Here is a 222461-nt window from a genome sequence, read left to right as displayed (position 1 = left end):
GTCGCCCTGGTCTTCGCCGTCATCGAGGGCGGCGCCGGCTCGTTCAGCGACCCCATCGTGCTCCTGGCCTTCGCCGTGGCCGCGCTCAGCCTCGCCGCGTTCGTCGTGATCGAGCGGCGTAGCGACTCGCCGATGCTGAGCCCCGCCCTGTTCGCCAGCCGCGGCTTCAACGCCACCGCCGTGATCGCCATGGTCAGTTTCATGGGCGTGATCGGCAGCATCTTCGTGCTCAGCCTCTACCTCGGCCTGGTCCAGCAGCTGTCGACCATGGACGCGGCGCTGCGACTGCTGACCAACACGGCAGTGCCGGTCGTCGTGGGGCCACTGATCGCCCGCCTCATGCACCGCGTGCAGGTGCGCTGGCTGCTCAGCGCCGGCCTGTTCATCGCGGCGATTGCCCTGTACTTCCTCAGCACCGTCGACGCCGACACGTCGTTCGGGCAGCTGAGCTGGCGGCTCGCGCTGTTCGGCCTGGGCCTCGGCGCGGTGCTGACCCCGATGACCGCCACCGCGGTCAGCTCCGTGCCGTTCCCGCTGGCCGGCATGGCCGCCGCGGGCAACAACGCGTTCCGCCAGGTCGGCGGAGCGCTCGGCCCCGCCGTCCTGGGCGCCCTGCTGACCAGCAAGGCGGCCAGCGCCCTGCCGGGTCACCTCACCGACGCCGGGGTCAGCGGGGAGCACCAGCAGGCCGCCACCGCGGCGATGGACGACAGCGGCTTCCAAGCAGTCGCCGTCGTCGACTACGGCGCTCAGCAGGACGGCGCGCTGAACGCCCTCAACAAGGCGTTCCTCGACGGCTTCCAACTGTCCCTGACCGTGTCGGCCACACTGATGGTCATCGCCGCGCTGGCCGCGATCGTCCTGCTGGGCCGCCCGCGCCCGGTGCGCGACCCGCAGCCTGCGGCCCAGCTACCAGAAACCGTCCCGGCCTGACCTCCCCAACCCACAGACGGCGGCGTCACCGGCTCTTACGCTGGTGACGCCGCCGACGATCAGGAAGACCGTGACCCCTTCCCTGGACCAGCTCGACCTGCAACTGCTGCAGGCCCTGCAACTCGACGGTCGCGCCCCGTTCAGCCGAATCGCGGCCGCCCTCGGTGTCTCGGACCAGACCGTCGCCCGGCGCTTCCGCCGCCTGCAAACGAAGGTGGGCCTGCGTGTGCTGGGCATGGCCGACGAGAGCCGGCTCGGCCGCTCCAACTGGTTTGTCCGGCTGCAGTGCACCCCGGACATGGCCGAGCGGCTGGCCGACGCGCTCGCCCGTCGCCCGGACACGTCCTACGTCGCACTGATTTCCGGCGGCAGCGAGGTGGTCTGCGCGATGAAACCCCGCAGCCACACCGTCCGAGACGAACTTCTACTGGGTCGGTTGCCGCGCACCCAGCGGGTGATCGGATTCAGCGCGCACTGCCTGTTGCACCGCTTTTACGGCGGCCGCCTCGGCTGGCTGCAGAAGGTCAACGCCCTCACGACCGAGCAGGAGGCGGCACTTCGACCCCCACCGGTCGAGGCGGCGCCCGGCACCGTCATGATCGACGACACCGACGAGGAACTGCTTGCCGCGCTGTTCCGGGACGGCCGGGCCGGCCTCGCCGAACTGCAGACAGCATGCGGCCAGTCCGAGGACGTGGTGCGGCGCCGCCTCGACCGGCTGCGCGACAGCGGCGTCCTCTACTTCGCCGTGCAGTACTCCCCGGAACATCTCGGCCACGAGGTGGGCGCGCTGCTGTGGCTGACCGTGGCGCCGTCTGCGCTGGCCGAGGTGGGGAACGCGCTGGCCGAGCACGCGGAGGTGGAGTTCGCCGCCGCGGCCACCGGCCGGGTGAACATCATCGCGGCCGTCCGCTGCCGGGGCACCGAGGAACTGTACGCGTACCTGAACGACAAGATCGGCGCTCTGGACGGCATCCGTACCGTTGAGACCGCGCTGATCCTGCGCCAGATCAAGCAACTCGCACTCGCGCCGGGAGCCGTTCCGGACTGAAGAAAACCAGCAACGGTGCCAGCGGAGGCCAGAAGGTCTCCGGCATTGGCCTAATTCCGCCGGATGCTGATCGTGCCTTGACAAGCGGTGGGCTCCACGGTGGACGATTCACCGTGCGAATTCTTGTGGTCGGTGGCAGTGGTCTGATCGGCGCCCATGTCGTGGACGTGCTGCGCGAGCGAGGTCATGCGGCGACCACGGTGGCGCGTACGGCCCAACCGGGTGTCGATCACCTGATCGATGTCTCGTCCGCCTCGATCGACGAGCTGCGAACGCTGCTCGCCGGTCATGACGGCGTCGTCTACGCCACCCGCACGGACGAGCAGCGACCGCTGCGTAAGCCGATCTATCCGGTGTTTCGCCGAGACAACGTCGAGCCGGTGGTGCGCCTGTTCACTGCCGCGCGCCTGGAAGGTCTCACCCGCGGGGTCGTCATGGGCTCCTACTACACCTACTACGACCGGCTGCACCCGCAGTGGCGCCTCGCGGGCCGCCACACGTACATCCGATGCCGGGTGGAGCAGGCCCGGGAGGGACGGGAGGCCGCCGGCCCCAATTTGCCGGTTGCCGTACTCGAGTTGCCCTTCGTCTTCGGCCGGGCCGGTGACCGACTGCCAAACTGGGCGGGCCCACTGGACCGGTGGGCGCGGTCCCGTACACCCCTGGTCGCCCCCACCGGCGGGAGCGCCGCAGCCTCGGCACGCAGCGTGGCCGAGGTCGCGGTGGACGCTCTGGAGCAGCGCCGCGGTGCGGACATCCCGGTCGCTGACGAGAATCTCACCTGGAACGACATGATCGGGCGCATCGCCGAGGCGGTCGGACGACGCCGCCGGGTCGCTCGCCTCCCGTCCGTCGCGGCAAGGGCCGCCCTACGGCTTGGCGGCGCGCTGCAGGCACTCAGCCGCAAGGAATCGGGCGTCAACCCGACCTACCTCTCCGACCTTTTCCTCGCTGAGCTGTTCATCGAGCCGACGACCGGCCGATCGCTGGACCCGGCGCTGCGCGAAACCTTCCCCGACCACGGAGCCGCCTAGCATTCGGTCGGGGCACTGGCTCGTCACACCTCCACCGGCCGGGGTGCTCGTCCCAACTACCGTCGCGGCCCCGCACCACGCCGCCAAGATCCGCACAACTTCAGGGATGTAGGGGTCCCCGCCGCCCGTGAGGCCCCTACATCCCTGAAGTTGCTGCCACGGCGGATCGCGGCGGCACGCCACGGCAGGTGCCCCTCAGCTGAGCTGTTCGGCCAATCCGACGACGATGCCCTCGGGGCCGCGGACGTAGCAGAGTCGATAGCTGTCCTCGTACTGCTCCAGCTCCCCGACGAGTTCGGCCCCGTGGGTACGCAGGCGGGCAATCACGTCCTCGATGTCATCGACGGCGAACATGATGCGACGAATGCCGAGCGTGTTCGCCGGTGCATCCTTCGGCTCGGCGCTGATCGCCTTCGGCGTGTGGAACATCGCCAGCTCGACTCGACCGTGACCGTCCGGGGTCCGCAGCATCGCGACGTCCTGTCGGACGCCATCGATTCCGATGACACGCTCCACCCAACGGCCCTCGATCGGCCCCTTGCCCTCCAGCTCCATGCCGAGTTCGACGAAGAACGAAATAACAGAGTCAAGGTCTTCGACAACGATGAGGACGTTGTCCATCCGCTGGATCGCCATGCTGGATCTTCTCCCTGGTGTGGTACGGCCACCGTAACCGCATCCTCCCCTGAGACGGAGCCGCCCGGCCGTTATCGACATCCTTCGCGACGCCTTCTTGGAGCTTCCTGACGTGGCAGGGCCCATCACGCGCCGGTCGCGCACCCGTCAGGCGTGGGTGACAGATCGACGCGGCGCGGCGTGCGGCGCCGAGCGTCACTACAGATCCATCACGCGCTGCGACGCCCGGTCAGCGGCAGATCGGTACATCCAGGAGCGGCGATGCGTCGGCCGGCTCAGAAGCCTCGAAAAGGGGATGCTCCGGCAGCGAGACGGTGACGGCGTCGACGACGAACACGACCGGGTGCCTGTACTGATGCGGGTAGGCGCGAGGATAGCCGGCTTCGATTGCCGTATCGCTGAGGTCAATCAACGTTCGATCCTCAACGAACTCGACACCGGCCACGAAGCCCTCTTCTGTGGGGCTGACGATCTCGTCCTTGAGCCGCTCCCAGATACCGTCGTCGCGAAAGTCCGCGCGTACGACCGGAACACACCACGTCTCTGGCAGATGGGCCACGGGCACAGCGTAGCGAGACCGGACGTTACCGGGATGACACGAGCCTCGATTGATCAACTAGCTAGCCAGGACCGGTGGAGAAGGTTCCAACGACAGCAATGCCGAGGATCAGCGCCAACCCGCCGACCCAGCCTGCCATCAGCCCCAGGCTGAAGCGTGGCACTCCGAACCCGGACGAGATAAGGAAACCGCAGCCCAGCAGGAATCCCTGCCCGACGGCGAACATACATAGCATCATCCAAAAGGCGGCAAACCCTCCCCCGCCGTCCAGGTCCTTCGTACCGGCGTCGTACCAGTCATAAGGGAGCCATGCCGCGCCGATGGCGAGCCCATGGCCGAGCATCGCCACCGCAATGCCACCGATAGCCGGCCACCAACCGGGGCGAGTCTGCGCCCCGAAGCCGCTTCGCATCTCTGCCACACGCACCCTCACTTAACCGCCGCTCCAAACCACCGGGGCAGCCCGCAGCAACTCGACAAGATCGCAGAAGCTTGGCCGACGCTAGCTAGGGAACGCAACCGTCATCCCGTATGCCATCGATTCGCCCATTGGAGAGCGGGGCCGCCGCCCGGCCCGCCAGGTCAAGCGAGCCTTGACGCATGTTCGGACGCTGGCAGGTGGATATGGCCTACCGCGATCACCTACTGACCGCGGCGAGCCGGGTGAAAGTACAGGTCAGAGCACTTGCCCCGATTATTTGGCGTTGTATTGGCTCCGCCGGGCAAAGGCATCCGAACTGGACGAGACACGCTCAAAGACGCCAAGCCGGACCTGGCAGACTGCCGCCGTGCCGTCTGAACCGGAATCGTGGACCATCAAGCACTTCTCGCGGGCCAACCCAGTCGGCCCCGGCCAGGAGAGCGTCCCGGCACTGCTGCGCCGCATCGCAGACAGCATCGAACAACGGCCCGGTATCGAGGTCCAGGACGTCGTCCTGCAAAGCGAGGTCACTGCTGACGGAGACTGGTGGTCGGCCACCGTTTTCTTCCATGATCCGTCGCCCTAACAGAATCCGGCGTACAGGTCGGCCCGTCCGTCGCCCACCAGGCCAGCCGCCTCTATGTGGTGGCTGACCTGCTGTCTCGTCGGGTGCTGCTGGTCGTCCTCGGTTGTCCCTGGTCGGCGTTTGACGGCCCGGTGACGGCCCAGACGGCCCGGTTACGGCCCACAACCAGCGTGGGCTGCGGGTAGGCCGGTGGTAAGGATATTGACCGCACGGCCTCGTTGCTGATCCGCTCTACAGTCCGGCCATGAACCGTCGACGGCCAAGCCGAACCTTCCTGCGGGTGTTCTCGATGTTCGGTCTGATCTTTGCGGTTGCCCTCACGGCGCTAGCCACATGGTCAATCGCAGACGAACATCGGGGATCAGAGGCAGCGGCTGAGGTGCTGGACGTCGAGCATCGCGGAGCAAGAACGTTCCTGACAGTCCAGTTCACTACAGACGGTGGCGAGGTGTGTGGATCGACCCTGCGCGTTACGGTCGACGGGAACCGGGCTGTGAGTGTCGGTGAGCGCATCCGCGTCCACTACGCAAAGAGCGACCCTTGCCTGAGAGTGCGCGAGCCTGGCGATCAATCCGGGTGGGCGATCATCCTTGGCGCGATGGTACTTCTGATCACCTTTGCCATCCTGACCTACGTTGCGTGGCGGCGGCCTCGACCTCCGCTTCCACTCCGCTACGCGGGTATGCCCTGACGAGACGGACGAGGTTGGGTTGACCCGGACCCGCCCGCCAGACGTTGAAGCGGAACTTAGACCGGCCCTCTCGTGACCTGCGGCAACCTGGTCGGCGCGCTGGCCATGCCCCTCTTGGGCTCACGTCATTGCTGGCTCGTTGTCGACGTTTCACACTGACTTGTGCCCCGTGTGTGCCCGGACGACTCCTTGACCCCCAGGCAACCAACACAGCCCGATGACCTGGAACGCCACCAGCGCTGACCTGCTCCGATCGTCCTTCGGCATCCCTGCTCGTCCGCTGGCGTCCGGCCCGGTGGTCACCCAGTTAGTCACCCAACTCCTGCGTGGGCAACACTTCCCGGCCAATCTCCACGAGGTCCCCCGACGCCCGTACACCATCGATGAAGCGGCGGAAGATTGGCCACGGGATGAACCAGTCTCCGTGCATTGTCAGCGTCACTTGGTGTGCTGGCGAGGGAACGAAGGGGCCGCCCTCCGGGGAGGCGTCTGGGATTTGTAGGTCGATGTAGTCGTTGTCCTCGGCTTCCGGCTTGACCTCGTACAGCTCGTAGCACCACGAGTCGGTCTCACTGAGATGGAAGCTGTTGACCTCGAACTGCTTGTCGTCGTGGTTCCAGACGTTGAGCGACAGCGGGAACGGTTTGCCACCGGGGAAAGCATCGCGCTGCTCCTCCACCAGGTCACCGCTGGACTCGACCATCTCGATCAGCTTGCGCAGGATCGGCCACGGCAACTGGCCTCCCCCGAGGTGGACCAGGGCGTGTTGAGCTGGCCGCGGCGTGAACGGTCCGTCGTCCGGCGTCGCGTCGGGGATGACGATGGCGACGTATGGGCCGGCCCCGGGGGCCCCCGTCAGACCGGCAAGCTCGTACTGCCAGGCGTCGTCGGGCAGGCTGTAGTACGAGTTGACCTCGTACAGTTTGCCGTCGTGGGGCCAGACCTCCATCTCTGGATGATCTCAAAGCCCGTCCTGGCGGCCTTCCGCAGGTGCGCCTGGCGCGATTCGGACCAGCGACCAGCTGCTTAGAAGTTGGACGGTCAGCTTGGGAATCGGGTTGATCCGCACCGTGGGTAGCCGTGCTGCCTTGCGGGTGAGCACGGAGCGCTCAGCTTGCGGCTGCCGGGGTGCCGCTATGGACCGGTGTTGACCGCTGCATCGGGCACACATCGGGCACGACGACCGCTTCGGTGCGAAAGAACGATCGCGGCTCAACGGCATGCCAGGATGCGCTTGCACCGGCCGCGGCTTGCCACACGCCTCATACCACCGCACGGTCCGCTCCGAACCTCTTTGTCCGTACCTCGTTGCACACCGCCCGCAGGGTGCTACGACTGGCCGATAGGCGAAAACCGCAGCGCCCAGTCCAGCGCGCGCGGGTTGGTCCTCGCGCGCGGACCGTTCGCTCACCGTTCCGTGGCGCAGGGCGGCGCCTAGCGCACTGGACCGGTCGGCAGGACGGGGCGAATCGGTAGTGGGGACACGCGAGCTGAAGCATCTCCTGCACAAGGGTGAGGAGACGCACCGAGCGACGTTCCTGGAGCTCTTCTTCGACCTGGTCCTCGTCTTCGCGCTCAACCGGATCACCACTCGGGCGGTCGGGGATTTCGCCGCCGACCCCGGCACACTGGGCGTGATCTTTAGCGACGTCGGCAAGACCCTCGTCCTGCTGCTCGCCCTTTGGGCCATCTGGCACGTCACGGCCTGGACCACCAGCCGGTACAACCCCCGCCACGAGGCGATCCAACTCGTGGTCATCGTACGGCTGTTGGCCGCCATGGTGATGGGCGTGGCGATACCGGGGGCGTTCACCGACCGGGGCCTCGCCTTCGCCGCCGCCTACGTGACCGCACAGGTGTTCCATCCCCTGGTCCTAGCGATCATGCTTCGCGGTTCGGAGCGGCAGAATCTCAAGCTGCGGATGCTGATCACGTTCAGCGCCACCGGCATCTTGTGGATCGTCGGGGCGCTGGTGCCACCGGGGTGGGGCCGAGGAGCGCTTTGGGCGCTTGCCCTGGGCATCGAGTTCGGGGCCGCGCGATTCGGCTGGCCGGTGCCCGGCCTGGGCCGCTCTCCGCTTTGGAAATGGGAAATCCAGGGCGAGCATCTGGCCGAGCGCTACCAGTCGTTTTTCCTCATCGCCCTCGGCGAGTCGGTGCTGGTCATCGGCCTAACCTACAGCGACAACAGCTTCAGTGCCGGCCGGACGATCGCGTTCGCAGCGGCGCTGGCCACCACGGTGCTTATCTGGCGAATCTACTTCTACCGGGCCGGCCAGGTCCTGCCGGAGGCGGTGAGCAAGAGCAAGCAGCCGGCCAGGTTGGGCCGGTCGACCGCCGACTCACACATGATCATGCTAGCCGGCATCGTGACGACCTCCATTGGCTACGAACTCACCATCGACCATCCGTACGGGGAGGTGCCACCGCCCTGGCTAGCGGTGGTCCTCGGCGGGCCAGCGCTGTTCATGGTCGGTCGGTCGCGCTTGGAGTACGAGGTGTTCGGCCGAGTATCGCGCGCCCGGATCGTCGTGCTGGTCGTGTTGGTCGCTCTCTTCCCGCTGTTGATGCCGACGAGACCGCTGGTGGGACTCGTCGCCGCCGCCCTGGTGCTCGGCGGGGCGGCAGTCGCCGATTGGCGGCGGGCGCGAGGGGCGCCGCCCGAGCCAGCCAAACCAGGCAAATAGAACTCTGGCGTTTCTAGGGTGTTTGGACTGCCTGTCGCCCTACCTGAGCCGGCAGGACGTGCCCGTAGGTATCGGCCGTCATCCGGATTCTGGGGTGCCCTAGCAACTCCATCACCGTCCGCAGTTCCTCGCCCTAGTCGAGCAGGAACGTCGCGAAGGCGTGTCGCAGGTCGTGCAGGTGCAGCCAGTCCAGGCTCGCCAGGCTGCCTCGGCAATCGACCGGCTGTTGGGCGAGGAGGGGACGGCGTGACGGCTTGCTGCACGAATGGCTGTACTCGGGACCGAGATCAACCGGTGTTTGTGCTGGTGGAGCCCAGGGGACTCGAACCCCTAACCCCTGCCTTGCAAAGGCGGCTCCACACAGTTGATGCTTGCTGATCAATGCCGACGACTGGTGTTGTCGTCCGGGACTTTGCTGTCCCGTACCAACGGTTGACGGCTGTTGTCGCGCGTCTCGCTGACTTCCTGCTGACTGACGACCGTCAGGGCTCAGCCCGACGGGCACCCTCGTCCAGCCCCGCTCGCCTCGCCCGGTACGATCGCGGGCTTGTTCACACTGCAGGGAGCCCATGATATCCGCGTGCGGCCGCCCCGGCAGTTCCCATGCTGAGAGTAGGTTTCGTCAATGGCATGCCGTATCGGTGAGCTCGTGCTCAAGTGCCGCGACCCCGAGGTGCTGGCGCGGTTCTGGTGCGAGGTCCTGGACTTCATAGTGCTCGATCGCGAAGAGGGGGTCTACATCGAGATAGGCCCGCGCGAAGGGTTCGGCGGCCCGCAGCCGACGGTCTTCCTCATCCGCAACGACGAGCCGAAGAACGGGCATGCCCGGCTGCACATCGACGTCAACCCCACCGACCGCGATCAGGACGCCGAGCTCGAGCGCCTCCTGGCCGCCGGGGCCAAACTCGTCGACATCGGTCAGCCTGCGGATGCGTCCTGGCACGTCCTCGCCGATCCAGAAGGCAACGAGTTCTGCCTGCTCAAGCGCCGCCTCGACCCACTCTGACGGCCCTTGCCCAAACGATCGACGCAGCCGCCACCCCGCAGCCGCCGACAAGATCTGGCGACCCCATCAATAGCTGGGGGGCCGGGTGGATGCTCGACCCGCCCCGTGTCGCATGCGTGTTGGTGAGGCATTGACCCAGCCAGCGGAACCTCGCCATCCCGTCGCCGTCGACCCGCCCTTGTGGGAGCGGGCCGCCGTCGGGGCCGCCACGTCAAGACGGCCTTGACGCACGGACGGAAGCTGGCGGTCCCGGCGGCGGTCTGCTCGGCTCGCCCCGGGTCTTCGGCGGTGGGATGGCGCTACCGCAACCACCCACGGACCGCGACCCGCCGACGGAGCCCCGGCCATCCTGGAGCCGGAGCGCCCCCGCCGGAGGCGCACTAGCCGCAACCCCGCGACCGCCGCCAGCTCGCCGACGCGGCCGGCATGCGCTCCCTTACGCCGCGCGGGCACGTGGCCGCGCGGCCCGGCCGGCTGCCGGCCCACCCCTCACTCGTCAACGATCTGTCGTTCTGCGGCGGCCCACCGGGCTTCCCGCTGTCCGCGCCAGCCGCCGGGCGTCAGGCGTGACGGCCGCAGAGCGACAGCGGCGCGGCCGGCGCGCGCCCAGGCGGCGGCGCGTGCGGCCCGTCAAGGGCCGCCTTGACCTACCTCGGCCACGCCGACCCGGGATTCACTCTGCGGACCTACACACACCTGCTGCCGACGACCGTACGCGCCGGGCCATTGATGCGGCGTTCGGTGAGAACCAGGCCGCCGAGGACGGCCCGGAAGCCGTTGACGGCCTGGAGACGGCATGATCATGATTCAGCGGCCTTCCGGGCGACCTGAAGTGCAGGTCAGGGCACCTGCGGCCGTTACTTGGCGTTGAAGTAGCTTGCCTCCGGGTGGTGGACCACGATGGCGTCAGTAGCCTGCTCCGGCATGAGCTGGAACTCCTCAGACAGCTCCACCCCGATCCGCTCCGACCCGAGCAGCTCCACGATCTTCGCCCGGTCTTCCAGGTCCGGGCAGGCCGGGTAGCCGAACGCGTACCGGCAGCCCCGGTAGTCGTTGCGCAGCAGGCCGGCCAGGTCCGCCGGGTCGCCATCGGCGACCGTGCGACCGTCGGGCAGGGTCAGCTCGGCGCGGATGCGCCGATGCCAGTACTCGGCGAGGGCCTCGGTGAGCTGCACGGAGAGCCCGTGCACCTCCAGGTAGTCGCGGTACTCGTTGCGGGCGAACAGCTTGGCCGCGTACTCGCTGACCGGCTGGCCGACGGTGACCAGCTGCAGCGCGACCACGTCGAGCTGGTCGCCCTTGGGCCGGAAGAAGTCCGCCAGGCAGAGCCGCCGCTCCTGCCGCTGCCGGGGGAAGGAGAACCGGGCCCGCTCCGCGTGCCCGTTCTCGTCCAGCACCACCAGGTCGTTGCCTTCGGAGTACGCCGGGAAGTAGCCGTACACCACGGCGGCCTCCAGCACCTGGTCGGCGATCAGCCGGTCCAGCCAGTAGCGCAGCCGCGGGCGGCCCTCGGTCTCCACCAGCTCGTCATAGGACGGTCCGTTGCCGCCCCGGGCGCCGTTCAACCCCCACTGCCCGCGGAAGGTCGCCCGCTCGTCGAGCAGCGCCGCGTAGTCGGCCATCGGCACACCCTTGACCACCCGGGTGCCGAAGAACGGCGGGGTGGGCACCGCCACGTCCGCGGCCACGTCGGAGCGGACCGAGGAGTCGTGCAGCTCCGGCAGCGACTCGGTGACCATCGACCGCTGCCGTTCCCGGCGGGCCCGACGGGCCGCCAGGGCCGCCTCGCGTTCCGGATCGATCACCGGGGCGCCGCCGCGCTTGGCGGTCATCACCCGGTCCATCAGGGACAGCCCCTCGAACGCGTCCCGCGCGTAGTGCACCTGCCCGGGGAACATCGACCGCAGGTCGTCCTCGACGTACGCCCGGGTCAGCGCCGCACCGCCCAGCAGCACCGGCCAGCGCTCCGCGACGCCGCGGGTGGCCATCTCGGCGAGGTTCTCCTTCATGATCACGGTGCTCTTGACCAGCAGCCCGGACATGCCGATCGCGTCGGCCCGGTGCTGCTCGGCGGCGTCCAGGATGGCGCTGATCGGCTGCTTGATGCCGATGTTCACCACCTCGTAGCCGTTGTTGGACAGGATGATGTCGACCAGGTTCTTGCCGATGTCGTGCACGTCGCCGCGTACGGTCGCCAGCACGATGCGGCCCTTGCCGCCGTCCTCCGCGGTCTCCATGTGCGGCTCCAGGTAGGCCACCGCGGTCTTCATCACCTCGGCGGACTGGAGCACGAACGGCAGCTGCATCTGCCCGGAGCCGAACAGCTCGCCGACCACCTTCATGCCGTCCAGCAGGATGTCGTTGATGATCGACAGTGGGGCCCGGCCGCCGGCCATCGCGGCGTCCAGGTCGGCCTCCAGGCCGTTGCGCTCACCGTCGATGATCCGCCGCTTGAGCCGCTCGTCCAGCGGCAGCGCCGCCAGCTCCTGCGCCCGGCTGGCCCGGGCGCTGGTCACGTCGACTCCCTCGAAGAGCTCGAGGAAGCGCTGCACCGGGTCGTACCCCTCGCGGCGCCGGTCGTAGACCAGGTCCAGGGCGACCTCGCGCTGCTCGTCAGGAATCTTCGACATCGGCAGGATCTTGCTGGCGTGCACGATCGCCGAGGTCAGCCCGGCCTGTACGCACTCGTGCAGGAACACCGAGTTGAGCACCTGCCGGGCCGCCGGGTTGAGCCCGAAGGAGATGTTCGAGATGCCCAGGGTGAAGTTGACCCCCGGGTATTGGCGGGCGATCTCCCGGATCGCCTCGATCGTCTCGATGCCGTCGCGGCGGGTCTCCTCCTGCCCGGTGGCGATCGGGAAGGTCAGCGCGTCGATCAGGATGTCGGCGCGGTCCATCCCCCAGCGGCCGGTCAGGTCGTCGATCAGCCGCGCCGCGACCCGGACCTTCCACTCCCGGGTACGCGCCTGCCCCTCCTCGTCGATGAGCAGCGCCACCACCGCCGCGCCGTGCTCGCGGACGACCGGCATCACCCGCGCGTAGCGGGAGTCAGGACCGTCGCCGTCCTCGAAGTTCACCGAGTTGACCACGCACCGACCGCCGAGCATCTCCAGCCCGGCCTCGACGACGCCCGGCTCGGTGGAGTCCAGCATGATCGGCAGCGTCGACGCCGTGGCGAACCGGCCGGCCAGCTCCCGCATGTCCTGGGTGCCGTCACGGCCGACGTAGTCCACGCACAGGTCGAGCAGGTGCGAGCCGTCGCGCGCCTGACTGCGGGCGATCTCCACGCAGGCCCGCCAGTCCCCGGCGAGCATCGCATCCCGGAACGCCTTGGAACCGTTGGCGTTGGTCCGCTCCCCCACCATCAGCACCGACGCGTCCTGGGCGAACGGCACCGGGTGGTAGACCGAGGAGACGCCCGCCTCGTGTTGCGGCTCGCGGGCCGTGGCGCTGACGCCGTGCAGCCGCTCGGACAGCACCCGGATGTGCTCCGGGGTGGTGCCGCAACAGCCGCCGACCAGCGACACGCCGTACTCGGTGATGAACCGCTCCAGCGCGTCGGCCAACTCGACCGGAGTGAGCGGGAAGTACGCCCCATCGGCGGTCAGCACGGGCAGGCCGGCGTTCGGCATCACCGAGAGCGGGATCCGCGAGTGCTGCGACAGGTACCGCAGGTGCTCGCTCATCTCCGCCGGGCCGGTGGAGCAGTTCAGCCCGATCAGGTCCACCCCGAGCGGCTCGATCGCCGCCAGCGCCGCACCGATCTCGCTGCCCACCAGCATGGTGCCGGTGGTCTCCACGGCGACGTGGCAGATGATCGGCACCGGCTGGCCCAGCTCGGCCATCGCCCGCTTCGACCCGACCACCGCCGCCTTGACCTGGAGCAGGTCCTGGCAGGTCTCGATGATCAGCGCGTCCGCGCCGCCGGCGATCAACCCCGCGGCGTTCTCCTGGTACGCGTCACGCAGGGTGGCGTAGGCGGCGTGCCCGAGGGTGGGCAGCTTGGTGCCCGGACCGATCGAGCCGAGCACGAACCGGGGTCGCTGCGGGGTGCTGGCCGCGTCGGCGGCCTCCCGGGCGATCCTGGCCCCCGCCTCGGACAGCTCCCGGATGCGGTGCGGGATGTCGTACTCGGCGAGATTGGCGAGGTTGGCACCGAACGTGTTGGTCTCCACACAGTCCGCGCCGACGGCCAGATAGGCGTCGTGCACCCCACGCACCACGTCCGGCCGGGTGACGTTCAGGATCTCGTTGCAGCCCTCCAGCCCGTCGAAGTCGTCAAGCGTGAGGTCCGCGGCCTGCAGCATCGTGCCCATCGCACCGTCGGCGATGAGGATCCGGTCGGCCAGCACATCCATCAACGAAGTCCGCACCCGTTCAGGTTAGTGCGGGCTCCGCCGTACCAACTGCCCTCCACCCCCGATCCCATATTGTGTCAGGGGGATCACCTGTCCAGTTCGCCACTGTATGACCGCTTGACGGTCTGCCCGACCGGCGCGGCCGACGGGCCGCACCCCCGCCCGCCACGTAGGCTGACGGACGTGAAGCACAACAGGGACACCGCCGTGCCCGACGGCCCGATGACCGGGTGCGGTCCCGGTGCCGGCTGCGACGAGCAGGGTGAGGTGACGGCGTGACCGAGTTCGACGGACTGCCGGTGCTGCGGTCCCCGGTGGCCATCGCCGCGTTCGAGGGCTGGAATGACGCCGCCGACGCGTCCACCGCTGCCGTCGAGCACCTCGAGCAGGTCTGGAACGCCCGGCAGGTCGCCGAGCTGGATCCGGAGGACTTCTACGACTTCCAGGTCAGCCGCCCCACCATCACGATGGCCGATGGGGAGACCCGTCGGGTGGAGTGGCCGACGACCCGGTTCATGGTGGCCAGCCCGCAGGGCACCGAGCGGGACGTGGTGCTGATCCGGGGCATCGAGCCGAGCATGCGCTGGCGGACGTTCTGCGAGCAGGTGCTGGAAATCTGCCACAGCCTTGAGGTGGAGCGGGTGGTCCTGCTCGGCGCGCTGCTCGCCGACGTGCCGTACACCCGGCCGCTGCCGATCAGCGGCAGCGCGTCCGACGCCGAGGCCGCGGAGCGCTACCAGCTCACCCCCACCCGGTACGACGGGCCGACCGGCATCGTCGGCGTGCTGCACGACGCGTGCACCCGCGCCGAGGTGGACGCCGTCTCGTTCTGGGTGCACGTGCCGCACTACGCCAACAACCCACCCTGTCCGAAGGCCACCCTCGCCCTGCTGCACCGCGTCGAGGAGGTCGTCGACCTGCCGGTGCCGATGGCCGACCTGGCCGAGGAGGCCGCCGAGTGGGAGCAGCGGGTGCGCAGCGCCGCCGAGCAGGACGCCGAGCTCGGCGAGTACGTCCGTGAGTTGGAGGAGCGGGTCGGCGACGAGGGAATCACCCCGCTGACCGGTGACGAGATCGCGCAGGAGTTCGAGAAGTACCTGCGGCGCCGGGGCGGCTCAGCCGGCCCCACCGCCGGTTCCTGGTAGCGACTCCTACCCCGTCTCGTGCGGGCCCCGGACCTGTGTCCGGGGCCCGTTTTCGTGTTTGCGGTCCTGTTTTGGCGTGTCTGGGGTGGCGGCGTCACACCCGCTAAGGCATCCTAGGAACCTAGCTGTGATCAAGGAGGCGGATGTGCAGATCAACCCCGGGGCCGCCGAGTTCCCGCACCGACAGATCGCCACGCAGCTCAAGGCCCAGGTCCGCCGCGGCGACTGGGGGCCGGGCGAGCGACTGCCGTCCATCCCGGCCATCGCCGAGATGTTCGGCGTCGCCAAGCAGACCGTGCAACGCGCCGTCGACCAACTGCGGGTCGAGGGCATCCTGATCACCAAACCCGGATCCGGTACGTACGTCCGGGGCACCCGCCGCCGGCTCAACCGGCTCTCCCGCGGCCGGTACGGCGGCTTCCGCGGCTACCACACCGATTTGGCGGCCCGGTACCGCCAGCAGCTCGTCTCGGTCGGCCGCTCCCCCGCCCCCGCCGAGGTGGCCGACGCGTTCGGGGTGCCCGACGGCACTGACCTGCTCTGCCGTCGGCACCTGGTACGCACCGACGACTCCCCCGTCGAGGTGGGCGCCTCCTGGTTCCTGCCCGCCGACACCGCCGGCACCTCGCTGGAGCGCGCCGAGGCGTTCGGTCGACCGCTCTACCAGGAGGCCGAAGAGGCCACCGGGCGGCGCTACGTCTCGGCCACCGACACGATCAGCGCCCGCCAGCCCAGCCGGGAGGAGGCCGAGACCCTCCAGATCCGGCCGGACACGCCGGTGCTGCACCTGCTGCACGTCGCCTACGACGGTCACCGCAAGCCGATCGAGGTCGCCCAGGCCACCTGGCCCGGCCCGATGACCACCCTCACCGAGGAGTACCAGGTCCCCGGCCCCACCCCCGACCCGGAACCCGACCCCGGCCTGGTCCTGGGCTAACCCTCGCAGACCGGCCTTTCGCCCGCGCGCCGCGCGCCATCGGGTCGATCCCGGCCCCCGGCCGCTAGCGCCCGGTTAGAAGACCAGCAGCCGGGCGCGTCAACGACGGGGGCCATCCGCACTGTTGAGCGTGATACCTGAGAGTCATATTGATACCTCACAGTCATCACGCTCAAAAGCACACCCGCCCGCCGAGCGGCGGCGGCCTCCTAGGTCTGCGCACTTTCCGGGAAAGTGTGGCCTCGGTGCGTCGGCAGGCAACACTTTCCGGGAAAGTGCGCGGCTCAACGCCGGTCGACGTGGGGCGGGCGGGTGGGCGTGATGTCCGGTTCGGGATCGAGCCCGAGGGTGTGACGCGCTCGGGCAGATCGCCGGTTGAGTCCCGGTTGTGGGGCGGACGGGTGGGATGGGGTTGTCGGCCCGTGGCGGGCTGGGGGTGTCGTCCCGTTTGGGGTGGGCCGTCCCGTGGTCGGGGCCACCCTCAGCGTGGAATCGGGGGCCGGCCCGGGTCGTTATACCTGGCATGCGACCGTGGCCCCCTGGCCCGGTGCGCGGCAGCCGCCGGGAACACCGGCCAGGCCGCCCCGGTTACATCCCCCTGTAGCCAGCCGCCAGCCGCCGGGAACACCCGCCAGGCCGGCACGGTTACATCCCCCGTAGCCAGCCGCCAGCCGCCGGGAACACCCGCCAGGCCGGCACGGTTACATCCCCGGAACCCCGAGCAGGTCCCCACCGATCGCCGGACCGTTCCCCCCTTCTTGAACTTCCTTGACGCGGCACCCCCCTGCCGCGTGCACCCCCGATGCAGAGGAGCACGCCATCATGCGTACCGATCTGATTCGTAAGACCGCTCTGACCGCTGCTGGACTCGCCTTCACCGGCGGTGCGATCGCCGGTCCGGTGACCGCTGCCTACGCCGCGTCGGATGCCAAGCCCGCCAGCCAGACCCAGTCGGACCGGAAGCCGTCGGGTGAGCGTCAGCTGGGCGTGCGCTACGAAGCGCAGCCGAACTTCTACTACTGCGGCCCCGCCGCCGCCCGCAACGCCCTGTCCGTGCAGGGCAAGGACATCAGCGTCGACGCCATGGCCAAGGAGATGGGCACCACCGAGGCCGGCACCAACTCCATCAACGACATCACCCCGGTCCTGAACAAGGAAACCGGTAAGAACGACGCCTACCGCAGCGTCGAGATCAGCACCCCCAACGCTGACAGCAAGCAGACCGACAAGCTGCGCACCGACGTCGTCAAGACCGTCGACGACGGCCGGGCAGTGGTCGCGAACATCGCCGGCACCAGCGTCGACACCGACGGCACCAGCCACTCCTTCGAGGGTGGGCACTACATCAGCGTCGTCGGCTACCGCGACAACGGCAACATCGTCAAGATCGCCGACTCCGCCGACCCGAACCAGGCCTCCTACGAGGTCACCGTCGAGCACCTCGCCGACTGGATCGCCACCCGCGGCTACGCCACCAGCTGACACCCAGCAACCAACAACGAAGGGCCGGACCCCACCAGGGGCCCGGCCCTTCGTCACGTCCAAGTCAGGGACAGGTGGGCGCGCGGGGGCCGGGCAGGTGTTAGAGGCGGATGCCGAGGAGGGCATCCACGGTGTTGGCGAAGAGGGCCGGGGCGTCGGGGTCGTCGGTGGCGCCGGCGAGGGTCGCGTCCGCCCATCGGTCGGCAACCGCCAGGGCACCAGGTGTGTCGAGGTCGTCGGCGAGCCGCTCGCGTACCCCGGCCAGCAGCTCGGCACCGGACGGCCCGGCGGGCGCGGCGGCGGCCCGCCGCCAGCGGCCCAGCCGCTCCTGCGCCGCGCTCAGCAGCTCGTCGGTCCAGGTGCGGTCGCTGCGGTAGTGCCCGGAGATCAGCGCCAGCCGGATCGCCATCGGGTCGAGCTTGTCGGCGCGCAGCCGGGAGACGAAGACCAGGTTGCCCCGAGACTTGGACATCTTCTCGCCGTCCAGGCCGATCATCCCGGCGTGCACGTAGTGCTGGGCGAACGGCGCCTGGCCGGTCAGCCGCTCGGCGTGCGCGGCGGACGCCTCGTGGTGCGGGAACAGCAGGTCGTTGCCGCCGCCCTGCACGTCGATCCGGTCGCCGAGCAGGTTCAGCGCGATCACCGCGCACTCGATGTGCCAGCCCGGGCGGCCCGGGCCCAGCTCCCCGCCCGGCCAGGACGGCTCACCCTCGCGGGCGCCGCGCCACAGCAGCGGGTCCAGCGGGTCGCGCTTGCCGGCGCGGTCCGGGTCCCCACCGCGCTCCGGGAAGATCTCCAGCATCTGCTCGCGGGTCAGGTTGGACTCGTAGCCGAACCGGGGCGTGGAGGAGATGTCGAAGTAGACGTCGCCGGTGCCGTCGTCGAGCCGGTACGCGGCCCCGTCCTTGAGCAGCACCTCGACCTTGTCGGCGATGTCCGGGATCGACTCGACCGCGCCCACGTAGTGCGCCGGCGGGATGATCCGCAGCGCCTCCATGTCCTCCCGGAACAGGGCCGTCTCGCGCATCGCCAGGACCACCCAGTCCTCGCCGTCCCGGGCGGCCCGCTCCAGCAGCGGGTCGTCGATGTCGGTGACGTTCTGCACGTAGCGCACCGGGCGGCCGGCGTCGCGCCACATCCGCTGCACCAGGTCAAAGGTGATCATGGTGGCGGCGTGGCCGAGGTGGGTCGCGTCGTACGGGGTGATGCCGCAGACGTACATGCTTCCCGCGTCGACCGGCTCACTGGGGTGGACACCCTGCCGCGCCGAGTCGTACAACGCCAACGGCTCGCCCCTGCCCGGCAGCCGTGGCACCTCGTGTCCCGCCCAAGACTCCATGGCCTCAGCCTAGCCAGCCCTAAGGCGACCCCGTGCCGCCCCACGGGTGATCAAGATGACAGTGGATCACATGGGCGGCCAGGGCACCGCCGGCCAGTCCTCCGGCGGCTGCGGGAAGCGGCCGGTCTGCCGCAGCCCGTCGACGCGGGCGGCCAGCTCGGCGATCTCGCTGATCGTCAGGTGGTCGGCCAGCTCCGCGCCGAGCGCTCCGGCGACCTGCCCGGCGAGCCCGTCGAGCATCTCCACGGCATCCGCCGGCAACTGCTTCCCGGCCCAGCCCCAGAGCACCGTGCGCAGCTTGTCCTCGACGTGGAAGCTCACCCCGTGGTCCACGCCGTAGATCCGGTCGTCGGCGCCGACCAGCACGTGGCCGCCCTTGCGGTCGGCGTTGTTGATCACCGCGTCGAGCACCGCGAGCCGGGCCAGCCGGGGGTCTTCGGCGTGCGCCAGCACATACGCGGCGCCGTCGTCGTCACGGGCCGCGGCGATCGGGAACCAGCGCGGTGGCAGCTCCTCGGCGGGCACGAACCCGACCAGCGGCTCGGCGTCCGCCGGCTCGTCGATCCAGAGCTGGCAGGAGCCCGGGCCGAACGGGCCGTCCCGCAGCACGGTGGGTGGCACCAGGTCCCAGCCGGTAGCCCGGGACACCAGGTACGCCGAGACCTCCCGGCCCGCGAGGGTGCCGTCCGGGAAGTCCCAGAGTGGGCGCTCGCCACGGACCGGCTTGTAGACGCAGCGGGCGGAGAGCCCGTCCAGCGTCAGGATGCCGCGGAGGGTGGTGTTCGACGCGTCGACCAACCGCCCCTCCAGGTCGAGCGTGCCGTCGCGCAACAGTCGCAGCGCGGCGTCGCCGTCCTGGCGAGGCTGGAGGCCGGACGAGGTCACCGGTGATAACCGTTGTGCCGCGGGCAGAGGTGCCCGGCGGGGTCCAACGGCTGGCCGCAGAGCGGGCACGGAGGCCGGCCCGCGTTCACGACTCGCCGGGCCCGCTCGATGAACTGGCGGGTGGCCTGCGGGGTGAGCCGGACCCGGAGCCGGTCCAGGTCCTCGTCCGGCTCGTCGTCCTCGTCGTCGTCCTCGTCCTCGTCGTCCTCGTCGCCCAGCTCGACTTCGGCTTCCACCTCACCTGCGGCGATCGCCTCGATCACCACGGTCGCGGTGTCCACGTCGAAGGCCAGCCCGAGGGTCCCGACCCGGAACTCCTCGTCGACCGGAGTGTCCAGTGGCTCGTTGTCGCCCACGACCGGCGCCAGCTCGGGCAGGTCCACCCCGAAGCGCCGTTGCGCCTCGGTGAGTAGCTCCTCCAGCTTCTCGGCGAGCAGGGACACCTGGACCTTCTCCAGCGCGACGCTGACCAGCCGGCCGCCGCCACGGGCCTGCAGGAAGAACGTGCGCTCCCCCGGCGGCCCGACGGTCCCGGCGACGAACCGCTCCGGCGGTTCGAAGGCGTGCACCTGGTGGGTCATACCCACGACCCTATCCGGCCCGCCATGGCATCGCGCACCCCACCGACGCGAATCACCGCGCGGCCCGCCGCGCCCGGCGCACCGGGCCTCGCACCCGGGCGTGGCGGACGCCGGCCGGTCACCGGCCCGCCCCCGCGCCGCCGCCGACCGGCGCGTCGGAGTCGGCCGCGCCGGCCGCCCGCGCCGCCCGGCGGCGCCGCTTGCTCGGCGGCGGCACCAGCCCGGCCAGGTCGCCCCCGGTGTCGTTGAGCCGCACCAGGAACGGCCGCAGCGTGGTGTACCGGATCGCCGTCACCGACGCCGGGTCGGCCACGATCCGCTGAAAAAGATCCAGGTGTACGCCGAGCGCGTCGGCCACGATCGCCTTGATCACGTCGCCGTGGCTGCAGGCCAACCAGATTGCCTCCGGACCGTGCTCGGCCGTGACCCGGGCGTCCCAGGTCCGCACCGCCGCGACCGCCCGTGCCGCCATCGCTGCCATCGCCTCCCCCTCCGGGAAGACCGCGGCGCTCGGGTGCTGCTGGACGACCGGCCAGAGCGCCTCCTTGGCCAGTTTCTTCAGTGGCTGACCCTCCCAGGCTCCGTAGCCGCACTCGATCAGCCCCTCCTCCACCACCGGGGCCGCCTCGGGCAGCGCCAGCTCCAGGGTCTGCCGGCACCGGATGAGCGGGCTGGTCACCACCGCCGCGAGCGGCACCGGCCGCAGCCGCTCGCCGACCGCGGCCGCCTGGGCCCGGCCCGTCTCGTCCAACTCGACCGGCTGGCGGCCGGCCAGGCCGCCGTCCGCGTTCGCGGTCGTCCGGCCGTGTCGCAGAAGCAGAAGGGTCGCCACGGGGACCACCCTATGACCTGCGCCCGACCGGGGGCGCCGCCCTCCGGCGTGCGCCAGGTCCGCGCCGCCCGGTGCCGTCTCGGCGCGAAAACGGCAGGAGACGCCAACACACCGGTAAAATACCTAATGCCTGGCTTGTCCGGGTCCTCGCCTGGAGGGTGTGTGGACTGCGATGGGGGACTCGGCATCCGCGCGGCCCTCGATCACGTCGGACCCGCAGGACGTGTACCGGGAGTTCCGGCACCCGATCCTGGTCCTCGCCGTCACCACCGGCATCGCCGGCTTCGTGGACGCCTTCGCCTTCCTGCGCTACGGCGCATTCGTCGCCAACCAGTCGGGCAACGCCGTCCTCCTGGGCATCGGCCTGGCCGGAAGACACGCCGCCTGGCCCGAGTCCGCGGCCTCACTGATCGCGTTCGCCGCCGGGACGGGCGTGGTCTCACAGGTACGAGCGGCACGGAGCCGATGGTCGCCGTCCTTCCGGGGACTCGCCTGCGCCGTGGTCACGATGGCGCTCTGGGCGGCGCTCAACGCCCTGCTCCACCACGGTCGGCAGGGCGGGCTGCCACGGATCGCGCTGGCCGCCGCCGGCGGCTTCGCCATGGGCGCGCTGGCGACACTGTTCGTCCGCACCGCCGGGATCGCCACCGCCATCACCTACCAGTCGGGCACGGTGGCGAAGATCGGCGAACGCATCGAGCGGTGGCTCGCCGGCCCGGGCACCGGCCGGCGGCGGGCCAGACAGGGCACCCTTTTCGGGCTCCTGGCACTGACCTGCTACGCCGCCGGCGGTGGCCTCGGAACGGTGGCGCAGGGACAACCGCTCTGGGTGCCGGCCTGGGGGGCGCTCGCCCTGTCCGCCCTGTCGCTCCTGGTCCGCTCCGGACGGTCCGTGAGGTGACGGAGGCTGGCATCGCCCCCGTACCGACGTGCACCGGCTCAGCGCACGTCCGTCGCGAGTTGGACGTCCTGCACGAAGCACTCCGACCGCTCGGCGCCGTACCGGCCCAGCACGTCCAGCACCGCGGACACCGCCTCGCGCTCCACCACCACCTCGACCCGCGCCCGGCCCACGAGATCCTGGTCCTGCCAGTAGCCCCGGGGCAGCGATCGAGCGGTCGGTTCGGCGGTGGAGACCGTGGCGTCGAAGACCACGATGGAGGTGGCTCCCGCTTCGACCAGGGCATCTCGTAACTGCCGCGTGGTCGGCAGCAGCGTCGGATCGACCGTCGCGGTGACCAGCCGGGGGTTCTGGACCGGCCGGGCGGGTCGTTCGGCGCCGCGCTCCCGTCCAGGCCGGCGCCGGCGCTGCGGTGCGCCGGTGCCGTTGAGACCTGCCACGCCGCCCAGGTGGTACGCGTCGGCGTCCTGCTGGGCGTGGTCGAGGTTGTCCTGCACCTCGGCGGGGGCACGGAGCCCGATGACGGCCTGCACGGCGGCGGCGATCGCCCAACTGAGCACGAAGGAGAAGACCACCACGCTGACCACGCCGACGATCTGGTGCCAGAGCAGGGATCCGCCGCCGCCGAAGAAGAGACCGTCCTTGCCGAGCGGGTTGACGCCGCTGTCGCCGAAGAAGCCGACCAGCAGCGAGCCGAGCATGCCGCCGACGAAGTGGACCGCGAGGACGTCCAGCGCGTCGTCGAGCCGGAGCAGGTACTTCAACCGCAGCGCGAAGTGGCAGACGATTCCGGCGATCGCTCCGATGGCGATGGCAGAGATCGCGTTGACGTACCCGGCGGCGGGGGTGACCGTCGCGAGCCCCGCTACGGCACCGGAGACGCCGCCCACCACGGTGCTGTGGCCGTCCTTCACCCGCTCGGCCACCAGCCAGACGAGCATGCCGGCCGCGGCCGCGAGATGGGTGTTGATCACGGCCTGGGCGGCCAGGCCGTTGGCCTGGAGTCCGTCCCCGCCGTTGAAGCCGAACCAACCGAACCAGAGGATGCCGGCCCCGAGGATGGTCAGCGGGATCGAGTTGGGCGGGGAGGCGGTCCGTGGCCAACCACGGCGACGCCCGACGACCAGCAACGTGCCCAGCACCGCGGCTCCCGCCGAGGCGTGGACCACCATCCCACCGGCCCAGTCCTGGGTGCCGAACCGGGCCAGCCAGCCGTCGGGGTGCCAGAGCCAGTGCGCGACCGGTGCGTAGACCACGATGGACCAGATCGCCAGGAAGGCGACCCAGCCGGCGAACTTCAACCGGCCGGCCGTGGCCCCGGTGACGAGCGCGGGGGTGATCACCGCGAACATCATCTGGTAGGCGACGAACGCCAGGGTCGGAATGGTCACCTGGCCGGCGACCACGTGCAGGTGTGGCGCGGGCGGGACCTTGAGATCGGTCAGGCCGAAGAGTTCGAGGTTACCGAAGAGGCCGGTGCCGGCGTCGTCGCCGAAGGCGATGGTGTAGCCCACCAGCACCCAGGTCAGGCTGACGACCCCCAGCGCGATGATGTTCTGCTGCAGCATCGCGAGCACGTTGCGGGTGCGGACCATTCCGCCGTAGAAGGCAGCCAGGCCGGGGGTCATGAACAACACGAGGCCGGTGCACACCAGCACCCAGGCGGTGTCGCCCGGGTTCACCGCGTCCTGAGCGAGCACGGAGCTCACCTCTCCTCTCGGTACGGTCAGACGGAGCGCTGCACCGTCGAGACGACGGTCTCCTTGGCGCGTTCGTGATTGGGCACCGGCGCGAAGTGCCGCTTGGGCAGCAGCAGCAACCAGGTGGCGATGTTGAACGGCCCGGTCAGCACAGGGATGGCCAGCGGGGTGAGGACGGTCGCCAGGGCCATCTGGACGAAGAGCGTCAACGCGATCCCGAAGAGGGTGTAGACGGTCACCAGCGCGCCGGGGCGGTGCAGCACCGCGCCCACGGCGATCGCCGTCAACACCGCGTTGAAGCCGAACAGGCCCTTGTCCAGCGAGGTCGCGTCGGCGCCGAACCAGAGCGCCAGTAGGGTCGCGCCGACGGCGCCGACCACCGCGAAGAGCGCCGACCAGCGGGAGTTGACCAGCAGCGCGACCAGGATGATCAACCCGCTGACCCAACTGTTGGTCAGATAGACCTGGGACACTCCGCGGAGAAAGGTGGGGACGAGGTCCCAGTCGAAGCGGCCACCGGTCAGCGGCCCCTCACCGGGAAACATCGGCTTCAGGTTGGTCAGCACGGTGAACCGGTCGAACTGGTACGCGGCCAACAGCAGCACCCAGGTGGTCAGCACGAACGGCATGGTGAACGCGGTCAGGCCCCAGGTCTTGAAGATCGCGTTCAGGGCCAGGGTGACCACCGTCGTGGCCGCCGCGCCGAGCACCAGGTAGAGCCACATGAGCGGCCGGTCATCGAGAAATGTCGGGACGGCGATCCCGGTCAGCAGCGGGCTGAAGCCGAACAGCCCCTTCCGCAACGAGGCATTGTCCACCCGGAGGGCGACGGCCGTGGCGGTGCCGACGACGAGACCGAGGACCGCTCCCCCGAAGATCCGTGGTTGCCCGTTCTCGAACGCTCCCCAGGCCACCGCGACGAGGATGAGCAGGCCGGTGAGCGGGTTGTTCTGCAGCACGACCTGTGCGGCGCCCCGCAGGCAGGCGTCGACGAACCCGACCAACGGGTTGCGGTCACCCAGCCTGTCCCAACCCTCGGTCACGCTCGTCACGGCAGTCTCCTTCGCTGCGTCATCGCCAGCTGAACGCTGGCGGGAAGGTCCGCCCGGTCACCTCTTCGCGGGCGGCCACGCAGAAGGCGCGTACGGCGGCACGAACCGGCTCCGTCTCCTGCCCCAGGACCTTGAAGATGAGCCCCGCGTCGTTCGGCAGCCGACTGACGGCGCTGGTCAGCGGCGTCTCCTCGTCCCAGACTGGTGTCGAGGTCCGGGCGAAGACGTGGGCGGCCCGCTCGGGGTTGGTGAGCAGCACGACGTTGCCGAAGATGTGGAACCGATCCATGACCCCGACCCGCGCCACCGGGAACTGCCCGGGGGTCACCACGAACTTCTCCACGAACAACTGCCGGCCGTCGGGTCGCTCTGCGCGCAGCGAACAGGAGAAGAGGTCGTAGGCGAAGAGTTCGCCGTCGCGGTAGTACTTCCGGCCGGGCTGCAGGACCTCGCCGTAGAGCATGGTGGCGCTCTCCGGCAGCCGCACCTGAGTGTCGGTGATGAACCGGCTGCCCCGGTACGGGATCACCGGCTCCGGAAGGAACTCGAGGTAGGCGTCCTCGGAGAGGGTGAACCGCTGGATCTGCGAGCCGTAGTTCGCGTCCATCTCCTGGATCTTGGTGGCGGCCTGGGTCACCAGGTGCGCCTGGCTGCCGGGTGCCAGGTCGACGTCCATCCGCAGGCGGTCACCCTGCAGCACGCCGCCGGAGGTGGTGAGGATCATGACGCAGGGCAGCTCCGGCATCTCCTCGTCCCAGTAGAGCGCCCGCTGGACCAGCAGCGGTGACTGCCGGTAGAGATCGTGCAGGATCGTCCGCTCGCCGCGTCGCTCGAACCCGAGGCGCAGCACACCGACCTTGCCATTGGACGCGGCGGGCAACTGGGCCGGTTGGTCCTGGTACGGCTCCAGTTCCCGCGCACTGTCCAATGTGATCATGCGACCACTTCGGCGTCGAAGAGCGCGTAGCGGCGGATCAGCGAGACGAGCTCGTCGATGCCCTCGCCCGTCTTGCAGTTGGTGAACACGACCGGCTTGCCGTTGCGCATCATGTCGGCGTCGCGCGCCATGACGTCGAGATCGGCGTCCACGTAGGGCGCGAGATCGGTCTTGTTGATGACGAGGATGTCGGACTTGGAGATCCCCGGGCCGTTCTTCCGCGGGATCTTGTCGCCGGCCGCGACGTCGATGACGTAGATGAAGTAGTCGACCAGCGCGGGGCTGAACGTGAGGGTGAGGTTGTCCCCGCCGCTCTCGATCAGCACCACGTCGCTGTCCGGGAACCGCGACTCCATGTCCTCCACGGCGGCCAGGTTCATGCTCGGGTCCTCCCGCACGGCCGTGTGCGGGCAGGCCCCGGTCTCCACCCCGAGGATCCGTTCCTCCACCAGGACCCCGGTCAGGGCGCGTCGTACGTGCTTCGCGTCCTCCGTGGTGACGACGTCGTTCGTGATCACCAGTACACGCAGTCCGTTGTCCACGAAACGGGGCACGACAGCCTCGATGATCGCGGTCTTACCGCTGCCCACCGGGCCGCCGACGCCGATACGACTTGCCGACTTCATGATGTGACCTGTCCTTCTGGGAGACGTTTTCAGGTTCAGGAAGATGTGGATCGCGGAAGTCGGTTCTCAGCTCATGAACATCCGCACGTGGACGTGCTGGTGCGCGGCGGCCAGGACATCGGTGTGGGGCCCGAAGGTCTGCATGTCGTCGAGGTCCGCGGTGCGTACGTCGCGGTAGTCGTCGGTGACCTTCTCGTTGACCGCGAAGAGGATCGACTGCGCGTCGAGGTGGTCGACCCGCATCAACCGGATCGCGGCACTGAGCACCGTCGAGGCCGCGCCGTACTGGTGGGCCGCGAAAGCGTCCTCTTCGGGCACCCCGAGGTCGGCGAAGACCACCCCGAGCGCGACCGGATAGGTGACCGGCGCGCCGGTCGCCGACTCGCTGAGCCGCTTCTTGAGCAGGGTCTCCCCGACGATCCGGGTCGCGGCTTCGGCCAGCTTGCGCCCCATGCGTACGGACATGATCCGCATCTCTTCGTTGATCTTGCGCAGGTGGACGGCTTCGTCCGCGCGCCGGATCCGGTCAAGGTCCCCGTTGGTGGCGGCACGGTGCCCGACGAGCAGGGCGACACCGTCCCCGGTGGCGGCGAGCCGGGTGACCGTCCGGACGTAGTCCTGGAGGGTCGTCCGGTCGTGGACCACGCCGTGTTGGACGGCCATCTCCAGGCCGTTGGAGAAGGAGAAGGCGCCGACTGGGAAGACCGAGTCGCCGAACTGCAACAGCTTCAGGGTTTCGTCCATGGTGCGCACGTCCGGCCCCATTCAGTTGAGGTCGGCGGGGAGATGGGAGTGCGGCGTCGAGTCGGCGCCACCGAACAGCCGCCGCGACTCGTGCGGCGCGAGATACGCGATGACCTCGGTGCCGGGGACGAACTCGTGGGTGATCCCGGTGAACGCGTGGGTGCGCATCACCGAGTCCATGACCTTGCGGTCCACGGTCAGCGGGACGTACATCCTGGTGCCCTTGACCACGGCCGGCCAGTGCTGGTTGCCGATGGCGTGACCGAGTTCGACGGCCGAGCGGATGAGCAGCTCGGCCGACTCGCCGCGCAGCTTGTCGAGGTGGACCACCATCACCTCGCCCAACTGCACCCGGGCCACCACCGCCGTGGCGGTCAGGTCGTCCCAGACGAGGACGTCGCCGTCGCGCAGCCGGACGCCACGTGCCAACGCGACCGACAGCTCCGCCCCGGAACTGGTCATCTTGCGGATGCGGCTCTTCTGGGCGTCCCACTGGTCGAGGACCAGGTCGTCGATGCGCGCTTCCCGGAGGCGGAGCGTCCAGTCCGGCTCGTTCATGTTGCCCAGCACCGTCTCAACGAGCACGGGCCTCTCCTTTCGGTCGGTGTGCCGGGACCAGGCGGGGGCGAGACGGTCCCGACGGTGTCAGCTGAAGAAGTAGAGCTGGCTCAGGGGCAGAGTCCTGGCCGGTGGCACGGTCGCGTGGACGCCGTCCATCTTCACGGCGAAGGTCTCCGGATCGACTTCGAGCTTCGGAGTCCGGTCGTTGCGGACCATGTCGCGCTTGGTGAGGCCCCGGGTCCGGTACACGGGCATGACCTGCCGTTGCAGGCCGAGCTGCTCGGCGACGCCGGACTCGTGCGCGGCCCGGGACACGAAGGTCACGCAGGTCTTGGCGAGCTGGCTGCCGAACGCGGCGAACGACGGCCGGTAGTAGACCGGCTGCGGCGTCGGCAGCGAGGCGTTCGGGTCACCCATGATCGACCAGGCGATCATGCCGCCCTTGAGGACCAGCTTCGGCTTCGTACCGAAGAAGGCCGGCTCCCAGAGCACGAGGTCGGCCATCTTGCCCGGCGTGACCGAGCCCAGCACGTGCGAGATCCCCTGGGTGATCGCCGGGTTGATGGTCATCTTGGCCACGTACCGCAGCACCCGGAAGTTGTCGTTGGCGCTGGAGTCCTCGGCGAGCTTGCCGCGGACCGTCTTCATCTGCCCGGCGAGCTGGATGGTCCGCAGCCAGGTCTCGCCCACGCGCCCCATGGCCTGCGAGTCGCTCTGCATCATCGAGATGACGCCCTCGTCGAGCAGGACGTCCTCGGCCGCGATCGTCTCCGTCCGGATCCGGCTCTCCACGAAGGCCACATCCGAGGGGACCTGCGGGTTGAAGTTGTGGCAGACCATGATCATGTCGTACAGCTCGGACTGGCTGTTGATGCCGTAGGGCACCGTCGGCGTGGTCGAGCTGGGCAGCACGTTCATCTGACTGGCGATCTTGATGACGTCCGGCGCGTGTCCACCACCGGCGCCCTCGGTGTGGAAGGTGTGGATCGTCCGGCCCTCGAACGCGGCGATGCTGTCCTCGAGGTAGCCGCTCTCGTTGAGAGTGTCCGTGTGGATGCTGACCTGCACGTCGAATTCGTCGGCGACGTCCAGGCAGGCCCGGATCACCGCCGGCGGCGCACCCCAGTCCTCATGGATCTTGAAGCTCGGCGCGCCGGCCATGATCTGTTCCACCAGCGGTGCACGGCCGGTGCTGTTGCCCTTCGCCATCAGGCCGATGTTGATCGGAATGGTCTCGAACGCCCGCATCATCGCGTGGATGTTCCACGGACCGGGGGTGATGGTGACGCCGTTGGTGCTGTCGGTCGGGCCGGTGCCGCCTCCCCACAGGGTGGTCACGCCGTTGCTCAGGGCGGCGTACGCCTGGAACGGGGTCACCAGGTGCACGTGCGTGTCGATGCCCCCGGCGGTCAGGATGAGGTGCTCGCCGGAGATCGCCTCGGTACCCGGACCGGTCACCAGCTCGGGGGTGACCCCGTCCATGATGTTCGGGTTGCCCGCCTTGCCGATGCCAGCGATCTTGCCGTCCTTGACACCGACGTCGGCCTTGATCACGCCGAGAGTCGCGTCGACGACGGTCACGTTCGTGATGACCAGGTCCAGTCCACCCTGGGCGTTGGTGTACTGGTTGTTGACCCCCATGCCGTCGCGCAGCGTCTTGCCTCCGCCGTACATCACCTCATCGCCGAGGACCCGGAGATCCTTCTCGATCTCGATGTGCAGGTCGGTGTCGCCGAGCCTGATCTGGTCGCCCGTCGTGGGGCCGTACATCCCGGAATACTCTTGCCGCGAAATCTGGCTCATCGAATCATCTCTCCTGCCCGAGGCTGGCAGCCCTGCGGGATAGTGGATCTACTGTTTCTTGCCCGTGGGGTTGTCCTGCTCCGGGCCGAACTTGAAGCCCCGGGTCTTGGCGTTGTGGATCGCCTCGGTCCGGTCCGGCCGGTAGCTGGGAGTCGACTCGCTGCCGGTCCACCCCTGCACCAGGCCGTTGAACCCGTACACGCGCTGCTGGCCGCCGAAGGGAATGAGCTGCACCGTCTTCTTGTCGCCCGGCTCGAAGCGGATGGATGTCGTCGCCGGGATGTTCAGCCGCCTCCCGAAGGCCGCCTCGCGGTCGAAGGCGAGCATCCGGTTGGCCTCGAAGAAGTGGAAGTGTGAACCGATCTGGATCGGCCGGTCACCGGTGTTCTGGACGACGACTTCGGTGACCGGCCGACCCGCGTTCAGCTCCAGCGGCTGGTCGCTCAGCACGTAGCCGCCGATGGGTCGCACGTGCTTCGAGTTGGGGCCGGGATGCTGCTTGGCCATGTCCTGCTCCGCCTTCCTGGAGATCGCGTCCTGCGCCTATCGGATCGGTGAGTGCACCGTGACCAGTCGCGAGCCGTCGGTGAAAACCGCCTCGACCTGGATCATGGGCAGCATGTCCGGCACGCCCGGCATCACGTCGTCGGCGCTGAGCGTGCTGCGCGCCTCGTTCATGACCTCTTCGACGGTCTTGCCGTCCCGGGCACCCTCCAGCGCGGCGGCGCAGATCACCGCGACGGCCTCGGGGTGGTTGAGCTTGACCCCCCTGGCCTTCCGGGCGTTGGCGACGATGGCCATCGAGAGAATCGTCAGCTTGTCGAATTCCTTCGGTGTCAGATGCACTGTCCTGGTCCTTCGCGACTGTCGGTCGGGAGCCGCCAGGCCGCCGAGCGGACTCGCCACAGGGCGAGCGCTGACACTCGACCCAATATGGCCTTCTTTGTCCGAGAGACCCGTTATGGGCGGCTTCGGATCGAACGTACGCTTCAGCCCTGCGCCGTGGGTCAGAAGCCGAGAATCGCGCCCCCGTCGTTCAGGCAGACCGGTCGTCGGCCCGGTGCGGGCGACGACCACGACCGGTCTGCCACATCTGTTGGATCTCTTCGAGGGTCCTGCCCTTCGTCTCCGGCAGGTATCGCCAGATGAACAGGAAGCCGAGCACACAGGTGCCGGCGAAGAGCGCGAACACACCCGACCTCCCCAGGGCATCGAGCATGCTCAGGAAGAACTGCGTGACGAGGTACTCGGTGCCCCAGTGCGTAGCGGAGGCGATCGCCACGCACTGGCCCCGGATGCGACCCGGGAAGATCTCGTTGATGACAGTCCAGGCGGTCGGTCCGATCGACATGGCGTAGAACGCCACGAACATGACCACGCCGACCAGCAGGAAGATGCCCGCGTCGGTGGGATGGTGCCCCGTCGCTCCGGCCGTCTGCGCCGCCGGGTCCATCTTCGCGAAGCTGACGCTGACCACCGCGAGCGAGACCGCCATGCCCAGCAGCCCGACCAGCAGCAGCGGCCGACGACCGAGCCGATCCAGGAAGGCGACCGCGACCAGCGTGAAGAGGGAGTCGACGCCGCCGATCGCCCAGGTGGTCGCGGCCAGTTGCGCCTGCGGGGTGTGGAACCCGGCGGCCGAGAAGATCGGGTCCGCGTAGTAGATGATCCCGTTGATCCCGGTCAGTTGTTGGAACAGGGCCAGGCCGACACCGAGCGCCAACGGGCGCCGCCACCGTGTCGAAAGCACCTCCCGCCAGCCCGCCTTGCCGGCCGTGAGACTCTCCTCGATGGCGTGCAGCCGCTGGGACACCTTCTGCTCCGGGACGGTCGCCTTCAGCGAACCCTCCGCCCGGCGCTTGTCCCCCCGTCCGAAGTACCAGACGGCCGAGTCGGGGATCACGGTGGTGACCAGGGCGAGGGCCACCCCCAGCAGCATCGCCGCCCCCAACAGGTAACGCCAGGAGGTGCCCGCCTCGAACAGTTCGTCGGCCAGGTAGCCGATGAAGATGGCGAAGGTGGTGGAGAACTGGTAGACCGCCAGGAGGCTGCCGCGAATCCGTTCCGGCGCGGCCTCCGCCGCGTACATCGGCCCGGCGACCGAGGCCACCCCGATGCCCACCCCGAGGATCAACCGCGCACCGAACATGACCCCGATCACGGGCGCGGACGCCTGCAGGACCGTGCCCACCGCGAACGTGGCGGCGGCGACCCAAAGTGCTCCTCGGCGACCGATCCGGTCCGCGAGGTGACCACCGAGCAGCGCGCCCACCAGCGCCCCGGGGGTCACCCAGCTCGCGGCCACCTCGACGGCGAAGGTGTTCGCGTGGAAGGTCTGGCGGATGTCCCGGAGCGCCCCGCTGATGACGCCCTGGTCGTAGCCGAAGAACGCGCCGGAGAGCACGACGATCGAGACGACCGCGACGAGGTTGCGTCTCGGTGGCCTCCCCCGCCCGCGCGTCCCGCCGGCGCTGGCAGTCACGGTCGCCCCCCTCTGACGCGAGCCACCGGCAGGTCCCATCCGGGAGGCAGCCCGATATCGAGAGGATAGGTGCGCTAGATCCGACTTGTGTCGAATGATCGAAAGGCCGGGTACGGTCACGGCTGCCGGCCCCGACACGGACCGGCCCCCGTTCCCTCAGCGGGACGGGGGCCGGAGCCACGACTACTGCTGGATCAGGTGGCGCTGATGGCGCCCGTCATCAGCAACGCGAGCACCAGAGTGCCCAGCGCGACCCGGTACAGCACGAAGACGTACAGGGTGTGGTGGGCGACGTAGCGCAGCAGCCAGGCGATGGCCGCGTAGCCGATGCCGAACGCGATCACCGTCGCCACGATCATCTGAGCGACGGAGGGCGCGGACGTGCCCGGGGCGGACGGCTCGAAGACGTCCCCGAGGCTGAACACGCCGGACATCACCACCGCCGGGATGGCCAGCAGGAACGAGTACCGCGCCGCCGCCTCCCGGGTCAGGTTGAGCAGCAACCCGGCGGTGAGCGTGCCCCCGGAGCGGGACACCCCGGGGATCAGCGCCATGGCCTGGGCGAAGCCCATCACCACGCCGTCCTTGAGCCGGAAGTTCTCCAGGGTGCGGGTCTGCCGTCCCCAGTACTCGGCGAACGCCAGCACGAACGCGAACACGATCAGCGTGGTCGCCACCACCCACAGGTTGCGCCCGGCCGTCTTGATCTGGTCCTTGAACAGGAAGCCGAGAAGCCCGATCGGGATCGAGCCGACGATGACGTACCAGCCCATCCGGTAGTCGAGGCTGGAACGGACCGACTTGTCCCTGATGCCGACCAGCCAGGTCCGGGTGATCCGCCAGATGTCCTTGGCGAAGTAGATCAGCACGGCCGCCTCGGTGCCGAGCTGGGTGACCGCGGTGAACGACGCCCCGGCGTCGCGGTCGAAGAAGATCGCCGAGGTGATCCGCAGATGCCCCGACGAGCTGACCGGAAGGAACTCCGTCAGGCCCTGGACGATGCCCAGGACGATGGCCTCGACCCAGGTCACTCGCCGACTCCCGAGAGGTCGAGCGCCTCGGCGACGGTACGCAGCGTCTGCACGCCGCTGTCCCGGTCGGCCACGAACAGGGTCACCGACAGGGTGGTGACGCCCGCGGCGGCGTACTCCCGCATCCGCTCGGCGATGCGCTCCTTCGGGCCGAGCAGCGAGGTGCGGTCGATGAACTCCATCGGCACCGCCGCGGCCGCGTCGCGCTGCCGCTTGGCCAGGTACAGGTCCTGCACCTCGCGGGCGGCGTCGCCGTAGCCCATCCGGGTGGCGAGCTGGTTGTAGAAGTTCTGCTGCCGGCTGCCCATCCCGCCGACGTACAGCGCGGCGTACCAGCGGACCAGCTCGGCGCAGGACGCCACATCGTCGCCCACGACCACCGGCACCGAGGGCACCACGTCGAAGCCGGCCAGCTCCTTGCCGACCTTGGCCCGCCCGGCGCTGACCGAGGCGAGCTGCTCATCAGCGAACTCGGGCGCGTAGAACACGGCCAGCCAGCCGTCGGCGATCTCGCCGGCCAATTCCAGGTTCTTCGGGCCGACCGCGGCCAGGTAGATCGGGATGTGCTCGCGGGGCGGGTGGAAGCCCAGCCGCAGCGCCTTGCCGGGGCCGTCCGGCAGCGGCAGTGTGTAGTGCTCGCCGTCGTACGCCACCTCCTTGCGGGCGATGGCCAGCTTGACGATGTCCACGAACTCGCGGGTCCGGGCGAGGGGCTTGGCGAAGCGCACACCGTGCCAGCCCTCGGAGACCTGCGGGCCGGAGACACCCAGGCCGAGCCGGAACCGGCCGCCGGAGAGCGCGTCGATGGTGGCCGCCGTCATCGCGGTGGCCGCCGGCGTACGAGCGGGGATCTGCATCACCGCGGCGCCCACGTCGATCCGTTCGGTCTGGCCGGCCATCCAGGCGAGCATGCTGGGCGAGTCGGAGCCGTAGGCCTCCGCCGCCCACACCACCGAGTAGCCGAGCCGGTCCGCTTCCTGGGCCAGCGCCAGGTGGTCTGCTGGCGTGCTCCACGCCGTCTGGTAGCCGAGGCTGAGCCCGAGTCGCAATGGTCCTCCCCCATTCGTGGCACAGGTCGCACCAGGTTACGCAATGCCGATAACAGACCCGATCACCGGCTCGACACCAATGATCCCTCGTCCGTCGAGGTACCCGCCGAGGGCGGAACCGGCAGAACCGGCAGAGATGACGGGAGCGAGGATATCGGTGGCGGCGGGTTCGAAATAAGGTTCACCCATGCAACAACGACCGCTCGGCCGAAGCGGGCTGGCGGTTTCCCGGCTCGCGCTCGGCACCATGACCTGGGGCCGGGACACCGACGCCGACGATGCGGCCGCCCAGCTGAAGAGTTACCTGGACGCGGGCGGCAACCTGATCGACACCGCCGACGTGTACGGCGACGGGGACGCCGAGTCGGTGATCGGCTCGCTGCTGGGCACCCTCGTCTCCCGCGATGACCTGCTGATCGCCACGAAGGCCGGGTTGCGCCCGGGCAGTGGCCGGCGCCGCGACGGCTCCCGAGGGCACCTGCTGCGCACCCTGGACGCGTCGCTGCGCCGGCTCGGCACCGACCACGTCGACCTGTTCCAGGTGCACGGGTACGACCCGGACACCCCACTGGAGGAGACCCTGGCGGCGCTGGACCACGCGGTGGCCAGCGGCAAGGTCCGCTACGTCGGCGTGTCGAACTTCTCCGGCTGGCAGACCGCGCGGGCCGCCGCCTGGCAGACCGCCTGGCCGGGCCGGACGCCGGTGGTCGCCGCCCAGGTGGAGTACTCGCTGCTGGAGCGGGGCGTGGAGCGGGAGGTGCTGCCCGCGTGCGACGCGCTCGGCCTCGGCGTGCTGCCCTGGTCGCCGCTGGGTCGGGGGGTGCTCACCGGCAAGTACCGGCACGGGCGTCCGGCCGACTCCCGGGCCGCCTCGCCGCACTTCGAGCGGTTCGTCGCGACGTATCTGGAGCCCCGCTGCTCCAGCATCGTCGAGGCGGTGGCCACCGCGGCCGGCGGGCTGGGCGTGTCGCCGCTGGAGGTGGCGCTGGCCTGGATCCGCGACCGGCCGGGGGTGACCGCGCCGATCCTCGGCGCCCGGACCGTCGGGCAGTTGCTCGGTGCGCTCCAGGTGGAGCGGATCACGCTGCCTGAGGAGATCACCACCGCGCTGGACGACGTCTCGTCGGTGCCGATCGGCTACCCCGAGCGCGACAGCTGACCCACCCGCCGGTTCACGGCGTCGGGCGCTGGCCGGGAAGATCGCGGATCGCGGTCAGGAACCGGGACTGGTCGTCGCGCAGTGCGGGCTGGGCAATCCGGATCCACGAGCCGTCGTCGAAGAAGATGGTGGACGAGAACTGCACCAGCCCGGCCACGCCTCGCTCGGAGTCGACTCGGGCCACCCGGCCGCGCTCCACGCTCCACAGCACCCGTGGCTGGCGCCGGTCGGGCCGGTCGGCGTCGGGGCGGGACCCCATCCGCAGCAGGTGCAGGTGGGTGTCGGTCACCGCCAGCGGTGTGCCCGTGTAGCGCTCCAGGAAGAGCAGCAGGCTGCCGGCGAGGGTGGCGAGGTCACCGCTGAAGACGTACCGGCGCCGGTAGGCGATCTCGGCGAGCTGGTCGGCCAGCGGACGGTACAGGCTGAGCCGGAACAACGCCCGGAACGCCTCCTGCTCCTCGGTCAGCGGGATCGGCTCCCGCTGCACCGGCTGGTGTGGCGGGCCCGGCTCCGGCTCGGCCGCCTCCGGCAGGCCCACCGCGATGGCACCGGCCTTGCCGGGCAGCAGCAGCACGCCCGCCGCCAGCCGGACCGGCGTCAGCACCGCGTCCACCCAGACCACCGGGTTGACGATGTTGAGCAGCCCGAACAGCACCGTGGGGTCGAGCGCCTCGGCCATCTCGCCGGCCACCCGGTCGGTGAGCTGCCGGCCGGCCTTGTGCGTCTCCGGGGTACGAACCGGGGCAAGCCCCACATAGCGGAGCTCCTGCCCCGGCAGCAACGGCGCGACGAGGGCACGCTCGGGCTCGTCGCTGGTGCGGAACTCGTCGCGCAGCTCGCGGGCCTTGTCACGGGCGACCCGCGCACCGCCGAGCACCGCGTCGGTGAACCGACCCAGCCGACCCCGCTGCCCTGACGTCACGCGTTACCTCCTCGATCGGCCTAACGGCCAGCGGGCGGCTGCCCGAAGACATTCTGGTCAATCCAGTCGGCGCCGCCCTGCACCGCCTGGTCGATCTGGTCGCCGACCTGGTCGCTGCCGGGAACGGAGAGCCCGGTGGTGAACGCGACCGACCCCCACGTGACGCCGTGCACGATCGAGTTCGGCACATTCCACGGCAGGTTGGTCGCCCAGTCCCGGGCGATGACCCGGGCGCCGTCGGCGACGCCGTGCGCCCGCAGCGCGCCGGCCCGTTCGAGGGCGCCCATGTCGAACGGCGAACCGGACTTGCCCAGCTTGTAGGTGCCCTTCGTCGGATCGAGGAACTTGTGGTGCCACTTGTCGGCCTTGCCGGCGGCGTGCCGCTTGTCGGCGTACTTCTGGCCGGTGCGCAGTTTCTTCTGCATGTCGACCAGCTTGTCGAGGTGGGCGCGCAGCTTGCGCAGGTACAGCAGGACCCGCTGGAGCAGGCGGATGACCTTCTGCAGGTGCGCCGCCAGCGGCCGGATGACCTTCAGCATCCGGGTGGCCACGATGAGGCCCCTGGTCACGGCCACGCCCACGCCGGCCGCCCAGGACGCCCCCATGGTCACCGGCGCCATCAGCAACGCCGTCACGAGCGTCACCAGGAGCCAGTTCACGAACTCGACGCAGAGATCGACGAGCACGTCGTGCACGGTCTGCAGGCCGTCGGCGACGCCGCGCAGGTACTCGGCGGTCGCGGTGAACTGCTCGGCGACGTCGAGCAGTTGCTGTTCGACCTCGGCCATTCGTTGGCCGTATGCCTCACCGGCGGGCGAGCGCCACCCGGCCTGGGCGGCCTCGCGGGCGCCGCGGTGCCCCTGCGCCAGGTCGCGGACCTGCGCGCCCAGCGCGTCCCACTCGGCGGCCTTCGCGCGCAGGACGGCGGGCTCGCCGTCGACCATGTCGACGATCTGGATGAGCGGCCAGGCGAGGGTCCGGCAGACGCTGTTGACCGCGTCCTGCACCCCGGAGAGCGCGCTGTCCAGGCCGTTCCACAGCTGGACGGCGCTGCCGGCCGGCCCGCTCATCCGGGCATCCCCGCCTGGATGGCCTTGAACCCGGAGTCGAGGTCCTGCTCGGTGCGCTCGTACGCCTCGGCCGTGTCGGCCAGCGCGCTGGCGACCCGGCCGAACGCGGCCTGCGAGGCGGCGAACAGCTCCAGGCCGCCGCCGACCTGCTCGGCGTACTTGGCGCGGAGCATGTCACTGGCGAACGGCAGATGACCGAAGGCGCCCGACGGCACGTCGCCGGCCGAGGCGAGCTGACCCTCCAGCGCGGCGAGCGAACTGGTGACCTGCTTGGCGGCTGTCTCCAGTCGACGGACCGCCTGCACGTCGACATCGATGTCCGGCGGCATGCCGTTCCTCCCCCATGTGTCGAGCGCACCGACGATACGATTCCCCGGCCACCGGGCACCACCCGGGTGCACCGTCCACGGGGGAGGGACCTCAATGGCTGACCCGATGTCCGCGTTCGACGCGCTCGCCGGGCGGATCGCCGACGTCGAACGCCGGTTCGCGGGGCTCCGCGACGACCTGGCCGACCTGTCCGGCACCGCGACCGACGAGAGCGGGCTGGTCTCGGCGACCGTCGACGCCACCGGTGCGCTGACCGGCCTCACCGTCGCGCCCGCCGCCCTGCGCGCCGGCACCGAAGGGTTGGCGGAGCTGGTGCTCGACGCGTACCGGCAGGCCCGCACGGCGGCCACCGAGAACGTCGAAGAGCACACCGAGGGGTTGGACGTCGCGCTCGGCGCGGGCCTGACCGATCTGTTCGGCAAGCCCGGCGACTTCTCGGCGCTGGGCCGTCTGGAGGAGGCCGTCAGCCGGCTGGGGCGGCTGGACGACCGCCTGCCGGGCTCACCGGCGTGACCTCGCCGACCTGGCCGGAGGTCGTCGCGCGGCTGCGGGACACGGTCGCCCGCTGCAGCCGCGACACCGACCTGGAGCTCTCCGCCGGTTCGCGGAGGATCAGGCTGCTGGTGCGCCGCGACGTCGTGCGGGTGGTCTGCCCGGGCTACGACGAGGCACGCCTGGCCGCGCTCGGCTGGCACCGCCCGACCGGCGACGGGGACTGGTGGTACGAGGGGCCGCGCGCCGCGGAGCACCTGGAGCCGCTCAGCGTGTTCGTGGCCCGGACCGCCGCCGAGGTGCTGACCGACCGGCCGGGAGCGCTCTCCTGCCGGCCCGTGCGACCGGCCACCGGCCCCACACCGGCGGCACGGTCGGCCCCGCAAGCCAGCGCCCCGCAAGCCACCGCCCCGCAAGCCTCCGCCCCGGCACCCGCCGAGGCGGAGCCCGCGGTGGTGGCGCTGCTCGCAGCGGCCGCCGACCGGCGCGACCTTTCCGGATACCTCGGAGTGCTGGCCGGCGCCACGGTGTGCGTCCCGCTGGCCGGGGAACCGGCGGCGGACGCCGACTTCCCGTGGACGGTGGTCGGCGACGCGACCGGGGCGGCGCTGCTGCCGGTCTTCACCTCCCCTCGGGCTCTCGCCGCGTTCGCCGGGGACGGCGTGCCGTTCGTCGCACTGCCCTGCGCCGAACTGCTCGAGGATTGGCCGGACCCGTCGTGGGGGCTGGCGGTCGACCCGGGCAGGGCCCGGACGGTCGCCCTGGCCGCGCCGGCGCTGGCGGCCCTGCTCACGGCGAACGCCCCGCCCGGCTAGCGCCCGGCGCAGCGAGGAACACGCGGCGGCACCCAGGGTGGCACGAACCACCCACGGCAGCGGCGTCGGTCACCCCGCAGGGGGTGGCGAAGGGCCGCTGGGCTGGGCAGCATGGATGGCATGGACTACGAATACGCGCCGCTGCGGTTGCCGCCGAACGTCGACCGGTTGACCGCCGCGGCGCAGCTGGCGATCCAGGCGGAGTTCTCCGGATGGGAGTTGGCCCGGGTGCGGTTGTTCCGCGACGGCACCCGGCAGGTGGTGCTACGCCGGCGGCGGGTCAACCACCCGCAGCCGGGTCTGTCGTACTGAGGCCCGCCGAGCCGAGCCGGTGAACGGCCGGCCGACGGCACGTGCCCCGGGCCCGATCAGCGCTCGATCGGGCCCGGGGGGTGCCCGTCGCTAGTGCTGGTGCCCGGCGTGGTCGTGGTCGTCGTCGAGCTCCAGGAACGGGTGCTCGTCGAGCCTGCCGACCAACCGGTCGTCGGCCGCCGGCTGGAACGGACCGGCCGGGTCGTCGTCGTCGAACGACTCCAGGTCGACCGGGGTGCCCACCTCGCTGACCATGACCACCCCGTCGAGCGGCTCCAGCTCGGGGACGTCCAGCGCGCCGAGCGAGCCGTCACCGCTCTGCAGCAGCTCCAGCACCGCCTCGCCGACCCCCTCCACCGGCGCCGGCTCGTCGTCCTCGGGGGTGCCCTCGCGGCGAGCCACCTCGGCCACCCGCAGCAGCGCGGACACGCTCGGCACCCGGTAGTCGCGGCGCTGGCGTACCGAGATCACCCGGGGGTGCGGGTCGCTGGCCTCGGCACCCTCGACACCTCCGAAGCGCTCGTCGGCCTCGTCCGGGTCGATCGAGTCGACATCCCACGGCGTCACCTCGCCGAAGGCGTCGAGCAGCCGCTCGTCGTAGGCGTAGGACGCGTTGTTCAACGCCACGTACGCCTGCCAGACGTCGTCGTCGTCGACGCGGCCCTGCGCGGCACGTACGGCGGCCAGGTGGTGGCGGGCCGCTTCGATCACCCGCTCGAGAGCGGCGTCCAGCTCACCGTGCTGGTCGGTCATGTGGGGCAGTCCCTTCACGATGGGGAGGTTGCGCGTCGGCTGCAGCTGCCGGACGCGGCTAGCAGGTGCGGAGGAACCGGTCGAGCACCCGCACGCCGAACTGTAGTCCGTCCACCGGAACCCGCTCGTCGATGCCATGGAACAACGCGGAGAAGTTCAGATCGGCGGGCAGTCGCAGCGGGGCGAACCCGAAACAGCGGATGCCGAGCTGGGAGAACGCCTTGGCGTCGGTGCCACCGGAGAGCATGTACGGCACCGGCCGCGCTCCCGGGTCCTCGGCCCGCAGCGCCGCCGACATGGCCTCGACCAGATCGCCGTCGAAGGTCGTCTCCAGCGCCGGCTGCCGCTGGACGTACTCGATGGCGATGTCCGGGCCGACCAGCTCGCGCAGCTGCCGCTCCAGCAGCTCCGACTGGCCGGGCAGGCTGCGGCAGTCGATGGTGGCGGTGGCCCGGCCGGGAATGACGTTGTCCTTGTAGCCGGCGTTCAACCGGGTCGGGTTGGCCGTGTTGCGGATGGTCGCGCCGATGATGTTGGCGATCGGGCCGAGCTTGGCGATCGCCGCCTCCGGGTCCTCCGGGTCCAGCTCGACGCCGAGCACGTCGGAGACCTCCTCCAGGAAGGCCCGTACGGTGTCGGTGACCACCACCGGGAAGCGGTGCCGGCCGATCCGGGCCACGGCCTCGGCCAGGGCGGTGACGGCGTTGTCGTCGTGCATCATCGAGCCGTGCCCGGGGCGGCCCTTGGCGTGCAGCCGCAGCCAGTCGATGCCCTTCTCGGCCGTCTCGATGAGGTAGAGCCGCTGGCTTTCGTCGACCGAGTAGGAGAAGCCGCCGACCTCGCCGATCGCCTCGGTGCAGCCGTCGAAGAGGCCACGGTGGTTATCCACCAGGAAGCGTGCGCCGTAGTCGCTGCCCGCCTCCTCGTCGGCCGTGTACGCCAGCACGATGTCGCGCGTGGGCCGGACGCCGGTGCGCTGCCAGTGCCGCACCACCGCGAGCACCATTGCGTCGAAGTCCTTCATGTCGATCGCGCCCCGGCCCCACAGGTAGCCGTCGCGCAGCTCGCCGGAGAACGGGTGCACCGACCACTCGTCGGCGTCGGCGGGCACCACGTCCAGGTGCCCGTGCACCAGCAGCGCTCCCCGGCTCGGGTCGGTGCCGGGGATGCGGGCCACCACGTTCGCCCGGCCCGGAGCGGACTCGTGCAGCACGGACTCCACGCCAACCTCGGCGAGCTTCTCCGCCACGTACTCGGCCGCGCGGCGCTCGCCGACGCTGGTGTCGTTGTCCCCGGTGTTGGTGGTGTCGATGCGCAGCAGGTCGCGGCAGAGGTCCACGACCTCGGCGGTGGGGTCCGGTCGGGGGGAGTCGCTCGTCATCGCCTCTTCATACCAGCCCCACCGGGTCGGCGGGCCGGCGCACCGGCGCGGCGGACCCGGGCATCCAGACCGGCGGATGCGGGTGACGGTTTCGCGGGTCGCGGGATCGGGTACCGCCGCCGACGACCGCACGTTGCCTGCCGGAGCTTCCGCCCGCCAGTCGAGGAGGGCACCATGTCCGCCGTTCCCCTGCCGCCACTGCCGCCCACGCCCGAGGAGGGCTACCGGCCCGGTGGGCGCAGCATCGCCGACATCGTGGACCGGGAGCACCAGCAACTGCTGGCGCTGCTGGCCCAGTTGAACGGCCCCGACGCCACGCCGCAGGAGGGGCTGCCCGTGCTCACCGCCGCGCTGTCGCGGCACCTCTCCGCCGAGGAGCAGTACCTGCTGCCGGCGGTGCGGTCCGCGCTGCCCGACGTAGCCGAGCGGGTGGACGCCGCGATCAACGCCGACGCCGCGCTGTTGGCCACCCTCAAGGGGTTGACCGACGAGACGCTGACCGAGGTCGCCGCGCGGGTCCGCCGGCACGTCGAGGGCGTGGGCGGTCTCGTTGCCGAGCTGCGCGCGGTGGCCACCGAGGAGGAGCTGATCCGGCTGGGCAACCGGCTGGAGATCGCCGAGGAGGCGGCGCCGACCCGGCCCCACCCGGGCACCCCGGCCACCCCGCCGTGGAACCGGATCGTCGAGCCGGCGGTCGGGGTGGTGGACAAAGTCCTCGACGCGGTGACCCGGCGACCGACGTACCTGGCGGACCTGCCGGAGCCACCTCGCGACTGAGGCGCGGCGACACCAGCCATATATTCAATCTCACCGATCCGCCCGGACCCTTCCGCCGGCTGCGGCGTGGTCCTACCGTCACCGTATGAACCTGGAGCTGCGACACCTGCGGGTGGTCTGCGCGATCGCGGAGACGGGGAGCGTGACCAAGGCGGCGTCGGCGCTCGGCCTGGCCCAGCCGGCGCTCACCGCCCAGCTCCAGCGAATCGAGCGGACACTGGGCGGGCCACTGTTCGACCGGGACCGGCGCGGTGCCCGGCCCACCGCGCTCGGTGAGCTGGTGCTGGCCCGCGCCCGGGTGCTGCTACCGGCGATGAAGGGCCTGCAGGAAGAGGCGGCCCGACTGGCCGGTGCCGGCGAGGCGCCCCGCTGGTACCGGTTCGGCGGGGTGAACAGCCCGATCCTGGGGCGGTTGGTGCACCGACTGGCCGCCGTGCAGCCACCCGCGCAGATCACCACGTACGCCTCCTGGTCGGTGGACGAGTTGGCGCAACTGGTGGCCGGCGGCCGGCTGGACTTCGCGCTCACCGGGGTGTGCGGCGACGCCGTCCCGTCGGCCGAGTCCGGGCTGAGCTGGCGGGAGGTGGCCGTCGACCCCGTGCTGGTGCTCCTGCCGGAGACCCACCCGCTCGCGGAGCGCGACGAGGTGCGCCTGGTGGACCTGCGCCACGAGCAGTGGGTGGCCGCGCCGGGCGACGGCTGTTTCGGCGACTGCTTCGCCGCCGCCTGCGCCCGTGCCGGCTTCACCCCCCGCAAGCTGTACGAGACCGACGTGCGCGGCTGCGTCGACCTGGTGGACGCCGGCGAGGCGGTGGCGCTCTGCCAGGCGACGTTCCGCCCGGTGGCGGGGCTGGTCACCCGCCGGCTGGCCGGGATACCGCTGCGCTGGCGGCTGCTGCTGGGCTGGCACCCGGACTCCCCCGCCGCCCAGGGCGCCGAGCTGGTGCTGGAGACGGCCAAGGCGGCGTACACCGACTCGCTGGCCCCGCATCCCGCCTACCTGGCCTGGCAGCTGCGCAATCCCGGGTTCGGCGTCCGGCAGCCCAGCGGGGTCTGACCTGGGTGGGCAGGCGGTAATGGGCCGGCCGGTGGCGGTGCGAACCGCCGTTGGCCGGGTATCTGGCGGATATGACCGACCTCTACCCGCCAGCCGACGACCGGGAGCTGCTCCGCCAGGCGGCCGCCGCGCACACCGCCGCCACCCGCGAGGTGGAGGCGTTCCTGCGCCGGCTGCCGGAGGTGCCCGACCCGGCCGACGTCACCGAGTACGCCAACCTGCTCAGCCGGGAGGACCGGACCCGCGGCGAGCGGGACGCCGCCGCCGACGCGGCCGGGCTGACCATCAGCAGCATGGAGCCCGACCAGGGCCAATAGCTTGACGCGACGGTGCCGTCCCTGCGTGGGGACGGCACCGTCGGCGTGGCCGGTCAGCGTTCGACGAGGGGGTCGTGGCCCAGGTCGAGCAGGGAGTGCCGCCAGTCGTCGTCGGCGTTGCCGCGCGGTGGCTTCGCGTCCATCAGGCCGCGGATCCGGTCGATCGCCTCCCGCATCACCTCGATGTCCTCCGGTGTGAGGTCGACCTTGCGCTTGTTCAGCACCTTGAGGATCTCCCGACCCGGCTGTGGCAGGTCGAGGTCCGGGTTCGACCCGAACGACTCCTCGCCGGAACCCCGGGTCAGCAGCCAGGTGCGCAGCTGCTCCGACGGAACGTTGACCTCGGCGTGGAAGTCCTCCCAGAGAACTTCCACCTCGGGGTCGAGCCGAGCCTCGCGTACCATCAGGTCTCCTCTCCGGGCGGCGGCCCGGACGTCTCCGGGTCGTTCTGGTCGGTCTTCGGGTGCAGGCCCTCGGCCGGCACCCGCGTCCTTCTGGGGTTCGCGGTGGGCGGCGCCAGGATCGGGTCGGGATGGTCCTCCTCGTCCCGGGGTTCCGCGGACTCCGCGGGCTCGCGCGGTTTTTCGGGTTCCGGTCGCCGCGCCGCCCCGCTCATCGCGGGTGCGAGGTCGTGGCGGCGGTGTACCCCCGCTCGCCCGCGGTCACGTCGAAGGTGAGCTGGCCGTCGCGAGCGTCCACGATGACCTTCTGCCCGGGTGAGATCGCCGACTCCAGCAGCATCCGCGAAAGGTGGTTGTCCACCTCCCGCTGGATCACCCGGCGCAGCGGGCGGGCACCGAACTCCGGCTGGTAGCCGTGCTCGGCGAGCCAGTCGATGCCGGCGGCGGAGAACTCCACCTGGATGTCCTGGGCGTGCAGCCGGCGGCGGGTCTCCTCCAGCAGCAGTCCGGTGATCTGGCGTAGCTGCTCGGCCTCCAGCCGGCGGAAGATGATGACCTCGTCGATGCGGTTGAGGAATTCCGGCCGGAAGTTCTCCTGCAGGCGGCGCATCAGCCGCTCGCGCAGTTCGTCGCTCTCCTGCTCGCTGCCGGGCGCGCCGGTGCCGAACCCGACGCTGCGCTGGCTGCCCGTGATCAGCTCGGAGCCGAGGTTGCTCGTCATGATCAGTACGGTGTTCTTGAAGTTCACCGTGCGGCCCTGACTGTCGGTCAGCCGCCCGTCGTCGAGCACCTGGAGCAGGATGTTGAACACGTCGGGGTGGGCCTTCTCGATCTCGTCGAGCAGCACCACCGCGTACGGGCGGCGGCGCACCGCCTCGGTGAGCTGGCCGGCCTCCTCGTAGCCGACGTACCCGGGTGGGGCGCCGACCAGCCGGCTGACCGTGTGCCGCTCCTGGAACTCGCTCATGTCCACCCGGACCATCCGGTCCGCCTCGCCGAACAACGCCTCGGCCAGGGCGCGGCCCAGCTCGGTCTTGCCCACACCGGTCGGGCCGAGGAACAGGAAGCTGCCCATCGGCCGCTCCGGGTCGGCCAGGCCGGCACGGGAGCGGCGGACGGCCTCGGCGACCGCGGTGACCGCGTCGTCCTGGCCGATCACCTTCTTGTGCAGGTGCCCCTCCAGGCGGAGCAGCCGGTCCCGTTCCTCCTCGGTGAGCTGGCTGACCGGGATGCCGGTGGCCCGGGAGACCACCTCCGCGATCTCCTGCGGACCCACCTCGGGCACCTGGGAGGTGCCGCCGTCGTCGCCGTTCGCGCGGCGCACCTGCTCCTCCAGCTCGGCGATCCGGTCGCGCAACGTCGAGGCCCGCTCGTACTGCTCGTCGGAGACGGCCTGTTCCTTGTCCCGGCGTACCTCGTCGAGTTGCTGCTCCAGCTCCCGCACGTCGGAGGCGGGGGTGCGGGTGCGCAGCCGGACCCGGGCGCCGGCCTGGTCGATGAGGTCGATGGCCTTGTCCGGCAGGAACCGGTCGGTGACGTACCGGTCGGAGAGCTCGGCGGCGGCGACCAGCGCCTCGTCGCTGAACCGCACCTGGTGGTGCGCCTCGTACCGGTCGCGCAGCCCGCGCAGGATGGCGATCGTGTCGTCGACGCTCGGCTCGGGCACCAGCACCGGCTGGAAGCGCCGGGCCAGCGCGGCGTCCTTCTCGATGCTCTTGCGGTACTCGTCCAGCGTGGTCGCGCCGATCACCCGCAGCTCGCCGCGGGCCAGCGCCGGTTTGAGCATGTTGGACGCGTCCATCCCGCCCTCGCTGCCGGCGCCGCCGGCCCCGACCAGGGTGTGGATCTCGTCCATGAAGATGATCAGCTCGTCCCGGTGCGCTCGGATCTCGTCGATCACCTTCTTCAGGCGCTCCTCGAAGTCGCCCCGGTAGCGGGTCCCGGCGACCAGGCCGGCCAGGTCGAGTTGGACCACCCGTTTGCCGAGCAGGGTCTGCGGCACGTCCCCGTCGCAGATCCGCTCGGCCAGGCCCTCCACGATGGCGGTCTTGCCCACGCCGGCCTCACCGATCAGCACCGGATTGTTCTTGGTTCGTCGGGAGAGGATCTCCACGGCCTGCTCGATCTCGTCGGCACGCCCGATCACCGGGTCGATCTGGTCGGCGCGGGCCAGGTCGGTGAGGTCCTGCCCGTACTGGTCCAGGGTGGGGGTGCCGCGGTCAGGCTTCGGCCCGGTCATCGGCCCGCGCTCGGCGTTGGCGGCCTGCAACGACTCGGGCTGGATCCGGCCGGCGGCCAGCATCCGCCCGGCCGGCGACTCCGGGTTGAGCGGCAGCGCCATCAGGATGTGCTCGGGACCGATGTAGTTGGCGCCCATCGCCCGGGACAGCTGGTGGGCGTCCAGCAGCGCCCGCTTGGCCGCCGGGGTCAACGACAGGTTGGGCGGCACCTCTCCGCGCGGCGCGCCGTCGCCCCGCCCACCGAGCGCGTTGAGCAGGGTGTCCGGGTCGGCGCCGGCCCGGCGAACGAGGTCGCGCAGGGGTTCGCGTTGCAACGCCGCCCAGAGCAGATGGTCGGTGTCCAGGTCGCTGCTCTGCCGTTGCGCGGCCCGCCGAGCCGCGTCGGCGAGCATCTCCCGGGCATCGGCCGTCATCAGCCGGGTGATGTCGACCCGGTGCGCAGGTCGGCGTCCTCCCTCACCCCGCCCGAAATACCGGGCCAGGAATTCATCCCACGGGTCGGAGCCGAAGTCACCGGGTCCCATTGTGTCTCCTCCGCAGTTGGGCGCGGCACGGTCGCCAGGGGCTACCCGGCGCTCGCCCTGACAAACGCCGCACGTGGGCGGCGCACCGACGTTGTGGAGTGGCGGCGGGACTGCGCTGGCCGGTAGTGGGAGGCTGGCGGCATGAATGAAACCCCGTTGCTGATCGTGGACGGCGCCAACGTCGTGGGCTCCCGCCCGAACGGGTGGTGGCGGGACCGGGCCGGGGCCGCCGCCCGGCTGCGCGACTCCCTCGCGTCGGTGGCCAGCACCGGGCTGCCGGCCCGGTTGGCCGCCCCGATCGAGGTGGTGCTGGTCCTTGAGGGGGCCGCGCGGGACGTGCCGGGCACCGACGGCGTCCGGGTGGTCTCCGCCGCCGGGTCGGGGGACGACAGCGTGGTCGAGCTGGTGGAGGCCGCCCCGCAGCGCCGCCGGCTGGTGGTCACCGCCGACCGGGAGCTGCGCGACCGGGTCACCGCCCTGGGCGCCGAGGTGTACGGCCCCCGGTGGCTACGCGACGCACCCGCCACGAGTTGACAAACTCTCGCACTGGGACTCCCACAGAACGGACTCCCGGCGCTTCCAGGTGACAACCGGACAGCCGGGCAGGAACACCGACAGGGCGGATGTTCTCCCACGGACGCCGATAGGCTCTAATGGAGACCTCCCCGCCCCCAGGAGGTTCCGCCGTGGCGAGCGTCGCCGAGCTGAAGGCTGCCATCGATGTCGCCCTCCAACAGATCGGGGACGGGCAGACAGCCGTGCAGGCAGCCGGCGAAAAGCTGTCCGAGGCGCAGCAGACCCTGGCCGGCGCGCTGGAGGGCAGCGGGCACGAGACGGTGGAGGCGGCCCAGGCGTCGCTGACCCAGGCCAGCCAGGAGCTGGAGGAGTGTCTCGCCGCGACACTGGTCGCGGTGGAGCAGGCGCAGCTCTACGTCGCCACCCTGTAGGCCGCCGTGTCCATCATCGAGGACGTCGGTGGGCAGGTCCGGGCCGCCAGCGAGGAGTTTCCGGTGGGCCTGCTCGGGCAGGCGCTGGAGAAGTTCGGCCTGGCGGCCGAGCGGCTGCGCTGGGTACGGCAGGAGTCGGCCAACCCGATGGGGGTGCCGGAGCTGTCCGCCGCCACCGAGCACGCCGAGAGCGCCGGTTACGCGCTGCGGGTGGCGCAGGAGCAGCTGTCGGCGTACCTGACCGCGATCGGGCTGGGCGCGGACGGTGCCCCGGCGCCCCGCCCGCAGCCGCGCGAGCCCCGACACGACACGCCGCCGGCGGGCGGCCCGACCACCGTCGCTCCGGAGCCCGCCGAGCAGGTCCGGCTGCGCCGCTGGTGGTCGGTGCGGGTGGCGGAGCTGACCGGAGGGCGTGACAGCGGCACCGACGAGCCCGACGAACGGCTGGACGATTCCCAGGAGCTGCTGCGCCGGGTCGTGCGCGGGGTACGCGCCGGCGACCGGAACCGGCTGCGCACCGAACTGCGCCGCGCCCCGGCCGACGTGGGGCTGGGGATGGCGGCACTGACGCCGCCGCTGCTGCGCGAGCTGGCCGGTGAGCTGCTGGGGCACCCGCCGCGCGCCACCGACCTCGGCCGGCTGCGCGGGGAGCTGGACGGGCGGGTCCGCGACCTGCTGCCCGGGCTGCCGCCGCCGGTGCTGGAGACGCTGCTGACCCGGGTGTGCCGGATGCCGCCGCCGCGCGACTCCGGCCAGCCGGCGCATGCCGCGGACTCGGCGGTGACCGCCGGGGTGGCGACCGGGCTGCTGCTCGCCCGGCTGGGCCGCGACCTGCCCACCACCAGCCCGCAGCCCACCGCCGACCCGCAGCCGGCCACCGTCGGGCAGTCCGGTGGCGCGGAGCAGCGCCCCGGCGGGGCGGTACGGCAGCCCGGCGGTGTCGGCCGGCAGCGCTCCGGTGCGCTGCCGCCACGCGCCGGCAGCCCGTGGCGGGACGCGCCGGCACCGCAGCGCCGCCGGGGCTCCGATGGCTGACCGGCGCGGCCAACTGGCCGCCCGGGTCCGGGACTCTCTCGCCGAGGCGTTGGGCGCCACCCGTACCCGGCTGTCCGCGGCGCAGGCCGAGCTGACCGCCGGGCGGGAGCGGCTGGCCCGGGTCCGTCGGGCGGCTGCCGCCGTACCGGAGCGGGTGGGCGGCCAACGGGACCGTCGGCTGGCCGAGATCGACGCCCGGCACTCCACCCGGATCGCCGAACTGGCCCGCCAGGCCGCCGACGCCGCCCGCCGGGAGGCACCCGGCTGCGCCGGCGCCGACTGGCCGGGGTGGACGCCGACGCCGACCAGACGCGCCGAGCCGCCCGGCGCGCTGCGGATCGGCACAGTCCGGATCGACGACGTCGACCCGGTGCCCGCGCTGGTGCCGCTGCTCGACGCCGGGCACGTGCACCTCTCCGGGGACGACCGCACCGGCTGCGACGCGGTGGTCTCCGCGCTGCTGCTGCGGGCCGTCGGCCGCGCCGACCCGGGCGCGGTCCGGCTGATCGGGTACGACCCGGAGCACCTCGGCGGCGGCCTGGCCGGGTTCGCCCCGCTGGGCACCGCCGGGTTGCTGACCTTCGTCGGCCCGGGCGGGCTCGGCCCGCTGCTGGACGACCTGGTCGAGCAGATCCGCCGCATCAACGAGACCGTGCTGGCCGGCGAGCACGGTTCGCTGCGGGAGCTGGCCGCGGCGACCGGCCGCCGACCCGAGCCGTGGCGGGTGGCCGTGCTGCTCGGCGGCGACGAGCTGAACCGGCACGAGCGCGGGCAACTGGAGCGGGTGGTGCGGGCCGGCGCGGCCTGCGGGGTGCACCTGGTGGTCCGGGGCGTGCCGCTGCCGGAGGATCCGACGGTGACCCGGGTGGTGGCCGAGGCGTCCGGCGCGTGGGTCGGCGGCCCGTCCGGCCTGCCGGTCCGGCTGGACCCGCCACCGCCGGCGACACTGGTCACCGAGACCTGCCGGGAGACCGCCGCCCGGGTGAACGCCGGCCCGCCGCCGACGCCGTTCGCCGACCTGCTGCCGCCACCGGAGCTGATGTGGCGGGAGGACTCCTCCGGCGGGCTGTCCGCCCCGATCGGCGAGGGGCCACAGGGCCGGCCGGTGCGGCTGACGCTGGGCGACTACCCGCCGCACGCGCTGATCGGTGGGCCGTCCGGCACCGGCAAGACCAACCTGATCTTCGCCTGGATCGGCGCGCTGGCAGCCCGCTACTCCCCCGCCGAGCTGGAGTTCTACCTGCTGGACTTCAAGGAGGGCGTGTCCTTCGCCCGGTTCGCGCAGGGCCGACGCGACCCGAGCTGGCTGCCGCACATGCGGCTGGTCGGGATCAACGTCAACACCGACCGGGAGTTCGGGCTGGCCCTGCTGCGCTTCCTCGCCGACGAGCTGCGCCGGCGGGCCGACGCGGCCAAGAAGCACGAGGTGACCAAGCTGGCCGAGCTACGCGCGGTCGACCCGACCGGCCACTGGCCACGGATCGTCGCGGTGGTCGACGAGTTCCAGATGCTGCTGGCCGGCCGGGACGTGGTCGCCCGGGAGGCGGCCGACCTGCTGGAGGACCTGGCCCGGCGGGGCCGGTCGCAGGGCATCCACCTGGTGCTGGCCTCGCAGGACGTGCGGGGCATCGAGGCGCTGTGGGGTCGCCCGGCGCTGGTCGCCCAGTTCACCCTGCGGATCGCACTGCCCAAGGCGTTGCGGATCCTCGCCGAGCGTAACGACGCGGCGCAGTCGCTGCCCCGCTGGCACGCGGTGGTCAACGCCGAGTCGGGCATGGTGGAGGGCAACGAGATCGCCCGAATCCCGTCGGCCAGCGACTGGGAGACGTGGAGCGGTTTGCAGAACCGCCTGTGGCGGATGCGTCCCCCGGACGCGGCGCCGGCCCGGCTCTTCGACGGCGACGCGATTCCCCGGCTGGTGGAGGCCCCGGACTTCCGGGCGCTCACCGCGCCGCCGGACGGGACCGCCCCGCGCAGCCCGGTGGCCCTGCTCGGCGAGATCATCGACGTGCAGGCCCGCTCGGCGGTGCTACGGCTGCCACGCGCTCCCGGGCGCAACCTCGCGGTGCTGGGCACCCGGGTGGACGAGGCGTGCGCGGTGCTGGACGCGGCCGCTCGATCGCTGGCCCGCCAGCACCCGCCGGGGACGGCCCGGTTCTCCATCGCCTGCCTGGACTCCGACGCCGACCCGATGGCCCGAGCGCTCTACGACGACCTGGCCGACGACGCCGCCTGGTACGACGAGGAAACCGTCGGCGAGCTGATGGCCGAGACAGCCGACGGGCTGACCGGCCCAGGCAGCCCGCACTACCTGCTGCTGTTCGCGGTCGACGCGGCGGCCGGCGCGCTGGCCGCACGGTCGGGCGGGCGGACCGGCCTGGAGCAGCTGCGCCGGATCCTGCACGACGGCCCGGAACGGCGGACCCACGTGCTGGCCTGGTGGCGGGGGGTGGCCCGGATGCGCGCCGACCTGGGCGGGCCGGCCGCCCGCACCGACCAGATCGGCGCCTGGGTGGCGCTGGACGCGCACGGCGGCGAGCTGGGCGCATCGCTCTACCCGGGCACCGGCGGCCCGGACTGGTATCCCCGCCCGTGGCGAGGGCTCTTCTTCGACCGGGCGGTGCACCGCACCGGACAGGTGGTCATCCCCTATGGACCGTCCCGATGAACCAACCGGTGGCCAGTGAGACGTACGCGGCGCAGCTGCGGCGGCTGGCGGAGCTGACCGCCCGGGTGCGCGAGCAGCGCGCCGAGGCGCACACCTGGTACGACCGGCAGTGTGCAGCCGCCGACCGCGCCGTCGCCGACGCCGTCGAACAGGTCCAGCGGGCCGAGGAGGAGTTGGTCGCCGCCCGGGAGGAGCAGGAACGGGTGGACGCCGAGGTGGCGCACCTGTGGCAGCAGCTACGCGAACGGCTCGGCGCCGGCGCCCGCCGCCTCGGCGGCCCGCCCGCCCCGGCCAACGGCGGGGCCACCAACCCGGCGCTGCTGCTCAGCCGAGCCCGTGGCCTGCTCGACCGGGCCGGGCAACCGGGCGAGCTGCCGGGTTCGGTGAACCCTCTGCTGGCGCTCTGCGGGGTGGCCGGCGCCGTGCTGGCGTACGCGCTGGGTGCCGGCGCCCGGGCGCTCGGCGTCGGGTACGGCGGCGATCTGGCGGTCGGGATGCCGGTGCTGGCGCTGGTGGTGACCCTGATCGGGCCTCTGGTCGGCGTGGTGCCGGCCCGGGTGCTGGCCGACCGCCGGCACGCGGTGCTCGGGCCCCGGCCGATCACCGTGGTGATCGGCGCAGGCCTGCTCACCACCGCGCTGCTGCTGATCCTCGGCCGCTGATCCGACGTTGGGCGGTTCCCGGGGCAGCCGCCACCCGACACTGCGACCGGCACGCTGTGTCGGGCACGTTCACCCGCCACGCCGCCGAATCGCGACAGTTGGTCAGGCCGGGACCAGGACGGCCTCGCGCAGCAGCCGACGGGCCAGGGTGACCCGGTCAGCGTCGTCGGGCAGCCCGGGCAGGTCGCCGACGCGCGTGGCCACGCCGGTGAGCAGCGCGCGGGCCGCCGGCTCGCAGTCGGCGGGCAAAGTGATTGTGCGGTCGAACAGCCGCAGTGCCACCGTGTCGGGCCCGTGTGGCACGAGCTGCCAGCGCAGGCCCGGGCGCGGCGTGAGCCGGGAGTCGGCGTCCAGTGCGGCCAGCGCGCCGGCCTGGGCGAGCGGCCGGATCGGCGCCGGTCGGGCAGCCGGCCAGGAACGCTGGCGTAGCCGCGCCGCGACGGCGACCGGATCGGCGCGCAGCAGCCAGTCCCGCAGTGCCTCCACGGTCTCGGTCAGCTCCGGCTCGATGGCGTCGGGGTCGGCGACGTCGGTGCCGAACGGCAGGCTGGCCCGCAGTCGCTGGTCCTCGGCGGCCAGCGCGAGCAGCTCCTCGACCAGGGCGTAGCGGGTCAGTGCCCGGATGCCCACGGTCAGGTGCAGCGAGCTGGCGTCCTGCGCCTGCGCGCTGTGCAGCCAGCCGCGCGGCAGATAGAGGGCGTCGCCGGGGGCGAGCACCACGTCGAGCGCGGCGGGACCCTGCGCGGTGGCCCCGACCTCGTCGGCGCGTCCGCCCCAGGGCTGCTTCTCCAGTGGGTCGGGCAACACCGGCGGGTGGATCCGCCAGTGCTTGCGGCCGTCGACCTGGAGCACGAACACGTCGTGGGTGTCGTAGTGGGTGGCGAAGCCCTGACTGCCCGCCGGGGTGAGGTAGGCGTTGATCTGCAGCGGTTGGCTCAGCGCGAGGCCCAGGTCGCGGGCGAAGTCGACCAGCGGCGGCCAGATCCGGTGCAGGCCCTGCAGCACCAGGGTCGCGCCGCTGGCGTACTGCTCCAGGACCCGCTCGTCGAGCACCTGGTCGCCGATCTCGGCCCCGGCGCCGCCGCCGCCGGTCCAGTGCGCCGCCGGGACCAACTGCCCGTCCTTGGCGACGCGCAGGAACGGGGTACGCAGACCGCGCCGGCTGAGCAGTTCGTCGGCGTCGGCGAGGCTGAACAGGTCGGTGAAGCCGGCCGTATCGGGCAGCTCGGCGGCGCGGGACAGCAGCGGCGTGTGGCCCCAGTGCGCGGCGGCGAACTTGGCCGGTTCGACCGAGACGCAGCGGGCCAGCGCCGCGGCGGCGGTCACGGACGGAACCGCCGGGCGGTGGTGGCCGCCCGGCGGGTCGAGGTGCGTCACGACGGTGCCTTACCGGGCGCTGCCGTCAGCGCCACCGTCCTGCTGACCAGGGGTCGCACCGCCGTCGGCGGGACCCTCCGCGCTACCATCCGCGCCACCGTCCTGCTGGCCAGGGGTCGCACCGCCGTCGGCGGGACCCTCGGCGCTACCGTCCGCGCCACCGTCGTGCTGACCAGGGGTCGCACCGCCGTCGGCGGGACCCTCCGCGCTACCATCCGCGCCACCGTCGTGCTGACCAGGCGTCGCACCGCCGTCGGCCGGGCCCTCCAGACCGCCGCCGCCAGTGGTCTGCATGTCGTCATCGTTGAGTGCCATTGGTACTCCCTCGGATGTGCCGCCCCGCCGTACGCCGGGGTCCGTCGTGCAGCGGGTGGTACCCCACTCGCGATCTTCTCTAACCCCACCGTAGACGTCGAACCGGGGCGACACGGGCGGTTCGCCGGCGGCGGGGGTCGGTGCCAGGATGGAGGGGTGATCCTGGTGGGCACGTCCGGCTGGCAGTACCGGGACTGGCGGGGCCACTTCTATCCGGAGCGGCTTCCGCAGCGACTCTGGCTGGAGCACTTCGCGACCGGGTTCGCCACCGTAGAGGTCAACAACGCCTTCTACCGGTTGCCCGAGCGGGACACCTTCGCCGCCTGGCGGGCTCGGACACCGGCGGATTTCTGCGTGGCGGTGAAGATGAGCCGCTACCTGACCCACATCAAGCGGCTGTGTGACCCGGCCGAGCCGGTGGCCCGGTTCCTGGGCCGGGCCACCGCGCTCGGTGACCGGCTCGGCCCGGTGCTGCTGCAACTGCCACCGAACCTGCGGGCGGACGTCGACGCGCTCGACGCGACGTTACGGCTGTTCCCGGCCGAGGTGCGAGTGGCGGTCGAGCCACGGCACGCGTCCTGGTGGACAGACGCCACCCGGGCGGTGCTGGAACGCCGGCGCGCGGCGCTGGTCTGGGCGGACCGGCTGGGTCGCCCGGTCGCCCCGCTCTGGCGCACCACCGACTTCGGCTACCTGCGGCTGCACGAGGGGCGGGCTCGGCCCTGGCCCCGGTACGGCCGCACCGCGCTCGGCTCCTGGGTACGCCGGCTGGCCGATGTCTTCGACGCGGATGAGCCGGCGTACGTCTATTTCAACAACGACCCGGGCGGCGCCGCCATTGTGGATGCCGTCGCCTTCGCCGCGCTGGCCCGTCGGGCCGGCCACCCGGTGTCCCGGGTGCCGTCCGCGGCGCCGCGACCCGGCGGCGACCCGACCGACGGCTGAGCCCGCCCGACGGCTGTCGGGCGGGCTCACGGCGTCAGGGCATCATCCTGGCCAGGTCCTTGGGCATGGTGTCCTTCACGTCCTGCCACTCGCCCTGGGTGACGTGCCGGCGCAGCGTGTCCAACACCACCTGGGTCACCCGCTCCGGGCCGCCCTCCACGTCGTACGGGAAGCCCTGGCGGACCTCGTAGAGGAAGTCGTCCCGGTTGAGCTTGATCGGGACGTCCGAGGGGTTCCAGCCGTCGAAGTAGATCCCCCGGACCAGCACCGGCAACTGCTGGGCGAACTCCACGCTCTCGTTGACCGGCAACCGGTCACGCAGCAGGTGCAGCACCGTGCGCAGCGCAGCGTACGACTGGTTGCGTTGGTCCTTCGGCCAGCCATAGGCGCTCTCGATGTCCTTGAGAATCAGGTTCGTCTTGTCCAGCGAGGAGTCGAATGCCGAGATCATCTGCTCAGCCATCGGTCGACCCCCGTTCCGCGGTGTCCCACCGTCGTTCGTCGTTGCGACGCGGTGGCCCCACCGGCCCTCGTCGGGCCCGCACCGGGCTGCCCTGCGGCGCGCGCCGGGCGTTGTCGGCCGTACCGACCACGTGCAGGACGGCACCACGCCGTCTATCCGCCACCAGTCGAACCGTCATCCCCGTCACCTCCGTGTCGTCTCCGGCGACAGCCACCCTTCGGCGGCCGTACCCACCGCGTCCACTCTCCCTGCGGGTCGGGTGACCCGGCCCCACCCCAATCGGGTGAGTCGACCCTGGTTAGCCCGGCGATAATGCGCGGATGTTCTACGGGGACCTCACAGCGTACGAGTACCTGGCCGAAGACGAGTTCACGGACAGGGAGTCCGGCTTCCGCAGCCTCAGCTTCCGCCCTTCGTACTTGCGACTGAACGTCGGGTGGCTGGAGGCCGGTAGGCCGTACCGGGTGGGCCCGGTCCCGGCGGTGTTCGTCAAGAAGCTGGGCGAGCCGTGCAGTCGATGAACGTCTGCCTGGGGATGCATGAGTGCGATCTGTGCCCGCCGGACGAGATCCACGACGGGAACGGGGAAGTCCGTATCCCGGGGGCAGCTGGCGTCGCTTACGCCGCTCCCTTCCTGATCAGTCACTACGTCGCCGCGCATCACTACCAGCCGCCTGCGGTCTTCATCGACGCTGTCCTGGCTGTGGACCTTGACGCTTGGGCGACCGCCCGCTGGCCCGACGTCCCCTTCCCGTGGATACCGGACGACGCGGAGCGTCTGGAGATCGAGTAGGGGGCGGCCGCCCTGGCGACGGTCAATCGGCGTCGAGCAGCCCGGTCAGGGTCTTGGCGTTGGTCTGGGCGTAGTCGCGGTAGCAGTTGTTCATGAGCACGTGGGTCTGCCCGGCCTCGTCGGCCAGCTCGCGCAGCTTCGGCGCCCAGTCGGCCAACTCCCGCTTGGAGTAGTGGTAGCCGAACTTCTCGTGGATGTCCTTGCTGGTCCACTTGTCGCTGTGGCCGTGGAAGCGCACCACCGCGAGGTCCGCGGTGGCGGCCAGCACCGGGGGCAGCGACGAGCGGTGGCCCTGCGGCATGTCCACGCAGACGTACGGGAGCCGGTGTTGCCGCAGGAAGGCCAGTGTCTCGTCGGCGTTGGCGCCGTCGAACCAGGAGGCGTGCCGGAACTCGTAGGCCGGTCGCAGCGGCGCGCAGCGCTTCGCCACCTCCAGCAGGTACTGCTTGTTGTCCCGCTTGATGGTGAACCAGGGCGGGAACTGGAACAGCAGGGCGCCCAGCTTGCCCGCCTCGACCAGCGGGTCCAGCGCGGACAGGAAGCGCGTCCACACCTCCTCGTACGCCTGCGCGGGCAGGTCGTCGGGGTAGACGTTCTTCTTGTCAGTCTCCGGACGCAGGTCCTTGTAGAGCGCGCTGACCCGGGTGGGATGCCCGGTGAGCAGGCTGAACGCCTTGATGTTGAAGGTGAAGCCGGCCGGGGTGCGCTCGGCCCAGAGCCGCGCGGTCGCCTCGGCGGGCGGCGCGTAGTAGGTGGCGTCCACTTCGACCAGCGGAAACTGCCGGGCGTAGTAGACCAGCCGCTTCTCCGGGTTGTCGGCGGTCTGCGGATACCACCCCGAGTCCAGCAGCGTGCGGTCGGTCCAGGACGCGGTGCCCACGAGAATGTCACCCATGGGTGGAGTCCATCGCGTCGTGGACCGACCGGCAACCGCTGGCGTGGCTCAGGCTGCCCGCCGCTCGCGGGTCTGCTTGCAGGTCACGCAGGTGGTGGCGGACGGAAAGATCTCCAGCCGCTCCACCGGAATCGCCGCCGAGCAGCCTTCGCACCAGCCGTAGGTGCCTTCCGCGAGCCGGCCGAGGGCGTGCTCGTACTGGGCGCGGCGATCGAGGATGGTGCGCAGCAGGGACTGCGCGGTGTCCCGCTCGGCGGTCTTGGTGCCGCTGTCGGCCTGGTCGTCGCCCGCGGTGTCGCCGACCTCCACCAGCCGCAGCACCTGGCTCTGCAGCACGGCCTGCTCGTATTCCGCCGTCAGCTCGTCGTAGCGCGCCTGGAGGGAGAGTCGGATCTGGTCGATCTCCGTCTGGGAACGGCCCGTACCGACCGTGTCGTGGACGAGCATCGCTGCCTGCCTTTCCTGGGCCTGGGGCTCAAGGTGAACCGGGATGCCGGCGGCGTCTGGCCCCGGTCACGGTCGTATCCGGTGCACGGGCGGTCACCCGTGCTCTGTGAGCCGGGCGAGTACCCGCCCGGGCAGGCGGTGAAACCGGCGATTTCCGGCCACTGTCAGCCGTCGGCGCCGGGCTCCACGAGCGCGGGGCGGCGGGGGTCGTCGGCCCGGACCACCACGTCGGCGAAGCTGGCCGGGACGACCTCCTCGGCGTACCGGTCGAAGGCCGGCAGGGTCCAGTCCTGGGCCGGTTCGGTACGTCGGCGCAGCGCCGCTCCGGACAGCGCCAGGTGGACGGTGACGTCGAAGGGCAGGCCGCCACCGAGCAGCAGCGCGCCACTGACCAGGACGACGCCGCCGGGTGGCAGGTCGACGTAGCGGGCGCGGCTGGCCCGGTCGGAGGTGGCGTCCCAGAGGGAGGGGAGCAGCCGACCGGTGCCGCCCGGGCCGGCCGGGTCGAGTACCTCCCGGCGCAGCCCGGCCTCGTCCACCCAGCCCTCGTAGTAGGCGTCCGGGTTCGACCGGCCGAACTCGAAGCGCAGCGACGCGGGCCGGAGGAAGTCGGCGGCACGTACGTGCAGCACCGGGTGGCCCCGGGCGCGCAACGGATCGACCAGTGCGGCGGCCAGCTCGTCCGGGCCGGCTGCCGGGGCGCCGTCCACCGCCACCCGTAGCCGCGCGGGCCCGGCGGTCGCGGCGTCGGCCAACCGGCCGGTCAGCTCGGTGACGAGCAGGTCGGGCGAGATGGGTCGGATGCGCACCGGACCATCCTGCCCCGCGCCGGGCGCCGCGGTGGCGCCGGTCAGCCGGTGCGGTCGATGGTGACCCGGGCGTCGTCGGCCAGGCGGTAGCCCACGCCGTAGACGGTGGTGACCAGGGGGACGTCCACGCCGACCTTGCCGCGCAGCCGGCGCACGTGCACGTCGACGGTACGGACGCCGGCGTGCTCGTAGCCCCAGACGGCGTTGAGCAGTTGCAGTCGGGTGAACACCCGGCGGGGGTGGGCGACCAGGTGCAGCAGCAGGTCGAACTCCAGCCGGGTCAGCGGCAGCGGCTCCTCGTCGCGCAGCACCGACCGGGACGAGGCGAGGATGTGCAGGGCGGGGATGGTCGGGGTGAGCGGCCGGGCCGGCGACCGGTTGGCCGGCACCGCCTCGGCGCGACGTTCGGCCGGAACGGAGCTGATGATCACGCCCTCGCCCCGCTCCAGGAGCTCACGGGCCGCCTCGAGCAGGCGGCGGGCCGGCGGGGTCAGCGACTCCTCACAGGCGAGCGGGATGGACAGCGTCACGGTGAGCACGGGCGCGGCGGTGTTCGCCGGGCGGCGTTGGCCGCCGGGAGGTCGACCGGGCACCGCGGGTTGGGACGTATGCCATCCGGCGCGCGACGAGGCGGGGCTGACCGACATGGTCCTCCTTGGCTGGGTCCGGGTATCTCCCCACGGCCCGGGACGCCGCTTCATCGATGCTTCCCGGCACCCGGGCGAGGGTCAAGAGGCGGCTGCGTTGCATGAATGTGACAATTGACGAACACATCGGAGCCGAGTGCTCGCTCTGCGTACGAAGCCAGATGATTACAGCAGAGCCGCCGAGATGACCCGATACGGGGGTCCCCGCCCGGTTCATCGTGGCTGGTCCGGTCACCTTCGGGCCGCCCCCGGGCCGGTGCTCAGCGACTGCGGTCCACGCTGATCCGCGCCTCGTCGGCCAACCGGTAACCCACGCCGTAGACGGTGGTGACGACCGGCGTGTCGGCCAGCTTGGCGCGCAGCCGACGGACGTGCACGTCCACGGTCCGGGCCACCGCGTGCTCGTAACCCCACACGTTGGACAGCAACTGGAGGCGGGTGAAGACCCGGCGCGGCCGCTCGGCCAGGAACAGCAGCAGCTCGTACTCGATGCGGGTCAGCGGGATGACCTGGTCGCCCCGGCGGACGATCCGCGAGCCGGCCAGGATGCGGACCTGGTCCGTGTCGTCGACGGCGGACGGCTCGTCGCCGGACGCCCCGCCGGTGGGGCTCGGGACCGGTCGCGGCGCCGGCGGGACGTCGTCGACGGTGCGCAGCCGACCCTCCCCCGACTCGGCCAGCTCGCCGAGCAGCTGCACCAGCCGGGCCAGCCGGGGGCTCAGCGGCCCCGGGGCGAGGTCGAGGGTGATGGTCAGGGTCGGGCCGGTGCGCTGGCGGGCGGGGCGAGCCGCCGGGCGGTGCGGGCGCGTGGGGATGGCGACGACGGACATGGTGCCTCCTGAGATGGCGGTACGCCCGCCACGCGCGGTGCGGCGTGGCGGTCAGCGGCGCGCCGGGCCGGCGGTGACCGGGGACGCGAGGGGGGACGCGCGGTGCAGCGCGGTCGGGCCGAGGGCCGGCAGGCCGGCGATCCGCCAGGCGGCGAAGCCACCGACCACGTCGGTGGCCCGGTGCAGGCCGATGTCCTGCAACGCGGCCGCGGCCAGCGACGAGGTGTAGCCCTCCTGGCAGAGGATCACCACCGGCACGTCGTAGTCGACCGCCTGCGGGAGCCGGGCCGGGCAGCGCGGGTCGAAGCGCCACTCCAACACGTTGCGCTCGATCGCGAGCGAGCCTGGCACGACGCCGTGCGCGGCCCGCTGGGCCGCCGGGCGGATGTCGACCAGCAGCGCCCCGCGCCGGTACGCGAGATGTGCGCGCTCCGGGTCCAGCCGGTCGAGCCGGGCGCGCGCGGCGGCCAGGATCTCGTCGATGCCCCGGGAGCCCGGGGGCGGCACGGGGGCCGGACAGCGCTCGGCGGTTACCTGCATTCTCGGTTCCTTCCGATGATCGGGGTGGATCGTGGCTGCCCGCCGCTCACCAGGAGCGGCCGGCCTCGGCGACCTCGGCGACCCGCAGCCGCCCGTCGAGCAGGTGGTAGCGGGTCATCCGGACCAGCGCTGGCCGGTAGACGTGCACGCTGATCGCCGGCTCGGTGCCCCGGTTGGTCACCACGTGCACGTGCCGGGGGCCGAAGCGGCGACCGGTGCCGGCGGCCAGCAGGCGGGGATGCAACCGGCCACTGGCGACCGTCTCCTCGGTGAGCGCGCCAGCGACCACCCGGAACGCTCCGGCGGAGCCGCCGTGATCGTGCAGGTCGGTGCCCTGCCCGGGCAGCCAACTCAGCGCCCACACCTCGTGGTCGGCACCGCTGGCGAGCCGGGCGTACCACCGCTCGTCGGGGTCGAAGCACAGCGGCACCGGCCAGTGGGCCTGGTCGACCCAGCGGGCGGCGACGGTGAGCAGATCGGGCTCCGGGCGGTGGTGGCTCATGGTGGTCCTCGCGGGTCGTTCGGCGGGTGCCCCCGTACTTTAGCCGTCAAACCCTATAGGTTTAGTAGGTAATTCCGACTGGTGGGACGCCGGCCTCGACGCGGCGACGCTCAGCGCAGGACCGGCGGATCCACCCGGTAGCCGGGCAGCGACGGCCACCGCACGGTCAGCACCACCGAGGCCGACTCGGCGTACCAGGAGTGGTCCACCCCGCAGGCCCACACCACGTAGTCGCCCGGCGCGGCCAACCGCACCGTCCGGTCCGGCAACTCCACCCGGAACCGCCCCTCGATCAGCACGAGCAGGCTGGTCCGCCGCTCCCCCGTCGCCCACCGCGAGCGGGCCTCCCCGGGCGGGTGCACACCCCACTTCACCTCGACGTCGGTGCTGTGCCGGATCTCCCCCGGCAGCGCGAAGTGCCCGAGCAGCCAACCCGCGTTGCCGGCACCGTCGACACCGGCGTTGCCCACGTACACCGTCTCACCCAACGGACCTCCCCCAACGCGCCGGCCGAGCAACCTATCAGGGCCCGGGCGACTAACCTGGACCGGTGACCGACGACCTCGACGCCGAGACGCTGGCGTTCGCGCACCGGATGTTCGACCTGGCGCGGGCGGGCTCCACCGAGGAACTGGCGGCGCAGCTCGACGCCGGGTTGCCGGTCAACCTGACCAACGACAAGGGCGACACGCTGCTGATCCTCGCCGCGTACCACGCCCACCCGTCCACGGTGGCCGCCCTGCTGGCCCGCGGCGCGGACCACAGCCGGACCAACGACCGAGGCCAGACCGCGCTGGCCGCCGCGGTCTTCCGCAGCAGCACCGAGGCGGTCCGCGCGCTGCTCGCCGCCGGCGCCGACCCGGCGCACGGCAACCCGTCCGCCGCGGAGACCGCGCAGTTCTTCGACCTGCCGGAGATGACGGCGCTCCTGCGGGCCGGCTGACGCCAGCCCCGGCGGGCCGGTATACAGAGCCGATGGAAGATCCCCTGCCCGAGCAGATGCGCGCCGCCGCCACCGCGCTGCTGGCCGCGCTCGACCCGGCGGCCCGCGACCAGGCCGTGCGCCCGTTCGACGACGAGGCGGCCCGACGCTGGCTGGAGTACCGGCCCCGGCCCCGACCGGGCGCCTGCCTCGCCGAGCTGGACATCGCCGGGCGCAAGGCCGCGCACCGGCTGCTGGCCACCGCGCTCAGCCCATCGGCGTACGCGCAGGCGATGGCGATCGTCGCACTGGAGGAGGTGCTGGACCGGGCCGAGGGCTGGCATCGCGGGCGACACAGCGGCGACTACTGGATCGCCGTGTTCGGCGATCCGGCGCGCGACGACCGCTGGGCGTGGCGGCTGGAGGGGCACCACCTGTCGGTGAACATGACCGTGGTGGACGACCAGGTCTCCCCCGCGCCGATCTTCTTCGGCGCCAACCCGGCGGCGGTCCGGTACGCCGGCCGCCCCGTCTCCCGGCCGCTCGGCATCGAGGAGGACCTGGCCCGGGCCCTGCTCGACGCGCTGGGGCCGGCCGAGCGGGCCGCGGCGATCATCGCCGACGAGGCACCGGCGGACATCATCAGCGCCACCCGTGGCCGGGTCGACGCGCCGCTGGAGCCGCTCGGCGTGCCGGCCGGCCGGCTGGGGCCGACCGGCCGGGCGCTGCTCGACCAGGTGGTCGCGCTCTACCTGGACCGGTTGCCGCCGGAGCTGGCCATCCGGGAGGCGGGCCGACTCGACGGCGGCCAACTGCACTTCGCCTGGGCCGGCCCCACCCGCCCCGGGCAGCGGCACTACTACCGGGTCCAGGGCGACGACCTGCTGATCGAATACGACAACACCACCGAGGACGGCAACCACGCGCACACCGTGCTGCGTCGCCCCGCCAGCGACTTCGGCGCCGACGTCCTGGCCGCCCACCACCAGACCCACCCCCACCCGCACTGACGGGTGGAGCGCGGGCTGGCGTCAGGGACGGGTGGCCGCAATGAGGAAACGCTGGGCGTGGGCCACGAACGGGCCCTCGGTGGCGATCCGGTGGTGCAGGGCGAGCAACTGGGGGCGGTAGCGGTCCACAGTGAAGCCCGGCACCGTCCAGACGACCTTGCGCAGGAACCAGACCACCGCGCCGACGTCGTGGAAGACCGCCCGCAACGTGGCCCGGCGCAGGTCGACCACGCTCAGCCCGGCGGCCCGGGCTGCGGTCACGGCGTGCTCAGGGTGTCGCTGATCCGGCGGCGGCAACGGGCCGAGGATCGCCTCGCTCAGCTCGCGCATGGTGCCCGCCCCGATCTGCTGGGACAGGAACGTCCCGCCCGGACGCAGCACCCGGGCGGTCTCCGCCCAGTCGGTCCGTACGGGGTGCCGGCTGACCACCAGATCGAAGGAGGCGTCGCGGAACGGCAGTGGCGCATCCGGGGTGACCGCCACCACCGTCGCGCCGACCCGCCGCAGGGTGCCCCGGGCGACCTCGACGTTCGGCGGCCAGGCCTCGGTGGCCGTCAGCAGCCTCGGCTGCCGGGGGACCTCGGCGAGCACCTCGCCGCCGCCGGTGTCCACGTCCAGCGCCGCGTCGGCGCGCGCCATCCGGTCGGCTACCAGCCCGGCGTACCCCCAGGGCGGGCGTTCCTCGGTGGCCCGACCGGCCAGCCAGTCGAATCCCCAGCCGTCGACCGGCGCGGCGGCCGCCTCCGCGATCAGCTCGGCCACGTCACGCTCGTCGCTCATGGCGGACAGCCTGGCCGGCCGGTCACGCCGACGGCAACCGGTTTGCCGGCAACGGCCGGCCGGAGTGCCGGCGACCGCACGGGGTGCCCGACTGGAGCCTTGGGCGGGTGACGTCGGGGCAGGTCGGTCAGGGGCGCGGGCGGGCGATCTCGACGGTGGAGCCGGCGAGCGTGTCCAGGCTGCCGGTCTCGGCCCGGCCCGCGTCGAACTGGCGCATCAGCCGGGCGCCGAGCCGTACGCCGACCCCGCCCACGGCCAGCGCGACCAGCTCGGTGACGAGGATCGCGACCGAGGCGCCACGCTGCGGGGCCTGTGCCCGGATCAGGCAGGTGACCAGGAACAGGCCGGCCATCGCCGCGTTCACCAGGTTGAAGGCGACGGCGGTGCGGCGGGTCCGGTCGACCGGCGCGTCCCACAGGTCGACCATGCCGGCCACCACGGTCAGCGCGGCGGCGAACAGCGCGGCGACACCGGTCCAGTAGCCGACCTCGCCGAGGAAGGCGGGCCCGCCGGCCACGTCGGTGAGATCGAAGACGGTCGCGCTGATGAAGAGCCCGAAGGGGAACGTCACCAGCATCGGTTGGATCGGGTGCCCCTGCACCCGCAGCCGGCTCTGCATCGGTCCTCCCCCTGGTCGGCACAGCTCACGTGACCAGGTTGCTACCCGAGCCCGGTCGCGACGAAACGACGCCGCCCGACTCGCCGCCCGCCGGAAGAACGGGCACCGTCACCGGCCCGGTCAGTTGTCGCGCTGGCGGGAGACCGTCCGGACCAGCCGCTCGGCCACCTCACGCAGCGGGATCGCCAACGAGGACGCGGCGGTGCGCAGCACATCGAGGGCCTCGGCCGGCGTGCAGCCGCGCTGCGTCATGATCACGCCGACGGCCTGTTCCACCACCCCATCCTGCAGCAGCGCGGCGTCCCACTCACCGGCGAGCGCGACCTGCCGGCTCCGGTCGCGGACCGCGGCCAGCAGCAGCCCGGCGTGCTCGGCGAGCAGCATCGCGGTCAACTGGTGCTGCGGGGTGAGCAGATCCGACGGTCCGGCGTACAGGTTGACGGCCCCGATCACCTGGTCGTCGATGTCCACCGGTGCGGAGATCACCCCGCGTACGCCGAGGTCGCGGGCCCGCGCCGTCCAGGCCGGCCAGCGTGGCTCACCGGCCAGGTCCACGGCGAGGATCATCTCCCGCCGCTGGATGGCGCTCATCGCCGGCGAGTCCGGCCCGTGCCGCAGGTCGTCCAGGCCGGCCAGCCGCTCGTCGGAGGCCGCCACCCCGGCCGGCTCGCCGGCACGCAGGACCGTGAAACCGCACCAGCGCACCCCGGCCACCGCGTCCCGGGTGACCCGGACCAGCGCCAGCAACGCCTCATCAAAATCGGTCAGGGCGATCAGGCCGGCGGTCAACTCCCGCAGCAACGCGGCAGTCTCCAGCACGCCGAGGCGCTCCGCCACCGGCTCCCGCATGTCCAGGTTCACCGGTCCGCAGCCCCCGTACGCCCCCGCGCGCTTCCAGCCGACGTCATCACCTGTGTCACCGTCTGCTCTCTCTCCCGACTTGACCGACCCGGGCTACTACCCTCGCAAACCAGGGTCGAAACGGCGTAAATCGGGGCCCCTGCGACGCGCGGACGCGCGACAGGGGCCCCGACAGCCGCAGGCCCCGACGCGTCAGCGCGCGGCTCCGCTGAGCCGCCGGCCGATCGAGGCGATCAGCCGGTCGAGCTCGGAGCCGAACGGGTTGTCGTGCACCAGGTAGGTCCACGTCGCGGTCGGGCGGACCAGGGTGCCATCATCGGGCTGCCAGTCCTCGTCGAATTCGGTCTCGGTGAAGGTGGCGATGGTGCGGGCCTCGATCTCCGGGAACAGGTTGTTGAACGCCGGCACGGCGGCCCGGTGGAACTCGTCCAGCGGGTCGAGCCGGCCCAGCGCGCGCAGGTGCACGCCCTCGCGAACCTCGGACAGCTCGGCCAGGTGCTCGGCCCAGAGGCGATCCACGTGGTAGAGCGCGATGGCCCGGGCCGCCCGGGCGAGCAGATCCTCGTCCATCTCGCCGGCCTTCTCGGGCATCTTGTCCAGCAGCATCAGCGCGGCCACGTCACTGGTCAGCAGCCGCTCCCGGCGCTCGGCGAGGGCCTTGCGCTGCTGCTCGATCACCACGCTGTAGCGCCAGGTGTTGCGGTGGATCTCGTGGTTGACACCCTCGGCGACCCGCTGGGCGTGCTCCACCGCGTAGTCCACCTGCTCGTCGGTGACCAGGCCGTCGGCGTTCATCCGCGGCGACGCCGGCACCGCGTCGGCGGCGTGCCGGATGACCAGGTCGTCCTCCAGGCTGACGAAGAAGACCGACCCACCCGGGTCGCCCTGCCGGCCGGCCCGGCCGCGCAGCTGATCGTCCACCCGGCGGCTGTCGTGCCGGCCGCTGCCGATCAGGTACAGCCCGCCCAGCTCGGCCACCCGCTCCCGGTCGGTCTGGTCGCTGCCGCCGAGCCGGATGTCCACGCCCCGGCCGGCCATCTGCGTGGAGACGGTCACCGCGCCGTACGCGCCGGCCTCGGCGATGATCGCCGCTTCCTCGTCGTCGTTCTTGGCGTTCAGCACCACGCAGGGCACCCCGGCCGCGTTCAGCCCGGCGGCCAGCCCCTCGGACTCCTTGACGTCCAGCGTGCCGACGAGCACCGGCCGCCCCTCGGTGTGGCAGCGCCGGATCTCGTCGATCAGCGCCTCGTCCTTCTCCGCCCGGGTCGCGTAGATCCGGTCCGGCTCGTCCTCGCGGACGCACGGGGTGTTCGGTGGGATCACCGCCACCTCAAGGCCGAAGAACTCCCGCAGCTGGTCACCGACCAGCACCGCGGTCGCGGTCATCCCACAGACCTTCGGGTAGAGCGCGATGAACGCCTGGATGGCGATGGTGCCCAGCACCTCGCCCTCGGCGGTGGCGTCCAGGCCCTCCTTGGCCTCCACGGCCGCCTGGAGCCCGTCCGGCCAGCGGCGGCGCTGGGCCACCCGGCCGCGCATCTCGTCGATCAGCTCGACCGAGCCCTCCCGGACGATGTAGTCCACGTCACGGTGCAGCAGGGCGTGCGCGTGCAGCGCCACGTTGACCGCGGAGAGCTGCGCGACGTGGTCCTCGTCGTACAGGTCGATGCCGAGCTTGGCCTCGACGGCGGCCAGGCCGGCGGCGGTGAACGCCACGCTGCGCCCGTCCTCGGCGACCGTGTAGTGCCGGCCCTTGCGCAGCCCGCGCATCAGCGCGGCGGCGGCGTGCACCGGGTCCTGCTCGCCCGGCACCGCGCCGGCGAGGACCATCGGAACCCGGGCCTCGTCGATCATGATCGAGTCGGCCTCGTCGACGATCGCGGTGGTCAGCGACGGCTGCACCCGGTCGGCCACGTCGGTGACCAACTGGTCGCGCAGGTAGTCGAAGCCCGCCTCGCTGACCGAGACGTAGGTGACGTCACAGGAGTACGCGTCGCGCCGCTCCTGCGGGGTGGACGCCTCGTTGACCCAGCCGACGGTCAGGCCGAGCAGGGTGTAGACCGGCTCCATCCACTGCGCGTCGCGGCGGGCCAGGTAGTCGTTGACGGTGAGCACGTGCACCGGCCCGTTTCCGAGCCGAACGTGCCCGTACGCGGCGATCGCGGCGGTCAGGGTCTTGCCCTCACCGGTGGCCATTTCGGCGACCTTGCCGGAGAGCAGCGCCATCGCGCCCAGCAGCTGCACGTCGTACGGCCGCTGGTCGAGGCCACGGCGGGCGGCCTCCCGGCCGACCGCGCAGATCTCCTCGTAGCCGACCGTGTTGCCAGCGGCCTCGGTCAGCGCGGCGTCGTCCAGCGCGGCGAGGTCATCCTCGCGCGCCTCGATCGCCGGCAGCAGCTTCTCCAGCGGAGCAAGCTCCACGGTCGTGCCCGGGCGCTGGAGGAACCGCCGGAACTTGCTCTTGAACCGTTGCGACACACCCATGAGCGGCAACGGTACGCGATTCGAGCCGGCTCCTGCGGCCCGACCGGTCGGGCGGTCGCCGGCATGTCGAACCCGACGCCGCCGGGTCAGCCGACCAGCAGCTGGTGGGTGGCCAGCTCCCGGTAGAGCGGGTCGGTGGCGGTCAGCTCGGCATGGGTGCCCACGGCCACCACCCGGCCGCCGTCGAGGACGACGATCTGGTCGGCGTCGACCACGGTGGCGAGCCGGTGCGCCACGATCAACAGCGTCCGGCGGACGGCCACCGCGTCGATGGCGCGGCGCAGCGCCGCCTCGTTGCGCGCGTCGAGGTTGCTGGTCGGCTCGTCGAGCAGCAGCACCGGCGGGCCTGCCAGCAGCGCCCGGGCGATGGCCAGCCGCTGCCGCTCACCCCCGGAGAGCAGCACCCCGCCCTCCCCCACCTGGACGTCCAGGCCCTGCGGGGAACGGTGGGCCAGATGAGCCAGGTTGACCTTGTCGAGGACCTCGTGCAGCCGGTCGTCGGCGGCGTCCGGCGTGGTGATCAAGAGGTTCTCCCGGAGTGTGCCGGCCAGCACCGGGGCCTCCTGCTCGACGTAGCCGAGCCGGGCCCGCAGCGCGTCGCGGGGCAGCTCCCGCACGTCGCTGCCGTCCAGCCGGACCGCGCCGGCGCTCACCTCGTAGAAGCGCTCGACCAGGGCCAGCAGGGTCGACTTGCCGGCGCCGGAGGGGCCGACCAGGGCGGTGCGGGTGCCGGTGGGCACCGCGAAGCTCACCTCGTGCAGCACCGGCTCGCCGCCCGGGTAGCCGAACCCCACCCGGTCGAACTCGATCATCGGGGCGGGGCCGCGGGGTTTCGCCGTGGCACCCACGGCCACCGGCCGGTCCGCCGCTCCCTCCGCCGGCACCGCCAAGATCTCCTCGATCCGCTGCAACGCGCCCAGGCCGGTCTGCAACTGGGTGTACGCGTTCAGCACCTGGGCCAGCGGCAGGGCCAGGAAGAACAGGTACATGACGAAGGCGACCAGATCCCCGACGGTGATCGCGCCGGCGGCCACCCGGGCCCCGCCGATGCCGAGCACCAGCAGGAACGCGCCCTGCACGGTGACCGAGCCGATGGGCCCGACCACCGCCTGCACCCGGGCCACCCGCAGCCCCGCCCCGTACGCCGCCCGGGCGCTGCCGGTGACGGTCTCCGTCTCCCGGGCCTCGGCCCGGCTGGCCCGGATGGTCCGGGCCGCCGAGATGGCCCGCTCCACCGACGAGGTCATCTCGCCGATCCGCTCCTGGGCGGCACGCGCCAGCGCCCGGACCCGCCGGGCGAAGGTGGCCGCGAAGCCCAGCCCCAGCCCCACCCCGAGCAGGGTGACACCGAACAGCAGCGGATCGAGCAGCACCATGGCAATGCCCGCGCCGAGCACCATCACCGCCCCGGTGACCGTCTCGAAGAGCCCGGAGGTGACCACCGCCCGCAGCAGGGTGGTGTCCGAGCCCACCCGGGAGAGCAGGTCGCCGGTGCGCCGGCGGTCGTACTCGGCGATCGGCAGCCGCAGCAGGTGCCCAGCCAGCCGCCGCCGGGTGCCCAGCACCAGCCCCTCGGCCGTGCGTTGCAGGAGGTAGTTGCGCAGACCACCGATCGCCGCGCCGAGCAGCACCAGCACCACCAGCACCGCCACCAGCCGGGACACACCCAGGCCGTCGCTCACCCGGTCGAGCACCGACCGGGTGAGCAGCGGCTGGGCCAGTGACGCCCCCGCCCCGGCCAGCGACAGCACGCCCACCACGGCGAGGGTGCCGCGGTGCTCACGCAGGTACGGCAGCAGGGCGGTCAGGCCGACGGGCCGACCCTCACGGGTGCTCATGGCCGGAACGGTAGCCCGCCCCGTCACCCGGCGAGCGCGCTCCGCCGGCAGGTCAGCCGGCCAGCACCACCTGGAGCTCCTGGCGACGCCGCTCCGCCAGGTCGGTGAGCAGGGTGGGCGCCTCGTCGAACGGCACCACCGCCGAGACCAGGTGCTTGCGGATCACGTCGCCGTACGCCCGGAGCAGGTCGATGGTCTCGGCGGAGAGCCGCTCCCGGTCCCAGGTCGGCGCGAGCCCACGCGGGACCCGGCCGATCTGCGCGCAGCGCAGCGACAGCCCGTTGTGGTGGAACTCCTCGCCGAGCCGGACGGCGTCCGCGCCGCCCTGGTAGAAGGCGAGGTCGATGACGGTGCCCTGCGGGCGCAGCAGCCGCAGCGCGAGTTGCAACGCCCACGCCTGCCCCCGGCACTGGAACACCACGTCGGCACCCCGGTCGCCGGCGGTGTGCCCCCACCGGGTCTTGAGCACCGTCGCCGGGTCGTCAGCCTCCGGGTCGAGGGTCTCCAGGCCGAGCGCCTCGGCGACCTGGCGGCGCTGCGGGGTGGGGTCGAGCACCACCACCGAGGCGGCGCCGTGCCGCCGCGCGAGCAGCGCGGTCAGCAGCGCCACCACACCGGCACCGACCACCGCGACCCGGCGGCCACGCACCCCGTCACCGAGCGAGCGGACGTCGGTGCCGTGCAGGTCGGCGGCGGCGTGCAGCAGGCCGTTGGCGCAGATCGGGCCCATGTGGGCGACGTAGATGCCGAGCAGCGGGTCCAGGTCGTCGGGGAGTGCGACGAACCGCTCGGCGACGGGATCGGCCAGCCAGCCGGTGCGGTGCCCGTAGGTCATCGCGCCGACCGTGCCCACCGCGACCGCCGGGGTGGCGCTCTCCACCACCCGGCCGACCTGCATGTAGCCCAGCCGGGTCACCGGGTACGGGGTGCTCGCGTCGCCCGGCTGGAAAAGCCCCAGATCGGCGTTCCACGTCACGTTCAGGTACGGGTTGGTGCCCTTGACGTAGCTCAGTTCGGTGCCGGCGGAGACACCGCTGAACAGCGTCTCGACCCGGAAGGTGCCGGGGCGCAGCGGTGCGGCGTCCTGCTCGACCAGCTCCACCCGGCCGGGGCCGGCGACCACCACGACCTTGTCACGCATCGACCGTCACCCCGCTGGAGAGCACCGCCGGCTCGACCGGGGCGGCGAGCCGGATGGTCCCGCCGGTGCGGGCCGAGTCGGCCACCGCGAGAGCCAGTCGCTGGGTGCCCAGCGCCTCGGCGTACGGGACGCGTACGTCGTCGCCGATGCCCCGCACCGCGTCGATGAAGGCCCGGTCGACCGCCACCCGGGCGGCCTCCGGGTCGGCCGGGACGTGTCGCTCGCCGTCGGCGTCGCGGATCAGCAGGCCGTCCTCGGTGAGCGACAGTGCCAGCCCGTCGGCGAGGATCTCCAGCCCGGCCCGGTGCTTCCAGCTCAGCACGCAGGCCGCACTGAGCGTGCCGACCGCACCGCTGGCGAACCGCAGCGTGGCGGTGGTCACCGAGTCGATGTCCGCGCCGTCCACCGGGGGCGGTGTGCCGTTGCCGTACGCGGTGACCTCGGTGACCTCGCCGGCCAGCGTCCGGATCAGGTCCAGCACGTGCGCCGCCTGCTCGACGACCGGGCCGCCGGAGCGGTCCCGTCGTGACCACCAGGCCACCGGTGGGACCTTGTCCAGCCAGGCGCCGCTGACCATCCGCACCGGACGGTCCGCGAGCAGCTCACGGGCCTGATCGAGAAAGCTCAGGTAGCGCCAGTGGTGCCCGACGGCGGTACGCAGCCCACGCCCCGCGACCAGGTCGGCGATCCGTTCGGCGGTGGCCAGGTCGACCGCGACGGGCTTCTCCACGAACATCGGCACCCCGGCGTCGATCACCGCCTCCTCGGCCGGGCCGTGCGCGAACGGCGGCACGCAGACGTACACCGCGTCCGGGCCGGCGGCCAGCAGCTCGGCGACGTCGGCGTAGGCCCGTCCGCCGTGCTGCGCGGCCAGCGCCGTGGCCGCCTCCGGGGCCACGTCGGTCACCCCGATCAGCTCGACGTCATCGAACCCGCCCAGCACGCGGGCGTGCCGCTGTGCCACTCCGCCGGCCCCCACGAGACCAACCCGGCATCTGCGCATTCCACAACCTTTCCGAGAACGTTTCTACTTCGATGGGAGCAGTCCCCCGGTGTGTGCGCAATCAAACGTTCATCCCCCGGGAACCCGACCGCGTCACCCTTGTGATCAAGCTGTTGCCCTGGGAACGGTTAGCGCGTGGTGGCGAGTGGGAACTACCACCCTCGGCTATTTCCACGCACGAACGGAGGGGGTGCCCGTGCGGGATACGACCGTGTCACCGGTAGTGGAGGCGTGGGCCACGTACCGAACCACGTCGGCGGCGGACTGGCCGGCACGCCGGCTGCTGCGCGCCAAGGGGGAGAGCCGGGTCAGTGTGGTGCTGCCGGCGCGTAACGAGGAGTCCACCGTCGGCGCGATCGTGTCGACCATCCGGGAGCACCTGATGGATCGGGTCGCCCTGGTCGACGAGCTGATCGTGGTGGATTCGCGGTCGACCGACCGCACCGCGCAGGTGGCCCGGGCCGCCGGCGCGGAGGTGGTCAGTCAGGACGAGATGACCCGGGGGCTGCCCCGGCTCAGCGGCAAGGGCGACGCGCTCTGGGCCGGCCTGGCCGCCGCCGAGGGGGACGTCGTGGCGTTCATCGACGCCGACCTGCGGGAGTTCCGGCCGCACTTCGTGAGTGGCCTGCTCGGCCCGCTGCTGACCGACCCGTCAGTTGATTTCGTGAAGGGCTTCTACCACCGGCCGCTGGTGAGCGCCGTCAGCGTGGAGCAGGACGGCGGCGGCCGGGTGACCGAGCTGATGGCCCGACCGCTGCTCAACCTCTTCTGGCCCGAGCTGGCCGGCTTCGTGCAGCCGCTCGCCGGCGAGTACGCCGGCCGGCGCGAGGTGCTGGCCCAGGTGCCGTTCGTCTCCGGGTACGGGGTGGAGACGGCGATGCTGATCGACCTGCTCGACCTGGTCGGTCTGGACGCGTTGGCGCAGGTCGACCTGGGTGAGCGCAAGCACCGGCACCAGGATACGGCGGCGCTCGGGCGGATGTCCGCGCAGATCATGTTGACCGCCTGGTCACGGTTGCAGCGGCGCGGCTGGGCGAGCCCGGGCATGTCACCGGAGGCACTGCTGACCCAGTTCCGGCGCGGCGGCTCGGACACGCTGCCGAACCTCGACCGGGAGATCGTGGTCAGCGACGTGTCCATCGAGGAGCGCCCGCCGCTGGCCGAGCTGCGCCACCGGTTGCCTAGCCGACGGGTGGCCGCGGCGTGAGCGCCCGGGCGTACCGGCCGGGCGCGCGTGCACGGCAAGGCCGCATCCGATGAGCCTCACCGTGCTGATGAACGCCGGTCCGTGGCTGTCCGTGCCGCCGCCCGGCTACGGCGGCATCGAGAACGTCATCGCCACGCTGGTGCCGGAGCTACGGCGACTCGGCGTACGGGTGGTGCTCGCCTCGGTGGAGACCAGCACCCTGCGGGTGGACGAGAAGATCTCGGTCTTTCCCGACGGGCAGTTCGCCGCGCTGCAACGGCCGTACAACCAGGTCTGCGGGATCGCCCAGGCGCACCTGGCCGGGGTGGTCCGCGAGCTGTACGCCCGCGACGACATCGACCTGGTGCACGACCACGTGGAGGCGGTCGGCCTGGCCACCCTCGCGGCGATGGGGCCGACCGGCCCGCCGACCCTGCACACCCTGCACTGGGACCTGGCCAAGCACCCCGCGCTCTACGGCACCCTGGACGGCGGCGACCGGGTCCGGGTCAACGGGGTCTCCGCGTCGCAGTTGGCCCGCGCCCCGCGCGCATTGCGGGAGCACTCGGTGGGGCACGTGCACCTGTCGACCCCGCTGGCCGTGGACGCCGACCGGCGACCCGCTCCGGAGAAGGGCGACCACCTGCTGATCCTCGGCCGCGTCAACCCGGGCAAGGGGCAGGACGTGGGCGCGAGGCTCGCCCACCGGATCGGTATCCCGCTGGTGCTGGCCGGGCCCGTCGGCCCGTACCACCGGCCGGCCGAGCTGGCCGCGGCCGGCGACGAGGCCCGGCAGAACCCGGACGTACGGTTTTTCCTCGACGAGGTGGCGCCGCACGTCGACGGTGACCTGGTTCGCTGGGTCGGCACGGTGGCCGGTCAGGAACGCGACGACCTGCTCGCCAGCGCCCGCGCGTCGCTGTTCCCGCTGCGCTGGGAGGAGCCGGGCGGCACCGCGGTGGTCGAGTCGCTCGCCCTGGGCACGCCGGTGGTGGCGACCGCCCGGGGCTGCCTGCCGGAGCTGATCGAGCACGGCCGCACCGGGCTGCTCACCGCCGACGAGGAGGAGCTGGGTGAACTGGTGCTCGCCGCCGAGCTGCTCGACGCCGACGAGTGCCGGCGGGTGGCCGCGCAGCGGTTCACCCCCGCCGTGATGGCCCAGCGCTACGTCGAGCTCTACCAGCGGGTCCGCGACCTGGCCGGCGCCCCGCGGCTGCAACCGGTCTGATCTTCGCCCGTTGCCGTCGACGTTTGCCGTCGACGGCAACGGGTAGCCGGCACCGCTCATGCCCGCCGCGGCAGCGAGGAGCCGGTGATGATCGGACCGATGGCGCACTCCCGGGCCCGCCCCAACCTGGCTGACGGCAAGCCGCCGGTACGCCGTGCGGCGGGCACGGTGGGGGTGCTGTTCCTGCTGATCGGCGTCCTCGGCTTCGTACCCGGGATCACCAGCGGCACGGCCGACCTGGGGTTCGCCGGACACGGCTCGGGTGCGTATCTGTTCGGCGCGTTCCAGGTGTCGGTGCTGCACAACCTGGTGCACCTGCTGTTCGGGGTGGCCGGCCTGGCCCTGGCCCGCACGGTCAGCGGCGCCCGGACGTTTCTCGTCGGCGGCGGCGCCATCTACCTGGTGCTCTGGCTCTACGGGCTGGCGGTGGACCACGACACCGGGGCGAACGTGCTGCCGGTCAACGACGCCGACAACTGGCTGCACCTCGGCCTCGGCGTCGGCATGATCGCACTGGGCGTGCTGACCGGACGGGCCCGTGGGTGACCCGCTCCCCCCGACCGAGACCTGCCTCGCCCTACCGGTCGGTCCGGTTTGATCCGACACGGGGTCGGGTAGTTCGCAGATCCCGACCGACCAGCGAATTGAGGGCTCATGTCCAGCCGGATCACCTGCGAGGTGCGTGACACGGCACCGGTGGCGGTCGTCCAGCTCGCCGGCTCGCTGGATGTGGGCACCATGCGGACGGTGCACGAGGCGCTGGACCGGGTGCTGGCCACCCAGCCGGACGCACTGGTGGTCGACCTCGCCGAGGTCACAGTCCAGGACCGGTTGGCGCTGTCCGTCTTCGCCGCGGCGGCCCGCCGGGCCGAGGAGTGGCCGGCGGTGCCGGTGGTGCTGTGCGCCCCACCGCCGACCGCCGCGCGCTGGCTGGCCGAGACGTCCGCGTGCCGGGTGGTTCCGGTGTCCCCCGACTGCGCGGAGGCGACCCGGATGGCGGGCGCCGCCAGCGCGCCCCGGCTGCGGATCCGTCTGGAGCCGGCGGCTGAGGCCTGCCGGCGTGCCCGGGAGATGGTCGCCGAGGCGTGCGCGCGGTGGAATCTTCCCGACGCGGCCGGCCCGGCCGCGCTGGTGCTCAGCGAGCTGGTCGGCAACGTGGTCCGGCACGCCGGCACACCGATGCAGGTGACGGTGACCCTGCGCCGGCCGTACCTGCATCTGGCCGTGGTGGACGGCAGCCGGGCGGCGGCCCGGCCGGCGTCGGCGGACTCGCGCGCCGAGGGTGGGCGCGGGCTGATGCTGGTCCGGGAGTTGGCGCAGCGGTGGGGCAGCGTGCCGGCCGGCCACGGCAAGGCCGTCTGGGCGATGCTGCCGGCGACCTGACCGTTCGGGGTGGTTCCGGCGGTACCGGCGATCTGACCGAAATTACCGCTCCCGCCTGGTTACATGGTGAGAGGGTCGGGTAGGCACGCCCGTCCTTTTCGTCATCACGACGGGGTGAGCAGCCATGCCGAAGCGGGTAACCACGGAACCCGGTCGCGATCGAGGTCCGGCAATCCTGGCACCGGCCCGGTTCGGGGGCTTCCCTGGACCACGGCGACCACCGATCCCCGGAAACTCTCTGATCAAGTTCCTCGCCACCACCGACCACAAGCAGATCGGCCTGCTGTACCTGCTGACCTCCTTCGCGTTCTTCGTGCTGGCCGGGTTGCAGGCCATGCTCATGCGCGCCGAGCTGGCCCGCCCGGGGATGCAGATCCTCTCCCCGGAGCAGTACAACCAGCTCTTCACCTCGCACGGCGCCGTGATGCTGCTGCTGTTCGCGACGCCGGCGGCCTTCGGGTTCGGCAACTTCATCGTGCCGATCCAGATCGGCGCGCCCGACGTGTCGTTCCCCCGGCTCAACGCGCTGGCCTACTGGCTGTACCTGTTCGGCGGCCTGATGGTGATCGGCGGTTTCCTCACCCCGCAGGGCTCGGCGGACTTCGGCTGGACCGCGTACACCCCGCTCAGCGACGTCGAGCACAGCCCCGGCGTGGGCGCGAACATGTGGGTGATGGGCCTGGTCATCTCCGGGCTGGGCACCATCCTCGGCGCGGTCAACCTGATCACCACGATCCTGACCCTGCGCGCACCCGGAATGACCATGTTCCGGATGCCGATCTTCACCTGGAACATGCTGTTCACCAGCGTGCTGGTGATCCTGGTCTTCCCGCTCCTGGCCGCCGCACTGCTGGCGCTCTTGGCCGACCGGCTGCTCAACGCGCACGTCTACGACGCGGCCACCGGCGGCCCGATGCTCTGGCAACACCTGTTCTGGTTCTTCGGCCACCCCGAGGTGTACATCATCGCGCTGCCGTTCTTCGGCATCGTCACCGAGATCATCCCGGTCTTCTCCCGCAAGCCGCTCTTCGGCTACACCGGGATGGTGCTGGCCACCATCGCGATCACCGTGCTGTCCATGACGGTCTGGGCGCACCACATGTTCGCCACCGGCCAGGTGCTGCTGCCGTTCTTCAGCGTCGTCAGCTATCTGATCGCGGTGCCCACCGGCGTGAAGTTCTTCAACTGGATCGGCACCATGTGGAAGGGCCAGCTCACCTTCGAGACACCGATGCTGTTCTCCATCGGCTTCCTGGTCACCTTCCTGCTCGGCGGGCTCACCGGGGTGCTGCTGGCCAGCCCTCCGGTGGACTGGCACACCCACGACACCTACTTCGTCGTGGCGCACTTCCACTACGTGGTCTTCGGCACCGTGGTCTTCGCCCTCTTCGCCGGCTACTACTTCTGGTGGCCGAAGATGACCGGGCGGCTGCTCGACGAGCGGCTGGGCAAGGCGCACTTCTGGACCATGTTCATCGGTTTCCACGGCACCTTCCTGGTGCACCACTGGTTGGGCACCAAGGGCATGCCCCGCCGGTACGCCGACTACCTGCCCACCGACGGATTCACCACGCTGAACACGATCTCCACCATCTTCTCGTTCATCCTCGGCGTGTCCACCCTGTTCTTCATCTACAACGCGTGGAAGTCCTGGCGGTACGGGGCGATGGTGACGGTGGACGACCCGTGGGGCTTCAGCAACTCGTTGGAGTGGGCCACCACCTGCCCACCGCCGCTGCGCAACTTCGACCGGATGCCCCGGATCCGCTCGGAGCGTCCGGCGTTCGACCTGAAGTACGGCCCGCTCGTCGCCGACCTGGGTCGGGACCTGCCGCAGCGCACCACGAAGCCGCCGCAGCACTTTGCCGACGAGCTGCACATGGAGCATCACGTGCCAGAGTCGCCGGCCGCCGAGGGCGCGCACGGCGCCCGCGATGCGACCGAGTACCAGCCGGCCCCGCAGTCCGGCGCCCGGCCGGTGGATGTACCGGAGCCCGAGGGCGTGCGTCGGCCGAGCTTCGAGGAGAGCGACGCGCCGCAGTACCGCACCGACGAGCCGAAGCCGCACGAGCGCTGGCGGCACCCGCACAGCGACGATGGTGACACCGAGGAACGCTGATCGGGAGTACGCGACAGAGGGCCGACACCCACCGGGTGTCGGCCCTCGTCATGCCGGTACGCGCGTGGTGCCCGCCCGGTTCCGGTCAGTCCCGGGCGGGTGCCAGGCCGGCGGCGGTGAGCGAGCGGCGTACCGCGGGCTGGACCCGGGTCAGCCGTAGCGGCACCCCGGTCCGCTCCGCCGCGTCCCGCCCGGCCATCAGCGCCGCGATCCCGCCGGCGTCGAAGCCACCCGCGCCGACCAGGTCGACGACCACCTCGCTCGGCTGGCCGGTGACCGCCTCCAACATCGCCCGGCGCAGCTGGTCCGCGCCGTCCCGGTCCACCTCACCGCCGACCTCGACCACCACCCGGTCACCGTTCTGCTTCACCGAGATCCGGGTCTTGCCCGGGTCCGGTTCGGCGGCGCCGTTCTGCCAGGGCGGCGGCGCGTCGGCGAGCATCGCCTGGCGCAGCCAGGTCAGCGCCCGCGACAGCAGCCGGGAGACGTGCATCTGCGAGATGCCGAACCGGGCGGCAATCTCCGCCTGGGTCTGGTTGCCGTAGAAGCGCATGGCCAGGATCCGCCGCTCACGCCAGGGCAACCGGTGCAGCAGGCCGCTCACGGTCACCCGGTCATCGACCGATTCCAGCGCATTGTCCGACTCTCCGACCAGGTCACCGAACTCCGCGGAGCTCTCCCCGCCCACCGGTGCGTTGAGCGAGGCCGGGCTGTAGCCGGCCGCCGACTCCAGCGCGGCGAGGATCTCCTCCTCCGGCGTCTCCAGCCGGGCCGCCAACTCGGCCACCGACGGCGCCCGGGACAGCTCGCTGGTCAGCGCGGCGGTGGCCTGCCCCACTTCGAGGATCAGGTCGCGCAGCCGGCGGGGCACGTGCACGCCCCAGGTGCGGTCCCGGAAGTGCCGTTTGATCTCACCGACGATGGTGATCGCGGCGTACGCGGTGAAGGAGCCCCGTTCCGGGTCGTACCGGTCGACGGCGTTGACCAGCCCCAGACGGGCCACCTGCTCCAAATCCTCCAGCGGCTCCCCACGGCCCCGGTACCGGCGGGCCAGCCGGCCGGCGAACGGCAGCGCGAAGCGGACCAGGTCGTCCCGTGCCTCCTGCCGCCGCTCCGGTGGCAGCCCTTCGATCCGGGCCGCGTACGCCAGCGCTGCCGCATCGAGATCCTCCAGACCTCGATCGGTGGGTGGTGGTGTGGTCGTGGTCGTGCTCGTCTGTCCGAACATCCGCGCCTCCCTCAGGAAGGTCCCCCGCCCGGATCGGGAAACCGGTCGTGCGCGTGGTCGAGCCACGCACCGGGCCGGAAAGTGGGTCAGTGACTGGGATGCCAGCGGGCGACAACGCCTCTGCGCAGCGCAATCAGACCGTCGCAGCCAGCGATGTTCCCGCTCCGTAGGTACTCAATCACGGGACCCCGGGTTCGCGAGGAAGTTTCGGCGTGCTCCGCCTCAGGAGATCAGCAACCCCTGGTGGCCGCCGCTGTCGCGAAGCACGGCCAACGCCTCGGCGGCCCCCAGCGGGGGCGGCACGGGCAGGTCGTACGGCTGGGCACGCAGCACCTCGGTGGCCCGGCGGGTGGGCACCGAGGTGACCGGGTAGCCGCGGGCGGCGGTCCGGTCCAACGCCCGACGCCGCCGGCCGAACCCGGCCACCGCCAGCCACTGCGGCAGCCCGGCCAGGGCGGGCGAGCGCACGCCGGGCGGCTCCGGCAGCACGTCCACCGAACTGAACACCTCGCTGCCGGCCAGCCACCACTCGGCCTCGTCCACGCTGCGCCGGGTGGCGTTCTCACACCAGTACGGCACCATCCCCGCCCGCACCACCTGAAACGGATCGAGCAACCGACCGCACTCCACCACCAATCGGTCACCGGTCTTGCCGGCGCCGCGCAGCCAACTCCGGTACAGGTCGGCCACCCCGGCGCTCAGCGCGCCCGGCCTCGGCACCAGCACCCGGTGCAGCGGGTGCTGCCGGCGGGCCGCCCAGTCCCGCGCGGCCAGTTCGAAGCCCGAGTCCACGCCGTGCTCGGCGTACCCGGACGGGGCGGACACCTCCGGCGGCTGCCACCGGGTGGCGTCCCCACCGACGGAGCGCAGCACCTGCCGCAGCGCGTGGCTGTCCGGATGGAAGTCCACCGGGTCCAGCCCGCTGGCCGGGCAGCCGACCTGAAAGCTGTGCCCGGGGCCGTGCTCCAGCACCGGCCAGGTCCGCGCGTCGCGCACCAGCAGGACCGGGGCTCCGGGGGTCAGACGGTCGGCCAGGAACTGCGCGTACGCCGCCGGTAGCGCCCGCCAGCGGGCCGCCAGCGACACGGTCGCCCCGGTCAGCGGGCCGCGGCTGGCCGGGCAGTGCACCTGGCGCAGATGCAGGTCGGCGTTGCCGGCGAGCAGCCGAGCGGCGAGTGCCGCGCCGTGCTCCAGAGCCGCCCCGGGTCGGTCCACCGCGCCGTCGGTCCAGTGCACGGACATCTCGAATCCGGCCGGCAACCATGGCACGCCGAGGGCCACCGCGAGGTGTGCGGCCGCGCCGTGCGGCGAGCCGAGCAGCACTCCGGGGTAGCGGCCACGGGGGTACTGGTCGACGAACCAGCGGGCCACCCGGGCGGAGTCCACCTCGTCGACCTGGGGCACGGTGAGCGCGACCCGACCGGCGGCCCGGCTGACCGCGGCGCGGCGGACCGGCTCCGGGGCGCCGGGGAACCGCGACACCGGTCCGGCCTGCCCGAGGTCGGCGCAGTCCACCCCGCGCAGCGCCCGCGCGGTGGCGGCGACCAGCACCCGGGCGGCGCTGCCCACGGCCACTACCCGGTCACCGGACAGACCGGCGCCGTCGGCCACGAGCCCCTTGTGCACCTTGTGCACCGGCCCCACCTTGCCTCGTTCGCTCACCACGCGGCCCGGCTTCCCGTCCCGATGGGGTTCAAACGGGGCATCACCCACCCAGGGGCACGAATCCCACAGGTCCGACGGGTGCGCCGGCCATCACCGGCGTTCGGCGACGATCGCCCTCGCACGGCGGGAGCGGGTCGCCCGGGCGATCGGACCCCGGGTGGCCCGGACGACGACTTGGGGGTTTCGCCGGGGCCAGGTCGGGCACTTTCGGGCCCATGCACACCGAGCACACCAGCGAGCCTGCCGCCGCCACGATCACCCCGTACCAGGACGGGCCGCTACTGGTCCGCGGCGACTTTGCCCTGGTCACCCCGGACGGCGAGCGGATCGACGCCCGCCGGGGCACGGTGGCGCTGTGCCGGTGCGGCAAATCGGCGCTCAAGCCGTTCTGCGACGGCACCCACAAGGTGGTCAACTTCCGGGCGGGCACCGCCCGGGAGGGCTGACCGCGCTACGCCACTCCGGCCAGCGGTCCCCCGGTCGCGGACGGCAACGCGGTCGCGGGCACCGAGATGGTCCGTGGGGCGGGTGCCCGCAGCGAGCTGCGGCCGGCGGCCCAGTTGTCCAGCAGATGCGCGGCGAACAACCGGTCGACCGCGAGCGCGGCGGCCGCGCCGAAGAGCACATCCCCGGCCAGCGCCGGCTCCACCCGGACGAGGCCACCGCAGAGGTCGTGCACGGCGATCTGCTCGTGCACCGCGTCGGCCTCCACGTGCTCGTCGTAGAAGCGGGTGGCCACCTCGTCCAGGCCGAGCCGGCGCAGCCCGTTGCCGTACCGGCGGTTCGGCAGCGACGAGGTCATCTCGAACGCCGCCAGGTGACCGAGGAGCGCGCCGCGCAGCCGTCGGTGCAGCCCGACCAGCGACATCAGGTTGTTGGTCGCCAGCGTCACGGCGGGAACCGCGTCCAGATGAGCGCCGTAGCCGGTGTCCATGCCCAACCGGTCGAGCGTGCGCCGGAACAGCTCGGCGTGCATCCGGTTCAGCTGGCCGTTGCCGTACTCGTCGGTCTGGATCTCCACGAGGGCGGCCTTGGCCGGGCCGCCGAGGCGGGGCAGCGCCCAGCTGTGCGGGTCCGCCTCCCGCAGGTGATAGACCGAGCGGTGGGCGACGAACTCGCGGAACTGGGTGAGGTCGGCGCGCCGTTGCAGGGTGGCGGCCAGCGGCGGGCCGTCGTCGGCGGCGACCAGCTCGGTCAGCCCGACCGTGACGCCGCCGGGTGGCACCGGCGCTGCGCCGACCAGCCGGCGCAGCGCCGCCTCGAAGGGCCGCTCGGCGCGTGCCCGCACGGCCAGCAGCGTCGGCTGCCACTCCCAGCCCTCGTCCACCCCACGCAAGCCCCGGTAGTGCAGCTCGTAGCAGAGGAACAACGTCAGTTGCAGGTCCTCGTCGGTGAGCGGGTCCGCCGGGTCCAAATCAGCGCCGAGATCCATCGGAAGGTCGTGTGGCGGTCGCCGCAGGGCCTCGGTCACCGCCGTGGACAGCGGGCCGCGCGGCCGCGGAAGCGGCGCGGGACCGTAGCGGCGGTCGGTGGGCTCCGGCATTGTTCCTCCAGCGTCGTCGGGCGGGTACTGATGCCCCGACGGAACGCGCCTAAACGAGGCCCTCCGCGTTCACGGTGAGCTCCACCTGCTCACGGACCCTCCGGGCGGCGTCCCCGTTGGCGTACAGGCCGCGCAGGTCGGCGAAGGCCGGCTCCGGCGGCGCCAGCGACACCGCGGGGTCGACCACGGCCTCCAGTACGCACGGGCGGTCCGCGGCGAGCGCCTCGTCCCAGGCCGCGCCGACCAGCTCCGGGCGGTCCACCCGGACGCCGTGCAGCCCGAGCAGCCGCGCCCAGCCCGCGTACGGCACGTCGGGACGACGCTGGGCCGGGTCGGCTGACGGCTGCCGCCCGCCGCCCATGCCGGACTGGTCGCGGTTGTTGAGCACCAGCACCACCAGCCGCGGATCCCGCCACTCCTGCCAGTGGTGCGCCACGGTGATCAGCTCGGCGAGCCCGTTGAGCTGCATGGCACCGTCGCCGACCAGCGCGATGACCGGCTGGTCAGGGTCGGCGAGCTTGGCGGCCAACGCGTACGGCAGGGCGCACCCCATCGAGCCGAGGGTGCCGCACAGCTGCGCGTTCACCCCGGGCGGCAGGACCAGGTGCCGGGCGTACCAGTAGAGGACCGAACCGACGTCGACCGCCACGGCGCCGACGTGCGGGACCCGGGCGGACAGCTCCTGGAGTACGAGCTGCGGGTTGACCGGTTCGGCCGACGCGGCGGCCCGGTCGGCTGCGGTGGTTCGCCACCGGTCCACCGAGCTCTCCACCGTGGCGCGCCAATCCTCGTGGGGCCGCTCGGGTATCCGGTCCAGCAGCGCCCGCAGCGTCTCCGCGGCGTCGCCGACCAGCGGCACGTCGGCCGGGTACCGGCTGCCGATCCGCCGGCCGTCGATGTCGATCTGCACGGTGCGGGCCTGGTCGGGCATCGGGAAGTAGTCGGTCCACGGGTCGTTGGTGCCGACCATCAACAGCGTGTCGCAGCCGCCCATCAGCTCGGCGGCGGCCATGGTGCCGACCTCGCCGAGCACCCCGGTGTGGAAGGGCAGTCGCTCGTCGAGCACCGGCTTGCCCAGCAGCGAGGTGGCCACCCCGGCGCCGAGCCGGTCGGCCAACTCGATGATCTCCTCGGCGGCGCCCCGACCACCCTGGCCCACCAGGATCGCAATGCGCTGGCCGCCGCCGAGCAGTTGCGCGGCGGCGTCGAGGTCCACCTCGTGCGGCAGCACCCGGGCCAACGACTCGCCCGGGGTCGCCGAGATCACCCCGACCGCGTTCGGCTGCAGGTCGGACACCATGGCCTCCTGCAACTGCCGGGGCAGCACGACACAGGTCGGGCTGCGGGTCGCCGCCGCCGTACGGAACGCCTGGTCCAGCAGCGCCGGTACGTGCTCGGGGCTGCGGCCGTACTGGACGAACTGGTTGCACACGTCGGCGAAGAGCCGGCTCAACCCGATCTCCTGGTGCGCCCCGCCGAGCGGCCCGGAGATGTCCTCGCCGACGATCGCCACCACCGGCGTGCTGTCCAGCTTGGCGTCGTAGAGCCCGTTGAGCAGTTGCACCGCGCTGGGCCCCTGGGTGGCCAGGCAGACCCCGATGCCGCCGGTGAACTTGGCGTGCCCGGTGGCCATGAACGAGGCCGTCTCCTCGTGCCGGGCCGGGATGAACGCCGGGTCGCCGCCGGTACGGTCGAGCGCCTCGACCAGCGGGGCGATCGCCGCACCCGGGAAGCCGAAGGCGCGCGGCACGCGCCAGGCCAGTAGCCGCTCCACCACCAGGTCGGCGACGCTGCGCTCAGCCATTGCCGCGCCCGGGCGTGCTGGCATCGACGTACCGCAGCACCGCGCCGACGCCGTCGGTGAGCTCGGGTGCCTCATCCGCGCCCAGCACGGTCAGCGCCGCGTCGGTGCCGACCAACGCCCGCACCAGCGCCGCGTCGGCGCGTACCCGCTGCGGGTCGGCCACCGACATCGCGGACAGCTGCCCCGGGTCGACGGCGATCTCGGTCGGCTCCGGGCCGATCCACAGCTCACCGTTGGCCGACGGGTCGTCCACGATCAGCATGGTGTCGACCTGGTTGCGTTGCAGAGCCCCGACGACCGCGTCGAGCCCGGCACCCACGTCCTCCTGCACGCCGAACCGGTCCAGTGCCGCGGTGATCCGCTGGTCGGCGACCTCCGCGATGGTCTGCACGGTGAGGTCATCCAGCAGGGTCTGGTCGGAGCCGCCGGCCCGCGAGCCGGCATCGGTGCGGACCACTACGTCCTGCCAACGCTCGGGCATCTGGGCGGCGATCACTCCGGTGGCCCGGACGTCGCCGGCGACCACCACCACGTCCGCGCCGACCTTGTCGGCCAGCTCCACGGTCGCCGCGGTGACGTCACCGGCGTTGTGGTGCCACGCCTCCATGGCCGCCCGTTGGTAGCGCGACTGGGACCAGCCGCCGGGCTGGACCCGGCGCAGCGGGAAGGACTCCCGGCCGCTGATGTGCGCCCGTCGGGGCACCCCGCCCGCGCTGACGGCCATCGCGTCGGCGCCGGTGCGGTCGGCAAGCACCCGCACCCAGGCCACCTGCTCGCCACGCTGTGCGAGCAGCGGCATCACATGTGGCAGTGGCGCGTAACTGGCCAGGTCGCGCACCGGTGGCGCGGAGAGGTACTCGGAGAGCACCACCCGACCACGGGTGGCGAAGACCGCGAGGCCGTAGTCGCCGACCATCGGGTCGTGCCCACGGATAACCCGGTCCAGCGCGGCGACGGTCGCCTCGTCGGCGCCCTGGTCGGTCATTTGACGCGCCAGGGCACGCCAGCGCAGGGCCAGCGCCTCGTGGGCGTCCTCCGTGTCGGCGGAGGCGTCCAGGTACACCGAGCACCACGGCCCGGGTCGGTCGTAGAGCGGGCGCAGGAAGGACAGCTGCATGCTCGACCCCTTTCCAGCTCGACCCCCCGCTTACCCGGGTCGCCCGGGATGTCACCTCGCGGCCGTGAGCCCGTGACCAGGTTTCATTCACGTCGTTCAACCGAGGACATCGATACGATCAGTGAACGGAAGCGGACTCTCGGTGGTGGGAATGGACAGCGGACTCGATACCCGACGCATCGTGCACCCGACGGATCGGATCGTCACCGGGCGGTTGATCCGCCTGCTCGACGGCTACACCCGCGAGGTACGCATCGGCCAACCGGTGCTGGTCGCGGTGCTCGCCGCGGCCGCGTTCGCCCGGCTACCCGCCCTGCTGCTGCGCTCGCTCTTCTCCGCTGGTGGCGGCGGCGGCACCCGGCGGCGCTGGAAGGAGCTGAAGCAGGGCCCGGAGTACCTGGTCACACCGGTACGGCTGCGCAACACCGCCGGCCAGCTCTGCGAGGTGGAGCTGCACGGCCACCTGCCGCAGAGCGCCCTGCACCCGGCGGACCACGTGCAGCTCACCCTCCGCCCGCAACGCGACCCGGAGCTACCGCCCCGGATCGAGCGGATCGTCAACCTCACCACCGGGCAGCTACTCACCCCGCGTACCGCGACGCTCTGGTCGCACCTCGGCCCACCGCTGCTGTTGCAGGCGGTGCTGGGCGCGCTGCTGCTCGCCGGCGTGGCGGCCTGCTCCGCGCTGACCTGACCGGCCGGCCGGGTTTCCGGGCCCGGCCGGGCGGGCACCGGCTTCGGCATGTTTCCTGGATTCACGCTTGAGGAGATCGACGTCGGCCCGGTACGCCTGCGGGTACGCCACGGCGGGTCCGGCTCGCCGGTCGTGCTGCTGCACGGCCATCCCCGTACCCACGCCACCTGGCACCGCGTGGCGCCGCTGCTCGCCGAGCGGCACACCGTGATCTGCCCGGACCTGCGCGGCTACGGCGGTTCGACGAAGCCGGCGGAGACCGCCGACCATTCCGGGTACGCCAAGCGGGCGATGGCGCGAGACGTGGTCGCGCTGCTCGACAAGCTCGGCCACCAGCGGGCCGCGGTGATCGGCCACGACCGTGGCGCGTACGCCGCGATGCGCACCGCGCTGGACCACCCGGACCGGGTCAGCCGGCTCGGCGTGCTCGACGGGATCCCGATCGGTGCCGCGCTGGGCACCTGCGACGCCCGGTTCGCCGCCCGGTGGTGGCACTGGTTCTTCCTGGGCCAGACCGACAAGCCGGCGGAACGGGTGATCAACGCGGACCCGGACGCCTGGTACGGCGGCTCCCCCGCCGAGATGGGCGAGGAGGCGTACGCGGACTACTCCCGGGCGATCCACGACCCGGCGACGGTGCACGCGATGTGCGAGGACTACCGCGCGGGCCTGGGGCCGGATCGGGCCGCCGACGACGCGGACCGGGCCGCCGGGCGGAAGATCGGCTGCCCGGTGCTGTTCGTGTGGGCCGAACGTGACGACATGGTGGACCTGCACGGAGACCCGGCGGCGATCTGGCGGGAGTGGGCCGACGACGTACGGGCCACCTCGGTCGACTCGGGTCACCACATGGCCGAGGAGGCGCCGGAGGCCCTCGCTGCCGTACTCGCCGACTTCCTGGCCGACTGACCGCTCAGCGCGACCGGCGGCTCAGGTCGACTGACCGCTCAGCGCGACCGGCGGCGGGTCAACCGACCGGGGCGGGCTCGCGCACCGGCTGACGGTCGGTGCCGAGCATCCCCCGGCGGCGGGCCCAGCGCTCGAAGACCAGGGTGGCGAACGGCGGCACCGCGCAGGCCAGCGCGACCACCGTGGCCGGCATGCTCCACCGGTGCAGTCGGGCCACCACCAGCACCAGCAGGGCGTACGCGACGAACAGGCCGCCGTGGATCGGACCGAAGATCTTGACGCCCAGCTCGTTGTCCGGCGGGCCGTACTTGACCGCCATGCCGACCAGCAGGGCCAGCCAGGAGCACGCCTCGGCGATCGCCGCCGCGACGAAGAGCCCGGTCACCTTCTCGCGCATACCCACGCCACCACCTCTCGGGCGGCAATGCTATCGGTGCGGACCGGGCGCACCTGAGCAGACCGCCCGGACGCGACAGGGATCACCAAGCCCGCCGGTGGGTAGGAAAAGACCATCGGGTCTTCCCCCGCCCGCCGGGGACGTGCGAGGTTAGGGGGACCAGCGGTGACAGGGTGGTGACCATGGGCGAGGACGTCGGCGTACGGACCTTCAGTCGGGAGGACCGGGCCCGCTACCGCGAGAAGGTCCGCAACTGCCTGGACGTCTTTGCCGAGATGCTGCGCGAGTCGCGGTTCGACATCGACCGGCCACTGACCGGGCTGGAGATCGAGCTGAACCTGGTCGACCAGGAGTCGAATCCGGCGATGCGCAACGCCGACGTGCTGGCGGCCATCGCGGACCCGAGCTTCCAGACCGAGCTGGGCCAGTTCAACATCGAGATCAACGTGCCGCCGCGCCGGCTGACCGGCACCGGCACCGCCGAATTCGAGGAGAACGTCCGGGCCAGCCTCAACGCCGCCGAGGAGAAGGCCCGTGCGATCGGCGCGCACATGGTCATGATCGGCATCCTGCCGACGTTGCGCCCGGAGCACCTGACCGCCGAGACACTCTCGGCCAACCCCCGCTACAAGCTGCTCAACGAGCAGATCTTCGCCGCTCGGGGCGAGGACCTGCCCATCGCCATCAGCGGGGTGGAACGGTTGGCGGTCACCGCCGACACGATCACCCCGGAGGCGGCCTGCACCAGCACACAGTTCCACCTCCAGGTCAGCCCGGCCCAGTTCGCCGACTACTGGAACGCCGCCCAGGCGATCGCCGGCCTCCAGGTGGCGCTCGGCGCGAACTCACCGCTGTTCTTCGGCCGGGAGCTGTGGCGCGAGACGCGCATCCCGCTGTTCCAGCAGGCCACCGACACCCGGTCGGAGGAGATCAAGGCGCAGGGCGTACGGCCACGGGTCTGGTTCGGCGAACGCTGGATCACCAACGTGTTCGACCTCTTCGAGGAGAACGTGCGCTACTTCCCGGCCCTGCTGCCGGTCTGCGACCCGGAGGACCCGGCGCAGGCGTTGGCCGCCGGTGAGGTGCCCAAGCTCGCCGAGCTACGGCTGCACAACGGCACCGTCTACCGGTGGAACCGACCGGTGTACGACGTGTCGCGTGGCCGGCCGCACCTGCGGGTGGAGAACAGGGTGCTGCCCGCCGGGCCCACCGTGCTGGACACCATCGCCAACGGCGCCTTCTACTTCGGGCTGGTGCGCGCCCTGGCCGAGTCGGACCGACCGCTGTGGTCGCAGATGTCGTTCAGCGCCGCCGAGGAAAACTTCACCAGCTGCGCTCGGTACGGCATCGACGCGCAGGTCTTCTGGCCCGGCCTCGGCTACCTGCCGGTGACCGAGCTGGTGCTGCGCCGGCTGCTGCCACTGGCGCACCACGGCCTGGACCAGTGGGGCTTGGATCCGGCCGAGCGCGACCGGCTGCTCGGCATCATCGAGCAGCGCTGCCTGACCGGCCGCAACGGCGCGAGTTGGCAGGTGGAGACGCTGCACCGGCTGGAGACCGCCGACCACCTGGACCGGCCGGCGGCGCTGCGCGAGGTGGTCCGGCACTACGTGACGCTGATGCACAGCAACCGGCCGGTGCACGAGTGGCCCATCCCCTGACCCGGCCCCGGCCCCTGAGTCGCGGTCACTGCGCCGGGCGGTCCCATGGCGACGGGTCGTCGCGGAGTCTGCTGTAGAGGTACCCGTCGCGCCACCGGCCGGCCCGGAACTCGCAGGCCCGCACGACTCCTTCGAGCTGGAAGCCGGCCTTCTCCAGGGACCGCTGCTCGGCGACGTTCTCCGGGTGGGTGCCGGCCTGGACGCGCTGCGCCGGGGTGTGCTCGAACAGGTAGTCGCAGAGCAGTGCCTGTGCCCGCCACCCGATGCCCCGGCCGCGCCACGCCGGCAGCAGGACGATCCCGATCTCCCAGTACGAGGCCCGGCCGCCGTAGCACCCCGAGAGGTAGCTGACGAAGCCGGCGGGGGCCCGCTCCGGCTCGACCTCCACGACGAGCCGTCCGTCGTCCGCGCCGAGCCAGCCGTCGACGGCGAACCGCCGAGCCGGCGCACCCGGGTCGCGGAAACCGGCCCAGTCCAGCCCGACAAGACCCGGCTCGGTGCAGAACCGCCGGAACATCGCCAGGTCGGCCGAGGCGACCGGCCGCAGTCGAACGGTGAGATTGCCCGTCCGGGATGCCGGAGTGTCACCACTCTCCATTGCCGACACGGTAGCCGCCCCACGCTGGCCCGGCCGCCCCGTCGCACGACGTTCCGTGCACTCCTTTGTGGACCCCCAGGGTCATCGACGTTTGTCGTAGGCTGGTGCGGCTCGACATCGACCTGGTGACGATGAAGGGATGCCTGTGGACACTTCCGAGACAGACCACACCCCGGCCCCGAGGTCCACGAGCGGAGCCCTGTCCCGCCGGCACATGCTGCGTGCCGGGGCTGCGGCTGCCGGCGGCGCGTTGATTGTCGGCACGTCCGAGGCAGCGCAGGCCGCGCCGGGTGGCCCGAAGCGGGCGTTGCGGGCGCCGGTGCTGGTGCCCGGCGACCGGGTCCGGGTCGTGTCACCCGGAGGCACTCCCAACCCCGCGAACATGGCCCGCGGCATCGAGATCCTGCGGAGCTGGGGTCTGGAGGTCGAGCTGGGCGAGCACGTCTTCGCCAAGTACGGCTATCTGGCCGGCACCGATGCGCAGCGGCTGGCCGACCTGAACGCCGCGCTCAACGACCGGGGGGTCCGTGCGGTCTTCGCCGCCCGTGGTGGCTACGGCACCCAGCGGATCGTCGATCGCATCGACGTGGCTGGCATCCGCCGCGATCCCCGGGTGGTCGTCGGGTTCAGTGACATCACCAGCATCCATGGCAAGCTCTGGCGTGACGCCGGGCTGGTCACCTTCTACGGTCCCATGGTCAACTGGAGCGACAGCCGCACCGGGCCGGAGTCGGCCGAGGCACTACGCCGGGCGGTGATGACCACCGCACCCGTCACCATCACCAGGGATCCCGCCGAGACGGCCGCACCCGTCCTGGTGCCGGGACGGGCGACGGGTCCCCTGCTCGGCGGCTGCCTGACGTTGATCTCCACATCGTTGGGTGCCGGTGACGCCCCGAAGTTCGACGACGCCATCCTGTTCTTCGAGGACGTGGACGAGGCGCCGTACAGCATCGACAGGATGCTGACCGAGCTACGCCGGGTGGGCGTGCTGTCCAGGGTCGCCGGGGTGGTCATCGGCCAGATCACCAACAGCGTCGGTGCACCCGACGAGTGGGACGCGGTGGCGATGTTGACGGACCGCCTCTCCGACCTTGGCGTGCCGGTCCTGGGCGGGCTCCGACTGGGCCATGGCAACGGGCAACTCACCATTCCGCTCGGTTCGCGGGCCACGATCGATGCGGAGGCGGGGACCCTGACGGTGGAGCCCGGAGTCCGTCCGCGCTAGAGGGATGGAGGGCGTCCCGCCGCGCCTACAGTGCCCACCGGATCACGGTGACCAGCCCGAGGACGGTCAGAGTCAGGACGATCAGGCCGATCACCGTTGCCACCAGGCAGGGCAGGGCCTCGCTCCACGCGCCGGGGACCTGACGGGGTCCGGCCTCCGTCCAGGTGACCGGGCCCTGACCTTCCTGTCCGGCCTGCTCGACCAGCCGACCGAACCGTGCGCGTGCCACCGGCCCGAGCTTGTCGGTGGGGTCGGCGTTCACCTTCAGCACGAGCAGCCGCCGCCAGGCACCCGGGTGAGCCCTCTCGAATGCGCCGATCTCCTCCACGGCGGCGTCCTCGTCGAGGAACCCCCAACGCCCGGCCTCGACAACGTTGCCCACCTGCCGGTACAGCGCGGCACGCTGCGCCCGCAGTTCCAGGTCGTCGGGGTACGCGGCGGTCAGGCTCGCCAGCCGCTGCATCGCTGGATGAACGTGCCCGCGCCGCAGATCGGCCTCGACCTTCGCCAGCACGTGATCTTTCGCCATGGCGGTCATTCTCAGCGGCCACCGCCACAACCGAAAGCCGATATCCGCGTAGCGGCGCGGACCGCCGGGCGCACTTCTCGTTGATGATGGTTGCCATGACGTCAGTGGGCGCCCAGCGGGTGCGGGATGCGAACGGCGGACCGCAGAGTCCGTTGGAGCAGCGGCTGATCGAGTCCGTCGCCCACGGCGCGGTGCTCGACCTGGCCGGTGACGGGCCGGTCGACGAGGCAGCGATGCGGTCCTGGGGCGATGACCGCACGATCTCGGCTTCGGTCATCCGTGAGCTGGTCCGCGGCCGGTTGGTCAGCGAGCCCGACCCACATGGCCTGCGGCTGCGCGGAGCCCGGATCGTCGGCCAGATCGATCTGGAGAACATCACCAGTGACCTGGCGCTGGAGCTGCGTGACTGCCTGCTGCCCAGCGGCGTGAACCTTCGCAACGCCCGCCTGTCAGCGGTCGCCCTGACCGGGTGCCGCATCGAGCAGGCGCCCGGTTCCGCGGACGCGGCACTCGACGCCACCCGCTGTGCCGCGTGGGTGATGTCGCTCAGGAAGAGCACGGTCACCGCTGACGCGGTCGCCGGCACCGTTCGTCTCGCCGCCGCACGCGTCGGCACGTTGGACTGCCGTGGAGCGCGGTTGGCGAACAGCACCGGATCTGCCCTGGACGCCGACGGCCTCCAGGTCGACCAGAGCGTGTTCTTGAATGACGGATTCACCGCCACCAGCCCCAGCGTGCGAGGCACCATCCGGCTGCTCGGTGCCCACATCGGCGGCCAGCTCAACTGCGGTGGAGCACGGTTGGAGAACACCGCCGGCCCGGCACTCAACGCCGACAATCTCCGGGCCAACCAGGACGTGCTGCTGTCGAACGGCTTCATCGCCACCAGCGCCAGCGAGCAGGGCACCATCCGGCTGCTCGGCGCGCACATCGGCTCGTTGAGCGCGAGCGGTGCGCGGCTGACGAACACCGCCGGACCGGTCCTCGACGCCGACGGCCTCACCGTTGACCGGGACGTGGCCCTGGACAGTGGTTTCACCGCCACCAGCGCCAGCGAGTGGGGCGGCATCGGCCTGTCCGGCGCCCACATCGGCGGACTCCTGGCCTGCGGTGGGGCGCGCCTGGAGAACACGACCGGCCCCGCCCTCGACGTGAACGGCCTCCGGGTCGACCAGGACGTGCTCCTGGATGACGAATTCAGCGCCACCAGCGGCGGTGACGAGGTGGTGGTGCTGGTGCTGGCTGGAGCGAGGATTGGTGGGGCCCTTTGCCTCGACACCGATCGGGTGACGCGCACGGCACCGGGTCCGGGACCGCTGATCGAGTTGGACGGGCTCACCTACAGCGGGCTCCCGCGGCCCACGTCACTGCGGCGCTGGTTGACCCTGCTGCGCGAGGGCACCCCCCGTTACAGCGCCCAGCCCTACCAGCACCTCGCCGCCGCGTACCGCGCCGCCGGCCACGACCGCGACGCCCGCACCATCCTCATCGCCCAACGCCGCGACCAGATCCAGCGCGCCGGACTGAGCGCCTCCGAGCGCGCCTGGGGTCGCCTCACCGGCATCACCCTCGGCTACGGCTACCAGCCCTGGCGGGCCCTGCTCCTGCTCCTCGCCACACTGGCGATCGCAGTGACCCTCAGCGTCCTCGGCGGCCACCACGGCGGCCTGGCGCAGAAGCCGGTGACCAGCGGAGCAGCCACCACCTGCACCACCATCGACCAGATCGGCGTCGGCCTCGACCTCGGCACCCCAGTGCTCAAGACCGGCGCCCGTGACCGCTGCCAACCCACCGACACCCGTGCCGGCCAGACCCTGACCATCGCCGGCTGGATCCTGCAGCTGCTCGCCTGGAGCTTCGCCACCCTCTTCATCGCCGGCTTCACGAGCGCGGTCCGCAAGACCTGACCTGCTCCGGTCACCTGTGCGCCGTCACGCGGGTCGCATCCGCGGGCGGTACTCAACCGCGCGGGGTGGGAACACCGAAGAGATCGATGATGCCGGCGGGAAGCTGGGCGAGCAGATCGTGACGCTCGTCGTCATTGAGCGCCTCGGCGACGGTACGCAACACCGCCTGGGCGTGCTGACGCACCTGGTCCGCGTCCGCGCACTGCTCCCGATCGCCGACGTGTTTCAGGAAGTCGCCGATGTCCCACTGGCGGCCCCGTGGATTACGGGTGACCGACGGGTTCAGCCGCTCCGGTAGCTGTGCCGCGAGGTGGTCGGCCTCCCGTCCGGCGAGCCGTTCGCCGAGCACCGACAGGACGGCCTGTACGGACCGCACGGCCTCATTCTCACCGAGGCCCCCGCGCCGCCGTACCGTGGCGATCAACTGCTCGTACTCCATGACCCGCTCCTTCCGTCTCCTCGACCGGCCGTCAGGCCTGCCAGCGGACGAACGGGGCGAGTTCCCAGGCTCCCTGGCCGCAAACGAGGTCACCCGCCGACCCGGGCTTTCAGCCGTCGGCCGGCGGGACCTCATATCTCGCCACGAACCAGGCGGATCAGCCGGTCGAGGACGCGGCCCTCGCTCACCCGTAGGCCGTCGTGTTCGTACTCGTTGGTGATCCAGGGGCGTAGACCGCGCACCGATCGCGCCGTGGCCAACGAGTCGTCGGTGTCGACGTACATGTCGTCGTGGTAGACGGCGGCGGCGACGGGCACCTCGTTGCGGGCCAACTGCTGCGGGTCGTACAGGTCCGGCCACTCCTCGCGCCGCGCCAGCAGCTCCGCCGTCTCGCGCAGCGGGGCCAGTGCCGGATCGCTGGCGAACATCCACGGGTAGATCATCTCGCCGGTCAGCAGCACCGGTCGGTCGTCCGCCAGCGCCCCGTCGGCGTCGAACTGCGGGAACTCGGCCCGTACGGTCTCGGCCGCCCAACCCGTGGCACCCGGTGTCACCGACCGCTGGCCGTAGATCGACTCGTGCAGCAGCGCGTAGAGCGGGCGGCTCGCGTACGAGAGATGGCCCTGGACCTCGGCGAGGAACGAGTCGGAGAGGTGACCGGCGGGCACCCCCGGCAGGAAAGCGTCTTCGAGCAGGTAGTGCAGGGTGTGCGTACCGTTGCCGGTGCCCAGCGTGGTGCCGATCGCCTGGAACGCCTCGGCGGTCAGCAACCCGCCGCCGGGCAGCCGCACCTCCCGCTCCCGGAGGTGCCGCACGACGGCGCGAACGGTCTCGACGTCCTCCGGGTAGCGCGCGTAGTGCGCCTCGACCTTGCGCTGCACGCGCGGGTACGCGGACCGGTAGACCTCGTGCGCGCTGCTGCGCAGGCCGGGGAGGCCACCGGTCACGAAGGCCTCGCGGACGCCTTCCGGCGCGTACGACAGGTAGGTGAGGGTGCAGAAGCCGCCGTAGCTCTGGCCGAGCAGGCTCCACCGTCCGTCCTCGCCGAGGAGTTCCCGGCGGATCAGCTCGCAGTCCCGGACGATCGAGTCGGCCCGGAAGTGCGCCAGATACCGGGCCTGCGCGGTCGCGTCGCCGCGCAGTGGCAGCGTCTGCCGATTGGCGGGGGTGGAGCGGCCGGTGCCGCGCTGGTCCAGCAGCAGCACCCGGTAGTCGTCCAGCGCCCGATCCAGCCAGCTGTCACGGCCCACGGGGCGCGGTGACCGACCGCCGGGGCCGCCCTGGAGGAAGAGCAGCCAGGGCAGCGACTCGTGCGCCTTGCCGACAGCGACGACCTCGCGGGCGTACACCTCGATCTGCTCACCGGCCGGGTTCGCGTGGTCGAGCGGTACCCGGAAGCTGTGGTCGGTGATGGCGGTGCCTGGGTGGCGGTAGGTCGGCACGGTTCCCTTCCCGTATTCGCTGGCCACGGGCCGGTTGGCCAGGGTCCGCCCATCTTATGATCCGGTGGATCCGATGCCGGACGGTGGCCGCTATCCCATGGCTTTCCCGGTCGCCTTCGTGAATTCAAGCAGCCTGTCGGGAGCGTTCTCGGAGAGCTGTCGTACTGCGGTGGCGTACGCATTCGACCCGTCGCCTTTGATGACGCTGTCGAACTCCTTCGAGCAGGTCGCCGCGTTCGTCTCGGCGTGGGTGAGGAACTCCTCCCACAAGTCCTGAAGGGACGATTCCGGAACGCGGAAGAACCGATCGGCCTCGTCGACGTGGGTGAGCAGGCTGTCGCAGGTGTCCGCTATCTTGTTGAGCCCGTCGGGAGTACGTTCCTCCTTAGGGGTTTTGCGGTATTCGTCGAGGATGTCGTTGATCACGTCGAGATCGGTGGCGAACCGCCGGATCAGATCCAGGCCACCTTGGTTTATCCACTCTCGCACCTGTTCCGCCACGAGTTCGCGGGGTCGCTCGCCGTCGGACTGAATCCATCCGTCGAGCAACTGGTAGTTGGTGGTGCATCCCAGGCTTGCGGGCCACGGGCCGACATTGTTCGCGGGGATGTCGAAGCATGTCGACTTGAAGCTCGTGAGCCGGCTGGAGTTCGCCTCGGGGGCGGTGGCGATGCGGTACGAGCCGAGAAGGTAACCATCGGGCTCGTTAGCCCGAGCCGACCACACCGTGGAGCCCAGATTCGCGGCTCTCGAATACTTGTTCCCCCAGTACTCCGCGCCACCGCTAGCGGCGAGGGGCCGTCCAGGATCCGACCACGTCGCAGCAGTAGCTTTGCGATCATGACGGACTGGGAGCTACGGCCGGCTTCGGTGGCCGACGTCGAGGCGGTGGCCGAGTTGCGGGCCGTGGTGCTTCGGGCGGATCTGGAGCGGCTCGGGCGGTACGACGAGCAGCGGGTGCGCCAGCGACTGCGGGACGGGTTCGCGCCGGCGCACACCTGGGTGATCGAGGTAGGCGGCGCGTTCGCCGGCTGCGTGTCGCTGCGTCCAGCCGAGGACGCCCAGTGGCTGGAGCACTTCTACCTGGCCCCGCACCTGCAGGGCAGCGGCATCGGTGCCGCGGTGCTGCGCGGGCTGCTGGAGCAGTGCGACCGCGATGGCAGCCTGGTCCGGCTGAACGTGTTGCAGGGTAGTTCGGCCCGCCGGCTGTACGAGAGGCACGGATTCACGGTCGAGACCGAGGACCCGGTGGACGTGTTCATGGTGCGCGAACCATCGTGACCAACACCGCATGCGCCTTGTCCTGCATTGATGGATGTCGGTTGCTGTCCTTCTGAGCCGCACGACTATGTGGACCCACTGCTGCAGTGTCGACGTGGGTGGTGACGTTGTGGCAACGTCATCCCGGAAAGCGAGTTCGCGCTGTCCACTCCGGCCGCTGCCGAGGCCGGCCGGCCGGGATCCGACATGACCGGGGCCGACCACCCGCCGGCTCATCCAGAGGACAAGGAGTCCCGATCGTGAACGTCAGTAACCGAACCCGCCCGCGACTCCTCTCCATCCTGCTGGCCGCTGTGCTCGCCACCGGACTGTCCGTTCCCGGCGCCGGACCGGCGGTCGCCGGGCAGACCAGTCTGCGGGCCGCCGACCCGAGCGTGATCCGCGTCGGCAGCACCTACATCTCCGTCCAGTCGCTCAACGGCGGGATCGCCGTGCGGCAGGCAGCGTCAACCGACGCGCTGGCCGCCGCACCCGCGCGGCAGGTATGGACGGACAGCCGCAACCTCGGTGAGGTCTGGGCTCCGGAGATCATCACCGATGGCGGCCGCTACTACATCTACTTCTCCGCTGGACGTGGCACCGCACACCGGATGTACGCGATCAGCTCGGCGTCGCCGGCCAGCGGCTACACGGCCGAGCGGCAGCTCGCGCTGCCCGGCGGCAAGTGGGCCATCGACGGCAGCCTGTTCACCTTCAACGGGCAGCGATGGTTCGTCTGGTCGGGGTGGGCCGGCGACACCAACATCGAACAGAACATCTACCTCAGCCGGATGAGCGACCCGGTCACCCCGACTGGCAACCGGTACATCATCTCCCAGCCGCGGGAGAGCTGGGAACGCGTCGTCGGCAACCCGTACATCAACGAGTCCCCCGAAGCGATCAAGGACCCGAACGGGCAACTGCACATCGTCTACTCCGCCAACGGCAGTTGGAGTGACCAGTACTGCCTCGCCGACCTGCGGCTGCGGGTCGGCGGCGACCCGACGTACGTGTGGGACTGGTACAAGTCGAACGGCTGCCTGTTCGGCTCGAACCGGGCCACGATGATGGCCGGCTGGGATCCCACTCTGTACGTGAACGGGCCCGGCCACCACAGCTTCGTCCTGCTCAACGGCGACATCGCCACGAGCCCACCCGCCGGGCCGAGGTTCCCGCTGATGTTCCACGCCGTGCCCAAGGGCACTCCGTACTCCTGGGAGAACCGGTACTGGTACACCGGCACCTTCTGCTGGTGGGGCAACACCACCTACCGCCGCGCGAACGTGCCCGGCCCGACGACCGACACCGGGTTCAGCATCAAGTTCTTCGAATGATCCGCCGGCCGACAGGACCTGTCCGGCCGTACCGCCTGAATCCATCCCGCGCCGACCGGCTGTAGCCTCCGCCCTTATGAGCTGGCTTCCTGATGACTTCATCCACCCCGTGCACGTACCCGTGCCCAACACCGCGCTTCACCTGCGGCCGATCCGGGAGGCGGACACCGCGCTCGACTACCCCGCCGTGATGGGCTCCCGAGAGCGCTTGTGGGAGATATTCGGCCCGGCCTGGGCCTGGCCCCCGGCGACGATGACCTACGACGAGGACCGTATCGACCTGCTGCGCCACGAGAAGGAAATAGCCGCACACGAGTCGTTCAACTACGCGCTGCTGGACGAGGAGGAGACGGCGCTCCTCGGCTGCGTCTACATCGACCCGCCCGAGCGCACCGGCTCCGACGGCGAGGTCTCCTGGTGGGTGGTGGACGACCTGGTCGGCAGCGAGGCGGAGAGCGCGCTCGACGCACTGGTGCCGCAGTGGATCGCCGCCGACTGGCCCTTCCAGCAGCCCCGTTACCTGGGCCGCGACATCACCTGGCAGGACTGGCTCGCGCTGCCGCGCGCCTCGTGACACGTCCGAGGGTGCCAGGTGTCGGCGTCCGCGGTGTGAACCGCGGTAGTCAGCTCCGGCTCCTATAGTGGCGCGCATGACTTTCGGGACCACCCAGGCAGTTGACCTATTCCGCGCAGAGGCCGCGAGGCGGAGCATTCCTCCGGCCGAGGTGGAGCGGTGGATGAGCGGTGTCCTCCGCCCGTGCGTGCAACTGGGTCCGGACATCGACGGGCCGGTGGTGGGCCAGTGGGGCGGCAGCCCGACGCTTCCGGTCGACATGCCTCACCCCCGGATGGCTCCTACGACCCCAACTCCGGGGAGTCCGACCGTGTCAACTGGGCGATTCGGCGAGGCGATCTGGCCGCACTGAAGTTCGACGGGGTACAGATCGTCACTGACGGACTGTGACCCGATAACGAGGACGGTAGGACCCCGCGACGGCGGTGCAGATCGTGCACTCGTCGCGGCGTAGTGCGCGGGATATCGAGCATCTCGGGTCGGCGCATGACGACGGGCCGTTCATGGCACCGCACCCCTCGTGAACCGCGGTCAGAATGTGGCGATCGGGTTGACCGGGCTGCCGGAGGTACCGGCGAAGCGGACCGGCGCGACTGCGAGGTGGAAGTCCCACTGGCCGAGCTCGGCAGCCGTCGTCGCGCACACCTCCAGGTCGCAGTTGTCGAGCAGCCACAGACCCATCGCGACGAGACCCACGGCGTGAACCGGCATCAACACGTCTTCGTACCCCGACGGCTGAACGTCCTGGGGGGTGTCAGCGCCGATCAGCGCGACGCCGCGTTCATGTAGCCACGGCAGGCAGGACGCGTGCCAGCCGGCCTGCGTGAAACCGCTGGCCGCACCGGCCTCGTGCCGGACGCGGCCATAGCCGGTCCGCAGGAGTACCGCATCGCCGGATCGCACCCGTACACCCTGGCGACGCTCGGCCTCCTCGAGATCGTCGGGAAACACACCCTGCCCCGGTTCCAACCACGGCACATCGCGGGCCCTCGCAACGTCCAGCAGGACACCACGCGTGATGATCCCGTTCGCCGCCGCCGTGACGGCCGCCCACGCCGATCCCGTTGCGGCGTCGACCAACGAGTGCGAACGCCCGTTGTACATCGTGCCGTCCCAGAAGATGTGGCACGGCGAGTCGACGTGGGTGAGGGTGTTGCCGTGGAATGTGATGCCGAGCCGCTCGGACGAGAAGCCCCAGCGCCGGTCGGCGTGGAAGCCGGCCACCGGCATGTTCTCGGCACCCGGCATGTCGGCGGCGCACGGGCACGTCGTCGTCGACCGCTCCATTTCTTCCGGTACGGCAACCTCCCATGCGCAGGACACGCTCCTGCCGTGGCGCACGGCCCGCGCCGCCGCCAGCCGGACGTCGTCGGTGATGTGGTTCAGAGTTCCGAGCTCGTCTTCGTCGCCCCACCGTCCCCAGTTCGACAGCGTGTTGAAGTACCCGAGCACGTCGTCCTGTGTGGGCATCGGTCGCCCTGCCGTCATCCCAGCATCGACTCCTCCGGTCACGCGGTTCGAGGCACCGCAGGTAGGGTATCCCGCCGCTGGATACCCGACGACCTTGCACCGCCGGCGCCGCGATCAGCCAAGGTGCGCACTAATTTGAGCCAACGGACCTCAGTCCGTTGGCCACTGACTCGCGGTTTCCTCCCAGCCAGAGGAGATGGCCTTGGCCAGGCGGTCGTGAGGTGACGTCGAGTTTCTAACCCAGACTCAGGTTGTGCTGCTTGAGCGCACTCTGGATGATTTCGAGCGCTTTCGGCCCCATGCCGTGCAGCTTGGCCAGTTCGGCGCGCGGCACCCCTGCAAGGTCACGCAGGGCGGTGTAGCCAGCGTTGTCCAAGGCCCGCGTCGCTGGTGCACCGATCTTCGGCAGGGTGTCGAGGGAGGAATTCACGCTCTTCATCATGTCGCGTCCATCCCATGGCTGCACCGTTCTCGCCTGGCGCGCCGCGATCAGCCGGACATGCCTCCGGAGGCAAGGGTCGCGTCAGACGTACGGTGGCCGTCCTCGTACCCACGCCAAAGCCACGTGACGTTGGAGGCTTACGTGACGTTGTCGTATTCCGTCTGGTGGCGGCGGATTTCGGCATGGTGGTCGGCGGACCAGGCCGCCAGGGCCAGGACGGTGGAGAGCAGTGACGTGCCCAGTTCGGTGAGGGCGTACTCGACGCGGGGAGGGACTTCGGGGTAGGAGGTCCGGGTGACGAGGCCGGTGCGCTGCAGGTGCTTCAAGGTCAGCGTGAGCATGCGCTGAGAGATGCCGGGGATCGCGTCGCCCAGGTTCGAGTAGCGGATGGGGCCGTCGGCGAGCGTACCGATGATCAAGACGCTCCACTTGTCGCCGACGAGGTCCAGGACCTCGCGGATGAAATCGGCGTCTTCGTCGTTCCAGTGCGCACAGGGCCCTGGCGCGGCCCGGACGTTCGCCCGGACGTTGGTTCGCGTCCGTCGAAGATCCCCTGCACTCATACCCGCTCCCCCTCCGTCAGCCAGTTGCTACGCACATGAATGTACCTTTTGTGGCTCTCCGATTCTAATGCATGATGTGGCTACGAACAGGTAGTAAGAAACGAGGAGGAGTGCCATGAAGATCGAGTTCTGGTCAGACATCGTCTGCCCGTACTGCGGGCTGATGGATCACCGGCTCCACCAGGCCCTGGACCGGTTCCCGGATGGCGATCAGGTGCAGGTGATCCACCGGTCGTTCCAACTACACCCCGACCTGCCACGGGAGGGCGTCAGTCAACGAGAGTTGATCAAGATGGCCGGGGCCCCCGCGACGACCGTGGACCGGGTCCTGCGGCCGATCGAGCGGGCAGCCAAGGCGGAGGGCCTGACGCCCTACCGCGCGGTCGACCGCACGCTCGGTCCGACCGACCTGGCCCACGAGCTGCTCGCGTACGCGACCGACCAGGGCCGCGGAGCCGAGATCTGGACGGCGATGTTCCGCGCGCACTTCGGGCAGGCCCGCAAGCTGTGGACCGCCGGCGAGGTTCTCGACTTCGCCGCCGAGGTGGGCCTAGACCGCGCCGGGGCCGCCGAGGCCCTGCGTAGCCGCCGCTACCGCGCCCGCGTGGCGGCCGACCAGCGCGAGGCACAGCGCCTCGGGGCCCGCGGCGCCCCGTTCCTCGTGTTCGATGGCCGCTTCGCCGTTCCCGGGGCGATCGGCGTCGACGACCTGCTCGCGGTCATCGCCAAGGCGTGGGCCGAGAGCCATCCCACGCCACAGCCGCTGCCGGTTGTCGCTGACGCCGAGGGCATGTGCGCCCCGGACGGGTGCGCGGTACCCGACCGCACCATCTGAGCCGCGGGCGACGGATTCCCCGCGCTACCAACCCGAGCCGACCGCTCGGGGCAACAGACACGGACCCACGAGGGTTCGCCATCCCGAATTGGAGTTACCAGCCATGTCCGATCTGAAGGCGCAGGACAGTGCTCTGATCCTGATCGACCACCAGGTCATCTCGATGGGGTTCATCAAGACCCAGTCGCCCGACGTCGCCAAGTTGAACAGCATCACCCTTGTGAAGGCCGCGAAGGTCCTCGACATCCCCAACGTCTGGACCAGCAGCACCGAGGACGACAACCAGGACTGGTGGATGCCCGGGCTGGAGGAGATCAACCCCGAGGCCTACGCGAACCGGATCAAGCGCACCGGCATCATCGACTCCTGGGACGACCCGAACTTCGTCCGGGCCGTCGAGGCCACCGGCCGCCAGACCCTGATCATGGCCGGCACCACCAACGACGGCTGCCTGATCTACACCGCCCTCAGCGCCAAGCGGGCCGGATACGAGGTCTACGCGGTGCTCGACGCCGGAGGATCGGTGTTCCAGGCCTCCGAGGAGGCGGCGCGACTGCGCATGATGCAGGCCGGCGTCATCCTGACCACCACCGCCGCGGTCCTCGGCGAACTCGCCAAGGACTGGGCCACTCCGCATGGCCAGCAGATTCGTCAGATTCTGGCCGACAACTTCAAGACCGTACTCGGTGGATTTGGGTTGGCGAAGTAGGCGCAGCGCCCCCAGCGGGCCCGGCGGCAGGCTGCGTGCAGCCCGCGCCGGGCCCGCTTTCATGGGCGGCGCAGAGCGATCAGCCGCCGATCATGCGGGCGGGCACCACACCGGCCAGCGTCGCCAGTCGCGCCACGCCGGCCGGCGCCGGGTGACCCGGGCGACGTCGGCGATCACGGTACGCGCCAACGGCCGGCACCGAACCTCAGCTGGCGCAACACTGTCCGCGTCGACCAGGGCGCGTGCGGCGCCGCCCAGGTCACCAACCTGGAGGTACGCCCGCGCGGCATCGACCAGGTCCGGATGCCTGTCCACCGTCGGACCTCAGCCAAGATCGATGGCTGGTGGCGTACCGCTCACGATCGCCTGCCATATCGAGCCGCAGCGGATGTCGCTTTAACTCGCCATACATATAGGCGTGCATGCATAGGCGGCTAAGTCCGGCGGGACCTCGGACAACGATGTCGGTGGATATTGTTGCGAAATCTTTGTTCGGGACGCATAGACGGAGGTGTCGGTGAGACACAGAAGACGATGGCGCTCAAGACTTGCCGCTGTGGTTGCGGCACTGGTCGCCGCACAGGTGGCGCTCGTCGCCGCCCCAGCGTCGGCAGGGGAGAAACGCCTGTGGGAGGTGGAGGTCGCCAAGATCCCCACCGCCAAGTACACCCGCGACGCCAAGGTCTACATCACCGAGTCCCTCCAGGCCCTCCGGCCGTACGTGGACGGCGGGCTGGGAGACAGCCGGATCGCCCCGGTGCTGGCGGACATCGAGAGCCGGTATTTCGACGGCGCCCGGCTCAAGAGCGCCGCCGACGGTGCGACGGTGTTCGACAACCTCCAGCATCTGGAGTCGTTCCTCAAAAGCCGGCTCTCCGGTGCCAGCCCGCCCAACGGCGAGGCCGAGCAGGCACATGTGGTTGCGCTGGTGGAGACCCTGTCCGGGTTGCGCCTGCTGGCGGACGCCGCGATCCAGGATGCCGAGGCGACGATCGGGCCGTTCCGGGCCAGCCCGCCGCCCGCGCCCGCCCCAGCTGGGCTGGCCGAGGCTTTCGCGGACCTGGATGCGGCCAAGGCCAGCCTCGCCAAGGCAGACACGATGCTGGCCAAGGCCAATCCGGAGCCGGCGACGGTCCACGCGTCGAAAGCCTGGGACGACGGCTTCCGCGTGTTGACCCGGCTGGGCATCACCTACAACGGCGACCACGATGGCGACGGAGTCGTCGATGTGGTGGAGCTGCGGTTCGGGTCCAGCCCGCTGCTGGTCGACTCCGACGGTGACGGGTTGACCGACAAGTTCGAGATCACCGAGTTGGCTGGCTGGACCCGGCCCAACGCGGTCGACACCGATCAGGACGGGGTCGCCGACGGCGCGGAGGACGTCGACGGCGATGGGCTCACCAACCTCGACGAGCAGCGGCTCGGCACCTCGCCCACCGACCCGGACACCGACGGCGACGGTGCCACTGACGGTGCCGAGGTGGCCCAGGGCAGCAATCCGCTCGTGGCCGACCAGCCACGCGCTCCGCCGACCCCCGGCAACGTCCCGCCGATCCTCCCCACCCCCACTGACACCGACACCGACGGCGACGGCCTGCCGGACCTCGTGGAGGAGGACGGCCTCACCGATCCCGCCAACGTCGACACCGACGGCGACGGGCTCTCGGACTTCACCGAGGACGACCTCTCGATCAACCCACGTGTCCAGGACACCGACGGGGATGGTCTACGCGACGACTACGAGGTCGCCAACGCCGAATCCCAGGGCCTCGACCCTGGCCGATTCGACGAGCAGATCAGCAAGTGGACGTACGTTTCCGACTTCCTGCTCGGCATGTTCGCCGGCGACTTCGCCGAGAAGGACTCGATGGCGTGGCTCGCCGGCAACCTGTGTAGCGGCGGACTGAGCGTCATCCCGGTCGTCGGCTGGATCCTCGGCGGGCTCGCCGACATCCGCGACACGATCGCCGCGCTCATCCACGGCGAGTGGGTCAGCGCGGGTCTCAGCATCCTCGGCGTCGTCCCCTACGTCGGTGACGCGGTCGCGATCCCCGCCAAGGTCGCGAAGTTCGTCCTCAAGTACACCCACCGCCTCACGCCAGCGGCCCGGTTCGTCGCCAAGTACGACAAGATCCCCGACACCGTCAAGGAGCTCACCTACGAGCTCATCATGCCGGAGGTCTGGGCAGCCCTCGTCGAACCGGAGGGTCTGGCAGCAGCCGCCAGCAGAATCAGCAAGAGCAACTTCAATCGGCTGCTCAGTGGTGAGCGCACCGACCTCCAGAAGATCCACTTCGCGCTCAAAGCGGTGGGCAGCAACGGGCAGAACCTGCACGTCCCCGGCCCCGACGTCAGGTGGGCCACGGGCCGTAACGACGGTCAGAACATCTTCGTCGACGAACTCATGGGCTACCGTGACGACACCACTCGCGGCCGGCCCCAGCTCTGGCTGCGGCAGGCCGGCGAGCCAGGGCAGTTCGAGCCCAGCGGCCGGTCGACCGACTATGGCGAGTACAGCCCTGAGGGCTGGGTCATCCACGAGGTCAAGACCGGCGTCCCGACCGAGCACGACCGCCACAACCTCATCCAGTGCGATGAGGACAAGTGGTACTCCGACCCAGCCAACCAGGACAAGATCCTGGAGGACAACAAGATTAACCCGCAGTTCCGAAACACAAAGATCAAGGGAGCCCACTGGCACTTCATGCCACACGGTGGGTATAACTCACTCGGCCCATCCGATCTTGTGCTGGATTGCCTGAAGAAGAACAACATCCCCTTCACCATCCACTTCCCGCTGAGCTAGCCGGGTTCCGTCGGGGGCCGGGCCGCCAGCCCGGCCCCCGACGCGTTCACCACAAAGGACCATGAACCCATGACATCTGAACTACCCGCCTACGCGGTGCCGGGCATCGAGTCCGAGGACCCCACCGGCGACCCGGGCTACTTCTTCTACCGCGTCGACCGACTCGCCGGTTTCCCCCCGGTCGCCGCGGCCATCGGCCGCACACCGAGCGTCCTGCCGGCGATCTGCTCGGACGACAGCCAGATGCGGGAGGCTTTCGCCCAGAGCCGCGCCGCGCTCTGCCGGCAACTCTGGGTCGGTACTGACGACGGGCTGCACTGGGAGTTGAGCTTCGGCGACGGCGTGAAGTTCATCGTCGACACTGGAGACGAGCCCGTGGATCTCCTCCGGGACGCTCTCGTGGCGCAGCCCCGCGTCAGCTCCGTCGAACACTATTGCGACGAGAACTTCAAGGTCGAAACGATCCAGGTAGTGCGGGCCGACGAGGTGGCCGCCTACTTCATCGACACGGTCGTCACCGCCCACCGCGAGTTCGCCCGCCGCCAGGGCATCGACCTGCCGTACTGAGGCCAGCACGCGCGCTGAGCGCCACGATCGGATCACCGGGTTCGGCTTAGCAACGCCGGTCGTTGGCCTTCTTGTCCTCGCCGTACTCGCCGCGGATGGGCAGGTAATAGGCGGGCAGGAAGCCGGCGATGATGACGACGCCCGCGATCGGCACGAACGCCCCTCTCGAACGCGTGGTAGGAGGTGCGGAGATCTATCGCTGGCAACCGGTCCACTCGTTCGGCGGTTGGGGCCTGGCGGCTACCGCGCCCAAGCGCCCCTGCGCAGTGTGGCTGCTGAAAATCGCGACTGGTCCGGGCCATCCTCGCGTGCTCGGAGCCGGGTGCGTCGACGCACCCGGGCCTGTCGTGCGCTCAGGGATTCCAGTCCACGACGGCGTACACGCCGTCGAAGCGCCGCGCGGCCAGTTCGTCGCGCTGGATCCCCCAGTAAAGGGCGGCGCCGCCTGGCCTCATCTCCGAGCTGCACAAGAACTCGGCCAGCAGCACCCAGTCCTCGACGCGCGGTGAGGGACTGCCGGAGCCCCTCCAGTAGCCCAACTGCTCCGCCTTTCCTGCGTACTCCGCGACGACTCCGAGGGGACCGTCATTTCCGCGGAAGTCGCAGGCCGAGGCGTGCCCACCAATCTGCACGCCGCCCCACTTGCTGCTGATGGGGGCCTTACTACTCCAATAATCGATCAGTTCGGGGTTGAGATGCGCCGGGGTGTGTGAGGGCAGGGAGACGTCGATCGTCAGGTGTATGTCGCCCTGTGGGTAACTTTGGCAAACCTCGAGAAATTCCTCGTCCTCGTCCTCGTCCTCGTCGAGTTCTTCGTCCTTCGGCGGTTCCTCGACGGCAACGCCAGCCGGGACGTATAAGGCCGAGCCCTGCGAGTAGTAATCGCCGCCTTCGGGATAGCCGAAGAGCAGCAGTTGACCGTCGGGCGGTAGTGGAAGATCCGTCGCCTGCCTGGGCAGGGCCGCGCAGTCGATGGTGGCGACGAGGGGATCTCCGGGAACCTGGGTGCCCCGGGGAACCATCGCGGTGCCGCCGAACCGGCCGACGACCGGCCCGTCTCCGCCGGGCGTCAGTGTCCCGCAGGGAATGGCGGTGGCGATCCATCGTTCGACATCGTCGGCCGGGAAGTCTTGTTGGAGTGCATCGGCGCGGATCTGCGCTAACTGCTGAGGCATGGTCAAAATCACGTGGGCAGCCTAGTACGGCAGCCGCCCTGTGAGATGGCGCTGGTCGGGAGGGGTGGACGCAAGGCGGCCACCGCATGATCGACTGTACCTTGTGGACATGAGGCCGGCTGCCCCTGGGCGGACATCAGCACCACGATCGTCCGGCGCAACTTCACCGGGTCCTTCGCGGTCCGGGTGATCCGCTGCAATCGTTGACCCTCGGCCATCGACACCTGCCGGACGAACACCTCCGGGCGTCTGCCCACCGGCCACCACCTCCCATAGCGTCATACGTTGGGAGACAGCCTGCCCGACGGCTTCTCAGAACCGACGGATTACACGATCAACGTTCAAAGACGGGGCACTAGTTCTGCGGCGCCAGGGTGCGCAGGACGCAGAACTCGTTGCCCTCGGGGTCTGCCATGACCACCCAGTTTCGGTCTGCGCCCTGGCCCACATCCGTCTTGGTGGCGCCGAGGCCGAGCAATCTGGTCACCTCGTCTTCGGTGCTGCCGTCGATCGGGCTGACGTCGAGGTGAAGCCGGTTCTTCCCGGTCTTGCCCTCGGGCACCTGGATGAACACCAGGGTTGGCGACATCTGGCGGGCCCGAACATCCTCGACGGTCGGCACCCAGGAGCCGATCTCGACCTTGCCCTCGCTCCGGTCGATCACCTTGAAGTCCAAGACCTCGCACCAGAAGGCCGCGAGCCTCTCCGGATCGTGGCAGTCAACGGCCAACTCGGTAAACCTACTTGTCATGATCTGATGTACCTGTCTGCTGGGGGCTGATTCCTGTCCATGCCGGTGAGCTCATGGTCGACATGATCTCTTGGCCGAAGAGCCCGGGTGGAGGCTGGCCGGTGACCGGGTCAGGCCGACCAGCGTCGCCAGTCGCGCCACGCCGGCCGGCGCCGGGTGACCCCGAGCGACGTCGGCGATCACGGTACGCGCCAACGGCCGGCACCGGACCTCAGCCGGCGCGACGCTGTCCGCGTCCACGAGCGCGCGCGGCGCCGCGCAGGTCACCAACCTGCAGGTACGCCCGCGCGGCATCGACCAGGTACGCGCCCCGATACTCGGCCGGCAGCCGCCGCCACGCCTCCCGCCGGATCACCGTCACGTGCCGCCGCACCGCCTCGGCGGCGTCACCCCGCAAGAGCGCCTCCACCACCCGCGCCAGCTCAACGGCAATCGGCCCGAAGCTGGTGCGGTGCTGGTCGTCGTACCCCCTGAGCCTGGAGGCGATCCCCGCGGCCCGGCCGGTCAGCTCTTCGGCGCGGCGAGTGTCGCCGCCACCGGCGGCGGCCATTGCGGCCTGGAGCAGCAGCGTCCCACCCACAGCCCACTCCCCCGCCGGCCGCCGCGGCCCGGGCGCGCCTTCACCTCGGTGATCATGAGGTTGACGGGCGGTTTGATCTCGACAAGACCCGTCAACCTCATGATCACCGAGGTGGGATGGGGCCGGGTGGGTGGGAAATGGGAGGACGCGGTTCGCGGCGGTTAGCGTCGCGGCTAGGGCGAGGCGGTCACGGCCGGACGCGCGTAGCGCCTGGCCGACCGAGACGGCCGCTGTTGCCGCGAGGACCGGGTCGTCGCCGGCGGCGGCCATCGCCCGGTCGGCGGCCAGCCACCCGAGGTCGGCCTCGCCGAGCTTCACCAGGACCGACGAGGTGATCCGGTACGCCTGCACCAGGAGCTCCGCGGCCTGCGCGCCCTGGGCGGCGTCGAGCAGACCCGGCAGCACCCGCACCAACTGCGCGTAATGCGCGTGCATCCGACCTAATCCAATAGCGGCGCGAGCCCGTCGAGCAGTCGCTGCAGGCCGAACTCCAGCAGAATATCCAAGTCGAACTCGAGGTGGTCGGCGGCGATGGCGCGGGCCATCATAGGCAGTTGCCGGCTGGCCAGCACGGTCGCGAGGCGGTTCTGCTGCGCCCGCATCCACTCCTTGTCGGTCAGGCCGCTCTCCTGTTCGGCCTGCGCCTCGTCCTCCAGGTTCACCGCTGTGCCGCGTACGTAGTTTGCGACCATCACCGCCGCCCGAAACTGCGTGTTCGGGTCCAGGCCGTACGCGTCCAGGGCCCGCATCGTCCATTCCGTGTGGGCCATCGCGTGCGGGGCCAGCAGCGGCCGGGTGAACGAGATCGCCTGGGCCAGCCACGTGTGCCGCCGGTACATCGACCATTGCAGCCGGGCGAGAGCTTCGACGCAGGCCCGCCAGCCGTCCGTTTCCGGTGACAGCGCCGGTGGCGGGTTGGCGGCCATAACCTTGTCCGTCATCAACAGCACCAGCTCCTCCTTGTCTTGCACGTGTCGGTAGAGCGACATCGTCGGGACGCCGAGCTCGCCGGCGAGGCGGCGCATGGACAGGCCGGTCAGCCCTTCGGCGTCGGCGATGGTGATGGCCGTGCTGACCACGAGGTCGCGGTCCGGCCCCGACCCGACGGGCCGGGCTCGACGGGTCACGACCGTCCCGACGCCGGGCGTCGCTCGCACGAGGCCCTGCTCGCGCAGGGTGGCGAGAACCTTCGTTGCGGTCGCCATCGCGACCCCGTACTGCGCCGTGATCTGCCGGGTCGACGCGACCTTGGTACCGGGCGCGAGTTCGCCGGAGGCGATCCGGGCCGCGATCTCCGCAGCGATCCGCCGGAACTGCGGTACGTCCATCACTACCTCCACGTGTACTAGTGCACTCCACTTTAGTGCACTACCTCAGAATCCGGGGGTTAGCACTACTGCCTCGATCCATAGTGCATTTGTACGGTGTACGGAGCAGCCACGGGAGAGGCATGGATCATGACTCACGCAGTCCGACTCGAATCGCTTTACAAGACCTACGATGACACCGTCACCGCGCTCGACGGCGTCACGGCCACCTTCGCCACCGGCACCTTCACCGCGGTGATGGGGCCGTCCGGTTCCGGCAAGAGCACCCTGCTGCAGTGCGCTGCCGGCCTCGACCGGCCCACCGCCGGCCGGGTGTTCATCGACGGCGCCGAACTGACGGCCACGAAGGACACCGCGATGACGAAGTTCCGCCGCCGCCGGGTCGGTTTCGTCTTCCAGGACTACAACCTGCTGCCGGCGTTGACCGTCGAGCAGAACGTCGTCCTGCCGCTGCGGCTGGCCGGCCGTCGCGCCGACCGCGAGCGCTGCCGCGCCGTGCTGGAGCAACTGGGCCTCGGCGAGCGTCTGCACGACCGGCCGGAGCAGCTCTCCGGCGGGCAGCGCCAGCGGGTCGCCGTGGCCCGGGCCCTGGTCACCGAGCCGGCCGTGATCTTCGCCGACGAGCCGACCGGCGCGCTGGACATGCGCAGCGCCCGGGAGGTTCTCACCCTGCTGCGCGCGGTGGTGCACGAGCGCGGCCGTACGGTGGTGATGGTGACCCACGACCCGGTCGCGGCCGCGTACGCGGACTCGGTGGTCTTCCTCGCCGACGGCCGCCTGGCCGGTGCACTGAGTGCGCCCACCGCGGATGCCGTCGCCGAGCGTCTGGCCCACCTGGGCGACCTGGTCGCCGAGCACACGCCCGGCCGGATCGGGGCCGTGGCATGATCGCCGTCGCGCTGCGCAACCTGCGGCACCGCCCCGGTGGTTTTGTGGCCACCTTCCTGTCCGCGTTCCTGGGCGCGACGCTGCTGATGGCGTTCGCGTCGCTGCTCGATACCGCCGCGACCGCGGACGCGGCAAGCGGTGAATCCCTGAGCACCACGGCCGGTGTCGGCGGCGGCTGGTGCCTGATCATCGTTGCCTTCGCGGTCACCTCGACCCTGAGTCTCGCGGTGCGTCAGCGTGCCGAGCAGGTGACCCTGCTGCGCCGGATCGGCGCGACCGGGCCGCAGCTTCGCCGCATGATCGTGGGAGAGGCTGCGGCGGTCGCCCTGGTGGCGTCGGTGGTGGCCGTGCCGGCGGGGCTGTACCTCGGCCGCGTGCTGCTCACGCTGATGCAGAACACCGGCCAGGTCGGGGAGTCGGTGGGGTACGTTTTCGGGCCGATCGCGCTCGGTGCGGGCTTCGGCGTCACGCTGCTCGGCTCGATCGTCGCAGGCGTCGCAGCTGCTCGGCGTACGTCGCGGCCGACCGGTACCAAGGCGGCGCGGCCGCGGGTCCGACGGATCGGCGGGGTGGTTTTCCTGCTGGTCGGCGCGAACTGTTCGGTGCTGACCGCGACGCTGATGGACGGCAAGGGCATCGACGCGATGGCGACGGCGGGCCAGGCGGGTATCTGGGCGGCGATCGGGCTGGCCCTGTTCGCCCCAGAGCTGCTGCGGCTGGTCACGGCGGTGCTGGGCACACCCGTACGGGCGCTCGGCGGCGTCGCCGGGGAGTTGGCAGTCCTCGGGGTGAGCCAGCGCACCCGGCAGCTGGCGGGCGCGGTGATGCCGGTGGTGCTGTTCACCGGCATCGCGACCGGCACGGTTTACATGCAGGACATCGAGGACAAGGCGTCGGCGGGCGCCGCCCAGCCGGACTATGCACAGGACATCCAGACGCTGAACTACGTGGTCGTCGGCATGATCACGGTCTTCGTGGCAATCATGCTGGTCAACACCCTGATCGCGGCAACGATGCACCGGCGGCGCGAGTTCGCCCAGCAGCGGCTGGCCGGCTCGACGCGGGGCCAGCTGATCGCGATGGTCACCCTGGAGGGCCTGTTGGTGACGGTCACGGGAGTGCTGTCAGGCTCGACGGCGGCGCTCTTCACGATCCTGCCGTTCGGCGCCGCCCGAGCGGACCGCATTTGGCCGGACGCCACACCCATCGCGTACGCGATCATTGTCACAGTGGCCGTAGCGCTCACGGGCGCGGCAGTCCTCGGCACGACGAGGCGTGCGCTGAGCGGCCCGGCAGTCGCCGCCATCCATTGACCACAGTGCTCGTCCCCCGCCAACTGATAGGACGCCGACCCTCCGGGTGGCCTACTCCAAGAGCCACTGCCAGAGGTCGGTCGGGACGACTCGCAGCGTGGGCAGATGTCAATGACGTCAGACTGGCTGACTGTATCGCTCGCTGCGTCGGCAGAGCGTCCGGCTAGAGATACGACTGACTCTCGGCTTCATCCTCAAGCGCAGAGATTCATCGAGGCGCTGTCGTTGGCAAGTTCGCATGCCAGCCCGATACCGGGTGGAATTCCGTCGCCAAACTCAAGCCGCAGTTGTCCCCAGTCGGGTCCGAGTACCTGCCATGTACTTACCTCTTCAAAGCGCCACGATCGCCGCCGTCTCCGCTGGCAGCTGGATCCGGTCCCGCATCACCGTGACCCCCTCCCCCGTCGCCAACAGCACCCGTCGCGCCACCCCAGGCAACGAGATCCCCTGCCCCCGTCCAGCCAGGTTCGCCACCACGAGCGTCTCCCCCCGCCGCATCAGCAGGAACTGATCCCCATGCTGCACAGAAACGGCGTGCAGCCGAGGATCAGACAGGTCCGGCAGGCTCCGACGCAGAGCGATCAACCGCTGATAGAACGACAACATCTCCCGATGCTCAGGCTTGTCCAGCTCCGCCCAGTCCAACCGCGACCGCACAAACGTCTGCGGATCCTGCGGATCGGGCACGTCCCCCTCAGCCCACCCATGCGAGGCAAACTCCCGCCGCCGCCCCAGAGCCACCGCGGTAGCCAACTCCGGCTCCGGATGCGACGTGAAGAACTGCCACGGCGTAGAAGCCGCCCACTCCTCCCCCATGAACAGCATCGGCGTGAACGGCGCGGTCAACAGCAGCACAGCCCCCACGCGCAAGAGAGAGGGCGACAGCGAAGCCGAGATCCGGTCACCAGTAGCCCGGTTGCCGATCTGGTCGTGGTTCTGCAGGTAAGCCACCAACCGATGCCCAGGAACGCGCGGATCCAGAGGCCGCCCGTGGTGCCGGTTACGGAAGCTGGACCAGGTGCCGGCGTGGAAGAACCCGCCGGTCAGCACGTCCGACAGGGTCTCCAGCGAGCCGAAGTCCCCGTAGTAGCCCTGCCGCTCCCCCGTCAGCAATGTGTGCAGCGCGTGGTGCGCGTCGTCGTTCCACTGGGCGTGCAGCCCAAAGCCGCCCGCCTCCCGAGGGGTGATCAGCCGTGGATCGTTGAGGTCAGATTCGGCGATCAGTGACAGCGGACGGCCCAGGTGGGTGGAGAGCGCTTCGACCTCGATGGCCAGCTCTTCGAGCAGCGGAACCGCTCGCGTGTCGGGCAGGGCGTGTACGGCGTCCAGGCGCAGGCCGTCGACGTGGTAGTCGCGCAGCCACATCAGCACGCTGTCGATGATGTAGCGGCGTACCTCGTCGGAGTGCGGGCCGTCCAGGTTGACCGAGCGGCCCCAACTGTTGCTCTGCTCGGCGAGGTAGGGCCCGAACCGCGGCGCGTAGGCCCCGGAGGGCCCGAAATGGTTGTAGACGACGTCGAGGATCACCCCCAGCCCCTTGGCGTGGGCGGCGTCGACGAGGCGTTTCAGGCCGTCCGGGCCGCCGTAGGGCTGGTGCGGGGCGTACCAGCAGACGCCGTCGTACCCCCAGTTGTGTTCGCCGTTGAAGGCGTTGACCGGGAGCAGTTCGATCAGGTCGACGCCGAGCGAGACGAGGTGGTCGAGGCGGTCGATAGCCGCGTCGAAGGTGCCCTCCGGGGTGAAGGTGCCGACGTGCAGCTCGTAGAGGATGCTGCCCGGCAGTTGCCGCCCGGTCCACGAGCTGTCGGTCCACTCGAAGGCGGCGTGGTCGTACCGTCGGCTGGGCCCGTGCACTCCCGCAGGCTGCCACGGCGACCGGGGGTCGGGCAGCGGGGTTTCGTCGTCGTTCAGCAGAAAGGAGTAGTCGAGGCCGGCGTCCGGCACCTCGACTCGCCACCAGCCGTTGGCGGCGGCGCGCATCTCGTGGTCGGCGGCGCCGGCCAGGCGCAGGCGGACCCGGGTGGCGTCCGGCGCCCACACGGTGAATTCGGTCATCGCGCAGCCTCCGCGGAATCGGTGGGAGGAGCCAGCAGTGCGACGGGATAGTCGGCCAGCAGATCGGCCAGGGAGGTCTCTCCGCCACTGTAGACCCGGCCGGTGAACAGGTCCTTCACCTCGTTAACGGGAAGCGACAGGAATGTGTCGCACCACCCACCGGCCCGCGCCAGGCCCAGCGGCAGGCGGGTCGCCACGGCGATCGCGCCACCCCGGTCGAAGGCCACCACGTGCCGCCCCGCCGGCCCGTGCGCCGGCACCGGCCGGTAGCCGGTGAACAGCTCCGGGTGCGCCCGCCGCAGCCGCAGGGTCCGCGACACCACCAGCAGCTTCGCGGCGCCGTCGGTGTCGATCGGGGGACGCCAGCCGCCGTCCAGACGCGCCAGCATCTCTCGGCGTACGTCGAAGTCGACCGGGCGGCGGTTGTCGGGGTCGACGAGCGAGTTGTCCCACAGCTCGGTGCCCTGGTACGTGTCCGGCACCCCGGGCATGGCGAGCTGCACCAGCTTCTGCCCCAGCGAGTTGCACCAGCCGGCCGGGGTGATCGCCGCCGCGAGTTCGGTCAGCTCGTCGTGCAGGCTCGGGTCGTCGTACATGGCGTCGACCACGCCGTGCATCGCCCGCTCGAAGACCGGGTCGGGGTCGGCCCAACTGGTCGAGGTCGCCGCCTCCCGGGCGGCCTTCTCCGCGTACGCGTGCAGCCGCTCCCGTTCGATCGGCCAGGCGCCGACGGCGGTCTGCCAGAGCAGGTGGGCGAAGGCCGGGTCGGGCAGCGGCGCGCACTCCATCCACGCGGTGACCTGCTCGCCCCAGCGGCCCGGCAGCTCGCTGAGCACGGCCATCCGGGCGCGGACGTCCTCGCTGCGCTTCGTGTCGTGGGTGGAGACGGTGTTCATGCTGGCCGGCCAGCGGACCTGCCGGGCGGTGGCGAAGCGGTGGAACTCCGCCGGCGGCACCCCGAAGTGGGCGGGGGTGCCGCCGACCTCGTTGAGCGCCATGAACCGGGTCCACCGGTAGAACGCGGTGTCCTCCACGCCCTTGGCCATCACCGCGCCGGTCAACTGGGGGAAGCGCTGCGCCAGCTCGTCGTCGGGGTCGCGCAGTCGGCGGGTGACCGCGTCCAGGGCGGTGGTCAGGTCGGGGCGGCGCCGGCCGGCCTCGGAGCGGGCGGCGGCGAGGTGCCGGGCGCCGTTCGGCGGGTAGCCCCGGTAGACCGGGAACGCGGCGGCCAACTCGGCGAGCGCGGCCTGCGCCTGCTCGCTTGGCACCTCGGGGGCGAGCGCGGCCAGCCGGGTCAGCTCGGCGGCGAGCAGCCGGGTGGCGGCGGCCAGCTTGGTGTCGTGGGTGAGGTTCTCCCACGAGGTGTGCCGGCCGGCGAGGCGGGTGTCCAGCACCGTGAAGTCGCCCTCGGCGTCGGGGTCGACGAAGAGCCCGTTGACCGCGGCGAGAGCGTCGTAGCCGGTGGTGCCGTCCACCGGCCAGTCCGGCAGCTCCTCGCCGTACTCCAGGATCTTCTCCACGATCAGCCAGGCCTCCGGCGCGGCCTCCCGCAGCCGGGTCAGGTAGCCGCCCGGGTCGCGCAGCCCGTCGGGGTGGTCGACGCGGATGCCGTCGACCTCCCCGTCGGCGGCCCAGCGCAGGATCAGCTCGTGGGTGGCGGCGAACACCGCCGGGTCCTCCACCCGCAGCCCGGCCAGGCCGGAAACGGCGAAGAACCGGCGGTACGTCAGCTCGGCATCACCGCGCCGCCAGGAGACCAGCTCGTAGTGCTGCCGATCGTGCACCTCACGCGCGCTGCCGTCGCCGCTGCCGTCGGCCACCGGGAACCGGTGCTCGTGGTAGCGCAGCTCGGAGTCGACCAGCTTGAGGTCGTCCAGGGCGGCCGGGTCGTCGGCCAGCACCGGCAGCAGCAGCCGGCCCCGGTCCCAGTCGATGTCGAACCAGTCGGCGTACGCCGAGGCGCGGCCCCGACGCAGCACGTCCCACCAGGCGGGGTTGGCCGGCGGTACGGCCACCCCGGCGTGGTTGGGCACGATGTCCACGACCAGGCCGAGCTTCTTGTCGCGCAGCGCGCGCAGCAGCCGCTGCCGACCGGCTTCACCGCCCAGCTCCGGGTTGACCGCCCGGGGGTCGACCACGTCGTAGCCGTGCGCGGAGCCCGGGGTGGCCGTCAGCAGCGGGGCGCTGTAGAGGTGGCTGACGCCGAGGTCGGCGAGGTAGTCGAGGATCCCGGCGGTGGCGTCCAGGTCGAAGCCGGGACGGATCTGCACTCGGTAGGTGGCTGTCGTCTTCCTCTGCTCGGGGTGAGGGGGCACCGCCATCTCAGATCGTCCTCTCCAACACCACCAGGGAACGGTCCGGCACCCGGATGGTGCCGCCCGCGCTGATCACCGTGACGTCGTCCGGTTCGGGTTCGGCGGTGCTGATGACCCGCTCCCACTTCTGGCCGTACTCGCTGCTGGGCAGGGTGAAGTCCAGCGGTGCGTCGTGGGCGTTGAAGCAGAGCAGGAACGAGGCGTCGTGATGACGCTGGCCGTACTGGCCACGCTCCCGGATGCCCTCGCCGTTGACGAAGAGCGCCACCGAGCGCCCGAAGTCGTTGCCCCAGTCCTCGCCGGTCATCTCCCGCCCGTCCGGGGTGTACCAGGCCAGGTCGGGCAGCGGCCCGTCGACCTCGCGCCCGCCGACCGGCAGGCCGGTGAAGAACCGGCGGCGGCGGAACACCTGGTGCCGGGCCCGGAACGCGGTCAGCGTCCGGACGAACTCCAGCAGCTGGGAGTCGGCGTTGTCCCAGTCGACCCAGGCCAGCTCGCTGTCCTGGCAGTAGGCGTTGTTGTTGCCGCGCTGGGTGCGGCCCAGTTCGTCGCCGTGGCCGATCATCGGTACGCCCTGGGAGAGCATCAGGGTGGCCAGGAAGTTGCGCCGCTGCTTGGCGCGCAGGGCGAGCACCGCCTCGTCGTCGGTGTCACCCTCGACGCCGGAGTTCCACGACCGGTTGTGGCTCTCGCCGTCCCGGTTGTCCTCACCGTTGGCCTCGTTGTGCTTGTCGTTGTACGACACCAGGTCGTTGAGCGTGAACCCGTCGTGGCAGGTGACGAAGTTGATGCTGTGGAACGGCCGGCGCCCGTCGTCCTGGTAGAGGTCGGCGGAGCCGGAGATCCGGGACGCGAACTCGGCCAAGGTGGCCGGCTCACCGCGCCAGAAGTCCCGCACGGTGTCGCGGTACTTGCCGTTCCACTCGGTCCACACCGGCGGGAAGTTGCCCACCTGGTAGCCGCCGGGGCCGACATCCCACGGCTCGGCGATCAGCTTGACCTGGCTGACCACCGGGTCCTGCTGGACCACCTCGAAGAAGGTGGAGAGCCGGTCGACCTCGTAGAACTCGCGGGCCAGGGTGGCGGCCAGGTCGAAGCGGAAGCCGTCGACGTGCATCTCCTGCACCCAGTAGCGCAGCGAATCCATGATCAGTTGAAGGGAGTGCGGGCTGCGCACGTTGAGGCTGTTGCCGGTGCCGGTGTAGTCGACGAAGTACCGGCGGTCCTCCTCGCTGAGCCGGTAGTAGCTGGGGGCGTCCACGCCCTTGAAACTCAGCGTCGGGCCGAGGTGGTTGCCCTCGGCGGTGTGGTTGTAGACCACGTCGAGGATGACCTCGATGCCGGCCGCGTGCAGCGCCTTGACCATGCCGCGGAACTCCTGCACCTGCTGGCCGAGCCGGCCCAGCGCGGAGTAGCCGTGGTGCGGGGCGAAGAAGCCGATGGTGTTGTAACCCCAGTAGTTGCGCAGCCCGAGGTCGACCAGCCGGTGGTCGTGGATGAACTGGTGCACCGGCATCAACTCGATGGCGGTCACGCCGAGCCGGGTCAGGTACTCGATCATCGGCGGGGAGGCGATGCCGGCGTACGTGCCGCGCAACTCCTCCGGGATGTCCGGGTGCCGCATGGTCAGCCCGCGTACGTGCGCCTCGTAGATCACCGAGTGGTGGTACGGGGTACGCGGCGGCCTGTCGTTGCCCCAGTCGAAGTACGGGTTGACCACCACCGACTTCGGCATGAACGGCGCCGAGTCGGTCTCGGACATCCGCTCCGGGTGCTCCAGGTCGTAGTCGTAGACCGCCGGGTCCCACGTCACGTCACCGTCGACCGCCTTGGCGTACGGGTCGAGCAGCAGCTTGTGCGGGTTGCAGCGCAGCCCGTTCGCCGGGTCGTACCGCCCGTGGACCCGGTAGCCGTAGCGCTGCCCCGGCTCGATGCCCGGCAGGTACGCGTGCCAGACGTAAGCGTCCACCTCACGCAGCTCGACCCGCCGCTCGGCGCCGGTGTCCCACTCGTCGAACAGGCACAGCTCGACCCGCTCGGCCACCTCAGAGAAGATGGCGAAGTTGGTGCCCATCCCGTTGTAGGTGGCGCCCAGGGGGTACCGCTCGCCCGGCCAGACCTGCATGTCGCTCCTTCAGACCGTGGTCATGTGCGCGCCCGCGCCACGAGCGCACCGGCGTGGGCCGCAGTGCGCACGCCGGTAATGCCCGGCACTCCGACGCGCCAATCCATCCTTTCAGGGGATGCCCGGAATCCACCTGTCTGGTGCACGCCAAGCCCTCAGGTGTCTTCCGTCACCTTGTCCCCTCTCGAGGTGCGTTACGGCGCTCGATGGCCTTTGCTTGTCTGGGGACGCTCCCGCGCGTACCTCACTCGGCCCCTCGGCCACCCCACCACCTCCCGCTTCGCCGCCACTGACGCCGGCGCGTACCACCATGTATGGACGGAGATTGATGTGACGACCCTGCGGGTCGGCGAGCAGCTCGCTAACACCTCGGACCGGATCCACCGGCCCACCCTGACCTCCCGCCCTCAACTCCCGGCACAGGCCGGGCCGGGGGTCCCGCCGCAGACCCGTCGCATCCTGATGCTCTCGTGGGAGTACCCGCCGGTGCTCGTCGGCGGCCTCGGCCGACACGTGCACGCGCTGTCGGTGGCCCTGGCCGCCGCCGGCCACGAGGTCACCGTCGTCACCCGCCACGCCGACGGCGCACCCCTGGAGGAGTACGCCGACGGCGTCCGCATCCTGCGCGCTTCCGAAGACCCCGTCACCTTCCCCCTCGATACCAGCTCCCTCCTGGCCTGGACCATGGCGTTCAACCACACCCTCACCCGCACCGCCCTGCGTGCCACCGAGGCCGGTTCGTACGACGTCATCCACGCCCACGACTGGCTCGTCGCCCACACCGCGATGACGTTGCGCGACCACCTGGACATCCCGCTGGTGAGCACCATCCACGCCACCGAGGCCGGTCGGCACCAGGGCTGGCTGCCGGAGGAGATGAACCGCACCATCCACGGCGTCGAGCACTGGCTCAGCACCGAGTCCGGCCGCGTGATCGTCTGCTCCGGGTACATGCGCGACGAGGTGAACGCCCTGTTCGGGGTGCCGGCCGACCGGGTCGACGTGGTGGCCAACGGTGTGGAGCCGCACCGCTGGAAGGTGCCGGCGCGCGAGGTGACCGCCGCCCGAACCCGGTTCGCCGGGGACGGCCCGCTGGTCACCTTCGCCGGCCGGCTGGTCTACGAGAAGGGCGTACAGCACCTGATCGCCGGCCTGCCGCGCCTGCGTGAGCGGCACCCAGGGCTGCGCGTGGTGATCGCCGGCGACGGCCCGTACCGCGCGGAGCTGGAGTCCGAGGTGCACCGCCGCGGCCTGGGCGGCATGGTCGCCATGCCGGGCTTCCTCGGTGGCACCGACCTGCCGGCGCTGATGGCCGCCTCCGACTGCTTCGCGGTGCCGAGCATCTACGAGCCGTTCGGCATGGTGGCCCTGGAGGGCGCCGCCGCTGGCGCGCCGCTGGCGGTCGCCGCCACCGGTGGCCTCGCGGAGATCGTCGAGCCGGGCGTGACCGGGATGACCTTCCAACCGCACGACCCCGACGGGCTCGCCGATGCCGTCGACGCGCTGCTGTCGGACCGCGACCGGGCCCGCGCCCTGGCCCGCCGCGCCCGCCGGATGGTGCACGACCAGTACGGCTGGTCGGCTATCGCCCAACGCACCGCCGCCAGCTACGCCGACGCCATCGCCAACGACGCCGCCTTCACCGCCCAGCGCGCCGAGCAACGCATGTCCCAGGGCCGCGCCCTGCCCGCCCTCTCCACCGGCAACCTGCTCGCCACCGCCGGCCTGCGCTGACCGCCGGCCCTTGCCGCCGCTGTCATCGCCGCTGTTGCCACCATCGCGCTGATCGTCGTCCCGGTCGCTACCCGCGGCCCGGTGCTGCTCGCTGATCGACTCCGTTTCGCCGACATCGGGGTATCCCAGCACCGGGATGCCTCGATGTCGGCGCTCCGGCGCGGGGCGTTCGAGGTCAGTACCGGACTGCCGGGCCTGTCAGAATGCGGGCATGCCTCGTCTTGTCGACGCCCTGGATTCCGCCTTCCCGGTTGCCGCCTCGATCGCGCTGGACCTGATCCGACGCTCCGAGGTGTCCGACCAGTGGTCGAGCCCGAGCGCACTGCCACACCTGTCCGTGGGAGCTCTGGCGTGCCACCTGGGACGTCAGGCGGTCCGGGCGGCGGAACTGCTGCCGACCTCGACCGACCTGCCGCTCCTCGAGTCAGCCGACGACCACTACGAGCGGGCCGCCTGGGTGACCGCGGGGCCCCCGGACGAGGACTCGGTGGCCGCAAGCCTGGACGAAGCCGAAGCGACGCGGGGCCCAGGGGACCTGCACGCCCGCTCCGTCCTCGCGCTGGAAGAGGTGGGCGACCTGCTCGCACGAGGGGCCGCCCGCGACGTCGTGCCGATCCCGTGGCAGGGCTGGGCCCTGCGGCGCAGCGACTTCCTGCTCACGCGCCAACTGGAGATCGTGGTCCACACCGACGACCTCGCGGTGAGCGTCGGCGTGCCCACGCCGGCCTTTCCGGCGGATGTCTTCGATCCCGTGCGCGACCTGCTGGTGCGCTTGGCCGTGCGCCGTCACGGCCAGTCCGCGGTGATCAGCGCGCTGAGCCGCAGCGAGCGAGGGCAGGACGTCTCCGCCTTCTGACGCGCCCAACACCTCAACGGCCGCCACGAAAGCCGGCATGGTCCCTGCAGCCCGCGCCACCCACGCCTCACGGGGTTGCGCCGGGAGCTTCCCCGGCCCCGGCCTCATAGGCCCACAGACAGGCCCACAGGCAGGCCCCATAGGCAGGCCCCATAGGCAGGCCCCTCAGGCAGGCCCCATAGGCAGGCCCCATAGGCCCTGTAGGCCCTGTCGAGCTGCCCCAGAAATGGGGCGGGGTGAAGCATCCGGAGGCCCGAACGGAATGCGGATCGGCCGGAAAGCCCACGAAGGACCGGCACAGACTCTTGATCGACTCCGTTTCGCCGACATCGGGCTATCCCGGCGCCCGGAAGCCGCGATGTCGGCGAAACGGAGTCGATCAAGCTGCTCGACCCGGCGTGGCGGTCGGACCGCGCCCACCCGCCCCATATTTGGGGCAGCTCGACAGGAGCGGACCGGGGCAGGGCGCCTGGCCGGGGCGGCTGGCGGGGGCGGATGTGCTCGGGGCTGCCGCCGGGACGGCTGGCCGGGGCGGCTGGCCAGGGCGGCTGGCCGGGGCGGCTGGCCAGGGCGGCTGGCCAGGGCGGGTGGATGCGCAAGACGCTGCCGGCCGGGACGGCTGCGGCCAAGGCTGCCGGCCGGGACGGCTGCGCTCGGGGCTGGCGGCAGGCGGCGGCGGCAGGCGGCGGCGGCACGCGGCGGCGGCAGGCGGCGGCGGCACGCGGCGGCGGCAGGCGGCGGCAGGCGGCGGCAGGCGGCGGCAGGCGGCGGCAGGCGGCGGCAGGCGGCGGCAGGCGGCGGCGGCAGGACAGGCGGCAGACGGCAGGCGGGAACTGGCGGTTGGGAAGGCGGCAGGCCGCCGACCCGGTGGGTCGACGGCCTGACGGTGATGCGTCGGGGTCAGCGCTCGGCGAAGGGGACGTAGTCCCGCTCGGCGGAGCCGACGTAGATCTGCCGCGGACGGCCGATCTTGGTCTCCGGGTCGTTGATCATCTCGCGCCACTGGGCGATCCAGCCGGGGAGCCGGCCGAGGGCGAAGAGCACGGTGAACATCTTCGTCGGGAAGCCCATGGCCTTGTAGATCAGGCCGGTGTAGAAGTCCACGTTCGGGTAGAGCCGGCGGGAGACGAAGAAGTCGTCGGCGAGCGCGATCTCCTCCAGCTCCATGGCGATGTCCAGCAGCGGGTCCGGCTTGGCCATCCGGCCCAGCACGTCCTGCGCGGCCTTCTTGACGATCGCCGCCCGCGGGTCGTAGTTCTTGTAGACCCGGTGGCCGAAGCCCATCAGCTTGACGCCATCCTCCTTGTCCTTGACCTTGCGGACGAAGGACCGGACGTCGTCATCGCCGGCGTGGATCTGCTGGAGCATCTCCAGCACGGCCTGGTTGGCGCCGCCGTGCAGCGGGCCGAACAGCGCGTTCACGCCGGCGGAGACCGAGGCGAACAGGTTGGCGTTGCTGGAGCCGACCAGCCGGACGGTCGAGGTGGAGCAGTTCTGCTCGTGGTCGGCGTGCAGGACGAAGAGCATGTCCAGCACCTTCGACATCACCGGGTCGACCTCGTACGGCTCGGCCGGCACGCCGAAGGTCATCCGCAGCAGGTTGTCGACGTACCCCAGCGAGTTGTCCGGGTACAGCAGCGGCTGCCCGATGGACTTCTTGTAGGCGTACGAGGCGATGGTGGGCACCTTCGCCATCAGCCGGACCGTGGAGATCTCCACGTGCTCGGAGTCGAACGGGTCCAGGCTGTCCTGGTAGAAGGTCGAGAGGGCGCTCACGGCCGAGGAGAGCACGGCCATCGGGTGGGCGTCCCGGGGAAAGCCGTCGAAGAAGCGGCGCATCTCCTCGTGCAGCAGCGAGTGCCGCCGAATCCACTCGGTGAACTCGGCCAGCTGCTGCTCGGTCGGCAGCTCACCGTAGATGAGCAGGTAGGAGACCTCCAGGAAGGAGGACTTCTCGGCCAGCTGCTCGATCGGGTATCCCCGGTAACGCAGGATCCCCGCGTCGCCGTCGATGTAGGTGATCGCGGATGAGGCAGCCGCGGTGTTCACGAAACCGGGGTCGTACGTGGTCATTCCGGTTTCTTTCAGCAGCTTGCTAACCCCGACACCGGCGGGGCCCTCGACCGCGGGATGCACCGGCATCGACAGCTGCCCACCGGGGTGATCGAGCTTGACTTCCGTCATGTGGTTCCTCGCTTCGCCGGCAGATCTACGTTGAATTGCCTTCGCTTCTACCGTAATTGCGGCTTGGGGGACACTGCCCGCCGTGGTTCGCCGGTGAGGTATGCGTCACCCGATTCCCGACCGGGCAGCCGGGAAACCCTCCCTCCCGCCGTGGCGGGACCTGGCGGAGCAGCTTCACGACAGGGCAAGGCGTCGGAGCGTACCGTCCGTCGCGATCTGGTAGACGTCGAGCTGGTTGGTGCCGGCCCGGAACAGCTGGTCGTCGGTGAGCAGCGCGGCGAATCGGCGTCCGCCGGGATCGGTCGGCACCACCGGTACGACCGCGCCGATCCGGCCGTTGACGGCCACCGCCAGCAGGGTGCCGTCCGGGATCCGGTCCGGCACGTCCCCCCAGACCAGCGCCGGGAGGGTGCCGGTGTCCGGGTCCGTGGCCCGGAACGCGGCGAGGTCGGCCACGGTGGCGCTGCCGCCGGCCGGGCCGGCGCGGACCTCGGTGCCCACCAACGGGTGCGGCGCCGGCAGCGGCGGCGGGGCGGGCACCCCGGCGGGGAAGGTGACCGGTTCGCCGGGGCGGTCGTAGAAGTGCTTCGTGCCGTCGGTGCGCGGGGCCTGCCGGGCGGAGCGTCCGTCGACCCGCCAGGGCAGCCGGATACCGGCCTGGTCGGCCACGGTCGGCAGCAGGTCGACGTGCTCCCAGTTGCGGTCGTCCACCCGGCCGGCCTGCTGCCCGGGCTCCTTGACGAACATCGGCACCCACGCCACCTCGCCGGCGGCGGCCTTGATCGCGTCCATGCCCCGACCCTGGGCGCCCGCGCGGAAGCTCACCCCGTGGTCGGCGGTGACCACGACGAGGGCCTGGTCGTAGAGGCCGCTGGCGCGCAGCGTACGCAGCGTCTCGCCGATCAGCCGGTCGGTGTAGCCGAGCTGGGCGAGGTGGCGCTGCCGGGCCAGCTCGACCCAGCCGGTGCCATCGTTGGGCAGGTCCTCGGGGGCGTCGTAACGCACTCCGGACGGCAGGTACGCCCACGGCGAGTGCGGCATCAGCAGGTGCAGGAAGTGCAGGGCGGGCCGGGGCTCCGGCTTCAGCCCGGCCAGGAAGCTGGTGAACCGGGCCGGCTGGTTGTCGTCCAGGCTGTCCCAGCGGAACTTCGGGTCGGCCGGCACGGGCTCGGCGGCGTCCAGGCCGGCCTCGGCCCGGGTCTGCTCCCGGTAGGAGTCCTCCGGGTCGACGCGGGTGGGTGTCGGCCCGGCGACCTGGCCGAGCAGCTTGCCGGTCTCCCGGACCAGTACGCCGAGCCCTTGTTCCGGGCTGACCGGCTGCTCGCATCGGCTGGGCGGGCAGAGCCGGGTGATGCTCTCCTGGGCGTGGATGTCGTACAGGCCGCCGAAGGCGGTGAAGAGGTTGTCCGGGTACTGCGAGTAGTGCGGCGCGACCGACCGCGCCGGGTAACGGCCGGTGAGCATCGCCGGCAGCGCGTTGGGCGTCCAGCCGCTGACGCCGGTGGCGTTGCGGTACCACGTCGACGCCCCGGCCAGCTCGGCGAAGTGCGGGAACCGGGCCGCGTCGATCCGACCGTCCGCGCCGAGCAGGCTGACCAGTGGCAGCTCGTCGAGGATCAGCATGACCACCGGAGGGTGCCCGCCCGGGCCCTGGGCGGTGCCGGCCGCGCCGCCGTCGCCGCGCGGCAGCACCACCGCCGAGGTGGGTGAGACGAGCAGGAAGAGTGCCACGAAGGCCACCGGGCCGGCGGCGGCCAGTCGCAGCACCCGGCCCGGTGCGCGCCACCGCCGGTGCGCGGCCGCGCCGGCCGCGCCGGCCAGCCCGGCGACCAGCAGCAGGGGTACGCCCCGCAGCGGTGTCGCGTGCCGGCCCACCTGCACGGCCAGCGCGGCCAGCAGCAGGCCGACCAGCCCGGTGTGGGTGAGCGCGCGGACGGTCCGGCCGGCCGCCCGGCTGAGCGTGCCGAGCAGCGCCACCGGCACGGTGGGTGCCACCGCTACCAGGGCCGTCAGCAGCAGGATCTGGCTCGGGTCGGCGCGGTGGAAGAGGAAGAAGTCGGGGCTGCGGCCGAGTACGTCCAGCAGTGGCTGGGTGACCACCAACCCGACCAGTGCCACCACCTCCAGCAGCCGGCCCAGCTCACCGCGCCAACCGCGGTCCCACCGCCCGGTGACCGGTTCCGCGGCCGGAGTGCCCGGCTGTGCTGGCGGGGGTGCGGGTGCTGGTTCAGCCACCCATCACCGTCCGGTAGAGCGTGCGGGTGCCCGAGGGCAGCTCCAACCGGTCGGCGATCCGGCCACTGGCCGCGAGCAGTCGCTCGAAGGCGTCCCGCCGGTAGTTCGGAAAGAGGCCGTCGGGCTTGTTGGCCAGCAGCCGGAGGGCCATCGGGTCCTCCGGGTGGACGAACTCCACCACCACCGCACCACCCGGCGCGGTCAGCCCCACCAGCCAGTCGACCACCTCCGGCAGCGGCACGTTGCGCCCGATCGCCAGGTGGTGCACCACGGCCAGGGCGAGCACCGCGTCGGCGGACGCCCGCTCGGCGAAGCCGGCGCGCTCGGCACCTCGCCATCCGCCTCCGGGTGACGGGTCGGCCAGGTCCAGCACCAGCGGCAGGATCCGCCGCTGCCCCTCGGCCCGCAGCGCCCGGTACAGGTCGTCGACAACGGCCGGGTCCTGCTCGACGGCGACGACGTAGTCGGCGTGCTCGGCCGCGATCCGGGCGTACCGGCCGTCGTTGGCGCCGAGGTCGAGCACCAGGCGGGGGCGGACGCCGGCGGTCAGCGCGGCGGCCACGAACTGTTCCTTGGCCGCCCGGTCCCGCGCCGAGTAGCCGCAGGTGCGCTGGTAGTCGGCCCAGTGGCTGGCCGGCGGACGCCGGTCCAGCCGGCGGACCAGTTTCTCGATGCCGCGCACGGTGGCCAGTAGCAGCTCCCGGGAGTAGCCGGCGGCCCGCAGTTGGGCTCGTACGTCGCTGGTGCTGGCCTCGGCGTGCCGCTGCTGCATCGCGCCGTGCAGGTGCAGGTGGGTCAGTACGCCCGGACGCAGCCGACGCGCCCCACCGAAGAGCGGACGGAGCTGGTCGGCCTCGATGCCGTCGACCCGGGCGCGCAGCAACGGCTGGAAGTCGACCCCCAGGTGGGCGGTGAGCAGCAGCGGGTAGAGCACGGTCTGGCAGAACTGCCGGTACCCGGCCCACGGCTCGCCGTCACGCACCGGCTCGAAGGACCCGATGTCGATGAAGACCGGGTCGGCGCCACGCCACTGCAGGTTGTAGGCCGAGCCGTCCTTGGTGGTGAAGCCGTCGGCGAGCGCATCGCGCAGGATCTCCAGGTGCAGCAGCGCGGCGTCGCGCAGCATGGTGAAGGACCACTCGTACGGGTGGGAGACGAACGGGATGCGTTCGTGGCGCAGCACCGCCGCCCACGGTGCCCCGACCGCTGCGGGCACCAGCGCCGACGGTGCGTCCTCGGTGGGGCAGACCTTGCCCGCGGCCACCAGCGTGGGGAAGAACGCGCTGGCCGTCAGCGCCCGCCAGTGCTCGGCGGCCTGCGCGTCCAGCCCGCGCAGCACGTCGTCTCCGAGGTGGAAGACGCGGTTGGCCGGGTCGCGGAAGGAGGCCGGCTCGGCCCGTACCCCGGGGGGTGAGGTCGTCATCGCCGGGACGGGCCGGCTCACTGCTGGTCGGTGGGCTGGCGACGGAACCGGTCGACCAGCCGCCGCCAGTAGAGCTTGGCGGCGACCGCGGCGCCGGCCACCCCGCCCACGACCGCCTGCACGATCAGGCTGCCGGATCCCGCGTCCAGGTAGGCCAGATGGATCACCGACCGCTCCTTCCCCTCGCCCGTCTCGACACCGGCGTCCCGGGCATACAGCGGTGAGGCTTTTGACCCAGAAAGCCGGACTTGTCTGTCACCGTACGCCGATCGCCGACGCCGTATCGGCCACATCGGCGGACTCCCAGGCGGGCCACAGGGATGCGTCCGGCGGTGACCTACCCCGCGCCGGACGAGGACCCCGACGGGCGTCACACGCGACGCGTCGTCGAGGTCCTCGCGGAGGTGCTGGGCACGGCCCGCAGCTGACGGGGTCAGTTCCGCCGGTGATGCATGCCGAGGCGCAGCAGCACGAAGCGCAGCACGGTGGCGGCCAGGTTCGCGGCCACCAGCACGGCCAGCTCCACCAGCCGGGTGGGTGCGCCGTCGACCGCGTGCAGCACAGCCAACGACCCGCTGGTCAGCGCCAGACCGAGTGCGAAGGCCAGCAACCCCTGCACGTGGTGCCGGCCGGCGTGCCGTCGCCCGCTGATGCCGAACGTCAGCCGCCGGTTCGCGGCCGTGTTCGCCACCGCCGTCACCAGCAGCGCCAGCAGGTTCGCCGGCTGCGCGCCGAGCGCACCGCGGGTGGCCACGAAGAGCAGCAGGTACGCCAGGGTGCTGGCCACCCCGACCGCGGCGAACCGGACCAACTGCCGGGGCAGCCCGACCGGCACCTGCGCCGGTGGCCTGGCCAGCGGCGCCCGGCCCACCTGCGCGCGCAGCTCGGTCAACGGCAGCGCGCCGGTCAGCAGCGCCCGGCCCAGCCGACCCATCCCGCGCAGGTCGGCCAGCGCGGTGGCGACGATGTCGACGCGGCTGTCCGGGTCGTCGACCCAGTCCACCGGAACCTCGTGGATCCGCAGCCCGGCCCGCTGGGCGAGCACCAGCAGCTCGGTGTCGAAGAACCAGCCGGTGTCCTTGACCAGTGGAAGCAGCCCGCCGGCCACGTCCGCGCGGATCGCCTTGAACCCGCACTGGGCGTCGGAGAACCGGGCCGCCAGCGCCCCGCGCAGCAGCAGGTTGTAGGCCCGCGAGATGACCTCCCGCTTGGTCCCGCGCACCACCCGGGAGGTACGCGCCAGCCGGGTGCCGATCGCCAGGTCGGAGTGGCCGGAGATGAGCGGCGCGACCAGCGGCAGCAGCGCCGCCAGGTCGGTGGAGAGGTCCACGTCCATGTACGCCAGCACCGGCGCGGACGAGGCGGACCAGGCGGCGGACAGTGCCCGCCCCCGCCCCTTGGCGTCCAGGTGCAGCACCTCGACGCCGGGCAGCTCGCCGGCGAGCGCCTCGGCAACCCCGAGGGTGCCGTCCACGCTGGCGTTGTCGGCGATGGTGATCTGGAACGCGTACGGGAAGTGCTCGCTCAGGTGCGCGTGCAGCCGCCGTACGCACGGCCCGAGATCGGTCTCCTCGTTGTAGACCGGGATCACCACGTCCAGCACCGCGCCGATGGTGGTCGGCCCGGTCTGTACGGCGGCCCGGGGTTTGCCGAGCGCGGTCATGCCGCTTCCTTCTCTGTGCTCAGGTCGTAGACGGTGACGCCGTCCACGGTCTGGGCCGTGAAGGTCTCGGTGACCCAGGCGGCGATCTCCTGCGAGGCGGAGCTGCCACCGTTGGCCCGGAAACCGCCGTCGCCCACGAAGTAGTGGATCTCGCCGTCGGCGACGTAGCGCTGGAACTGCGCGAGGGTCGGCGACGGGTCGCTGCCGTTGAACCCGCCGATCGCCATCACCGGGTCGCCGGTGGCCAACTGGTAGCCGGAGGCGTTGTTGGAGCCGACGGTGGCTGCCACCCACGTGTAGTTGTCGCTGTCGTGCTCCAGCAGCTCGCGCAGCTCGGCGCTGGGCTCGCGGGTGTCGAGCAGCCCGCCCATTCCGCCGCCGGTCGAGCGACCCTGCCCGCCGCCCGGAGAGCCGGGCGTCTGAGCGCCGTTTCGGCCGCCACCGGGGAAGCCCTGAGCCTGACCATCGTTCTGTCCACCGCCAGGGAAGCCCTGAGCCTGACCGCCGTTCTGGCCGTCGCCGGGGAGAGCGGGAATCTGGCCGCCGCCCGGCAGTTCCATGCCGCCGGGCGGTCGCCCGCCGGGGAAGCCGCCGCGGCCGAAGCCACCCGCCACGTTCGGGCCGGCGGTCGGGATCGATCCGGTGTGCGGCGTGGCGGCGGTCTGCACCGCGTACGCCACCGGCCCCGCGAGGGCCGCCGCCGCACCCAGGCCCAGCACCACCGGCACCAGCCGACGGGGCAGCCGGTTGACCAGCAGGATCAGTGCCGCCCCGGCCAAGCCGGCGATCAGCACTGTGGTCCGCAGCCACGGGTACCAGTCGGGGCTGCGTCCGAGCAGCACCCACGCCCACCAGACGGTCACCACCAGCGTGCCGGCGAGCGTCGCCGTGGCGGCCAGCGGACGCCACCGCTGCCACCGGGTGCCCTCCGGGTCGGCAAGGGTCCCGTCAGGCGTTTCCTGCGTACCGGCGGGCCGCGGGCGGCGCTGCCGCCAGAGCAGCGTCACGCCGATGCCGACCAGCGCGCCGACCGCCGGAGCGAGCGCCACGGTGTAGTAGGCGTGGAAGATCCCGGACATGAAGCTGAAGATCAGGCCGGTGACCAGCAGCCAGCCGCCCCAGAGCAGCAGCCCGGCCCGGGTGCGGTCGGTACGGGCCGCCCGGCCGGCAACCAGCAGGCCGGCAACCAGCAGGATCAGCGCGGCCGGCAGCAGCCAGGAGATCTGACCGCCGATCTCGCCGTCGAACATCCGCAGCAGGCCGGTCTGCCCACCGAACGGACCGCCCCCACCGCCACCCGGGCGGCCCCCGCCGCCGCCGACGCTGCCCACCTCGTCGCCGGTTATCCGGCCGAGGCCGTTGTAGCCGAGGGTGAGCTCCAGGATGCTGTTCCCCTGCGACCCGCCGATGTACGGCCGTGCACTGGCGGGGACCAGCTCGACGATCGCCACCCACCAGCCGGCGGAGACCACCACCGCCAGGCCGGCCAGCAGCAACTGTCGGACCCGCCGCCACAACCCGGTCGGCGCCGCCAGCAGATAGACCCCGGCGAAGACCGGCACCACCAGGAACGCCTGGAGCATCTTGGTCAGGAAGCCGAAGCCGACCAGTACGCCGACCAGCACGATCCACCGGGTGCTGGCCGACTCCACCGCCCGGACCGTCGCGTACGCCCCGGCGACCAGCAGCAGGACGAGCAGCGCGTCGGGATTGTTGAACCGGAACATCAGCGTCGCCACCGGGGTGACCGCGAGCACCGCGCCGGCGATCAGGCCGGCCGCCGGCCCGTACCAGCGCTTGACGGTCGCGTAGAGCACGCCGACCGAGGCGACCCCGCAGAGCGCCTGCGGAACGAGCATCGCCCAGCTGTTCAGCCCGAAGACGCGTACGGACAGGGCCATCAGCCACAACGACGCGGGCGTCTTGTCCACGGTGATCGAGTTGGCCGCGTCCGACGAGCCGTAGAAGAGGGCCTTCCAGCTCACCGAGCCGGCCTGCACGGCCGCCGCGTAGAACGAGTTGGCCCAGCCGGAGGCGCCCAGCCCCCAGAGGTAGAGCAGGCCGGTGGCCAGCAGCAGGACCACCAGCGCGGGCCGGGTCCAGGCCGGGGATCGGCGCGCCGCCGGCGGTGGGTGCTCCTGGTCCGGGCGCATTGCCGGCGGTGGCGGACCCAGCACGCCGGGATCGGCGGGTGCTGTCAGCAGGCTCTCGGTTCTGTCCATGCGGCAAGCCTCGGCGGCTGGCCTGGCCCGCCGCCGTGCGCCGACTATGCGTCAGCTGTGGGATTCGGCAACCGGACGGTGAACACCGTCCGGCCCGGGCGACTGTCCACCGCGACCGTGCCGTGGTGGGCCTCCACGACCGCCGCCACGATCGCCAGACCGAGGCCGGTGCTGCCGTGCGCCCGGGACCGGGAGCTGTCGCCGCGGGCGAACCGCTCGAACATCTCCGGTTGCAGCTCCGCCGGCACTCCGGGCCCGTCGTCGGCGACGGTGAGCACGGCGGCGTCTCCCTCGACGGCCAGCGTGGTGGTCACCACGGTTCCCGGCGGGGTGTGCACCCGCGCATTGGCGAGCAGGTTCGCCACCACCTGGTGCAGCCGGGCGGCGTCGCCGGGAACCCGGATCGCCACCTCGGGCAGGTCGAGCTGCCAGCGGTGTTCGGGGCCCGCCACGTGCGCGTCGCTGACCGCGTCGACCACCAGGGCGGTGAGGTCGACCTGTTCGACCGCGAGCGGGCGGCCGGTGTCCAGCCGGGCCAGCAGCAGCAGGTCGTCGACGAGTCTGGTCATCCGGGTGCTCTCCGACTCCACCCGGCGCAGCGCGTGCGCCACGTCGGTGGGGACCTCGTCGCGACCGCGTCGGGCCACCTCGGCGTACCCGCGGATCGCGGCCAGCGGGGTGCGCAGCTCGTGGCTGGCATCGGCGACGAACTGGCGTACCCGGGTCTCGCTGGCCTGCCGGGCGGCGAGCGCGTCGGCGACGTGGCCCAGCATCCGGTTCAACGCGGCGCCGACCTGGCCGACCTCGGTACGCGGATCGGTGTCCGCGGCCGGGACCCGGACGGCGAGCGCCACCTCGCCGCGGTCCAACGGCAGCTCGGTGACCCGGGTGGCGGTGGCGGCCACCCGGTTCAGCGGTCGCAGCGTGGCCCGGATGATCAGCGCGCCGGCACCCCCGGCGATGACCAGCCCGACGGCCGCCACCCCGGCCTGCGCGGCGATCATCCACCAGACGGTCTCCCGCACCCCGGCCAGCGGCAGCGCGACGACCCGTACTGTGCCGTCGCGGAACTGCCGGGCCACGGCCCGGTAGTCGCCGCGCGCGCCGAGGTCGACGGTGCGCGGCTGGGCGCCGACCGGCAGGTCGGCCAGCGCGGCGACCTCCTCGACCGGGACGGCCTCCTCGTCGGGGAAGGGATCCTCGCTGGACGGGCTGCGGGTCAGGGCGGAGGCGGCCGTCACCCGATCGCCGGTGATGTCGGCGACCACGGTGCCGGGCGGTGAGCCGGGCGGAATGCTCGGCCCGGTGCCCGGCCAGGCCGGCCGGCCCGGGCGGTCGCCGCGCATGACGGTCGCGGGATCCAGTTGGGCGTCCAGGCGGTCGATCAGGAAGTGCCGCAGCGCCACCGTGGTGAGCCCGCCGATGGCGACGCTGACCAGCGCGAAGAGCGCGACCAGGGCGAGCACCAGACGGGTACGCAGGGACCGGCCGGCCAGCCACCGGCGGGCGGCGCGTAGCGGCCGGCGGTGCGGCCGGCCGGCGGGGTCACTCGGCGGGTTTGAGGACATAACCCGCGCCACGCAATGTGTGGATCATCGGCGCCCGGCCGGCGTCGATCTTCTTGCGCAGGTACGAGATGTACAGCTCCACCACGTTGGCCTGGCCGCCGAAGTCGTAGTTCCACACCCGGTCGAGGATCTGCGCCTTGCTGAGCACCCGGCGCGGGTTGCGCATCAGGTACCGCAGCAGCTCGAACTCGGTCGCGGTGAGGGTGATGAGCTGGCCGTCCCGGCGCACCTCGTGACTGTCCTCGTCGAGGCCGAGGTCGCCGACGGTCAGCACCGCCTCCTGCCGGGCGGCGATCGCGAAGCCGGAGCGGCGCAGCAGCGCGCGCAGCCGGGCGATCACCTCTTCGAGACTGAACGGTTTGGTGACGTAGTCGTCGCCGCCGACGGTCAGCCCGGCGATGCGCTCCTCGACCGCGTCGCGGGCGGTCAGGAAGAGCACCGGCACGGTGGGGGCGTGCTCGCGCAGCCGTCGCAGCACCTGCAAGCCGTCCAGGTCGGGCAGCATCACGTCGAGCACCACCGCGTCCGGCTGGAACTGCCGCGCGGCGCTCAGGGCCGCCATGCCGCTGCCGGCGCTGCGTACCTGCCAGCCCTCGTAGCGCAACGCCATCGACAACAGGTCGGTGAGCGTCGGTTCGTCGTCGACCACCAGCACCCGGACCGGTTCGCCGTCGGGACGGCGCAACTCGATCCGGTCCGGTGCGGCCTGCCCGTCCATGACCATGTCCCCCATCCTGGACACGACGTCTGTGCCACGCCCCTGCGTCGGCTGTGCGCCAGCTGTGCGGCCGGGCCGACGGTGGATGGGCGGCATGACCCGTCAGCCCAACCCGGAGGTCACTCGGACACCCCGAACGCGTCGGTCCGCACGAATCGCATGCTCCAGCCGCCCGCGCCGTCCGGCTGGTCGCGTTCGTAGAGGTGGTCGGGGCCGGCCTGGGTCGGCCCGGTGCCATCCGGGTGTCGCATGATCCAGCGCGGTGGAGGGGCGCCGTCCGACCCGGCCGGCAGCAGCCGGACCAGGCCGTTGGCGGGCCCGCCGACGAAGCGTACGGTGACCTCGCTCATCGCGGCGTCCCCTCGGTGACCATGCCGGCACGTTCGGTGACACCGGCCCTGGCTCGCAAGCTACCGCACCCACCACCGCGGCGCAGCGGGTGCGCGGGCTCGACCCGTGAGCGATTCTCGTGGCGGTTTGCCCAGCTCGGAGGCGGGGTACCGCGACCGGAGGCACCGCCGCTGGCGGGGAAGAGCGAGGAGCGATCGATGCGCACGTTGGACGGGCGGTATCAGCTCGAACAACGCATCGGCGTTGGCGGGATGTCCGAGGTGTGGCAGGCACACGACCAGGTGCTGGATCGGCCGGTGGCGGTGAAGCTGATCTCGCCCGGCTGGGACGGCCAGTCCGGCCCGGTGGAGCGGATCCGCGCGGAGGCCCGCTCGGCGGCCCGTCTGGTGCATCCGAACGTGGCGAGCGTGCACGACTTCGGCACCTCCTCCACGCTGCCCGGTCGCCGGGTGCCGTACATCGTGATGGAACTGGCCGAGGGGGAGACTCTGGCCGCGCACCTGCGGGCCGGGCCGCTGGACTGGCGGATCTCGGTGCGGGTCTGCGCGGAGGTCAGCGCGGCGCTCGCCGCCGCGCACGCGGAGGGCATCGTGCACCGCGACATCAAGCCGGCCAACGTCATGCTCACCCCCGCCGGTGTGAAGGTGCTCGACTTCGGCATCGCAACCCCGGCCGGCGCGCCGGAGCCGTTGCCGGACGGGCTGCTGATGGGCACCCCGGCGTACCTGGCGCCGGAGCAGCTCGACGGAGCGCCAGCCACCCCGGCGGCCGACATGTACGCGCTCGGCGTCCTGCTCTACTACTGCCTCAGCGGCCGGCTGCCGTACCGGGCGGACACCCTCACCGAGTTGCTGGGCACCCGCCGCCGCCTGCCGCCGGACCCGCTGCCCGAGATCGACGGGCTCCCCCCGGAGGTGGCCGAGCTGTGCCGTTCCTGCCTGGCCGAGGCCCCGGCGGAGCGCCCGACCAGCCTGGTGGCCGCACTGGTGCTGGCCGAGGCCGTGGACGCCCGGGTGTACGTGCCGATGGGAGTTCCCACCGCGCGCCACCCGGCCGCGACGTCGCCCTGGACCGAGCAGGCCGCGCTGGAGGCCACCGAGGCGGTGTCGACGCTCGACGGGCCGAACCGGGCCGGCGAGCCCTGACCGCAGGCCGCGCGGCGTTTCGCCGGGCGGCGGCCGGGTAGCCGGGCGGGTGAGCGACGGGAGGAACGCGATGCCGGACCCGAGTCCCTGGCTTCAAGAGGCCACCGCGACCGCCGAGGGCGGCCACGTACGCACCGACGACGGCGGGCTCTCGACCGCGCTGGCCTCGCCACTGGCAGCGCACTGCACCGGATTGAGGCCAGAGCAGTTGCTGGCCGCCGCCTTCGCCTCCTGCCTGCACCACGCTGCGGTGGAAGCGGCCGGGGAGATCACCGATGAGGCGCACACGGTCCAGGTGCGGGCCGAGGCGAAGCTGGGGCGCGACGACGACGGCCGGTACCGGGCCGACGTGCACGCCTCGATCTCGTCCGCCGGCCTGAGTCGTCAGCAACTGGCCGACCTGGTCGAGTACGCCGACCGGCTCTGGCCGTTCTCCAGCGGCGACAACAGCCGGCACCGGCTCACCGTCACCCCGGCAGAGAACGGCCGGCACTGAGCCAGGCAACGACGCCGGCCCGCCCATCCACCGAACGGGCACGCCGGGACCTCCACCGTTCGGGGAGCAGGCACGCACCGTAAGGGTGACCCTTGGCGGTCGACCGAAACCGACGCCGACCGCCGCCGCCGCGACCGGCTTAGCCAGGCGAATCGGGAATACCCGGCTGGCCCGATCGGCGAGGTTGAAACGGTTAGCCAGCTTGCCATCCCTTATGGCGTGCAAGATCCGGGCAAATTGTGGCGCATGCCACTGTTCGGGCCGATGGCATCGGCCGACCAGGTCTCTAGCCTCGGCGAGTGCATGCCGACGACCCCTCCGACCAGAAGCTGACCAAGGCACTCCCGGCCACCCGGCCGGGCGACGCCGCATCAACCGAACGGACGATCGGCCGTCACCGGCTCCCCGATCCACCCCGCCGCGCCCTGCTGGGCTCGACCTCGGTCCGGGTGGCCCTGGCCACAGGTGTCACCTGCTGCCTCGGCCTGACCGCGGTCGCCACCGCCCGGGGCGCCGAGGACACCACCCGCCCCGTGGAGCCGCTGGCCGAGGCGGTCGCCGACCGCGCCGCCATCGCCGACGAACGCGCCTCCCGGTCGCTGGACCGTGACGCCGCCCCCATGCGGGTCAGCCCCAGCCCGACGGCGAAGCCCACTGCCTCCCCCACCGTGCGCAAGGCGGCCAAGAAGCCGGTCAAGCCGCGCCGACCCCGACCGGTCGCCGGACTCGACCAGACTCAGATGGACAACGCCAAGATCATTGTTGACACGGGCCTGGAGCTGAAGATGCCGCGCCGCGCCCTGGTCGTGGCGCTGGCCACCGCCATGCAGGAGAGCAACCTCTACAACCTGGCCAGCGACGTGCTGCCCGAGTCGGCGGACTACCCGCACCAGGGCAGCGGCTCCGACCACGACTCGGTCGGGCTGTTCCAGCAGCGACCGAGCAGCGGCTGGGGCACGGTGGCCGAGCTGATGCGCCCGTCGTACGCCGCGAGGGCGTTCTACACGGCGCTCAACGAGATCCCGGGCTGGCAGGACATGAGCCTCACGGCCGCCGCCCAGGCCGTGCAGATCTCCGGCTTCCCCGACGCGTACGCCCAGCACGAGGAGCGCGCGAGCACCGTCGCGGCGGCGCTCACCGCCTGAGCCGGGGCCGCATCGGGTGTCAGCGGCTGCGGGCGCCGTCCCCGGTCGGCGGCTCCGCTCCCGCGTCCACGCCTCCGGCGGCCACCCGGGTCGCCGGCACGCCCGTACCGGCTGCCGCGGTCGGCGTGTCGGCGGGTACCGGCTCGACGGTCAACCCGCTGAGGATCTCGTCGACTTGCGCCTCGCGTCGCCGGCGGGCGTACAGCGCCGCCTCGAAGTCGCGCCGGGCCTGCATGGCCTCCGCGTACGCCCGCTCGCGCACCTGCCGAGCCTCGTCGCGGGCCTCGTCCAGCTCGAACCGGGCCTGGGCCAGGATCTCCGCCGCCTCCCGCTGCACCGCGTCTCCGGCGTGCCGGGCGACCGCGGCGTCGCCCAGGTCCAGCCGCTGGAGCAGCCCGCTGAGCCAGGTGGCCTCCTCGCGGATCTCGTCCCACTCCCGAGCCTCCCCGGCGGCGCCCTCCGCCCGCGCCGCCAGCCGGGACAACCGGATCCCCAGCTCATCCAGGCAGGAATCGACCTGCCTCTGGTCATAGCCGATCTCAACGACGGAGAACCTCATACTGTCGCCCCCCCAGGCAGCTGCTGTTACTTCCCCACCTGGATCCTCGGCCGCTACGGGAGCGACCGAGGGTGTTCGGGAAAAATATTCAGCATCCGCGCGCGCGGAACGCGTCAGGCGCGCTTGGGTAGCACGACCACCCGGCCGAAGAACTCGTCGATCCGGCGCACCACGTCGTTGAAGTCGTCCAGGCCGATCGGCTTGGTGACGTACGCGTTGGCCTGCAGGGTGTAGCTGCCGACGATGTCGGTGTCCGCGTTGGAGGTGGTCAGCACCACGATCGGGATGGTCCGCAGGTCCTCGTCCTGCTTCACCGCACCGAGAACCTGCCGCCCGTCCATCCGCGGCATGTTCAGGTCCAGCAGGATAACGTCCGGCCGGCGGGCCTCCGCGTGCCGGCCTTCGGCGCGGAGGAACTCCATCGCCTCCTCGCCGTCGTTGACCACGTCGATGACCTTCTCGACGTCCGAGTCCGCCAGCGCTTCCTCGATCATCAGCACGTCGCCCGGGTCGTCGTCGACCACCAGGATGCGTACCGGCTGCGGGCTCTCTGCGCCCATCACTACCTGCCTCGAGTCGACGGACGCGGGACCGACGGTCACCGCGCTGGCGGGGAAATCTAGCCCATCAGGAGGCGCTCTGGGACGCCGGGTCGGCCGTGTCGGGACGGTAGCGCAACACGTCGGCCAGACCGGTAACCCGCAACACCCGCTCGACCCGGCCGTTGGCGCCGGTGAGCCGCAACCAGCCCCCCTCGGCCGCGGCCCGGTTGTCCCCCCGGACGAACACGGCCATCCCGGTGGAGTCACAGAACGCGAGGTCGGTGAGGTCGAGCAGCACCCGGTGCTCGCCGGCGTCGGAGAGCCGGTCGATCGCGGCGGCCAACTCGGCGGCGGTGCTCAGGTCCAGTTCACCGGCGAGCCGTAGGCAGACGACATCATCCTCGCGCCCGGCGTGCCTGACGCTGAACGTCACCGTTCTCCCCCTAGCCCCACCGCTGAGTGGACGTTTGCAGTGCGGCAAGTATACGCAGGGGCGTGCCGTCGGCCGAACGGCGCGGTGATCGATTGGGGATGCCGCCCGGCGGACGGTCAGCGGGCCGCGGCAGCGGCCAGGGCGGCCCGGCCCAGGGCCAGCGCGTGCACCGCCCGGGGGAAGTCGCGCAGCGCGGCGGCGTAGTGCGCCAGAGGCAGGTCCACCGCGGCGACGGGCACCCCGCGACTGGTCAGGATCCCCACCAACCACTCGGCGAACTCGGTGAACAGCGAGGCGTCGTCGACGTAGAGCGCGGCGGCCAGGAAGTCCACAACGTGGCCCAGGTCGCTCACGGTCGAGTCGAGCTGGGCGGCCGTGTAGGCCCGGGCCGCCGGGACCCGTTCCCGCAGATCGGCCAGGGCGCTGTCGATCAGCTCACCCCGGCGCCGGACCAGGCCGGCGTACTCGTCGTCGGTCAGGTGGGACAACTGCGCCGGCGGCACCCGATGTAGCGCCCGCTCGTCGGCGATCAACTCGGCCGCCGACGGCGCGTCCGGCGCCCAGGCCGCGCCGAGCCGGCGCGCCCAGCGGCCGTCCACGCCGAACCCGCGCCCGCCAACCACCACCGGTACGTCCGAGCGGCGGCACGCCTCGATCATCCGGTGCGCCTGCGGCAGCCGCATCGGCAGCGCGCAGGCCAGCGCGACCGCGTGCGCGTCGTGCCGGTGCAGGTACGACACCAGGTGCGCCGCGGGCACGCTGGCACCCAGGAAGGTCACCTGCCAGCCGCGCAGCCGCAGCACCTCGGCAACCAGCCGGGGTGGCAACGCGTGCCACTCACCGTCCATGCAAGCCACCACGACCCGCCCGCCGGCCGGACGCGGGTTGGCGTGCACGGCCACCGCCGCCACCACCCGCTCACTGATGTGGGTGGCCGCGTGTTCCTGGGCGACGCTCCACTCGTTGCGCGCCCACCGCTCGCCCACTTCCGCCTGGGCCGGCGCGACCAGGTCGAGCAGCACCCGCTCGGCCGGTACACCCGCGTCGAGCAGGCCGAGCGCCACGTCGATCGCGGCGTACTCGTCGGCGTCGGTGAGGCAGTCCAGGTAGCTGGGGTAGGCGCCGATCGGCTCGGCGGCGGCGGTCGGGGCGGTCACACTCAGGTCTCCCTCTGCTGGTCCGTGCCGGCGGGTGCGGGCACCGAGCGCAGGTGCCGCGACGGCCGCCTGCTCGGGCCGACCGCACGCACCGCCAGCACCGCGATGTCGTCGTGGTCGCCGTCCGCCAACCAGTCGCAGGTGACCTGCTCGACCCGCTCGGCCAGGGCGGGGGCCGGCATCCGCTCGCAACCGGCCAGCGCGGTGAGCAGCCGCTCCGGGCCGAACTGCTCGTCGCCACGACGGCCACCACGGGCCTCGGTCACCCCGTCGCTGTAGAGCAGGCAGGTCTCGCCCGGGGCCAGTTGGACGGTCACCTCGCCGACGCGCGGGTCGGGCACCACGCCGATCAGCATGCCGGTCAACGGCACCGACTCCACCTCGCCGGAGGCGCGCAGCACCAGCGGCGGCAGGTGCCCGCCGCCGGCCATGGTGAGGGTGAGACCACCGTCGCGCTGTGGGCGCGCCACGCCCAGCACCATGGTGGCGAAACGGCCCTGGCCGTGCGCCAGGGTCGTCTCCAGCAGCGCGTCGTTGAGCAGCCGCAGCAACCGCCCGGGATGCGACTCCACCCGGTGCAGCGCCTGCAGGCACTGGCGCAGCTGACCGGTGAAGACGGCCGCCTCGACGCCCTTGCCCGACACGTCGCCGAGGAAGAACACCGAACCGCCGTCGGGGAGCTGGTGCGAACCGTAGAAGTCGCCGCCGATCCGCAACCCCGCCTGCGCCGGCCGGTACGCGGTGCCCCACTGCACACCGACGGCCTCGGCCGGCTCCACTGGCAGCAGGCTGGCCTGCAGGGTGTCGGCCACCTCCGCCTGGTCGCGGTAGAGCAGCGAGGTGGTCAACGCCGCGCCGGCCCGGGCTGCGAAGGCGCGGACCAGCTCCATGTCGTCCTCGTCGTACCAGTGGGTGGCGCTGCGGGCGACCAGGAGCACCCCGACCGGGGCGTCCCGGCCCGGCAGCGGAACGACCCGGGCGGCGCTCTCGGCGTCGGTCAGGCCGGGGAGCCAGCCAGCGTCGACCGCCTGCTCCACCAGCCAGTCCAGCGCATGCGGCTCGACCCCGGTCAGCCCTTCGGCGATGGCCACCGGCAGGTCGCCGCCGGCCAGCACGCCGCTGTCCACCAGCGGTGCCTCGTCGTCGGCCCGGGACGCCCGCCACCAGCGGGCCCGTCCCAGGCGCGGGGCGAGCACCAGCACGGCCACCTCGGCCAGGATCGGCACGGCGAGCCGGACGACCGCTGCGGCGGCCCGGTCGGGGTGCAGCGGGTTGCCCAGCTTGTCGCCCACCACGGCCAGGAAGGCCGAGCGAGCCCGCTCGGCGAGCAGCGCGTCGGCGCGGCTGACGCTCTCGGTGACGTCCTCGACGTACCAGCAGCAGCGGCCGCCGGAGAGCGGCACCCGGCGGGCGGTGAGCCGGCGCCCGCGATGGGTGAAGCCGCCCGGCCTCCCGTCGCTCAGCCCGGGTACGCCGGCCACGGCGAGCAGCTCGCCGGGCACCACCTCGGGCAGCAGCCGCTCGGCCGCCGGGCTGACGTGTCGCACCACGCCGTCGGCGTCGCAGATCACCAGGCCCTCGCGGAATTGCTCGACGACCTCGGACCAGTAGTCGGGCGCGACCAGACCCGGGTCGGGGGCCAGCGGTGGCAGGGCGGTCACGGGCCGGGACGATGCGTCGGCGGACCACGCCGGGGCCGCTGTGGTGCTCGGCGTGGAGAGCCGTCCGTCGCCCGGGTCCCAGTCCCTGACGTCGGCGGTAGTCACCAGCTGAGCCTCACTCCTTGTCGTCCACCCGACCCAACCCGGAACGGGCGCCTGTGGTCGGCACTCTCCCGTCACCCTACGCCGGCACGCCCCTGGCGGCACTGCACGGCAGTTGGCGGCCCGCGCCGCGCACCCGACCGACCCGGCCGTGGATCGTTACGCTCGCCTCGTATCACCGGCCTGATGGCCCCCGGCTTGCGTTCGGCCCGTCGACTGGGAACATGAAGCGATGTCCCCCAAGCTGTTGACCATCGAGATGACCCGGCTCGACGCCGGAGGCGTCCGGCTGCGGCTGAGCGGCGAGCTCGACTACGACACCGCACCCGAGTTGGTCGCGGCTGCGGCCGAGCTGCACGGCGACGGCCACCAGCAGCTGATGATCGACCTGACCGGGGTGAGCCTCTGCGACTCCTCCGGGCTCAGCGCGCTGCTGATGGTGCACCGCGCCGCCGGCGCGATCCGGCTGATCGGGGTCAGCCGTCAGCTCCAGGCAATGCTGGACCGCACCGGGCTGGCCCAACTGCTGGCAGTGGAGCCCGTCGGCGACAACGTGCGCGCCATCGGCTGATCGGCGCCCACCGGGCCGCCCCGGGCAGGGGGTGGCCCCCGACCCTGGGACCTGGGGTCGGGGGCCGGAGGAATGTCTAGGGTGCGGTCATCGGCTGAAGCCGGGGTCCGCTGTCACGAAGCTCGCCGGTCGGCGCGGGGTCGACGTCCGCGGGTTCCCCCGAATCGGGCGTCTGGTACAGATAACGGACGAAGTCCCCACCCACCTCGTTGTCGTCCGCGCCCGGCCATTGGCCGATGCAGTCCATCCCGACCACTTCCCGACCCGTTCCGTCGGCTTCCTCCAGCAGCGCCCACAGGCTCACCGGGTAGCACCGGGTGGCGTCGGGCGTGAGCTGCCAGCGGGCGTACCAGCCGGGTCGGGCGGGGACGATCTCGACGATCCGTTTCATGACGACCTTCCTTCCGCGTACCTCGGAAGAACTCCGGTCCTGGGCCGATCCTGCTGGTCGCGTGGGTGAGCGGCCCTCACCCGCGCCGGATGAAGCCCACCGAGTCCCGGCCGACCCGCCCGGCGGCGTCCGTTTCGGCTTCCGGGACGACGGGAAGGCGATGGGCGCACGCACGATCCCCAGCGAAAGGGGCGTCACCATGCGCAAGCAGATGGAGGGCGACAACCAGCGGCGCCGGGCGCTCGCCCGGCAGGCCCGCGAACAGGGCCGCCAGCCCAGCGAGTTCGGCGCCAGCCTGAGCGCCTCCAAGCAGCTCACCAGCCTGGACCAGGGCAAGCGGACCGGCCCAGCACCGGCCGGACGGCACAAGCCGGACACCACGCGCGGTGGACCGGCCCCGCCGGCAGTCGGAGCCGCCGAGAATCCCCGGCCGCAACCGTCCGCAGGGGCCGGCGCGACCGGGGTGAACAGCATGGGCTACCACGAACTGGTCGACGAGGTCCGGCGCCGGGCCGGGGTCGACTTCAAGACGGCCAAGGTGGGCACCGAGGCGACCGTCCTGGTCCTGGCCTTCGCCCTGGACGCGGCGGAGCGGCAGCTGCTGCTCACCGCGGTGCCGAACTCGCTGCACGACGTTCTGCCCGTCGACGGCATCGAGCGGCACCGGGACCTGCCTGGCTTCCTGGCCGAGGTCGGCCGGATCAGCGGCCGTACGCCGGAGCAGGCCCGATACCAGGCGGAGGCGACGCTCGCCGCGCTCGCCGACCACGACGGCGACCTGGTCGAGTCGTTGCACGTGCCCGACGGCCTGCGGGAACTGTTGAACCCGCCGGAGGCCGGCGGCGGCATCGTCGGCGCCTCCACCACCACACCCACCCTGGACGCGGAACAGCTGCGGGCGGCCCTGGACGACCTGCCGTACTGGGCCGGCGACAGCGTCGCCCTGTACCGGGTGGTCGCGCTGCCGCCGGACAACCTGGACCGGGTGCTCGCCCGGCTCGATCAGCTGCGCCAGGAGACCGGCCGTGGCCCGAGCATCGGGCGCCCCGGAGACACGGCCGCCGTGCTGACCGTGCGGACCAACCAGGCCAACGGGGTGACCGCGCTGGACGTGGACCTCGCCCGCCAGATCGACGACGCGATCGACGAGGTGGGGGCCGGGATGGCCAGCGGCTGACCGGCCGCACCGGCGCACGCGGGCCGGCGGACGCGGGGCACCCCCCGCTCCGCCGGCCCGCAGCCGTGCCCGGCCGCGTCGACCCGGCCCGGCCCCGCTGCGGCACCGCCGTCACGGACCGGACGTCGCCCGGTGCCGGCTGGCCGGGCCACGATCGGCGCGCACCGGCGGCTCGGCTAGCGTGCCGGTCATGAACCGCGCCGCCGACCGGCTGGAGCTGGTCGCCGACCCGGTCCGCCGAACCGGGCGGACGCTGCTGTCCGCCGGCGTCGAGCAGTCGTACGTGGACGTCGAGGACCCTCGACACCTGCACTTCGAGTACGTCCGCCGGATCGCCTCGGCGGTGGAGCTGGCGGCACCGGCGGGCACCCCGCTGACCGTTCTGCACCTGGGCGGCGGCGCGTTGACGTTGCCCCGCTGGCTGGCTGCCACCCGGCCCGGCTCCCGGCAGCGTGTCGTCGAGCGGGACCGGGCGGTGGTCGAGCTGGTCGCCCGGGAGCTGCCGCCGTTGCCGCCCGAGGTGGAGGTGGAGGTCGCCGACGCCCGGGACGCGGTCGCGGCCACCCCGGCGGGCCGGTACGACATGGTGGTCGCCGACATCTACCGGGCGGCCCAGATGCCCCGGCACGTACGGACCGTGGAGTTCGCCGCCGAGGTGGCCCGAACCCTGCGTCCGGACGGGCTCTACCTGGTCAACGTCACGGACCTACCGCCCCTGGTCGGCACCCGTGCACAGGTGGCCACGCTGCGGGCGGTCTTCGGCGACGTGTGCGTGCTGGGCGACCGGCGAATGCTGCGTGGCCGGCGCTACGGCAACCTGGTGCTCGCCGCGACGCCCCGGCCCAGCGGGCTGCCGGTCGGCCGGCTGGCGGTGGCCGCCCTGCGCGACCCGGTGCCTGGCAGCCTGCTGCACGACGCCGCGCTCGATGCCTTCGTCGCCGGCGCCCACCCGGTCACCGACGCCGACCAGCCGGGCCAGCCATGATCGGTTGACGCTCGGCGGTGGGGATCCCCCAACACTCACGCACCGCCGGGTGATGAGCGCGGGAGCTGGGTTTCCGGAGGTGAGCGCGGGGAAGGTGCGGCGGGTGAGCGACACCGACACCCGGTTGACCGCCCGCCGGACGCTGATCGTGATCGGTCTGGTGCTGGCGACCGCGTTCGCGTTGGCCTTCGTTTACGCGACCCGCCGAGTGCTGGTCTGGGCCGTCGTGGCCGCCTTCTTCGCCGTCGCGCTCAAGCCGCTGGTGGACCGGCTGCAACGTCGCTTCGTGCGCCGGCGGGCGCTGGCCACGCTGCTGGTGTTCCTCGCCGCGTTCGTGACGCTGTCGATCCTGATCGCCGTCATCCTGGTGCCGCTGCTGGACGAGCTGGAGCGGTTCGCCGAACGGGCGCCGGAGCTGCTGCGCGACGCGCGCGCCGGTCGCGGCCCGCTGGGGAGTCTGCTGGAGCGCACCGGTGCCCTGCGGTACGTCTCCGGGCACTCCGATCAGCTACGGGACTTCGGCGACCGGCTGCGCCAACCCGCGGTCGGCGTGCTGCGCGGCGTCGTGGAGACGGTCGCCGGGCTGGTCACGGTCATCGTGCTGGCGTACCTCATGGTGTTGGAGGCGCCGCGGTTCATCCGTGGCGTGCTGGTGGCGGCCGGGGACGGGCAGGCCGAGCGGCTACGTCGGGTGGGCCGGGAGGTCTCCCGCAGTGTTACCGGCTACCTCACCGGCAACCTGCTGATCAGCGTGATCTGCGGGTTGTTGACCTTCGTGGTGCTGACCCTCACCGGGGTGCCGTTCGCCGCCGTGATCGGCCTGCTGGTGGCGGTGGCCGATCTGATCCCGCTGGTCGGCGCGACACTCGGCGCGGTGATCGCGGCGGGGGCCGGCTTCGTGCACTCCCCCACCGCCGGGATCGTGGTGCTGGTCTTCTTCGTGGTCTACCAGCAGGTGGAGAACCACCTGCTCCAGCCGCTCATCCTGTCCCGCGCGGTCCGGCTCAACCCGCTGACCGTGCTGGTCAGCGTGCTGCTCGCGGCGGAGCTGGCCGGCCTGCTCGGCGCGCTGCTGGCCATCCCGGCCGCCGGCATCGTCCAGACCCTGCTGCGCGAGTACGGCCCGAGCCGCCTGCGCGCCACCCCGCCGGCCACAGCGACCGACCAGCGACGCCGACCGGCCGGTCCCGCCCGCCAGGGCTGACCGGCCGGATCGGGCGGTGCTCAGCGGGACCGGGCCGCGACCTCGGGTGAGGTGCTCTCCAGCGGAACCGCGTTCGCCGGGACCAGGCCGAGCTGGACCGCCGGCCGGGTCAGCGCCGCGTCCAACGCCCAGTCGGCGCCGACCCGGCTCCGGTTGCCCGGCATCGCCATCAGGTGATACGCACGAGTGACCGCCTTGGCGGGCAGTCCGGCCAGCGGCACGTGCAACGGGTTCGCCGCCGCGTCCTTGCCGCCCAGGTCGACCACCCAGCCCAGGTCGTGGTGCTTGTACGGCTTGCGCTGCCCGAACCCGTACGACGCGGCGATGTTGTGCGCCGCGAGCTTGCCCTGCCGTTGGGCGTGCTGGGCGGTCATCGTGCAGACCTGGCCGGGGCGGGTCAGGTCGGGCACGGCGGCGGCGTCGCCGCAGGCGTACACCTCGGGGTAGCCGGGGACGGTGAGGAACTCGTCGACCACCAGGCGGCCCTTCTCGGTACGCAGGCCCAACTCGTTGACGAACGGGTCGGGGCGCACCCCCACGCACCACACGAGGGTGCAGGTGGGTATGTACTCGCCGTCGGTGAGCTTCACCCCGTCGGCCGTCGCCTCGGCCACCGAGGTGCCCATCCGCACGTCCACCCCGCGCCGGTCGAGCACCTTGTGCGCGGTCTGCGACATCCGTTTGTCCAGCTCCGGCAGCACCCGGGGCGCGACGTCGAGCAGCATCCAGCGCGGGCGGACGGTGAGCCGGGGCCGTTGAGCCTGCAACGCGTCGGTGAACAACTGCCCGTGCGCGGCGACCTCGGTACCGGTGTAACCGGCGCCGACCACCACGAAGGTGGATCGGGCCCGCTGCTCGGCCGGGTCCTCGGCCTGCTCGGCCAGCTCGATCTGGCGGACCACGTGGTCGTGCAGGTAGACCGCCTCAGGAAGGCCGCGGAAGCCGTGCGCGTACTCGGTCACCCCGGGGATGGGCAGCAACTTGTTGACGCTGCCGACGGCGAGCACCAACCGGTCGTACGCCAGCCGGTTCTTGTCGCCCTCCGGCTGGGTGAAGCCGACCCAGCGGTTCTGCAGGTCGACGTGATCCGCCTCGCCGATCACCACCCGTACGCCCTTCAGCGTCCCGGTCAGCGGCACCGCGATCCGCTTGGGCTCGACCACCCCGGCCGCCACCTCGGGCAGCAGTGGCAGGTAGAGGAAGTAGTCGGTGGAGTTCAGCACCACGATCTCGGCCCGGTCCCGGGCGAGCCGGCTCAACGTCTTCGCCGCGTGGTAACCGGCGAACCCGGCCCCCACGATCACCACACGAGGTTTCGTCATTGCGGGCCGTTTCCCGTCGAAGGCCAGGACAAACGTCGAACAACCGGGCCAGCGGGCGCGGTGGGCGAACGGATGGCGCTGGCGGGCGGGAACTCAGCTCGGCTGGAGCCGGACGTGGCCGGTGGTCCGCACCGCCTCCACCGCCCACAGCTGGCCGAAGGCGCGGACCCGTTCGGCGGTGATCCGGCCCAACTCTTCCGGAATGTCTGGATCGAGCATCAACCTTCCCTCGACCGGGTTGACGCCGAGCATGGCGCGGACCAGGGCCAGTGGGGTGCCGGCCGCCCACGCCTGCGGGCTGCACGCGGTCGGGTACGGCACGGCGAACAGCAGCCGGTCCCGCGGGTACCCGCTGAGCGCCTCGGGCAGCCGGTGGCCGAACTGCTCGGCCGCGTCCAACATCGCCAGGCTGATCCGGTTCGCCTCCGCCCGGTAGCCGTACCGCGCCAGGCCGAGCACGGCGATGGAGTTGTCGTGCGGCCAGACCGTGCCGAGGTGGTAGCCGAGGGCGTTGTAGAGCCGCTCCTCCCGGGACAGCGTGCGGATGCCCCAGCCGGAGAACATGTGCGGCGACATGAGCTGGCGCACCACCGCGTCGGCCCGCTCCGGCGGCACGATCCCGCTCCACAGCAGGTGACCCATGTTGGAGGTCTTCGCGTCGACCGGGTTCTTGTCGCCGTCCAGTGCGACCGCGTAGTAACCGCCCCGCTCCTCGATCCAGAAGTCCCGGTTGAACCGCTCGTACAGGGTGCCCGCCTCGTCCCGCAACCGCCGCGCCAGGTCGGGACTGTCCAACGGCCCGTCGAACAGCTCGGCCAGCCGCAGCTTCGCGTCGTAGGTGTAGCCCTGCAGGTCGCAGGTGGCCAGCGGGAGCACCGGGATCCGGCCGTCGGCGAAGCAGATGCCGTCCGGAGAGTCCCGCCAGCACTGGTTGCCCAGCCCTTCCCGGGAGCGGGTGGCGTACTCGACGTATCCGTCGCCGTCCCGGTCGCCGTAATCGTCGATCCAGCGCAGCGCGGCGAGCGCGTTGTCCCGCAGGTGACGCACGGTCTCGTGGTCGTGGGTCCACCGCCAGTACTCGGAGAGCAGGATCAGCCAGAGCTGGGTGGCGTCGGCGGTGCCGTAGTTGGGCGCGTACGGCTTGGCCCCGGAACGGGTCAGCTCGCCGCTGCGCACCTCGTGCATGATCTTGCCGGGCTCCTCGTCGGTGAAGTCGTCGCACGCGTCGCCCTGGAGCCGGGCCAACGCCAGCAACGCCCCCTTGGCCAGCGACGGCCCGGCGACCAGCGTCTGGTACGCGGTGATCAGCGTGTCCCGGCCGAAGACGGTGAGGAACCAGGGCAACCCCGCACCGGGCAGCAGGATCCGCTGGCCCTTGACCTCCAGGTCGAGCCGCAGCGCGGCGATGTCGTCGCGGGACCGGGCCACCGTGCGCTCCAGTGCCTCGTTGTCGCTGCGCAACACCGCCCGGTCGCTGGTCCACCGGCGCCGCGGGTCGTCGGCCTGGCGGTGGATCACGTCGGCGATGTCACCCCGAACCGCCTCGACCACCCCGAACCCGGACGGCAACGGCACGTGCAGGTCGACCTTCCACTCCTGGCGCGGTTGCAGGTGCAGCTCCCAGACCAGGTCGTCGCCCTCGATCCGGTCGGCCGGCACCGAGCAGCAGACCCGGGTCTGCGCGGAGAAGTCTCCGTGGCGGTAGGAGAAGCACAGCTCGGACCCGTCGGCTGCGTGGTTGCGGGCGATCTCCGCGGACCGGTCCCGGACCACCGACTTGACCTCGAACAGGTCGGCGAAGTCGACGGCGACGGCCAGCCGCAGCTCCACCCGGACCGGCTCCGGCCGGTACGACACCAGTTCCAGCCGCTCGTAAAATCCGTCGCCGACGTAGCGCAGCCGCCGGAGGCTCAGACTGTCCGGGGGCAGCCCGGGCAGTTCCGGGTGGGTCAGCACGTACTGCGCCGAGTAGTGGTCGATGGTCGTGGCGCGCAACACCAGCAGTTCGCCGCCGTTGAGGGTGACCGTCCAGCCGCTGAGCAGCCGGGTGTCCAGATGCACGAGCCCACCGATGCTGCCCGGCGGCACGTCACCGGACGGGTTGGAGTACATGAACGTTGGCCCGCTGAGCACGGCGAGCGCGTCGTGGCCCAACTCGGGCGGCATGGCCCGCTGGTCACCGCCCTCCCCGGGCGCCTCCGCGAGCAGGCCCGGGTTCGGGTTCGTGGGGGTGGCGCGCACGACAGCCATACCACCCACCGTAGGAACGCCGGGTGCCACGAGTCATCACCCGGTTCGGGTGAAAGCCATGGAACATCCACGTCCGGCGATGTAGACAGGCACTGCCATCGATGGAGAAGATGCCGGAATGGGATCTGACGACATCGGCGACCGACCCACGAGGTCCACCCGCCGCACCTTCCTGTCCGCCTCGGCCGCCGCCACCGCGGCGACCGCCGCCACCGTGGCGGTGCCCGCGCTCGCCGCGCCGGCCGCCGCCGACGCCCCGCCCACCGGCCCCGGCCGCCCGACCCGCCCCCAGCGGCCCGACCGTGAGCTGCGCGAACTGCTGCGCCAGGTCGACCCCCGGCGGATCGAGGCGATCGTGCGCCGGCTCGCCGCGTTCGGCACCCGACACACCCTCTCCAGCCAGGACGACCCGCAGCGGGGCATCGGCGCCGCCCGGGACTGGATCTTCGCCCGGATGCAGGAGTACGCGGCCACTTCCGGCGGCCGGATGAGCGTCGAACTCCAGTCGTACGTCCAACAGCCGGCCTCGCGGATCCCCACCGCGACCCGGATCACCAACGTGGTGGCCACCCTGCGCGGCCAGAGTTCCCCGAACCGCACCTACGTGGTGACCGGCCACTACGACTCCCGGGTCACCGACGTGATGGACGCGGTCAGCGACTCACCCGGCGCCGACGACGACGCCTCCGGGGTGGCCGTGGTCATGGAACTCGCCCGGTTGATGGCCACCCGGCCCACCGCGGCCACCATCGTCTTCGCCGCGGTCGCCGCCGAGGAGCAGGGGCTGTACGGCTCGGCGTACCTGGCCCAACAGCTCAAGGCGGCCGGCGCGGACGTGCATGGCATGTTCAGCGACGACATCGTGGGCAGCAGTACGGCCGACGACGGCACCCGCGACCCGTACGCGGTGCGGCTGTTCGCCGAGGGAGTGCCGACGGCGGAGACCCCGGCGGAGGCGAGCACCCGGCAGTCCGTCGGCGGCGAGAACGACTCACCGTCGCGGCAGCTCGCCCGCTTCGTCCGGGACGTGGCGGACAACGACGCCACCGGCATGCGGGTGCGGGTGATCTACCGGCGGGATCGCTACCTGCGGGGCAGCGACCACATCTCGTTCCTGCGGGAGGGCTGGCCGGCGGCGCGGTTCACCGAGCCGAACGAGGACTTCGCCCACCAGCACCAGGACGTCCGGGTGCAGGACGGGCAACAGTTCGGTGACCTCCCCGAGTTCTGCGACTTCGGGTACATCGCCCGGGTGGCCCGGGTCAACGGCGCGGCGCTCTGGTCGCTGGCCCAGGCGCCCGGCACGCCCAAGGCCGCGAACATCGTGACCACCGATCTGACCAACAACACGACGCTACGCTGGCAGCGCGGCGACGAGCCGGACCTGGCCGGCTACGAGGTGCTGTGGCGGGAGACCACGGCCGCCGAGTGGCAGCGGGTGATCCCGGTCGGCGACGTCACCCAGGTCAGCATCGACCTGTCCAAGGACAACGTCTTCTTCGGCATCCGCGCGGTGGGCCGCGACGGCCTGCGCAGCCCGGTCGCGTTCCCCCGACCGGGTAGCTGAGCGGCGGGCGGCCGGGACGGTCCCGTTCGACCGCCCCGGTCGTCCCCTTGACCCCTCGCGACCAGCGAATTGGCGGCGCGACCTCCAGGCCGGCCGTGGAGCGGGACCGGCGGCCGTTCAGGTCGCCGTCGGCGCCGTGATCGCCCACCGCTCGTGGTCGCGCCACGCGCCGTCGATGAACAGGTAGTCCGGGGAGAAGCCCTCCAACCGGAAGCCCAGCTTCTGTGCGATCCGCCGGGACGGCTCGTTGCCGGGCTGGATGTTCGCCTCCAGCCGGTGCAGCCCGAGCGCGCCGAACGCGTGGTCGATGACCAGGGCGATGCCCGCCGAGGCGTGCCCGGTGCCGCTGTACGGCTGGAACGCCGCGTACCCCAGGAAGCCCCCGCGCAGCGCGCCCAGCACGATCCCGCTGATGTTCACGTAGCCGGCGATCTCGCCGCTGGCCCGGTCACAGACCAGGTAGCCGGAGCTGTCCCGGCGCCGGATCCGACTCAGGTACCGGTCGTACTCCTCCGGGCTCTCCGGCGCGGCCAGCCACGGGTGGTGCAGCTCCCGGCTGCGCCGGGCAGCGGCGACGAACTCGTCGGAGTCGGTGGGTCGGGGTCGGCGGATCGCGGCGGGACCCCCGGTACGCAGGTATCTCACGGCCGACCACTCTGACCGACCAACCCGCACCCTGTCCAACCGCACACGCCCGTGCCCCTGCCCGTGCCCGTGCCCGTGCCCGCCGCAAGATCGTGCTCGATGGCCGGGTGCGGCAACCTCGCTACCGGGGCGTCAACAGACCGAACTCGCCACCGTCGGGATCGGCCATCGCCAGCCGGCTGACGCCACCTTGGTCGGCGTCGATCCGCGTCGCCCCGAGGGAGAGCAGACGTTCGACCTCCACCTGGCGATCGCCGTCGAGAGGTGGAGCGAGGTCGTAACGCACCCGATCCCTGCCTCCGTTCGGCATGAACGGTGGCCCACCCCACGTGATCTTCGGGCCGCCGCGCGGCGACTGGATCGCGGTCTCCTGGTCCTGATCCCAGACCAGCGGCCACCCCAGCGCCTCGCTCCAGAAGTACCCGACCTCCTGCGAACCGTCGCAGGACAGCGCACCGATGAACCCGCAGTCGGCCAGGAACTTGTTGCCCGGCTCGATGACGCAGAACTCGTTGCCCTCCGGGTCGGCGAGCACCACGTGCTCCTCCTCCGGGAGCTGGCCGATGTCGATGTGCCGTCCGCCGAGTTCCAGTGCCCTGGCCACCGTCTGCTGCTGCTCCTCCAGAGAGCCGCTCGTCAGCTCGAAGTGCATTCGGTTCTGGACGACCTTCGGCTCCTGGCTCGGAACAAAGCGGATCCGGAAATCGGTGTCAGCACTGGGCAGGAGCATGACGCCGTCGTGCGGATCATCGACCATCTCCCGACCCAGGACCCCGGACCAGAACTGCGCGAGACGCAGAGGTTGGCTCGCATCGAAGCTGACCGCGAACAGTTGAGAAGTCATCGCTCTGCTCATCTCCGATCCACTGACTGACCGATGTCGAGAGGGAGCCCTGTCAGCCCTTGGAGCGGAAGCCTAGGGGTGAGCCGGGTCGCCCGCACCCGAGTATTCGGCGGTAGCCAGGGCATCCGCGCTGAGCGTGTTTCCGCAGCCGCTGGCAAGGGTCACGATCGTCATCTGACAAGACCCGCCTGATTCCTCCTGGCTTGACGCATGCCGATATGGGTATACGATGGCGCCCATGGCACGAGCAGCGACGACGTCGGACGTCTTCAACGCGATCGCCGAGCCGCAGCGCCGGGAGATCCTGTTGCTGCTGCGAGCGGGTGAGCGGCCGGTGACCGAGTTGGCCCAGGAGTTGGGGATGACCCAGCCGGGGGCGTCCAAGCACCTGCGGGTGCTCCGGGAGGTCGGGCTGGTGCGGGACCGCAAGGCGGGCAAGCAGCGCCTGTACGGCCTTGACGCCCGCGGGCTGCGACCGGTCCACGAGTGGACCGGCGGGTTCGAGCGGTTCTGGAACGAGAGCTTCGACCGGTTGGACGCGTACGTGCAGGACCTGAAGCAGGCAAGGCAGGAGGAGTAGCTGATGAGCGAGATGGGACGAGGAGCGCCGGCGCAGCCCGCGACGGCTGACCGGGAGATCGTGATCTCCCGGGTCATCGACGCCCCACGGGAGCTGGTGTTCGAGGCGTTCACCGAGGTGCGGCACCTGTCGCGGTGGTGGGGTCCGGAGGGGTTCACCACGACCACGCGGTCGTTCGAGTTCCGCGAGGGCGGAGTCTGGGACTTCGTGATGCACGGGCCGGACGGGACGGACTACCAGGAGTGGATCTCCTGGACCGAGATCGTCCCGCCGGAGGGGATCGCGCTGCTGCACGGTGAGTCCCGCGGCGACCCGAACGCCTTCGAGTCGGTCCTGACGTTCGCGCCCGACGGGGCGGCGACCCGGATCGAGATGCGCACGGTGTTCCCCACCAAGGAGCTGCGCGACGAGGCGGTCGAGAAGTACCACGCGATCGAGGGCGGCCAGCAGACCCTGAGCAACCTGGCTGCCTACGTCACCGAGAACGTTCGGAAGGGAGCTGAGGGCTGATGGCCGGGAAGGTGTTCTTCAGCGTGTCGATGTCGCTGGACGGTTTCATCGCGCCCGAGTCCCTCGGGGACTTGATGGGGCAGCAGTGGATGGAACTGCAGGCGTGGATCTTCCCGCAGCGGTTCCTCCGGGAGAACCTGAAGCTTGGCGAGGGCGGCGAGGAAGGGCGCGACAACGACATCGTGCGGGAGACGTTCGAGCGCACCGGCGCGAGCGTGATGGGCAAGCGCATGTTCGACGCCGGCGAGCAGGCGTGGCCGGAGGAGGCGCCGTTCCACACGCCGGTTTTCGTCGTGACGCACGAGAAGCGTGACCCCTGGGAGCGGCCGGGTGGGACCACCTTCCACTTCGTCAACGATGGCATCGAGCCCGCGCTCGACCAGGCCCGCGAGGCCGCCGGCGACCGCGACGTCCGCATCGCCGGCGGCGCCGAGACGATCCTGGAGTACGTGAACGCCGGCCTGATCGACGAGTTCTCGATCGCGCTGTCGCCCGTGCTGTTCGGCTCCGGAATCCGCCTGTTCGAGGGCGTGGACGCGGCCCGCGTGGCCCTGGAGCCGGTCCGCGCGGAGCCCTCCCCAAGGGTGACGCACCTGACCTACGCCGTCCGGGAGCGGTAACTGTCTCGACCTCAGCGCTCCCCCGCCGAGGTCAGCAGCGCGGTGAGATCTTCGACTATTCCTCGCCGACGGAGCGCGACAGCACCAACGCTTGAGCGGCGATGACGCGTTCACCGTTGAAGGTCAGCGCCGGAGACCCGTACAGCTGATAGCCCTGGTCGAGAAGGCCGCTGACGCGGGCGCAGAATTCAGCATCATCGGGTCCGGTGATGAGGCGGTAGCCGAGTGGCCCAGAGAGATCTGACACCGACGCATTGTGCCCGACCGGCTTTGCCCGAGCCCAGTCGCGGCTATCGCTCCGTGAGCGTCAGACGTCGGCTTCGAGGGCGAAGGTATTGCCGTCCGGGTCCTGGAACCACGCGATACGTCCACCGCCGGCCCGAGCGGTGATCCCCTTGGCGTCGTGCTCGAACTGGTCGTAGCGGGTGAACTCGACGCCGGACGCGACAAGCTCGTCAACGATCTGGTCGAGGTCGTCGACGTACCACGTCGCCAGCGTCGCCGGGGTCTTCCCCGCAGTGACCGACTGGTACACATTCAGCGCCGGCCCGCCACCAGAACCATAGATGCGGCTGCCGTCGGCGATGGCGGCGCTGGGACCGGACCGCAGCACGGGCAGGCCCAGTTTGCCTTCGTAGAACGCGATCGCCTGCTGTATGTCGGACACGGCGATCGACGTTCTCACGTGATAGCTGCTCAATGGCATGAACCACTGTCTCACGTGGGCAGCGGGCCGGTTGAGCGATCCAAGCGGCGGCGGCCTCCACCGGACTGACCTCGCGTGTGCTGTCACAGCTCCACCCCGGCCGGTGTCTCCATGCCGAGACCCATTCGACGAGGAGGAGACATGACCAGCAACACCCGGATTCCCCAGGCCGAGATCACCGGCGTCTACGGCGCCGTCCTGAAAAGATTCAGCAGGAAGAAGTTCGGCGAGGTGCCGGAGGCGCTCGGCGTGCTGTGGCACCACCGGCAGGTGCTCAAGTTCGGCTTCAGCCTCAGCCAGAAGGCCGCAAAGTGGAACGAGTGCGACAAGGATCTGAAGTCCTACGCCCACATGGCGGTGGCTTCCCTGATCGGCTGCTCGTTCTGCCTCGACCTGGGGTACTTCATGGCGCACAACGAAGGGCTCGACGCGGCCAAGGCCCGCGAGGTGCCGCGCTGGCGGGAGTCCGACGTCTTCACGCCACGGGAGCGCGACGTCCTGGAGTACGCCGAGGCGATGTCGCAGACCCCACCGACCGTCACCGACGAACTGTCCGCTCGGCTGCTCAAGCAGCTCGGGGTGCCGGCGTTGGTCGAACTCACCGCCTGGATCGCGCTGGCGAACCAGGCCGCGCGTACGAACGTCGCCCTCGGCATCGAGGCCGCGGGTTTCGCGACCTCGTGCGGCCTGGCACCCCTGACACAGCCGGGCGGCGCCGCGTCGCGGGCATGACCAACGGTCCGTCGACTTCGCCCCGCGGACACACGTTCGCGGTCGCCTGACACCGGGCGCTGCCGGTGGCCAGGTCGGATCCGTTGCGGATGCGAGGATCGACCGGTGGATGACGAATTGTTGGCCGCGATGGCGCGGGTTCAGGACGCGTTCGTCCGGTACCCGCGCCGGGGGGTGCTGGACGGCTGCCCGCATTGCCGGGGCTCGGTGCTCGTCGACGATCACGACTTGTTCGCACTGACCATCAGTCTCGGCAATACGGTCGGCAGCCGCGACGACGTGAAGAGTCTGCTGCCGGTGCTGCTGGAGCGTCTGGTCATGTCAGGGGAGCTCGACCCGCACATCGTTTTCGGCAAGTTCTCCCACGAGGAGTGGCGTACCTGGCCACAGGTCGAGCAGGAAGCCGTCGACGGGTACCTCGACGCGGTGTGGCGGTCGGTGCTGGCAGGCCACCCGTCCCGGTTCGAGTCGTTTCTCGACGCGGTGACCTTCCTCGATGCGACCCTTCTCATCGGCGAGAGCATCGACCGATTCCTTCACATCTGGGACGTCACGCTCACCGCATCGGCAGACCGTCACCTCGCCGAGACGGTGAACGGACTCAACTTCGCGGCCCAGAAGCCGAGCGCTCTTGGCGACTGGCTACGTCGCGACACGACCCGCGACCGGCTGCACCGTGCGTTCGAGCGTGACCACAATTCGGCCTGGGCGGATGATCTCGCGCGGGCTTACGATCTCCTCCGCGTCTGAAGAGGATGCTCTCGGTGATGGCCCGCCTCGCGTCAGAGCGGGCCGGGGAACGTCTGCTCCATCGGCATCGGCACCTGGAGGAAGGTGGTGCCGCGCAGGTCCAGCCACGCCCGGTCGGGGCCACGGACCAGCCGCAGCATCACCTCCTCGCAGGACGGGCAGCGTGCGACCAGGCCAGGGGCGTGCGAGAAGACGTGCAGGCTGGCCATCGAGCCGGTCATCCCGCAGTTATCGCAGCGACCCGTCGCGGTGCTCAGGTCGACGGCGAACAGCTCGCGCAGCGGGCCGTCGAGCATGTTGCCGTCCAGGTACGACATCTCGGTCATCGGGTCTCCTCGACGTTGGGTGGGCGACGGGCTCAGCCGGTGGGGCCGAAGCGTTCGGTCTTCACCCGCCGCGACGGGTGGCCCAGCCCCACCAGCAGGTCGGCCACGGCCTCCACGAACCCGGTCGGACCGCACACGTAGGTGAGCGGTTCCAGGTCCGGCGGCCAGCCGTGGGTGTTCACGTCGGCCAGGCCGATCCGGTGCGGCTCGCCGCGCCAGCCCTCGGGCGCCTCGCGGGTGTACACGTACGCCACGTCCAGCCCGAAGTCGTCGCGGACCCGGCGGCGCAACTCGTCGGCGTAGATCACGTCGTCTGGCGTCCGCACCGAGTAGACCAGCCGGAACGGCACCCGGCTGCCGGTCTCTCGGCGCGCCCGGATCATCGCCATCAGCGGCACGATGCCGGAACCGCCGGCGACCAACTGCACCGGCGCGGTCTCCTCCGGCCGCCAGATGAACCAGCCGCCGAGCGGTCCGCGCACCTCCACCGGGTCGCCGGGACCAAAGACGTCGATCAGGTACGGCGACACCTCTCCGTCGTGCACCCGCTGCACGGTCACCTCGATGCGCGGGCCGCCGGGACCGTCCACCACCGGCCCGGCGATCGAGTACGACCGGGCCGCCTGGTAGCCGTCCGGCGCGGTCAGCCGCACGTCGACGTGCTGCCCGGGCAGGTGCCCCGACCACTCCGGCACCTCCAGCACCAGGGTCTGGGCGCTCGGCGTCTCGACCCGGCGCTCCACCAGCCGGCCCACCTGCCAACGGATCGGCGCGCGCGCCGGGGTGCCGGTCGCCACGGCGCGCTCAGTCACCCTGGTACCTCTGTTCGCGCCACGGGTCGCCGTAGTCGTGGTACCCGGCGGTTTCCCAGAACCCCGGCTCGTCCATCGTCTTGAGCCGGATGCCACGCACCCACTTGGCGGACTTCCAGAAGTACAGGTGCGGCACCAGCAGCCGCGCCGGCCCACCGTGCTCGGCGGGCAGCGGCGCTCCGTCGAAGGTGTGCGCCACCCACGCCCGGCCACCGCGCAGGTCGTCCAGCGGCAGGTTGGTGCTGTACCCGCCGTAGGAGTGCGCGAGTGCGAAGTGCGCTCCGGTGTCGACGCCGTCCAGCAGCACGTCCAGCGAGACGCCCTGCCAGGTGGTGCCGAGCTTGGACCAGTGGGTGACGCAGTGGATGTCGACCATCGGCGTCTCCTGCGGCAGCGCCATCAGCTCCTGCCACGACCACCGGTACTCGGTGCCGTTCTCCGCGGCGATGACGAACTCCCAGGTGTCCAGCGACACCCGGGGCGTCGGGCCGGCCGACAGCACCGGGAAGTCCTCGGTCAGGTACTGCCCAGGAGGCAGGGCCGGCTCCTGTGAGCGGGGCCGGCCCTGGAAGCCCGGTGACACGATTCCCATTGCACAGTCGTACCACCCGCGTCGGCCGGGGCGGGAGCTTTCCCGCGTACCCCCTCATCGCCCCGGCGCGGCGTGGTCAGTGCCGCTCCGCAACCACCTCGCGGTCCTCGGGCTGTCCACCCCGAGTGGCGCGCAGGCTGGTCATCGTGACCACCACCAACACGCCGATGATCACAACGAGCGAGGCCAGGGTGGGGATCTGCGGAACGCTGTCCCAGATGCCGTGCGCCCAGTGCAGACCCAGCTTGAGACCAATGAACGCCAGGATGATGGCCAGGCCGTAGCTGAGGTGCACCAGGCGGCTGAGCGCCGCGTGCAGGACGAAGTAGAGGGCACGCAGGCCGAGCAGGGCGAACGCGTTGGTGGCGAAGACGAGGTACGGGTCCTCGGTGATGCCGTAGACCGCAGGCACCGAGTCGACGGCGAAGACCACGTCGGTGGCGAGCACCGCGACCACCACCAGGGCGAACGGGGTGAGCGCCCGCTTCGCGCCCTGCCGGACGGTCATCCGGGTGCCGTGGTACTCGTCGACCACCGGCATGAACCTGCGGAGCAGCTTCACGGCACGCATGTTGTTGATGTCGACTTCCTGCTGATGCCCGGAGAGGGCATCGCGGAGCAGCTTCACCGCGGTGGCGATGAGGATGATCGCGAAGAGCAGGAAGGCGAAGTCGAGGGTCTGCAACGCGGCCGCGCCGAGGGCGATGAAGACGGCCCGCAGCACCAGCGCACCGGCGATGCCGTAGAGGAGCACCCGCTGGGCGAGCACAGCCGGCACCGCGAACGCGGCCAGCAGCAGCATGAAGACGAAGAGGTTGTCGACGGAGAGCGACTTCTCCACCAGGTAGCCGGTCAGGTACTGCACGCCCAGCTCGGAGCTGTAGCGGGCCCAGATCCAGCCACCGAACGCCAGCGGCAGGGCTATGTAGAACGCTGACCAGCCGATTGCCTCCCGCATGGAGACCTCGTGCGGGCGGCGGGTCACCAGGAAGTCCAGCACCAGCAGCAGGAGCACGCCGGCGATGGTCACCACCCACAGAGTGGGCGTGCCGATCGTCGTCAGCTCACTCGCGGCAGACAGATACGACACTTCGGTCATGGGGCCTCCTCGAACACCGTGTCATGTTCGAGGTCTCCTTCACCCACCGACAGGTGGACAACCACCCGAGGCGCGCCGGGCGCGCCGTACTGACCGGAATGGTTCGTGGGAAGTACTCCCCTCGCACGACAAGGTTAGGCCAGGCTCAATCCCCATGCCAAACCGGACATAGGTGGTTGCCCTGGCCAACCGCTGTGCACTTCCGGAGAGCCACCGTCAGCCGCGACGCAGGGTCGCGCCCGGGGCCATGGCCTGCTCGACCAGGTCCCGGTAGTCGCGCGGCAGTTGGGTCGCCACGTCGTCGAACTCCCCGCCGCTGATCGCCTCGCGCAGGGTCGTGAAGACCGCCCGGACCGCGTCGCGGGCGGCAGGCTCGTCCACACCGGCGCGCAGCGCGACCCGAGCGGCGAACTCGGCCGCCCCGAACCGGTCCGCCTGCTCGGTGCGCGGGCTCGGTTTCAGCACCAACTGCAACGGCTTGGGCAGTTGGACAGCCAGGTCCAACACCTCGCCACCGGTCAACCGCTCCGCGAGCGTCTCCAGCACGGCCCGGGTCAGCTCGACCGACCGCTCGGATGGTGCCCTGGTCCGCTGGGAAACCTGGTCGATGAAGGTGTCGTAGTTCATCGCGTACTCCCTCGGGTCGGGCTCGCGTCGGCGCCTGCGGGTACCCGCGGCGACGAGGTGGAAACGGCACCGATTCCTCCGCCGAACCGGGCGTGACCCGGCAGCGGGCGGGTAACCGCCGCCGGTCGTGACCACATCAATGCCCCGAGGGAGCTCCTGCCATGGCGAGCTACACCGAGGTCCTGCAGTACCTGTCGAGCCTGGACTACCCGGCCGAGAAGGCCGACGTGGTCCGCGAGGCCGAGCGGGAAGGGGCCCCGCCGGACGTGCTGAAGGCGCTGCGCGCCCTGCCGCCGGTGGACTACGCCAACGGCACCGAGGTGGCCCGGTCGGCAGGCATCGAGGCGGCCCCCGAGGTGGGCCCCGCCCAGCGGGCCGCGCAGGCCCGGGACAACAAGCCCAACCGGGTCTCGCAGCACCTGCGCGGCATCTGACCCGGCGGTGGCGGCCCCAACTCTGCCGCGCGGGCGGCGCGGATGACCAACACGGGTCCGCTGTCCCGACCACCGGACGGGCACACCCCGGCCGCGTTCCAGCTCGTCCTGGTGGGGGTGGTCGGCGCCGTCGCCGGTGGTGTCTTCGCCGTGGTGGTGTCGCCACCGCTCGCCCCGCTGGTCGGCTGGGACGCGGCCGCGCTGAGCTGGCTGGGGCTGGTCTGGCGCAGGCTCTGGCCGCTGGACGCCACCCGGACCTCCCGAGTCGCCTCGTACGCGGACTCCAACCGGGCCACCCGTGACGTGGTGCTGCTGATCGCCTGCACGGCGAGCCTGCTGGCGGTGGGTCTGGTGCTGGCCAGCGCGCACTCCGCGCCACCCGGGCCGGTCCGCGAACTGTACGGCGGGATGGGCGTGCTCAGCGTGCTGCTCTCCTGGCTGGTGGTGCACACCGTGTTCGCCGCCCGGTACGCCCGGATCTACTACACCGGCCCGGACGGCGGGGTGAACTTCAATCAGTCCGAGCCGCCCCGGTACTCCGACTTCGCGTACATGGCGTTCACCATCGGGACGACGTTCCAGGTCTCCGACACCAACCTGACCAGCAACGAGATGCGCCGCACGGCGCTACGGCACTCGCTGCTGGCGTACCTGTTCGGCGCGTTCATCATCGCCGTGACGGTGAACCTGCTGGCTGGTCTCGCCAAGTGAAAGTTAAGTGCCCGCCCGACCTGACCCCGGATGCGACACGGGCGGTGGGCTGGAGCGCCGGGACAGGCGGGCGCCCCGGGGTCACGAACCGCGACCGGGGGCGCCACGCAAACCTGCCCAGGCGGTGAACCGCTCCCGAACCGGGTGCGATCACCAGGCGGTGGATGCCCACTCGAACCGAGCGGCCAGCACTGCCGGGTCCAACCATACGACAGAACATCCTCCGTACGGTCAGATTTTGGCTAACTGTGGGCCAGCGCACGTCATGGCCGTCCGGTCACCTCCGCGTACCGGTGCTCCAGGTCGACCCGGGCAAGTGCCCCCACCAGCCAAGCCAGCCGCTCCGACTCCCCACCGCCGGCCAACCCGGCCAGGTCGTCCGCGGACCGGCCCAGCCCGAGGCGGCGGGCCGCGGTCAACGCCCGCCGATCGGCCACCGGGGCCACCTCCCGCCACAGCGCCTGCGCCTCGCGCAGGAACAGGTCAACCACCTGGTCGTCCACCCCCGGCAGCTCGGCGAGCAGCGCCCGCTCCCGTGCCGGGTCGTGGTGCGCCATCGCGCGCAACCGCCGCAGGTCACCCCGGTACCGCTCGACGACCGTGCGAGCCAGGTCGCCCAGCACGTCGGCCAGCGCGTCCACGTCGCCGCGCTGGCCGCTGTCGCGCAGCACCCGCACCCGGTCCTGGTGCAGGGAACGGGCCAGCCGGGCGGCGCTGTCCCACCCCTCGTCGCGCAGTGCCCGCGCGCCGTCCAACGCCCGACGGAAGTCGCCTCGGCGGGCCAGCAGCACCGAGAGGTAGAGCACCTGGAACAGGCTCGCCGGGTTGTTGGTGACCCGGAAGCCGTACTGCTCGGCGAAGCCCCGTCCGCTGCCGGCGAGCCGGCGGGCCAAGCGCTTCCGGTCCTCCATGGGAGTGATCAAACTGGTCGCCATGTCGGCGACTACCCGCGCCACCGTCGGTCACACGCCGGCTGCCCGACCCACCACCTGGCCGCCCACTGACAGCCGGCGCTCCCCGGCCGGGCCGGAGCGTGGCGTCAGCCGTGCAGACCACCCGTGCGGTCGCGGGCCTTCAGCCGGGTGGTGGGCAGGGCGGGCGCCGGCAACGGCGGCGCGGGATCATCGGCGACCACGCCGAAGCGGCGCCCGGCCATCCAGTCCTCCCGGGCAGCCACGACCTCCTCGTGCGAGCGGCCGACGAAGTTCCACCACATCACCAGCGGCTCGTCGAACGGCGTCCCGCCCAGCAACAGCAACCGAGCCCCGGCCCCGCCCCGCACGGTCAACTCGCGGCGACCCGAACCCAGGTACAGCAACGCCCCCGGTTCGAACCCGACCCCGCCCGCCTCGGCAGAACCGTTCATCGCCAGCAGGGCGTACTCGAAGTCGGGCCGCAACGGCAGGGTGGTCGGCGCCGGCCCGCTCAGCTCCAGTTGCACACCGACGAGTGGCGTGTGCACCACCGCCGGGGACCGCTCACCGGCGAACTCGCCGACCAGCAGGGTGACGTCCAGCTCGCCCTCGCGCCAGCGCGGCAGGTCGGCGTGGTGGGCGAAGTCCGCCGCGCCGGCCCGCGCCGGGTCCGGCAACGCCACCCAGAGCTGTACGCCGTGCATCACCGGCGGATGCGTGGCCGGCGACCGCTCGGAGTGGGCGATCCCGTGCCCGGAGGTCATCACGTTCAGCTGACCGGGCCGGATCGGCTGGACGTTGCCGAGGCTGTCCCGGTGCAGAATCTCGCCGTCCAGCAGCCAGGTCACCGTCTGCAGGCCGGTGTGCGGGTGCGGCGGCACCTCCATGCCGGGCCGCTCCGCCACGTCGTCCGGGCCGAAGTGGTCCACGAAGCACCACGCGCCGACCATCCGCCGCGGGCGCTGCGGCAGCAGCCGCCGGACGGTCGTGTACCGGCCCAGCGGCACGTCGTGGCCGGGAAGCAGCACGCTGCCGGGATCGACGGCGGCCACGCCGGGCGGGCGGGTCTCCGCCAGCATTGATTCAGTACGCTCCACCGCCCGACTGTACGCTCGCGCCCACCCGCGCCAACGGCGCTTCCCACCCGCGGTCGCAGTGCGGTCGCAGTGCACCTCACCCACTCACTTCTGGCGCGCGCGGTCGCCGACCAGAGATGGCGAAACGCCGCTGGCCGGCACCCCGGGTTGGGGTGCCGGCCAGCGGTCGGTTCATGCGGTGCTGTGGTGTTGTGGGTCAGCTGTTCCAGTACTGGCCGACCAGGTCGGTGGCCTGCTTCTCCCACTGGGCGTAGGCGTCCGGGTAGGCCGACACCTGCACCGTCTGCGCGGCGTCGGTCAGCGGCATGTCCTGCCACCCGTCGACCTGCTTCAGGCCCTTGAGGAACGCGGTGGTCGAGTACTCAGGGTCGGTGATCTGCTCCGGCGTGCCCCAACCCGAGCTCGGCCGCTGCTGGAACAGGCCCAGCGAGTCGTGGTCGTTCATGTCGCCGAGGTGGCCGAGGTTCTCCAGCTTCGACTCCTGCAGACTCGTCGCGATCGAGATGACCGCGGCCCGCTCCGGCAGACCAGCCTTCTTCGTCGCGGCGATGATCGCCTTCACGTTAGCGGTCTGCTCACCATTCAAATCGATGCGCGACTGCTCACCCTGCGGCGAGACCGACTGCACGGCCACGGCGGCGGGCTTGCCGTCGACGGGGGTGGCGGCGTGCGCGGCGATCGGACCGGCGAACACACCACCGGCGAAGGCCAGACCAGCAACAGACAGCACACTCTTACGCATGATCGTGTTCATGGGGGTAGCTCCTTCACGGGGGTAAACACCCAAACCAATCGGGGGATCGGCATTACAGGGTGCGAGCACCTCGTCCGGCGCTAACAACAACAAGGGGAAAGTCTTCTCGGCGGCCAACGGGCGGGGGCTCGTGGCGCCGGGTCTGTGTGTAACGACCGCCGGGCCGACATCATTCCGGGCCTGGCCCATCCGCCGGCACCCGGTCAAGCGGGGCGCGGGGGCGGTCGTTCAGGGGATCTGCAACGACCGGCGGGCCGAGGTCATTCCGGCATTGGCACCGGGTCGAGCGGGTGCCTGGTGCGGTCGTTCGGGGATCTGTAACGACCGGGCCGGGCCTGGCATTCCAACCCCGGGGGGTGGGGCGGCGGGCCGTGGTACTGCGATCGTCAGGGTATGTAACGACCCCGGGCCGGCCCCCATTCCACCGCACGAGTGCAGCCGGTCACACCCCGCGGGCCCCCGATAACGGACATTCGGCTCCCGGATCGCCCACCGCTCCCGGCGTCAGCCGGACATTCGACGCGCTCGACAACCGCTCCCGCCGTCAGCCGGACATTCGACGCGCGCCCGCCACCGTCCCGGCGTCAGCCGGACATTCGACGCGCGCCCGCCACCGCCCCGGCGTCAGACCGGGCCGGATGGCCATGGTCAACTCCAGATCACCGACATCGGGGCATCCCCGCGGCGGGATACCGCGACATCGCCGACACCGAGTCGATCACCCCGAAACCTCGCGATCCCGGCCCGGGGTCGACAACACCGGTGATACCTCAGAGGCATATTTATGCCTCACAGGTATCACGCCAACAACAGCGACCGACCGGAAGACGAGGGCTCGGGCTGGGGCCGCGGCCGGCGATCGGGACAGACCGGTCAGTCCGCGAGTCGGGAGCGGACCTTGGCAGCGCAGGAGTCCAGCGCCGTCCGCGCGTCCAGCCCCAGGCTCTCGATCGCCACCAACGCCGTGAAGGCGACATCGGCCAACTCCGCCGCCACGTCCTCGCGGGTATGAGTGACGCCCTTGCGCGGATTCTGCCCGAGCAGACCGATCCAGGCGGCCGACGCCTCCCCCGCCTCCTCGGTCAGCTTGAGGATGCGGCAGGTCAGCTCGGTCTGCCCGGTGCCGTTCGCCGCGTCCAACCAACCCCGCGACGCCCGCGCCGCTTCCCAGATCGACTCGTCCACGGCGACCAGTCAACCCGACCGATCCGCAGGGCCGCACAGCCGGGCCGCCCTGACTGGCCGGTCAGCGTAGCCATTGACTCTGGTCGACGGCAGTCCTAGGTTCAGGGCGCTACCGGCCGGTAGGCATCCGTCCCGCCTGGTCGCCCCCGGGCGACATCCGTCCGATGGGGAGCACGATGCTGTCCTCACCCTTTCGTACCCTCCGCCGCCTGCTCGCCGCCACCGCGACGCTGACCCTGACGGTCGGGCTGGCTGGCGCGCTGCCGGCCAGCGCCGCCGACCGCGACCCGGGGGGCAACCAGCCGCTGCCTGGCTACACCATCGAGAATCCGCCGCTGGCGCCGCTGGTCGTGGCCGGCAAACCCACGAAGGTACGCCAAGGCGTGCACCGCCACGCCGGATACATCATCGAGGTCCCCGCCCGGTGGAACGGTGACCTGGTGCTGTGGGCGCACGGCTACCGTGGCCAGGGCACGGTGCTCTCGCCGGAGCCGCCCGGCTTCGGGCTGCGCCAGCGGCTGTTGGAGCAGGGGTACGCCTGGGCGTCGTCCTCGTACGACCGCAACGGCTTCGACATCCGCTCCGGCGTGCTGGACACCAAGGAGCTGGCCGACCACTTCGGACGGACGGTCCGCCGGCCACACCACACCTACCTCGCCGGGGTGTCGATGGGCGGGTACGTCATCGGCCGCTCGCTGGAGCAGTACCCCGGCTACTACGACGGGGCACTGCCCATGTGCGGGGTGCTCGGCGACCAGACGCTGCTCGACTTCTACCTCGACTACAACCTGGTCGCGCAGACCCTCGGCGGGGTGCCCGCCTACCCCACGCCGGCCGACTACCTGACCAACGCCGTGCCTCGGATCCAGGTGGCACTCGGCCTGGCCGGGCTCACCCCCACCGGGCCGGACACCACCACCGACCGGGGCAAGCAGTTGCGGGCGATCACGGTGAACCGGTCGGGCGGGCCGAGGCCCGGCGCGGACGCCGCGTTCGCGGTCTGGAAGGACTTCCTCTTCTCGATCAGCGTGACCAGCGGTGGCGACTCCCCCGCCCAACGGCCCGGTCAACTCTCCACCAACCTGCTCACCCGCTACAGCCCGAACAGCCCGGTCAACGTCAACGCCACCGTGCCGCGGATCGCCCCGGAGAACGTTCGGCAGCGGCTCCTGCCGACGCTGACCGAGGTGCCGCGGATCGCCGGCCGCCCCACCGCGCCGGTGCTCAGCCTGCACGGCCTCGGTGACCTCTTCGTACCGTTCAGCATGGAGCAGGCGTACGCCACCGACGTGGCCCGGCACGGCCGCAGCAAGCTGGTGGTGCAGCGGGCCATCCGGGCCACGCAGCACTGCGAGTTCAGCCCGGCCGAGGCAGGCGCCGCCTGGGACGACCTGATGTCGTGGGTACGCACCGGCAAACGCCCGGCCGGCGACACGGTGACCGATCCGACGGTGGTGGCGCGTCCCGACTACGGCTGCCGGTTCAGCGACCGGGCCGCGTACGCCGCCGGTGTCGGCACCCGCCGTCTGTACGCGGCGTGCTGACCATGAGGCTGGCCAAACGGAACCGCCGTCAACGGGTCGGCGAACAGTCGTCACCGGGGCAGCGCAGCGGGCACTGTCGACGGTAGACACATAGACCATGACGAACACCCTCGACCGTCGTACCCTCCTGCGCATGGCCGGCGCGTCCGCCGGCACCGCCGTCCTGGCCGGCGCCACCCTCGCCGGCAGCGGCCCCGCCCAAGCAGCCGACGGCGCTTTTCGGCACGGGGTCGCCTCCGGCGATCCGCTGCCGGACGGCGTCCTGCTCTGGACCCGGCTGACCCCGACCGCCGAGGCGCAGCCCGGCTCCGGCGTCGGCCCCGAGGTCGACGTGACCTGGCAGGTCGCTGCCGACCCGGACTTCACCGCGGTGGTGGCCGCCGGGACGCAGCACACCGGTCCGAGCCGGGACCACACGGTGAAGGTGGCGGTGACGGGGTTGGCCCCGGCGACCACCTACTGGTACCGGTTCGGTCACGCCGACGGCTGGTCGCCGGCCGGGCGCACGATGACCGCGCCGCCCGTGGATGCCGAGATCGACCGGCTGCGCCTCGGCGTGGTGTCCTGCGCCAACTGGGAGGCCGGGTTCTTCGCCGCGTACCGGCACCTGGCAGAGCGCGGCGATCTCAACCTGGTGGTGCACCTGGGCGACTACCTCTACGAGTACGGCACCGGGGAGTTCGACGCGGGCGGCACCGTGGTCCGCGCGGTGCGGCCGGCGCACGAGGTGCTCACCCTCGCTGACTACCGGATCCGGCACGCGCTCTACAAGACCGACCCGGACCTGCAGGCGTTGCACGCGGCGCTGCCCTGGGTGATCACCTGGGACGACCACGAGGTGGCCAACGACCAGTGGTCCGGCGGCGCGGAGAACCACACGCCGGGCACCGAGGGGACGTACGCCGACCGGCTGGCGGCGGCCCGGCAGGCGTACCTGGAGTGGATGCCGGTGCGGGCCGGCGTGGACGGCGCGATCTACCGGCGGCTGCGGTTCGGGCGGCTCGCTGAACTGTCCATGCTGGACCTGCGCTCGTACCGCTCACAGCAGACGTCCGGCGCGGCGGTGGACGACCCGGGGCGCACCCTCACCGGGGACGCGCAGATGTCCTGGCTCAAGGCGGGGTTGGCCGCGTCGACTACCCGGTGGAAGCTGGTTGGCAACCCGGTGATGATGGCCCGGGTCGACGTCGGGGCGCTGCCCGCCTGGCTGCTCGGCCCGCTGGGCACCCTGCTTGGCATCCCGCAGAACGGGGCGGTGCTCAACGCCGACCAGTGGGACGGCTACAACGCCGACCGCAACGAGCTGGTCGACCACCTGCGGGCCAGTGGCACCACCGACGTCGTGTTCCTGACCGGTGACATCCACACCTCCTGGGCCAACGAGGTGACCACTCGCTCCACGGGCCCGTCCAACCCGGCCGCGGCCGAGTTCGTGGTGCCCTCGGTGACGAGCGACAACGTCAACGACTTCCTCGGTCTGCCGGCCGGCAACGCGCTCAGCGCGCTCGGCGCCGGGCTGCTCCGCTCGACGAACCCGCACGTGCGCTGGACGGAGTTGGACGGGCACGGCTACGGCGTGCTGGAGGTGACCCGGCAGCGGTGCCGGATGGACTGGTACCACCTGGCGGACCGGACCCGCGCGGCCAGCACCAGCCGCTGGGTTGCCGGCTGGTCGGTGGGTACCGGCTCCGCGAAGCTGCGCAAGGAGGTCGCGCCGCTGGCCTGACCCCAGGCACGACGAAGCCGGCCGGTCCCCTCTCGGGAACCGGCCGGCGTGCGTTGGCGCTGTCGTGTCACCAGAGCTGCTGGACGACGTCCGCAGCCTGCTCCTCCCACTGCGCGTACGCGTACGGGAAGGCGGAGACCTGAACGGTCTGCGCGGCGGCGGTCAGCGGCAGCTCCTGCCAGCCGCCCACGTTCTTCAGCGCGCTGAAGAACGCCGTGGCGGAGTACTCCGGGTCGGTGATCTGCTCGGGCGTGCCCCAACCGGACGACGGGCGCTGCTGGAACAGGCCCTGCGAGTCGTGGTCGTTGGACGCGCCGAGGTGGCCGAGGTTGTACAGCTTCGACTCCTGCAGCGAGGTGGCGATGCCGATCACCGCGCCACGGTCGCCGACGCCGGTCTTCTTGGCCGCGTCGACGATCGCCTTGGCGTTGTCGAGCTGCGCGTCGTCGAGCGGGATGCGCGACTGGGCACCTTCGATGCCGTGCGGGATCAGTTCGTCGCGGCTCGGCTTGCCGGCCGGCGGCTTGCCGGTGGCGGAGCCGGTGGTCAGCCCGGACTCGACAGGCTGCTCCTCCTGGCGTGCCGAGGTGGCGGCGTTGCCGGTGGCGAGGTCGATGGCGGCGACAGCGCCCTGGTGCGGCCCGGAGGTGACCGGGGCTGCCGCGGTGGTCGGTGCGAGCGCCAGGCCGCCGAGGGCGGCAACACCCGCAACGCTCAGCGCGGTCTTGCGGTACGAATCCTTAGCGATGGCGGGGAGCCATCGAGTGAAGTCGACCTTCACGATGGTTGCCCTTTCGATCGTGCGGAGCGCTCCGGGGTGAACACTCCTCGGGAGATGACCGCGGAAAGGGTTTGGGCTCCGGCGGTACGGGGGACACAACCAGGTTCACGTGTCGGGCATTCCGGAAATGCCAGGGCCCAGGCGAGCTGCGGTCCCGGTCACTCCGCGCACCGGACGGTCGTGACGTCGACGACCCGGACGTGGGCAGGCAGGGCGAAACCGGACGGCCGTGACCTGCGGAACAATCGAGTCGTCAGTGGGCGTGCGGTGCGCCGTACCGGACCACGACGTGCCAGAGCTGCTTGAGGTGTTGGAGGGTGACCGCAGCCGGTCCCCGGTCCGCCCAGCGGTCCGGCTCGGCGACCACCGAGGCCGCTGCCCGACCGATCAGCGCGGCCTCCACCGGTTCGCCCGGCCGGGCGAACTCGCGGTGCAGCCGAGCTGCCAGCACCGGGATGTCCGGGCCACGGAACGCCGGATCGACCCGATCGACCGGTAGTGCGAAGCCCGGGTGCCACCGCAGCGGGAAGCCGTACCGCCGGGCGATCAGCTCCAGCGTCGCGCCGACCGGGGTGCCGGCGAAGGACGGGTCCACCACCAGCGCCTCGACGTCCCGAGCGAGGTCGAGGGTGCCGTGAATCTGGGCTTCCACGTAGTCGTCCAGCGCCCGACCGGCCGAAGGCGGCGTGGTGGGCACAATCGGCCCGCCCAGCAGGGTCCGTACCAGTGTGCCGACGTCCATCCCGGCGCGTCCCAGGCATTCGCCGGTGGCGACGGTGCTGGCCAGGAGCGCGGCGAGCACCGGTTCGAGTACGTCGGCGGTGCCCGTTGTCCGGGGACCGAGGTGGCTGTCGCCAAGGCAGAAGGTGGCGCGGGCCAGCACGGCCGGGCGCAGCCGCAGGTGACAGGAGCCGAAGCGGGGACAGGCGCCGTCCGGATGGTCGAGCAGGTTCAGGCCGCCGTACGTGGGCCGATGCGCGGGCGCCGCCCCGGGGCGCTGGTACGCGCCGCCGAACATCCGTCGCTCCCAGCTGTCCCGGTCACCGCCGGGATACGCGCTGAGGCCACCGTTGGAGATCCCGGTGACGAACTGACTGCGGTAGACCCCGTCGGCGGCCAGCGCGGCGGCAACCGCCCGCCCGTCGGCGCACACCCGGTCGGGGTGGAAGTTGACGGTCAGCCGGCCGTACCTGACGACCGCAGCGAGCAGCTCGTCCGGCCGGTGGCCGACGTCGGCCGCGGCCAGCTCGCGAGCGACGGCCGCGAGCGCTGCGGGACGCTCGGCGAACGCCAGCGACCGCACGTACGCCAGCGCCGCCGCCTGCGCCGCAGTGAGAGCAACGGCGGGAGGCCCACCGGGCTCAGCCGTCGCTGTCACGTCCGGTGCCGAAGCCGTCCGCCCCGGTCCGCTCCTCCGGCGTACGCAGCTCCTGGAAGACGGTGATCTGGAGGTCGGCCGGGGCGTCGAGGCGGGAGTTGAGCGACTGCCAGGGCGTACGCGTGGGCGGCGCGATCTCGTTCGCCCCGGCGGCAACCAGACGGGCGGTGGTCGCGCGGGCGTCGTCCACCTCGAAGGCCACCCGGATGCGGGGCGCGACCTGTCGGCCCACCTCGACCTCGTCGATCATGCGCTTCTGCGCCGGGTTGGCGATCTCCAGGGTGGCGCGGCCGGCGTCCAGGATCACCACCCGGGCGTCACCCTCGCCGCTGAACGCCGCGTGCTCGGGCAGGCCGAGTGCGTCGCGGAAAAACGCGACGGCGGCCTCGTAGTCCGCTGCCTCCACCACAAGGCGCAGCTGACGGACGGCGGGCGCGGGCTGCTCGGTCATGCGCGCGATCCTAGCGTCGCGCTCACGAGCCCGATGATCAGCCGACCGGCCTCAGCGGCCCCGCGCCAGCCACTCCTGGAGGTGTGGAGCCTCCGCGCCGATCGTGGTGTCCTCGCCGTGCCCGGTGTGCACGACCGTCTCCGCCGGCAGGGTGAGCAGGCGGGTGCGGATCGACCGGACGATGGTGTCGAAGTCGCTGTACGAGCGGCCGGTGGCGCCCGGCCCGCCGGCGAAGAGCGTGTCGCCGGTGAACACCACGCCCAGCTCCGGCGCGTAGAAGCTGCACGCGCCGGGGCTGTGCCCGGGGGTGTGCAACACCTGCAGCGTGGTGCCGGCCACCTCGATGCTCTGCCCGTCGTGCACCTCGCCGTGCGGCGGCAGGTGGGGGTGGACCATGTCCCAGAGCACCCGGTCGGCGGCGTGCAGCAGCACCGGCGCGCCGGTGGCCTGGGCCAGCTCGGGCGCCACCCGGACATGGTCGTCGTGCGCGTGGGTGGCCAGGATCGCCCGGACCTTGCGGTCACCCACCAGAGCGAGGATCGCGTCCACGTCATGCGGCGCGTCCAGGATGACGCACTCACGGTCATCGCCGAGCACCCAGACGTTGTTGTCCACCTCGAACGTCTGCCCGTCGAGGGAGAACGTGCCGGAAGTGACCGCGTGGTCGACCCGGGCGGTCACGGGAACACCACCACCGAACGGAGTACGTCGCCGTGGTGCATCCGGTCGAACGCGTTCTCGACCTGGTCCAACGCGATCTCCTCGGTGACGAACGCGTCGAGGTCGAGCCGGCCCTGCAGGTACAGCTCGGTGAGCAAGGGGATGTCCCGACTGGGCAGGCAGTCGCCGTACCAGCTGGACTTGAGGGCGCCGCCCCGGCCGAAAACGTCCAGCAGTGGCAGCTCGACCGTCATCTGCGGGGTCGGCACGCCCACCAGGACCACCGTGCCGGCCAGGTCCCGGGCGTAGAACGCCTGCTTCCACGTCTCCGGTCGGCCCACCGCGTCGATCACGACGTCGGCGCCGAAGCCGCCGGTGGCGGCGCGGATCGCCTCGACCGGGTCGGTCTCGGAGGCGTTCACGGTGTGCGTGGCGCCGAACCGGCGGGCCCAGTCCAGCTTGCGGCTGTCGGTGTCCACCGCGACGATCGTCGTGGCGCCGGCCAGCGCCGCCCCGGCGACCGCCGCGTCCCCGACGCCGCCGCAGCCGATCACCGCGACCGAGTCGCCGCGGGTGACGTTGCCGGTGTTCATCGCCGCGCCCAGCCCGGCCATCACCCCGCAGCCGAGCAGGCCCACCGCGGCGGGTCGGGCGGCCGGGTCCACCTTGGTGCACTGTCCGGCGTGCACCAGGGTCTTCTCGGCGAACGCGCCGATGCCCAGAGCCGGGGTGAGCTCGGTGCCGTCGGTGAGGGTCATCCGCTGGCGGGCGTTGTGGGTGTTGAAGCAGTACCAGGGGCGGCCCCGGCGGCAGGCGCGGCAGACCCCGCAGACCGCCCGCCAGTTCAGCACGACGAAGTCGCCGGGGGCGAGGTCGGTGACACCCTCCCCCACCTGCTCGACGATGCCCGCCGCCTCGTGGCCGAGCAGGAACGGGTAGTCGTCGTTGATGCCACCCTCGCGGTAGTGCAGGTCGGTGTGGCAGACCCCGCAGGACTGGATCCGGACGATCGCCTCGCCGGGGCCAGGATCGGGCACCACGATGGTGGTGATCTCGACCGGCGCGCCCTTGCTGCGGGAGATGACTCCCCGGACTTCCTGGCTCACTTCGCCTCCTGCTGGTGGTGTGCGGCGGGGGCCGGGTGCCGGGCAGGCGGTTCGCGCCGAGTTCGACGGTGGGCCCCTGGCGAACCTACCGCGACCGCCACGGCCGGCCCAGTCGGCTGGTCGGCGGGTTATCGCGGGTCCCGGCGGGTACGCGGGCCGCAGTCGAGCCACGGCCACCGGGAGTGATCATGAAACTGGCGCATCTGCCGCTGCGGGTCAGCATCGGCGCGTTCGTCCTCAACTCGGGTCTGGGCAAACGGAACCTGGAGGGCGGTGCCGCCGAGGGCCTGCACGGGATGGCGGTCGGGGCTATGCCGCAACTCGCCCAGTTGGAGCCGGCGCGCTTCGCCAAGCTGCTGTCATACGCCGAGATCTCCCTGGGGGCCGCGCTGCTCGCGCCGTTCGTCCCGGCCACCCTGGCCGGGCTCGGCCTGACCGCGCTCGGCGCGGGCCTGGTGCAGCTGTACCTGAAGACGCCGGGGTTGCGCGAGCCGGGCAGCCTACGCCCGACCCAGCAGGGCACCGGGCTGGCCAAGGACTCCTGGCTGCTCGGTGCCGGGCTGACCCTGATGCTGGAGGGGTTGACCCACGGCCGGAAGCGCCATTGACCCGACCGTGCCGTGGGCCGGCGCGCCCGACGCCCATCCCCGAGGTCGTTATTGTGTGGGCGACCCGGCGGCCGGCCTGAGGAGTTGCGTTGACCCAACCCCGTTCCGCGCGGCCGTTCTACCAGCCCATGAGGCCCCGTCGCCGGGACGAACCGCACCGCTCCTCGACCCCGCTGGAGCTGTTCTTCGACCTGTGTTTCGTGGTGGCCGTGGCGCAGGCGGCCAGCAACCTGCACCACGACGTCTCCGAGGGCCACCTCGGCCACGCGGTGACCAGCTACCTGATGGTGTTCTTCGCGATCTGGTGGTCGTGGATGAACTTCACCTGGTTCGCCTCGGCCTACGACACCGACGACGACGTCTACCGGATCACCACACTTGTGCAGATCACCGGAGCGTTGATCCTGGCGGCCGGGGTGCCGCGCGCCTTCACCGACGGTGACTTCAGCATCATCACCTACGGGTACGTGGTGATGCGGCTGGCAGCCGTCGTGCAGTGGAGCCGGGCGGCCGCCGGCGACCCGGCGCACCGTGCGGCGGCCCGCCGCTACGCGATCGGCGTCACCGTGGTGCAGCTCGGGTGGTTGCTGCGGCTCGCCCTGCCCGAGGAGTGGGGCATCGCGTCGTTCGTGCTGCTGGCGTTGGCCGACCTGCTGGTGCCGGCGGTGGCCGAGCGCCCCGGAATGACCCCGTGGCACCCCCGGCACATCACCGAGCGGTACGGGCTGTTCACCCTGATCGTGCTCGGTGAGGCGGTGCTGGCCATCTCGGTGGCGATCCAGACCGGGATCGACGCCGGCAACCACGGCCTCTGGTCGCTCGCGGCGGCCGGCGCGGTGATCGTGTTCGCACTCTGGTGGCTCTACTTCGACCGGTCGGTCGAAGCGCCCGACCAACTGCCGTACTCCCTGATCTGGGGCTACGGCCACTACCTGATCTTCGCTGCGATCGCCGCGGTCGGCGCGGGCCTGGCCGTGGCGGTGGACCACGAGCGGCACATCGGGCACCTCTCCGGGGTGGCGGCCGGCTACGCGGTGGCCGTCCCGGTCGCCGTCTACCTGCTCACCGTCTGGATGCTGCACATCCGCCGCCAGCAGCACGGCGCGGTGGTCGTGGCCTTCCCGGTCGTCGCGCTGCTGGCGCTCCTCGCACCGCTGGGGCCGGTGGCGGTGCATCTGATCGCCCTGCTGCTCTTCGCCCTGGTGACGCTCACCGTGCTGCTACGCCAGCGGGACACCCTGCCGACCCGGGCGCCGGCCGGCACCGACCCGGCCTGACCCGCCGCCACACGATCGGACCGTCACCCGCCGGCCACGTCGCCAGCCGGCGTCGGGGCGGCGGTGGTCGGCGCGGCGGCGGTCGCCGGGCGGTCGACGCCCCGGTTCAGACCGGTGACCAGCAGCCGGTTGTACGAGGCCGGCAGGAGCCGGGCCAACAGGTCGGGCACCTTCGCCGACCAGCCGATCAGCACCCGCCCCCGACGGCGCTCCACGCCGCGCAGGATCACCTCGGCGGCGCGTTCCGGCGCGATGGTGAGCAGCTTCTCGAACTGCGCCCGGCCGGCCGCGTACTCCTCCAGCAGGACGCCACTGCCGACCCGGGCGTTCTCGGTGATCCGGGTGCGGATCCCGCCGGGGTGCACCGAGGTCACCCCGATGCCGTCGTCGACCAGCTCGTGTCGCAGCGCCTCGGTGAAGCCGCGCACCGCGAACTTGCTCGCCGAGTAGGCGGTCTGCCCGGCCGGGGCGATCAGCCCGAACAGGCTCGACACGTTGACCAGGTGCGCACCGGGCTCGGCCTTCAGGTTGGGCAGCAGCGCGTGGGTCAGCTGCACCACGGCCCGGAAGTTGATGTCGATCACCCAGCTGAACTCGTCGTACGTCACCTGGTCGAACCGGCCGCCCAGGCCGACCCCGGCGTTGTTGACGAGCAGCCGGACCCGTGGGTGTCGCTGGCCGATCTCCGCCGCCACCCGGGCGGTGGCCGCCGCGTCGGCGAGGTCCACCAGGTAGGTGTGCAGCTCGCGGTCCGGGTGTTCGGCGCGGATCGCGGCGGTGACCGCATCCAGCCGTTCGGCGTCGCGGTCCAGCAGGACCAGGTCGCTACCCCGATCGGCCAGCGCGTGCGCCAGCGCGGCACCGATGCCGCTGGCCGCACCGGTGACCACAGCCGTTGCGCCAACGAAGGCGAATCTCCGCACGATCGGTGCTCCTATCCTGGTTGGTCCTGGATACATGGCCGGTAGGGGGCGGGGTGGCGCCGGGACGGACGGGCTCAGCCGGCCCGGGGACGGACGGGCTCGGCCGGCTCGGCGACGGGGCGGGCGTGGGAGAACTGCACGCCCTCGTCGGTGAGCCGGCCGTGCCGCATCAGCAGCACGTCGCGAGCGTAGTTCTGGTACAGCCGCCACGGCGCGGTCGCACCCTGCTTGGGCAGCGCGTCGACGCTGCGCAGCACGTAGCCCGACCGGAGGTCGATGAGCGGCACCCGCTCGTCGTCGGGCGGCGGGAGCGGGGTGACGACCTGCTGGCCGGTGCGGTCCAGGTGGCGCAGCAGCCGGCAGACGTATCCGGCGACGAGGTCGGCCTTGAGCGTCCACGAGGCGTTGGTGTAGCCGATGGTCAGCGCGAAGTTCGGTACGCCGGAGAGCATCATGCCCTTGTAGGCGACGGTGCTGGCCAGGTCGACCTCGGTGCCGTCCACGCTGAGCGTCAAGCCACCGAGGGCGAGCACGTTGAGCCCGGTGGCGGTGACCACGATGTCGGCGGGCAACTCGTCGCCGGACGCGAGTCGGACGCCATGGGTGGTGAAGGTGTCGATGGTGTCGGTGACCACCGACGCCCTGCCCTGCTGCAGGACGGTGAACAGGTCGCCGTCGGGCACCACGCAGAGCCGCTGGTCCCACGGGTCGTAGCGGGGTGCGAAGTGCCGGTCGACGTCGTACCCGACCGGCAGCCGGCCCTTGGCGGCCCGGCGCAGCAGCCGCTTCACCAGCCCGGGCGCACGCCGGCTGAGCTGGAAGTTGGCGGTGGACAGCAGCACGTTCTTCCAGCGCACCACCGGATACGCGGCCTTCGCCGGGAGCCAGCGCCGCAGGGCGTCGGCCAGCACGTCGCGCGACGGCATTGCGATGACGTACGTGGGTGAGCGCTGGAGCATGGTCACGTGGGCGGCCCGCTCGGCCATGGCCGGCACCAGGGTGACCGCCGTGGCGCCGCTGCCGATCACGACCACGCGTTTGCCGCTGTGGTCGAGGTCGTCCGGCCAGTGCTGCGGGTCCACCAGCCGGCCGGCGTACGCCTCGACGCCAGGCAGGGGTGGGGTGTAGCCCTCGTCGTAGCGGTAGTAGCCGGCACAGGCGAAGAGGAACGAGCAGGTCAGCACGGCGGTCTCGGCGGTGTCGGTGCGCTGGGCGTGCACCGTCCAGCGGGCGGTGGCGCTGTCCCACTCGGCGCGCAGCGCCCGGTGCTGGAAGCGGATGTGCCGCTGCACGTCGTACTCCCGGGCGGTCTCCCGGACGTACTCGCGGATGGCCGCGCCGTCGGCGATGGCCTTGGGATCGGTCCACGGCTTGAAGGAGTAGCCGAGCGTGAACATGTCCGAGTCGGACCGGATACCCGGGTAGCGGAACAGGTCCCAGGTGCCGCCGACGGCGTCGCGTGCCTCCAGCACCGCGTACGTCTTGTCGGGGCAGTCGCGGCGCAGGTGGCAGGCGGCGCCGATGCCGGACAGGCCGGCGCCGATGATGAGCACGTCGACGTGGTCGGAGGGCATCGCGTTCCTCCATCCGGGGCGGTGGACGGACCATATCCACCGTCATCGACAGCCGTCAACACCCTGTCGAGTGTCCTCGACAGGGTGTTGAGTACGGGTAGCATCAGCGGCCATGACGACCGCCCGTACCGGCGCCGGCAGGGCGACCCCGCGCGGTCGCCGCGCCGCCCGCTCCACCGGCGACGACCGGGAGATGGCGATCCTGGCCACCGCCGAGCGGCTGCTGGAACAGCGGGCGTTCGGTGACATCTCGATCGACGATCTGGCCCGGGGCGCGGGCATCTCCCGGCCGACGTTCTACTTTTACTTCCCGTCCAAGGACGCGGTGCTGCTGACCCTGCTGGACCGGGTCACCGAAGAGGCCGACGCGGCCGCCGGAGACGTGCTGGTCCGGCTCGCCGAGGACCCCCGCGCCCGGTGGCGCGAGCTGATCCACCGGTTCCACGAGACGTTCGGCGCGCACCGCGCGCTGGTGCTCGCCTGCGCGCAGGTCCGTGGCACGAACGCCGAGGTACGCCGGCTCTGGGCGGCGGTGCTGGAGCGCTGGGTGCAGGCGATCGAGGCGGCCATCGTGGCGGAACGACGACGTGGCGCGGCCCCGGACGGGTTGCCCGCCCGGGACCTCGCCATCGCGCTCAACTCGATGAACGAGCGCGTCTGGTACGCCACCTTCGCCGGCGACGGACCGGCGGTCGCCGAGCAGGACGTGGTGGACGTGCTGCTCGACCTGTGGCTGGCCGGCATCTACCGGGACACCACTCCCCCACCGTCGACCTGATCTACTCCGCCGACTTGGCGAACGTCATGATCCAGTTGGTTTCCCAGGTGCGCTCGCCGTCGGTGGAGAACGCCTGCTCCCAGCGGGCGGTGGTCGCGGTGATCTCCGACCAGATGAACCGGCACCGGACCGGAAGCCCCTCATGCTGGTCGTCGGCGTAGAAGCGGCCGACCCCGTCGACGAAGCGGCCCACCATCGGCGGCTGCTCCAACTCGCCGCGGTCGCTGTTCATCCAGTAGATCGACCATTCCTGGCGCGCCGGGTCGAAGATCCTTATCGTGGCGCCGGCCGTGCCCTTGGTCGGGAAGGTGATCTCGTCGAAGTGGCCGCCGCCGCCGAAGAAGCCGTGGGCGACCGACAACCCCGGAAACTCCTCCCACTCGTCGGAGCCGACCAGCCGCTTGCGCAGCCGTCGGTTGACCACGTTCCAGGTGCCCACAAAGAAGTCGAAGTCGCCCATCAGCGGCCCACCGGCCCTTCCGCTCGCGTGTCCTGCAGATAACCGGTCAGATCGGGGCTCTCCGGCACCAGCATGTGCCGGACCCAGGCGGCCCGCTCGTGCTCCAGCACCGCCAACTCCCAGACGCAGCCCACCGCGGGGCGGCGCAGTTCGACGAAGTGTGCCGGATCCTGGTCGGGGCAGTCCAGTGCCGGCTGCCCCGCCGCCGCGGTGCGGATCTCCACCGCGTTGTCCCACACCCAGGTGTACGCCAGCAGGTACGCGCCGGTGTCCCCGCCCCGGTGCAGCACCACCCACCCGGCGGCCGGGGTGCCGTCGTCCGCCAGGTCGGCCAGCAGCGCGGGCAGCAGGTCGTACGCAGCCTTCTCCACCTCCGGCTCGATCGGCTGCTCCGGCTGGTCGATGTGGTACCGCTTGAACTGCCGACCGTTCACCATGACCGGTCCCGGCGTTCGAAGTTCCTTGTCGCGAAATGCCATGCTGGGACGGTAGAACGACTCCCCTGACAGCTAGTGTCAGTGAAGTGCGAGCCAGTCGACTTCTCTCCGTCCTGCTGCTGCTCCAGTCGCACGGCCGGCTGACCGCCGCGCAGCTCGCCGAGCGGCTGGCCGTCTCCCCGCGCACGATCTACCGGGACGTGGAGTCGCTGCACGCCGCCGGCATCCCGCTGTACGGGGAAGCCGGGCACGCCGGCGGCTACCAGCTGGTCGACGGCTGGCGAACCCGGTTGACCGGGCTGACCGCCGAGGAGGCCGATCGGCTCTTCCTGGCCGGGCTGCCCGGGCCGGCCGACGAGCTGGGCTACGGCGACGTGGTGGCCGCGCTGCAACTCAAGCTGCACGCCGCGTTGCCGGCGCCGCTGCGCGACCGGGCCACCCAGCTCCAGCAACGCTTCCACCTGGACACGCCCGGCTGGTACGCCGACGGCGACGCCTCCCCCGAGCTGGCCCGCACGGCCGAGGCGGTCTGGCGGCAGCACCGCATCGAGGTGCGCTACCGCAGCTGGAGCGGCGAGGTGACCCGGGTGCTGGAGCCGTACGGCCTGGTGCTCAAGGGCGGCCGGTGGTACGTGGTGGCCGACCGGCCCGGCCGTGGCGCACCGGCGACGTACCGGGTCAACCAGATCCTCGCGCTGACCCCGCTGGCGGAGGAGTTCGACCGGCCCGACGACTTCGACCTGCCGGCCTGGTGGCGGGCGCACGTGGTGCAGTTCCGCGCCCGGCTGCACCGCGACGAGGCCACCGTGCGGCTCTCCCCGGCCGGCCGGGCGCGACTACGCGAGATCGGCAGCGACCCGGTGGTGGCCGCGGTGGACGCCAGCGCCGGGCCGCCCGACGCGCAGGGCTGGGTGACCGCCGCGCTGCCGATCGAGTCGCTCACCCACGCCCACGGTGACCTGCTGCGCCTCGGCGCAGACGTGGAGGTGTTGACCCCGGTCGCGCTGCGCGAGCAGCTGGCCGCCACGGCGGCCGGACTGGCCGCCCTGTACGCCCCCGCCGAGAAGCCGGTCCGCTGACCGCACGCCCCACCCGGCCAATCTTCTCCACAGTGGAAGATCCGAGGGGCATCGACTCTCGGCATGGTGTGCCACCCTGGGACGGGTCACCAGCGGTCACCGGAGGTGAGGGTCACGCTACGGCTACGCGCACTGGTCGCCGTCCCCGGCACCGGGCCGGTGACTCTCGACGTCCCGGCCGGCACGACGGCCGCCCTGGTGGCGCCACCCCGGGTCGGCACGGCCGTGGCCCGGGTGCTGGCCGGGCTCGCCGCCCCGGTCACCGGGCGGATCATGGTCGGCGACCGGGACGTCACCGCCCTGCCGCCGCCGCGCCGGCAGATCGGGTACGTGCCCGCCGGCGGCGCGCTGCTGCCACAGCTCACCGTGCGCCGCAACATCGAGTACGGCCAACGCAAGCGCGAACGGGTGCACGAGGTGGCCGACGACTGGACGGCCATCGTGGTGGACCGGCTCGAGTTGGCGCCGACGCTGGCCCTGCTGCCGCACCTGCTCTCCGACGCCCAGCGGTTCCGGGTGGCCCTGGCCCGGGCGGCGGTCTGCCTGCCCGAGGTGCTCGTCATCGACCTCCCGGCCGATCCGGCCGGCGGCAGCCGCCTCGGTGACCTGCTGCCCCGACTGTCCCCACCGGACGCACCGGGGGTGGCCGTGCTGGTGTGCACCGCCGATGTGGCCACCCTGGCCGAGATCCCACGCCGGCACGAGCTGGTCACCGAGCCCGAGGGGATGCTCCGGTGACGCCGGCCGGCCGTGCCACCCGGCGTACGCTGCTGCGCGCCGCCGCGGCCGGCGCCGCGGCGACCGCGGCCGGCTGCACCGGCGGCACCCGGTCGGTGCAGGTGGCGGTGGTGTGGAGCGGCAGCGAGCTGGACCGGTTCCGCCAGGTCGTCGCGGGCTACCCCGATCCGGTGCACGTGGTCAGCGCCGGCAACGACATCGACGCGTTCCTGCGCGCCCGGCACCTCGCCGGCACCAGCCCGGATGTGGCGATCCTGTCTCGTCCCGGCCTGGTCACCGAGTACGCCCTGCGGGACTGGCTGAGCCCGGTGCGCGCGTCGCCCGAGTACGCGGTGCCCACCGGGCTGAGCGACCTGCTGGTGACCGAGGAGCAGCGCTACGGCGTCTGGGTGAAGGCGGCGCACAAGTCGCTGATCTGGCACCTGCCGTCGGAGCTGCGCACGCCGCCACGCACCTGGGACGAGCTCGTCGCGCTGACCCGCCAGCTCGGCGCGATCGCCCGACGCGGGTCCGGTCCGGCGCCACTGGCGATCGGCGCGGCGGACGGTTGGGTGCTCACCGACTGGTTCGAGAACGTGCTGGCCGACCTGGCACCCAACAGCTACGACGCCCTCACCCGGCGGGACGCCGACTGGCAGGGCCGACCGGTGCGCGACGCCCTGGACCGGCTCGCCGAGCTCTGGAGCATCGATGGCGCGTTTCCCGGTGGCGGGCGCCGCGCCCTGCTCACCCAGTACGAGGAGTCGGTGATCCAGGTGGTTCACTCCCACCGGGCGGTGATGGTCTTCGAGGCCGACTTCACCGCCGAGGTGGTCGGCACGTTCCGGCGCGGCTCGGAGGAGCCGGCGACCATCCGGTTCCCGAGCGCCCGGCCGAGCGGCACCGGCCCACTGATCGTCGGCGGGGACGTGGCGGTGGCGTTCGCCGGCGGCCAGGGCGGGGTGGAGCTGGTCGAATGGCTCACCCGGGCCGACTCGTTCCGGCCCTGGCTACGCGCCGGCGGCTACCTGTCACCCAACACGAGGATCCCCCTGGACGACTACGCCGACCCGGTCCGCCGCAGGCTCGCCGAGGAGATGCGCGCCCCCGGCACCCTGCGCTTCGACCTCTCCGACCAGCTGCCCGGCCCGTTCACCGGCTCCGACGGGGTGGGCATCTGGCGGATCATGCAGGACTTCTTCGCCGACGTCACCGACGGCGTGCCCGCCGCCGAGGCGGTCCGTCGGGCCACCGGGCAACTCGCCGCGGCGGCGCGCAGCGCGGGCGGCGGCCGATGACCCAGGTCCGGGTACTCGGCGAGTTGGCGGTGCTCGACGACGTCGGGCCGCCCCGCCGTGGCCGGGCCTACCCGGCGGCCGGGGCGACCTCAGCGCTGCTGCTGCCCGCCATGGTGCTGCTCGGCGGGCTGGTGGTGTGGCCGGTGCTGCGAACCCTGCACGCCAGCGTCACCACCAACGGTCACTGGGTCGGCGCGGCACATTTCCGCACCGCGCTCGCCGCGCCGGGTACCGGCGCGGTGGTCGGCCGTACGGTGCTCTGGGCGGTGCTGGTGCCGGCGGTCGTGACGGCGCTGGGCTACCTGCTCGCCGCCGCGTCCCGCCGCTCCCAGGAGGGCGGGCTGGTCCGCCTGATCCTGCTGGTGCCGGTGGCGCTGCCGCTGGTCGTCACCGGGGTGACCTTCCGCCTGATGTACGACCCCGACCCGACCCGGGGCCTGGCCACGCTGGTCGCGGCGCGGGTGACCGGCCGGTCCGCCGAGGACGCCCCGCAGTTGCTCGGGCCGGGCCTGGTCACGGTGGCGCTGATGTCGGCGTTCGTCTGGGCCTGGGTCGGCCTGGCCGTGCTGGTCTTCCGGGCCGCGCTGGACGCGGTGCCGCCGAGCCTGGCCGACGCGGTCCGCGCCTACGGCGGCGGTCGACGCCATGTGCTGTGGGACGCGCAGTGGCGACCGCTGCTGCTGCGTACCGTCGCGGTGGTCTTCGCGCTGGTGGCGGTGGGGACCAGCCGCACCTTCGACCTGATCCTGGTGATGACCCCCGGCTCGGTGCGCGACGAGGCCGCCGTGCTCGCACTGCGGGTCTGGCAGACCTCGGGCGGCACCACCACCGGCGAGGGCGCCGCACTCGGTGTCGTGTGGCTGGTGGCGGTCGTCGGCGGGATCCTCGTGGCGGCGCTGTTCGTCCGGCAGGCGTGGCCACCGCCGCGCGCCGAGACGCCGCCGGAACCGGACCGGGCGCCCCCGCCCCGGCGGGTGTTCCGGCTGCTGGCGGCGGGTGCCGCGGTGGCCTGGCTGGTGCCGCTGGCGGTGCTGGTCGCCACCTCGATGCACGGGCGGGTGGACGCCGCGGCCCGCGGCTGGTGGGCGGCCGCGCCGGGGGTTGCCTCCTACCGTGACCTGGTCGCCAACACCGAGCTGTGGCGGACGCTGGCCTTCACGCTGCTGCTGGCCACCGTGGTGACCGCCACGGTGCTGGTGGTCGCGCTGCTGGCCGCGTACCCGCTGGCCTGGCTGACCGGGCCGGCCGCGCAGGCCACCGGGCTGCTGCTGCTGGCGGCCAGTGTCGTGCCGATCCAGGTCATCGCCGGGCCGGTCAACGAGGTGCTGGGCCTGGTGCTCTCCTCCGGCACCGCCCGCGGGCTGGCCCTGGTGCACGTGGCGCTGGGCGTGCCGTTCGCGGTGCTGGTGCTGCGCAACGCGTTCGCCGACCTGCCGTCCGAGCAGGTGCGCGGCGCCCGGCTGGGTGGGCGGCGCTGGTGGGGCACCCTGCGCCGGCTCGCCCGGCACAACCTGCCCGCGATGGTGGCGGTCTCCGTGCTGGAGTTCGTCCAGGTCTGGAACGACCTGGTGGTGGGCCTGCTGTTCAGCGGGCCGGAGGCGGCGCCGCTGGGGCTCTTCCTGGCCGGGCAGACCCGCGGCTTCGTGAGCAACAGCGGGTTGCTGGCCGCCAGCTCGGTGCTCGCCTCGGTGCTGCCGGTGATGCTGGTGGTGCTCGCCCGGCGGAAGCTCGTCGCCGGGCTGGTCTCCGGGGGCGTCCGGTGACCGGCCCCACGGGCGCCGGCCGGGGGCCGCGCTGGCCGGTGCTGATCGCGGTCGGCACGCTGGTCAGTGGGGTGCTCGGCAACCTGGCCAGCAACCTGCTCTCCGAGCTGGCGGCCAGCGTGCTCGGGCCGGCCAGCATCGTGCTGGTGGTCAGCGGCGGGGTCGGCTTCGTGGTGTTCGAGATGCGCCGGCGCCGAGCCGGTCGGGAGGTGAGCCAGGAGCCCACCGACGTCGTCGACGCACCGGCCACCGGTGCGTCGACGCTGCCCTATCCGGCCGGCTTCACCGGCCGCGCCGAGCACGTCGAGGCGGTGCTCGGGCTGCTCAGCCGGGAGCACGCGGTGGCCGTGCTGGGCCGGCGGGGGGTGGGCGCCTCCGCCTGCGCCGTGCAGGCGGCGAACCTGTGCCGGGCGGACTTCCCGGACGGGCAGTACTACCTCGACCTGCGCCGCGGCGGTCGGCTCCGCTCCGCCCGGCAGGTGCTCACCGCGCTGGCCGGCGTCCTGGGCACCACACCGCCGACGTCGGGCCGGCCGGACGCCCTCACGCTCGCCGCCGACGCGCTGCGCCGCCAGCTCGACGACCGCAAGATCCTGCTCGTGCTGGACAACGTCGACCGTCCCGAGCAGGTCCGACCGCTGCTGCCGCCCACCTCGCGGACCTGCCGGCTGCTGCTCGCCGGCGGCCCGGCGCTGAGCGGGCTGGAGGGCGTGGTCGCCCACTGGATCGCCGAGCCGGGCCCGGCCGAGGCGGTGGAGCTGTTCGCCGCCGCCGGTGGGGCGGCACCGGCCGCCCGGGCCCGCCGCGCCGACCCGCGTACCGACCCGGCGGTCCGCGAGATCGTCGAGCTGTGCGGGCAGCAGCCGCGCACGGTCCGGGCGCTCGGCTACCGCACCGCGCAGCACGGCTGGCGGCACGCCGACGTGCTGGACGTGCTGCGCCGCGCGGTGCAGACGCCTCCGCACCAGCGGGTCAGCATCTCGCCGGCGGCCCGGCTGGTCACCGAGCGGGACACCGCGTACCGGGCGTTGACCCGCGAGGCACGTCGCCTGTACCGGCTGATGTCGCTGGCACCCGCGCCGGTGGACCGGCCGGCCATCGCCGCGTTGGCCGGTCGACACCCGGAGCGGGTGACCGCGCTGCTCGACCAGCTGGCCGCCGCGGCGTTCGTGGTCGGCGCTCCCGGCGACCGGTACGAGATCCGCCCGCTGCTCGCCGGCAACGCCCGGCTGCACCTGCGGGACGCCGATCCGGCCGGGGCTCGGGTCGCCGCGCAGGCCCGGCTGACCCGGCACCTGGCGCGCCGGGCCGAGCGGCACGCGGCCAACCTGGCCGTGCTGGGCTCCCCACCGGACCGGGAGTGGTCACTGCCGCTGGACGACGACCCGTACGGCTGGTTCGACCTGCATCAGGAGCTGCTGCTGGCGGTGGTCCGGGTGCCGGCCGGCGCCGCCGAGACGCTGCCCCGCCGGGTACGCCGGTGGTGGTTCCGGCTGGCCGTGGCGCTGTGCGGGTGGCTGGCGCACGTCGAGCGGCTAGACGAGTGGGAGCAGGTGTGCCGCACCGTGCTGGCCACCCCGACCGCTGACGACCGACCGGAGATCGCTGGGTGGGCGCACAACGAGCTGGGGGTGCTGCGCCGACGCCGACACGACCCGCAGGGCGCCGCCGCGGCGCTCACCCTCGCGGTGGCCGAGCGGGGCCGGCGGGGCACCGCCCAGGCCCGGATGAACCTCGGCCTGGCGCTGCTCGACCTGGGGCAGCTCGACGACGCTGTGGAACACCTGGAACTGTCCCGCCGGCACCGCTCGGGAGCGGACCGGGCCGGGCTCGCGCTCACCGACCTGGGCCTCGGCGCGGCGCAGCTGGCCCGGGGGGACCTGGACAGCGCGCACCACCACCTCGTGCGCGCGGCGAACACCTTCCGGTCGGTGGGTGACGCTCGCGGCTACGCCGCGGCGCTGACCAACCTGGTGCTGGTGCACGCCGCCCTTGGCGAGCACCTGGACGCCGCGCAGGCGTGGCGCGCCGCGCTGCGCGAGTACGAGTCGGTCAGCGACCCGACCAGCCGGGCGGCGGCGCTGCTCAACGCCGGGGCGACGCTGCTGACCGCCGCGCCCGGGCAGGCCCGGGCGGCGTACGAGCTGCTGGCCGAGGGCCGGCGGCTACGCGAGGAGAGCCGGCCCACCCTGGGGCTGGCCCGGACCCTGCTGTACCTGGGAGACGCCGCCGCCGAGCTGGGCGACCGGGCCGAGGCGCGGCAGCACTGGGCGGACGCGGCGGCGGTGGCCGAGGAGGTCGACGACGCCGAAGGGCTGGCCGCCGCCGACAGCCGGCTGGAGGACGGCACGGACCTGTCGCCGGCTGACCCGTGACCACCTGGTCGGCGTGATGTCGATCGCTCGCGTTGGGCGGTTGAACGGGTCTGCGAGAGTGTGTGATCGTGGATACGCTCTCGGTGCGGGGACTCAGCCGCAACTTCGGCAACCTGGTCGTGCTCGACGACGTGAGTTTCACGCTCCAGGCCGGCCGGATCGCGGTGGTGCTGGGCCCCAACGGCAGCGGCAAGACCACCCTGCTGCGCTGCGTGGTCGGCGCCGACCGGCCGGACGCGGGCGAGGTGCTGGTGCAGGGTCGCCGGGCCGACGAGACCGATCCCCAGGTGCGGGCGCTGGTGGCGGCCGCCCTGGACGACATCGACTTCTTTCCCGACCTGTCCGTGGTCGAGCACCTGGAGCTGGTCGCGTACGCCCACGGGGGTAACGCCGACCCGGTCGACGAGGTCCTGGCCGAGCTGGGTTTGGAGCCGGCCCGCGACCAACTGCCGGTGACCCTGTCCAGTGGGCAGCGCCGCCGGCTGGCGCTGGCGTCCTGCTTCGTGCGGCCCCGTCGGGTGCTGATCCTCGACGAGCCGGAGCAGCGGCTGGACGTGCGCGGCCGGCAGTGGCTGGCCGACCGGTTGCGCCGGGAGCGGGAGGCGGGCACCGCCGTGCTGCTGGCCTCGCACGATCCGGAGCTGATCGACGCGGTCGTCGACGAGCGGATCGAGATCGGGCGGTGACGGCCCCGCCGGCCACGGTCGCCGACGCGCCGGCCGGGGTGCCCACCGCCCGGCAGGTGCGCTCGCACCTGCGCCGGGCCCGCCGCCGGCACCACGACCACTCCCTCGGCGACGTGCTGGGCGACGCGTACGTCATGGTCCTCTTCGTGGGCATGTACGGCTGGTTCGCGATCAGCGCCAGCCGCGACATGCTGGATTCGCCCACGGTGGGGCGGGCCGACCCGGGGGTGCGCTGGTGGCTGGCGGTCGCCGCGCTGCTGGCCGCTGCCGGGCTCGCCTGGCGCGGCCTGCGCGCGCTCGGCCCGCTGCTGGTCACCCCGGCGACGCAGAGCTGGGTGACCAGCGCGCCGGTCGACCGGCGGGCCTGGCTGGCGCCGCGCCTGGTCATCCTGCTGACGGGCGCGACGGCCGGCACCGCGCTGATCGGGGTGGCCGTGGCGGCGCTCGGCGGCGTCACCGACCTGGCCGTCCTGGGCTGGGCGGCGGCGGCCGGTGCGGGGTGGGGGGCGACAGCGCTGGCGTTCAGCGTGGCCGCCCAGGGCGGCCGACCGGGCCGGCGGTGGCCGACCCTCGCCGGGGTGGTGCCGCTGCTGGCGGCCGCCGCCGTCACGGCTCTGGTGGTCCTCGCCGGTCGTCTCGGCGACGGGCTGCCCCGGCCGACGGCGTCGCCGACCGCCGCGCTGGTCGTCGTCGGGGTGCCCCTCGCGGTCGCCGCCACCGTCCTCGCGGTACGCGCGCTGCCCCGGGTGGACCGGGCCACGCTGACCACCGGCGCGCAGTTCGCCAACGCCGCGGCGACGGCCACCATCCTGCTCGACCCGAGCATGCTCGCCGGCCTGGTGGAGAGCCGGCGCTGGCGCCAGATCGGCCGGGTCCGGAGTCGCCGATTCCTGCCCGGCCCCGGCTGGTGGGCGCTGCTCCAGGCCGACGTGCGCCGGCTCCGCCGCCACCCCAGCGCCCTGCTGATCTGGACGGCGCTGATCCTCGTCCAGTACGCCGCCGCGCTCGCCCTGCCCGGCCTGGCCGGTGCCGCGCAGGTGGTGTTCGGCTACTTCGCCGCCGACCGGCTGACCGGCGGCCTCCGGTCGATCAGCCGGTCCCCCGGGTTGCGTCGGGCGCTCGGCGGCAGTGACGCCGCGCTGCGCGGGATCCACGTGATCGTGCCTGCGATCGGCACGGGGCTGTGGTGGCTGCTGACCATGCCGACCGTCGACGGTGGGCCTCCCTGGCTGGGGCCGGCGCTGGCGCTCGGGGTGGTGGCCGCCGCCTGGCGGGCCGGCACCCGACCACCGATCGACTACGGCGGGGCGACGGTGAACACGCCGTTCGGGATGATCCCGGTCGACCTGCTCCGCCAGGGCTCGCGGGGGCCGGCGCTGCTCGCCGTGCTGGTCCTGGTCCGCCTGTTCCTGGGCTGACCGGGCGGATCCGCCCGGTCAGCCCGGCGGCCCAGCCGAATGCCGACCTGGCGGATGCACCGCCGACCACACGGACCCACCTGGCGCGGCGGCTTCAGCCGTCGCGCCCGGCACCGCGATCGGGTGCGCTCATGTCCCCCGTCCTGGGCGTGCCATCGGCGAGTCCGTAACGCAGGTACACGGTGCCCGTCGGACTGGCTACCGGCGGTTCGAGGAGTGTGACGTTCGTGGGCACCGCGCCACCGTCGAACACCTTCTTCCCGACGCCGAGCACGATCGGGTGCACCCAGAGGTCGAGACGGTCGAAGAGCTTCTCGCGCAGGAGGGTCTGCACCAGGTTCAGGCTCCCGACGACCTTCACGTGCTCGTGCCGGTCACGGATCTCGCGCACCGCGCCAGCCAGATCCGGGCCGAGCTGGGTGGACCCGGCCCACGAGAGGTCGGGCCTGCCGCGGGAGGCCACGTACTTCGGGACGCTGTTGAAGAGCGCGGCGATCTCGTTGTCCTCGCCGCCCTCCTGGTGCGGCCAGTAGGCGGCGAAGATGTCGTACGTCCGCCGGCCGAGCAGAAGGGCGTCCGTGCCCTCGTACGCGGCACCGACCTGGGCCCCGGCGACCTCGTCCAGTAGAGGCGCCTGCCAGCCGCCGAACGGGAACCCCACCGGGTCCTCCTCGGGGCCGCCGGGCGACTGCCCGACGAGGTCGAGGGTTGCGAACAGCTCGATGTGGATGAGGCCCATGCCCTACTCCCGATGCCGACGGATCTTGAAGCGCGCAGCACGGTGCCCTGCCTACGCCACCCGGCCGGGACGCCGACCGGCACTCCCCGCTCACGATAGGTCACCGGCCGCGGCGGAGGACGGAAGCGATCGTCGCGACGCCGTCCTCGATCTCGGTCGCCGTACGGGCCGCGTAGCCGAGCACCAGCCCCGGCCGGTACGGCCGCTGGCAGTGCCAGGACAGTGGTTGCACCTTCACCCCGCGCGCCAGCACGGCCGCCGCCAGCTCCGTGTCCACCACGGCGTCGTCCAAGGTGATCATCAGGTGCAGCCCGGCCGCCGCGCCGTGCACCGTGGCGGTCGGCAGGTGCCGGGCCAGCGCGGCGATCATCGCGTCCCGGCGGTGGATGTGCCGGCGGCGTAGCAGCCGCAAGTGCCGCTCCAGCGCGCCGGAGGTCATCAGCTCCGCCAGCACCAGCTGCGGCAGCACCGCGTTGCCCAGGTCGGCGTTGCGCTTGGCGGCCACCACCGCCTCCCGGTGGCGGGTCGGCACGAGCAGCCAGCCGACCCGCAGCGCCGGGGCGAGCAGCTTGGACACGCTGCCGGCGTAGCAGACCTGCTCGGGCAGCAGGCCGCGCAGCGCCGGCACCGGCGGCCGGTCGTAGCGGTGCTCGGCGTCGTAGTCGTCCTCGATGATCAGGCCGCCGGTCCGTGCCCAGTCGACGAGCTGGCGGCGGCGGTCGCCGTCGAGCACCACGCCGGTCGGGAACTGGTGCGCGGGGGTGAGCATCACCGCGGGCACGCCGCTGGCGGCCAGCTCGTCGACCCGCAGCCCGGCGTCGTCCACCGCGATGGGCGGGGTGTCCACCCGCCAGTTGTTGAGGTGCTGCCGTACGCCGAGTGAGCCGGGGTCCTCGACCGCGATCCGGTCGATGCCGGCCGAGCCGAGCGCCTGGGCGAGCAGCCCGAGCGCCTGGGACACCCCGGCCACGATGATCACCTCGACGGGGTCGACGGCGATGCCCCGGCTGCGGGCCAGCCAGGCGGCGACGGCCTGGCGCAGCGCGGGGGCGCCACACGGGTCGCCGTAGCCGAAATCGGCCGCCGCGAGGTGGCGCAGCACGGTCCGTTCGGCGCGCAGCCAGTCCGCGCGGGGAAAGGCCGCCAGGTCGGGTACGCCGGGCGTCAGGTCGATGGTCGCGGTCGCCGCGCGTACCGCGTCGAAGATGTCGCTGCCCGGAGCCGGCGGGAAGAGCGCGGCTGGAGCCGGCGCGGCGGCCGGGGCGGGTGCCGGCGCGGCCGGTGCGGGCGGCGCGGCGACGACCACCGTCCCGGCCCGGCCCCGACCGGTGACGTGCCCATCCTCGGTCAGCCGCTGGTACGCCTCGGTGACCACGCCCCGGGAGACGCCGAGGTCGGCGGCGAGCAACCGGGTGGCGGGCAGGCGGCCCCCGACCGGCACCCGTCCGTCGGCGATGGCCTGGCGCAGCCGGGCGGCCAGCCAGTCGGCGCGCCCGCCGGGCGGTGCGTCGGCGATGGTCAGGTGCAGAAAATCCGACCCGGCCGATATGGACCTCTCGGATGCCCTTGGTTTGGCCCTGCTCACCGGACCATCTTGGCAGCAGAGTGGTGATCAGGCAGCCCCGCCGAACCCACCGGAGGACGACCGTGACAATCCCGTTCCTGGTCACCACGCTGATCGTGGTGGTCACCCCGGGCACCGGGGTGTTCTTCACCCTCTCCGCCGGCCTGTCCCGGGGCGCCCGGGCCGGCGTGCTGGCCGCGTTCGCCTGCACGCTGGGCGTGGTGCCGCACCTGCTGGCGGCGATGACCGGTCTCGCCGCGCTGCTGCAGACGAGCGCGGCGGCGTTCGAGGTGGTCAGGTACCTCGGCGTCGGGTACCTGCTCTACCTGGCCTGGTCGACCGTGCGGGACCGCAGCGCCTTCGCGGCGACCACCGCGACGCCGCCCCGCTCGGCGGCCCGGGTGATCCTCTCCGGGGTGCTGGTCAACCTGCTCAACCCGAAGCCGACGCTGTTCTTCGTCGCGTTCCTGCCGCAGTTCGTGGACACCACCGCGCCGGGCTCGACCCGGTCGATGCTCGCGTGCGGGGCGGTGTTCATGCTGCTGACCTTCGTGGTGTTCAGCGGCTACGGCATTTTCGCGGCCCGGCTGCGCGACCGGGTGCTGACCCGGCCGAGGGTCACCGACTGGCTGCGCCGGTCCGTCGCCGGCACGTTCGTCGCGCTCGGCGTGACGCTCGCTCTCACCGAACGATAGGAGTCCCGTGCAGTTCCAGCATTCCGCGCAGCTCCGCGCGGCGTACCCGGACCTGGTGGCTGGCGTGGTCCTGGCCACCGGCATCACCCCCACGGCGGACGTGGCGCAGCGGACCGCCGCGTACACCGCGGTCGCTCGCGATCGACTGGCCGGAGGCGCCGAGAGCGGGTTCCCGGAGATCCAGGCGTGGCGGCGGGCGTACGCCGCGATGGGGCTGCGACCCACCCGGTACCGGTGCGCCGCGGAGGCGCTGCTGCGTCGGCTCCGGCTGGACGACGAGCTGCCCCGGCTGCACCCGCTGGTGGACCTTTGCAACGCCGTGTCGGCCGCGTACGCGATCCCGGTCGCGGTGCTCGACCTGGACCGGGTCGACGGCGACCTGGTGGTCCGGCCAGCCCACGGCGACGAGGAGTACCTGAGCTTCGCCGGCGAGACCGAGCACCCCGACCCGGGCGAGGTGACCTTCGCGGACGCCGCCGGTCGGGCCCACGCCCGGCGCTGGACGAACCGGCAGAGCGGCTGGTCGGCCGTGCGGGCGGGCACCTCGTCGGTGCTGATCGTCGCCGAGGCGCTGCACTCCGACGCCGAGGCGGACGTGACCCGGCTGGTCGCCGCGCTGGTGGCGGAGCTGACCGAGGGATGGTCGGCACCGACGCGGGCCGCCGTGCTCACCGCCGCCGCACCCCGTTTCGACGTTCCGGCGGCCGGTGGCACGGCCGGTCAGGCGGTGTCGCCCGGGACGAGGTGGCGGTAGCCGGGGATCGTCTCGCCGAACCAGCCGGCGACGCTGGCCAGGCCACGCTCGTTGATCTGCGCGTCGTGGATCGGGTACGCCCGATCGGCGCCCACCTCGCGGGCGAACCGGATCGCCTCGTCGAGGCGCAGCCAGGACCCCTGGGCCGGGACCAGCAGGGTGTGCACCGGCTCGTCCGGCACGTGCAGCGCGTCTCCCGGGTGGTAGAGCCCGTCGCCGATCAGGTAGCCGAGGTTGGGACAGTCGGGCTGGCCCTCGTGGATGGCGGCGTGCCGGCCGCCGTGCGCGCTGACCGCGATGCCGGCCGCGGTGAAGCGCTGCCCGGGGGCGACCCGGGTCACCGGCAGCGGGGCGAGGTCGGGCAGCCGGGCGCCCTCGGGGGCGTACACCGGGACGCCCAGGCCGGCCAGCCGCAGGACGTCCACATGGTCGGTGTGCTCGTGGGTGACCAGCACCGCGTCCGCGCCGACCAGGGCACGCGGCTCGCTCCACGTGCCCGGGTCGACGACCAGCACCCCGCCGTCATGCTCGACGCGGACGCAGGAGTGGGTGAATCGGGTGATCCGCATCCGGCGACCGTACGCCGGTCAGTCATGCTCCCCGTGGCCGCCATGTGCCGGCGGGCGGCCCGGCGCCTGGCCCGGGTCGACCACCACGAACTGGCCCATCATCCCGCTGTCCTCGTGCCAGAGCAGGTGGCAGTGGAACATGTAGGGCAGGTTCGGGTCACTGTGGTCGGTGAACCGCAGCACGATCCGCATCGGCTGGTGCGGTGGCAGGTAGATGGTGTCCTTCCAGCCGCCCATTTCGGGCGGTGGCGCGGCGCCGTCCACCGAGAGCAGTTGGAACTGCACGTCGTGGACGTGGAAGTTGTGCGGGGTGCCGTCGGAGTTGACCACCTCCCAGACCTCGGTGGTGTCCCGGGTGGCGGCGAAGTCGATCCGGTCCATCCGCATCGACCGGCCGTTGATGTCCCGCCCCTGGAACTCCAGCCGCCGGGTGGTGGCTGCGGCGGCGGGGTTCAACCGGTCCACCGGCACCAGCGTGTCCGGCACCGGCGGTGACGGGGTCAGGGTGCCGGCCGCGCGCAGTTGCAGCACGTCGAACCGGTCGGCTCCACCCGCCGAGCGCCGGGCCAGCCCGCCGATGCCCAGATCGGGCGGGGTGCTGCGCAGCGTCACCCGCTCCCCCGGTCGGACGTCCACCACGATCTCGGCCCGCTCCCCCGGGGAGAGCCGCACCCGGGTGAGCCGGGCGGTCCGGGCCAGCAACCCGCCGTCGGTGCCGATCAGCGCGAACGACCGGTCGTCGGAGAGCCCGAAGTCGTAGGTACGCGCGGTGGAGGCGTTGAGCAGTCGCAGCCGGACCCGCTCGGTGCGCACGTCCAGGTAGGGGCCGACGGTGCCGTTGACCAGCACGGTGTCGCCGAGCGCGCCGATGCTGGCGATTGCGTTGCGGCTCTTGGTGAACTGACCGCTGCGGGAGAAGCTGCGGTCCTGCACGATCACCGGCACGTCGTCGACCCCGTAGCTGCGGGGCAGTGGCAGCGCCGCCTCCCGGTCGTCGTCGAGGATGAACATGCCGGCCAGGCCCCGGTAGACCTGCTCCTCGGTGGCGCCGTGCGGGTGCGGGTGGTACCAGAGGGTGGCCGCCGGCTGGTCCACCCGCCAGGTCGGCGACCAGGTGGCGCCGGGGCGGACCAGTTGGTGCGGGCCACCGTCCATCCGGGCCGGCAGATGCATGCCGTGCCAGTGCACGTTGGTCTCCTCGCCCAGCTTGTTGACCACGTTCACCCGCACCTGCTCCCCACGCTTGGCGCGCAGTGTCGGGCCGAGGAAGTCGCCGTCGAAGCCGGCGGTGCGGGTCAGCCGCCCATCGCCACGGAAGTCCCGCCGGCCGTCGCGGGCGAGCAGGTCGAAGACCCGCCGCCCCTGGTCGTCGAGCCGGGACTGCGCCAGCGGGGGTACGGCCAGCGGGCGGACGAAGTCCACCTCGCCGACGGTGTCGGTGGTGCGGACCAGCGTCCAGGTGACCACGGCGACGCCGCCGCCGCAGAGCACCAGCACGCCGGCGAGCACGCCGATGAGCACCCGGACCAGGGGTCGTCGTCGGGTTGACACGGATCCACCTCCAGAAGGTTGGCTACATGTAGCCTCTCTTCTTATGGACCCGACGGCCAGCCGGACGGGCCTCTTTCCGGGACCGGTCCGGGTTGTCCCCGAGGCGAATTCAGGCGGCGGGTCGGGTGCCGCGCCGCGGGCGGGCATGATCGGGGCATGCAGCGCTCGACGCAACGGGGGCACCGGAGCGTGCCGCACACCGCCGACGTGCGGATCGAGGCGTGGGCGCCGGACCGCGAGGGGTGCCTGGCCGAAGCCGTCACCGCGCTGGTCGAGACGTTCGCCGACACCGCCGGCGCCCGGCCGCAGACCGACACCGAGTTCCGGCTGCCGCCCGGCGACGACGAGGACCTGCTGGTCGGCCTCCTGGACGAGGTGATCTTCCGGCTGGACACCGAGGGCACCCTGCCGCTGGACTGCGACGTGCGACCAGCCGAGGACGGCGGCCTGGGGGTGCGCTGGCACTCGACCGGCACCGACGCGGTGGAGCTGGTCGGCGCGGTGCCGAAGGCGGTGTCGCTGCACGCGCTGAGTGTCGGCCCGGACGCCGCTGGCTGGGCCTGCGCGGTGACCCTGGACGTCTGAGCGCCGACGATCGGCGGTCCCGGGTCCCGCCCCGCGCGGTCAGCCCTTGACCACGCCGAGCGGCGTGAGCCGGGCGACCAGCCGGCACAACCCGGCCCCCCGGGAAGCCTCGACCACCGCCGAGACGTCCTTGTACGCCTCCGGCATCTCCTCGGCCAACCCCTTCCTGGACGCGCCGCGTACGGCCACGCCCCGCCCCTCCAGGTCACGCCGCACGTCCTGCCCCCGGGCGGCCCGGGTGGCCTCCCCCCGGCTGCGGACACGGCCGGCGCCGTGACAGGTGGACGCGAAGGCCGGATTGCCGGCGACGCCGGTCAGCACGTACGACGAGGTGCCCATCGAGCCGGGGATGAGCACCGGCTGCCCGGCGTCGCGCAGGTCGCCCGGGAGATCCGGGTGCCCGGGCGGCAGCGCGCGGGTCGCGCCCTTGCGGTGCACGCAGAGCCGCCGGGTACCGCCGTCCCGCTCGTGTTCCTCGATCTTGGCGAGGTTGTGCGACACGTCGTAGACCAGATCCAGGCCGGTCCCGGCGACCCGGGCGAAGACCCGGCGGGCCGCCTCGGCGAGGAGCTGCCGGTTGGCCCGGGCGTAGTTCGCCGCAGCGGCCATCGCACCCAGGTAGGCCCGCCCCTCCGGCGATTCGACCGGCGCGCAGGCCAACTGCCGGTCCGGCACCTCGATGCCGTGCCGGGGCATCACCCGTTCCATGATCCGCACATGGTCGGTGCAGATCTGGTGGCCCAGCCCCCGGGATCCAGAGTGGATCATCACGCAGACCTGCCCGAGCCGCAGCCCGAACGCCGCCGCGACCGGCTCGTCGTACACCTCCTCGACGACCTGCACCTCCAGGAAGTGGTTGCCGGAGCCGAGGCTGCCCACCTGGCCCTGCCCACGCTGCACGGCCCGGTCGCTGACCTGCTCCGGATCTGCGTCGGACACCACACCGCCGTCCTCGCAGCGGGCCAGGTCCCGGGGCACCCCGTGCCCCTGCTCGACCGCGTACCGGGAGCCGCCGCGCAGCACCGTGTCCAGCTCGGCCCGATCGGCGAGCTGCCAGACCGCGCCCCGACCCATGCCGCGCGGGACCGCCGGGTCCAGACCGTCCATCAGCGGGTCGAGCACCCGGGAAAGCTCCGCCCGGTCCAGCTCGGCGGTGAGCAGTCGTACCCCGCAGGAGATGTCGAAGCCCACCCCGCCGGGCGAGACCACCCCGCCGTCGGCGACGTCGGTGGCGGCGACGCCACCGATCGGGAAGCCGTAACCCCAGTGCACGTCGGGCATGGCGTACGACGCGTCGACGATGCCGGGCAGCGTGGCCACGTTCGCCACCTGGTCCAGCGCGCGGTCCGTGCCGACCTCGGGCAGCAGCTCCGGCACGGCGAAGACCACCCCGGGCACCCGCATCGGTGCCGCCCGGTCGATCCGGAACCGGTACGGCGACTCCTGGACCAGTTCCATGCCCGGCGGCTACCCACCGGGTCCACTCGTACACCCGGTTGGGCCGGTCCGGTCGGGGTAGTGCGGGAGGATGCCCCAGCGATACCAGAACTACCCGAGGGCCGCCGTCGTCACCGGTGCGGACTCCGGCATCGGCAAGGCCTGCGCGGTCGCCCTGGCCGAGGCCGGCTTCGAGATCGGCATCACCTGGTACGGCGACCCCGACGGCGCCGATCGCACCGCCACCGAGGTCCGCGCCACCGGGCGGCGCTGCGAGGTCAGCGAGGTGGACCTGACCCGGCTGCCGGAGGCCGCGGCGGTGGTGGACGAGTTGGCCGACCGGCTCGGTGGCATCGGGGTGCTGGTCAACAACGCCGGCACCGGCGCCTCGACGCCGTTCGTCGACACCGGGTGGGAGCAGTGGCGGGAGGTGCTGGCCGTCGACCTGGACGCGCCGTTCCTGTGCGCGCAGCGAGCCGCGCGGCGGATGCGGGCCGCCGGTGCCGGCGGGCGGATCATCAACATCACCAGCGTGCACGAGCACGCGCCCCGGGTCGGCTCGGCCGCGTACTGCGCGGCGAAGGGCGGGCTGGGGCTGCTCACCAGAGTGATGGCGCAGGAGTTGGCCGCCGACGGCATCACCGTCAACGCGGTCGCCCCCGGCGAGATCGCCACGCCGATGACCGGTCAGGAGGACGTCGACCCGTACACCCAGGAGCGGCCCGGCGTACCGGTGGGACGGCCGGGCGACGCCCGGGAGGTCGCCGCCGTGGTGGCGCTGCTCGCCTCCCCCGCCGCCAGCTACGTCACCGGGGCGTCCTGGCCGGTCGACGGCGGCATGCTGCTGATGGGCCCGCAGGCCGCCGCGTTGACCACCGACGACTGGCGGTCGGTCTGAGCGCTGCAGTTCACGGCGGACCTGCTCCGTGGATGAAACCGGCGGTCGCGAACGGGACAGCGCCCGGCAAAGCGGGCACGTATCCTCCGCATTCCGGTGATCAGCGGGCGGCCACGTGGGGCCGGCCGACGACGGAGGGGGACCGGATGCCCGAGTGGGCTGGTCGGGGCGGCCGGCAACGACGCGCCTTCGGCGTCGGTGGGACGCTGCTCGGGGTCGCCGCCCTGATGCTCCTGGCTGCCTGGCGCAGCACCGGCTTCCTCAGCGACCTGTTGCTCAACCTCGGCGCCAGCGTGGTGCTCGCGGCCATCTCGTACGTCATCTTCGACCCACTGTTCGAGGAGGCCCGCAAGGCGCGGGTGCAGGAGCACCTGAGCTTCGACCAGCAGGCGTTCGTGACCCGGCTGCAGCGCGCCGGCCGCCGGGTGCGGATCCTCGACACCTGGACGATCCTGCTGGAGCAGCGGCATCGCGAGGAGACACTGGCAGCGGTACGCGCGGCACTCACCAACGGCTCGCAGGTGCAGTTGCTCCTGCTCGACCCGGACTGCACCGCCGCCCAGCAGCGCTCTGAGGAGCTGGAACGGCAGCGGGTGAACGTGCCGCGGCAGATTCGCACCAACCTGCGCCACCTGGCCGCCTTCTCCGACGCCCTCGACCCCCGGCTGCGACACCGGTTGCAGGTCCGGCTCTACGACGCCTCCCCGTCGATCCAGCTCTACCAGTGGGACGGCCGGGCGCTGATCTCGTTCTTCCCGATCGGGAAGCTGTCGTTCAACGTGCCCCAACTTGAGGTGGACATGGACAGCCCGTGGGGTGGGTTCGTGCACGCCCGGTTCGAGGAGCTGTGGGAGCACGAGCAGGCGACCGTGAACCTGGAACAGTACTGGTCGGTGACCGTCACGCTGCGCCACGACGACTCCGACGTGGTCGAGGTGCAGGTGCCCTACGTGACGGTCGACGGCCAGCACTACATCGACTGCCGCGCGTTCCGCCTGACCCGGCCGCTGACCGTGCGGGCCGTGCTGCCACCCCGGGCACCCGGGGCCGCGCCGACGGTGTTCGCGCTGGCCGAGCTGGCCGACGGAGACCGTACGCCGGCGGCCACCGTGGCCCGGACCTTCGACCAGAAGTACGGGCCCGGCGACGGGGAGCGGGCGGTACGCCGGCTGGTGTCGCAGCCGTCGGGCGGCGGCCCCCGTACCCCGGCACCCCGCTCGACTGCGGCCGGCGACCCACACGGACGGTGACCCCCGACCCTGTCGGTCGCGGGGGTACGCGGGACAATGGTGGCCACGGCTCACCGCCGTGCCGATCGCCAGGAGGACCGTCCGCGTGTCGCACAGCCCCGCTCCCCCGCCCGGGCCGGCGCAGCTGAGCGCCGACTGTGAGCGCTGCTTCGGGTTGTGCTGCGTGGTGCCCGCCTTCGCCGTGTCGGCGGATTTCGCCATCGACAAGCCGGCCGGGCAGGCCTGCCCGAACCTGCGCCCGGACCACCGCTGCGGCATCCACACCGAGCTGCGGGATCGAGGGTTCCCGGGCTGCACGGTCTTCGACTGCTTCGGCGCCGGCCAGCAGGTCGCCCAGGTGACCTTCGGTGGGCGGGACTGGCGGGACGCGCCCGAGACGCTGCCGGCGATGGCTGCGGCGTTCACCGTGCTTCGTCCGCTGCACGAGCTGCTCTGGTACCTCACCGAGGCGTTGGCGCTGCGCCCACCGGCCGAGCTGCGCGCCGAGTTGGACCGCGCCCGCGCCGAGACGGCGGCGCTCACCGGTGGCGACCCGGCGCAGTTGCGCGCCGTGGACGTGGCGGCGCACCGGAAGCGGGTCAACCCGCTGCTGTCCCGGGCCGGCGACGCGGCCCGCGCCCGAGGCGGCGTGGCCGGCCCGGACCGCCGGGGCGCCCAGTTGCTCGGGGCGGACCTGCGCGGGGTCGACCTGCGCCGGGCCAACCTGCGCGGGGCGCTGTTGATCGGCGCCGACCTACGCGGGGTCGACCTGGGGCTGGCCGACGTCACCGGCGCCGACCTGCGCGGGGCGGATCTACGCGGCGCGGACCTGCGGGCCACTCTCTTCCTGCACCAGGCCCAGCTGGACGCGGCGCGGGGTGACGCGCGCACCGCGCTGCCGGCGACGCTCACCCGGCCGGCGCACTGGTCGGCGCTGGCGCTCACCCCGGTCCGCCGGCCATCCCGGGCCGCGGCCCCCGCCCGGCGCGGCCGGCGCCGCTAACGATCGGTACGCGTCGCGCCCGGGGGTACGCCTCAGTCGCCGCTCCGCTCGCGGAAGCCGGCGTCGACCGGGCACTGCGGGCATCGGGTGCGGTCGCAGAGTCGGCAGAGGTGAGCCAGGCTGCGGGCGTCGGTCACCTCGTCGTGCATCAGTGCACGGGCGATGTCGGCGAGTTGGTGGCGTTGTCCGGCGGGCAAGGGGGCGAGCAGCGCGTTCAGCGCCTGGTCCCGGGCCTGCAGGACGCGGTCGGCCGCCCTCGCACCCTCCGGTGTGAGGTGCAGCGCCCGGCTGCGCGCGTCGGCGCCGGCCCGCCGCTCCACCCAACCCTGCTCACGCAGTCGCCGGACCAGGTGCGCAGCACCGGGCTGGCTGAGCCCCAGTACCTGACCCAGCCACTCGGCGGTCGCACCCGGCTGGTCCTTGAGGACGACGAGCGCTTCCGCGAGCGCGCCTCCGGCCCCGACCGACGAACTGACCGACGCGCGCATTCGGGAGCCGACGAGCAGGGCGAGTGCGCCGAGCAGGTTGGCCGAGCCATCCTCGGCTAGATTCATAAGTCATGAATTTACCCCGGCGGGCGTCGCTGCTCATCGTGTTGATGACCGTGGCGCAGCTACCGGTCGCGATGCGGCAACTGCTTGTCGTGCTGCTCGGTCACGAGAACACCGGCAGCTTCGCCACCGCCGGTGTGGCCAGCGCCGGCTGCGGCATCGGGCTGGCGGTCACCGCGCCGCTGGTCGGCCGGCTGCTGGGCCGGCTCGGCAACCGGCCGGTGCTGCTGACCACCGGTGCCGTCCACCTGGTCACCCTGCTCGGGTTGGCGGTGGCCACGAACCCGGTGGCGTTCGTGGCGCTGGCCACCGCTGCCGGGCTGAGCACGCCGCCGGTCCTCGGCAGCGGGCGCGCGCAGCTCGCCCGGATGGTCCCCTCCCCCGCGCTGAGCCGTGCGTACGCCGTCAACGCGGTCGGGCAGGAGGTGCTCTACGTGGGCGGCCCGCTTGCGGTGACGCTGAGCCTGCTGGTCAGCGGTCCGGCAGGGGCGCTGCTGACCTTCGCCGCGATCGGCACCGCCGGGCTGGTCGGCACCGCCGCCGTGGTGGCCTACCGCACCGTCGACGACCGGTCCGCCGAAAGCCGTCCCACGACCTCCGGCCGGGCAACCCGTCGCACCATGCTGAGCACGCACGTCGGCTACATGGCCGCCATCGGTGGCATGTGGGTGCTGGTCCCCGCCTTCGCCACCACGGTTGGGCACCCGGACCAGGCCGGACTGCTGGTCACCGTCTGGTCGGTGGGCAGCCTGGCCGGCGGCCTGCTGCTGGCCCGCAGGGGTCGACCCGGCAGCCCCGGCGGCGCGTACCTGACGCTGGTGGGCACGTTGGCCGTGACCTCGCTGGCGCTGCTGCTACCCCGGACCGTGCCGCAGATGGCAGTCGCGCTGGCGGTCTTCGGGCTGGCGCTGGCACCCTTCCTCGCCGTCACCGACGAACTCCTGGCCCGGTCCACCCCGGCACCCCAGCTCGCCGAGGCGTACGGCTGGTTGCAGACGGCCGGGCAAATCGGTCTCGCCGTCGGCTCAGCCACCAGCGGGGCGATCACCGACCACTTCGGCAACACCCCTGGCTTCCTGGTGGTGTCCGCAGCGCTGGTGCTCGCCTCGGCCATCGCGCTCACCCGCCGACGGACCCTGCGCCTGCCGGAAGCGCCGCCGGAAGCCACCGCGGCCACGGAACCGGTGGCTGCGGCGGGGCGAGGTTTCGCCCGCGACGACGCCGGGTAGCCACCGCCGACGCGGAACGGCACCGACGGGGGGCACGGCGTGGGCTACCGAAAGCGTGACGGTGAGCTGCCGGCGGACCCGGCACATGCCGAGGACGAGGCCGGCCAGGTGCCGTTGGTGCAGGTCGAGGCGGACACCAAGGTCCCGCCGCCGGACGACACCGACGTGCCACCGGACATCGTCACCGAGGACAACAACTCGGGCATGACCGGCGGCTCCTCCGGCAGCAGCGGCGGCGGGTCGAGCATGCCCGGACATCCGGACGCGACCCGCTGAGGCGGTCTCGGCGCGGGATCAGCGACTGGCCAGCGCGGCCGCGCGCGCCTCGGTCATACCCTTGTTGGCCAGCCCGTCGGCCCGCTCGTTCTCCGGGTGCCCGTTGTGCCCCTTGACCCACAGCCAGGTGACCTGGTGCCGCTCGCAGGCCGCCTCCAGGCGCTGCCACAGGTCGGCGTTCTTCACCGGCTGCTTCGCGGCGGTCAGCCAGCCGTTGCGCTTCCAGGACGCCAGCCAGCTGGTGATGCCGTTGCGGACGTACGTGCTGTCGGTGTGCAGCTCCACAACGACCGGCCGGTTCAGGCTTTCCAGCGCCTGGATGGCCGCCATCAGCTCCATCCGGTTGTTGGTGGTCGGGGTGGCCTCGCCGCCGCACAGCTCCCGCTCATGGTCGCCGTAGCGCAGCAGCGCGCCCCAGCCGCCCGGCCCGGGGTTGCCGCTGCACGCCCCGTCGGTCCAGATCTGCACGCCCCTGCCGGCCACCGCGTCCACCATGCCCGGCAACCTACCGGGCGGCGACGCCGTACCCCGCGCTCGGGTGACCGCCGCGCCGGCCTGGGACCGCTGATTCCCGGTGGGTCAGCCGGGCAGGGGGCCGGCGTCCGGTACGGCGCCGGACGGCGGGGTGCCGACGACGGCGGCCGGGATGCTCGGCGCGGGTCGGGTCGGGCGCAGCCGGTCGCGGACCCGGTGCGCCGCGTCGCCGGCGGTGGCGGCGATCATCGGCAGTAGCCGCGTGGAGTTCATGATCGCGATCTCCTCGGCAGGGCTGGTGACGCCGTCGAGGAAGCGCAGCACCCGCTCGGCCGGGTTGCGGTCGAAGAGCCGGTCGAAGAACTCGGGACCACCGACCCCGCCCCGGTCGAGCGCGCGCAGCGCGACCGAGTCCATCCAGCGGTGCCGGCGCGGGTAGGCCGGCGCGGGCACCGGCGGCCGGCCGGCGGCGAGGGCGCGGGCCACCTGGTCGGCCTGGCGGTACATGGCGGAGAAGGTGAAGCCGGTGGACGGGCGGGTCGCGCCGCCGGCCGTGCCGAGGCGGACGACCCGGGTCGAGGGTCGGGCCGGGAACGGCGCGTCGGTCATCGGGATCACCCCGTTCTCCACCTCGCGCACCCGCAGCCGGGCGGGGTCCAGCCCGAGCAGGTCGCGGTAGCTGGCCAGCGCCGCGTCGTATCCGGCGTCGGTGAGCAGGCCCGGCGAGAACTCGGTGTACTCGACCAGGGCGTAGCGGTCGCTCACCGGCAACACGTAGCCGAAGGAGACGCCCCGGGCCGGCTGCGGGGTGCGGAAGTCCATCAGCACCGCCCGCGCCGGATCGAACGTCGGCCGGTCCGCCTCCAGCCACCACCCCCGGAAGTGCTGCAACCAGGTGGTCCGCCCGGGTCGTGCCGGTGGGCGGGGGCGGGAGTCCAACACCCAACCGGCGCGCACCGTGGGCCCACCGCCGGTGCGCACCACCACCTGGGCGCCGTCGTCGGCCACGCTCTCGGCGGGGGCGACGATCCGGGTCGCGCCGAGCCGGCGCTCGGCCTCGGCCGCCCGGTCGTAGACCGGGCCGGAGCGGAGCATGGCGTACCGCAGCGGGGTCAGGTCCAGCACCCGACGCCGCGTCGGCGTGGCCACCTCGACCTGCTGCCAGCTCGCGCTGAGCAGCGGGTCCAGGTCGCTGTCCGGATGGCCCCAGAACGCCCAGGTGCGGTCCTGGCCGCGTCGGCGCACCGGGTCGACGACTGCGATCCGCAGGTCGCGGACGCCGTGCCGGTCCAGCGCGGCGAGCAGCAGCGACGCGGCGCCGCCGCCGCCGAGCAGCGCGAGGTCGACGTCGAGCGGCGCGGATTCGGTCACCGCATCACGCTGCCACACCACCCGCCGGTTTCACGCGCCACCACCCGACGCGACGCGTGGTCAGGCCGCCCGGGCGGGCTCGGGGGCGGTCGGGGGCGGATCGGCGTAGGCGCGGGCCACCGCCGCGCGGTTGAAGACCCGCCAGGTGGCGGCGGAGACGCCGATCGCCACCACGAGCCCGACCCAGTACGGCGCGGTGATGCCGAACCGGGCGGCGAGCAGGCCGCCGAGCAGCGCGCCCACGCAGTTGCCACCGGCCGCCACGAAGAGCGTGGTGCTCGCCACCCGACCCTGCAACTCCGGTGGGGTGAGCCGTTGGCGCAACGAGTTCGCCACGATGTTCCACAGTGCGCTGTGCACGCCGAAGGCGAAGAGCGCGAACCCGACCACGATCGTGCTGCGCGACGCGGCCAGCGCCAGGTGCAGCCCCGCCTCGATCACCAGACCGATCCGGATCGTCCAGGTGGCGCTGGTCCAGGCGATGAGCCGGTCGCCGAGGAGCGCGCCGAGCACCCCGCCGCAGGCCATGCAGGTGAACAGCAGCCCGTAGCCGACCGACCCGAGCCGCAGCCGCTCGTCGGCGAGCAGCACCAGCACCGCCAGCGCGGCGGTCAGGGTCACGTTGAGCAGGCCGATCAGTACGGCCATCGTCCGCAGCAAGCGCTGGTGGGCCAGCCAGCGCAGCCCTTCCACGATCTCCCGGCGCATCGAACGGGTCCGCCGGGTGTTCGCGTCGGTGGCGGCGGCCCGGAAGTCGCCCCCGATCAGCGCCACCAGGATCGCGCTGAGGGCGTACGTGACGGCGTTGACCAGGAACGGGCTGCCCGCAGAGACGGCGAACAGGAAACCACCCAGCGGTCCGGCGAGCATGCCGTGCATCAGGGTGGTGCCGCCGCCGAGCCAGCCGTTGGCGCGCTCCAGCCGGTGCCGGGGCACCACGGTCGGCAGCATGGCCTGGCTGGCCGAACGGAACACGATCTCACCGGTGTTGACCACGAACAGCACCACGTACAGCAGCGCCACCCCGGCCCGGTCGGTCATTATCGCCACGGCCAGCACGGCCAGCGCCACCACCCGGACCAGGTCGATGATGATCATCAGGCGGCGCCGGTCCATCCGGTCCACCAGCACGCCGCCGGGCAGGGCGAAGAGCAACCAGGGCAGCCAGGCCACCGCGGATGCCGCGGCCACCACGAGCGGGTCGTCGGTACGCGACGCGACGAACAGCGGCGCGGCGACGGTGGCCAGGCCGCTGCCCAGGGCGGAGAGCGTGCTCGCCGCCCAGAGCCGCGCGAACCGTGTCCCCAGTCCGGCAACCCTGTCCTGTGTCACGGCCACGGAACCTACCAGCGGCTCTCCCGTTCTCCTCCCCGATTTGTCCGTCGGCAGAACGGCGGCTGACGCGCAACGCCGCTGGCCGGGTGGGGGCAATCCCGTCGGCGCCGGCAATACCTCGCCATCGACCCAGCCGTGACAGCCCGGCCGGACGGACATCGACCGGGTCACCGGTGCCGGTCGGCCCGTCGAGGCGTTTCCGCAGCTCTCCCCGTCTTCGGGTGGACACGTGACGGCAACGAGGATTTCTCATTTTCACCGGATCGAGGACCCAACGCACCTAGTGTTGGTCACACCGGTGCTAGTCACGGAGATGGCCACCCGAACGACGTCCCACGCAGTCAGCGGACGAAATGTGAGGGAAGACGCGTATGAAGGTCTCAACAGCACTCTGTTCGGCGGCGCTCGGCGTAGGCCTCGGCACGCTCCTGCTGCCGGGCGCCGCACTGGCCGACACCACGGTGTCACCAGCCACCACGCCGGTCGGCGGGACCGTCGTGCTCACCGCGACGACCTGCAACCCGAAGTCGGGTGACGCCCTCTTCCGTGTCACCGGCCCCAACCGCGACCAGAACGTCCGGTCGACCACGGCCGCGGCCGGTGGCGGGCTGAGCGCCGAACTCTTCACCGCCGGCTTCACCCTGGGCACGTACACGGTGGCGGCCACCTGCGGCGACGGCAGCTCAGCCGGCAGCGCCACGTTCACCGTCACCCCGATCGGCGGTGCCCCGGCCGGCTCCGGCGGAGACAGCCGCGACAACGGCACTCTCGCCGCCGGTGGCACGCTGCTCGGCACCGCCGTCGCGGGCGCGGTCATCCTGCTTCGCCGACGCCGTCCGGTGTCCGCCGTCGCCTGACCGGCGACCCGCTCCATCCCTGAGGACGGGTGCCCGTGCCGGTGACACCGGCGCGGGCACCCCGACGATCCCGTCCGGAGGTGCGCACGGTGTGGAGGCGGCGGACCCTTCCGGCGGTGGTCGCGCTGCTCGGCGTGACCGGGCTGGGGCTGATCACCGTCGGCCTCACCGCCGACCCGGCACGACCACCACGACCACCGGCCGACGCGCCGACGCGCACCCACCCCGCACCGGACCTGGCGCCACTGCCCCGCGCCGCGCCGGTCCGGGTGCAGATCCCGGCCATCGACGTACGCGCCGAGGTCGTCCCGGTCGGCGCGGACGCCGCCGGGGTGCTGGAGGTGCCACCACTGGACCGGCCCACCGTCGCCGGCTGGTACCGACACGGGGTCAGCCCCGGTGAGACCGGCAACGCCGTCCTGGTCGGGCACGTCGACTCCCCGGCCGGTCCGGCGGTCTTCTTCGACCTCGGTCGGCTACGCGCCGGCCAGCAGATCCAGGTCACCCGCGCCGACGCCCGGGTGACCACGTTCACTGTGGACGACGTCCGCGCGTACCCCAAGGACCGCTTCCCCAGCGGCCTGGTCTACGGTCCGGCGGACACCGCCGGGCTGCGACTGATCACCTGCGGCGGCCGGTTCGACGCCGGGACCGGCAACTACGTGGACAACGTCGTCGTCTTCGCCACCCGCACGGCCTGAGACCGCCGGCCCGCCTGTCGGGAGCCGGACCCCGCTCGGCAGAATGCGGTGGCACCATCCCCTCCGGGCACCTCGATCGGGGCGGTGCGCCGGCGGCGGGGAGGCACGCGGTGGATCAGCGACCGGTACGAGACCGAGCCGGCCTTGGCGTACGCGCTCTGGCCCGTCGACTGCTCGGTCGGGTCGAGACCGGCTCCCCCACGGCACGCCGGTCCAACCCGGACGCCGTGGTCGACTGCGCGGTCTACGTCAACGGCCGGCGCGAACCCGGCCGTCCGCACTACGCCGACGCGTACGCCCGCGCCCGACACGGCCGCGACGCCTTCGTCTGGCTGGGGCTGCACGAGCCGGGCCCGGCGGTGCTCGCCGCGGTGGGCCGGATCTTCGGCCTCGACGAACTGACCGTCGAGCAGGCGCTCGCCGACGGGCACCGGCCCACCGTGCAGCGGCACGGGCCGGTCACCCTGCTGGTGCTCCGCACCGCCGGGTACGTGGAGCACGCCGAGCTGACCGACACCTCCGAGGTGATCGACACCGGGGACGTGATGGTGCTGCTCGGTGACCGGTTCGCCCTCACCGTGCGGCACGGCGCCGCCGGGGCGCTGCGCAGCGTCCGCGCCGACATCGAGCGCCGCCCCGCGCTGCTGGCCGCGGGGCCGTGGGCGGTGGCGTACGCGGTCTGCGCCCGGATGGTCGACTCCTACCTCGAAGTGGCCGGGCACGTGGAGCGGGACCTGGAACGGGTCGAGGAGTCGGTGTTCGCCCGCGACCGCTCCGTCGACATCCAGCACATCTACCAGCTCAAGCGGGAGGTGGTGGAGTTCAAGCGGGCGGTGCTGCCGTTGCAGGCGCCGATGCGCACGCTGCTCGACCCGGGCAACGACGGGCCGCCGCGCGCCCTGCACCGCTGGTTCGTCGACGTGGACGGCCGGCTGAGCCGGGCGGTGGATCGGGTGGCCGCGTACGACGACCTGCTCACCTCGATCGTCCAGTCCCGACTGGCGCAGCTCGCCGTGGAGCAGAACAACGACATGCGCAAGATCGCCGCGTGGGCGGCCATCGCGGCCGCCCAGACCGGCATCGCCGGCGTTTACGGCATGAACTTCTCGCACATGCCGGAGCTGACCTGGCGCTACGGCTACGCCGGCGCACTCGCCCTGATGGCGTTGGCCGCCCTCGGCCTGTACCGCCTGTTCCGCCGCTCCGGCTGGCTCTGACCCGCCGGGGGCGCGGGGCGGGTCAGTGGGGCTGGGAGAGGAGGAAGCTGCGGATCCGGTCGCGGGGACTGTCGGTCAGTTCGGGGCCGTGGGTGAAGGCGGCGATGTCGTAATCCAGCTCGCCGAGGACGTGCGCGGTCTGCTGGGTCAGCCGGAAGTCGTTGCACAGCCACTTCACCGGCCAGCGGACCCCGAGCACGTTGAACAGCGCGTCCCCGGTTATCAGCAGCCGGGTCGGCTCGTGCAGCAGCGACACGTGCCCCGGGGAGTGCCCGGGAGTGTGCACCACCCGCAGTCCGCCGCCGACGTCGATCAGATCGCCGTCGACCAGCGGCTGCGCCACCTCGACGGCGGGGAACCGGCCCCCGTCGACCCGGGCGAAGAACCGGCCGCCGGTCACCGCCGGGTCGTTGACCGGTTTGCGGCCCGCCTCGGCGTACGGTACGTCGGCCGCGTGCGCGGCGACCGGGGCACCGGTGCGGCGGGCGAACTCCGCCGCCCCGCCTGCGTGATCGGGATGCGCGTGGGTCAGCACAATCCGGGTGACGTCCGCCGGCACCTTGCCGATCGCCGCCAGCCCGCGCACGATCCGGGCGGGCGCCCGGGTCAGCCCGCAGTCGATCAGCGTGACGCTGCCGTCGTCGTTCACGAAGGCGTACGAGTTGACAGCCGCGCGGCCCAGGGTGGGGATGCGCCAGACGTTCGGGGCGAGCGGCACGGCCGGAGATCGCGACATGTCGCGAGTCTAGGATCGACCGTCAACCATCCCTGCCCCAGCGGTACACCGGTGCGGGGCGGGCGGCTAACGTCGCCCGGGTGATGTGGCAGCGGTACGTGGCGATCGGCGACAGCACCACCGAAGGGCTCGACGATCCGGACGGCGCCGGCGGCTACCGGGGCTGGGCCGATCGGTTCGCCCTGGCGGTGGCCCGCGCGCAGGGCGGCCTGGAGTACGCGAACCTGGCCATCCGTGGCCGGACCACCGCCCGGATCCGCGCCGAGCAGCTCCAGCCCGCCCTCGACCTGGCCCCCGACCTGGCCACCGTGGTCGCCGGCATGAACGACGTGCTGCGCCCCTCCTTCGACGCGGAGCAGGTCGCCGAGCACGTCGCGGAGATGCAGCGGGCGCTGGTGGGGCAGGGCGCCACCGTGCTGACCTTCACCATGCCGGACCCGGCACCGGTGATGCCGCTGGCCCGGCCGCTGCGGGGCCGGATGCTGGCGCTCAACGCGGCACTGCGGGTGGTCACCACGCAGACCGGTGCCACCCTGCTCGACCTGGGCGCGCACCCGGTCTCCTCCGATCCCCGGCTGTGGAGCGACGACCGGCTGCACGCCAACAGCGCCGGGCACGCGCGGATCGCCGCCGCGCTGGCGTACACGGCGGGTCTGCCCGGGTTCGACGACTCCTGGACGCAGCCGTTGCCGCCGGTGTCCCGGCGGCGCCGCGGTGAGGTGCTCGGCGCCGAGCTGGCCTGGACCCGCCGGCACCTGCTGCCCTGGCTGGTTCGGCACCTCCGCGGACGGTCGTCCGGCGACGACCGGGTCGCAAAGCGGCCGGTGCCGCTGCCCGTGCCGCTGGAGTAGCGACGGTCGGCGTCCGGGGCCGGTTGGCGGTGCGGCAGGATGGCGGCGTGGGTAAGGGTGCGGGGCGTCGGCGGGCCGACGCGACGACTGGGCGGGCCTGCCCGTGCGGCTCCGGCCGGGTGTACGCCGACTGCTGTGCCGAGGTGCACGGCGGCGTGGCGCACGCGCCGACCGCCGAGGCGCTGATGCGCTCCCGGTTCAGCGCCTTCGCCCTCGGCGACGCCGACTACCTGCTGCGTAGCTGGCACTCCTCGACCCGCCCGGCGCGGCTGGAGCTGGAGCCCGGGCAGCGGTGGACCCGGCTGGAGATCGTCGAGACCGAACGGGGTGGCCTGCTCGACACCGCCGGCACCGTGACGTTCCACGCGCACTACCGGGACGCGGGTCGGCCGGGCACGCTGACCGAACGCAGCCGGTTCGTCCGCGAGGACGGCCGGTGGGTCTACCTCGACGGCGAACAGCCCTGACGGCTGCGCCGACGACCGGTTCGCGCGTAGGATGACGTCGGCGTAGTCCTGCGCCGCACCTCCCTCCCGGCGCTCACGCCGCCGGCCATGCGGAGGCAAAGGGGGCCTGAGCCCTCGGGACGTGGTGCCACATGCCCCACTCCGGCGGGGTCGACGGGAGCGTGGGTCCCGGTGACCGTGCCGTTGACCGGGAGCATGTGATGACCAACCAGAGATCGTTCAAGACCCGGGTCCGAGCCCGGATGGAGAAGACCGGCGAGAGCTACACCACCGCCCGCCGGCACCTGATCAATCGGACCGCCGCACCCACCGTCGCGCCGGCACCGGACGTGTCGCCGTCTCCGGCACCCGCCGCGGCGCAGACCGAGCGGATCGCCGACGACCTGATCCACGCGCGGACCGGCCGCGGCTGGGCGGAGTGGTTCGCCCTGCTCGACGCCGCGGGCGCCACCGAGCGGACGCACACCGAGATCGCCCGCCAACTGGTCGTCGAGCACGAGGTACCGGGCTGGTGGGCACAGAGCATCACCGTCGGGTACGAGCAGGAACGCGGCCTGCGCGCGCCCGGTCAGCAACGCGGGGGTGGCTTCTCGGCCAGCGCCAGCCGGACGGTGGCGGTGCCGGTACTGCGGCTGTTCGGGGCGTTCGCCGACGAGACGGCACGCGCCCGTTGGCTGCCCGACGTCGAGGTGCGCCTCCGTACCGCCACCGCGCCCCGCAGCTTCCGGGCCGACTGGGCCGGTGGTCCCACCCGGATCGTGGTCGGCTTCGAGGCGGTCGGCGAGTCGAAGGCCCGGGTCAGCGTCTCGCACGAGAAGCTGACGGGGGCCGAGCAGGCCGCGGAGCTGAAGGTGTACTGGCGGGAGCGGCTCGCCGCGTTGAAGGTACTGCTGGAGTCGGACGGAGACCACCGATGACCATGACGTTCATCAACCTGCCGGTGCGCGACCTGACCACCGCCGCCGAGTTCTACCGGGCGATCGGCTTCACCAGCGACCAGGCCAACCTGGACGGGGGCAACGTGCAGATCACCGTCTCCGACAGCACCCGGCTGATGCTGCACCTCCGCTCAGCCTTCGAGGGGTACACCGGGGTCGCCGCCACGGAGACGGCGACCAGCCGGGAGGTCATCGTGGGGCTGTCGGCGCATAGCCGGGAACGGGTCGACGAACTGGTCGACCGGGCGGTGGTGGCCGGCGGGGAGTCGGTCGGGCCGGGAGTGGACAACGGGTCGATGTACATGCGCGGCTTCCGGGATCTCGACGGCCACCAGTGGTCGTTCCTGCACCTGGCCGGCTGAGCGAAGGCCCGGCGGCGGCCCCTCCGGCCGCCGCCGGGGAGGCCGCCGCCGGTCAGGCGGTCGTGGCGTTGTCGCTCGGAGGGTTGGTCGTGAACGAGCCCCGCCCGGCGGTGGGCCGGGCGTGCGACCGTCGGTGGCGGGCCACCAGCACCAGCGCCACGATGAGGTACGGCCCGGCCGTGACCGCGAACGCCACCGCGTTGCCGGCCGCTGTGGCGACCAGTCCGTAGCCGACGTAGGTCACGATGATCAGCACGTCGGTGGCCATCCCGGCCAGTGAGGTGACCGTGGCGCGGCTGCTGCCGGTGATCTGGGCCTGGAGTCGCGCGTCGGCCAGCACGGTGGCCAGTTGCGCGGCCCCGAACGCCACGGCGAGCAGCACGAAGCCGGCCGGGTGCACGATGAGGGCACCCCCGGCCAGCGTGACGGCGACCACGCCCAGCAGGGCGGCGTAGCCCCGGCCGCTCAGCCGCTCACCCGCCGGGGCGAGCAACCCTCCGGCGGTGACGCCGGCCCAGAGCAGCAGGAGCAGCAGCGGCACGACCTCCGCGTCGACGCCGGTGTCCAGGGCCAGCAGCGGGGTGTACTCGTCCAGCGCGCCCCAGTCGGCGGCCACCACCGCGACCAGCAGCACGGCGGCACGCATCGGCGGATGTGTACGGACCTGCGCCAACCCGGCCCGCAGCGCGTCCCGCCAACCCAGGTCGGCATCGTCGCCGTCCGCACCGACCAGCGGGACCGCCGGTGCCACCACGGTCGACACCGGGTCGCTGTCCCGGGCCGCGGCGGCGGCCACCGGCGCCGCGACCCAGGCAGGGTCGTGCGGCGCGGCCGGGAGGTTGCGGTGCTCCGGGAATCGGGTGGCGACGGCGGCGGCAAGCAGGCAGGCGAGCACGCTGGCCAGACCGACCGCCGGGTACCCGCCGGCGGCGAGCACCGGGCCGGCGAGCACTCCGGTGACCAGTACGCCCAGCACACCCGCCGTCCGGGCCCGGCCGAGCACCCGGGCGTACCGGCCGACCGCGCCGAGCCGGTCCAACTCGGTCCACACCAGCGCCTCCAGTGCGCCGGAGGCCAACGCCCCGCCCGCGCCCCAGAGCAGGAACCCGACCGCGAACGCCGGGTACGACGGAACCAGCACCCAGAGCGCGAAGCCGGCGGCCGTCACCAGCGGAGCGAGGCACAGCAGGAGCCGGCGGGACACCGCGTCGGCCCAGGCGCCGGAGGGCACCTCGAACAGGATGCCGGCAGCCGACCAGATGACGAAGAGCGAGGAGACCTGCCCCACCGACAGCCCGGTGTCGGCGAAGAGCAGCGCGTACAGCGGGTAGAGCAGGACGAGGTCACTGAGGAACGCGTACCCGTAGAGGGTGACCGCGAGCCGGCGGACCGCCGGGTCGGGCACGCGCGAGGCGAGGTGGGTCATGAGGCCTTCCCGTGGGAGCGGAGACGGACACCGGACGTGCGGTGCCCGCGGTGGCCCACGGGATCGGCCTACGGCGTTGGATCAATGTCGCCAGGTCATGTCGGCGATGCTAGACCTGGTTCGCGGCGCCGGCCAGCGTTTTCGGGGTGCCCGACGACGCGAAGCGGGGCGGGTCCCTAGGGAGCCCGCCCCGCTGTCCCGCACGGTGTCAGCGACGGTCCGGGTCCAGCGGCGGGATGACCGTGGTGGCCTCGATGTCGTCGCTGGTGCGCTGGCTGGGCGCCACGCGGTCGCCGCCGCTCACCACCTGGGTCGCGTCGGCGTCGACGCCGGGGCTCACCACCTGGGTGGCGTCGGGGTCGGCGGGCGGACGCACCACCTGGGTGGCCTCCGGGTCGGCGGACGGACGCACCACCTGGGTGGCCTCCGGGTCGGTGTCGACGGCCGACGGCCGGGCCAGCTTGGCCTCGGCGTCCCGACGGCCGGCCCGGTAGGCCCGGGCGTGCGTGGCGATCAGCTGCGACTCCTGCTCGGCGCGGGTCAGCCACGCCTCCCAGCGGCTCTGCATCGGACGGATCAGGCCGCCACCGACCCCGACGACGAGGATGCCGCCGACGGTGGCCAGCACGGCGATCAGCACGGGGGTGGTGACCGCGGTGGCCACGCCGATCTGGTTCAGCGCGGCGATGACGCCGAGGCCGAGGATGAACACCGAGGCGATGCCGGCCAGCACCCGACCGTAGGACAGGCCGCCGAGCGCGCCGCTGATGATGTCCTTGAAGGCGTTGGCGATGGCGGCGGCGACCACGACGATGACGATCGCGACGAAGGCGCGGGGCAACCACGAGATCACCGCGGCGATCAGGTCGGAGATCGGGTTCGGTCCCCAGATGCCGAAGGCGAGCTGCAGGGTGAGCAGCAGCACCGCGTAGTAGACGAGCTTCGCCACGATGTCGCTGGCGTCGTACCGGGAGCGGCTCAGTGCCCGGCGGATGCCGCCGCGTTCGACGGCGCGGTCGAAGCCCACCCGCTCCAGGACCTTCTCCACGATCTTCAGTACGGCCTTGGCGATCAGCCATCCCGCCACCAGGATCGCCAGGAAGGCGACGGCCTTGGGCAGAAAGAGCATCACCGAGCGGAGGGCGTCGCCCACCGCATCGCTGACGTTGTCACTCATCGGGTTTCCTCCACGCGGGGCAGCCGGGACGGTCGGTCCCGACCTACCCCAGCTGCCGCGCGCGGAAACGCCGGCCGCTCAGCCCTGCGGCGTACCGGGGTGGTCGTCGCCCTGTTCGGCGGCGGCGGCAACCTCCTCCGTCACCGGCCCCAGATCCGGCGTCGCGGGTGTCACCGGCTGGCCCGGCCCCGCCGCGTGTGGTGCCATCTGGTCGAAGAAGCGCAGCAGCTCGACCGGGAACGGCATGACCAGGGTGCTGTTCTTCTCGGCCGCCACGTCCACCACGGTCTGCAACAGGCGTAGCTGGTAGGCACCGGGTGTGGCCTCCATCGCCCGGGACGCGTCGGCCAGGCGCCGCGACGCCTGGAACTCGCCGTCCGCGGCGATCACCCGGGCCCGGCGTTCCCGTTCCGCCTCGGCCTGCCGGGACATCGACCGTTTCATCCCTTCGGGCAGCGAGACATCCTTGACCTCCACCCGCTCGATGAGCAGCCCCCACGGCTTCTCGGTGGGCGCGTCGATGACGGACTTCAGCTCGGCGTTGACCCGTTCCCGGTCGCCCAGCACGGTGTCCAGGTCGGCCCGGCCGATCACCGAACGCAGCGCGGTCTGCGCGACCTGGAGCACCGCCGAGGGATAGTCGTGCACGTTCACCAGCGCCTTCACCGGGTCCACCACCCGGTAGTAGACGACCGCATCGACGGTGAGCGTGACGTTGTCCCGGGTTATCGCGCCCTGTGCCGGTACGCCGATCACGGTGGTCTGCAGGCTGACCCGCGCCATCCGGTCGGCGATCGGGACGATCAGTTGCAGGCCCGGCTGGCGGACCCGCTCCAGCACCCGACCGAACCGGAACACGATGCCGCGTTGGTACTGCTGCACCTGCCGGACGCTGAGTGCCAACGCCAGCAGCACGACCACGACGACGATGACCAGGCCAACGACGGCGGCTCCCATGACATCCCGCTCCCCCGGAGGCGCCCACCTCCCCGGAGCGCCGGGTACCCGTTCCGCCCCCGGCCATGCCGCGGTTCAGGATCTGCCAGGACGGCCCAGGCACCGAGCCTCACCTGGTCGTGTGCGACTGGCCGTCCCGCGCTGTGGAGTGCCCCGAGCCCACCCTCGCCGTCGTGGATCTGTACGTGGTGATGTGTCGTGCGTGCTGCACTGTCACCTGTCCTTGGTGCTGGGCTGCGTCGTGATCAGGGAGTCGAACCCCGCGCTGCCCTCCGCGCGCCAGGAGAGGGTGCCGGTTTACAGCCGGCCCTGTGTGTACACGCCTCCACGACGGCTACCTGCTCCACATCGTCTTCGCGGTCGGTCAGTCCAGCAGGTCCGCCTCCCAGTTCGTACGCTGGATCTGCACCTCGAGTTCGCGCAGTTCCCGGGCCAGTTGGTCGGCGCGACCCCGCAGCTCCGCGACCGGCAGCGCGGCGAGCATCTTCAACTCTGAGCGCAACTGCCGGGCGTACTGGCCACGCCCACCGCCGGCGGCGGCGTCGGCGGAGCTCGTGATCGCGGCGTGCCGCAGGCGCAGGACGTCCCGCCGCGCCAACGCGTCGGTGAGCGTGCTGAGGTCGCCGACCGGGACCGTGGCGTTGGTCCGGTTGATCCGCCGGATCAACGTCTCCAGCCCGTCGAGCACCTCGTCCAGCTCGATCAGGAGCGCCCCGGCGTCCTCGGACGGCAGCTCACCCTCCTGGTACCGGGCGCTGCCGGTGATCCGGGTTCGCAGCTGTTCCACCCGTCGTACCGCATCGGCGCGATCTGCCAACGCCTCACCAAGCTTCATCTTCCACCCCCGAGTCAGCGCGGCCAGATTAGCCGAACTTTGATCTCCCGGCCGACCGGTTATCCCGCCGTCGACTCCGGTTCGGCAAGGTCTAGCGCCCGGGTGAGATTTGGCAATATCCTCCGGAGCACGTGCGGCCACTGGAGTTACTTTTCATCCCCCGCCGTCGGCCGCAGGAGGAGATGTCATGCACGTCGACCATTCCGAAGTGGATCGCCGGACGCTGCTGCGCGCCGGTCTCGGCGCCGCCACAGTTGCTGTTGTCGGGAGTCAGCTCGCCCTCCCGGGCGCGGCGCAGGCCGCCCCCGGCACCGACCTGGACTGGATCATCAGCTGCGACGAGTGGGACGCCCGCCCGCCGAAGGATCCGCTGGCGGTCAGCGCCATCGCCACCAACAAGATCATCGTGCATCACATGGCGTTCCCGAACGTCACCGACTACTCCCGTGAGCAGGCGGTCAAGCTGGCCCACGACTGCCAGGACCTGCACATGGACGGCAACGGCTGGTCGGACACCGGCCAGCACTTCACCGTCAGCCGGGGCGGCTACGTGCTGGAGGGCCGTCGGGGCAGCCTGGAGCGGCTGGAGGTCGGCGACCGGCAGATGATCTCGGCGCACTGCCCAGGCGAGAACGGGCGGGCCATCGGGATCGAGAACGAGGGCACCTACGTCACGGAGACCCCGCCGACGGCGCTGACCGACTCGCTGGTGAAGCTCTGCGTCTCCATCTGCCGGCAGTACGGGCTGCACGCGCACGACATCTTCGGCCACTGGGACTTCCGTACCACGCAGTGCCCGGGCGCGGCCTTCTACCGGCAGTTCCCCGCGCTGCGCCAGCGGGTGTTCGCCGCCCTCGGCACCGACCTGGGCGACGTGCCGGCGCGCCGCTGGCCGGACCTGTGGCGCTTCGTCAACTCCCCGTCGGTCCGGGTGGTGCAGTACCTGCTCGCGTTCCGCGGCTACCCGGTGACGGTCAGCGGCACGTTCGACGCCGCCACCGTGACGGCTGTGCAGGACTGGCAGGCCCGGAACGGGATCCCGGTGGACGTGGACGCCACCCTCACCACGCCGACCTGGGAAACCCTGGTGCCCGAGTTGGACCAACACGCCACCGGCCTGCCGGTCACCGCGGTGCAGGAAATCCTCGCCACCAAGGGGTTCGCCGTCACCGTCACCGGGGCGTACGACCACGCCACCCGAGCGGCGGTGAAGGATCTGCAGGCGCTGCACGGGCTGCCTCGCAACGGCAAGCTCAGCACGAGCACCTGGTGCACCGTCGTTGGCGGGACGGTCCGGCAGTCGTTCCGGCACCGCTGATCCTCGGCCTGGTGGGGGGGGGGGGGGGGGGGCCCCCCCCCCCCCCCCCCCCCCCCCCCCCCCCCCACCCCCCCCCCCCCCCCCCCCCCCCGGGCCCCCCCCCCCCCGCCCGCCGCCCCCCCCCCCCCCCCCCCCCCCACACACCCCCCCCACACNTACGGGGGGGGGGGGGGGGGGGGGGGGGGGGGGGGGGGGGGGGCGGGGGGGGGGGGGGGGGGGGGGGGGGGGGGCCCCCCCCCCCCCCCCCCGCCACCGGGCCCAACACCAGCGCAAACGTGGGCGCGCCTCGTTGTCCACCCCCCACCGGTCTGCGACGATGACGCCGACCAGGACCAAGGAGGGTGCTGTGCAGACGCGACTCAACCCGTACCTCAACTTTCCCGGCACCGCCCGCGGCGCGATGGAGTTCTACCACCGTGTGTTCGGCGGCGAGCTGACGATCAACACCTTCGGCGAGTTCGGCAGCGCCGAGCCGGGCATGTCCGACCAGATCATGCACGCGCGGTTGGAGTCCCCCAGCGGCTTCACGCTGATGGCCTCGGACACGGCGCCCGGGATGAACCACGTGCCCGGCAGGAACATCGCGATCAGCCTCAGCGGTGACAACGCCGACGAGCTGCGCGGCTACTGGGACCAACTCTCCGCGAACGGGTCGGTGCTCGTGCCGATGGAGAAGCAGATGTGGGGCGACGAGTACGGCCAGTGTGTCGACCCGTACGGCATCGATTGGATGGTCAACATCGTCCAGCCGCAGGCCTGACCTGCGCGGCCCCGCCGGTGGGCCGGTTTGGCCGACGACCCGGGCGGAAAGAGTGCGGGGCATGAGATGGGCCCGCCGAGCCGTACCTGCCGTCGCCGCCGCTGTCGCCGCGCTCGCCGCGCGGGACCTGATCCAGCGCGACCACGCGCTGCTGCGCAATTTTCCGGTGCTCGGGCGCGCCCGGTACCTGCTGGAAGCGATCGGGCCGGAGCTTCGGCAGTACATCGTGGCTGGCAACAACGAGGAACGGCCGTTCACCCGGGACCAACGCCGCTGGGTGTACGCGTCGGCGAAGCAGCAGAACAACTACTTCGGCTTCGGCACGGACAACGACATCGAGTACACCCCCGGCTACCCGATCATCAAACACCGCACCTTCGGCCGTGCCGTGCCGCCGTCGACACCGACCGCCGGGCACGACGTGCCGCTGCCCTGCGCCAAGGTGCTCGGCGCGGCCCGGGGACGGGCCCGCGCGTTCCGACCGGAGTCGGTGGTCAACATTTCCGGGATGAGCTTCGGCTCGCTCTCCGGCAACGCCGTCACGGCACTCAACCGGGGCGCGGCGCTCGCCGGGTGCCTGCAGAACACCGGCGAGGGTGGCCTGTCGCCGTACCACCGCAACGGCGGTGAGCTGGTCTTCCAGCTCGGCACGGCGTACTTCGGCTGCCGGGACGAGCAGGGCCGGTTCAGCCTGGACCGGCTGAAGGACCTGGTCGCCAGCGCGCCGGTGCGGGCGCTGGAGATCAAACTGAGTCAGGGCGCCAAGCCCAGCCTCGGCGGGCTGCTGCCCGGGGCGAAGGTGTCCGCCGAGATCGCCGCCACCCGGGGCATCCCGGCCGGGCAGGACTGCGTCAGCCCGTCCCGGCACGCCGAGTTCTCCGACTGCGACAGCCTTCTCGACTGGGTGGAGTTGCTGGCCGCCGAGACCGGCCTGCCGGTCGGCATCAAGTCGGCGGTCGGCGACCTGGGCTTCTGGCAGGACCTGGCGACCCTGATGCGGGACACCGGCCGGGGCGTCGACTTCGTGACGATCGACGGCGGCGAGGGCGGCACCGGCGCCGCGCCCCTGATCTTCACCGACTCGGTATCGCTCCCGTTCCAGCAGGGCTTCTCCCGGATCTACAAGGTCTTCGCCGAGCACGACCTGCACGAACAGGTGGTCTTCGTCGGCAGCGGCAAGCTCGGCCTGCCGGACAACGCCATCGTCGCGTTCGCGCTCGGCTGCGACCTGGTCAACGTGGGCCGGGAGGCGATGCTGTCGATCGGCTGCATCCAGGCGCAGAAGTGCCACACCGACACCTGCCCCACCGGGGTGGCGACGCAGAACGCGTGGCTGAGCCGGGGCCTGGATCCCACGCTCAAGTCGGTTCGGGCGGCCAACTACCTGCGGACGCTGCGCCGGGACCTGACCAAGGTGGCCGAGGCGTGCGGCGTGGAGCACCCCGGCCTGATCGACACCGACGCGGTGGAGATCCTGGACGGCCGCACCGGCTCCACCCCCCTGCACAAGGTGTACGGCTACCGGCCGCAGTGGGGGCTGCCCTCGCCGGCCGACCGGGCGGAGATCGTCCGGCTGATGACCCCGGAGGCGCCGCAGGGCGGCAGCGCCCCGCCCTCCCCCACCGCCGTCGGTTGACCGGCGCCCGCCGATAACGCGTGGAACCGGCGCCCGGGTGCGCCGTATCGTGGCGCGGTGCTGATCAGACGTGAGACGCCCGCCGATGTCGAGGCCATCCGCGCGGTGCACGCCGCCGCCTTCGCCGCGCCGGACGCCGGCGGTGGCGTACCGGTCGAGGCGACGCTGGTCGACGCGCTCCGCGCCGACGAGGGCTGGCTGCCCGCGTACTCCCTGGTGGCGACCGACCCCGACGGACAGGTGGTGGGGCACGTGGTGGCCACCCGCGGTCGGGTGGCCGGTCAGCCGGTGGCGCTCGGCCTGGGGCCGCTCGGCGTGCTCCCCGGCTGGCAGCGGCGGGGGGTCGGCACGGCGCTGATGCACGCCGTGCTCGGTGCGGCCGACGCCCGGGACGAGCCGCTGGTGGTGCTGCTCGGGCACCCCGACTACTACCCTCGGTTCGGGTTCCGGCCCGCCGTCGAGTTGGGCGTCACCCCGCCGCAGCCGTGGGGTCCGCAGTACTTCCAGGCCCGCCCGCTGGGCGCCTGGCGGGAGTCGATCCGCGGCGAGTTCCGCTACGCCGCCCCGTTCGACGACCTGTGAGCCGTCCGCTCATCCGGCGGCGGCGCGCCACCGACCTCGACGGATGCGTCGCGGCGCTGGCTCTGGTTCACCAGGCCGACCGGTACCCGCTGAACTGGCCCGCCGACCCGCACCTTTGGCTGCGCGAGCCTCGCCCGGTGCGCGCCTGGGTCGCCATCGACGACGGCGGGACCGTCGTCGGGCACGTGGCGGTGCAGCGGATGCCCGACCGGGCGGACGTGCCGCTCGCTCGGCCGACGGCCGAGGTGGCTCGCCTCTTCGTGCTGCCGGCCGCCCGTGGCATGGCGCTCGGCAGCGCACTGCTGGCCCGGACCCGGCAGTGGGCGGGCGAGCGCGGGACGGACCTGGTGCTCGAGGTGGCAGACGGCGACGCGGCGGCCGCCGCCCTGTACGAGCGCACCGGGTGGCGGCGCACCGGCACCAGCACGGCATCGTGGACCGCCCCGGACGGCAGCGCGGTGTCGATGCACCACTACACGTTGTCACACGACGCGACGCCGGAGCGTTAGGGCACCGCGACACCGCCTGGCCGCGCCGTCGCGTTCGCCCAGCTCACTGTGGTGATCATCCGCGCCATGCGAACATATGTACGTGTCGTCCGGGGCCAGCATCCTGCACGCCGACCTGGACGCCTTCTACGCGTCGGTCGAGCAGCGCGACGACCCGCGCCTGCGGGGGCGGCCGGTGATCGTCGGTGGCGGCGTGGTGCTCGCCGCCAGCTACGAGGCGAAGGCGCGAGGCGTACGCAGCGCGATGGGCGGCCAGCAGGCGCGCCGGCTGTGCCCGGACGCGATCGTGGTGCCGCCCCGGATGTCGGCGTACACGGCGGCCAGCCGGGCGGTGTTCGAGATCTTCCGAGAGACCACCCCGCTGGTCGAGGGGCTCTCCATCGACGAGGCGTTCCTGGACGTCGGCGGCCTGCGCCGGCTGGCCGGGCCGCCGGCCGACATCGCCGAGCGGCTGCGCCGGGAGGTCCGCGAGCGGATCCACCTGCCGATCACGGTGGGCGTGGCCCGGACGAAGTTCCTGGCAAAGGTGGCCAGCGGGGTGGCGAAGCCGGACGGGCTGCTGGTCGTCGCGCCCGACGCCGAGCTGGCGTTCCTGCACCCGCTGCCGGTGGAACGGCTCTGGGGTGTCGGCCCGATCACCGCCGCGAAGCTGCGGGAACGACGGATCCGTACCGTCGGGGAGGTGGCCCGGCTCGGCGAGGCGGCGCTGGTGTCACTGCTCGGCGCCGGTGCCGGTCGACACCTGCACGCCCTGGCGCACAACCGCGACCCCCGGGCGGTCCAGGTCGGCCGCCGGCGCGGCTCGATGGGCGCGCAGCACGCGCTGAGCCGTACGCCGCACGCGCCGGCAGAGCTGGACGCCATCCTGGCCGGCCTGGTCGACCGGGTCACCCGGCGAATGCGGGCGGCCGGACGGTCCGGGCGCACGGTGGTGCTGCGGCTGCGCTTCGGCGACTACACGCGGGCCACCCGTTCGCACACCGTAGGCAAGGCGACGGCGGACACCACCCCGCTGCTCGCCGCCGCACGGGCGCTGCTGCGAGCCGCACTGCCCGAGATCGACCGGCGGGGCGTCACACTGATCGGCGTCTCGGTGGGCAACCTGGACGACAACCCGGTCCAGCCCGAGCTGCCGTTCCACCACGACCCGGGGGCGGAGTTGGACGCCGCGGTGGACGCTGTCCGCGACCGGTTCGGGTCGACGGCGCTGACCCGAGCGGTGCTGCTCGGCCGGGAGCCGGGCGTCGAGATGCCCCTTCTGCCGGACTGACCGAAGGGCGGTCGGCCTGCGATCAGAGACACATCGCAGCAGGTCGGCGGTTTAGCGGCCGGCGGATGGGGTGACTCTTGAGAGGAACAGCCTGACAGGGGGGACCACCATGCCCGACGACACCAGCAACCGTCCGAGCCGCCACGAGCAGCGTCCCGGCGACCTGACCGACCCGCTGCTCTGGCAGCTCGCGGTCGACGTGCTCAGCGCACACGAGCCGGACGAGGACGGCGCCTGCGGCAACCTGCTCTGCGCCGGCCAGCCGTGGCCGTGCGCTGCTCGCAGGAACGCTGAACAGTCGCTCCAGCTGTCCCGTGGTGCGACAGACGCACCGGCCACAGCCTCTGCCGAGCGGGGCGAGGATGGCACCGCAGACGCTGACTGGTCGGCGACGGACGCTCCGGCCCCGCGCCGCGCCTGGTCGGCCGGCTCGCGTCCAGGGGCGGCCGCCTCGGCCGCCTGACGACCACCTGCCGGGGCACCCCTGCTCGACACACGCCTGCGGGCGCTCAACCGGACTCCGGTCGAGCGCCCGCGGGCTCGTGCGTCAGAGGCTGAGCCGTTGACCCGGGAAGATCAGACCCGCGTCGGCGCCGATCAGCTGTCGGTTGCCCTCGTACAGGGCCTGCCAGCCGCCGGCCACCCGGTGGGTCTGGGCGATCTCCGACAGCGTGTCGCCCGGCTTGACCAGGTACGTCTCGCCGCCCGTCGTCGGCGCGGTGCGCTGGTGGTTGCGGGTCGCCGGCTGCTCGCCGCGCGACGACCGCTCCTGCGGCTTGGTGGTCTTCGTCGACGACTTCCCGGTCGACTTCGTGGCGGAGCCGCTCGACGAGCCGCCCTTCTTGCCGCAGGTCGGCCAGGCACCGATGCCCTGCCCGTCGAGCACCTTCTCGGCGACGGCGATCTGCTCACCACGGCTGGCCAGGTCGGCGCGGGCGGCGTACTTCTTGCCGCCGTAACCGGCCCAGGTGCTCTGCGAGAACTGCAGCCCGCCGTAGTAGCCGTTGCCGGTGTTGATGTGCCAGTTGCCGCTGGACTCGCACTGGGCGATCGCGTCCCAGTTGACCGCGGCCTGGGCCGGGGCTGCCGGCCCGAAGAGGGCGACGGCCCCGGTGACCGCGCCGACGGCCAGCGTGCCGACGGCGACGCGGCGGGTGGTGACCCGTCGGTGACGGGGCGTGTATTCAGATGTCATGTGAGCTTCCTCCACGCCGACGAGGTGAGCTGTCGGGTTCGGGCCGAGGAGCCCGGCCGCGCGGTGGCGGCTTCACCCCGAGGTGACGTGCACCGAGGAACCTGGGTCCCCCGCTCCTGCCTGGATGACTGGCCGGCCGACCGGCGGCAGGATTTGGCGTACCGGTGGCGGTGTCCGCATCGGCGAACCTGACCGACGTTAGGCACCGTCGGTGACGATCGCCCACCCCCTGTGAACTTCTTCACCGGGGCACGCGGGGCGGTCCACGCAGCGGTTGCGGGCGACCGGAGACTGTGCAGTGACCATCATGGACCGTTTCCGACCAGGTCGTTGTCTCAGGCGACGTGGCGGAGCGCGGGAGTGTTCGCCCGCTGGGAGCGCGGGTAGCGGGCCACCGTGCGGCCCGGCCGGCGGAGCCCGTTGATCGGGCGGCCCGCCGGCCGGACGGGTCAACCGGTCAGAGGGTGCGGGCCAGCCGGTCGGCGAGCGCCCGGGTGAACCGGGCCGGGTCGGCAAGCTCGCCGCCCTCGGCGAGCACCGCCAGGCCGTACAGCAACTCGGCGGTCTCGGTCAGAGCAGCGGAGTCGCCGCCCTGCTCGTGCGCCTTGCGCAGCCCCGCGACCAGTGCGTGACCGGGATTGATCTCCAAGATCCGCTTCGTGGACGGGATCTCGTGTCCCATGGCCCGGTACATCTTCTCCAGGGTCGGGGTGAGATCGTGCGCGTCGCCGACGACGCAGGCCGGTGAGGTGGTCAGCCGGGACGACAGGCGGACCTCCCGGACGCTCTCTGCCAGCGTGGTGCCCAGCCAGTCGAGCAGTGCGGCGAACTCCTGTCGCTGCTGCTCACGCTCGGCCTCGGCCTGCTGCTTCTCCTCGTCGGTGTCCAGGTCGACCTCGCCCTTGGCGATCGAGCGCAGCGGGCGGCCGTCGTACTCGCCGACCCGCTCGACCCACACCTCGTCGACCTGGTCGGTGAGCAGCAGCACCTCGTGGCCCTTGGCCCGGAACGCCTCCAGGTGCGGGGAGTTCTCGATGGTGGCCCGGGAGTCGCCGGTGGCGTACCAGATGTCGTTCTGGCCGTCCTTCATCCGTGCGACGTAGCCGGCCAGGTCGGTGGGCTCGGCCGGGTCGTGAGTGGAGGCCACCGACAGGATCTCCAGCAGGGTGTCGCGGTTGTCGGCGTCGTCGATCAGCCCTTCCTTGACCACCGCGCCAAACTCGGTCCAGAAGGTGCGGTAGCGCTCGGGGTGGTTGACCTTGAGGTCGCGGACGGTGGCGAGGACCTTGCGGACCAGCCGGCGGCGGACGATCTGGATCTGCCGGTCCTGCTGGAGGATCTCCCGGGAAATGTTCAGCGACAGGTCGTGCGCGTCGACCACACCCTTGACGAAGCGCAGGTAGGTGGGGACCAGCGCCTCGCAGTCGTCCATGATGAACACGCGCTTGACGTAGAGCTGGACGCCGCGGCGGCCCTGCGGGGCGAACAGGTCCAGCGGGGCGTGGCTGGGCAGGAACAGCAGCGCCTCGTACTCGAAGGTGCCCTCGCCCTTCATGTGCACGACCTCGAGCGGGTCGGCCCAGTCGTGGCTGACGTGCTTGTAGAACTCGTGGTACTCGGCAGCGTCGACCTCGTCGCGGGACCGCGCCCAGAGCGCCTTCATCGAGTTGAGGGTCTGCACCTCGCTGGTGGCGTCCGCGCCGTCGGCGCCGGGCCGCTCGACGCTCATCCGGATCGGCCAGGCGATGAAGTCGGAGTACCGCTTCACGATCTCCCGGATGGTCCACTCGGCGGTGTAGTCGTGCAGGTTGTCCTCGGTGTCGGCCGGCTTGAGGTGCAGCGTCACCGTGGTGCCCTGCGGCGCCTCGTCGACCGTCTCGATCGAGTACGTGCCCTCGCCGGCGGACTCCCACCGGGTGCCGCCGGTCTCGCCGGCCTTGCGGGTCAGCAGGGTGACCCTGTCGGCGACCATGAACGCGGCGTAGAAGCCGACGCCGAACTGGCCGATCAGGTCCTGCGAGGCGCGGGCGTCGGCGGACTCGCGCAGCTGGCGCAGCAGCTCGGCGGTGCCGGACTTGGCGATCGTGCCGATAAGCCCGACCACCTCATCGCGGGTCATCCCGATGCCGTTGTCGCGCACCGTGAGGGTGCGGGCATCCCGGTCGACCTCGATGGCGACGTGCAGGTCGTCGGTGTCGGCGGTGAGGTCCTTGTCGACCATCGTCGTCAGCCGCAGCTTGTCCAGCGCGTCGGACGCGTTCGAGATGAGTTCCCGCAGGAAGACGTCCTTGTTCGAATAGATCGAGTGGACCACCAGTTGGAGGAGCTGACGCGCCTCGGCCTGGAACTCCAACGTCTCGGCCTGGTTGCTCACACCGTCTCCCCTTTTCGGCTCATGCGGAGGTTCGCGGAAAGGATACGAGCCGTCACCGGCGGGGCCGTGCCCGCGTCCGGGTCGTATTCCCGATCC

At 72.1% G+C, this 222461-nt stretch carries 221 protein-coding genes, 2 pseudogenes and 1 riboswitch (1 of these 224 only partly in view); of the genes and pseudogenes, 100 read left to right on the top strand and 123 right to left on the bottom strand.

The genetic code is table 11. The features are described 5' to 3' along the window. The 3 genes from ACFY29_RS28785 to ACFY29_RS28775 all read left to right on the top strand — a co-directional run. Nucleotides 1–933, top strand: the 3' portion of a protein-coding gene (locus tag ACFY29_RS28785) for an MFS transporter (protein WP_386991215.1). The gene continues 639 nt to the left of window position 1, outside the view; the window shows 933 of its 1572 coding nt (coding positions 640–1572); its start codon lies beyond the left edge, outside the window; it ends in the stop codon at nt 931–933. Between the two features lie 70 nt (nt 934–1003). Continuing rightward, complete coding sequence (locus ACFY29_RS28780) at nt 1004–1984, top strand: Lrp/AsnC family transcriptional regulator (protein WP_386991213.1); 981 nt, start codon at nt 1004–1006, stop codon at nt 1982–1984. 113 nt (nt 1985–2097) lie between these two features. Next, entirely contained in the window at nt 2098–3018 is a 921-nt protein-coding gene (locus ACFY29_RS28775) for an NAD-dependent epimerase/dehydratase family protein (protein WP_386991211.1), read from the top strand. A gap of 195 nt (nt 3019–3213) precedes the next feature. On the opposite strand, the gene ACFY29_RS28770 is transcribed toward ACFY29_RS28775, so the two are convergent. The 3 genes from ACFY29_RS28770 to ACFY29_RS28760 form a co-directional block, all read right to left on the bottom strand. After that, on the bottom strand, nt 3214–3654 hold the full coding sequence (locus tag ACFY29_RS28770) for a VOC family protein (RefSeq protein ID WP_386991209.1): 441 nt from the start codon (nt 3652–3654) through the stop codon (nt 3214–3216). A 229-nt stretch (nt 3655–3883) separates the two neighbouring features. Then, nucleotides 3884–4213, bottom strand: coding sequence for a DUF6924 domain-containing protein (locus ACFY29_RS28765; RefSeq protein WP_386991207.1), 330 nt, complete (start codon nt 4211–4213; stop codon nt 3884–3886). Between the two features lie 61 nt (nt 4214–4274). Continuing rightward, a complete protein-coding gene (locus ACFY29_RS28760) occupies nt 4275–4634 on the bottom strand; it encodes a hypothetical protein (protein ID WP_386991205.1) in 360 nt (119 codons plus the stop codon). Between the two features lie 367 nt (nt 4635–5001). Between ACFY29_RS28760 and ACFY29_RS28755 the strand changes: the two genes are divergently transcribed. Together ACFY29_RS28755 and ACFY29_RS28750 are read left to right on the top strand one after the other, a co-directional pair. Beyond that, nucleotides 5002–5220 carry a hypothetical protein gene (locus tag ACFY29_RS28755; protein ID WP_386991203.1) on the top strand — a complete coding sequence of 73 codons (219 nt, stop codon included), beginning with the start codon at nt 5002–5004 and terminating at the stop codon, nt 5218–5220. Nucleotides 5221–5464: 244 nt separating this feature from the next. Next, nucleotides 5465–5911 carry a DUF3592 domain-containing protein gene (locus ACFY29_RS28750; RefSeq protein ID WP_386991201.1) on the top strand — a complete coding sequence of 149 codons (447 nt, stop codon included), beginning with the start codon at nt 5465–5467 and terminating at the stop codon, nt 5909–5911. Between the two features lie 307 nt (nt 5912–6218). On the opposite strand, the gene ACFY29_RS28745 is transcribed toward ACFY29_RS28750, so the two are convergent. Further along, nucleotides 6219–6860, bottom strand: coding sequence for a hypothetical protein (locus tag ACFY29_RS28745; RefSeq protein ID WP_386991199.1), 642 nt, complete (start codon nt 6858–6860; stop codon nt 6219–6221). Between the two features lie 526 nt (nt 6861–7386). Here ACFY29_RS28745 and ACFY29_RS28740 point away from each other — a divergent pair. The 3 genes from ACFY29_RS28740 (at nt 7387) to ACFY29_RS28730 (ending at nt 10174) form a co-directional block, all read left to right on the top strand. Continuing rightward, the gene (locus ACFY29_RS28740; protein WP_386991197.1) at nt 7387–8598 is read left to right on the top strand and encodes a low temperature requirement protein A; all 1212 of its coding nucleotides are present in this window, start codon (nt 7387–7389) and stop codon (nt 8596–8598) included. Nucleotides 8599–9223: 625 nt separating this feature from the next. Then, the gene (locus ACFY29_RS28735; RefSeq protein WP_386991195.1) at nt 9224–9604 is read left to right on the top strand and encodes a VOC family protein; all 381 of its coding nucleotides are present in this window, start codon (nt 9224–9226) and stop codon (nt 9602–9604) included. 426 nt (nt 9605–10030) lie between these two features. Beyond that, on the top strand, nt 10031–10174 hold the full coding sequence (locus ACFY29_RS28730; protein WP_386991193.1) for a hypothetical protein: 144 nt from the start codon (nt 10031–10033) through the stop codon (nt 10172–10174). 287 nt (nt 10175–10461) lie between these two features. Here the strand turns inward: ACFY29_RS28730 and metH are convergent, their stop codons facing one another. After that, complete coding sequence (gene metH / locus ACFY29_RS28725; RefSeq protein ID WP_386991553.1) at nt 10462–13962, bottom strand: methionine synthase; 3501 nt, start codon at nt 13960–13962, stop codon at nt 10462–10464. A 275-nt stretch (nt 13963–14237) separates the two neighbouring features. Between metH and ACFY29_RS28720 the strand changes: the two genes are divergently transcribed. The 3 genes from ACFY29_RS28720 to ACFY29_RS28710 all read left to right on the top strand — a co-directional run bounded on the left by ACFY29_RS28720 (nt 14238) and on the right by ACFY29_RS28710 (nt 17526). Further along, a complete protein-coding gene (locus ACFY29_RS28720) occupies nt 14238–15107 on the top strand; it encodes a PAC2 family protein (RefSeq protein ID WP_386991191.1) in 870 nt (289 codons plus the stop codon). 145 nt (nt 15108–15252) lie between these two features. Continuing rightward, complete coding sequence (locus tag ACFY29_RS28715) at nt 15253–16044, top strand: GntR family transcriptional regulator (protein ID WP_328426651.1); 792 nt, start codon at nt 15253–15255, stop codon at nt 16042–16044. Between the two features lie 822 nt (nt 16045–16866). Continuing rightward, nucleotides 16867–17526 (top strand): C39 family peptidase, encoded by a 660-nt coding sequence (locus tag ACFY29_RS28710; RefSeq protein WP_386991189.1) that lies wholly within the window; start codon nt 16867–16869, stop codon nt 17524–17526. Between the two features lie 100 nt (nt 17527–17626). On the opposite strand, the gene mshC is transcribed toward ACFY29_RS28710, so the two are convergent. From mshC to ACFY29_RS28690, 4 genes are all read right to left on the bottom strand, one after another. Continuing rightward, nucleotides 17627–18865, bottom strand: coding sequence for a cysteine--1-D-myo-inosityl 2-amino-2-deoxy-alpha-D-glucopyranoside ligase (gene mshC / locus ACFY29_RS28705; RefSeq protein WP_355607893.1), 1239 nt, complete (start codon nt 18863–18865; stop codon nt 17627–17629). Nucleotides 18866–18931: 66 nt separating this feature from the next. Beyond that, nucleotides 18932–19750, bottom strand: coding sequence for an SCO1664 family protein (locus tag ACFY29_RS28700; protein WP_355607891.1), 819 nt, complete (start codon nt 19748–19750; stop codon nt 18932–18934). Next, complete coding sequence (locus tag ACFY29_RS28695; RefSeq protein ID WP_109819168.1) at nt 19747–20331, bottom strand: DUF3090 domain-containing protein; 585 nt, start codon at nt 20329–20331, stop codon at nt 19747–19749. Before ACFY29_RS28695 ends, ACFY29_RS28700 begins: the two co-directional genes overlap by 4 nt. Nucleotides 20332–20449: 118 nt before the next feature. Next, nucleotides 20450–21172: an MSMEG_4193 family putative phosphomutase gene (locus tag ACFY29_RS28690; RefSeq protein ID WP_355607888.1), complete on the bottom strand. Its 723-nt coding sequence runs from the start codon at nt 21170–21172 to the stop codon at nt 20450–20452. Between the two features lie 163 nt (nt 21173–21335). Between ACFY29_RS28690 and ACFY29_RS28685 the strand changes: the two genes are divergently transcribed. Beyond that, nucleotides 21336–22064: a YoaK family protein gene (locus tag ACFY29_RS28685; protein ID WP_386991187.1), complete on the top strand. Its 729-nt coding sequence runs from the start codon at nt 21336–21338 to the stop codon at nt 22062–22064. A 38-nt stretch (nt 22065–22102) separates the two neighbouring features. Here the strand turns inward: ACFY29_RS28685 and ACFY29_RS28680 are convergent, their stop codons facing one another. From ACFY29_RS28680 to ACFY29_RS28625, 12 genes and pseudogenes are all read right to left on the bottom strand, one after another. Then, on the bottom strand, nt 22103–23764 hold the full coding sequence (locus tag ACFY29_RS28680; protein WP_386991186.1) for an ammonium transporter: 1662 nt from the start codon (nt 23762–23764) through the stop codon (nt 22103–22105). A 26-nt stretch (nt 23765–23790) separates the two neighbouring features. Then, complete coding sequence (yut, locus tag ACFY29_RS28675; protein ID WP_355607879.1) at nt 23791–24816, bottom strand: urea transporter; 1026 nt, start codon at nt 24814–24816, stop codon at nt 23791–23793. Nucleotides 24817–24835: 19 nt separating this feature from the next. Next, nucleotides 24836–25753 (bottom strand): urease accessory protein UreD, encoded by a 918-nt coding sequence (locus ACFY29_RS28670; RefSeq protein WP_386991184.1) that lies wholly within the window; start codon nt 25751–25753, stop codon nt 24836–24838. Further along, nucleotides 25750–26379 carry an urease accessory protein UreG gene (gene ureG, locus ACFY29_RS28665; protein ID WP_386991182.1) on the bottom strand — a complete coding sequence of 210 codons (630 nt, stop codon included), beginning with the start codon at nt 26377–26379 and terminating at the stop codon, nt 25750–25752. Before ureG ends, ACFY29_RS28670 begins: the two co-directional genes overlap by 4 nt. A gap of 66 nt (nt 26380–26445) precedes the next feature. Then, a complete protein-coding gene (locus ACFY29_RS28660) occupies nt 26446–27123 on the bottom strand; it encodes an urease accessory protein UreF (protein ID WP_355607871.1) in 678 nt (225 codons plus the stop codon). Between the two features lie 21 nt (nt 27124–27144). Further along, the gene (ureE, locus tag ACFY29_RS28655) at nt 27145–27708 is read right to left on the bottom strand and encodes an urease accessory protein UreE (RefSeq protein ID WP_386991180.1); all 564 of its coding nucleotides are present in this window, start codon (nt 27706–27708) and stop codon (nt 27145–27147) included. A gap of 60 nt (nt 27709–27768) precedes the next feature. Continuing rightward, the gene (locus ACFY29_RS28650) at nt 27769–29487 is read right to left on the bottom strand and encodes an urease subunit alpha (protein ID WP_386991178.1); all 1719 of its coding nucleotides are present in this window, start codon (nt 29485–29487) and stop codon (nt 27769–27771) included. A gap of 171 nt (nt 29488–29658) precedes the next feature. Further along, nucleotides 29659–29994 (bottom strand): annotated as a pseudogene (locus ACFY29_RS28645) (urease subunit beta); the annotation flags it as partial. 36 nt (nt 29995–30030) lie between these two features. Beyond that, on the bottom strand, nt 30031–30333 hold the full coding sequence (locus ACFY29_RS28640; protein WP_355607863.1) for an urease subunit gamma: 303 nt from the start codon (nt 30331–30333) through the stop codon (nt 30031–30033). 190 nt (nt 30334–30523) lie between these two features. Continuing rightward, nucleotides 30524–31969: a sugar porter family MFS transporter gene (locus tag ACFY29_RS28635; RefSeq protein ID WP_386991176.1), complete on the bottom strand. Its 1446-nt coding sequence runs from the start codon at nt 31967–31969 to the stop codon at nt 30524–30526. A 194-nt stretch (nt 31970–32163) separates the two neighbouring features. After that, a complete protein-coding gene (locus ACFY29_RS28630; RefSeq protein ID WP_386991174.1) occupies nt 32164–33000 on the bottom strand; it encodes an undecaprenyl-diphosphate phosphatase in 837 nt (278 codons plus the stop codon). Next, complete coding sequence (locus ACFY29_RS28625; protein WP_089021139.1) at nt 32997–34049, bottom strand: LLM class F420-dependent oxidoreductase; 1053 nt, start codon at nt 34047–34049, stop codon at nt 32997–32999. The genes ACFY29_RS28630 and ACFY29_RS28625 overlap by 4 nt, the downstream gene beginning before the upstream one ends. 187 nt (nt 34050–34236) lie before the next feature. Between ACFY29_RS28625 and ACFY29_RS28620 the strand changes: the two genes are divergently transcribed. Continuing rightward, entirely contained in the window at nt 34237–35208 is a 972-nt protein-coding gene (locus tag ACFY29_RS28620) for an aldo/keto reductase (protein ID WP_328416966.1), read from the top strand. A gap of 13 nt (nt 35209–35221) precedes the next feature. Here the strand turns inward: ACFY29_RS28620 and ACFY29_RS28615 are convergent, their stop codons facing one another. Genes ACFY29_RS28615 through ACFY29_RS28605 form a run of 3 tightly spaced genes read right to left on the bottom strand, consistent with a single transcriptional unit; the run spans nt 35222 to nt 37529 of the window. Beyond that, nucleotides 35222–36130, bottom strand: coding sequence for a hypothetical protein (locus ACFY29_RS28615; RefSeq protein ID WP_328416968.1), 909 nt, complete (start codon nt 36128–36130; stop codon nt 35222–35224). Nucleotides 36131–36150: 20 nt separating this feature from the next. Beyond that, a complete protein-coding gene (locus ACFY29_RS28610; RefSeq protein WP_355607856.1) occupies nt 36151–37200 on the bottom strand; it encodes a hypothetical protein in 1050 nt (349 codons plus the stop codon). Beyond that, a complete protein-coding gene (locus ACFY29_RS28605) occupies nt 37197–37529 on the bottom strand; it encodes a hypothetical protein (protein WP_386991171.1) in 333 nt (110 codons plus the stop codon). Before ACFY29_RS28605 ends, ACFY29_RS28610 begins: the two co-directional genes overlap by 4 nt. A 94-nt stretch (nt 37530–37623) precedes the next feature. Between ACFY29_RS28605 and ACFY29_RS28600 the strand changes: the two genes are divergently transcribed. From ACFY29_RS28600 to ACFY29_RS28590, 3 genes are all read left to right on the top strand, one after another. Further along, nucleotides 37624–38043 carry a YbaB/EbfC family nucleoid-associated protein gene (locus ACFY29_RS28600; RefSeq protein ID WP_328416974.1) on the top strand — a complete coding sequence of 140 codons (420 nt, stop codon included), beginning with the start codon at nt 37624–37626 and terminating at the stop codon, nt 38041–38043. Continuing rightward, the gene (locus ACFY29_RS28595; RefSeq protein WP_386991169.1) at nt 38040–38837 is read left to right on the top strand and encodes an SseB family protein; all 798 of its coding nucleotides are present in this window, start codon (nt 38040–38042) and stop codon (nt 38835–38837) included. The genes ACFY29_RS28600 and ACFY29_RS28595 overlap by 4 nt, the downstream gene beginning before the upstream one ends. A 120-nt stretch (nt 38838–38957) precedes the next feature. Then, nucleotides 38958–39149, top strand: coding sequence for a DUF5703 family protein (locus tag ACFY29_RS28590; protein ID WP_252414786.1), 192 nt, complete (start codon nt 38958–38960; stop codon nt 39147–39149). Between the two features lie 90 nt (nt 39150–39239). Here ACFY29_RS28590 and ACFY29_RS28585 read toward each other — a convergent pair whose 3' ends face one another. Together ACFY29_RS28585 and ACFY29_RS28580 are read right to left on the bottom strand one after the other, a co-directional pair. Continuing rightward, nucleotides 39240–39902, bottom strand: a complete 663-nt coding sequence (locus tag ACFY29_RS28585; protein WP_328426653.1) for a hypothetical protein — start codon at nt 39900–39902, stop codon at nt 39240–39242. A 58-nt stretch (nt 39903–39960) separates the two neighbouring features. Next, nucleotides 39961–41283, bottom strand: a complete 1323-nt coding sequence (locus tag ACFY29_RS28580) for a M20/M25/M40 family metallo-hydrolase (RefSeq protein WP_386991167.1) — start codon at nt 41281–41283, stop codon at nt 39961–39963. Between the two features lie 174 nt (nt 41284–41457). On the opposite strand from ACFY29_RS28580, the gene ACFY29_RS28575 reads away from it, so the two are divergent. The 3 genes from ACFY29_RS28575 (at nt 41458) to ACFY29_RS28565 (ending at nt 43434) form a co-directional block, all read left to right on the top strand. Then, nucleotides 41458–42060, top strand: a complete 603-nt coding sequence (locus ACFY29_RS28575; protein WP_386991165.1) for a hemerythrin domain-containing protein — start codon at nt 41458–41460, stop codon at nt 42058–42060. An 85-nt stretch (nt 42061–42145) separates the two neighbouring features. After that, nucleotides 42146–43117: a LysR family transcriptional regulator gene (locus ACFY29_RS28570; protein ID WP_386991163.1), complete on the top strand. Its 972-nt coding sequence runs from the start codon at nt 42146–42148 to the stop codon at nt 43115–43117. Between the two features lie 71 nt (nt 43118–43188). Then, on the top strand, nt 43189–43434 hold the full coding sequence (locus ACFY29_RS28565) for a hypothetical protein (RefSeq protein ID WP_328416986.1): 246 nt from the start codon (nt 43189–43191) through the stop codon (nt 43432–43434). A 53-nt stretch (nt 43435–43487) separates the two neighbouring features. Here the strand turns inward: ACFY29_RS28565 and ACFY29_RS28560 are convergent, their stop codons facing one another. Further along, nucleotides 43488–43838: a DUF3140 domain-containing protein gene (locus ACFY29_RS28560; RefSeq protein WP_328416988.1), complete on the bottom strand. Its 351-nt coding sequence runs from the start codon at nt 43836–43838 to the stop codon at nt 43488–43490. A gap of 208 nt (nt 43839–44046) precedes the next feature. Then, a complete protein-coding gene (locus tag ACFY29_RS28555; protein WP_386991161.1) occupies nt 44047–46599 on the bottom strand; it encodes an ATP-dependent Clp protease ATP-binding subunit in 2553 nt (850 codons plus the stop codon). 141 nt (nt 46600–46740) lie between these two features. On the opposite strand from ACFY29_RS28555, the gene ACFY29_RS28550 reads away from it, so the two are divergent. The 5 genes from ACFY29_RS28550 to ACFY29_RS28530 all read left to right on the top strand — a co-directional run bounded on the left by ACFY29_RS28550 (nt 46741) and on the right by ACFY29_RS28530 (nt 51911). After that, the gene (locus ACFY29_RS28550; RefSeq protein WP_386991160.1) at nt 46741–47133 is read left to right on the top strand and encodes a hypothetical protein; all 393 of its coding nucleotides are present in this window, start codon (nt 46741–46743) and stop codon (nt 47131–47133) included. Nucleotides 47134–47285: 152 nt separating this feature from the next. After that, nucleotides 47286–47546, top strand: a complete 261-nt coding sequence (locus ACFY29_RS28545; protein ID WP_130400840.1) for a hypothetical protein — start codon at nt 47286–47288, stop codon at nt 47544–47546. Between the two features lie 6 nt (nt 47547–47552). Further along, entirely contained in the window at nt 47553–48581 is a 1029-nt protein-coding gene (locus ACFY29_RS28540) for a hypothetical protein (RefSeq protein ID WP_386991157.1), read from the top strand. After that, on the top strand, nt 48574–51249 hold the full coding sequence (locus ACFY29_RS28535; RefSeq protein WP_386991155.1) for an FtsK/SpoIIIE domain-containing protein: 2676 nt from the start codon (nt 48574–48576) through the stop codon (nt 51247–51249). The genes ACFY29_RS28540 and ACFY29_RS28535 overlap by 8 nt, the downstream gene beginning before the upstream one ends. Next, complete coding sequence (locus ACFY29_RS28530; protein ID WP_386991153.1) at nt 51246–51911, top strand: hypothetical protein; 666 nt, start codon at nt 51246–51248, stop codon at nt 51909–51911. The genes ACFY29_RS28535 and ACFY29_RS28530 overlap by 4 nt, the downstream gene beginning before the upstream one ends. A 102-nt stretch (nt 51912–52013) precedes the next feature. Here ACFY29_RS28530 and ACFY29_RS28525 read toward each other — a convergent pair whose 3' ends face one another. Together ACFY29_RS28525 and ACFY29_RS28520 are read right to left on the bottom strand one after the other, a co-directional pair. After that, on the bottom strand, nt 52014–53288 hold the full coding sequence (locus ACFY29_RS28525) for a cupin domain-containing protein (RefSeq protein ID WP_386991151.1): 1275 nt from the start codon (nt 53286–53288) through the stop codon (nt 52014–52016). A gap of 9 nt (nt 53289–53297) precedes the next feature. After that, on the bottom strand, nt 53298–53603 hold the full coding sequence (locus ACFY29_RS28520) for a hypothetical protein (RefSeq protein WP_328417002.1): 306 nt from the start codon (nt 53601–53603) through the stop codon (nt 53298–53300). A 156-nt stretch (nt 53604–53759) separates the two neighbouring features. Between ACFY29_RS28520 and ACFY29_RS28515 the strand changes: the two genes are divergently transcribed. Then, nucleotides 53760–54548: a DUF72 domain-containing protein gene (locus tag ACFY29_RS28515; RefSeq protein ID WP_386991148.1), complete on the top strand. Its 789-nt coding sequence runs from the start codon at nt 53760–53762 to the stop codon at nt 54546–54548. 34 nt (nt 54549–54582) lie between these two features. Here the strand turns inward: ACFY29_RS28515 and ACFY29_RS28510 are convergent, their stop codons facing one another. Continuing rightward, nucleotides 54583–55011, bottom strand: coding sequence for a DUF2267 domain-containing protein (locus tag ACFY29_RS28510; RefSeq protein ID WP_328417005.1), 429 nt, complete (start codon nt 55009–55011; stop codon nt 54583–54585). Nucleotides 55012–55331: 320 nt separating this feature from the next. Here ACFY29_RS28510 and ACFY29_RS28505 point away from each other — a divergent pair, with 320 nt between their 5' ends. Further along, nucleotides 55332–55532, top strand: a complete 201-nt coding sequence (locus tag ACFY29_RS28505; RefSeq protein WP_386991146.1) for a hypothetical protein — start codon at nt 55332–55334, stop codon at nt 55530–55532. Next, nucleotides 55520–55804, top strand: a complete 285-nt coding sequence (locus tag ACFY29_RS28500) for a hypothetical protein (protein ID WP_386991144.1) — start codon at nt 55520–55522, stop codon at nt 55802–55804. Before ACFY29_RS28505 ends, ACFY29_RS28500 begins: the two co-directional genes overlap by 13 nt. A 22-nt stretch (nt 55805–55826) precedes the next feature. On the opposite strand, the gene ACFY29_RS28495 is transcribed toward ACFY29_RS28500, so the two are convergent. The 8 genes from ACFY29_RS28495 to ACFY29_RS28460 form a co-directional block, all read right to left on the bottom strand. After that, nucleotides 55827–56699, bottom strand: coding sequence for a DUF72 domain-containing protein (locus tag ACFY29_RS28495; protein WP_355607811.1), 873 nt, complete (start codon nt 56697–56699; stop codon nt 55827–55829). A 48-nt stretch (nt 56700–56747) separates the two neighbouring features. Further along, complete coding sequence (locus ACFY29_RS28490; protein ID WP_203178243.1) at nt 56748–57146, bottom strand: TraR/DksA C4-type zinc finger protein; 399 nt, start codon at nt 57144–57146, stop codon at nt 56748–56750. 164 nt (nt 57147–57310) lie between these two features. Next, nucleotides 57311–57955 (bottom strand): uridine kinase, encoded by a 645-nt coding sequence (locus ACFY29_RS28485; protein WP_386991141.1) that lies wholly within the window; start codon nt 57953–57955, stop codon nt 57311–57313. A gap of 41 nt (nt 57956–57996) precedes the next feature. Next, nucleotides 57997–58602 (bottom strand): winged helix-turn-helix domain-containing protein, encoded by a 606-nt coding sequence (locus ACFY29_RS28480; protein ID WP_328417016.1) that lies wholly within the window; start codon nt 58600–58602, stop codon nt 57997–57999. A 260-nt stretch (nt 58603–58862) separates the two neighbouring features. After that, the gene (locus tag ACFY29_RS28475) at nt 58863–59432 is read right to left on the bottom strand and encodes a winged helix-turn-helix domain-containing protein (protein WP_386991139.1); all 570 of its coding nucleotides are present in this window, start codon (nt 59430–59432) and stop codon (nt 58863–58865) included. A gap of 51 nt (nt 59433–59483) precedes the next feature. Continuing rightward, a complete protein-coding gene (locus tag ACFY29_RS28470; RefSeq protein WP_328417020.1) occupies nt 59484–59972 on the bottom strand; it encodes a rhodanese-like domain-containing protein in 489 nt (162 codons plus the stop codon). Nucleotides 59973–60018: 46 nt separating this feature from the next. After that, entirely contained in the window at nt 60019–60474 is a 456-nt protein-coding gene (locus ACFY29_RS28465; protein ID WP_386991137.1) for a cysteine dioxygenase, read from the bottom strand. Nucleotides 60475–60584: 110 nt separating this feature from the next. Beyond that, nucleotides 60585–60962, bottom strand: coding sequence for a signal peptidase I (locus ACFY29_RS28460; RefSeq protein WP_386991135.1), 378 nt, complete (start codon nt 60960–60962; stop codon nt 60585–60587). Between the two features lie 62 nt (nt 60963–61024). Here ACFY29_RS28460 and ACFY29_RS28455 point away from each other — a divergent pair, with 62 nt between their 5' ends. Beyond that, a complete protein-coding gene (locus ACFY29_RS28455) occupies nt 61025–61417 on the top strand; it encodes an ankyrin repeat domain-containing protein (RefSeq protein WP_328417024.1) in 393 nt (130 codons plus the stop codon). A gap of 32 nt (nt 61418–61449) precedes the next feature. Continuing rightward, entirely contained in the window at nt 61450–62406 is a 957-nt protein-coding gene (locus tag ACFY29_RS28450; RefSeq protein WP_328417026.1) for a DUF3500 domain-containing protein, read from the top strand. Nucleotides 62407–62427: 21 nt separating this feature from the next. Here the strand turns inward: ACFY29_RS28450 and ACFY29_RS28445 are convergent, their stop codons facing one another. The 7 genes from ACFY29_RS28445 to ACFY29_RS28415 all read right to left on the bottom strand — a co-directional run bounded on the left by ACFY29_RS28445 (nt 62428) and on the right by ACFY29_RS28415 (nt 71132). Beyond that, nucleotides 62428–63186 (bottom strand): class I SAM-dependent methyltransferase, encoded by a 759-nt coding sequence (locus ACFY29_RS28445; protein ID WP_386991133.1) that lies wholly within the window; start codon nt 63184–63186, stop codon nt 62428–62430. Between the two features lie 127 nt (nt 63187–63313). Beyond that, complete coding sequence (locus ACFY29_RS28440; protein WP_355607786.1) at nt 63314–63805, bottom strand: DUF2231 domain-containing protein; 492 nt, start codon at nt 63803–63805, stop codon at nt 63314–63316. Nucleotides 63806–63925: 120 nt separating this feature from the next. Then, complete coding sequence (locus tag ACFY29_RS28435) at nt 63926–64666, bottom strand: GAF and ANTAR domain-containing protein (protein WP_355607783.1); 741 nt, start codon at nt 64664–64666, stop codon at nt 63926–63928. Nucleotides 64667–64858: 192 nt separating this feature from the next. Then, nucleotides 64859–67150 (bottom strand): accessory Sec system translocase SecA2, encoded by a 2292-nt coding sequence (gene secA2, locus ACFY29_RS28430; RefSeq protein WP_386991131.1) that lies wholly within the window; start codon nt 67148–67150, stop codon nt 64859–64861. 86 nt (nt 67151–67236) lie between these two features. Then, nucleotides 67237–68988, bottom strand: coding sequence for an ABC transporter ATP-binding protein (locus ACFY29_RS28425; protein ID WP_355607777.1), 1752 nt, complete (start codon nt 68986–68988; stop codon nt 67237–67239). A 52-nt stretch (nt 68989–69040) separates the two neighbouring features. After that, entirely contained in the window at nt 69041–70129 is a 1089-nt protein-coding gene (locus tag ACFY29_RS28420) for a zinc-binding alcohol dehydrogenase (RefSeq protein ID WP_386991129.1), read from the bottom strand. Continuing rightward, on the bottom strand, nt 70122–71132 hold the full coding sequence (locus ACFY29_RS28415) for a Gfo/Idh/MocA family protein (protein ID WP_386991127.1): 1011 nt from the start codon (nt 71130–71132) through the stop codon (nt 70122–70124). Before ACFY29_RS28415 ends, ACFY29_RS28420 begins: the two co-directional genes overlap by 8 nt. Before the next feature lie 223 nt (nt 71133–71355). On the opposite strand from ACFY29_RS28415, the gene ACFY29_RS28410 reads away from it, so the two are divergent. The 5 genes from ACFY29_RS28410 to ctaD all read left to right on the top strand — a co-directional run bounded on the left by ACFY29_RS28410 (nt 71356) and on the right by ctaD (nt 77048). Next, entirely contained in the window at nt 71356–72339 is a 984-nt protein-coding gene (locus ACFY29_RS28410; protein ID WP_328426655.1) for a glucosyl-3-phosphoglycerate synthase, read from the top strand. Between the two features lie 49 nt (nt 72340–72388). Further along, nucleotides 72389–73546: a glycosyltransferase gene (locus ACFY29_RS28405; protein ID WP_386991125.1), complete on the top strand. Its 1158-nt coding sequence runs from the start codon at nt 72389–72391 to the stop codon at nt 73544–73546. Between the two features lie 87 nt (nt 73547–73633). Further along, the gene (locus tag ACFY29_RS28400) at nt 73634–74092 is read left to right on the top strand and encodes a DUF4383 domain-containing protein (protein WP_386991123.1); all 459 of its coding nucleotides are present in this window, start codon (nt 73634–73636) and stop codon (nt 74090–74092) included. Between the two features lie 108 nt (nt 74093–74200). Further along, the gene (locus tag ACFY29_RS28395) at nt 74201–74929 is read left to right on the top strand and encodes an ATP-binding protein (RefSeq protein WP_386991121.1); all 729 of its coding nucleotides are present in this window, start codon (nt 74201–74203) and stop codon (nt 74927–74929) included. A 124-nt stretch (nt 74930–75053) separates the two neighbouring features. Further along, complete coding sequence (gene ctaD / locus ACFY29_RS28390; protein WP_386991120.1) at nt 75054–77048, top strand: cytochrome c oxidase subunit I; 1995 nt, start codon at nt 75054–75056, stop codon at nt 77046–77048. Nucleotides 77049–77133: 85 nt separating this feature from the next. On the opposite strand, the gene ACFY29_RS28385 is transcribed toward ctaD, so the two are convergent. Both ACFY29_RS28385 and ACFY29_RS28380 read right to left on the bottom strand, forming a co-directional pair. Next, complete coding sequence (locus ACFY29_RS28385) at nt 77134–78276, bottom strand: SigB/SigF/SigG family RNA polymerase sigma factor (protein WP_328417048.1); 1143 nt, start codon at nt 78274–78276, stop codon at nt 77134–77136. 222 nt (nt 78277–78498) lie between these two features. Next, nucleotides 78499–79911, bottom strand: coding sequence for a hypothetical protein (locus tag ACFY29_RS28380; RefSeq protein ID WP_386991118.1), 1413 nt, complete (start codon nt 79909–79911; stop codon nt 78499–78501). Between the two features lie 245 nt (nt 79912–80156). On the opposite strand from ACFY29_RS28380, the gene ACFY29_RS28375 reads away from it, so the two are divergent. Then, nucleotides 80157–80387 carry a CDGSH iron-sulfur domain-containing protein gene (locus ACFY29_RS28375; protein WP_355607760.1) on the top strand — a complete coding sequence of 77 codons (231 nt, stop codon included), beginning with the start codon at nt 80157–80159 and terminating at the stop codon, nt 80385–80387. A 5-nt stretch (nt 80388–80392) separates the two neighbouring features. Here the strand turns inward: ACFY29_RS28375 and ACFY29_RS28370 are convergent, their stop codons facing one another. Genes ACFY29_RS28370 through ACFY29_RS28360 form a run of 3 tightly spaced genes read right to left on the bottom strand, consistent with a single transcriptional unit; the run spans nt 80393 to nt 84405 of the window. Next, nucleotides 80393–81484 carry an iron-containing redox enzyme family protein gene (locus tag ACFY29_RS28370; RefSeq protein WP_386991115.1) on the bottom strand — a complete coding sequence of 364 codons (1092 nt, stop codon included), beginning with the start codon at nt 81482–81484 and terminating at the stop codon, nt 80393–80395. Between the two features lie 49 nt (nt 81485–81533). After that, entirely contained in the window at nt 81534–83288 is a 1755-nt protein-coding gene (locus ACFY29_RS28365) for a thiamine pyrophosphate-binding protein (RefSeq protein ID WP_355607754.1), read from the bottom strand. Next, on the bottom strand, nt 83281–84405 hold the full coding sequence (locus tag ACFY29_RS28360) for a Vms1/Ankzf1 family peptidyl-tRNA hydrolase (protein WP_386991113.1): 1125 nt from the start codon (nt 84403–84405) through the stop codon (nt 83281–83283). Before ACFY29_RS28360 ends, ACFY29_RS28365 begins: the two co-directional genes overlap by 8 nt. Nucleotides 84406–84547: 142 nt before the next feature. Between ACFY29_RS28360 and ACFY29_RS28355 the strand changes: the two genes are divergently transcribed. Both ACFY29_RS28355 and ACFY29_RS28350 read left to right on the top strand, forming a co-directional pair. After that, a complete protein-coding gene (locus ACFY29_RS28355; protein ID WP_386991550.1) occupies nt 84548–85099 on the top strand; it encodes a hypothetical protein in 552 nt (183 codons plus the stop codon). 48 nt (nt 85100–85147) lie between these two features. After that, entirely contained in the window at nt 85148–86008 is an 861-nt protein-coding gene (locus ACFY29_RS28350; protein ID WP_386991111.1) for an alpha/beta fold hydrolase, read from the top strand. A 58-nt stretch (nt 86009–86066) separates the two neighbouring features. Here the strand turns inward: ACFY29_RS28350 and ACFY29_RS28345 are convergent, their stop codons facing one another. Continuing rightward, nucleotides 86067–86405, bottom strand: coding sequence for a DUF3817 domain-containing protein (locus tag ACFY29_RS28345; protein ID WP_386991548.1), 339 nt, complete (start codon nt 86403–86405; stop codon nt 86067–86069). A gap of 182 nt (nt 86406–86587) precedes the next feature. Between ACFY29_RS28345 and ACFY29_RS28340 the strand changes: the two genes are divergently transcribed. Further along, nucleotides 86588–88066 carry a glutamate--cysteine ligase gene (locus tag ACFY29_RS28340; RefSeq protein ID WP_355607748.1) on the top strand — a complete coding sequence of 493 codons (1479 nt, stop codon included), beginning with the start codon at nt 86588–86590 and terminating at the stop codon, nt 88064–88066. Nucleotides 88067–88091: 25 nt separating this feature from the next. On the opposite strand, the gene ACFY29_RS28335 is transcribed toward ACFY29_RS28340, so the two are convergent. Next, nucleotides 88092–88664: a GNAT family N-acetyltransferase gene (locus tag ACFY29_RS28335; RefSeq protein ID WP_386991109.1), complete on the bottom strand. Its 573-nt coding sequence runs from the start codon at nt 88662–88664 to the stop codon at nt 88092–88094. A 139-nt stretch (nt 88665–88803) separates the two neighbouring features. Here ACFY29_RS28335 and ACFY29_RS28330 point away from each other — a divergent pair, with 139 nt between their 5' ends. After that, the gene (locus tag ACFY29_RS28330) at nt 88804–89892 is read left to right on the top strand and encodes an LD-carboxypeptidase (protein ID WP_386991108.1); all 1089 of its coding nucleotides are present in this window, start codon (nt 88804–88806) and stop codon (nt 89890–89892) included. Between the two features lie 25 nt (nt 89893–89917). Here the strand turns inward: ACFY29_RS28330 and ACFY29_RS28325 are convergent, their stop codons facing one another. Beyond that, nucleotides 89918–90421, bottom strand: coding sequence for a DUF6584 family protein (locus ACFY29_RS28325; RefSeq protein WP_386991106.1), 504 nt, complete (start codon nt 90419–90421; stop codon nt 89918–89920). Between the two features lie 95 nt (nt 90422–90516). Here ACFY29_RS28325 and ACFY29_RS28320 point away from each other — a divergent pair, with 95 nt between their 5' ends. After that, complete coding sequence (locus ACFY29_RS28320; RefSeq protein WP_386991104.1) at nt 90517–92328, top strand: hypothetical protein; 1812 nt, start codon at nt 90517–90519, stop codon at nt 92326–92328. A 52-nt stretch (nt 92329–92380) separates the two neighbouring features. Here ACFY29_RS28320 and ACFY29_RS28315 read toward each other — a convergent pair whose 3' ends face one another. The 3 genes from ACFY29_RS28315 to ACFY29_RS28305 form a co-directional block, all read right to left on the bottom strand. Beyond that, nucleotides 92381–92767, bottom strand: a complete 387-nt coding sequence (locus ACFY29_RS28315) for a DUF2267 domain-containing protein (RefSeq protein ID WP_386991103.1) — start codon at nt 92765–92767, stop codon at nt 92381–92383. A gap of 131 nt (nt 92768–92898) precedes the next feature. Further along, a complete protein-coding gene (locus ACFY29_RS28310) occupies nt 92899–94209 on the bottom strand; it encodes an alpha/beta fold hydrolase (RefSeq protein WP_386991101.1) in 1311 nt (436 codons plus the stop codon). A gap of 90 nt (nt 94210–94299) precedes the next feature. After that, nucleotides 94300–94935 (bottom strand): hypothetical protein, encoded by a 636-nt coding sequence (locus ACFY29_RS28305; RefSeq protein WP_386991099.1) that lies wholly within the window; start codon nt 94933–94935, stop codon nt 94300–94302. Nucleotides 94936–95049: 114 nt separating this feature from the next. Here ACFY29_RS28305 and ACFY29_RS28300 point away from each other — a divergent pair, with 114 nt between their 5' ends. The 3 genes from ACFY29_RS28300 to ACFY29_RS28290 all read left to right on the top strand — a co-directional run bounded on the left by ACFY29_RS28300 (nt 95050) and on the right by ACFY29_RS28290 (nt 97377). Next, on the top strand, nt 95050–95490 hold the full coding sequence (locus ACFY29_RS28300; RefSeq protein ID WP_386991097.1) for a GNAT family N-acetyltransferase: 441 nt from the start codon (nt 95050–95052) through the stop codon (nt 95488–95490). Nucleotides 95491–95729: 239 nt separating this feature from the next. Continuing rightward, on the top strand, nt 95730–96803 hold the full coding sequence (locus ACFY29_RS28295; RefSeq protein ID WP_386991095.1) for a glycoside hydrolase family 43 protein: 1074 nt from the start codon (nt 95730–95732) through the stop codon (nt 96801–96803). 76 nt (nt 96804–96879) lie between these two features. Next, nucleotides 96880–97377: an N-acetyltransferase gene (locus ACFY29_RS28290; RefSeq protein WP_328417080.1), complete on the top strand. Its 498-nt coding sequence runs from the start codon at nt 96880–96882 to the stop codon at nt 97375–97377. Between the two features lie 531 nt (nt 97378–97908). Here ACFY29_RS28290 and ACFY29_RS28285 read toward each other — a convergent pair. The 3 genes from ACFY29_RS28285 to ACFY29_RS28275 form a co-directional block, all read right to left on the bottom strand. Continuing rightward, complete coding sequence (locus tag ACFY29_RS28285) at nt 97909–98847, bottom strand: cyclase family protein (protein ID WP_386991093.1); 939 nt, start codon at nt 98845–98847, stop codon at nt 97909–97911. Nucleotides 98848–99082: 235 nt separating this feature from the next. Further along, nucleotides 99083–99289: a helix-hairpin-helix domain-containing protein gene (locus ACFY29_RS28280; RefSeq protein ID WP_386991091.1), complete on the bottom strand. Its 207-nt coding sequence runs from the start codon at nt 99287–99289 to the stop codon at nt 99083–99085. Between the two features lie 137 nt (nt 99290–99426). Further along, on the bottom strand, nt 99427–99852 hold the full coding sequence (locus ACFY29_RS28275; protein ID WP_386991089.1) for a winged helix-turn-helix transcriptional regulator: 426 nt from the start codon (nt 99850–99852) through the stop codon (nt 99427–99429). Between the two features lie 115 nt (nt 99853–99967). Here ACFY29_RS28275 and ACFY29_RS28270 point away from each other — a divergent pair, with 115 nt between their 5' ends. Both ACFY29_RS28270 and ACFY29_RS28265 read left to right on the top strand, forming a co-directional pair. Beyond that, nucleotides 99968–100687 (top strand): DsbA family oxidoreductase, encoded by a 720-nt coding sequence (locus ACFY29_RS28270; protein ID WP_328417090.1) that lies wholly within the window; start codon nt 99968–99970, stop codon nt 100685–100687. Between the two features lie 103 nt (nt 100688–100790). Continuing rightward, the gene (locus tag ACFY29_RS28265; protein WP_386991087.1) at nt 100791–101396 is read left to right on the top strand and encodes an isochorismatase family protein; all 606 of its coding nucleotides are present in this window, start codon (nt 100791–100793) and stop codon (nt 101394–101396) included. A gap of 90 nt (nt 101397–101486) precedes the next feature. On the opposite strand, the gene ACFY29_RS28260 is transcribed toward ACFY29_RS28265, so the two are convergent. Continuing rightward, nucleotides 101487–101711, bottom strand: a complete 225-nt coding sequence (locus ACFY29_RS28260) for a hypothetical protein (protein WP_386991085.1) — start codon at nt 101709–101711, stop codon at nt 101487–101489. 241 nt (nt 101712–101952) lie between these two features. Here ACFY29_RS28260 and ACFY29_RS28255 point away from each other — a divergent pair, with 241 nt between their 5' ends. Together ACFY29_RS28255 and ACFY29_RS28250 are read left to right on the top strand one after the other, a co-directional pair. After that, a complete protein-coding gene (locus tag ACFY29_RS28255; protein WP_386991083.1) occupies nt 101953–104202 on the top strand; it encodes a hypothetical protein in 2250 nt (749 codons plus the stop codon). Between the two features lie 69 nt (nt 104203–104271). Further along, entirely contained in the window at nt 104272–104769 is a 498-nt protein-coding gene (locus ACFY29_RS28250) for a hypothetical protein (protein ID WP_386991081.1), read from the top strand. A 353-nt stretch (nt 104770–105122) separates the two neighbouring features. On the opposite strand, the gene ACFY29_RS28245 is transcribed toward ACFY29_RS28250, so the two are convergent. The 4 genes from ACFY29_RS28245 to ACFY29_RS28230 form a co-directional block, all read right to left on the bottom strand. Beyond that, on the bottom strand, nt 105123–105956 hold the full coding sequence (locus tag ACFY29_RS28245) for a DUF1963 domain-containing protein (protein ID WP_386991079.1): 834 nt from the start codon (nt 105954–105956) through the stop codon (nt 105123–105125). A gap of 343 nt (nt 105957–106299) precedes the next feature. Then, nucleotides 106300–106695 (bottom strand): VOC family protein, encoded by a 396-nt coding sequence (locus ACFY29_RS28240; protein ID WP_386991077.1) that lies wholly within the window; start codon nt 106693–106695, stop codon nt 106300–106302. A gap of 211 nt (nt 106696–106906) precedes the next feature. Beyond that, entirely contained in the window at nt 106907–107710 is an 804-nt protein-coding gene (locus ACFY29_RS28235; protein ID WP_386991076.1) for a hypothetical protein, read from the bottom strand. A 5-nt stretch (nt 107711–107715) separates the two neighbouring features. Next, nucleotides 107716–108603 carry a TetR/AcrR family transcriptional regulator C-terminal domain-containing protein gene (locus ACFY29_RS28230; RefSeq protein ID WP_386991074.1) on the bottom strand — a complete coding sequence of 296 codons (888 nt, stop codon included), beginning with the start codon at nt 108601–108603 and terminating at the stop codon, nt 107716–107718. Nucleotides 108604–108732: 129 nt separating this feature from the next. Between ACFY29_RS28230 and ACFY29_RS28225 the strand changes: the two genes are divergently transcribed. After that, nucleotides 108733–109491 (top strand): ABC transporter ATP-binding protein, encoded by a 759-nt coding sequence (locus ACFY29_RS28225; RefSeq protein ID WP_386991071.1) that lies wholly within the window; start codon nt 108733–108735, stop codon nt 109489–109491. Continuing rightward, nucleotides 109488–110804 carry an FtsX-like permease family protein gene (locus ACFY29_RS28220; protein ID WP_386991069.1) on the top strand — a complete coding sequence of 439 codons (1317 nt, stop codon included), beginning with the start codon at nt 109488–109490 and terminating at the stop codon, nt 110802–110804. Before ACFY29_RS28225 ends, ACFY29_RS28220 begins: the two co-directional genes overlap by 4 nt. 330 nt (nt 110805–111134) lie before the next feature. On the opposite strand, the gene treZ is transcribed toward ACFY29_RS28220, so the two are convergent. From treZ to glgX, 3 genes are read right to left on the bottom strand one after another with little or no spacing between them, the layout of a single operon-like run. After that, complete coding sequence (gene treZ, locus ACFY29_RS28215; protein ID WP_386991067.1) at nt 111135–112859, bottom strand: malto-oligosyltrehalose trehalohydrolase; 1725 nt, start codon at nt 112857–112859, stop codon at nt 111135–111137. After that, nucleotides 112856–115180: a malto-oligosyltrehalose synthase gene (treY, locus tag ACFY29_RS28210; protein WP_386991065.1), complete on the bottom strand. Its 2325-nt coding sequence runs from the start codon at nt 115178–115180 to the stop codon at nt 112856–112858. The genes treZ and treY overlap by 4 nt, the downstream gene beginning before the upstream one ends. Before the next feature lies 1 nt (nt 115181). After that, the gene (gene glgX, locus ACFY29_RS28205; RefSeq protein ID WP_386991063.1) at nt 115182–117299 is read right to left on the bottom strand and encodes a glycogen debranching protein GlgX; all 2118 of its coding nucleotides are present in this window, start codon (nt 117297–117299) and stop codon (nt 115182–115184) included. 330 nt (nt 117300–117629) lie between these two features. On the opposite strand from glgX, the gene ACFY29_RS28200 reads away from it, so the two are divergent. Beyond that, nucleotides 117630–119033 carry a glycosyltransferase family 4 protein gene (locus ACFY29_RS28200; RefSeq protein WP_386991061.1) on the top strand — a complete coding sequence of 468 codons (1404 nt, stop codon included), beginning with the start codon at nt 117630–117632 and terminating at the stop codon, nt 119031–119033. 211 nt (nt 119034–119244) lie between these two features. Continuing rightward, nucleotides 119245–119889, top strand: a complete 645-nt coding sequence (locus ACFY29_RS28195) for a maleylpyruvate isomerase N-terminal domain-containing protein (RefSeq protein ID WP_386991059.1) — start codon at nt 119245–119247, stop codon at nt 119887–119889. Between the two features lie 900 nt (nt 119890–120789). Here the strand turns inward: ACFY29_RS28195 and ACFY29_RS28190 are convergent. The 9 genes from ACFY29_RS28190 to ACFY29_RS28150 form a co-directional block, all read right to left on the bottom strand. Next, a complete protein-coding gene (locus tag ACFY29_RS28190) occupies nt 120790–122073 on the bottom strand; it encodes a citrate synthase (RefSeq protein WP_328417136.1) in 1284 nt (427 codons plus the stop codon). A gap of 174 nt (nt 122074–122247) precedes the next feature. Then, entirely contained in the window at nt 122248–124308 is a 2061-nt protein-coding gene (locus ACFY29_RS28185; RefSeq protein WP_386991057.1) for a sulfatase-like hydrolase/transferase, read from the bottom strand. Then, nucleotides 124301–125731 (bottom strand): class I SAM-dependent methyltransferase, encoded by a 1431-nt coding sequence (locus tag ACFY29_RS28180; protein WP_386991055.1) that lies wholly within the window; start codon nt 125729–125731, stop codon nt 124301–124303. The genes ACFY29_RS28185 and ACFY29_RS28180 overlap by 8 nt, the downstream gene beginning before the upstream one ends. A gap of 17 nt (nt 125732–125748) precedes the next feature. After that, nucleotides 125749–125898: a hypothetical protein gene (locus ACFY29_RS28175; RefSeq protein ID WP_328417142.1), complete on the bottom strand. Its 150-nt coding sequence runs from the start codon at nt 125896–125898 to the stop codon at nt 125749–125751. A gap of 266 nt (nt 125899–126164) precedes the next feature. Further along, a complete protein-coding gene (locus ACFY29_RS28170) occupies nt 126165–127394 on the bottom strand; it encodes a glycosyltransferase (protein WP_386991053.1) in 1230 nt (409 codons plus the stop codon). Then, entirely contained in the window at nt 127391–129616 is a 2226-nt protein-coding gene (locus ACFY29_RS28165; RefSeq protein ID WP_386991051.1) for an ArnT family glycosyltransferase, read from the bottom strand. Before ACFY29_RS28165 ends, ACFY29_RS28170 begins: the two co-directional genes overlap by 4 nt. A gap of 44 nt (nt 129617–129660) precedes the next feature. Further along, the gene (locus tag ACFY29_RS28160; RefSeq protein ID WP_386991546.1) at nt 129661–131112 is read right to left on the bottom strand and encodes a sensor histidine kinase; all 1452 of its coding nucleotides are present in this window, start codon (nt 131110–131112) and stop codon (nt 129661–129663) included. Nucleotides 131113–131161: 49 nt separating this feature from the next. Then, entirely contained in the window at nt 131162–131908 is a 747-nt protein-coding gene (locus tag ACFY29_RS28155) for a response regulator transcription factor (protein ID WP_386991049.1), read from the bottom strand. 113 nt (nt 131909–132021) lie between these two features. Then, on the bottom strand, nt 132022–132252 hold the full coding sequence (locus tag ACFY29_RS28150) for a hypothetical protein (RefSeq protein WP_386991047.1): 231 nt from the start codon (nt 132250–132252) through the stop codon (nt 132022–132024). A 198-nt stretch (nt 132253–132450) separates the two neighbouring features. Between ACFY29_RS28150 and ACFY29_RS28145 the strand changes: the two genes are divergently transcribed. The 3 genes from ACFY29_RS28145 to ACFY29_RS28135 all read left to right on the top strand — a co-directional run bounded on the left by ACFY29_RS28145 (nt 132451) and on the right by ACFY29_RS28135 (nt 135039). Then, nucleotides 132451–133398 (top strand): serine/threonine-protein kinase, encoded by a 948-nt coding sequence (locus ACFY29_RS28145; RefSeq protein WP_386991045.1) that lies wholly within the window; start codon nt 132451–132453, stop codon nt 133396–133398. Nucleotides 133399–133468: 70 nt separating this feature from the next. Beyond that, entirely contained in the window at nt 133469–133894 is a 426-nt protein-coding gene (locus tag ACFY29_RS28140) for an OsmC family protein (protein WP_328417154.1), read from the top strand. 299 nt (nt 133895–134193) lie between these two features. Beyond that, nucleotides 134194–135039: a hypothetical protein gene (locus ACFY29_RS28135; RefSeq protein ID WP_386991043.1), complete on the top strand. Its 846-nt coding sequence runs from the start codon at nt 134194–134196 to the stop codon at nt 135037–135039. Between the two features lie 19 nt (nt 135040–135058). Here ACFY29_RS28135 and ACFY29_RS28130 read toward each other — a convergent pair whose 3' ends face one another. The 5 genes from ACFY29_RS28130 to ACFY29_RS28110 form a co-directional block, all read right to left on the bottom strand. Then, on the bottom strand, nt 135059–135598 hold the full coding sequence (locus ACFY29_RS28130) for an ATPase (protein ID WP_355607642.1): 540 nt from the start codon (nt 135596–135598) through the stop codon (nt 135059–135061). Between the two features lie 113 nt (nt 135599–135711). Next, nucleotides 135712–136158: a response regulator gene (locus ACFY29_RS28125; protein ID WP_328417160.1), complete on the bottom strand. Its 447-nt coding sequence runs from the start codon at nt 136156–136158 to the stop codon at nt 135712–135714. 67 nt (nt 136159–136225) lie between these two features. Further along, nucleotides 136226–136573, bottom strand: a complete 348-nt coding sequence (locus tag ACFY29_RS28120; protein WP_328417162.1) for an STAS domain-containing protein — start codon at nt 136571–136573, stop codon at nt 136226–136228. A gap of 116 nt (nt 136574–136689) precedes the next feature. After that, entirely contained in the window at nt 136690–137730 is a 1041-nt protein-coding gene (locus ACFY29_RS28115) for a B12-binding domain-containing protein (RefSeq protein WP_386991040.1), read from the bottom strand. Between the two features lie 2 nt (nt 137731–137732). Continuing rightward, entirely contained in the window at nt 137733–139496 is a 1764-nt protein-coding gene (locus tag ACFY29_RS28110; protein ID WP_386991038.1) for a SpoIIE family protein phosphatase, read from the bottom strand. A gap of 229 nt (nt 139497–139725) precedes the next feature. Between ACFY29_RS28110 and ACFY29_RS28105 the strand changes: the two genes are divergently transcribed. Then, nucleotides 139726–140064 carry an STAS domain-containing protein gene (locus tag ACFY29_RS28105; protein ID WP_386991036.1) on the top strand — a complete coding sequence of 113 codons (339 nt, stop codon included), beginning with the start codon at nt 139726–139728 and terminating at the stop codon, nt 140062–140064. 76 nt (nt 140065–140140) lie between these two features. Here ACFY29_RS28105 and ACFY29_RS28100 read toward each other — a convergent pair whose 3' ends face one another. Continuing rightward, on the bottom strand, nt 140141–140455 hold the full coding sequence (locus ACFY29_RS28100; protein ID WP_328417170.1) for a hypothetical protein: 315 nt from the start codon (nt 140453–140455) through the stop codon (nt 140141–140143). 199 nt (nt 140456–140654) lie between these two features. Between ACFY29_RS28100 and ACFY29_RS28095 the strand changes: the two genes are divergently transcribed. The 3 genes from ACFY29_RS28095 to ACFY29_RS28085 all read left to right on the top strand — a co-directional run bounded on the left by ACFY29_RS28095 (nt 140655) and on the right by ACFY29_RS28085 (nt 143821). Beyond that, nucleotides 140655–141632 carry a DUF2267 domain-containing protein gene (locus ACFY29_RS28095; protein WP_386991033.1) on the top strand — a complete coding sequence of 326 codons (978 nt, stop codon included), beginning with the start codon at nt 140655–140657 and terminating at the stop codon, nt 141630–141632. Between the two features lie 190 nt (nt 141633–141822). Then, nucleotides 141823–142617, top strand: coding sequence for a spermidine synthase (locus ACFY29_RS28090; RefSeq protein WP_386991031.1), 795 nt, complete (start codon nt 141823–141825; stop codon nt 142615–142617). Nucleotides 142618–142720: 103 nt separating this feature from the next. Then, a complete protein-coding gene (locus ACFY29_RS28085) occupies nt 142721–143821 on the top strand; it encodes an AI-2E family transporter (protein WP_386991029.1) in 1101 nt (366 codons plus the stop codon). 20 nt (nt 143822–143841) lie between these two features. Here the strand turns inward: ACFY29_RS28085 and ACFY29_RS28080 are convergent, their stop codons facing one another. Continuing rightward, the gene (locus ACFY29_RS28080) at nt 143842–145143 is read right to left on the bottom strand and encodes an NAD(P)/FAD-dependent oxidoreductase (RefSeq protein WP_328417178.1); all 1302 of its coding nucleotides are present in this window, start codon (nt 145141–145143) and stop codon (nt 143842–143844) included. Between the two features lie 93 nt (nt 145144–145236). Further along, on the bottom strand, nt 145237–147393 hold the full coding sequence (locus ACFY29_RS28075; RefSeq protein ID WP_386991027.1) for a glycogen debranching N-terminal domain-containing protein: 2157 nt from the start codon (nt 147391–147393) through the stop codon (nt 145237–145239). Nucleotides 147394–147511: 118 nt separating this feature from the next. Between ACFY29_RS28075 and ACFY29_RS28070 the strand changes: the two genes are divergently transcribed. Beyond that, nucleotides 147512–148960: a M20/M25/M40 family metallo-hydrolase gene (locus ACFY29_RS28070; protein WP_386991025.1), complete on the top strand. Its 1449-nt coding sequence runs from the start codon at nt 147512–147514 to the stop codon at nt 148958–148960. 117 nt (nt 148961–149077) lie between these two features. Here the strand turns inward: ACFY29_RS28070 and ACFY29_RS28065 are convergent, their stop codons facing one another. Together ACFY29_RS28065 and ACFY29_RS28060 are read right to left on the bottom strand one after the other, a co-directional pair. Further along, nucleotides 149078–149605: a GNAT family N-acetyltransferase gene (locus tag ACFY29_RS28065; RefSeq protein ID WP_386991024.1), complete on the bottom strand. Its 528-nt coding sequence runs from the start codon at nt 149603–149605 to the stop codon at nt 149078–149080. Nucleotides 149606–149726: 121 nt separating this feature from the next. After that, the gene (locus tag ACFY29_RS28060; protein ID WP_386991022.1) at nt 149727–150449 is read right to left on the bottom strand and encodes a VOC family protein; all 723 of its coding nucleotides are present in this window, start codon (nt 150447–150449) and stop codon (nt 149727–149729) included. Between the two features lie 238 nt (nt 150450–150687). Between ACFY29_RS28060 and ACFY29_RS28055 the strand changes: the two genes are divergently transcribed. Genes ACFY29_RS28055 through ACFY29_RS28045 form a run of 3 tightly spaced genes read left to right on the top strand, consistent with a single transcriptional unit; the run spans nt 150688 to nt 152159 of the window. Continuing rightward, the gene (locus ACFY29_RS28055) at nt 150688–151029 is read left to right on the top strand and encodes a metalloregulator ArsR/SmtB family transcription factor (RefSeq protein ID WP_168509396.1); all 342 of its coding nucleotides are present in this window, start codon (nt 150688–150690) and stop codon (nt 151027–151029) included. Between the two features lie 3 nt (nt 151030–151032). Beyond that, complete coding sequence (locus tag ACFY29_RS28050; protein ID WP_386991020.1) at nt 151033–151539, top strand: SRPBCC family protein; 507 nt, start codon at nt 151033–151035, stop codon at nt 151537–151539. Further along, a complete protein-coding gene (locus ACFY29_RS28045; RefSeq protein WP_328417191.1) occupies nt 151539–152159 on the top strand; it encodes a dihydrofolate reductase family protein in 621 nt (206 codons plus the stop codon). Before ACFY29_RS28050 ends, ACFY29_RS28045 begins: the two co-directional genes overlap by 1 nt. A gap of 55 nt (nt 152160–152214) precedes the next feature. On the opposite strand, the gene ACFY29_RS28040 is transcribed toward ACFY29_RS28045, so the two are convergent. Next, the gene (locus ACFY29_RS28040) at nt 152215–152406 is read right to left on the bottom strand and encodes a DUF1737 domain-containing protein (protein ID WP_328417193.1); all 192 of its coding nucleotides are present in this window, start codon (nt 152404–152406) and stop codon (nt 152215–152217) included. Between the two features lie 60 nt (nt 152407–152466). Then, nucleotides 152467–152844, bottom strand: a complete 378-nt coding sequence (locus tag ACFY29_RS28035) for a VOC family protein (RefSeq protein WP_355607603.1) — start codon at nt 152842–152844, stop codon at nt 152467–152469. 162 nt (nt 152845–153006) lie between these two features. Between ACFY29_RS28035 and ACFY29_RS28030 the strand changes: the two genes are divergently transcribed. Together ACFY29_RS28030 and ACFY29_RS28025 are read left to right on the top strand one after the other, a co-directional pair. Continuing rightward, nucleotides 153007–153597, top strand: coding sequence for a carboxymuconolactone decarboxylase family protein (locus ACFY29_RS28030; protein ID WP_386991017.1), 591 nt, complete (start codon nt 153007–153009; stop codon nt 153595–153597). A gap of 105 nt (nt 153598–153702) precedes the next feature. After that, entirely contained in the window at nt 153703–154347 is a 645-nt protein-coding gene (locus ACFY29_RS28025) for a hypothetical protein (protein ID WP_386991016.1), read from the top strand. Between the two features lie 32 nt (nt 154348–154379). Here ACFY29_RS28025 and ACFY29_RS28020 read toward each other — a convergent pair whose 3' ends face one another. The 5 genes from ACFY29_RS28020 to ACFY29_RS28000 form a co-directional block, all read right to left on the bottom strand. Next, complete coding sequence (locus tag ACFY29_RS28020) at nt 154380–154673, bottom strand: DUF6510 family protein (RefSeq protein ID WP_328417201.1); 294 nt, start codon at nt 154671–154673, stop codon at nt 154380–154382. Between the two features lie 32 nt (nt 154674–154705). Beyond that, a complete protein-coding gene (locus ACFY29_RS28015; RefSeq protein ID WP_355607898.1) occupies nt 154706–155470 on the bottom strand; it encodes a ferredoxin reductase in 765 nt (254 codons plus the stop codon). 7 nt (nt 155471–155477) lie between these two features. Beyond that, nucleotides 155478–156077 (bottom strand): sulfite oxidase-like oxidoreductase, encoded by a 600-nt coding sequence (locus ACFY29_RS28010; protein WP_328417203.1) that lies wholly within the window; start codon nt 156075–156077, stop codon nt 155478–155480. A 76-nt stretch (nt 156078–156153) separates the two neighbouring features. Continuing rightward, nucleotides 156154–157176, bottom strand: a complete 1023-nt coding sequence (locus tag ACFY29_RS28005) for a TerC/Alx family metal homeostasis membrane protein (RefSeq protein ID WP_355607594.1) — start codon at nt 157174–157176, stop codon at nt 156154–156156. A 216-nt stretch (nt 157177–157392) separates the two neighbouring features. Next, the gene (locus ACFY29_RS28000; protein ID WP_328417207.1) at nt 157393–157803 is read right to left on the bottom strand and encodes a DUF2267 domain-containing protein; all 411 of its coding nucleotides are present in this window, start codon (nt 157801–157803) and stop codon (nt 157393–157395) included. A 161-nt stretch (nt 157804–157964) separates the two neighbouring features. Between ACFY29_RS28000 and ACFY29_RS27995 the strand changes: the two genes are divergently transcribed. Together ACFY29_RS27995 and ACFY29_RS27990 are read left to right on the top strand one after the other, a co-directional pair. Further along, nucleotides 157965–158237, top strand: coding sequence for a DUF2795 domain-containing protein (locus tag ACFY29_RS27995; protein ID WP_355607589.1), 273 nt, complete (start codon nt 157965–157967; stop codon nt 158235–158237). A 42-nt stretch (nt 158238–158279) separates the two neighbouring features. Continuing rightward, on the top strand, nt 158280–158948 hold the full coding sequence (locus tag ACFY29_RS27990; protein WP_328417211.1) for a DUF1345 domain-containing protein: 669 nt from the start codon (nt 158280–158282) through the stop codon (nt 158946–158948). A 263-nt stretch (nt 158949–159211) separates the two neighbouring features. Here ACFY29_RS27990 and ACFY29_RS27985 read toward each other — a convergent pair whose 3' ends face one another. The 4 genes from ACFY29_RS27985 to ACFY29_RS27970 all read right to left on the bottom strand — a co-directional run bounded on the left by ACFY29_RS27985 (nt 159212) and on the right by ACFY29_RS27970 (nt 162898). Beyond that, complete coding sequence (locus tag ACFY29_RS27985) at nt 159212–159883, bottom strand: hypothetical protein (RefSeq protein ID WP_386991012.1); 672 nt, start codon at nt 159881–159883, stop codon at nt 159212–159214. Between the two features lie 104 nt (nt 159884–159987). Then, nucleotides 159988–160959: a pirin family protein gene (locus ACFY29_RS27980; protein ID WP_355607580.1), complete on the bottom strand. Its 972-nt coding sequence runs from the start codon at nt 160957–160959 to the stop codon at nt 159988–159990. A gap of 196 nt (nt 160960–161155) precedes the next feature. Further along, nucleotides 161156–161713 (bottom strand): hypothetical protein, encoded by a 558-nt coding sequence (locus ACFY29_RS27975; protein WP_386987151.1) that lies wholly within the window; start codon nt 161711–161713, stop codon nt 161156–161158. Between the two features lie 873 nt (nt 161714–162586). Next, a complete protein-coding gene (locus tag ACFY29_RS27970; RefSeq protein WP_328417219.1) occupies nt 162587–162898 on the bottom strand; it encodes a MazG-like family protein in 312 nt (103 codons plus the stop codon). Between the two features lie 176 nt (nt 162899–163074). Between ACFY29_RS27970 and ACFY29_RS27965 the strand changes: the two genes are divergently transcribed. After that, nucleotides 163075–164442, top strand: a complete 1368-nt coding sequence (locus ACFY29_RS27965) for a hypothetical protein (RefSeq protein WP_386991010.1) — start codon at nt 163075–163077, stop codon at nt 164440–164442. A gap of 97 nt (nt 164443–164539) precedes the next feature. Next, entirely contained in the window at nt 164540–166168 is a 1629-nt protein-coding gene (locus ACFY29_RS27960) for an alkaline phosphatase D family protein (RefSeq protein ID WP_386991008.1), read from the top strand. A gap of 67 nt (nt 166169–166235) precedes the next feature. Here the strand turns inward: ACFY29_RS27960 and ACFY29_RS27955 are convergent, their stop codons facing one another. The 5 genes from ACFY29_RS27955 to ACFY29_RS27935 form a co-directional block, all read right to left on the bottom strand. Beyond that, nucleotides 166236–166949, bottom strand: a complete 714-nt coding sequence (locus tag ACFY29_RS27955; RefSeq protein ID WP_386991006.1) for a hypothetical protein — start codon at nt 166947–166949, stop codon at nt 166236–166238. Nucleotides 166950–167202: 253 nt separating this feature from the next. After that, nucleotides 167203–168327: a DUF3626 domain-containing protein gene (locus ACFY29_RS27950; protein WP_386991004.1), complete on the bottom strand. Its 1125-nt coding sequence runs from the start codon at nt 168325–168327 to the stop codon at nt 167203–167205. Continuing rightward, nucleotides 168311–168778, bottom strand: coding sequence for a VOC family protein (locus tag ACFY29_RS27945; RefSeq protein WP_386991002.1), 468 nt, complete (start codon nt 168776–168778; stop codon nt 168311–168313). Before ACFY29_RS27945 ends, ACFY29_RS27950 begins: the two co-directional genes overlap by 17 nt. Before the next feature lie 51 nt (nt 168779–168829). Further along, the gene (locus ACFY29_RS27940) at nt 168830–169459 is read right to left on the bottom strand and encodes an MBL fold metallo-hydrolase (RefSeq protein WP_386991000.1); all 630 of its coding nucleotides are present in this window, start codon (nt 169457–169459) and stop codon (nt 168830–168832) included. Further along, a complete protein-coding gene (locus ACFY29_RS27935) occupies nt 169456–170544 on the bottom strand; it encodes an S-(hydroxymethyl)mycothiol dehydrogenase (RefSeq protein WP_386990998.1) in 1089 nt (362 codons plus the stop codon). Before ACFY29_RS27935 ends, ACFY29_RS27940 begins: the two co-directional genes overlap by 4 nt. A 188-nt stretch (nt 170545–170732) precedes the next feature. Here ACFY29_RS27935 and ACFY29_RS27930 point away from each other — a divergent pair, with 188 nt between their 5' ends. Together ACFY29_RS27930 and ACFY29_RS27925 are read left to right on the top strand one after the other, a co-directional pair. Next, nucleotides 170733–171152, top strand: a complete 420-nt coding sequence (locus ACFY29_RS27930; protein WP_386990996.1) for a hypothetical protein — start codon at nt 170733–170735, stop codon at nt 171150–171152. Between the two features lie 89 nt (nt 171153–171241). After that, nucleotides 171242–172429, top strand: a complete 1188-nt coding sequence (locus ACFY29_RS27925; RefSeq protein WP_386990994.1) for a low temperature requirement protein A — start codon at nt 171242–171244, stop codon at nt 172427–172429. A gap of 23 nt (nt 172430–172452) precedes the next feature. Here the strand turns inward: ACFY29_RS27925 and ACFY29_RS27920 are convergent, their stop codons facing one another. After that, nucleotides 172453–173352 carry an SDR family oxidoreductase gene (locus tag ACFY29_RS27920; RefSeq protein ID WP_328417239.1) on the bottom strand — a complete coding sequence of 300 codons (900 nt, stop codon included), beginning with the start codon at nt 173350–173352 and terminating at the stop codon, nt 172453–172455. Between the two features lie 74 nt (nt 173353–173426). Beyond that, on the bottom strand, nt 173427–174926 hold the full coding sequence (locus ACFY29_RS27915; protein ID WP_386990992.1) for a flavin-containing monooxygenase: 1500 nt from the start codon (nt 174924–174926) through the stop codon (nt 173427–173429). 112 nt (nt 174927–175038) lie between these two features. Between ACFY29_RS27915 and ACFY29_RS27910 the strand changes: the two genes are divergently transcribed. After that, nucleotides 175039–175704, top strand: coding sequence for a TetR/AcrR family transcriptional regulator (locus tag ACFY29_RS27910; protein WP_386990990.1), 666 nt, complete (start codon nt 175039–175041; stop codon nt 175702–175704). 1 nt (nt 175705) lies between these two features. Here the strand turns inward: ACFY29_RS27910 and ACFY29_RS27905 are convergent, their stop codons facing one another. Together ACFY29_RS27905 and ACFY29_RS27900 are read right to left on the bottom strand one after the other, a co-directional pair. After that, the gene (locus tag ACFY29_RS27905) at nt 175706–176164 is read right to left on the bottom strand and encodes a hypothetical protein (RefSeq protein WP_328417245.1); all 459 of its coding nucleotides are present in this window, start codon (nt 176162–176164) and stop codon (nt 175706–175708) included. Next, entirely contained in the window at nt 176164–176643 is a 480-nt protein-coding gene (locus ACFY29_RS27900; protein WP_386990988.1) for a hypothetical protein, read from the bottom strand. Before ACFY29_RS27900 ends, ACFY29_RS27905 begins: the two co-directional genes overlap by 1 nt. Before the next feature lie 44 nt (nt 176644–176687). Here ACFY29_RS27900 and ACFY29_RS27895 point away from each other — a divergent pair, with 44 nt between their 5' ends. From ACFY29_RS27895 to ACFY29_RS27865, 7 genes are all read left to right on the top strand, one after another. Continuing rightward, entirely contained in the window at nt 176688–177680 is a 993-nt protein-coding gene (locus ACFY29_RS27895; protein WP_386990986.1) for a helix-turn-helix transcriptional regulator, read from the top strand. Nucleotides 177681–177785: 105 nt separating this feature from the next. Beyond that, nucleotides 177786–178418: an ATP-binding cassette domain-containing protein gene (locus tag ACFY29_RS27890; protein ID WP_386990984.1), complete on the top strand. Its 633-nt coding sequence runs from the start codon at nt 177786–177788 to the stop codon at nt 178416–178418. After that, nucleotides 178415–179695 carry a hypothetical protein gene (locus ACFY29_RS27885; protein ID WP_386990982.1) on the top strand — a complete coding sequence of 427 codons (1281 nt, stop codon included), beginning with the start codon at nt 178415–178417 and terminating at the stop codon, nt 179693–179695. Before ACFY29_RS27890 ends, ACFY29_RS27885 begins: the two co-directional genes overlap by 4 nt. After that, complete coding sequence (locus ACFY29_RS27880) at nt 179692–181458, top strand: hypothetical protein (RefSeq protein ID WP_328417255.1); 1767 nt, start codon at nt 179692–179694, stop codon at nt 181456–181458. Before ACFY29_RS27885 ends, ACFY29_RS27880 begins: the two co-directional genes overlap by 4 nt. Then, nucleotides 181455–183833, top strand: a complete 2379-nt coding sequence (locus ACFY29_RS27875) for a tetratricopeptide repeat protein (protein WP_386990980.1) — start codon at nt 181455–181457, stop codon at nt 183831–183833. Before ACFY29_RS27880 ends, ACFY29_RS27875 begins: the two co-directional genes overlap by 4 nt. An 83-nt stretch (nt 183834–183916) precedes the next feature. Then, nucleotides 183917–184519: an ABC transporter ATP-binding protein gene (locus ACFY29_RS27870; RefSeq protein WP_328417259.1), complete on the top strand. Its 603-nt coding sequence runs from the start codon at nt 183917–183919 to the stop codon at nt 184517–184519. Further along, entirely contained in the window at nt 184516–185937 is a 1422-nt protein-coding gene (locus tag ACFY29_RS27865; RefSeq protein WP_386990978.1) for a DUF6297 family protein, read from the top strand. Before ACFY29_RS27870 ends, ACFY29_RS27865 begins: the two co-directional genes overlap by 4 nt. A gap of 94 nt (nt 185938–186031) precedes the next feature. On the opposite strand, the gene ACFY29_RS27860 is transcribed toward ACFY29_RS27865, so the two are convergent. Together ACFY29_RS27860 and ACFY29_RS27855 are read right to left on the bottom strand one after the other, a co-directional pair. Continuing rightward, complete coding sequence (locus ACFY29_RS27860; protein WP_386990976.1) at nt 186032–186676, bottom strand: dihydrofolate reductase family protein; 645 nt, start codon at nt 186674–186676, stop codon at nt 186032–186034. Nucleotides 186677–186776: 100 nt separating this feature from the next. Continuing rightward, nucleotides 186777–188261, bottom strand: a complete 1485-nt coding sequence (locus ACFY29_RS27855; protein WP_386990974.1) for a PLP-dependent aminotransferase family protein — start codon at nt 188259–188261, stop codon at nt 186777–186779. Nucleotides 188262–188323: 62 nt separating this feature from the next. On the opposite strand from ACFY29_RS27855, the gene ACFY29_RS27850 reads away from it, so the two are divergent. Both ACFY29_RS27850 and ACFY29_RS27845 read left to right on the top strand, forming a co-directional pair. Further along, nucleotides 188324–188935 (top strand): LysE family translocator, encoded by a 612-nt coding sequence (locus ACFY29_RS27850; protein ID WP_355612458.1) that lies wholly within the window; start codon nt 188324–188326, stop codon nt 188933–188935. Nucleotides 188936–188942: 7 nt separating this feature from the next. Next, entirely contained in the window at nt 188943–189689 is a 747-nt protein-coding gene (locus ACFY29_RS27845; protein ID WP_386990972.1) for a B3/4 domain-containing protein, read from the top strand. Here ACFY29_RS27845 and ACFY29_RS27840 read toward each other — a convergent pair. Then, on the bottom strand, nt 189656–190258 hold the full coding sequence (locus ACFY29_RS27840) for an MBL fold metallo-hydrolase (RefSeq protein ID WP_386990970.1): 603 nt from the start codon (nt 190256–190258) through the stop codon (nt 189656–189658). The two genes, ACFY29_RS27845 and ACFY29_RS27840, sit on opposite strands and share 34 nt — an antisense overlap. An 18-nt stretch (nt 190259–190276) precedes the next feature. Further along, nucleotides 190277–191809, bottom strand: coding sequence for a multicopper oxidase family protein (locus ACFY29_RS27835; RefSeq protein WP_386990968.1), 1533 nt, complete (start codon nt 191807–191809; stop codon nt 190277–190279). Between the two features lie 156 nt (nt 191810–191965). Here ACFY29_RS27835 and ACFY29_RS27830 point away from each other — a divergent pair, with 156 nt between their 5' ends. Then, a complete protein-coding gene (locus ACFY29_RS27830; RefSeq protein ID WP_328417274.1) occupies nt 191966–192394 on the top strand; it encodes an archease in 429 nt (142 codons plus the stop codon). Between the two features lie 39 nt (nt 192395–192433). Here ACFY29_RS27830 and ACFY29_RS27825 read toward each other — a convergent pair whose 3' ends face one another. Next, on the bottom strand, nt 192434–193852 hold the full coding sequence (locus ACFY29_RS27825; RefSeq protein ID WP_386990966.1) for an RtcB family protein: 1419 nt from the start codon (nt 193850–193852) through the stop codon (nt 192434–192436). A gap of 70 nt (nt 193853–193922) precedes the next feature. On the opposite strand from ACFY29_RS27825, the gene ACFY29_RS27820 reads away from it, so the two are divergent. The 3 genes from ACFY29_RS27820 to ACFY29_RS27810 all read left to right on the top strand — a co-directional run bounded on the left by ACFY29_RS27820 (nt 193923) and on the right by ACFY29_RS27810 (nt 196961). Continuing rightward, a complete protein-coding gene (locus ACFY29_RS27820; RefSeq protein WP_386990965.1) occupies nt 193923–194729 on the top strand; it encodes an SDR family oxidoreductase in 807 nt (268 codons plus the stop codon). A 146-nt stretch (nt 194730–194875) separates the two neighbouring features. After that, entirely contained in the window at nt 194876–195979 is a 1104-nt protein-coding gene (locus tag ACFY29_RS27815) for a DUF5919 domain-containing protein (RefSeq protein WP_386990963.1), read from the top strand. Nucleotides 195980–196064: 85 nt separating this feature from the next. Next, nucleotides 196065–196961, top strand: coding sequence for a pentapeptide repeat-containing protein (locus tag ACFY29_RS27810; protein ID WP_386990961.1), 897 nt, complete (start codon nt 196065–196067; stop codon nt 196959–196961). Nucleotides 196962–196993: 32 nt separating this feature from the next. Here the strand turns inward: ACFY29_RS27810 and ACFY29_RS27805 are convergent, their stop codons facing one another. Next, nucleotides 196994–197515 (bottom strand): MarR family winged helix-turn-helix transcriptional regulator, encoded by a 522-nt coding sequence (locus tag ACFY29_RS27805; protein ID WP_386990959.1) that lies wholly within the window; start codon nt 197513–197515, stop codon nt 196994–196996. A 5-nt stretch (nt 197516–197520) separates the two neighbouring features. Here ACFY29_RS27805 and ACFY29_RS27800 point away from each other — a divergent pair, with 5 nt between their 5' ends. Both ACFY29_RS27800 and ACFY29_RS27795 read left to right on the top strand, forming a co-directional pair. Next, nucleotides 197521–198741 carry an MFS transporter gene (locus tag ACFY29_RS27800; protein ID WP_386990958.1) on the top strand — a complete coding sequence of 407 codons (1221 nt, stop codon included), beginning with the start codon at nt 197521–197523 and terminating at the stop codon, nt 198739–198741. A gap of 39 nt (nt 198742–198780) precedes the next feature. After that, nucleotides 198781–199017, top strand: a complete 237-nt coding sequence (locus ACFY29_RS27795) for a preprotein translocase YidC (RefSeq protein ID WP_328417285.1) — start codon at nt 198781–198783, stop codon at nt 199015–199017. A gap of 18 nt (nt 199018–199035) precedes the next feature. Here ACFY29_RS27795 and rnhA read toward each other — a convergent pair whose 3' ends face one another. The 3 genes from rnhA to ACFY29_RS27780 form a co-directional block, all read right to left on the bottom strand. Next, nucleotides 199036–199512 carry a ribonuclease HI gene (rnhA, locus tag ACFY29_RS27790; protein ID WP_328417287.1) on the bottom strand — a complete coding sequence of 159 codons (477 nt, stop codon included), beginning with the start codon at nt 199510–199512 and terminating at the stop codon, nt 199036–199038. 84 nt (nt 199513–199596) lie between these two features. After that, nucleotides 199597–200880, bottom strand: coding sequence for a lycopene cyclase family protein (locus tag ACFY29_RS27785; protein WP_386990955.1), 1284 nt, complete (start codon nt 200878–200880; stop codon nt 199597–199599). Nucleotides 200881–200922: 42 nt separating this feature from the next. Then, nucleotides 200923–202194 carry an MFS transporter gene (locus ACFY29_RS27780; RefSeq protein ID WP_386990953.1) on the bottom strand — a complete coding sequence of 424 codons (1272 nt, stop codon included), beginning with the start codon at nt 202192–202194 and terminating at the stop codon, nt 200923–200925. Nucleotides 202195–202568: 374 nt separating this feature from the next. Here ACFY29_RS27780 and ACFY29_RS27775 point away from each other — a divergent pair, with 374 nt between their 5' ends. The 3 genes from ACFY29_RS27775 (at nt 202569) to ACFY29_RS27765 (ending at nt 204972) form a co-directional block, all read left to right on the top strand. Beyond that, nucleotides 202569–203054, top strand: a complete 486-nt coding sequence (locus ACFY29_RS27775; RefSeq protein ID WP_328417293.1) for a hypothetical protein — start codon at nt 202569–202571, stop codon at nt 203052–203054. An 89-nt stretch (nt 203055–203143) separates the two neighbouring features. Further along, the gene (locus ACFY29_RS27770; protein ID WP_386990951.1) at nt 203144–203755 is read left to right on the top strand and encodes a class F sortase; all 612 of its coding nucleotides are present in this window, start codon (nt 203144–203146) and stop codon (nt 203753–203755) included. Nucleotides 203756–203865: 110 nt separating this feature from the next. Further along, on the top strand, nt 203866–204972 hold the full coding sequence (locus ACFY29_RS27765) for a magnesium and cobalt transport protein CorA (protein WP_386990949.1): 1107 nt from the start codon (nt 203866–203868) through the stop codon (nt 204970–204972). 22 nt (nt 204973–204994) lie between these two features. Here ACFY29_RS27765 and ACFY29_RS27760 read toward each other — a convergent pair whose 3' ends face one another. After that, complete coding sequence (locus tag ACFY29_RS27760; protein WP_386990947.1) at nt 204995–205708, bottom strand: MBL fold metallo-hydrolase; 714 nt, start codon at nt 205706–205708, stop codon at nt 204995–204997. An 83-nt stretch (nt 205709–205791) separates the two neighbouring features. Between ACFY29_RS27760 and ACFY29_RS27755 the strand changes: the two genes are divergently transcribed. The 4 genes from ACFY29_RS27755 to ACFY29_RS27740 all read left to right on the top strand — a co-directional run bounded on the left by ACFY29_RS27755 (nt 205792) and on the right by ACFY29_RS27740 (nt 208326). Beyond that, the gene (locus tag ACFY29_RS27755) at nt 205792–206559 is read left to right on the top strand and encodes an SGNH/GDSL hydrolase family protein (protein ID WP_328426670.1); all 768 of its coding nucleotides are present in this window, start codon (nt 205792–205794) and stop codon (nt 206557–206559) included. Between the two features lie 47 nt (nt 206560–206606). Beyond that, nucleotides 206607–207026 carry a YchJ family protein gene (locus ACFY29_RS27750; RefSeq protein ID WP_355612414.1) on the top strand — a complete coding sequence of 140 codons (420 nt, stop codon included), beginning with the start codon at nt 206607–206609 and terminating at the stop codon, nt 207024–207026. A 200-nt stretch (nt 207027–207226) separates the two neighbouring features. Beyond that, complete coding sequence (locus tag ACFY29_RS27745) at nt 207227–207943, top strand: hypothetical protein (RefSeq protein WP_328417303.1); 717 nt, start codon at nt 207227–207229, stop codon at nt 207941–207943. Continuing rightward, the gene (locus ACFY29_RS27740; protein WP_328417304.1) at nt 207940–208326 is read left to right on the top strand and encodes a VOC family protein; all 387 of its coding nucleotides are present in this window, start codon (nt 207940–207942) and stop codon (nt 208324–208326) included. The genes ACFY29_RS27745 and ACFY29_RS27740 overlap by 4 nt, the downstream gene beginning before the upstream one ends. Nucleotides 208327–208378: 52 nt before the next feature. Here the strand turns inward: ACFY29_RS27740 and ACFY29_RS27735 are convergent, their stop codons facing one another. The 4 genes and pseudogenes from ACFY29_RS27735 to ACFY29_RS27720 form a co-directional block, all read right to left on the bottom strand. Further along, a complete protein-coding gene (locus ACFY29_RS27735; protein ID WP_386990944.1) occupies nt 208379–209752 on the bottom strand; it encodes an MFS transporter in 1374 nt (457 codons plus the stop codon). A gap of 208 nt (nt 209753–209960) precedes the next feature. Further along, the gene (locus ACFY29_RS27730) at nt 209961–210929 is read right to left on the bottom strand and encodes a hypothetical protein (RefSeq protein ID WP_386990942.1); all 969 of its coding nucleotides are present in this window, start codon (nt 210927–210929) and stop codon (nt 209961–209963) included. A 43-nt stretch (nt 210930–210972) separates the two neighbouring features. After that, nucleotides 210973–211886: pseudogene (locus tag ACFY29_RS27725) on the bottom strand (SPFH domain-containing protein). 364 nt (nt 211887–212250) lie between these two features. Continuing rightward, on the bottom strand, nt 212251–212721 hold the full coding sequence (locus ACFY29_RS27720) for a DIP1984 family protein (RefSeq protein ID WP_386990940.1): 471 nt from the start codon (nt 212719–212721) through the stop codon (nt 212251–212253). Nucleotides 212722–212908: 187 nt separating this feature from the next. Between ACFY29_RS27720 and ACFY29_RS27715 the strand changes: the two genes are divergently transcribed. The 7 genes from ACFY29_RS27715 (at nt 212909) to ACFY29_RS27685 (ending at nt 219259) form a co-directional block, all read left to right on the top strand. Continuing rightward, nucleotides 212909–214039 carry a peptidoglycan-binding protein gene (locus ACFY29_RS27715; RefSeq protein ID WP_386990938.1) on the top strand — a complete coding sequence of 377 codons (1131 nt, stop codon included), beginning with the start codon at nt 212909–212911 and terminating at the stop codon, nt 214037–214039. Between the two features lie 346 nt (nt 214040–214385). Then, the gene (locus ACFY29_RS27710) at nt 214386–214799 is read left to right on the top strand and encodes a VOC family protein (RefSeq protein ID WP_386990936.1); all 414 of its coding nucleotides are present in this window, start codon (nt 214386–214388) and stop codon (nt 214797–214799) included. 61 nt (nt 214800–214860) lie between these two features. After that, nucleotides 214861–216435: an FMN-binding glutamate synthase family protein gene (locus ACFY29_RS27705; RefSeq protein WP_386990934.1), complete on the top strand. Its 1575-nt coding sequence runs from the start codon at nt 214861–214863 to the stop codon at nt 216433–216435. A gap of 57 nt (nt 216436–216492) precedes the next feature. Further along, entirely contained in the window at nt 216493–217017 is a 525-nt protein-coding gene (locus tag ACFY29_RS27700) for a GNAT family N-acetyltransferase (RefSeq protein ID WP_386990932.1), read from the top strand. Beyond that, nucleotides 217014–217526: a GNAT family N-acetyltransferase gene (locus ACFY29_RS27695; RefSeq protein WP_386990930.1), complete on the top strand. Its 513-nt coding sequence runs from the start codon at nt 217014–217016 to the stop codon at nt 217524–217526. The genes ACFY29_RS27700 and ACFY29_RS27695 overlap by 4 nt, the downstream gene beginning before the upstream one ends. An 82-nt stretch (nt 217527–217608) precedes the next feature. Next, nucleotides 217609–218796 (top strand): DNA polymerase IV, encoded by a 1188-nt coding sequence (dinB, locus tag ACFY29_RS27690; RefSeq protein ID WP_386990928.1) that lies wholly within the window; start codon nt 217609–217611, stop codon nt 218794–218796. A 109-nt stretch (nt 218797–218905) separates the two neighbouring features. Then, nucleotides 218906–219259 carry a hypothetical protein gene (locus tag ACFY29_RS27685; protein WP_386990926.1) on the top strand — a complete coding sequence of 118 codons (354 nt, stop codon included), beginning with the start codon at nt 218906–218908 and terminating at the stop codon, nt 219257–219259. An 84-nt stretch (nt 219260–219343) separates the two neighbouring features. On the opposite strand, the gene ACFY29_RS27680 is transcribed toward ACFY29_RS27685, so the two are convergent. Both ACFY29_RS27680 and htpG read right to left on the bottom strand, forming a co-directional pair. Next, nucleotides 219344–219991: a transglycosylase family protein gene (locus tag ACFY29_RS27680; protein ID WP_386990924.1), complete on the bottom strand. Its 648-nt coding sequence runs from the start codon at nt 219989–219991 to the stop codon at nt 219344–219346. Further along, a riboswitch (cyclic di-AMP (ydaO/yuaA leader) is annotated at nt 219991–220160 on the bottom strand. It overlaps the preceding gene by 1 nt. Before the next feature lie 288 nt (nt 220161–220448). Beyond that, a complete protein-coding gene (htpG, locus tag ACFY29_RS27675) occupies nt 220449–222365 on the bottom strand; it encodes a molecular chaperone HtpG (protein ID WP_386990922.1) in 1917 nt (638 codons plus the stop codon). Nucleotides 222366–222461 lie beyond the last annotated feature (96 nt).

It is taken from the genome of Micromonospora sp. NPDC000668 (assembly GCF_042897975.1).
Lineage (GTDB): Bacteria > Actinomycetota > Actinomycetes > Mycobacteriales > Micromonosporaceae > Micromonospora.
This window is presented reverse-complemented; position numbering and strand designations above follow the sequence as displayed.

What these genes read in the sequence shown, in the direction of transcription:
- ACFY29_RS28415 (WP_386991127.1), bottom strand. Translation starts at nt 71,132, where the DNA reads ATGCGCAGATGCCGGGTTGGTCTCGTGGGGGCCGGCGGAGTGGCACAG.
- ACFY29_RS28010 (WP_328417203.1), bottom strand. Translation starts at nt 156,077, where the DNA reads ATGGGAATCGTGTCACCGGGCTTCCAGGGCCGGCCCCGCTCACAGGAG.
- ACFY29_RS28335 (WP_386991109.1), bottom strand. Translation starts at nt 88,664, where the DNA reads ATGGAGAGTGGTGACACTCCGGCATCCCGGACGGGCAATCTCACCGTT.
- ACFY29_RS28660 (WP_355607871.1), bottom strand. Translation starts at nt 27,123, where the DNA reads ATGGACGAAACCCTGAAGCTGTTGCAGTTCGGCGACTCGGTCTTCCCA.
- ACFY29_RS27900 (WP_386990988.1), bottom strand. Translation starts at nt 176,643, where the DNA reads ATGGCATTTCGCGACAAGGAACTTCGAACGCCGGGACCGGTCATGGTG.
- ACFY29_RS28155 (WP_386991049.1), bottom strand. Translation starts at nt 131,908, where the DNA reads ATGGTCATGGACGGGCAGGCCGCACCGGACCGGATCGAGTTGCGCCGT.
- ACFY29_RS27715 (WP_386990938.1), top strand. Translation starts at nt 212,909, where the DNA reads ATGCACGTCGACCATTCCGAAGTGGATCGCCGGACGCTGCTGCGCGCC.
- ACFY29_RS28230 (WP_386991074.1), bottom strand. Translation starts at nt 108,603, where the DNA reads ATGGACGTACCGCAGTTCCGGCGGATCGCTGCGGAGATCGCGGCCCGG.
- ACFY29_RS28560 (WP_328416988.1), bottom strand. Translation starts at nt 43,838, where the DNA reads ATGGTACGCGAGGCTCGGCTCGACCCCGAGGTGGAAGTTCTCTGGGAG.
- ACFY29_RS28450 (WP_328417026.1), top strand. Translation starts at nt 61,450, where the DNA reads ATGGAAGATCCCCTGCCCGAGCAGATGCGCGCCGCCGCCACCGCGCTG.
- ACFY29_RS28265 (WP_386991087.1), top strand. Translation starts at nt 100,791, where the DNA reads ATGTCCGATCTGAAGGCGCAGGACAGTGCTCTGATCCTGATCGACCAC.
- ACFY29_RS28030 (WP_386991017.1), top strand. Translation starts at nt 153,007, where the DNA reads ATGACCAGCAACACCCGGATTCCCCAGGCCGAGATCACCGGCGTCTAC.
- ACFY29_RS28555 (WP_386991161.1), bottom strand. Translation starts at nt 46,599, where the DNA reads ATGGGACCCGGTGACTTCGGCTCCGACCCGTGGGATGAATTCCTGGCC.
- ACFY29_RS28090 (WP_386991031.1), top strand. Translation starts at nt 141,823, where the DNA reads ATGAACCGCGCCGCCGACCGGCTGGAGCTGGTCGCCGACCCGGTCCGC.
- ACFY29_RS28225 (WP_386991071.1), top strand. Translation starts at nt 108,733, where the DNA reads ATGACTCACGCAGTCCGACTCGAATCGCTTTACAAGACCTACGATGAC.
- ACFY29_RS27820 (WP_386990965.1), top strand. Translation starts at nt 193,923, where the DNA reads ATGCCCCAGCGATACCAGAACTACCCGAGGGCCGCCGTCGTCACCGGT.
- ACFY29_RS28370 (WP_386991115.1), bottom strand. Translation starts at nt 81,484, where the DNA reads ATGCCGGAGCCCACCGACCGCCGCTACGGTCCCGCGCCGCTTCCGCGG.
- ACFY29_RS28045 (WP_328417191.1), top strand. Translation starts at nt 151,539, where the DNA reads ATGGCCGGGAAGGTGTTCTTCAGCGTGTCGATGTCGCTGGACGGTTTC.
- ACFY29_RS28100 (WP_328417170.1), bottom strand. Translation starts at nt 140,455, where the DNA reads ATGAAACGGATCGTCGAGATCGTCCCCGCCCGACCCGGCTGGTACGCC.
- ACFY29_RS28575 (WP_386991165.1), top strand. Translation starts at nt 41,458, where the DNA reads ATGTCCGCCGTTCCCCTGCCGCCACTGCCGCCCACGCCCGAGGAGGGC.
- ACFY29_RS28095 (WP_386991033.1), top strand. Translation starts at nt 140,655, where the DNA reads ATGCGCAAGCAGATGGAGGGCGACAACCAGCGGCGCCGGGCGCTCGCC.
- ACFY29_RS28670 (WP_386991184.1), bottom strand. Translation starts at nt 25,753, where the DNA reads ATGATCACATTGGACAGTGCGCGGGAACTGGAGCCGTACCAGGACCAA.
- ACFY29_RS28145 (WP_386991045.1), top strand. Translation starts at nt 132,451, where the DNA reads ATGCGCACGTTGGACGGGCGGTATCAGCTCGAACAACGCATCGGCGTT.
- ACFY29_RS28190 (WP_328417136.1), bottom strand. Translation starts at nt 122,073, where the DNA reads ATGACGGAAGTCAAGCTCGATCACCCCGGTGGGCAGCTGTCGATGCCG.
- ACFY29_RS28440 (WP_355607786.1), bottom strand. Translation starts at nt 63,805, where the DNA reads ATGCAGAGCCGGCTGCGGGTGCAGGGGCACCCGATCCAACCGATGCTG.
- ACFY29_RS27995 (WP_355607589.1), top strand. Translation starts at nt 157,965, where the DNA reads ATGGCGAGCTACACCGAGGTCCTGCAGTACCTGTCGAGCCTGGACTAC.
- ACFY29_RS28420 (WP_386991129.1), bottom strand. Translation starts at nt 70,129, where the DNA reads ATGCGTGACAAGGTCGTGGTGGTCGCCGGCCCCGGCCGGGTGGAGCTG.
- ACFY29_RS28495 (WP_355607811.1), bottom strand. Translation starts at nt 56,699, where the DNA reads ATGGGTGACATTCTCGTGGGCACCGCGTCCTGGACCGACCGCACGCTG.
- ACFY29_RS28060 (WP_386991022.1), bottom strand. Translation starts at nt 150,449, where the DNA reads ATGACTTCTCAACTGTTCGCGGTCAGCTTCGATGCGAGCCAACCTCTG.
- ACFY29_RS28650 (WP_386991178.1), bottom strand. Translation starts at nt 29,487, where the DNA reads ATGAGCCAGATTTCGCGGCAAGAGTATTCCGGGATGTACGGCCCCACG.
- ACFY29_RS28400 (WP_386991123.1), top strand. Translation starts at nt 73,634, where the DNA reads ATGATCGGACCGATGGCGCACTCCCGGGCCCGCCCCAACCTGGCTGAC.
- ACFY29_RS27930 (WP_386990996.1), top strand. Translation starts at nt 170,733, where the DNA reads ATGAAACTGGCGCATCTGCCGCTGCGGGTCAGCATCGGCGCGTTCGTC.
- metH (WP_386991553.1), bottom strand. Translation starts at nt 13,962, where the DNA reads ATGGATGTGCTGGCCGACCGGATCCTCATCGCCGACGGTGCGATGGGC.
- ACFY29_RS27880 (WP_328417255.1), top strand. Translation starts at nt 179,692, where the DNA reads ATGACCCAGGTCCGGGTACTCGGCGAGTTGGCGGTGCTCGACGACGTC.
- ACFY29_RS27745 (WP_328417303.1), top strand. Translation starts at nt 207,227, where the DNA reads ATGACCAACCAGAGATCGTTCAAGACCCGGGTCCGAGCCCGGATGGAG.
- secA2 (WP_386991131.1), bottom strand. Translation starts at nt 67,150, where the DNA reads ATGGGTGTGTCGCAACGGTTCAAGAGCAAGTTCCGGCGGTTCCTCCAG.
- ACFY29_RS28275 (WP_386991089.1), bottom strand. Translation starts at nt 99,852, where the DNA reads ATGAGTGCAGGGGATCTTCGACGGACGCGAACCAACGTCCGGGCGAAC.
- ACFY29_RS27740 (WP_328417304.1), top strand. Translation starts at nt 207,940, where the DNA reads ATGACCATGACGTTCATCAACCTGCCGGTGCGCGACCTGACCACCGCC.
- ACFY29_RS28600 (WP_328416974.1), top strand. Translation starts at nt 37,624, where the DNA reads ATGGCTGACCCGATGTCCGCGTTCGACGCGCTCGCCGGGCGGATCGCC.
- ACFY29_RS28750 (WP_386991201.1), top strand. Translation starts at nt 5,465, where the DNA reads ATGAACCGTCGACGGCCAAGCCGAACCTTCCTGCGGGTGTTCTCGATG.
- ACFY29_RS27825 (WP_386990966.1), bottom strand. Translation starts at nt 193,852, where the DNA reads ATGGAACTGGTCCAGGAGTCGCCGTACCGGTTCCGGATCGACCGGGCG.
- ACFY29_RS28340 (WP_355607748.1), top strand. Translation starts at nt 86,588, where the DNA reads ATGGGCGAGGACGTCGGCGTACGGACCTTCAGTCGGGAGGACCGGGCC.
- ACFY29_RS28325 (WP_386991106.1), bottom strand. Translation starts at nt 90,421, where the DNA reads ATGGCGAAAGATCACGTGCTGGCGAAGGTCGAGGCCGATCTGCGGCGC.
- ACFY29_RS28405 (WP_386991125.1), top strand. Translation starts at nt 72,389, where the DNA reads ATGAGCCTCACCGTGCTGATGAACGCCGGTCCGTGGCTGTCCGTGCCG.
- ACFY29_RS28350 (WP_386991111.1), top strand. Translation starts at nt 85,148, where the DNA reads ATGTTTCCTGGATTCACGCTTGAGGAGATCGACGTCGGCCCGGTACGC.
- ACFY29_RS28195 (WP_386991059.1), top strand. Translation starts at nt 119,245, where the DNA reads ATGCCTCGTCTTGTCGACGCCCTGGATTCCGCCTTCCCGGTTGCCGCC.
- ACFY29_RS27680 (WP_386990924.1), bottom strand. Translation starts at nt 219,991, where the DNA reads ATGACATCTGAATACACGCCCCGTCACCGACGGGTCACCACCCGCCGC.
- ACFY29_RS28605 (WP_386991171.1), bottom strand. Translation starts at nt 37,529, where the DNA reads ATGCCGCCGGACATCGATGTCGACGTGCAGGCGGTCCGTCGACTGGAG.
- ACFY29_RS28280 (WP_386991091.1), bottom strand. Translation starts at nt 99,289, where the DNA reads ATGATGAAGAGCGTGAATTCCTCCCTCGACACCCTGCCGAAGATCGGT.
- ACFY29_RS28445 (WP_386991133.1), bottom strand. Translation starts at nt 63,186, where the DNA reads ATGAGCGACGAGCGTGACGTGGCCGAGCTGATCGCGGAGGCGGCCGCC.
- ACFY29_RS28055 (WP_168509396.1), top strand. Translation starts at nt 150,688, where the DNA reads ATGGCACGAGCAGCGACGACGTCGGACGTCTTCAACGCGATCGCCGAG.
- ACFY29_RS28480 (WP_328417016.1), bottom strand. Translation starts at nt 58,602, where the DNA reads ATGTCGGTCAGCCCCGCCTCGTCGCGCGCCGGATGGCATACGTCCCAA.
- ACFY29_RS28240 (WP_386991077.1), bottom strand. Translation starts at nt 106,695, where the DNA reads ATGACAAGTAGGTTTACCGAGTTGGCCGTTGACTGCCACGATCCGGAG.
- treY (WP_386991065.1), bottom strand. Translation starts at nt 115,180, where the DNA reads ATGGCGGTGCCCCCTCACCCCGAGCAGAGGAAGACGACAGCCACCTAC.
- ACFY29_RS28570 (WP_386991163.1), top strand. Translation starts at nt 42,146, where the DNA reads ATGAACCTGGAGCTGCGACACCTGCGGGTGGTCTGCGCGATCGCGGAG.
- ACFY29_RS28490 (WP_203178243.1), bottom strand. Translation starts at nt 57,146, where the DNA reads ATGCTCGTCCACGACACGGTCGGTACGGGCCGTTCCCAGACGGAGATC.
- ACFY29_RS27860 (WP_386990976.1), bottom strand. Translation starts at nt 186,676, where the DNA reads ATGGGCCTCATCCACATCGAGCTGTTCGCAACCCTCGACCTCGTCGGG.
- ACFY29_RS28505 (WP_386991146.1), top strand. Translation starts at nt 55,332, where the DNA reads ATGTTCTACGGGGACCTCACAGCGTACGAGTACCTGGCCGAAGACGAG.
- ACFY29_RS28710 (WP_386991189.1), top strand. Translation starts at nt 16,867, where the DNA reads ATGCGTACCGATCTGATTCGTAAGACCGCTCTGACCGCTGCTGGACTC.
- ACFY29_RS28345 (WP_386991548.1), bottom strand. Translation starts at nt 86,405, where the DNA reads ATGCGCGAGAAGGTGACCGGGCTCTTCGTCGCGGCGGCGATCGCCGAG.
- ACFY29_RS28685 (WP_386991187.1), top strand. Translation starts at nt 21,336, where the DNA reads ATGGGGGACTCGGCATCCGCGCGGCCCTCGATCACGTCGGACCCGCAG.
- ACFY29_RS28620 (WP_328416966.1), top strand. Translation starts at nt 34,237, where the DNA reads ATGCAACAACGACCGCTCGGCCGAAGCGGGCTGGCGGTTTCCCGGCTC.
- ctaD (WP_386991120.1), top strand. Translation starts at nt 75,054, where the DNA reads ATGCCGAAGCGGGTAACCACGGAACCCGGTCGCGATCGAGGTCCGGCA.
- ureG (WP_386991182.1), bottom strand. Translation starts at nt 26,379, where the DNA reads ATGAAGTCGGCAAGTCGTATCGGCGTCGGCGGCCCGGTGGGCAGCGGT.
- ACFY29_RS28315 (WP_386991103.1), bottom strand. Translation starts at nt 92,767, where the DNA reads ATGGAGTACGAGCAGTTGATCGCCACGGTACGGCGGCGCGGGGGCCTC.
- ACFY29_RS27805 (WP_386990959.1), bottom strand. Translation starts at nt 197,515, where the DNA reads ATGAATCTAGCCGAGGATGGCTCGGCCAACCTGCTCGGCGCACTCGCC.
- rnhA (WP_328417287.1), bottom strand. Translation starts at nt 199,512, where the DNA reads ATGGTGGACGCGGTGGCCGGCAGGGGCGTGCAGATCTGGACCGACGGG.
- ACFY29_RS28510 (WP_328417005.1), bottom strand. Translation starts at nt 55,011, where the DNA reads ATGGCTGAGCAGATGATCTCGGCATTCGACTCCTCGCTGGACAAGACG.
- ACFY29_RS28365 (WP_355607754.1), bottom strand. Translation starts at nt 83,288, where the DNA reads ATGGCTGAGCGCAGCGTCGCCGACCTGGTGGTGGAGCGGCTACTGGCC.
- ACFY29_RS28180 (WP_386991055.1), bottom strand. Translation starts at nt 125,731, where the DNA reads ATGACGACCTCACCCCCCGGGGTACGGGCCGAGCCGGCCTCCTTCCGC.
- ACFY29_RS28020 (WP_328417201.1), bottom strand. Translation starts at nt 154,673, where the DNA reads ATGACCGAGATGTCGTACCTGGACGGCAACATGCTCGACGGCCCGCTG.
- ACFY29_RS27910 (WP_386990990.1), top strand. Translation starts at nt 175,039, where the DNA reads ATGACGACCGCCCGTACCGGCGCCGGCAGGGCGACCCCGCGCGGTCGC.
- ACFY29_RS28590 (WP_252414786.1), top strand. Translation starts at nt 38,958, where the DNA reads ATGGACTACGAATACGCGCCGCTGCGGTTGCCGCCGAACGTCGACCGG.
- ACFY29_RS27760 (WP_386990947.1), bottom strand. Translation starts at nt 205,708, where the DNA reads ATGTCGCGATCTCCGGCCGTGCCGCTCGCCCCGAACGTCTGGCGCATC.
- ACFY29_RS28695 (WP_109819168.1), bottom strand. Translation starts at nt 20,331, where the DNA reads ATGACCCACCAGGTGCACGCCTTCGAACCGCCGGAGCGGTTCGTCGCC.
- ACFY29_RS28610 (WP_355607856.1), bottom strand. Translation starts at nt 37,200, where the DNA reads ATGAGCGGGCCGGCCGGCAGCGCCGTCCAGCTGTGGAACGGCCTGGAC.
- ACFY29_RS28465 (WP_386991137.1), bottom strand. Translation starts at nt 60,474, where the DNA reads ATGAGCCACCACCGCCCGGAGCCCGATCTGCTCACCGTCGCCGCCCGC.
- ACFY29_RS27965 (WP_386991010.1), top strand. Translation starts at nt 163,075, where the DNA reads ATGCTGTCCTCACCCTTTCGTACCCTCCGCCGCCTGCTCGCCGCCACC.
- ACFY29_RS28360 (WP_386991113.1), bottom strand. Translation starts at nt 84,405, where the DNA reads ATGCAGCTGTCCTTCCTGCGCCCGCTCTACGACCGACCCGGGCCGTGG.
- ACFY29_RS28535 (WP_386991155.1), top strand. Translation starts at nt 48,574, where the DNA reads ATGGCTGACCGGCGCGGCCAACTGGCCGCCCGGGTCCGGGACTCTCTC.
- glgX (WP_386991063.1), bottom strand. Translation starts at nt 117,299, where the DNA reads ATGCAGGTCTGGCCGGGCGAGCGGTACCCCCTGGGCGCCACCTACAAC.
- ACFY29_RS28330 (WP_386991108.1), top strand. Translation starts at nt 88,804, where the DNA reads ATGCCTGTGGACACTTCCGAGACAGACCACACCCCGGCCCCGAGGTCC.
- ACFY29_RS28125 (WP_328417160.1), bottom strand. Translation starts at nt 136,158, where the DNA reads ATGGGCGCAGAGAGCCCGCAGCCGGTACGCATCCTGGTGGTCGACGAC.
- ACFY29_RS28375 (WP_355607760.1), top strand. Translation starts at nt 80,157, where the DNA reads ATGCACACCGAGCACACCAGCGAGCCTGCCGCCGCCACGATCACCCCG.
- ACFY29_RS27905 (WP_328417245.1), bottom strand. Translation starts at nt 176,164, where the DNA reads ATGGGCGACTTCGACTTCTTTGTGGGCACCTGGAACGTGGTCAACCGA.
- ACFY29_RS27815 (WP_386990963.1), top strand. Translation starts at nt 194,876, where the DNA reads ATGCCCGAGTGGGCTGGTCGGGGCGGCCGGCAACGACGCGCCTTCGGC.
- ACFY29_RS28580 (WP_386991167.1), bottom strand. Translation starts at nt 41,283, where the DNA reads ATGACGAGCGACTCCCCCCGACCGGACCCCACCGCCGAGGTCGTGGAC.
- ACFY29_RS28470 (WP_328417020.1), bottom strand. Translation starts at nt 59,972, where the DNA reads ATGCAGGTAACCGCCGAGCGCTGTCCGGCCCCCGTGCCGCCCCCGGGC.
- ACFY29_RS27800 (WP_386990958.1), top strand. Translation starts at nt 197,521, where the DNA reads ATGAATTTACCCCGGCGGGCGTCGCTGCTCATCGTGTTGATGACCGTG.
- ACFY29_RS28250 (WP_386991081.1), top strand. Translation starts at nt 104,272, where the DNA reads ATGACATCTGAACTACCCGCCTACGCGGTGCCGGGCATCGAGTCCGAG.
- ACFY29_RS27755 (WP_328426670.1), top strand. Translation starts at nt 205,792, where the DNA reads ATGTGGCAGCGGTACGTGGCGATCGGCGACAGCACCACCGAAGGGCTC.
- ACFY29_RS28070 (WP_386991025.1), top strand. Translation starts at nt 147,512, where the DNA reads ATGGGATCTGACGACATCGGCGACCGACCCACGAGGTCCACCCGCCGC.
- ACFY29_RS28080 (WP_328417178.1), bottom strand. Translation starts at nt 145,143, where the DNA reads ATGACGAAACCTCGTGTGGTGATCGTGGGGGCCGGGTTCGCCGGTTAC.
- ACFY29_RS28475 (WP_386991139.1), bottom strand. Translation starts at nt 59,432, where the DNA reads ATGTCCGTCGTCGCCATCCCCACGCGCCCGCACCGCCCGGCGGCTCGC.
- ACFY29_RS27975 (WP_386987151.1), bottom strand. Translation starts at nt 161,713, where the DNA reads ATGAACACGATCATGCGTAAGAGTGTGCTGTCTGTTGCTGGTCTGGCC.
- treZ (WP_386991067.1), bottom strand. Translation starts at nt 112,859, where the DNA reads ATGACCGAATTCACCGTGTGGGCGCCGGACGCCACCCGGGTCCGCCTG.
- ACFY29_RS28235 (WP_386991076.1), bottom strand. Translation starts at nt 107,710, where the DNA reads ATGCACGCGCATTACGCGCAGTTGGTGCGGGTGCTGCCGGGTCTGCTC.
- ACFY29_RS28730 (WP_386991193.1), top strand. Translation starts at nt 10,031, where the DNA reads ATGCGCTCCCTTACGCCGCGCGGGCACGTGGCCGCGCGGCCCGGCCGG.
- ACFY29_RS28005 (WP_355607594.1), bottom strand. Translation starts at nt 157,176, where the DNA reads ATGACCGAAGTGTCGTATCTGTCTGCCGCGAGTGAGCTGACGACGATC.
- ACFY29_RS27945 (WP_386991002.1), bottom strand. Translation starts at nt 168,778, where the DNA reads ATGACCGAGCAGCCCGCGCCCGCCGTCCGTCAGCTGCGCCTTGTGGTG.
- ACFY29_RS28530 (WP_386991153.1), top strand. Translation starts at nt 51,246, where the DNA reads ATGAACCAACCGGTGGCCAGTGAGACGTACGCGGCGCAGCTGCGGCGG.
- ACFY29_RS27830 (WP_328417274.1), top strand. Translation starts at nt 191,966, where the DNA reads ATGCAGCGCTCGACGCAACGGGGGCACCGGAGCGTGCCGCACACCGCC.
- ACFY29_RS28395 (WP_386991121.1), top strand. Translation starts at nt 74,201, where the DNA reads ATGTCCAGCCGGATCACCTGCGAGGTGCGTGACACGGCACCGGTGGCG.
- ACFY29_RS27960 (WP_386991008.1), top strand. Translation starts at nt 164,540, where the DNA reads ATGACGAACACCCTCGACCGTCGTACCCTCCTGCGCATGGCCGGCGCG.
- ACFY29_RS28000 (WP_328417207.1), bottom strand. Translation starts at nt 157,803, where the DNA reads ATGAACTACGACACCTTCATCGACCAGGTTTCCCAGCGGACCAGGGCA.
- ACFY29_RS28290 (WP_328417080.1), top strand. Translation starts at nt 96,880, where the DNA reads ATGAGCTGGCTTCCTGATGACTTCATCCACCCCGTGCACGTACCCGTG.
- ACFY29_RS28220 (WP_386991069.1), top strand. Translation starts at nt 109,488, where the DNA reads ATGATCGCCGTCGCGCTGCGCAACCTGCGGCACCGCCCCGGTGGTTTT.
- ACFY29_RS28105 (WP_386991036.1), top strand. Translation starts at nt 139,726, where the DNA reads ATGTCCCCCAAGCTGTTGACCATCGAGATGACCCGGCTCGACGCCGGA.
- ACFY29_RS27735 (WP_386990944.1), bottom strand. Translation starts at nt 209,752, where the DNA reads ATGACCCACCTCGCCTCGCGCGTGCCCGACCCGGCGGTCCGCCGGCTC.
- ACFY29_RS27990 (WP_328417211.1), top strand. Translation starts at nt 158,280, where the DNA reads ATGACCAACACGGGTCCGCTGTCCCGACCACCGGACGGGCACACCCCG.
- ACFY29_RS28165 (WP_386991051.1), bottom strand. Translation starts at nt 129,616, where the DNA reads ATGGACAGAACCGAGAGCCTGCTGACAGCACCCGCCGATCCCGGCGTG.
- ACFY29_RS27775 (WP_328417293.1), top strand. Translation starts at nt 202,569, where the DNA reads ATGAAGGTCTCAACAGCACTCTGTTCGGCGGCGCTCGGCGTAGGCCTC.
- ACFY29_RS27915 (WP_386990992.1), bottom strand. Translation starts at nt 174,926, where the DNA reads ATGCCCTCCGACCACGTCGACGTGCTCATCATCGGCGCCGGCCTGTCC.
- ACFY29_RS27720 (WP_386990940.1), bottom strand. Translation starts at nt 212,721, where the DNA reads ATGAAGCTTGGTGAGGCGTTGGCAGATCGCGCCGATGCGGTACGACGG.
- ACFY29_RS27685 (WP_386990926.1), top strand. Translation starts at nt 218,906, where the DNA reads ATGCCCGACGACACCAGCAACCGTCCGAGCCGCCACGAGCAGCGTCCC.
- ACFY29_RS28320 (WP_386991104.1), top strand. Translation starts at nt 90,517, where the DNA reads ATGACGTCAGTGGGCGCCCAGCGGGTGCGGGATGCGAACGGCGGACCG.
- ACFY29_RS28385 (WP_328417048.1), bottom strand. Translation starts at nt 78,276, where the DNA reads ATGTTCGGACAGACGAGCACGACCACGACCACACCACCACCCACCGAT.
- ACFY29_RS28075 (WP_386991027.1), bottom strand. Translation starts at nt 147,393, where the DNA reads ATGGCTGTCGTGCGCGCCACCCCCACGAACCCGAACCCGGGCCTGCTC.
- ACFY29_RS27840 (WP_386990970.1), bottom strand. Translation starts at nt 190,258, where the DNA reads ATGCGGATCACCCGATTCACCCACTCCTGCGTCCGCGTCGAGCATGAC.
- ACFY29_RS28300 (WP_386991097.1), top strand. Translation starts at nt 95,050, where the DNA reads ATGACGGACTGGGAGCTACGGCCGGCTTCGGTGGCCGACGTCGAGGCG.
- ACFY29_RS28735 (WP_386991195.1), top strand. Translation starts at nt 9,224, where the DNA reads ATGGCATGCCGTATCGGTGAGCTCGTGCTCAAGTGCCGCGACCCCGAG.
- ACFY29_RS28520 (WP_328417002.1), bottom strand. Translation starts at nt 53,603, where the DNA reads ATGGCACTCAACGATGACGACATGCAGACCACTGGCGGCGGCGGTCTG.
- ACFY29_RS27985 (WP_386991012.1), bottom strand. Translation starts at nt 159,883, where the DNA reads ATGGCGACCAGTTTGATCACTCCCATGGAGGACCGGAAGCGCTTGGCC.
- ACFY29_RS28140 (WP_328417154.1), top strand. Translation starts at nt 133,469, where the DNA reads ATGCCGGACCCGAGTCCCTGGCTTCAAGAGGCCACCGCGACCGCCGAG.
- ACFY29_RS28550 (WP_386991160.1), top strand. Translation starts at nt 46,741, where the DNA reads ATGAATGAAACCCCGTTGCTGATCGTGGACGGCGCCAACGTCGTGGGC.
- ACFY29_RS28745 (WP_386991199.1), bottom strand. Translation starts at nt 6,860, where the DNA reads ATGGAGGTCTGGCCCCACGACGGCAAACTGTACGAGGTCAACTCGTAC.
- ACFY29_RS28425 (WP_355607777.1), bottom strand. Translation starts at nt 68,988, where the DNA reads ATGAGCACCCGTGAGGGTCGGCCCGTCGGCCTGACCGCCCTGCTGCCG.
- ACFY29_RS28585 (WP_328426653.1), bottom strand. Translation starts at nt 39,902, where the DNA reads ATGACCGACCAGCACGGTGAGCTGGACGCCGCTCTCGAGCGGGTGATC.
- mshC (WP_355607893.1), bottom strand. Translation starts at nt 18,865, where the DNA reads ATGGAGTCTTGGGCGGGACACGAGGTGCCACGGCTGCCGGGCAGGGGC.
- ACFY29_RS27705 (WP_386990934.1), top strand. Translation starts at nt 214,861, where the DNA reads ATGAGATGGGCCCGCCGAGCCGTACCTGCCGTCGCCGCCGCTGTCGCC.
- ACFY29_RS28170 (WP_386991053.1), bottom strand. Translation starts at nt 127,394, where the DNA reads ATGACCGCGCTCGGCAAACCCCGGGCCGCCGTACAGACCGGGCCGACC.
- ACFY29_RS28150 (WP_386991047.1), bottom strand. Translation starts at nt 132,252, where the DNA reads ATGAGCGAGGTCACCGTACGCTTCGTCGGCGGGCCCGCCAACGGCCTG.
- ACFY29_RS28130 (WP_355607642.1), bottom strand. Translation starts at nt 135,598, where the DNA reads ATGAGGTTCTCCGTCGTTGAGATCGGCTATGACCAGAGGCAGGTCGAT.
- ACFY29_RS27730 (WP_386990942.1), bottom strand. Translation starts at nt 210,929, where the DNA reads ATGAGTGACAACGTCAGCGATGCGGTGGGCGACGCCCTCCGCTCGGTG.
- ACFY29_RS28270 (WP_328417090.1), top strand. Translation starts at nt 99,968, where the DNA reads ATGAAGATCGAGTTCTGGTCAGACATCGTCTGCCCGTACTGCGGGCTG.
- ACFY29_RS28050 (WP_386991020.1), top strand. Translation starts at nt 151,033, where the DNA reads ATGAGCGAGATGGGACGAGGAGCGCCGGCGCAGCCCGCGACGGCTGAC.
- ACFY29_RS28285 (WP_386991093.1), bottom strand. Translation starts at nt 98,847, where the DNA reads ATGCCCACACAGGACGACGTGCTCGGGTACTTCAACACGCTGTCGAAC.
- ACFY29_RS28770 (WP_386991209.1), bottom strand. Translation starts at nt 3,654, where the DNA reads ATGGCGATCCAGCGGATGGACAACGTCCTCATCGTTGTCGAAGACCTT.
- ACFY29_RS28565 (WP_328416986.1), top strand. Translation starts at nt 43,189, where the DNA reads ATGACCGACCTCTACCCGCCAGCCGACGACCGGGAGCTGCTCCGCCAG.